We start from the raw sequence: 229,496 nt of genomic DNA, 5'->3' as shown, positions 1-229,496 counted from the left end.
CGCACTCGATCAAGGTGTTCGATCCCGCGATCAAGGGCGAGACCGATCGCTTCGCGTTCCGGTTCGTGAAACCCTGACAGCTCCCGGGCGCCGACTTTCATGTCGACCTCTCCAATGGGCCAATCAACTCGGGTTGGCACCCGTCAAGCTGGGAAAGGTCAACGAGGATGGCGCGCTGGTGCACGCACGCGATGCAGCGCCTTGAAGGCGTCCGAGGTAATGATGGCACAAGGTTCTGGAGCACACCTGCCGCAGGTTCCTGATCTGAACTTGATGAAATGACGGAAGTCGCCGCGCCGTTGAGGGAGCCGGCGCATCCCCTCAGGGATGCGCCGGGACAAACCGTTCAAGAATGGTGGATTTCCGTTCCCAACACCTTCAGGCATTCACGGATGAACGCCGCAAGCGCGGTCCAGCCTTTGGCTGAAACCATGGTCCCATCGACATAGGCGTCGGTGGGAGACAGATCGATATAAGTGCCGCCGGCAAGCGTCACCTCCGGCTCGCAAGCGGCGAGCGCCGCCACCTTCTTGCCGCGCACGACGCCGTCGACCGCGATCAGAATCTGGACGCCATGGCAGATTGTGAAGATCGGCTTTTTCGCCTCGTGGAAATGGCGCACCATTGCCTGTATCCGCTTGTCGGTGCGGATGTATTCGGGGCCACGACCGCCGGCGCAATAGACAGCGTCATACTGGCTCAGCTGCTTCTCGGCGTCGGCAAAGGTCTTGTTGATCAGCGCATTGTGGCCGGGCTTTTCGGTGTAGGTCTGATCGCCCTCGAAATCGTGCAGCGATGTCTTGATCATGTCTCCGGCGCTTTTGTCGGGGCACACGACATGAACGGTGTGTCCCACCGCTTCCATCGCCTGCTGATAGACGAAGATTTCATACTCCTCGGTGAAATCACCGGTCAGCATCAGGATTTTTTTGGCTGGCATGTCTTTTCCTCTCGGCTTGTTTCAGGGGGAGGTGCACTGCGCGCCTCCTTCCCGGGATCGAAATCGGCTCAGAACGGGGAGTAGAATTCGTAGGCGGCAGGCTGGGCGAACAGCGGCGCGCCGCGCTTGAGGGTGCCTCGGGCAAGCAGCATCGCCAGGCTACTCGAACGCAGGCAGGAGCCTGTCCCGCGAATTTTCGATGTGCGCACGCATGCCTTTTTCGGCGGCGTCCGGATCGCCCGCGGCAAAGGCAGCGAGAATAGCCTCGTGCTCGTCGAGCGCCTCTTCGGTCACCCTGGAGTGATACATCAGCCGGAAGATATGGAAGTGGGTATGCTGGTGATTCAGTGTCTCGCGAATGAGTTCGTTTTGGGCGAACTCGACGATCTTGTCGTGGAAGATCGCATCCTGACGGGCGAAGTTCGAATAGCGCAGGCGTTCGTCTTTCCCCACCCGCCGAGCCATGACGCCGGCCGCCTCCTGCAGCGCGGCAAGGCGCTCGCCGTCCATTGTTGCGGTGGCTTTGGCCGCGGCGGCAGGTTCAAGCAATAGACGCAGCTCGTAAAGCTCGTCGAAGCGCCGGCGGGTGATTTGTGGGGCGGCGCGATAGCCGATCAGGTGGGTTTTCAGAACCAGCCCTTCCCCCTCCAGCCTGCCAAGCGCTTCACGAATGGGGGTATGCGAGACGTTGAATTCCTTGACGAGATTGTCGACGGTGATGCGCGATCCCGGAGCAATCCTCAAAGACATGAGCTGCGCGAAGATTGCTTCGTAAACGTCGCCAGCCAGACTGTTGGCGCGCTGAATACGACCGGTCGCACGGGCTTCATTGTCAACCGTCAGGTCCGTGTTCTGCATCGTTTGCCTCTTGACAGAACCACCCACTAACATGATGCTCCGCGAAACTCAATCCTATATCCTATACGATTTTATTAGAGGGGTATCGCATGATCATGACCTGCAGCGCCGAGGTCGGCCTCTGGCACGAAGCCAAGCCTGTCGGCTTCCAATCCGTCTTCGCAGGATCTTGTGCATGAGCTTGTTTGCAGCGGCGCGCCTGCCGAGCGAGATTCTATTTGGCAAAGGCCAGCGCCATGTCCTGCCTGCCATTGCCGCCAAATATGGACGGCGTGCGTTCGTCTGTACCGATGAGCGCTTCGCGGCGACGTCGCAGTTCGCCGAGATTCTGGCTGGCTTGCACAAGGCGGTGATCGAGGCGCTGGTCTTCGACCGAACGCTGCCGGATGTGCCGCGCGACAGCGTCGCCACCTGCATTGCGCAGGCGAAGGATTTCAAGCCGGACATGGTGATCGGCATCGGGGGCGGCAGTTGCCTCGACATGGCCAAATGCGCTGCACTTCTGCTCAGCCACGGCGGCAAGCTCGAGGACTACTATGGCGAGTTCAAGGTACCCGGCCCTACCCTTCCGGTGATCGCAGTGCCGACGACGGCTGGAACAGGCTCCGAGGTGACCCCCGTCGCCGTGATCTCCGACCCGGATCGGACGCTGAAAGTGGGTATCGCCAGTCCGCATCTCATCGCAGCAGTGGCGCTTTGCGATCCGGATCTGACGGTGACCTGTCCACCATCCTTGACGGCGATCGCCGGCGCCGACGCGCTGACGCACGCAATCGAGGCCTTCACAGCGGCCAAACGCGGCGCCGACCCTCATTTGCCGCAACAGCACGTGTTCATCGGCAAGAGCGCTCTGACCGATCATTTCGCGCTTTTGGCCATCAGGCTGCTCGGCCGCAGTCTGGAAAAGGCATATCGCGACGGATCGGACGAGGATGCGCGCGCCGACGTGATGATGGGAGCGCTGGCCGCCGGTTGCGCTTTCGGCACGGCGGGAACGGCCGCCGCCCATGCGGTGCAGTATCCCGTCGGTGCGCTTACCCACACCCCGCATGGTCTGGGGGTCGCCACCATGCTGCCCTATGTGATGGCCTACAACCTGGCCGCAGCAGCCGCGGAGATTGCGGAAGTCGGCACTGCTCTTGGCCTTTCCCTTCAGGGCGGCGGCGCCGACGCCTTGGCGCACGCCACCATCCGGGAGGTGAGCCGGCTGTTTGGCGCCATCGGCATCACGCCGACATTGGCCGAACTGGGTCTTCCCGAAGACAAGATCGACTGGACTGCTGAGCAGGCGCTGGGCATCGACCGGTTGATCAAGAACAATCCCCGCCCGTTCGACCGCGCCGCGATGCGACAGCTGGTCAGGGCTGCCTATGACGGCGACATGTCCGCCACCACGATGTGATCGACAGGAGTTCATCCAATGAACATTGCCGCAGCCATATCCGACGAGGATCAAGATATGTTCGACTACGCCACGGTCTCGCACGGTCTCTACATTGGCGGACGCTGGCGGCCCTCATCGGAGGGCCGCGTGATCGAAGTGGTCGATCCCTCGACTGAAGCCGTGATCGCTGCGGTTCCCGATGCAACGCTCACTGATGCCGCCGCCGCCGTCGACGCTGCCGCGAAGGCGGCGGCCGGCTGGCGCGAGACCCCGCCACGCAGGCGATCGGAAATCCTGCGGCGCTGCTTCGAACTGATGACCGAACGGGCGGAGACGTTGGCCGCGCTGATCTCGCTGGAGAACGGCAAGGCGCTGCGCGATGCGCACGGCGAAGTCGCCTATGCGGCGGAATTCTTTCGCTGGAACGCCGAGGAAGCGGTCCGCATCAACGGCGAGTTCGGCCTTGCGCCCTCGGGCGCGAACCGGATCATTGTCGACTACCAGCCCATCGGCATTTGCGTGCTCATCACGCCATGGAATTTCCCGGCTGCGATGGCGACACGCAAAATCGCTCCGGCGCTCGCGGCCGGCTGCACGGTGATCCTGAAGCCCGCCAGCGAGACGCCGCTGACGGCCTATGCGCTTGCGGCGCTCTACGAGGAGGCCGGCGTGCCGCCCGGCGTCGTCAACGTGCTGACGACCTCGACCCCCGGGCCGGTGACGGCGGCCATGCTGGCCGATCCGCGCGTGCGAAAGCTGTCCTTCACCGGCTCGACCGGCGTCGGCCGCGTGCTGCTGGCCGAAGCCGCAAAGCACGTCATTTCCTGTTCCATGGAGCTTGGCGGCAACGCTCCCTTCATCGTCTTCGACGACGCCGACCTGGAAGCAGCCCTCGACGGTGCGATGGTTGCCAAGATGCGCAACGCCGGCGAAGCCTGCACGGCCGCCAACCGGCTTTACGTCCAGGCCGGCATCCATGATGCTTTCGCGGAAGGCTTGAGCAAACGCATGGCGGCACTCAACCTGGGCCCGGGCACAGACTCAGACACAGAATGCGGGCCGATGATCACCAGGAAGGCTGTGCACAAGATCGACCGGCTTGTGCAGGACGCCGTTGCCCGCGGCGCCAAAATCCTGTGTGGCGGCGGCGTATCTGAAGGCAGAGGCTTTTTCTATCCGCCAACGGTGCTCAAGGACGTGCCGGCCGACGTTGCCATGGCTCACGAGGAGATCTTCGGTCCCGTGGCGCCGATCAGTCGCTTCGAAAGCGAGGCGGATGTCATCTCCAAAGCCAATGACACCGAATACGGTCTCGCTGCCTACATCTATACGCGCGACCTGGGCCGGGGGATGCGCGTGGCATCGAAGATCGAGTCCGGCATGATCGCGCTCAACCGCGGCCTGATGTCGGATCCGGCGGCGCCTTTCGGAGGTGTCAAGCAGAGCGGGCTAGGCCGCGAAGGCGGTCAGAAGCACGGCGTTGCCGAGTTCATGGAGGCCAAGTACATCGCCGTGACCCTGTGAGCGGACATCACCCCAAAGATCCGTTTCGCATTCGCGATCATGTGGTCGAGTTCGATGACATCGTCGCCGAGATCGTTCGCAGAAGCGAGGAGACCAGGGCGAATGTTCCCATGGTCGCCGATGTCGCCTACGGGGCTGACGCCACCGAAACCGTGGATCTGTTCTTTCCCGAGGGCAAACGGGACCGCCTGCCGGTGCACATGTTCATCCACGGGGGCTATTGGCGCATGTTCTCCAAGCGCGACTATTCCTACGTCGCCGAGACCGTTACGAACGCAGGTGCGATCGCGGTCATTGTCGACTACGCGCTGATGCCGACCGTCAGGATGGCCAGGATCGTCGACCAGGTGCGCCGCGCCAAGCGATGGGTATTTGACAATGTCGCACACCATGGCGGCAATCCCGGCCTGCTGACCGTTAGCGGTCATTCCGCCGGTGCGCATCTGGCAACAATGCTTTTCGACGGTGACGAGCGGCCTTCCGGCATCAAAGCTGCGCTGCTGCTTGGCGGCCTTTACGACCTGAAGCCATTGCAGATGTCGTTCCTTGCCGCGGAGATCGCGATCACCGACGAGGAGGCCCGCCGATTCTCGCCGATCGACCACAGTTTCGATCCATCCGTGGGCGTAGATATCTCGGTCGGCGCCGATGAAACGCCGCCGTTCCACAGCCAGGCCGCACTCTTCACGGACCACCTTGACACACAGGGACTGACTGTTTCGCGCACCACCCTTGGTGGGGCCAATCACATGAGCAGCGTCCGTGACCTTGGCTTGGCTGGTACCGAGGCCGCGTCACTGCTGGCGCGCGTCGTGGCCGCCTGAGACTTCCGCCAGAAGCGCTGCTGGGCGCGACCGTTCTGCAAAGTAGCGTCGCAGCATCGAGGTGCCGACAGCGGTGGCAAATCTTCCGCCACCGGTCGCCATACCGTAAGCCCGCCGGCGATGTCGACGTCGACGTGGTTCATGCTTTCCAGCGTGATTGAGCTTGATAACCGATGTCGGCGATCGCCGTCATGCCGGCAGCGCAGTTGAGTTCTCAAAGCCAACCGGCCAAAGATGCCCCTCAGGGGAGAGCGGGCCGGCGTTCCGTAACCTCGCCTTCAGAATATGATAGCCTGCGGCACCCGGAGAAGGGAATCTGCGCTCTCAAACCAGCATCGACTGCTGGGCGGAGATCCCAGCCGTCGCGCCGTGCGATATTGCCAGGGTGACCGATGGCGGCGTGAGGGGGTTGGCGAGGTCGCCCGCGGCGTAGATGCCGGGCATGCTGGTTTCGCGGCGCTCGTCGACCTTGAGGATTACGCCGAGGGGCGTATCGACCGTGGCGAGGCCCAGTGATTCGTGCAGGCTTGCGGACGGCTTGTTGCGCGGATGCGCGAACAGGATGTCGACCGCGACATTGGGGCCGGTATCGAGCTTGACGGTGGCGTTATGCCCCCCTTGATGGGCGATCTCGCTGATCCGGCCGTCGACGACAGGTATGTTGCGGCGCGCCAGACCGGCCCGGATGTCGGGAGGAATGTCGTGACCATCGGCAAACACCGTCAACCTGTCGGTCCAATCGTGGCACAGCCTGACATAATTGTGCGACGGCGGGCCGGACCAGACGAGGCCCCAATGCTGGCCGGCGACTTCAAAGCCGTCGCAATAGGGGCAGGGCACGATGGACGTGCCCCAACCTTTGGCAAAGCCCGGAACATCAGGCATCTGGTCGGCGACGCCATAGCTCAGGATCAGGCGGCGCGCGCCGAGGCTTCCGCCATCGCCAGTGAGGACGGAGAAATCGTCGATGGCCCCGGAGAGGCTGTCGGCCCGGGCATTGACCAGCTTGATCGTGGGATAGCGCGCCAGCTGCCGCCGCGCCTCGGCCAGGATGTCCAGCGGTGGCTTGTGATCGTGGCCGAGCAGGCCATGCGAGTGGCCGGCGACGCGGTTGCGCGGCAGGCCGGTATCGAGAACGGTGACCTTACGGCGGGCACGGCCGAGTTGCAGGGCGCCGGCGAGACCGGCAAAGCTGCCGCCGATGATGATGACGTCATCCATGATGGGCTCCGTGTTGTGGATGAGGGGCTGGTTGGACCTGGTTGAAAGCTACCCATCGGCTTGCGCATTTCAGAAACTACATGGTATCGTAATCCGAGAATTTGGATACTGTCAAGGACTGGAATTGTCGTGACCGAAAATAGCCAGGGCCGGCGCGGCCGGCCCGCCAACGAGGCGCTTGGCCAAACGATACTCGACGCTGCGTCCGAACTCTTTGTGGAATTGGGTTTTCAAGCGACCACATTGGACAAGGTCGCCCAGCGGGCGAAGATATCCAAGCTCAGCATCTATCGGCATTTCGAGAACAAGGAGGCGCTGTTCAGCGCGGCCATCTCGGCCGGCTGCCATCAGTTGTTTGCGCCACTGGCCCTTCTTGAAGGCGTCGGCGGTTCGGTCGAAGATCAGCTCATGGCGGTGGGATCATCCCTGCTTCGGACACTGTTGAGATCAGACGTCCGCAGTGTCGAAGCCATGGTCATGGCCGACCAGACGAATCCAAGGTCGTTAAGCAAGCTCCATTTCGAAGCCGGCCCCGCCCATGTCATCGCCCAAATCGAGGTCCTGTTGCGTCAGTTGCACGCGAAGGCGGTTCTGAACGTGCCCGATCCTCTCCGGTCCGCCCGCTTGTTTGCCGCGCTTTTCAAAGGATCCGATCTTTTGATTATCGCACGCTTCGATGAGGCGAGAGCGGCGGACGACAACGAAATCGAATCCTATTGCCGGTCGGCCGTCGCCATGTTCATCGCTGCGCACGGCTAGCAGTCCGCCCTGCCCGCTAATCATTGTATTTCTGCGAAATACTCCGCTAGAGTCGCCGGCGTGATGGCGCCCATCCACCCCATGTCGATCGCGTAGGGTCGGGCTGCGCGCCCGCCGGTGAGCGGCATCTCCTACCTGCTCCGGTCACACAGCGCTGACCCTTGAGCGCCTCCGCCGACCTGTGAGGGCGAGGAAGAGAATGCCGGTTATGGCCGCGAGAATCGAGCAGATGAGGTGTCGATCGCCGCGAAGGGACACCTGCGGACGGACCTTCTTTGGTACACTTGAGTACGTCCATTCGTGGCTCGGGCTCCAGCGGTTCGTGCCCCGACGCGCCCGCGAAGGCCGCTGGTGCCCGCGACAGATCCTTCCAAGGTGCGGGTCTGGAATGGCCCAAAAATTCTCTCGAGCTCCCGGAACATCGGTCCGCCCCTGTGGTTCGACAAGCAGCGGCACAGTCGATCCAACCAGGCATCGGCCCGCTTAGGACAGGCGCGAGGTCCCTACCCACAGATCTTGCGAAAATAGGAGCAAGCTATGCGAGCGTTGGTCTGGCACGGCAAGGAAGACATACGCTGCGATCAGGTTTCGGACCCGGAAATTGAGGATGAACGTGACGCGATCATCAAGGTGACGAGTTGTGCCATATGCGGCTCCGACCTTCACCTCTACCACAACTATGTGCCAGCCATGCTGCCCGGCGACATCATGGGCCACGAGATGATGGGAGAGGTCGTTGAGGTCGGCAAGGGCGTCAACGGCGCTCTGAAGGAGGGAGACCGCATCGTCGTGCCGTTCACCATAATCTGCGGTGAGTGCGACCAGTGCAAGCGACAGAACTTTTCGGTTTGCGAACGCACAAACCGCAAGAAGAATCTCGGTGACAAGGTGTTCGGGCACACCACCGCGGGTCTGTTCGGCTACACTCATTTGACCGGCGGCTATCCCGGGGGACAGGCGGAATACATGCGTGTGCCGTTCGCCGATGCCACGCACGTAAAGGTGCCTGACAGCCTTACCGACGAGCAGGTTCTCTTCCTCGGCGATATTTTTCCTACCGGCTGGCAGGCGGCGGCACAGTGCGACATTGAGCCCACCGATACGGTTGCGGTGTGGGGCTGCGGCCCAGTCGGGCAGATGGCCATACGCAGCGCCCTGCTGCTCGGCGCGAAACAGGTGGTGGCGATCGATTGCCTGCCGGAACGGCTTTCCATGGCCGCGGCCGGCGGCGCCATCGCCATCAATTTCGCCGAGGAAAGTGTCGTCGAACGACTGCGGGAACTCACCGGCGGAAAGGGCCCGGAGAAGTGCATCGATTGCGTCGGCATGGAAAGCCACGTCTCGCTGGCCCAGCCCGATACCGTCTACGATCGCGCAAAGCAGTTGATGCTGATGGAAAATGATCGACCGCACGTTTTGCGTGAGATGATCTATGTCTGCCGGCCGGCCGGCGTGATCTCGATCCCCGGCGTCTACAGCGGGCTGGTCGACAAGATTCCGATGGGACAGGCAATGAACAAGGGGCTCACCTTCCGAATGGGGCAGACCCATGTCAACCGTTGGACCGAGGATCTGTTGCGCCGCATCGAAGATGGCCAGATCGACCCATCCTTCGTCATCACCCATACCGTGGGGCTCGAGCAGGGACCGGAGATGTACAAGGTGTTTCGCGACAAGCAGGACAGCTGCATCAAGGTTGTACTGAAACCGTAGGGAAATCGTCATGAACGTGATTGCCAAACTTACCAACATCACCCGATCGCCTGGCGATCCCAAAGTGCTGAAGACTGGGCAGAGTGCGGTCGGGGCCTCCGATGGCCTTGCCCGCAAGCTCGGCTGGTTCAGCATCGCGCTTGGCGTCGCCGAGCTGGTTGGCGCCGAGCGGATTGCCGGCGCGCTCGGCATGCGCGGCAAGGAAGACCTGATCCGCGCTTATGGGGCGCGGGAAATAAGCAGCGGCATACTCTCGCTTTCAGTGGACAAGCAGGCCGGGCTTTGGAGCCGGGTGGCCGGCGACGGCCTGGATATCGCGACATTGCTGACAGCGTATCGGCCTGGCAACCCAAAGCGCGATAATGTGGGCCTTGCGCTTGCGATGGTCGCCGGCATCACATTGCTCGACATCATCGCTGCGAAAAGCGTGACCGCGCGCCACTCTCGGAGCGGGACCAAGCCACGCGACTACAGCGATCGAAGCGGCTTTCCCGGAGGCACTGCCGCAGCCCGCGACCGTGCCCGCTCGCAGCGCAGCCAGGAGGCCGGCGCAGCCTGATAGAGATTGCCGAACCCTGGCGCCATGCGACCTGGACAGGTGGCATCTCGTCAGGCCCTAACGCCAGAGCTGGTAGCTCTCGGCGAGCCGAGTTTGCTGGAACAGAGTGGACCGTCGCGCGGCCGTTCTCGCCGTCTCCTGGGTCACCGCCGCGCGTGGGTTGTGTGGCCGGTGCGTTAAAGGCACGAAGCAAGCAGCGATCCGACCGGCGTCGAGCCTTCCATGTCTCTTGCCTTGGCAAGGTTCCGGCGATCCTCAGGCCGAGCCGCGTTCGGGAAGCTCGGTCTCTTCCGCCACCCCTTTCCGCAGGTCTCGGCGCAAGCGTTCCGCTTCGTCGGAATTATTATCGTCGTCTGTCCGCTCGAGTTCGCGATCGATTGTCTCGCGCGACCCCTCTGCCGGATCCTGTTGCGGAGATGTGTTCGGGCCGGTTTCGATCTTGCCGTCGCCGGGAACGGTGCGGTCGCGAGACTTCGTCATCTTCAGCTTCCCTTTCATCTGTCATCTGCCTCGGCATCTCCGATGGCATGAATTTTGGCCGCTTCCCTGCCGAACCGGATCGTCGACGCTTTGTTCCGGGAAAGCCCCCGCAGGTTCGTGCTGGTCGGCCCCGGGGCATTGGTCGATGCCCTTGCCGGGAAGCATCCTATGCCAACGAGGTCGGCGGCAGCCTCATCGATGTCGTTATCAACATATGGGCTGTGAAGGCGTTTTCGGCCCGGACCCGCGAGCACGCCAGGCTCGCGGCGAGTTTTCGAACCGAAGCAGATGCGCAGCGTAACAGCTGGATGTATACGGAAAAGGCTGCCTCATCCACGACATCGCGCTTTCGGTAATGGCCGGCGGCATGCTCGCCTGGGCGGTCCGGCAGCTGGTAGCGAACTGGTCATAGGCCTTTGCAAAGCCGCGTCGATGAAGCGGGTGCGGTAGCGCTGGTCGGTGTAGCGTCGAGGCATCTGTCAATCGGAGACAAGCGCGACCGCTTTTGGGACCTCACTGTTTTTTCCACCGGGACTCGACATCTCACTATCATAGTTGATTGTGGCTGCCGGTGACCCTGCGTAATGGATAGCCATTCCAACTCTCCAACAGGAAAACGGTATGTTGTATCCGGGTCGGTTTTTGGGGCCAAGCGAGATTGAGATGCTCGCCCAGGTTTGTCACACGGTCTGCAAAGAGCGCGCCCTACCTCTTGCTTCGCAGAACGGAGAGCGCATAGCTGCGCATATACTCAGGCTGTTTATGAATGGCTTGATTGAGCAGAATGAACTGCTCGATGCTGAGAGGAACTGGGCTCTTCGGCTTGACCGTTCGGTCCAGCAGACGATGTCAACTACGCGCACATGAGAGGCCGCGGGACCCAGTTTGGTTCTTACAGCCGAACACCCGCCGCTATCTGAGATATGTTGCGGGGTTTTCTTCGCCGCGGAGTGATCCGATACAGTGCGCGGAAATCATGGCAATCCTGTTCGCAGTGATTCTATTGAGCGTAGTCGCAGTCGCATTCTTGGTCGTCGGAAAGCCGCCAAGGCCAGTTGGGAACAAACCTGACGTTTAAGCGTTTGTAGAGCCCTTCCACCGGGCAACTCACCGAAGTGCTTCTTGCCGTGCATGATGCGATGTCGACGGCCGTTTTGGCGGGCAGGAGCGCCAATGCGGAAATAGTAGGCGTGGTCGACCTCACCAACAAAGCTGAGGTCGACATCGGCATCACCAGCTTGGGAAGAGCCATCCAGTTCGTGGCCAACGCCTCGGTGCTTGGATACGACATTCGCGGCGCCATGGTCTTCTATGGCGCGCCCGGTACCCCGAGCCTAAGGGCGAGAGAGTGCGAGCGCTTGTGGGCGCAGTTTGGCGGCGCGCTTCTACAGCCGTAGCTCTATCAGGACGTTCGCCCCGCCCGTTCTTGGTATGAACGCGTACGGAACTGAGGCGCTACCCAGCCGCAGCGGGAATGGCTCAGTGGTAGCTCTAGCTGGCGACCGCACCAAGCAGCTTTTCGGTGATGGGCTTTGAGCGGCTGAGCCAGCGTGAGAACGTTCGGCCGCATATCTGCCGGTGCCTGCTTTCATGTGACTGGGCGGGGCTATTGGGGAGCCGGGTTGACCACTGGGCCCTTAGCCGAGGGAAGCACAGTACGGCAACCTCGCTCTTTGCTGGCTAACATCCTTCCGCTCTCAGGGACCGAACCATGCGCACAACAACAGGGTCATACGGTTTCTTTTCGGATTTCCGATAATTCATTGTGAAAAGCGCGGCACGCTGGTTGCAGACCATAATTGCACGGACGTAGCGAATCTCGCCATTCTTGACCCCGGAGTAGCTGGCCCATTTCGGGGCTAGGCGCCGATAGGTCAGTCGCCAACCGGCCTTTTCGTCCTCGATCATGCGATGTTCAATCTCGGCGCGAAAACTTGCTTTGCCCAGTCGCGCGCCCCAAACGACCAGAAACGCGTCTCTTGGGCCCTGAAAAGCCGCGCCCTGCTCCGAATTCTGGGTCAGAACGAAATTCGGAGGAATATCGAAACTAAAGCCAAGCTGTCGGACGCCGAAGGGCTGCCACGCCTCGGCCTGAAGCAACGTGGTCCAAAAGAGAAAAACTGTAAGTCCCAGCAGGAGGCGTCGCATTGCTCTGATTTAGCGCTGGCTAACATGGTGTCCAGACGGACAGAGGTCCGTGACATAAAAAATATGCTTCATGGCCGCGCAGCATATGGACGCGGGATTCGCGATTGACGGCGTGCGGTCGAAACGGCTTCCGTCCCACGAAAGGAGAGGACACAGAGGGAATTGGTGCGTCGGTATGATCGATTGGCAGAAAATTGGCGAGGCCGAATGTCCAACGTTCATTGCCCGCGAAAATGGGCGCCGGCTTCCTCTTGTGCCTAGGGAAGAAGAGCCGAATTATTCCCTGGCGAAGACCCTGATCTACCTCAGACGGGGCATGCCTCAGTAACTTCGCCGTGACCTGATCCCTTCGGGGAACAATCACATCGAGCTCCAGTTTGGCCTTCAAGCGAAAGCACTGATGGAGCATGCCATGAGATTTCCACACAGCAAGACGGCCGCGGCCGCCGTTTTCATTGCCCTGACCTCCCCCGCACTCGCCCAGACAAGCGGAACACCATCACCCTCGACACCTGCACCCGCTCCGGCAACCGAACCGCCGACCGCCGGACAGTTGCCGGATGCGACCGGACAAGCGGATGGACCAACACGCGAAATGATCCGCCAGATGGTTGAGCAAGCTGTCCGTGAGCGACTGCAGCAGGATCGCGGTTCCGAAGAGGGTTTCCGCGAGGAAGATAGTCGCAACTATCAAGGCGATCGCAACGAGGATGCTGACCGCCACGATGAAGATGGCGACCGTTGGCAGAACCACGGTGACCGCGATCGTGGACACAGAATGGCTGGACGCTGGCATCATCAGATGATGCGCGGTGCCGGCATGCGACTGATGTTCGGGCTGTTGGACACCGATGGCGACGGATCGGTGTCCGAGGACGAGGTTCAACGCGCGGTGGGCAGGATGTTCAGTAGCATTGACGAGAATGGTGATGGCAAGATCGATGTGAACGAGATCCAGTCCTTCATGCATGGCTCCAGCATGCATGGCACTGATAGCGAGGACAGGCCGTAGCTGTCTTCAAAGGGAATGCCCTCCCTCGGACAAAGCGGGCGCGTGGCGGCCGATCCCGAAGCGGTGTCTCTTGGCTGTTAGGCGCCCGGCCAGCACCCTTTAGGCTTGAGCTATTCCCGCAGTCCCGCGAGACGCCAGCCGTGACAAAAAAGGCTTCGCATTGCTGATCGAGGAACGATCGAAGCCGACCAACGCAAGGTCACTCGGGCGCTCGGTCTTCCAGCAGAACGAAGGATGCGGCGATCAAGTCGTCGCCATTGATACGTCCTTGGCTGTCCTCCAACATAGTTGCAACCTTGTGGAAGGCCATCATTTCACCCGCGTCAATCTGCGCTTCACGCATCTTGGCTGTGAGATCAGCCACGCGATTTCCTAACGAATGTGATTTTGCAGTCTCGCAATTCGACATGATTAGTCATCCTTTGCCTTGGGGTTTCACGCTGCCGAACGCAATGCTTCAGCGGATGTTCCGAATTTGGCCATCAGTCTTATGGGATAGGACTTGCGTCTGATTGCGGTTGGAAGAAGCCCGAACGGCGGAACACGCAGCCGGACGCCGAATTGGAAACCCACCGTCGATCGAAGTCCCTTGTCGCCGGTTGAGATCCCGCCATCTTCACTGTCGAGAGGGTGGCGGGATCGCCTTCCGAGGAGCGAGCGCATATGAGGTAATAGATATTTGGCAGATGTACTCACGGCCATCCTGCTCGCTTCTTTTGTCTGCGCATGTTCATTCTTTTCGGGAAACCCCATCTCTCCAACAACACGCAACAACCGCGTTGCTACCCACGATTGCTGCGATGACAACTGCATCAACAAAGCAAAGCCTCTTCGCCTAAGGTGCGATTGCCGCGGGCTTTTTCGACTTGAAGGTCGTCCAACGCGCCCGGTGGTCAGGCCATGGCGTTCAGCGGGAGCCAGGTAGACTCATCGCGAAAATCCCGCAGCGAGGCATGTCGCAAGTCCTCCTCGCCGCGTGCGGATACTGGAATCCGCCTGGCTCGTTGTGACAGGCATGCGAAGATGAGTGTCGGCGCATGGACGCGGAAAAACCCGCCAGCGTGAGCCAGCGGGCCTTGTGATGGGATGGCCCGCGCGTGCGGTCAAGGCTGCGCGGGCCGACCATGATGAATGAGGGGACATCTTGGTCACCGGCACGACCGATGAAGAACGAGCCGGGTGTGACAAAACACCCTTGGAGCGAGAATGTTCCCGTCCGCACAAAAAAGCCCGCCGGCGTGAGCCGGCGGGCAGCCGCTATTTTGCCGTCAAGCGGACAGACCGCTTGCGGCCCACCCACTGCAGCATTTTCCACTTTGAGCCGGAATCATTCTCAACTATGGTTCGCCAGGCTTAAGGCATGGGGGATTGCCGATGGTTTTATCACGCAGGGGTGTCGTGCTCGGCGGTCTGGCGCTGGTCGCGGTCGGTGGAACCAGCAATATTGTTCAAGCCGCGGGGGCAAAATCCTTTTTCGCCGGTACCGCCAGCGATAACGATTTCGTCTATCGCAAGACCAACTTCGCCAAGATCGACAAGAGATGGCATCGCCAGATCGTCAAGTATTTCAGCAGCGAGCCGGTCGGCACCGTCGTGGTCGATACCCGCCACCACTTCCTCTACCTCATCATGGAAAACAAGACTGCCATCCGCTACGGCGTCGGCGTCGGCAAGGAAGGCTTCAAATGGTACGGCCGCGCGACGATCGACCGCCGCGCGCTGTGGCCGCAATGGGTCCCGCCCCCCGAAATGCGTGAGCGCAAACCGGACCTGCCGCCCATGATCGCAGGCGGCGCGTCCAACAATCCGCTCGGGCCGCGCGCGCTCTATCTGTACCGCGACGGCGCCGACATCGGCTACCGCCTGCATGGCACGCTGGAGCCATGGAGCATCGGCACCGACGCTTCCAGCGGCTGCATCCGCATGTTCCCCGAAGACATCATCGACCTCTACCAGCGGTGCCCGATCGGCACCGCGGTGGAGGTCCTGCCGCACATCGCCGACCAGGCGCCCGCTTCCACCACTGTCGAATGATTGGCGCATCATGAACCGCATGATTGAAAACACGCGCCGGCTGCTCGCCGCCGGCCTGCTGGTTGTGGCCACATCCTGCTCGACCAGCAACACGCTGGCCCCGTCGACGCCCGACGTCACCAACGCCGAGATTGCCGGCTTCCAGAACGTGCAGCCGGGCAGCGAGGAGGATTTTATCCTCAATGTCGGCCGCCGCACCTACTTCACGAAAGGTTCGGCCGCGCTCGATTCTGTCGCCAAGGCCACCCTCGACACCCAGATCGCCTGGTTGACAAAGCATCCGCGCTGGCTGCTCAAGCTGCAGGGTTTCGCCGACGATCCCGGCGCAAGTGAAACGGCGCTGTCACAGCAGCGCGCCGATGCGGTGATGGACTACCTCGCCGCCGGCGGCATAGACCGGGACCGCATGTGGGCCAAGGGCTACGGCAAGGACAGGCTGGTCCGCGACTGCCCCGACTCCGCCTGCAGGTCGCAAAACCGCCGCGTTGTGTCTAATTTGCGCGATGAGAGGGACGAGTCGTAGAGGCTGCTGTTTTGCTGGTCGCCAAATCAGTCTCACAACGCGATGGCGGCATGGCTGCAATGCGCCTATCGGGGACATTCACCCAGCGTTTGCCCCTCCCCGAAAGCTGACGCTCCGGTTGACCCGGAATGAAGTCAGCTTCCCGTCTACCAACCTCCGGTTCAGGGTCTGGTGGGAGGCTTCGGCATCCGCCTCGACCAGTTTGCGGACGTGGCGGTTGTCCGCGATCCTGATCGGCATGAGCCTCGCCAGATGTCAGTGTGCTACCGGGAGTGGGCGCCGTGGAGCTGGCAGGTACGCTCGCTCAAAGCATCGGCCGTCCACCGGTGACCTCGTAGAGTGCGCCGGTGGTGTAGCTCGACCCTTCCGAGGCAAGCAGCACATAGGTCGCTGCAAGCTCTGCCGGTTGCCCGGGACGCTTGAGCGGTGTGTTCTTCCCGAACTCCTTGACCTTCTCAGAGGGCATTGTCGACGGGATCAGCGGCGTCCAAATCGGCCCGGGAGCGACCGCGTTTACCCGAATGCCGCGTTCAGCTACCAGTCCTGCAAGTCCGGCGGTGAAGTTGGCGATCGCTCCTTTGGTAGTGGCGTAGGCAAGCAGTGCCGGCGAGGGACTGGTCGCGTTGATTGAGGATGTGTTGATGATGGTCGAGCCGGGTTCCATGTGCTTCACTGCTTCCTGAGACAGATAGAACATCGCATAGACATTGGTGCGAAAGGTGAGATCCCATTCCTCCGCGCTGATGTCCTCAAGCTTCTCGAACGACGCCTGGTGGGCTGCATTGTTGACGAGGATGTCCAGGCGCCCGCATTCATCGATAGCTCGCTGCACAAGCGACCGCGCGAAGATTTCGTCCGAGATGTCGCCGCGTGCGAGCACCGCCTTGCGCCCCGCTTCCTCGACCAAGCGCGCCGTCTCCTGCGCGTCTTCGTCCTCTTCAAGGTAGGAGATGATGACGTCGGCGCCTTCGCGTGCAAATGCGATAGCCACCGCCCGGCCGATGCCCGAGTCCGCGCCGGTGATCAGCGCGACGCGGTCCGTCAGCTTACCGCTGCCGCGATAGCTCTCCTCCCCGTGGTCAGGCCGTGGATCCATCTCGTCGGTGTAGCCGGGCATGTCCTGCTGCTGTTCGGGAAGCGGCGGCTGAGGATATTTCTGCTGGGCATCCTGCATGTCAGGTCCTTTTTTGGTTGGAGTTGCGGTTGTGTCGATCCGGTTCCGTGATCGGTCCCTTGGCGGCTTTCGAGCCACCGCCCCATTCCTCGGCCTTGCACGCTTGGTCGCCGCCCATGAGGTCCGGCGAACCGCGATTTGCGGTGCCGCTGTCGGTCTTGTTCAACTCGTGCTCCTTCTTGCGTGTGGTCAGTCTTTCTCGCCGGCGGTAATCATCGACCTCAGCGGCTCTTGCGCCACATTCGCCTCGATTTCCGCGCGTCCGGGGGTATCCGGTAGCGCCTTGCGGAAATTTCTCGCATAATCCGGTGGCATCTTCGGTGGCATCATCGGTTCGTACGGGTCGACCACGGCCTCGATGACCACCGGACCCTCAGCAGCCAGGGCAGCGTCGAGAACACCTTCCACCTCCTCGGCGCGAGAGACGCTGTAGCCGATGCCGCCCATGGCTTCGGCGGCCATGGCGAAGTCGATGGGCTGGAGTTCGCAGGCGAATTGCGGGTTACCGAGGAACATCATCTGCTCCCAGGCGATCTGATTGAGCATGCCGTTCTTGAGCACGAGCACCTTGAGTGGGACCCGGTACCGAACTGCCGTCGAGAACTCGCCGAGTTGCATCGCGAGACCGCCGTCGCCGACGACCGCGAAGACCGGCCGGCCGGGAAAGGCCAGGCCCGCGGCGATCGCATAGGGCAGTCCGCATGCCATCGAGGCCAGCGCGCCCGAGACGCCGAAGGCCTGCCCGTCACGCAGCTCGATATGGCGGGCCGCCATCTCGGTGTTCTGGCCGGAATCGGCAACCAGGATCGCATCATCGGGCAATCGTTTCCCAAATGCGCGTGTAACCACCTGGGGCTTGAGCGAAGTGGCGGCCTTTTGCTCCGACTGCGCCATCATCTCGCGCCAGCGTCGCATGCCCGCCTGCGCCTTCTCGAGGAAGCTGCGATCATCCTTGCGCTTCAGGCGCCTGTTCAGCAATCGCAGCGTCACGGCGGCATCGCCGGCAAGGCCGGCCTCAACGGGATAGCGCAGGCCGATGCGCTGCGGGTCGCGCTCGATCTGCACCCCGCGCGCCTGTCCCGGCTTCGGGTAGTATTCGATGTAGGGAAAGGTCGAGCCGACGACGAGCAGCGCGTCACATTCCTCCATGATTTCCTGCGACGGCAGCGTGCCGAGAATTCCGATGCCGCCAGTCGTCAGCGGGTGATCGTCGGGCAAGGCAGCCTTACCGAGCAAGGCCTTTGCGACGGGGGCACCAAGCAGCTCCGCCGTCTCTTCCAACTCGTGCCTGGCACCAAGCGCGCCCCGACCGGCGAGGATCGCGACCTTCGTCGCCCCGTTCAGGATCTCGGCGGCTTTCGCAAGTTGTTCTTCGTCGGGAAGCCTGCTTCCTTCGAACCAACGATCCGGCGTATGCGACGGTTTGTTGCGCTTCGAGCGCTTGGCTTGGTAGAGCGTGTGCTCCTGCACATCGCTGGCGATCGACAGATGCGCAACGCCGCGACGTGCCAGCGCCGACCTGCAGGCGAGACCGGCCAGGCTTTCCATATGCGCCGCGTCGGAGACCTGCGCGTTGAAGACGGCGACATCGCTGAAGACGCGCGTCAAGTCGACATCCTGCTGGGTGAAGGTCTCGATGAGGTCGTGGAACTGCATGCCGGTAATGGCGAGCACCGGCGCTTGGTCGAGCTTGGCATCGTAGAGTCCAGTCAGGAGGTGTGTGCCGCCAGGGCCGGAAGTTGCGAGGCAGACACCGAGCTTGCCTGTCCATTTTGAGTAGGCGCACGCCATGAACGCCGCGGATTCCTCGTGCCGCACCTGAATGAAGCGGATGCGGTCCTGCCGCTTGCGCAGCGCCTCCATGATGCCATTGATGCCGTCGCCCGGCAGGCCAAAGATGATATCGACGTTCCAGTCGATCAGCGTCTCGATGAGGATGTCCGCGGCGGTCGGCATGTCTCAGTCCTTACCGCGATGCGGATCCCGCCGCCTGGCTGCTCTTGTTCGCGGTCTTGTCAGTCCTACGCTGGTCTTTGTTGCCGCCGCGATTGCCGCCATGCAACTCGTCGGAAGATTGAGCGGTCTTGCCGTCTTCCAAATTAGTGGCCATGCGCAAAGCTCCCTACATCCGGCCTGCCTAACCAGAAAGTCGGTGAGATGTTCCGTGCCCGAAGGCAAGGCCGCCTAGTCAGGTGCCGAAGGCAAACGTGTCAGTACCACCCGATGAGGCGCTGTTCGGCAGTCAGCGGCTGAACAGGCGAGGTGCGATCGAACAGACGAAGGCATCGAACTGCTGCGAGGCCGAGGATTGCATGTAGTGGCCGAGGCTGTCTGATCGCCAAAAGCTCTCGCGGCAGAGCTGGCCGATGTTCAGGTCGCGTCTTCGCAGGTCCCTATAGCCAGAGCGCAACGCCGCCCGGACCGTCCCCATAGGCGAACTCCTCGCACCCCTCGTCGACGATTTCTCGCGCGGGATTCCGCCTCAGTGGCGAAAGGACTCGTTCGTCGCGCACACCGCGGCGGGCGATGTGCGCCTCGACCATGCGGTGCCTGGCGTGCCGGTAGTCTGGGATGGCTCCTCGATAGCCTTAAAAAGACGGCAGGCTTAGTCGTCCTGCCTGCGCTTGTGGTGCTCGCTCTCCTGGTTTTCGCCGCGGATCATCTGGCGATCGTCCTTGTCGGTCAATTCCACGCCCTCGTCGCGTAGATTGGCGCCGTCTTGCCGCGCCTCGCGCTCCTGCTTGGATGTCTTCAGCTCATCCTCGGCATTGAAATCGTCGCCGGCATTGCTGGAGTTCTCGCGCTTTTCGATGATGCGCAGCTGCTGCTCGTGGGTCTTCCGGCCGGCCATGGCAAGGTGCCTCCTACTTGTTCGTGCGTCCGGTCTGGTCAGGGTTGATGCCGCCCTGAGGCGTGACGTCGTTCTCGACATCGCCTTCGAACGTATTGTCCCCATCGAGAGCATCGCTCTCGTCGAGCATATCGCCGCCCTTGACCGCGCCCTTCGAGGTGCCGATTCCCGGGTTGTCTCGCAGATCCTTGTCCGTGGGCTGTTTAGTCTTGGGGTGTTGGTTGGTCATGGAATTTCTCAGCGCTGGTTGAGCTTGGACGAAAGACGGTCCTGGCGCTGTCCAACTTCAACGTGGAGAAAATGTTCCGGAACATATTCGCTTGTCAGGTGCGCGTAAGCGGCCAGGCGGCCGCCGTCTCGGCTAGCGAAACTCCAAGCATGCCACATTACATCCCATTCCGAGGCGAATTGGCAGGCTAAAGTGAAAATCGAGACGGTCGAAAGCTTGCAAGGAGTGGGTGCTCTGTTCCGGTGGCGATCTCGGTTGCAAGCAGTTCGCCGGCAATCAAGCCAAGTGTTGCGCCGCTGTGGCTGAAGGCGACGTAATACCCCTCGATCTCCCGCAACTGGCCGAAGACCGGCTCGCCGTCTCCGGGGATCGGCTTGGGCCCGACACCGTAGCTCTCCAATTCCAATTTCGGATGACCGTCGAGAACATTCGACGCTTCGTCGAGAAGCCCCTGGATGGTCGATGCTTTTACGCGATAAGTCCCGTCCGGATTGACTACCACCTCTTTTTCCGACCAGGCAGAATCGAGCGCGAGGGCGCCATCAGGCGTCGGCCGGATGGCGACGCGCGGCGTGTTGAGCACGGCGCGTAGAGGCAAGTCGACTGGCTTGGTGCTGACCAGCAGCGCGATCGGTGTCCCATCGGCAATACGCTGACCGGCCACGGCAACCATTCGCGGCACATCCGCACCGGTCGCCAGAAGCACCGCGTTGGCGGCGAAGCTGATCCCGCTGGTGGTGGTGACGCCGGTGGCGCGGCCGTTGGCGACGGTGACGGTAGCGCTTCCGGCCTCGGTGACCACCTGGCCGCCCCGCTCCACGAATTCCGCGATCAATATTTCGATCAGCGACGGCAGGTCGACCCAGCCCTCGCCCGGGTTGAAGATCGCGCCTTGAGGCGTGACAGCGCTTGCGCAGACACCCGGCGCGACCAACCTTATGGCGTCCGCGGACAGATGCTGCGCATCATAGCCGAGACGTTTTTCGTGAGCGAAGACATCGGCGATCTCGTTTGAGGCATCGTCCGCATCCCACGTCAGGCCACCGTCGAAACGCAGCCAGGCGGCATCCGGGCATCGCGCCGACAAACTGCGGTAGCGGTCGATACCGATCATGCGCAGGCGATGATATTCAGCCGAGCGCCTGCGCGCCGAATTGATCCAGGCGAGCGAGCGGCCGGAAGCTCCCTTGGCGAGCGGTCCATCATTGACCAGCACGGTCTCGATGCCGAGCCTTGCAAGATGAACGGCCGAGGAGACGCCAAAAATGCCGCCGCCGACAACAACGACCTTGGAAACCTGATGTGATGCAGCCATGAGATATCTTTCACTGGTGGAGGTTGGTTTGGGCGGCCGTCTTGAAGGGCTCATGCGTGATCAAAGCACTTCGGCAAGGAAGTGCTTCAGACGTGGGCTTTTCGGCGTGTCGAAAATCGCTGCAGGCGTGCCGGCCTCGATGATGCGGCCTTCATCCATGAAGACGACCTGATCGGCGACCTTGCGGGCGAAGCCCATTTCATGTGTCACCACGACCATTGTCATGCCGCGCCGGCCGAGATCCGCCATGAGGTTGAGCACGCCCTTCACCAGTTCGGGATCGAGTGCGCTTGTTACCTCATCGAACAAGATGACCTCCGGGTCCATCGCCAATGCACGAGCGATTGCCACACGCTGCTGCTGGCCACCGGAAAGGCTCCCTGGACGGTGGTGTTTGCGGGTCGCAAGCCCGACGTCGGCAAGGCGCGCCTCGGCGATGCGCTCAGCTTCCTGTACAGGGAGCCCCTTTACCTTGGTCAGCGACAGCATGACGTTTTCGAGCGCGGTGTGGTCGGGAAACAGATTGAACTGCTGGAAAACCATCCCGACACGCCGGCGCAGTTTTTCAGGCTTCATCGCCAGGATGCTCGCACCATCGAGCAACACCTCACCGCCCTTGGGCTCGACCAGGCGGTTGAGGCAGCGCAGCAGGGTCGACTTGCCCGAACCTGATGGGCCGATCACGCATGTGACCGTGCCAGGCTTGACTGCCATGCTGACGCCTTTGAGAACATCGAGGTCGCCATAGGCCATGTCGAGATCGGTGATGGCGAGACTGCCGCCCTTGAAGCGGGGCAGCGCTGAGCGGGCATCAGAGCCGGCCTCCGAAGGTGCACTGCCGGTGGCGCCCTCCAGTTCGCTCACTTCGGCCAGGCCGCTGATGACGAGGCCGGCCTTTTGCTTTCCGACCCGCAGCGAGTTGTCGATGTAGTTGACCACATGGGTCAACGGCACGGTGATGACGAGATAGAACACGCCGGCCAGAAGCAATGGCGAGAGGTTTCCGGTGACCACTGCCTGGTCCTGACCGACACGGAAGATCTCGCGCTCCGAGGCGAGCAGACCGAGGAAGTAGACAAGGCTTGAATCCTTGACGTTGCCGATGAACTGGTTGACGAGGGCCGGCAAGACGCGGCGGATGCCTTGCGGGATCACGATCAGGCGCATGCCTTGGCCGTAGCTCATGCTGAGCGCCCTGCAGGCCTCCATCTGCCCGCGCTCGACGCTCTGGATGCCCGAGCGGAATATTTCGCCGATATAGGCGCCGGCGATCAGGCTCAGCGCAAGAATGCCGAGCGGAAAGGGCGAAGGGCCGAAGATTTCACGGCCGATGCGGGCAAAGCCCTGGCCTATCAGCAGGATGGTGACGATCGCCGGCAGCCCACGGAATATATCCGTGTAGACCCGCGCCGGAATGCGCAGCCAGCGCGATTGCGAGATGCCCATGACCGCCAGGATCATGCCGAGAATGACACCCAGCACCGTCGACGCGGCGGCGAGGATCAACGTGTTCTTCAATCCGATGGTGATCATGCTGGGCAGCACGTCCGCCATGGCCTGCCAGTCGAGGAAACTGCGCCGCAGGTTTTCGAGCCAGTTCATTTGCCCCCCTTTCGGTTGCGCTATTCACATCGTCCGCATCAAGGACGGCGGCGTAATCCGGCCGCCGGCATGAGAGCCAGCGGCCGGGTACGGTCTACTTCTTTGGAAGATACTGGTCGGGCATCGGCGAGCCGGGGAACCACTTTTCATAAAGCGTTTTCCAGGTGCCGTCCTGCATGGCCTCGTGAAGGGCGGTGTTCAGCGCATTGCGGAGCTTGTCGTTGCCCTTGCGCAGGACGAAGCCGGCCGGCGCGTCAAAGGAAGGAATATTGACCGCGATCTTCAGGTTCGCATAGCGAACGCCATAGTCCTTGGCGGCCTCGTAATCGAGGAAATGGGCATCCACTGTTCCATTGTTAAGTGCTGAAACGGCGGAGTTGTTGTCGGGGAATTTGACGAGATCGGTTCCGACAAAATTCTTCGCCGCGTAGATTTCCTGGAGCGTGCCTTGCACGACGCCGAGACGTTTGCCCTTGAGCCCGTCCGCCGACGTGATCGACTTGTCGGCGGTAAGCACGGAGAGATAGCCTGCGATATACCCGTCGGAAAAGTCGACGGTCTTCTTGCGTGCTTCCGTCGTGCCGATTGCCGCGACCGCGACATCGAAGCGCTCGTTTGCAACCGAAGGCATAAGCGCCGAGAATTCCTGGCCGGTGAAGATCACCTGGTCGGGCTTGAATCCAAGGCGGCTCGCCACGTTGCGGAACAATTCGATGTCGAAGCCGGTGAACGACCCATCGGCCTGGGTGAAAGCGTAGGGTTTGGCATCGCCCATGGTTCCGACGCTGATGACCTTCGCATCAATGAGGCCATAGGGATTGTCATCCGCGGCGGCCGCTCCTGAAACCAGCGCGGCGCCGACGCACATCGCCATAAGAGCCATTGCGCCGGTTCTGACCGGGCACATCAACGACTTGAGAATTTCTTTGCTGCTCATGTCTTTCTCCACTCTGAAGGTCTGTTCTTCTTGGTATTCCGTCGAGCCGCCATCTGGCGCCCCGACATGCCCTTGACGAGATTACGGTCCGTCACGCCTCTCGGCTCCACTCCTTTTAAAGAGACCGGTCTCATATTGCGTGAGACCGGTCTCTTTGTTAATCGTTATCGCCACGTTGACCTCCCGTCAACAACTCTTGTAGTCGTCATCCGATGAAAAGAACCGCCCCCAAGACCCCGTCGATAACGGTCAGCGACGTCGCCCGCGCGGCCAACGTTTCGAAAGCGACAGCCGCGCGCGTGCTCGGCGGATACGGCGTCGTCAGCGACATGATCCGCGCGGAAGTCATGGCCGCGGCCAAGGCCTTGGACTATCGTGCGAACGAGCTCGCCCGCAGCATGACGACCGGCCGCTCCGGCATCATCGGCGTGGTTGTCGGCGACATCGAGAACCCGTTCTTCAGCCTCGCGGTACGCGGCATCAGCGACGCGGCAAAGGCAGCCGGGTTCAACGTCATCCTGGCCAATTCCGGCGAGAAGATCGAGGCGGAAAAGGCGGCCGTGAAACTGCTCATCGGCAAGCGCGTCGACGGGCTGATCGTCACGCCGTCGGAATCGCGCGACATCGCGCACCTGCGCGATATCCACCGCTCGGGCCGACCGCTTGCCCTGCTGGATAGGGCGCTGGCAGATCTGGATGTCGATACGGTCACGACCGACGATCGCGGCATCGCCATGCTGGCGACCCGCTTTCTAGCCGATGCCGGCCACCGCAACATCGCCTATGTGACCGCGGTCGACGCCGAAGGGCACGAGTACCGCGATCTCGGGCAGATCTACACCTCGTCGGTCCGTGAGCGCATCGACGGTTTCCTCACCGTGTGCCGAGAGGCCGGACTTGATCGGCCAGAACGCTTTGTTCGCCTTGGCGCGACAAGCCCCACCGAAACGCGCAGGGTTGCCGGCGAGATGCTGTCGGCGCCGGATCGGCCGACGGCGATCCTCGCCTCCGACAGCGTCATTGCGCTGGAGATCTTCAAGGTGACCCGCGAGCGCGGCCTGCGGGTTCCCGACGACATTTCGCTCATCACTTTCCATGATGCGGACTGGACGAGCGTCACCACGCCGCCCATCACCGTTATCGACCAGCCCGTCTACGCGCTTGGCAAGAGCGTCGCGGAATTGCTCATCCGGCGATTGAAGGGAGATTCCCGCCCGGCGGAAAGGCTCGTTTTGCCGACCGCCATCATTGCACGCGGATCCGTTGGCCCGCCCTCGGATGGAAAGCCGCAAGTGCGCCAAGCATAGGCCTGGCGGCGGTACGGCCCACATGAATACGTTAGAACAAGGTCGACGCACTCCGCTTTAAGAATGTACGTCGATCAACCCAGCAAACACCCTGATCGCAATGCCGCGTCCACCGTCATCGGGACGGCACGTGCCGGCTCATGGTTTGAAGAGCGTGACGATGAGCCAGATGCCCGGCTACTTCTTGCGCCTGCCTGGCTTCAGGGCCGCCAAAAGACTGCTGATCCTGCCGGCCTTGCGGTTGCGGATCTCGGCCTCGTTCTTGCGGCGCACCGCGGCGCGGACAAGTCTGGCGCCGAGATAACGCAAAGGCTCGGGCGGCAGCGACATGCGCCGCTCGATGCCGACCAGACCGCTTTCGCTCCAGCGATCCTTTCGCTCGAGCACCAGGCTCGCCAGAATGCGTCCGGCTATCGGCGTCTGCGCGATGCCGGTGCCGTTAAATCCCATGCCGTAGAAGATATTGGGATGATCGCGCAGGTGGTCGAAGACAGGAACGTGTTCAGGCACGCAGTCGATCGGCCCCGACCAGTCATATTCGATCGCCACACCGCGCAGCGACGGGTAGACCCGATGCAGCTCTCGCATATTGTCGCGGCCGTGCTCCGGGCTGCGGTTGAAGCTGGCGCCGAAATTTCCACTGAAGGCGACGTTGCCGCTGCCACGACCGAAGACCACCCTGCCCCCGATGGTGCGCTGGTAGTAGAGCACCTGGGCCTGGGAATCGCAGATCGAGGCACCGTCGCGCCAACCGATGCTGTCGAGCAGTTCGGGAACGGCGGCAGTGGCAATCACCTCGCTGCCGACCACATAAAGATGCCGCCGCAGTTCCGGCAGCGCGGAAAGCCAGGCGTTGGCGGCAAGCACGATTTTGTCAGCCCGTACCGCGCCATGCGCCGTGCGCACCGTGCATGTCATGCCGGGTTCGATGGCGAGGACCGGGCTGCGCTCATGGATGATGACGCTGCGTGCCAGTGCCAACTTGCGCAATCCGATGGCAAGTTTGGCGGGATGGACCGTGCCGGCAGTGGTCTCGACCACGCCGACATAGGAGGCCGATGAACCGGTGCGGCGTTGAATGTCCTCGGCTGTCAGCGGGCTGAAACGGTTTTCTCCAACAGCCGCCGTCAAGGCCACGGCGGTCTCCCAAGCGCCTTCCTGCGCAATGGAGCTTGCTGTCCACAACCATCCGTCCAGCCTCAGGTCCATGTCTATGGTGCCGTTTTGCTGCAGCGTCTTCAGCTCCGCGATCGATGCCACCGTGTCGGCGCACAGCAGGCGCGCTTCCTCGAGACCGACGACCGCACTGATCTGGTCGATTTCGGCGAACCATGAATGGACCTGACCGCCGTTGCGCCCCGAGGCCCCCGATCCGCACAGATCGGCTTCAAGGATGACCACCCGCGTTTGCGGCGCCAGCTCAAGGATCCGCAGCGCCGTCCACAGACCGGTATAGCCGCCACCGACGATCACCACGTCGGCGCGCTCGTCGCCTCGCAATGGCTCGGTTGCGGGGGCGGCGGCAATGTCCTGCAGCCAAAACGACCGGTCAGATGCAAGCGCGACCGCAGGCTGCCGCAAACGAATTGTACTCACGCTTGGGCTCCCTGCGCATCGACAATGAAGCTGGCATATTTGGCTGGCAGCCAATCGGGTATCGGACGCGGTCTCTGGGGAAACCCGCCAAGATGGGTGCAGGTCTGCGCCGCCGCGATCGACGCCCTGTGCAATGCCTCCAGGGCGCCGAGGCCGCCGAAATGGAAGCCGGCGAGGAAAGTGGCAATGAAACTGTCGCCGGCGCCACACGTATCCACGACATCGACAAGCGTCGCCGGCGCATGCACGACATTCGTGCCATCGTCGAAGTAGGAGCCGCGTCGACCACAGGTCAAAACTACCTGCCTTGCGCCGGCCGCCCTGAGCGCGCCCAGCGATGGCTCGATGGGAACATCGACATCGTCCGGTCCGGACGCAAACAAAAGCGGGACACCATCGAGCGGCAGCGCCATATGGGCGGTCGATAGATCGATGCTGAACGGCACATGGTCCGCCACCAATCGTTGGACAAGGTGCTTGTTGGCGTTGGTGCCGAGATGCACCCAGTCGGCCGCGGCGATGACCGCATAATGCGCGGGCAGCGGCATGAAGTTTTCGCCCACACCGAAGGATTCGTGCAGGAACTTCCGGTCGCCGGATTCATCGCGCAGCAAGGTGACGGCCGTATCGCCGGGACGCCGTTCGACGTCGTCGGGGGATAGGCCGGCACCTGCCAGCTCGGCAAGCACCACGTCGCCTTCGGGATCGTTCCCGACGGCGCCGAAATAGCGCGCGGACCAGCCGTTGCGCCGCCATTGCGCCGCGACATTCAAGGCGTTGCCGCCCACCGTCATCAAGTTGTTGGTCAAATAGGCATCAAGGCAATTGTCCCCGACCGCGATAAGCTTCTTCGACCTCATGCCGGCACCGTTGCGCGATCGATATACGGCGCGATGGCGCCAAGGCAGCGTGTCCAGGCTTTTACCGGATCGAGCGCGTAGGAGCCGTTGCCGAACGGCTCGAAGGTGAACTTACCGGCATAGCCGAGGCGCGCGAGTTCGCTGACATAGTGGTCGAGCGGCAGCGTGCCCTCCCCCCACACCAGATGCCCGCCTGGCGTGCCGTCGACCAGATGAACATGCGCCAGCCGCGAGCCGAACAGGTCGACATAGCCGGCCACGGTGTCGCCGGCCGTGGCCATGGCGACAGTGTCGAGCACGACATCGACGTTGCCGGCGCCCACCTCATCCAGCATTTGGCGCAGGCCTGCCGCATTATTGACGAGGTTGCTCTCGAACCGCTGCAACGGCTCGAGCAGGCAGCGCACCCCGTTTGCGGCGGCGCGCCGGGCGATCTTGCCGATCGAACCGACCGCGCGGTCCCATGCCGGTTGCCGGGGTTCGCTCTCGTAGCCCCGGCCGGGCGTCAGGAAGAGATAGCGGGCGCCAAGCGCCGCGCAGATGTCGGCTGCACGCCAAAACCGCTCGATGCTGTCCTGGCGCAGTGCGGCGTCGCCGGAGGCGATGTTGATTGGATACAACACCTGCTCAGGCGTAAAGCACCAGGCCGACAGCTCGTTGTCGGCGAGTACCCGGCGAACGGATTCGACACGTGCGTCCGTGGCGTGGAACAGGTCCAGATGCTGGGCAATCCCCCACAGCTCGATCTCGAGCAGGCCAAAGCCTCGGATCGTCCTGGCGACCTCATCGAAGGGGAAGTGCTGGAAGCTGAAATTGGCTCCGATCAGCTGATGAGCAGCGAGCTGCGGCATGAAGGCTCCTTTCGGGAATTGTTATTTGCCGATGCCTTCGGCCAAGCCACGGATGAAGTAGCGTTGTGCGGCAAAGAACACGATCACGATAGGCAGCGCCGAGATCGTCATGGCCGCGAACACCACGGCATAGTTGGTCCCGTGGGTTGCCATGATCGACGTCAGTCCGACCGGCAGCGTCTGCACATCCGAGCCGCTCGTGAAGATCATGGCGAAGAGATATTCGTTCCAGGCGAACAGGACGTGCAGGATGACGCAGGAAATGATGATCGGCCGGCACAGCGGCAACGTGATGCGCCAGAAGATCTGACCCTCGCTGGCGCCATCCATCGTCGCCGCCTCGTCGATGTCTTCAGGCAGATCCAGCATGTAGGCGCGGATGAGGAAGGTGGTGAACGGCACACGGAACGCCGTGTAGAGAATGATCAGCGCCCAGTAGGTGTTGTAGAGACCGAGCGCCTGCAACATCTTCACCAGTGGAATGATCGCCACGGTGGGGCTCAGCATCAAGCCGCCCAGAACGATGGCAATAACCAGCGGCTTTGCCGACATCTTGGTGCGGGTCAGGCCGAAGGCCGTCCAGGCGCTGATCAGGACGGTGCATATGGCCGAAGCGACGGTCACCAGCACCGAGACTGTCACGTAGCCACGCACGCCCTGGTTCCATGCCTGCATGTAATTGTTCCACGACCAATGGGTGGGCAGGGCGAAGGGATCGCCGAAGATCTGCGCATTGTCCTTGAAGCCGCTCAGCGCCATCCAGATCAGCGGATAGATGACGACGACACCAAGGCAGACCAGGAACGAATAGAGCAATGTCCTGGCGATGACCGACCACACATTCACGTTCCGGCTGCGACCGGCTGCGACCATCGCACTCATAGCTGCACCCGGCGGCGCTTGGTGTACCAGAGCTGTGCCGCTCCTGTGAGCATGGTCAACATGAAGATGACGGCGGCGATCGCCGCGCCATAGCCGAAATTGTCCTCGATGAAGGCCTTCTGGTAGAGCCACGTGCCCAGCACCTGGCTGCTGTTGTTGGGCCCGCCTGCGGTCATCACCATAACCTCGTTGAACACCTGGAACGCGCCCGTGATGGTGATGATGATCATCAACCCCGTCATTTCCCGGGTGAGCGGAAAGGTGATGCTCCACAGGCGGCGAAGCGGACCCGCGCCGTCGATCGTTGCGGCATCGTAGAGGTCGCGCGGGATCTTCTGGATGGCAATGGCGAACAGCAGCGTCGAATAGCCAAAACCCTGCCATTGGCTCATGGCGATGATGGCATAGATGGCGGTGTGCTCATTGCCGAGCCAAGGCATGACGAGCTGGCTCAGTCCAACACGGCTGAGCGCGGCATCCAGCAAGCCGATCTGCGGCTGGTAGATGAAATAAAACAGCAGGCCGGTCACCGTGATCGAGATTGCCGACGGCACGAAATAGACGGCGCGCCACAGCCGGCGCCAGCTTTCGCTTTTCAGGTCCTCGATAATGGCCGCCAGCAGGAACGCGCCGAAGACCTGGAAGATGACGGAGATGAGAGCGTAGAGGCAGTTGTTCCACAGCGCCAGCAGCACGACCGGGTCATGCAGCAGCCGGTCGTAGTTGGCGAGGCCGACATTGGTGACCTCGCCGGTGTAGATGTCCTGGTCGGTGGTGCTGACGATGAAATTGTCGACGATCGGATAATAGACGAACCAGCCGATGAGGATGAGCGCGATCGCCGCCCATCGCAACGACAACAGGTTGGCGAAGCAGGCCCGCCGGCTCTTTGGCCGTTGCGGCCTGGCGACGCCGATGTCGGCGCCGCTGTCCACTGTGTCCGAGGCCCTTGCCATGCTCGCCTGCTTTATTTGGCCGCGGATGCGGCTTTGCGCACCTCGTCCATCACTTGCTCGGGCGTCATCGAGCCGCCCGCCAGCGCCTGCAGGCTGGACAGCCAGACGGCGGCGACGCGCGGTGGGTTGGCCGTATCCAGCCAGGGCATGAGGTATGAGGCGGCGTTGATATCCTTGAGGCCATCGACCACAGCCGCGCTCATGTTCGATTCCGAGGCGCCGCCGATGGTGGCGCTCGGCTGGCCATAGGGTGGCGCAGACAGCACCTGCGCATTTTCCTTCGAAGTCACGAACTTCATGAAATCGATCGCCAGCGGGATGTTCTTCGATGCCGCATTGATCATGTAGCCCTCCGGCGCGCCCTCGATCGACCTGGCGTCACCCTTGGCGCCGGCGGGCACCGGCAGCCGGAAGAATCCGAAATCGGCGGGCTTTAACGCCGACTCCGGCGTGGCGGCCTGATCGAACTCGATGATCTCCTGGTAGTACATGGCCGACTGCGCGTTGGTGAAGGCCTGGAGAGCCGAGGCATAGGATGTGCCGTTGACGCCGGCGCCATCGGTGCAGCGCTCGACAAGCTGGCTGAACTGCTTGAGTGCTGCGATATAGCCTGGGTCGGTGTATTGGGCGGTGGCCGGATCGAAGTCGCGTTCCAGCGTTGCCTGCGGCACGTTGTAGGCGAGCAGCTGGCCTGCAAAGTGGATTGCCGGCCAGGCCTCCTTGTTGCCGAAGGAGATCGGTGTCACGCCGGATTTGCGGATGGCGTCGCAGCTGGTCAGCAATTCCTCGAAAGTGCCGGGTGCCTTGAGGCTGAGCTTGGCGAAGATCTGCTTGTTGTAGCCCATGAACTTGGCATCCTGGTAAAGCGGAATGCCATAGAACTTGCCGTTGTATTGGAACGCCTTGACGGCGGCTGGAGACAGCGACTTGCCCCACTCGGTATCGGCAGCAATGACGGGCGTGAGATCAACGGCGCGATTGCCGCGCACGAAATTGCCACCCCAGCTGCCTGTCCAGGAGAAATAGATATCGGGCAGCGAGTTGGAAGCGACCAGCGTCTTGGTCTTGCCCTTCACGCTGTCGTCGCTCTCCTGGATAAGTTCGACCTTCACATCCGGATGGAGCTTCTCATAGGCCTGTGCCAGGTTGACGAAATAGGGCGACAGCTGTTGCAGCCCGAACTTCGTCAGGACCGAAAGCGTGCCGGTGTATTCCACCTTGGCGTTTGGGTCGGCCGTGACAGCCGGCGAAGCGGCGGAACTGCCGCTTATCGACAGCCCCAATGATGATACCGCGGCCACCGTGACCGCCACGACTTGCAGCGAACGTTTCATGGATAGCTCCTTCAGAGGTAAGAGGGGATCAATATTCCACGCGTTTGTAGTAGCGACGGGTGGTCAGCGGGTGGTTGCGCAGCACCTCAAGATGGGCGCTCAGCCGCTCGAGCAAGGTGGCGAGCAGAACCGGCGAGATCATGCCGCGGACCTTTGCGGAGATGCCCGGCAACTTGACCGAGGCCGCGTCCAGCGTGCGAACGCGGTCCGTGTAGCGCCTGGCGAAGTTCTCGACCCGGTCGGCCAGGGGCCGAAGGGCATCTTCGCCCTTGAACACGAAAACGCTGACGCCCGGCTCGACCAACTCGAGCGTACCGTGGAAGAAGTCGGCGGCGTGCACCGGGCGGGTGCGAATCCACTGCATCTCTTCGAGGATGCACATGCCGTAATAGTGTGCCTCCGGCCACACCGAGCCGGCGCCGGTGAAGATGTGATAGGTATCGTCCTTGATTGTCTGGGCCAGTTCGGCCGCCCTGTCCTCAAAGGCAGCCTTGGCGTCGGCAAGCAGATCCGGCAGCAGTTTGAGTTCGGCGACAGTGCCATCAAAATCATCATATTCGCCGCGCTCTTCCAGCAGGGCCAGGACGATCAGCAGCGTCTGCAGGTAGAAGGATTCCGACGAGGTGTCGTCTTCGGCGAAGTTCGTGAAATTGTGGTCAGCCTCCCGTGCGATTGGCGTATCCGAATGGCCGGTGAGCGAAATCGTGCGCACACCACGTTTTTTCAGAAAGGCCATGAGCTCGACGCCTTCCTTGGTCGTGCCCGACAAGGACGGGATGACCACCACGGCCTTGCTGTCGAGACCGGCGGGCGGATCGATCACGACCTGCGCCGGATAGGCACCGCTCACCGGGAAGGTGGAACAGCGCTGCGCCAACTCGATCGCGGGCGAGGTTAGAAGCTGCACGCCGCCGGTGCCCATGAAAAACAGCCGCTCGACGCCATCTGCCAGCAGTGTGCGCATCAGTGAGCGAACCTCACCTGCGACGGCGACGGCCCCGCTTTGGATCTTCACGAAGCGGTCCCTATCGAAGTTCAGCATGACGTTTTCCTTGTATTTCGCGTGTGACAGGCCTCTAGCCCGCCTTAGGCGTCGGTGGGCCGTCTAGCTCGTTTTCCGATGTGAGATCGATCTCACAAGCAATAATGGGCACGCAATTTCGCCAATGGCAAGTCCTTTAGACGAAATTCTCCGAAATCGAGGGGTTTGCTCTTTAGCGCACAGCGCGCCGGGCAACCGATCCGCGTACGATCAAGCGGGTCTGAAATCGGGTACGGCGCGGTGCAACCTTTTTGCCGGCAAGCCGCTCCAGCAGGTATCTGGCGGCGAGCGGTCCGATCTCGGAGATGGGTTGCGCCACGACCGTTATCTGCGGATCGGTGAACGTGGCGAGGTTGAAGTCATCGAAGCCAACCACCGACACATCATGCGGAATCGAGAGCCCCATTGAACGCAGGCCAAGAAGCGCGCCTTGCGTCATGAGGCTGTCCACCGTGAACAGTGCGGTCGGGCGATTGCGCCGGCTGAACAGGCGGATCGTGGCTTCGATGGCGTGCTCGACGGTCGAGCGCGATACGCCGATGAGCGCTTCATCGACTGCGATCCCATGCGAGTGGAGCGAGTTTTGGTAGCCAGCCAAGCGTTCCTGTGCCGTAAAGATGCGTGACTCGTCGCGCAAAAGACCGATCCGGTGGTGACCGTTGCCAACCAGATAGTCCACTGCCTCGCGTGCCCCGCCCTCGTTGTCGACGACGACGCTGTCGCATTGCAGGTCCTTTACCACGCGGTCGATGAGCACGATCGGTGCGCCTTCGCGGGCCAGTTGCACGATATGGTGGCTGTCGGTTGCAGACGTTGGGGCAAGGATGAAGCCGCGAATGCTGAGCGAGCGAAGGCTCTCAAGCAGTTCTTTCTCCTGTTCTACATTCTCCTCGCTGCTGGCAATCAGAAGATTGTGGCGGTGCTTGCGCAGTTCCACCTCTATGTCGTGCGCGATTCGGGCGAAGAACGGATTCTGGATATCGCCGGGCACGAAGCCTATGATCGGCAATTGTCCGCTGCGCAGCGCCTGCGCGACGAGGTTGGCCCGATAGCCCAGCCTTTCGGCTGCCTCAACCACGCGGAGCGCCGTCTCGTCGCCAACGTAACCATAGCTGTTGAGCGCCCGGGCGGCCGTGGCGCGCGACACCTTAGCCGCTGCGGCAACGTCCTTTAGTGTGATTCCTTTCTGGGCCACAGGTAACCGTCCTTCTTGGATCTGAACATTGCGTCAGATCATCCTCGGCTCGTCTTGCCGGCATCGTTGTGCGGCATATCGGACGATTCTCAAACTGCGAACATAGCTTTCGCAACTCCTTGCCACCTAATCGAGATACGCGCGCTGTTTGGCTATCTGGAAATTTGATCCACGAATGCACCTACATGTTGTGCAGTCAGTTCATTGCCTTGCACTGCCAGCATACGGCAATGAGTTCACGCCATGGTCCAGGCGGCCTCCCTGGCATCGATCATAACACCGATGGAGACGACTAGCCTTGCCGCCAAACTCGTCCAGCGATTGGAGGCGAGCTTTCAAAAAGGTCGAGCCAGACGCTCAAGGCCCGCTGCACGGAGAGCCATAGGCTGGGAGACTCTGAGCAAATCGGGAATCTGAGCCGCTTGCTCTGAACCGTCGGCATCATGCTGCTAACCGGTTTTGATCCTCCGGGGCTCCGCATTGGCAATAGCGACGAAAGTGCTGTCGAGCAGACCCTTGTCGCGGAAGGAACTTGCCAAGCAAGGGCACCTCGGCCAAGTACGCAAACAACGCCCGGAGACGAGGCGCATCCGGCAGCACCCTTTTGGGGCCAGATAGAGACTCAGAAACCCAAAGCTTTCATCTTCCCGCTATTGAAACGGAGGACTCGATCGTGACGCGTGCGCCCGACCATCGCCAACGGTGGGCTCCAAACTGATCGAAACTTCTCGTCGACCTTTGCAAGGTGATTGATCATCGGGGAGACCAAAGCCGAAACACTGGGGTTGGTATCTCCAGTGACGCTGAACGAAGCTTCAGGGAAAATCCCAAATCTGCCGATTTCCCTGGCGCTGTCATTGCAACGATCGAGACAATCAGGGAGACCGGACCGGAGGCACGAGACGCCGCGTCCTTCCGTGGGGTCGCTCCTCCAAACCGTTTGACGCAATTTAGAGATGTTGCCTTGACCCCGCACTAGCGTCTACTGCATCTCCCAGCGGGAGCGTCACCAATGGCGAGAAAGTCTGTCCGACGCAAGTCAACGATTTATGATATCGCGGTGGCGGCAAAGTCGTCCCCGACCGCCGTCAGTCTCGTCCTCAATGGCTCGTGGCAACAGCACCGGATCAAGGCGGAAACCGCAGCGACCATCCTCGATTGGGCTGAGCGGCTTGGCTATGCTGTCAACCTCAAGGCACGAGGATTGCGGCTTTCCCGATCCGGACTCGCTGGAATGATCTTGCCACATTACCGCAATCGCTTCTTCGCCGGATTGGCCGAAGCCTTTGAAGCGGAATCCCGCGTCCACCGCTTGTGCCCGATCGTCGTCAGCACCCATCGCAATCCTGATAACGAGTTGAGTGTGACGGAAACCCTGCTGGCTCAGCAGGTGGAATTTCTCTTCCTTGCGGGCGTTCGTGACCCCGATCCGCTGAATGATCTGTGCCGGGCAGCGGGCGTCCGGTGCATCAACATCGATCTGCCAGGCCGCCGGGCTCCCTCAGTTGTTTCTGACAACTACGGGGGCGCCAAGGCGCTCACAGAGATCATTGTTCAGAAATTGAAAGAACGAGGGGGCTCCACCGAAGATCTCTTCTTCTTTGGCGGGGTCAGCGATGATGACGCAACACGTAGCCGTTTGCTGGGTTTTCACGATGCGCTGGCAGCGCATGGGATTGTTACGGGCCCGGGCACGATTGACTGCTGCGGATACGCACCGACCAACGCTGCTCGGTCTCTCGCTGCACGATACGCTCAGCTTGGGCATCTGCCCTCAGGTATGTTCGTCAACGGCGTGACCGCTCTTGAAGGAACATTGCGGTTCACTTCGACGCTAGCCTCAAGTGAGCTTGGACGGGTTGTTGTCGGAAGCTTCGACTGGGATCCATTCGCGGCGCATTTGCCCTTCGATGTGACCATGGTCCGACAGAATGTCGAGGTGATGATTGCTGAAGGATTTTCGCTTCTCGAGAATTATTCGATAGACCACTTTCCGCTGGTGACCGTACCGACCAGCTTTGGGCGAACCGGAGAGCATGACGGCGCCCAAGAAGATTGGGATTCGGCATCCAAATCGAGCATCGACCACTAGCAATTCTTTGTCACGAGACATCGTTGCAGAAGTTCAACTCCGTTCATCAGCACCTCGGATCTGGGTAGCACCGCCTCCACCCAAGGCTCGCGGGCGATCGCATGTCGTTCTACGGGTGCAGCCTGAGTGCGAAGGGCGGATCGTTTACATCAATCGAGAAATGTTTTTAGACGCTGGTGGCGTGACCGCCTTGCTAAATCTATTTAGCACCTTGACCGGCCGGCATTCAAAGTCTTTTATGGCGCGTTCTGGGAGGAATGCGGCGCCGAGTGCGTCAATGCCGTCGGGCACAAAGGGGTGGGCCAAACAAAGCCGACATGGGCAATAGGCAACTGAAAAACTCGTCAATCAGGGAGGAATTAAATGTTAGCAAAAACTATACTCGCGGCAGCGTTCGGCGCAGCCCTTTCGGTCGCCACAATGAATGCTGCGCCGGCAAAGGACGTCAAGGTTGGAGTTGTCGTGAAGATCGGCGGCATTCCCTGGTTCAATGCCATGGAAACGGGAATAAAGGAAAAGTCGAAAGAGCTTGGCGACGACGGCTTCATGGTCGGGCCGACCAGCGCCGACCCGGCACTTCAGGTCCGCGCGATCGAAGACCTGATAGCTCAGGGCGTCAGCGTAATTGGCGTCGTGCCGAATGATGCAAACGTTCTCGAGCCGGTTCTAAAAAAGGCGCGCGACACGGGCATCAAGGTCATAACCCATGAATCGCCAGACCAGGTGAACGCTGATTGGGACTTCGAAATGGTCTCGGCCGTTGGTTTCGGTGAGGCCCATGCCAAGCTATTTGCCGAGAAAATGGGCGGCAAAGGCAAGTACGTTGTGTACGTAGGTTCTCTTACTGTGCCCGCACACAATGCCTGGGCCGATGCTGCAATCGCCTACCTGAAGAAGAACTTTCCCGACATGCAGATGGTTGGCGACAGATATGGCGTCGCCGAGAGCGCCGATGACAGCCGAAAGACGGCTCTGGATGTGCTTGCCGCCAATCCTGACCTCGGCGGCTTCCTGACGTTCGGCAGTCAGGGACCGATCGGCGCCGGACGCGCGATCGAGGAGCAGAAGCTTGGTGACAAGGTGGTTCTTGTCGGTTCATTCTCGCCTAGCCAAGGCAGCGCAATGCTCAAATCCGGCATTATTGACGGCGGCTATATGTGGAATCCTCTGGAAGCGGGCAAAGTATTCGTAACGATGGCTGATTTTCTGGCGGGCGGCGGTGAAATTACCGACGGCATGACGATCGAAGGTCTGGGTGTCGTTCACCCTGACTTCAAAACCGGCACCATCATCGTGGACGCTGTGCAGCCTATCACGGTCGAAACGGTCGATGGTCTTGCAGCCCTAGGGCTTTAGATGGCGGACCATGGCTGGCGTGCCGGGGTGGCAAATCAATCCCGGCACGCCCCATCCTAGTCATTTCAGAAGGGCCCGCCGTGAACCTCGTCGCGTCTACGACGCAGGACCTCCCATCGGTTCTGTCGTTTAGCAACATAAGCGTCACATTTGGTGGCGTTAGAGCCCTCCAGGATGTCGCCTTCGAGGTTCTCCCGGGTGAAGTGCAATGCATCGCCGGTGAGAACGGCAGCGGCAAGAGCACCCTGATCAAGGTAATCACCGGCGTTTGTCAGCCGCTAGCCGGCGCAAACATGTCGATCGCCGGAAAGTCTGTCGACATCATGTCGCCGGCTGCGGCGCGCAGCGCCGGGGTGGAAGTCATCTGGCAGGACCTCGCACTGTTTCCTGAAATGACAGTCGCGGAAAATATCGGGATCAGAACTGTCCTCGGCAACATGCCTCGGCTCGTCGATCATTCGCGCATTCGCGAGGTGGCGCGAGGGCTGTTGGCGCGGCTTGGCGCCGACCTCGATGTCGACGCGCCTCTGCGTAGCTTTGCAATCGCCCAACGTCAGATCGTCGCCATCGCCCGGGCGCTCGCCGGCGATGCGAAGGTTATTTTCATGGACGAGCCCACATCGTCGCTTACTCAATCGGAAACAGACCGGTTGCTCGCGATCGTTCGAACACTCTCGAATGAAGGCATGGCCATCGTCTTCGTCAGCCATCGCCTTGCGGAAGTTCTGGAGATCTCAAGTCGCGTCACCGTTCTGCGCGACGGTAAGGTCGTTGGGGTGTTCCCGACCGCCGGAATGACCCAATCACGCCTCACCGAACTGATGACCGGCAAGACGTTCGACCAAACCGTGAGCACGAGAAACCTTAGTGGATCACCCGTCGTGTTGAAGATCGATCGATTGACCCGCGCAGGCGACTATGACGACGTTTCGCTGACAATACGGCGAGGTGAAACGCTTGGCCTGACCGGGCTACTCGGCGCCGGTCGCACAGAACTCGCGCTTTCTATTTTCGGCATGCTGCGCCCAGACCGCGGCAGCATCGCACTCAACGGGACGGTTCTTCATCTGAACTCCAACCGCGACGCAATCCGCGCGGGTATTGGATATCTCTCCGAAGACCGCTTGTCCCTTGGTCTCATACAAGCTCAGTCCATCGCCGACAACGCCGTTATCCCGGTGCTCGACAAGATCCTTGATCGAGGGCTGATCTCCTCGGAGAAGAAGGACGCGCTCGTCAATCATTGGATCGAGGAATTGGCGATAAAAGTCGGGCGGCAGACCGATGCGATTTCCACGCTCTCGGGCGGCAACCAGCAAAGGGTGGCCATCGCCAAATGGCTGGCGGTCGGCCTGAAACTGATCATTCTTGATTCGCCAACCGTGGGGGTGGACGTTGGCGCGCGGGCCGGCATCTTCGAGATTGTCGCCAAGCTCGCTGCCGAAGGCCTGGCGATTCTGCTGATATCCGATGAAGCGCCGGAGGTCTATTTCAACGCCGATCGTATCCTTCATATGGCTGCGGGCAAGATAGTCGCCGAATACGATCCGCACGCCATCCCGCTCGGCGACCTGGAAGCTGCCGTCTATGCGTAACCGCGGCAAGCTCTTCCGGGCTCATCCCACCGAGACATGGCTCGTTGTGGTTCTTCTCATCATGAGCGCAGGTCTCTCCGTTGCGAGCGACAAATTCTTCACCATTGCCAATCTCTTCAATCTGCTCAACACAAGCTCGACAAATCTGATCTTCGCGGTTGGGCTGCTGGTGGTGTTGATCGCTGGGGGCATCGACATCTCCTTCGCTGTGGCCGCGTCAGTGGTTCAATACGTTGTGGCGCTGGCTCTAGCCCAAATGGGAGGTGGTGATTGGTTCATCGGCCTCACCTTGGCGGCAATTGTCGGGATCGCCCTGGGTGCGGTGAACGCCGGCCTCATCTACTATTTCCAGATCATTTCAATCGTTGTCACCATCGCCACCTTCAATATTTTTTTCGGCCTTCTGATGTTCTTCACGCACGGTGTATCGATCTACAATCTGCCTGCATGGTGGACGCATCGCACTGTGCTTTTCGAGTTCCAACAGGCGAATGGCAATTGGGCCGAGCTAACACTGCCGGTTGCGATCATGGCGGTCTGCGTCGCCGCCACCTGGGGGCTTATCCGGTATACCACCACGGGACGGCAGCTATACGCTTTTGGCGATAACCCGGAGGGCGCCCGTCGCCTCGGTATCAACATCGCGGCGATGCACTTCATTGCCTTCGGCTGGCTTGGTTTGATGGCCGGGATCGCGGGACTTGTGCAGGTGCACTATTCCCAGGAAATCGTGCCCAACGCATTGGTGGGGCGCGAGCTGGACGTGCTGGCAGCTGTTGTCCTTGGCGGTGCCAGGCTGGGTGGCGGGCGCGGCACCGTGCTCGGTTGCATCCTTGGCGTGTTTCTTGTGTCGGTGACGCAAAACGGGCTGAACCTCCTCGGCATCTCTCCCTATGCTTTCAAGATGATCGTCGGGGCGATCATCTTGATTGCCATCACGCTGTCCAACGCGCCGCTCGGGCATATCCTCGCGGGCTTGCGGCAGAGGATGGGTACATGACGCAGCGCGTGCTCGAAACTGGAGCGCTACGGCACGGATTCTTGCGCCGTCTTGCCGGCACGTTGGGCGCCGAGAATATCGGACTTTTGCTGGCATTGATTTTGGTGATTGCATTCTTCGGATCTCTCTCGCCGCGATTCCTGTCCAAAGCTACCTTTGAATCGGTGGCCTTCCAGTTGCCTGAACTTGGACTGCTTACGCTCGCGATGTTGATGCCGATCATCTCGGGCGGCATCAATCTCGCCGTGACGTTCACGGCCAATCTCTGTGGCCTCACGCTCGCCTGGGTTCTTCAGGCCAACGGAGGACCGGACGCAAGCATCTATGCCTTTCTACTCGGTTCCGTTCTTGCGGTCGGCGTTGGCACGGCAAGCGGCTTGGTCATGGGCCCGGTGATAGCCTATACCGGCGCGCACCCCATCCTCGTTTCGCTCTCGGTGATGATTTTCCTGCGCGGCCTTGGCGAGTTTCTGACCCGCGGCGCCGATATTTCGGGCTTTCCCGAATTCATCCAGCCCCTGGGCCACGGCAGCATCGTCGGCATTCCTGTCCCGCTGCTGATACTGCTCGGCGCAGTCATCGTCTGGCATGTTTTGATGACCCGAACCAGGCTTGGCTTTTCAAACTATATGGTCGGCTCCAACATCGAGGCGACGCGCTATTCCGGCATCTCGACGCGACGCGTGATCATTCTGATCTACGCGCTGTCTGGCGCCATGTGTGCGTTGGCCGGCATTATCATGATGGCACGATTCAATTCCGTCCGTGTCGGCCATGGCGAGTCCTATGTGCTGATTACGGTGCTTGCCTGCTTTTTGGGCGGGGTGAATCCGTTTGGCGGCTTCGGCAAGGTCGTTTCGGTCTTCCTAGCCCTCATCGTTTTGCAGTTGCTTTCTTCGGGACTGAATCTCTTGGGCGCCAGCCAGCACCTGGCCACAGCCATTTGGGGCATCATGCTGATCGGCGTCATGATCTTGCGGTGGGCTGCCGGGCAGCTCAATTTCATGAGGATAACACGATGAAGGGTTTTGGCGTTCATACGAGCATGTGGACGAGTGGTTGGTCCGTAGAGGGCGCCGAGCACACTGTAGCGGCGGTGAAAAAATACGATCTCGATTTCATTGAAATTTCGCTGGCCGATCCATTTTCTTGCGATGCCGATCACACCCGCAAGCTGCTGGCGGCAAATGGCATGCAGGCGGTGTGCTCGCTAGGGTTGCCCGAATATGCGTGGGCATCGCGCCACCCACAGGAGGCGATTGACTTTCTTAAGGTGGCTATCGACAAGACGGCCGACATCGGAGCCCAGGCGCTATGCGGCGTAATCTATGGCGGCATCGGCGAGCGTACTGGCGTGCCACCTACGCAGGACGAACTTGATAACATTGCAAAAGTGATGACGTCCGCCGCCGCGCAAGCCAAGTCTCGCGGCATCGAACTCGGTGTTGAAGCCGTGAACCGCTACGAGAACCACATCATCAACACCGCGGCTCAGGCGGTGGCACTAATCGAGAGAGTCGGCGCCGACAATATGTTCGTGCACCTTGATACCTATCACATGAACATAGAGGAGAAAGGTATGGGCAACGGTATTATCGTCGCCCGCGATTACCTCAAATATATCCACCTCTCCGAGTCTGATCGCGGCACCCCAGGCGAGGGCAATTGCAATTGGGATGAGACGTTCGCAACGCTGGCCGCGATCGGCTTCAAGGGCGGGCTCGCGATGGAGAGCTTCATCAACATGGATCCGCGTCTGGCGTTTGGCCTCAGCGTGTGGCGTCCGGTGGCCGAGAGTGAAGCGGTTGTAATGGGCAACGGTCTGCCGTTCTTGCGCAACAAGGCACGGCAGTACGGGCTGATCGCATAAGTTACATCGCCATGCGAGATCGAAACTCGGCACATCATGAGCCGACTGCATCGACATTGCGGCGACTGCCTTCGAAGCAGGAGCCGCTTGAGAGGCAATATTGCGGCGTTTTAGATCCCGGCCTTCGGCTGCCCCCCGGGCGCAAGCAGCCAACCGGTCGGCGATCGCAACTGCCGTGAACAATCTATTTCACCGGCTCGGGCATCACAGCCTACCTTCGGCGGTTGCGAGCCGGCCCCGCATCAATTCGCGGCGCTTTCGAAACTCTGTGTATTCCTGGTCGGCCAGTACCCCGATCAGGATCACCGATCCACTCACGGCAAAGTTGAGTGAGGAGGGAATGCCTAGAAGATTGACAAGGTTCTGAAGCACCTGCAGCAAGATCGTTCCAAGCACCACACCAATGATTGAGCCTTCCCCGCCCCGCAACGAGAACCCTCCAAGGACGGCGGCGGCGATCGCGTAGAGCTCGTAGAAATTGCCGTGCGAGCTTGGCAGGATCGAGCGTGTGTACATTGCGAGAAAGATGGATGACAGCGCCGTCAGCCGGCGCAGATCACATAGGCGCAGATGATAACCCGGCCGGTACGGATTCCCGAAAACCGCGCGGCCTCTTCATTTTTGCCGACGGCGTAGAGGTATAGTCCGAAGGCGGTACGGTGCAGAACGACCAACATCACCGCCGCCAGGACAAGCAGGAAGACAAAAGAATGAGGAATGGGAATGGAGGTAGGCATTGTTGGTAAGAACCGAAACCAGATCGGTGCGACCGGTGGTGAGATATTCCAGATCCTCGAAGCGGGTTTCGTAGGGAAAGCCTGCCGTCGCATCTTGGTGTTGCCCTGCTGCTCGCCGGCATGAAGATCGCCCGCACCATCCTGCGTCAGCCGGCCCTGCAGGCGGTGATCGCCGAGGAGCTGTCGCTGGGCGGGGCCGCCGACCTTTCCGATCAGTCCATAACAGACCACATCCTCGAACACGCCAAAACGGTCTATCACCCCTGCGGCACCTGCCGGATGGGCAGCGATGACCAGGCGGTGGTCGACCCGCAATTGCGCGTGCGCGGCGTGCCGCGCCTACGCATCTGCGACGCCTCGATCATGCCGCGTCTCATCAGCGGCAAAACCAACGCGCCGGTGATCATGATCGCCGACCGCTGCGCCGATTTCATCCTCGGCAGCGCTTAGCGAAAAACGGGCAGCCGAGAGAAATCCAGGCTGTTTTGAGACGGTGTATCTGTCCAGCGCATGCAGCGACTTGTCGCGACCGAAACCGGACAGCTTGACTCCGCCGGGCGGCACGGTGATGTCGGCGCCGCCATACATTGCATAGGTCCTATCAAATCGAGACTGGGACAGCGATGCCAACGCGCTGCTGTTGGCCGCCAGAAAGCTGGTGCGGATACGCCTGGAGAAATTCAGGCGATGCAGGCAGCTTCACCAGACGCAGCAGTTCCAGCAGCATCCATGACGGCGCCGAAGTCGCGCCCGGCTTCCAGATCATCGCTGCGCCGGCCACACGCCCGGCCACTCGGTCTACCTCGCAAACTACGGCAAGGAACAGCGCATGATTTCGGCCGACACGATGTATGTGCCAGCGCTGCTGGCGCCGCATCCGGAGTGGCAAGGCAGCTACGACCAGGACGGGCCGATGGCGATCACCACGCGGCACAAGCTGATCGATCGCGTGATTGCCGACAACATCCGGATCTCGGGCGGGGGCTCTCAGAGAGGTTCCTGCTATTGCTGCTGCAGGCCGGTGATCATGGCAATGATCTCGTTCTTATCGGTCTTCGCGGTCTCGCGAATTCCAATCTGCTTGCCACGCCTGAGAACACAGATGCGGTCGGAGAGCTTGAAGACCTGGTCGAGGCTGTGGCTGATGATCAGGATGCCGACATTGCGCTGCTTCAGCGACTGGACGATAGCCTCCACCCGGGCGGTTTCGGCAACGCCCAGCGCCGCCGTCGGCTCATCCAGCAGGATCAGCTTGCTTGCCCAATGCGTGGCGCGCGCGATCGCAACGCCCTGGCGCTGGCCGCCGGAGAGATCGCGGATAGTGGCGTGGGCGGAGGGGATGCGCACGTCCAGTTCCTTCACCAGTTTCTCGGTCTCGTCGATCATGCGGCGGCGGTCGAGCAAACCGAGGCGGTTCAGCGGCTCGCGGCCGAGGAACATGTTCATGTAGACCGTCTGCTGGTCGGCCAGCGCCAGGTCCTGGTAGACGACCTCGATGCCGTGCGCGCGCCCCATGGTGGCATTCGACATCGTCACCGGTTTTCCTTCGATGACGATGGTGCCGGACGAGGGCGGGTGGACCCCCGAGACGATCTTGACCAGCGTCGACTTTCCGGCGCCGTTGTCGCCGACGAGTGCAACGATCTCGCCCGGGAAAACCTCGAGCGAAAAACTCTCGATCGCGGTGATGCCGCCGAAATTCTTGCGAATGTCGTGCAGCTGAAGGATGGGCGCGCTCACCGTCATGTGTTTCTCCTAGACTGGCCAGGCATAGGGTTCACCGAAGCCGTTCTCGATGGTTTCCACTTTCGGATTGTCCGTCGAAATGCCCGACACGCCGACAATATGGGCGCGGGTGACGAAGGCCTGGCCACGGAAGCCGAACACGGCGCTGTCGCCAGGCTTCGGCGCGTTCGCGCCGGCGGCATCGATCATGGCGTAATAGTCGATCGCCGAGGGCGGCGGCACCTCGACGCTGCGCAGTGCCGAGCCTGCCGTTGTCGGTTCAGCCGAGACGATCGCCTTGACGTCGTAGTCGGGGAAGATCGGATCGATGTAGAAGCCGCCGCCAAGGCAATAGGCCTTGCCGCCGGAGAGATGCGAGACCTCGGCGAGATAGAGCACCGCCGGCAGCTCCGGCAAATCTTCCATGACATGCAGCGCGGTGGTGCCATGTAGTCCATTGCCGGGCTCGCACTGCGTCGCGCCGGCCTCGGCGAGTGCCGCCAGCATAACGCTCGACGTGGTGCCCGGCGCGTTGATCTCAATGTCCTTGCGGCCTGCCTTAGCCAGCGCTTCCGCAGCTTTCGCGAGCGTCGCCAGATTGGGGGTCGGCAGCACTTTTCGCGAAGCATGGTCGAACAGCAGAGCAGGGAAAGTGGTGATGCCGGCGAAACGGCCGCCTTCGACGGCATCCAGCCGGTCGGCGACATCGATAATGTCGGCGGCATTGAAACCGCCTTCATGGCCGCGATAGAAGATATCGCCTTCGGCGGCGATGCGGGCCAGCAGATGCTGCACATAGCCGGCCGCCTTGGCGCCTGTTGCCGCTTCCCCAGCCTTGGTATCATTGAACACGGTCCAGTAGTCCGGCTTGAAGGTTTTCGCCGCAGCCGCCGCTTCGAATTTTGCGACCTGCTGGAGATGGCCGAGATGGCCAAGCTTCATGCCTGCCTTGTGGGTGGCGCGGGCGCAAGCCATGTCGACGGCGACCGCGCGGTCAATGCCGCCGCGCATCACAGCCCGGCAGAACGACGAGGAGCGGCCGACCTGCTTGGTCATGGCGAAGATCTTCAGGCCGTTGCGGTTGGCCTCGCTCTTGAGAACCCGCGCATTGGCCTCAACCGTGTCGAGATCGAGCACATAAGCATTGGCCGGCAGCTTACCTTGCTGGTGCAACCGGATAGCTGATTCGATGAAGGCGGGGTTGCGGCGGCGCAAAATGTCGAGAAACATGGATGGCTTCCTTCAGCGGTTCTTTTCGCGCAGCGACACGGCGACTGCGGTCAGGATAATGAGGCCGCGCACGATCATCTGGTCGGAGACCGACAGGCCCATCAGGATCAGGCCGTTGTTGAGCATGCCCATCATCAACGAGCCGACCAGCGCGCCGACCACGGAGCCCTTGCCGCCATTGAGCAGCGTGCCGCCGACGATGACGGCGGCGATGACCGTCATCAGGTCGGTTTCGCCGAGAGTATATTTCGCCGCCTGCAGGCGACCGGCATAGAGCAAGCCGGCAAGACCGGCGAGCCCGCCGCTGATGGTCAGCACGGCGAGCCTGATCCTGGGCACGCTGATGCCCGATACGCTTGCGGCGCGGGCATTGTCGCCGGTCGCCAGCACATGCGCGCCGAAACGGGTTTCGCGGAACACCAGGTGGCCGATGGCCACGGCAATCACCGACCACCAGACGAGTGAGGGGACACCGAGCAGCGAGCCGGAACCGAAGAAGCCGGTGAACGCTTCGTTGGTCACCGAGATTGAGCGAAGGTCTGTCATCGAACGCGAAACGCCGGCGAACAGGCCGAGCGTCGCCAGCGTCACCAGGAAGGAGGGCAGCCTGACATACGCCACCAGCACGCCGTTGATGACGCCGATCAGCAGGCCGGCGCCGAGGCCGGCGACTATCCCTGCCGGCATGCCGTACGCGTTGATGGTGACGGCGGCTGCAAGGGCCGCCACCGCCACGATCGAGCCGATCGACAAATCGATTTCTCCGGCCGACATGACGAAGACCAGGCCGATGGCCATGATCGTCACCGGCGTCGTCTGCAACACGATGTTCGATAAGTTTCGGACGGTGAGGAAGCCGCTGTCCCTCAGCACAATGGCGAAGAACAGGAAGATCGCCAGGAAACCGAGGTAGACGACGTATTGCTGCAGGTTGAAGCGGCTGGCGAAGCTGCCACCGGCACTGGTGTTGGCACTGGACATTTTATTCCTCCGGTGGTGAGCGCTTCGCCTCGAGCCTATTTCACCGCGTCCGCGATAGCCGCCGGTACGTCCCTGTTGAGGGACTTCTTCCAACCGTCCTTCACCGTGTCCTTGGTGACGGCGATGGAATCTACGGCATAGAATGGTTCGGCCTTCTTGCCGACCAGAGAACCTGCCGAGGCGCGCGCCAGCGTCACGCCAATGCTGTAGGCCTCGTCGGCGACGAGGGCCGCGATGTTGCCGCCCTTGACCATGTCGAGCGCGGCAGGCTCATTGAGGTCGAGCGTGACAATCTTGGTGTGCGTGTTGCCGGCACCGCGCAAGGCCGAAAGCACGCTCAGCGCCGGTTCGGCCCAGGTGACATAGATGCCGTCCAGGTCCGGATGCTGGGTGATCATCGCCTGGGCGATGTCTTCGCTGCGCGCCGGGTCGGCCATGCCGGCCTCGGCCTCGATCTTCATATCGGGATAGTCCTGCTCGATGGTCTTCTTGAAGGCCTGGTCGCGCTGGTTGGTGACGTAGAAGTCGGCATCGTGGAAGATGTAGCCGACCTTGCCTTTCTTGCCGAGCGCCTCGGCCATGGCGATGCCGGCCTTGTTGCCCATCTGAAAGAGATCGTCGGAGACGATGGTGACATAGTCCCTGCCCTGCTTGTAGCCGGCCGGGGAATTGTCGACGAAGCCGAGCTTGACGCCGGCCTGTCGTGCCGGATCGTAGACCGAAGCTGCAGTCGCCGGATCGACGGGAAGCGACAGGATGATCGACGGCTTTTTGGCCATCACCGTCTCGATATCGGCCTTCTGTCGCGCGGCGTCGAAACCGGCATCGGTCTGCGCCACCACCTCGATGCCGAGGCGCTTGAATTCGTCATGGGCGCCGGCATTGACGGCGTTGGTGTATTCGCTCATCTCGTGCCAGACGAGGGCGGCGGTGAACTTGCCGTCCTTGATCTGCTGCTCTTCGGCTGGCGTCAGCGTAAGACTGCTCGCCGGCACCGGCTTTTCACCATTCGGTCCTGTGGTGACGCCTTCGGCGGCGAAGGCGTGCATGGCTAGCAGGCTCGCCACCGTCGTTATGATTGCAGATGCTATGCGCATGTCCCGATTCCCCTTTTTGTTGTCGAAGAAAAGCTCCGGTGCGGCGGGCCGCGCCGGAGCGAGAGCCTTACTTGAACGCGTCGAGCACCGGCTGCGGCGCGTCGCGGTTGAGCGAGTCCTTCCAGCCCTGCGCGACATTCTCCTTGGTGACGGTCAGGGCCGGGGCGACGACGAAGGCTGGTGTCGGCTGGCCAAGCAGCGACTTCATGCCGGAAGCAGCCATGGCGCGGCCGAGTTCATAGGCCTTGTCGGCGACGAGGGCTGCGACATTGCCGCCCTTGACCATGTCGAGCGCGACCGGCTCGGCGAGGTCGAGCGTGACGATCTTGGTCCTGGCGTTGCCGGCGCCGCGTAGCGCCGACAGCACGCCGTCGGCCGGCTCGGCCCAGGTCACGTAGATGCCGTCGAGATCGGGATGTTGCAAAAGCATCGCGTTGGCCAGTTCCTCGGCGCGGGCCGGGTCGGATATGCCCTGTTCGGCGACGATCTTGATGTCGGGATAGACCTTCTCGATGGTGGTCTTGAAGGCTTGGTCGCGCTGGTTGGTGACGTAGTAGGCAGCGTCGTGGAAAATGTAGCCGACCTTGCCCTTGCCGCCGATCGCCTTGGCCATCGCGTCCGCAGCCTGCTTGCCCATCTGGAATAGATCGTCAGTCACGATCGAAGCGTAGTCGGTGCCCTGCTTGTAGTCCTTGGGCAAGTTGGACAGGAACACCAGCTTGGTGCCGTCCTTGACCGCCTGGCGGAAGGCTTCTGCCGAGGTGACCGGGTCGAGCGGCAGCGCCAAGATGACGTTGGGCTTGGCGGCCAACGCCGTCTCGATGTCGCTGCGCTGGCGGGCGGAGTCGAACTGGGCATCCGTTTTGACCGCAATGGTGATACCGGCGCGGGCGAATTCGTCGGTGGCGCCGGCGGTTACCGCATTGGTGAAATCGGACGAGGTGTGCCAGAGCAAGGCAGCCTTGTAGCCCTTGTCCTTGAGCGCGGCGATGTCGGCATCGCTTAGGATCACGTCGGCGCTCGGCGTGGCGCTCTCGCCCTGCGGGCCGACCGTCTGTGCGAAAGCTGGGTTGGCGGCAAGCATCAATCCGCCGGCAAAGGCGGCGGCGATCAGTGTCTTCATCGGCATGTCAGTTCTCCCATTTTGCTTCGTTGGTGGTTCAGTCGGCCACGCCGCAATAGCGGGCCATGAAGGCGGCGAAGCCGACTATGCCGGCGAAATATTCCTCGACATCCACGTGCTCCTCGAATGTGTGGCAATTCCTGATGTCGCCGGGCGCGCAATAGACGGCAGGAATACCGAGCTGATTGATGATGAAGGGGGACTCCGACCAGAACGGTGCGCCCTCGATGACGCCGCGTCCGCTCATTGCGCCGGCCATCGCGTCGGACAGCATGGCGACTTCCGCCCGCGTTTCGCCGATCTCGGCAGCGGTGCCGCCCAGCCTGTGGTCGCGGCCGGCGGGGTAGGCGAACTCTACCGAAATATCCGGATCGGTGATCGCGCCGCGCACGGCAGCCTCGATCTCGGCGGCGGCGGTGTCGAGGTCTTCGCCAGGCAACAGCTTACGGATCAGCGAGAGCGTGCAGCGCTCGGGAACGGCAATGTAGCCGCCGCCGGCAAGCCCGGTGATAAGCAGGAAGCCGCGCCCGACCAGTTTGTGCTCGGCGCGCGCGGCGACCTCATCCGAATGCTTCCAAAGCGCCGTCATCGCGGCATGGCTTGCACGGAGCGCATCCTTGCCGAGTTCTGGCACACCGAAATAGGCGGATTTGCCGGTAATCGAGATATCGGTGATGAAGAAGCCGATCTGCGCCGCATAAACGGCCAGGCGGGTCGGCTCGACATAGACGCTGAAATCGGGTGCTGTGACCTCGCCGGTCTCGATGCGTCCGACGAAGTGCTTGATCCCGGCGGAAATGCCGGTGCCGGGCTGGCCGCTCTCCTCGTCGCCGATGAAAGCGAAGGCGACGTCGCCCTTGAGGCGAACGCCTGCCTTGTCGAGTAGCGCGAGTGCCGCCAGCGAAGCAGTGATGCCGGCCTTGAGGTCGCCTGAGCCGCGGCCCCAGACAGCACCATCAATGATCGGGGCGGCGAACGGATCCTCACGCTCGGTGCCTGCCCAATGCTCGCGCCAGCCGTCGACATGGACGGTGTCGGTATGGCCCATGAACAGCAGGCGCTTTCCCTGGTCGGACCCCTTGCGCTCGCCCCAGATGTTGGGCCGCCCGGGAAGAAATTCCGTCCTGGTCAGGCCGCTGAGGTCAAGGTCGCGCATCCTGGCTTCTAGGAAGTCGACGAAGTTGGCTTCGTTGCCGGTGATGCTCTCTCGGCCGATGGCGCGGCGAAACAGCGTTAGTGCGTCGTCGCGGTCGAGCGCTGCCTGCAGGCGGGCGGTAATATCGTGAGTCATATCGCGGCCTCCTTCAGGGCGGCGGCCTGGGCAGGCGGCAGCGAAATCCGGCCATCAGGCGCGTCGACGCCGAACAGCGTGTTGTGCAACTGGCCAAGGCCGATTGCCGCCGCGCCAATGAGGGCTGCGCGTGCGCCGAGTTCGCTCGCCTCGACCCTGACCGGATAGGGGAAGCATAGCGGCAGAAGCGCCTGCACCCTGGACAGGATTTCGGGCCGCAACCCAATCGAGCCGCCGAGGATAAACTTTTCTGGATTGGCGATTGCCGCGATTGCCGCAACGCCTTGCGCCAGATGGCGGGCAGTTTCGTCGAGCACGGTGAGCGCGTCCTTGTCGCCAAGCGCGGCATTCTCGAATATTGCCGGCACCGAGACCTGCCTGCCGGTGAGAGCGTGGTAGCGATCGGTCATGGCGTGGGTGGCCACCGCGCGTTCGAATGCGCCGGTGCGCAGTGATTCCTCGGTGAAGGGATCGGCCCCGATCGGCATGAAACCGATCTCGCCGGCGGCGTGCCCAGCACCCCGCACCAGATGGCCGCCCAGCATCAGCCCGCTGCCGATGCCGGTGCCGAGCGCGATGTAGGCGAGATTGTCGATGCCCTGGCCTTGGCCGAGCCAGTTCTCGCCAAGCACCGCGAGATTGACGTCGTTCTCGATCATCACCGCGACGCCGAGCGCTTCTTCGAAGGCATCCAGCACATTCATTGTGTCGAAGCCGGCAATGTTCGGCGCCATTAAAATGCGGCCGGTGGCCGGGTCAGGAGCGCCAGGCGCGCCGATGACGGCCAGGCGTATCTTCTTGCGCGCGACGTGCTGTCTGGCCGCGGCATCGAAGGCCAGCGCTGCAATCTGATCGACGACGAACTGGCCGCCGCGCGGGTCGGTCGGTGTGGCGGCTTCGGCAAAGATCTGGCAGGCAAGGTCCGTCAGCGCGACCCGCACCTTGGTGCCGCCAAGGTCGACGGCGATGATATAGGCTGCGTCGTGGACCAGTTCGTAGGTGACGGCGGTGCGCCCGACATGGCCGCTGGTGCGGCCGGTTTCCTGGACCCAGCCCTCCTGCTCGAGCCCGCGCATGATTTCGGAGATGGTCTGCTTCGACAGGCCCGTCAGCTTGGCGATCGAGGCGCGGGAGATCGGCCCGCCCTGGACGATCGCTTCCATCACGGAGCGCTGTGAGAACTGACGGGATATGCGCGGCAGGTCAGTCACATTGAACTCCCGTTAATTCGTTCTATGACCGAACTTATTGTTCGGAACTGGACCTGTCAATGTATGTTCGCGAGCGGCCGTTTTTGCACGCGAACATTGATCCGGAGGCAGGATTCAGGCGCGGTGCTGCCGTTCGGCAGAAGATAAATGCGGTCAGGGAGTGGCTGGATCAGCTTCTTGAATCAATTGGGCGAACAGCTTCGCAGCGCATTGACAAATAACGATCATGCTAGTCTCTGAGGGGCACTGTTTTCTACAGGAGATCAATACAGCGGATGGTTCGCCGGTCCATATCTCTCGTATTCTCTCGTATGGGTCTGTCGAACCATGGGACGATGAACGAGACCAACTATTGGCTTCGAGAATATCGGTGATGTACCGCGGTCTGCGTCCCAGTGAATGGCTCAAATGGGGCCGGCAGCGGAACGTCCGTTTGCAGTTTGCAAACGTGGATAACTACCATACCGCCTTAACTCGCAAAGACCCGTTTGACGCCAACTGGGCTGGCCCGAAGCCGACCTCTCCGTCCAGCATAGTCCGATCATATTCGGCGCAAGCTGCTCGCTTGAACCGTGGGATAGAATTCCGCCAATCTCGACCCGCCTATGCCTGGGTGGCCCCTGCTCACAATCACGAGCGTAGCGCCATCTTTCCGAATGGCCGGGTGAGGCTGGAGAAATCGCCGCTGAACCTTCTCGACCAGCCATTCTCCGGCTTTGGCAAAAAGCCGGTTCGAAGGCTTTTCCGCCATGTGCCGTTGCCTTTCGCAACGAACGGTCAACCGACTGTGAATAGCACTTGCAGGCACGTGGTTGTCAGGCGCCCACCGAACTTGACAAGCAGTCTTGCAGGAACTGCGTCGAGCACTGAACGTTTGACCAAGCGCGGGCATCTCCGCCTTGGCTAAGGACCATCAATGTTCACGTTCATGTTTGCCACCGGCATCGAGAACAGCACCCCCACCATTCGACAAGGCCGGGAGCGCGTCGACGAAATGGAAAAATGCCGCTTCTACGAACGATGGCGCACCGACTTCGAACTGGTCCAGGATCTCGGGGTGCATTTCCTCCGCTACGGACCTCCCATCCACAAAACATGGCTGGGTGACGGACGTTATGATTGGGCATTCGCCGATGAGACCTTCGCGGACCTGAAGGCGAAAGACATTCTTCCGATCGTCGACCTTTGCCATTTTGGCGTGCCGGACTGGATTGGCAACTTCCAGAACCCGGACTTTCCGACACTATTCGAGCACTACGCCAGGGATTTCGCGATGCGCTATCCGTGGATCCAGCTCTTCACCCCAATAAATGAGATGTTCATCTGCGCCACCTTTTCGGCCCGCTGGGGATGGTGGAACGAACAACTGAGCAGCGACACTGCTTTCGTCACCGCCCTCAAGCACATCGTGAAGGCGAACGTGCTTGCCATGCGGGCGATTCTCGAGGTGCGGCCGGACGCCATCTTCATTCAGAGCGAATCCTCGGAATACTTCCACGCCGATTCTCCCGAGGCGGTCGGCAGAGCGGAACGGTTCAACAGCGAGCGTTTCCTGTCGCTTGACCTCAACTACGGTCATGACGTCGACGCGCACACCTATCGCTATCTTCTCGAAAACGGGATGACGGCCGAAGAATACAGTTTCTTCCTGGAAAGCCATCTGCGCAGGCATTGCGTGATGGGCACCGACTATTACCAGACCAACGAACATCGGGTTTGGGCAGACGGAACGACGTCCGGGTCCGGCGAGGTGTTTGGCTATGACGAGATCACGCGGCAGTACTTCAACCGCTACCGGTTTCCCGTAATGCATACGGAGACCAACATCAGCGAAGGCCCCAATGGAGACGAGGCCGTCTATTGGCTGTGGAAAGAGTGGGCCAACGTGCTGCGGATCCGCAACGATGGCATCCCCATCGTAGGCTTCACCTGGTACTCGCTGACGGATCAGGTGGACTGGGACAGTGCGCTTCGGGAGAACAACGGACGGATCAATCCGCTCGGCCTCTATGACCTCGACCGAAATCCGAGGGCGGTGGGGCGCGCTTTCAAGGCGCTGATCGCGAACTGGAACAAGCTGTTGGCCACACAAAGTGTCTGCCTTGCTTTGCCGGTCTTTCTTCCCTCACAGCAAGACGATGCCATTGTTCGCGCGCAACAGGATTATGCGCGCAGCCTGCTGAGCGTGGATCGGGTCGCTGAAGGCTGGACTGAACCACTTGCTGCTCCCCAGAAAGAGGTCGAACCCGATGCGCCTGGATAACAAGACTGCATTGTAACCGGTGCTGCAAGCGGCATTGGACTGGCCATCGCCATGCGGTTGGGCACCGAAGGTGCACGGGTGAGCCGACGTGGGTGGAGGCAAGGTCGAGAAGGCGCGCATCGGTTCGACAAGGGGCGCGCCGGGGAGGCCGCTATCACGGTGCTGTCGACTTGCGCTCACGCGTTCGGCAGGTTGGTAATAATCGTCAACAACGCGCCGGCCTGATAATCTTTAACCATTGAGGCATTCACTAGAGCGGGCTGGCTGAAGGTGCTGAGCGTCGACCTGCTGGGAGCAATTTATTTCGCCGGAAAGGCATTCGCTCATATGACATCTGGGGGCGTCATCGTAAAATATATTGAGTGTGCGCGGTCGAGACGAGCTCCGAATGTCGAGCTATACGCCGCGGCAAAGGCCACCCTCCTGTCTCTAACCGAGACCCGACGCAGTTCGCACCTTGGCCGACTGGGCATGAATCCGGACGATTACCGAACCAAATGGAACCTGCCTCGCAATTACCCGATGGTGGCACCCAACTATTCGGGAAGCGTTCCGCATATCGCCTCTAACACCCAGTAGCGGACAGCTCTCGCCTGAGGCGTCAGTCGTCGTTGAAGCGCTCCGGCATCGCATTCGAGGCCAAGGCTGGTGCACAAGGATCATGACATCGAATTCCACTCTTTACAGGAACAAGTGCCTTTCCTCGGGATTAGGATTCGACGCCGCAACGGCGTCGAACCCCAAAGGAGACTCACATGAAACGTAAGATTTTGACAGCTACAGCGATCTCTCTCTGTCTCGCCACCGCGGCCTTGGCGCAGTCGTCGGGAACATCCAGCGGCACGAACGGAACGTCCGGCTCATCGGCCGGGTCCAGTATGAGCTCTACGTCCGGCTCCGGCCAAAGCGGTATCCCGAGCGGCTGGGACAGCAAGCTCTCCGGCTCATTCTTCAGCGACGCCAATTCGGGAAGACTTCTGTCGCAGGATGAGATCCGCAAGAACTGGTCGTCCCTGAGCTCTGAACAGCAGGCACAGGTTCGCTCCGACTGCTCGAGGATGACGGCCAGTAACGGCACTGGCTCTGGCACAATGACCGGCACGTCAGGTAGCTCGGCTTCGACCGGCAGTGATACAACGGCGAGTATCGGCACCGGCTCTGGCACAGCCACCGGCACTTCAGGCAGCTCTGGTTCGACCGGCAGTAACACCACGGCCAGCAACAGCACTGGTTCGGGTACAACCACCGGCACGTCGGGATCCTCGAATACAGCTGGCGATACGACCGCCAGCACCAGCACGGGTTCGGGCGCGAACTCGGCTGCTCAAATGGCTTCGATGCAGCAGCTCTGCACCCAGGTTCAAGGGATGTGACTGAATGCGGGCTCCGGGCCGGCTTGGCCGAGATAGAAGAGGCCTTGACGGCCCGGACATCGCTTTGGTTTGGTAGCCATTCGGCGCTGAAGTCGGCCGGTGATCGGTGTCACAACTCGGCGCTTGTATCGCCGGCGACCGTCCCTCGCCAATAGCGCGCTTCGCGTCGAGACACTTCTCTCGGGCAAGGGCAAGTGAGATTCCGTCCCGTCCATACCTGCCAAGACAGACCGTCTCGCGGCGTCCGTTGAGCCTGTAATCCAGCCGAAAGGAGATCGCGCCACTAGGCATGACGCGAACATACATGCCGTCGCGGTAAGCAATCTTGTAGATTTTCACTTTTGGTTCAGGGCTTTAAGGGCGACGTCCGTCAGCATTCCCCGCTACCTCCTGAAAAGTACCGTCAGTACAATTTCGAGGCTCTTCGGCAGAACATTCGTTTTATCTTCAGTGCCTTAAGGCATCAAAAAACACCGTCAGAGCCTCATTGGATCTGACGGTACTTCGAAAAATCTGAGCTAGCAATTTGCGGAAGGTCCGTCAGCCGGTCCGTCAAATCCAATCTCCGCACCGATTGTCGCTAATTGTCTCCGAATAAATTTATACGTGTTATCAAATGGTTGTGGCGTACAATCGCGTGTTTCCGGCGGCGTTTGGGTAGGTCTGAATCATTCCCACTCGATGGTGCCTGGCGGCTTCGACGTCACGTCGTAGACGACGCGGTTGATGCCGCGGACTTCGTTGATGATGCGGGTGGCCGCCGCGCCGAGGAAAGCCATGTCGTAGTGGTAGAAGTCGGCGGTCATGCCGTCGACGGACGTCACGGCGCGCAGCGCGCAGACGAATTCGTAGGTGCGGCCGTCGCCCATCACACCGACGGTCTGCACCGGAAGCAGCACGGCGAAAGCCTGCCAGATGGCGTCGTAGAGGCCGGCCTTGCGGATCTCGTCGAGATAGATGGCGTCGGCCTCGCGCAGGATTTCGAGCTTCTCGCGGGTGATACCGCCGGGGCAGCGGATGGCAAGGCCTGGTCCAGGGAACGGATGGCGGCCGATAAAACTTTCGGGCAGGCCGAGTTCCTTGCCCAGTGCCCTCACCTCGTCCTTGAACAGTTCGCGCAGCGGCTCGACCAGTTGCATGTTCATGCGCGCCGGCAGGCCGCCGACATTGTGGTGCGACTTGATGGTCACCGACGGGCCGCCGGTGAAGGAGACGCTCTCGATGACGTCGGGATAGAGCGTGCCTTGCGCCAGGAAATCGGCGCCGCCGAGTTTCTTGGCCTCTTCCTCGAACACTTCGATGAACAGCCGGCCGATGGTCTTGCGCTTCTTCTCGGGGTCGGACTCGCCTTCCAGCGCCGAGATGAATTTTTCCGACGCGTCGACCAGGATCAGCGGCAGATTGTAGTGCTGGCGGAACATCGCCACCACGCCGGCGGCCTCGTCCTTGCGCATAAGGCCATGGTCGACAAGAATGCAGGTCAGCTGGTCGCCTACCGCTTCGTGGATCAGCAAGGCAGCGACCGATGAATCCACGCCGCCAGACAGCGCGCAGATCACCTTGCCCTTGCCGACCTGCTCGCGAATGGTTTCGACCGCATGCTCGCGATAGGCGCGCATCGTCCAGTCGCCTTCGATGCCGGCGATGTTGTGCACGAAGTTTCTCAGCAGCCTGGCGCCATCCGGCGTATGCACAACTTCCGGGTGGAACATGATGCCGTACATCTTGCGCGCGACGTTGCCGAAAATGGCGAAGGGCGAGCCTTCCGACTTGCCGAAGACCTCGAACCCCTTGGGCAGCGAGATGACGCGGTCGCCATGGCTCATCCACACCTGGTGGCGCTGGCCTGGCGCCCACAGGCCCTCGAACAGCGGGCTGTCCTTCTCGATCTCGACGAAGGCACGGCCGAATTCGCGATGGTTCGAGCTTTCGGCTACGCCGCCCATCTGCACGCACATGGCCATCTGGCCGTAGCAGATACCGAGCACCGGCACGCCGGCATCGAAGACGATCTGCGGCGCGCGCGGGCTGCCGATGTCTGATGTCGAGGCGGGACCGCCCGACAGGATCACGGCTTTTGGATTGATACGCTTGAAGGCAGCTTCGGCCGATTGAAATGGCACGATCTCGGAAAACACGCCGGCCTCGCGGATGCGGCGGGCGATGAGCTGCGTAAACTGGCTGCCGAAATCGACAATCAGGACTGTATCGGGATGATTGGCTGTCGTCATGGCGAGCCTTTAGAGAAAGAAACGAGTCGGCGCAATGGGGTGCGTAGCCCGACTTTCAGAGCGCTGCCGGCTCTTGCCCAGGCTGCTCCTTGTGTAGCGTGCCGGAGCCGATGGCCTGTTCGAGGCGCACGACTGCATCCGCCAGCTTCTCGTCGATGACATGCAGATATTCGGTCCAGTCGCCAACGTGGCGCAGATCGGCTGCACCGTCTGAAATGCCGCGCAGGCCGATAAGCGGGACATCGAACAACTGGCAGGCGCGCAGGCAGGCGAAGGTTTCCATGTCGACCATGTCGGCGGCGATGGCGTCATAGGCGGCACCGGTGATGACGGCGCCGCCGGTCGACATGCTGGCTTCTTTAATGCCCGGTATCCTGAACGGCAGCGGCACTGTCACCGGCAGGTCGAGAAACGGCGTAACCCCTTTCTCGAAGCCCAGCGGCGAAGCGTCGATGTCGCGATAGCTGACCGAGACCGCCTGGTAGATTTGCGTCTGTTCAAGCGTGCGGCTGCCGGCGGAGCCGAGCGAGACGACGAGATCGGGCAACGCCTTCTCGGATTTCAGCCATGACAGTTCGGCGCCGAGCCGCACACCTGCCTCTACCGGGCCGACGCCCGTCATCAGCGGCGTGAACAGTTTCTGCAGATGCGGACCGTACTCGGCCTGCGCCGCCATGACGAAAAGAACGTCCTTGCCGCCAATTCGCGACACTTTGCCGGTCATGAATTCGACTCCCTCGGCTGCGGAACAAAAAGGGCGGTGCTCTCGTCGCCTGCCGGCCCTTCGCTATGGCTCCGGGTCGCTCGAAAAGCCAATTTGGGGGCTTTTCGTCGGTTACACGGACCACTCCTCATCCCGCTATCCCGTCACGGCCAACCACCGTCATCATCGTGCCGGTCATGGTCGCGATCAGCTTGGCCTCGCCATCGGCGGCAAAGGCGTACGCCTGGCCATCGGCGACAATGATGGTGCGGCCGGGTTTGGTCACCGAGCCGCGGAACAGGAAGCGTTCGCCCCGGCCGGGCGCCAGGAGGTTGACCTTGAATTCGATGGTCAGCACGCCGGAATTTTCCGGCATCAGCGAGAACGCGGCATAGCCGCAGGCCGAGTCCAGCGCCGTCGAAATCACCCCGGCATGGAGGAAACCGTGCTGCTGGGTCAGTGCCTGGGAATAGGGCATTTCGATCTCGATGATGCCCGGCGTCACAAGGGTCAGCTCGGCGCCAATGGTCGCCATCGCCTGCTGGCGGGCGAACGACGCCCTGACGCGGTCCTCATATTCGGGTGCGGGTACGATCTTTGCTGCCATGGCCATCGCCCTGATTTATCTGCAAAGCTTATCGCAGACGCCTGAACGCCACGCAAATGCTTTTGCTGCACTGCAGCAAAGCACTCAGTTCAACAGGAGCAGCGACGCGTTGAGCAAGGTGGCGAAGGCTACCCACGCGGCATAGGGCGCAAACAGCCAGCCGGAAACCCGGTCGCGGTTCCACACCGTGGCTATGAACAGCGCAATGCTGGCGAGAAGAGCCAGGATCACGACCAGTGCCGGCCCCATCTGTTTGGCGCCGAAGAAAGTCGGCGACCACGCGAAGTTCAGAACAAGCTGGAGGGCCCAGATCTTCATCGCGGCGGCTGCTCGTTCCCGCTCCCATGTCCGCCAGCCGGCCACGGCGATCAGCACATAGAGGAGCGTCCAGGCCGGCGCGAAGACCCAGTTGGGCGGGTTGAAGGGCGGCTTGGCGAGCGAGGCATACCATTCACCCGGCAGCGTCGCATAGCCGATCAACAGGCCGCCGCCGAGCACCAGAAGGAGGAAAAGCAGAAGCGACACATATCTTTGCAAGAATTCTACCCCGTCTGGCGGCCGACGCCGCGCATCTGCAACTGGAGCGCTATGTCAGCCTGTCAATCGCAGCGTCAATTCGCCCGACGCAGCGCACAGAAATAGAAGCCGTCGGTGCCGCTCAGAGCCGGCGACAGCGAGATATCGCTTGTCTTGCCGATCCGGGCGGCCGCTGCGTGACCGGGGAAGCTGATATCCCAGAGCGCGCGATGATCGACCGGGACGAAGCCCTTGTGCCGTTCGCGAAAGGCGGCGACCTGCTCGCCATTCTCCTCGTCGAACACCGAACAGGTGATGTAGACCAGCAGGCCGCCCGGTTTGACATAGGCATTCGCCGCATCGAGGATCGCCGACTGCTCGCCCTTGCGGGCATCGAGCTGTCTTTGCGTCAGCCGCCATTTGGCGTCTGGACGGCGCCGCCAGGTGCCGCTGCCGGTGCAGGGCGCATCGACCAGCACGATGTCCATGTGGCCTGCGAGGGGGCTGAGCTCAGCCGGCTTGGTGACAACCTGGACGTTGCGGTTTTCCGAACGGCGGATGCGGTCGAAGATCGGCGCCAGCCGCGCCTTTTCGGCATCATGGGCGAAGACCTGGCCTTTGTTGGCCATCGCCGCAGATAGCGCCAGCGTCTTGCCGCCGGCGCCGGCGCAGAAATCGAGCACCTGCATCCCGGCTTGCGCGCCGGCAAGGGTTGCAACGATCTGCGAACCCTCGTCCTGAACCTCGAACCAGCCCTTTTGGAAAGCCGGCTCGGCCTGTACGTTGGGGTGCCGGCCGTCGCCGTCGATGGGCGGGATGCGAATGCCTTGCGGCGCAATAGCAGCTGCCTTGGCGCCGGTGTCGGCGAGTTCCGCCAGCACTTTGGCGCGGTCGGACTGCAGCGTGTTGACCCTGATGTCGAGCGGCGGGCGGGTCGCCAAAGCCGCCCCTTCCGCAACCCAGTCTGCGCCAAAGGCTCGTTCGAACAACGGCGCGCACCAGTCGGGTACGTCCGCCCGCACCGCCTCCGGCGCGTCTTCAGGCCGGCGCTCGGCCAGCGCCTGCAACTCGGCGGCGCTGAGCAGCGGCGGCGCGAACTTGTCACCCTGGAGCGCATCGTTAAGCGATTGCGGCGTCTGGCCCCATTCGATGAGCAGCGCGCCGAAGCCGATGGCGCGGGGCGTGTCTTCACCCAAAAGCCAGCCGGCGGAACGTTTGTGGCGCAGCGCGTCGTAGACGATGTTGCCGATCGCCGCGCGGTCGCCGCCGCCGGCAAAGCGATGCGACAGGCCCCAATCTTTCAGCGCATCGGCCACCGGCCGGTGGCGCCGGCCAATGTCGTCCAGCACTTCAATGGCTGCCGCCAGCCGTCCGCCCAGTCGCATTCGTCATTCCACCTATCGAGCACAGTATCCTTCGGCCTGCTCTTAGAGCGTTTCGCGTCGAGATTGAACCCCGCTTGAATTTCGCGGCGACGAGGCCTTCCGCTCGCGGCCGACGATTTTCCCCGCCGGCAAATGTCCGCCCGCCGGCGATAACAAATCTCAAATATATGCAAGATCTCTAATGTTGGTAACTGGCCGCCGTAAGCACGATCTGTGGCGCAATTGCTCTGCTTTCCAAGCTTTTGCGTTGGGAATACTCTTTGCGCCATGATTCGCGGCGCGGAAAAGCGGACCGACGGATCGATACGAGGAGAGGGCAATGAAAACGTATCTTGCGGAAGTTCTAGGGACATTTCTATTGGTGTTTATCGGCACGGCGTCGGTGGCGACGGGTGGCTTTCTCGCCGACTTGCCGCTGGGCCAGGAAGCCATCGGCCTGGCGTTCGGCATCGGCCTGATTGCGGCGGCTTACGCGGTGGGTCCCATCTCAGGCGCACATCTCAACCCGGCCGTCACGCTCGGCGTCTTCCTTGCCGGCCGGCTGCCGGCCAAGGATGTGATTCCTTACTGGATCGCGCAGATCATCGGCGCCATTCTGGCCTCGCTGGCGCTGTGGATCATCGTCTCCGGCCAGACCGGCGGGCACACCACCGGTTTCGGCGCCAATGGCTGGGACGTGGCGAAATGGGGGACGAGTTCGGCCTTCCTGTGGGAGCTGATCGGCACCTTCACCTTCGTCACAGTCATCCTCGGCGTCACCGCCGAGAAGCACTCGACGGCGTTCGCCGGCCTGGTCATCGGCCTGACGCTGGCCGGACTGCACTTCGCAATGATCCCGGTGACCGGCACCTCGCTCAATCCGGCGCGTTCGATCGGCCCGGCGCTGTTTACCGGCGGCGCAGCCCTCAGCCAGCTCTGGCTGTTCATCGTTGCGCCGCTGATCGGCGGCGCAATCGCTGGCGTCGTCGCCAAGGCACGCATCTTCGAAAAGGACTGATTTCGAAGCCTGCGAAAACGAAGGGCGCGGGCCTCGGCCCGCGCCCTTCGTTTGGGAGGTTGTATCAGGCAGCGATGTCGAAACGGTCGGCGTTCATCACCTTGGTCCACGCCTTGACGAAATCGCCAACGAATTTCTGCCCGGCATCCGCCGACCCGTAGACCTCGGCCAGCGCGCGCAGCTGCGCATGCGAGCCGAAGATCAGGTCGGCGCGTGTGGCGGTCCACCTGACTGCCCTGGTCTTGCGGTCGCGTGCTTCATAGACCTCATGCGAGCCCGGCTCGGAGGCCGGATCCCAGATGGTGCTCATCGAGAGCAGGTTGACGAAGAAGTCGTTCGTCAGCGTGCCCGGCCTGTCGGTCAACACACCATGCTTCGAGCCGCCGGTGTTGGCGCCGAGCACGCGCAGGCCACCAACCAGCACCGTCATCTCCGGCGCCGTCAGGTTGAGCAGTTGCGCCCGGTCGACCAGCATGGCTTCGACCGACATCGGCGGTTTGCCCCTGACATAGTTGCGGAAGCCGTCAATTTTCGGCTCGAGCGCCGCAAAGGAATGGACGTCGGTCTGCGCCTGCGAGGCGTCGGTGCGGCCGGGCGTGAAGGGAACCTTCACCGCATTGCCGCCATCCGTTGCGGCTTTCTCGACCGCGGCGACGCCGCCGAGCACGATGAGGTCGGCCAGCGAGACCTTCTTGCCGCTTGCGTTGAACTCGTTCTGGATGGCTTCGAGCTTCGCCAGCACGGTAGCCAGTTCGACAGGCTGGTTGACCTCCCAGTCCTTCTGCGGCGCCAGGCGAATGCGCGCGCCATTGGCGCCGCCGCGCTTGTCGGAGTTGCGGAAGGTCGAGGCCGAGGCCCAGGCGGTCGAGACCAATTGCGAAACGCTGAGGCCCGAAGCCAGGATCTTGGCCTTCAGCAATGCAATGTCCTGGTCGCTGACCAGCTCATGGTCGACGGCCGGAACCGGATCCTGCCAGATCAGCTCTTCCTTCGGCACCAACGGGCCGAGATACCGCACGACCGGCCCCATGTCGCGATGGGTGAGCTTGTACCAGGCACGGGCGAAGGCATCGGCGAACTGCTCCGGATGCTCATGGAAGCGGCGCGAGATCTTCTCATAGGCCGGGTCGGCCCGCAGCGCGAGGTCGGTGGTCAGCATTGCCGGCGCATGACGCTTCGAGGGATTGTGCGCGTCCGGCACCGTAACCGCGCCAGAGCCGCCCTTCGGCGTCCACTGATAGGCCCCGGCCGGGCTCTTGGTCAGCTCCCATTCGAAGTTGAAGAGATTGTCGAAGAAGTTGTTGCTCCACTTGGTCGGCGTCGTCGTCCAGGTAACTTCGAGGCCGGATGTGATCGCGTCGCCGGCAATGCCGGTGGCATGCTTGCTCGACCAGCCGAGGCCCTGCGCCTCGATGCCCGCGCCTTCCGGCTCGGCGCCGACCAGTGTTGCATCACCGGCGCCATGGGTCTTGCCGAAGGTGTGGCCGCCGGCGATCAGCGCCACGGTTTCCTCATCGTTCATTGCCATGCGTCCGAAGGTCTCGCGGATGTCGCGGGCCGAGGCCAGCGGATCCGGCTTGCCGTTCGGCCCTTCCGGGTTGACGTAGATCAGGCCCATCTGCACCGCGCCGAGATGGCCGTGCAACTCACGGTCGCCGGAATAGCGCTTGTCGTCGAGCCACTTGGTTTCCGAACCCCAGTCGACATCCTGCTCGGGCTCCCAGACATCGGCGCGGCCACCGGCAAAGCCAAAGGTCTTGAAGCCCATCGATTCCAGCGCGACGTTGCCGGTGAGAATCAACAGGTCGGCCCAGGAGATCTTGCGGCCGTATTTCTGCTTGACCGGCCACAAAAGCCGGCGCGCCTTGTCGAGATTGGCGTTGTCCGGCCAGCTGTTCAGCGGCGCGAAACGCTGCTGGCCCGCACCGGCGCCACCCCGGCCGTCGCCGATGCGATAGGTGCCGGCGCTGTGCCAGGCCATGCGGATGAACAGCGGCCCGTAATGGCCGAAATCGGCCGGCCACCAATCCTGCGAATCCGTCATCACCTTGTGCAAATCCTCGATCACCGCGTCGAGGTCGAGCGTCTTGAACTCCGCGGCGTAGTCGAAAGCTTCGCCCATTGGGTCCGAAAGGCTCGACTGCTGGTGGAGAACGCCGATGTCGAGCTGGTTCGGCCACCAGTCGCGGTTGGTCCTGGCGGAGGTTCCATGCGCGACCGGGCATTTGCCGGCGCTGTTGTCGTCGGTCATCGCGTCCATCTTGGCCTCCGAATTGCTGATTTATGTGTTGTTTTTTCCGGGCCGGCCGGGAGCCGCGCCACTCTGGAATGGTTCCAGACTAAGCCGTCTCTTCGATAAAAACAAATTGCCTTTCCTGTTTGTTGCGATAGGCTTTCCTTATGATTGGCTTGACCGTGCGGCAGATGCAATATTTCGAGGCTTTGGCGCAAACGCTGCATTTCGGCCGCGCCGCAAAACTCGCCGGTGTCAGCCAGCCGGCGCTGTCCGCGCAAATCGCCGAGATGGAGCAAAGGCTGAACTGCCGGCTGTTCGAGCGCGGCGGCAAGACGGTGCGGATGACGGAAGAGGCGCAAGCGCTGCTGCCACGCATCGAGCGCATCCTGCGCGATATCAGCGACGTCGAGACGACGGCCCGGCGCGGCCGCCCGGCCATGGAAGGCCGCTTCCGGCTAGGCATCATCCCGACCGTGGCGCCGTATCTTTTGCCGCATGTGCTCCCGGAACTGAAACGGCATTTTCCGTCCCTGCAGCTCGAACTGCGCGAAGCAGTGACGGCATCACTGGTCGAGGACACGGCAACCGGACGGCTCGACGCCTTCATCGCCGCGCTGCCGCTCGAGCAGCCGGGCCTGGTCACCGAGGAACTGTTCGCCGACCGCTTCTTCCTCGCCGTGCCAGCCGGAGATCCAGCCTTCGCCTCGCCACCGGTGCCGCCGGAAAGCCCGGCGCTGGAGCGGTTGATGCTTTTGGAGGAAGGCCACTGCCTGCGCGAACAGGCGCTGGCCCTGTGCGGCAGCGTGCGTCCCGTAGCGATGGCAAGCTACGGCGCCACCAGCCTGACGACGCTGCTGCAGATGGTGGCGCATGGTCTCGGCGTCACGCTCATCCCCGAAATGGCGGCAAGGCCGGCCAGCGCCATGCCGGACCTCAAGATCGTGCCGTTCCAGGAGCCAATGCCGCAACGCACGATCTGCCTCGCCTGGCGCCGCAACAAGGTGCGGCATGATGAATGCGTGGAACTGGCGAAGATCATTCGGGGGTTGGATGCGGCGGTGCTGGGGGTGTAAGTCGTTCGGGTCTTAGATGGCGCCTTGGGAACCCCGAAAAGAAACTCAAATCAGGCGCGTTCGAGAATACCCGCCTTGATGGTTGGTCGCCAGATCGCACCAAAGCCTCAAGGGATAAATACCAGAAATACATACGTAAAAAACACAACGGCATGGACGATTCCGGTCAGGAAGGTCGTCCTTTCGTTGCTAAAGCTTACGCCGCATATGAAAAGCGCTAAAACCAAAAGTACGGCGTCAGCTTCCGGGAGCCCCAGGGTCAACCCTCGTCCCGTAAGCAGGCTGGCTGCTGCGACCGCAGGTATCGTCAAACCAATCGTGGCGCAAGCCGAACCCATTGCGACATTCAGGCCGCGCTGCAGCTCATTGTTGAGTGAAGCGCGAACCGCCGAAATGGCTTCCGGCATCAAAACCAGACCCGCGATCATTGCCCCCACAATGCTGTCAGCCTGGGTCACCTGGTAAGCAACGAGCGCATTTTCAACACTTGCGGCGACCTGCTCGGCGAGCATGACAATTCCGATCAGTCCGATTACCAGGAGCAGAGCGCTGGAAGAGATGCTTTTGTGAGGGGCGGTTCGCGCCGAAAGGTCGTGTGCCAGTCCTTCGATGAAATCGTCCCGGTGCCGGACTGTCTGCGCGAACACAAAGCTTGCATAGAGCAGCACGGAAAGAACGCTTACCGGGCCAAGCTGAGCTGCCGAAAATGTGCCGGGATCGGTGGTCCGCGTGTAGGTCGGCAGGATAAGCGTCATGACGGTCAGTGCGGCCAAAACCGCCAGATATGCGCTGGTCCCTTGCCGGACAATTGCCTGCTTGCGATGCCGCCAGCCGCCAAACGTGAGACACATTCCGACAACGCCGGTGGAGGCAATCATCACTGTCGAGAAGACCGATTCACGTGCAAGCGTGGGGTTGTTCTCTCCATGCAGCATCATGGAAACGATGATCGACACTTCGATTGCCGTCACGGCAAAAGTCAGCACCAATGTGCCGTAAGGCTCCCCCACACGGTGGGCCACCGCCTCGGCGTGATCGAGCACCACGAAAATAGTGATGAACATGATCGCACTCGAGAGCGCTCCGACGAGAATCCTGACGCTCGGCGAACCTTCGTCCACCGATAGCCCGCTGACTCTGACCGCAACGGCCAGTGCCAGCGCGGCCAAAGGCATCGCATAGGAAGTCGCTGATCGTGCGAAACCAGTCATTCAAGCCCCAATGCGTTCGGCGAACCTTGCGGAAGCCTGTCGAGCACCCCAATGTCGTTTCGAAGCCCGGCAGTCCCGTCCCCGGCGTTCAACCCTCAAGCCGTCTTCTGCACCACCAGCCCCAGTTCCTCCACCATCGCTTCCCGCATCAGAAACTTCTGCGGCTTGCCCGTCACCGTCATCGGCAGTTCGGTGCGGAAGCGGATGTAGCGGGGGATTTTGTAGTGGGCGATCTGGCCGGCGCAGAAATTCTTGATCTCCTGCTCGGTGGCGATCTGGTTGGGCTTCAGCACGATCCAGGCGCACAGCTCCTCGCCATATTTGGCGTCGGGAATGCCGAACACCTGCACCTCCTTGACCTTGGGATGGCGGTAGAGGAATTCCTCGACCTCTCTGGGATAGACGTTTTCGCCGCCGCGGATGACCATGTCCTTGACCCGGCCGACAATGTTGCAATAGCCCTCGGCGTCGATGGTGGCGAGATCACCGGTGTGCATCCAGCCGTCGGCGTCGATCGCCTCGCGGGTTTTTTCCGCGTCGTCCCAGTAGCCTTTCATGACGGAATAGCCGCGGGTGCACAGCTCGCCCGGCGCGCCGACGGCGACGGTGGCGCCCTCGGCGTCGATGGCCTTGACCTCGACATGCGGATGGATGCGGCCGACAGTGGAGACGCGTTTTTCCAGCGGATCGTCGACGCTGCTCTGGAACGAGACCGGGCTGGTCTCGGTCATGCCGTAGGCGATGGTCACCTCTTCCATATGCATCAGCGTCACCACCTTCTTCATCACCTCGATCGGGCATGGTGAGCCCGCCATGATGCCGGTGCGCAGGCTGGAGAGATCGAAGCTGGTGAAGTCGGCGTGGTCAAGCATGGCGACGAACATGGTCGGCACGCCGTAGAGGCCGGTGCAGCGTTCCTGCGCCACCGCCTTCAGCGTCGCGCCGGCGTCAAAACCCTCGCCAGGAAACACCATGGTCGCGCCCTTGGTGACGCAGCCCATCGTGCCCATCGACATGCCGAAGCAGTGGTAGAGCGGCACCGGGATGCAGAGCCGGTCGTCGACGGTGAGCTTGGTTGCCGCGGTGACGAAATTGCCGTTGTTGACGATGTTGGTGTGGGTCAGCGTCGCGCCCTTGGGCGCGCCCGTCGTGCCCGAAGTGAACTGGATGTTGATGGCTTCGCCCGGCTTCAACCCTTCGGAGATGCGGTCGAGGCTGTCATGCTCGTCACGGCCGGCCATCGACAGCACGTCGGCGAAATTGAACATGCCGGGCGAGTTGTCATCGCCCATGCGGATGACGATCTTCAGCGCCGGCAATTTCTGCGCCTTGAGCTTGCCGGGGGTGGCCTTGGCGAGCTCAGGCGCCAGCGTCTCGATCATGCCGAGATAGTCGGAGGTCTTGAAACTGGCGGCGGTGACCAGCGCCTTGCAGCCGACCTTGTTGAGGGCATATTCCAGCTCCGTCAGCCGGTAGGCCGGGTTGATGTTGACCAGGATCAGGCCGATGCGAGCGGTGGCGAATTGGGTGACCAGCCATTCCCAGCGGTTGGGCGACCAGATGCCGACACGGTCGCCTTTTTCGAGGCCGAGCGCCAGGAAGCCGGCGGCGAGCGTATCGACCGTGTCCGACAATTCGCTCCAGGTGAAGCGCTTGTCCTGGCCGACGAAGACGGCAGCATCCTGCGTGGCGTATTTGCTGACCGTGCCGGAGAAAAGCTGAGGGATCGTCTTGTCGAGCAGCGGCACCGAACGGTCGCCCGACACATGTGCCCGGCCGTCGAGCGGAGCGATGAAAGCCCTGCCGCGCCCGCGCAGATTGGTGGCGTTCTTGAGCTCGTCGAGATTGATCGCCATCGCCGTTTCCTCCCGGGATATGGCGAGCCTATCAGCCTGATGGGATGGTGGAAAGTAGAGGCGGTTCCCCTCCCCCTCGCGGGGAGGGTGCCTCGCGAAGCGAGGCGGGTGGGACCCTCGGCGAAGTGCTCGACTTCCTTGCTCACGGTCGACCCGGCTTGGGTCGTCTCGCGTCGAGCACTGCCGGAGCGACCCCACCCGTCCATCCGCCTTTGGCGGCTGTCCACCCTCCCCTCAAGGGGGAGGGAGCGCGCTCATCTTCGCGGCTATTTCCCGCACTAGCGCCTCATCCGCAGCAGCACGATCTTTCCTGGCAGCCACGAGGCAGGCCTGCGACTTCAGCACAACCCCATCGGCCAGCACCTTGAGATGGTTGGCGCGTAGGGTCGAGCCGGTGGTGGTGATGTCGACGATGACATCGGCAAGGCCTGCCGCCGGCGCGCCTTCGGTGGCGCCGAGGCTTTCGACGATGCGGTAAACCTGGATGCCGTGCTTTTGCGAGAAGAATTGTTGCGTCAGCCGCCAATATTTGGTTGCGATCCTCAGCCGCCTGCCGTGGCGCTGGCGGAAATCGGCGGCGACATCGTCGAGATCGGCCATGGTATCGACGTCGAGCCAGATGGCGGGCACCGCGACCACGACATCGGCATGGCCGAAGCCGAGGCGAGCGACGATTTCGGCGCGCGCCTCCCAGTCGGCGAGGTTTTCGCGCAGCAGATCCTCGCCGGTAATGCCGAGGTCGACCGAACCTTGCCCAATCTCGCCGGCGATTTCGGACGCCGACAGGAACGCCACCTCGATGCCCTCAGTGCCGTCGATGCGGGCGCGGTACTGGCGCTCATCGCCGGGCAGGCTGACGGCAAGCCCGGCCCTGGCCAGTACCTCCACGGCCTGCTCCTTGAGCCGGCCTTTCGATGGGATCGCCAGCGTGATCATTGCGGCTCTCCCCGCAGCGCTTCGATGCGGTCGAGCCAGACAGAGAAGCCGACGCCGGGGATCGGCGTCTTGGCGCCGAGCAGGGTCAGCAGCCGGTCGTAGCGACCGCCGCCGGCCAGCGGCCGCTCGCCACCAAGTGCTGCGATCTCGAAGACGATGCCGGTGTAGTAATCCAGCGGACGGCCGAAGGCAGCGTCGTAGCGGATCGTCTTTGCAGGCAGGCCATGTGCCTCGATGGCTTTGGCGCGGGCGGCGAATTTTTCCAGCGCCGCGCCCAGCGAAAGCCCGGCAGAGGCCGCAAAACTTTCGAGCGCAGCACTCGCGCCGTCGAGCGGCACGTCGATGGCGAGAAAATCCCTGAGCGCCGCAAACGCTTCGTTCGACAACCGCACGCTGCGCAGTTCGGCCTTTTCGATCAGCCGCCGGGCAATGTCGGCGGGCGCGCGTCCGCCGGATGCCAGCAGGCCGGCCTCTTCCATGCCGCCGGCAATGTGGGCGGAAAGCGCTTCGAGATCGCGATCGAGGACAAGGGCCGCGACTTCGCCGTCAAGCTGACCGTTGCGTGGCGGGTTGGCGAGATCGGACAACGCTGCCTGCAGCATCGGCGCCGAACCGAAGGCGCGCGCAAGTCGCATGCGCCAGCCGCGCGGCAGGCCGAGGGCCGCCAGCACCGCCTCGAAGATGGTCTGGTCGCCGAGCGTGATCGCAAGAGGTTGCGCCGGCAGCACCAGCTGCAGCAGCGCGTGCGCATCGGCCAGCGAACGCGCATCGGCCTCGGCCGTATCGCGGTCGCCGAGATCCTCGATGCCGGCCTGAAAGAACTCGTTGCCGCCCTCGCGGCGCTGGCGGAACACTTCGCCGAGATAGGAATAGCGGCGCGGCGTGCCGGCCTGCGAGGCGATGTGGTCGAGGCAGACGGGGATGGTGAATTCGGGCCGCAGACACAGCGTCTTGCCGGTCTCGCTTTCGGTGAGAAAGATGCGGCGGCGCAGATCCTCGCCGGCCATGTCGAGGAATGGGTCGGCCGGCTGCAGCACCGCGACCTCGACCGCATGGGTGTTGCGGGTGGCGAAGAGTTTGGTGATTTCGGATGCGATGGCGGGATAGCGGGAGGTCATGCGTGGCGCGAGGCACCCCCCTCTGGCCTGCCGGCCATCTCCCCCTCAAGGGGGGAGATTGGCAGCTCGGAGCGCAGCGCCTCTTCTTCAACGCCGGAGATTGGCGAAACCATGCGCGACATCCAATCTCCCCCCTTGAGGGGGAGATGGCCGGCAGGCCAGAGGGGGGCGTTCAAGCGCCACCCTTCGCACGGTCAGCGGCCTGCACCGCCAAAATCTTCCTCACCTCGGCGACCAGCTCTCCCTCCGCCACCGTCACCTGCGCCGGGCGGGCAGCCCGCCATTCAGCGTTGTCGGCGATTTCAGCGGACATGCGCGCGCCTTCGATCAGATCCTTGATCTGCAACTCGCCCTTGGCGCGCTCATCGCCGCCCTGGATGATCGCGACCGGGCTACCGCGGCGGTCGGCGTATTTCAGCTGCGCCTTCATGCCGGCGCCGCCGAGATACATCTCTGAGCGGATGCCGGCGGCGCGTAGCTCTGCGACCATCTTCTGGTAGCGGCCAAGGCTTTCCGTATCCTTGTCCATGACCAGCACGACGACCGGCGCGATGACATCGGTGGTGTCCAGCTTGCTGAGGTTCTTCAGCGCCGTCATCAGGCGGGAGACGCCGATCGAAAAGCCGGTCGCCGGCACCGGCTCGCCACGGAAGCGCGAGACCAGCCCGTCATAGCGGCCGCCACCGCCGACCGAACCGAAGCGCACGATCTGGCCGTCTTCGTTGGGGATTTCGGCGAGCAATTCGGCTTCGAAGACCGGGCCGGTGTAGTATTCGAGGCCGCGCACGACGGAGCGGTCCATGGCGATGCGATCTTCGCCATATCCGGCCGCCCTGACCAAGGCTTCAATCGTCGCGAGCTCGCCGACGCCTTCTTGGTAAGTAGAGTTCGAGCTCACTATGGAAACCTGGTCGACCTGTGCGTTCCTTGCCGTGGCGAGAAGAACTGCTTCAGCTTGCCCGTCGTCCAAACCAGCGCCCTTGGCGAAGTCGCCCTCGCCTTCCTTGCCGCCATCCCATCGGCCCGGCCCAAGCAGAAGCTTCACGCCTTCCGGCCCGAGCTTGTCCAGCTTGTCGATGGCGCGCAGCACGGTCAGCCGGCGGCCAGCATTCTCATCGCCGCCAAGGCCAATCGCCTCCAGCACGCCATCCAGCACCTTGCGGTTGTTGACCCGGATGACGTAGTCGCCGCGCTTGATGCCGAGCGCTTGCATCACGTCGGCCATCATCATGGCCATCTCGGCGTCGGCTGCGACGCCCGGCGTACCGATCGTGTCGGCGTCGAACTGCATGAACTGGCGGAAGCGGCCCGGGCCGGGCTTTTCGTTGCGGAACACCCAGCCGGAGCGGTAGCTGCGATAGGGTTTCGGCAGCTTTTCAAAATTTTCGGCGACGTAGCGCGCTGTCGGCGCGGTCAAATCGTAGCGCAGCGACAGCCACTGCTCGTCATCGTCCTGGAAAGAAAATACGCCCTCATTAGGCCGGTCCTGGTCGGGCAGGAACTTGCCGAGCGCATCGGTGTATTCGATCAGCGGCTGGTCGGCCGGCTCGAAACCGTAGAGCTCATAGACCGAACGGATCGTCGCCATCATCTTCTCGACGGCGCGGATATCGTCGGCGCTGCGGTCGGCAAAGCCGCGCGGCAGCCGCGCTTTCGTCTTTTCCGATTTGTCGGCCATGGGATGGGTCTTTTCGCTTAGTAATCGATGACTTGTTTGGAGTGGGCGTGTCCTAACCGAAGCGGCTTGGTGCGGCAAGGGTTTGCGCTCTTTCCTTCTCCTTCGAAACAAAACGCACCAAAAGGAAACAATTCCGCCATCGGCGCGGCATCGTGCCGACACAATCAGAGCCGATAAGCGCGCCGAAACAAAGGGTTGGGCCATGACTGCGGCACACAAGTTCGACATCAGAGACGACGGCCTGCATGAAGTCCGGTTGCGGCCGGCCGAGAGCCGTGCGCAGGTGACGGCGAGCCTCGGTCCGTTTGAGGTCACCGCCGACGAGCGCAAGGGTTCCACCATGCGCGAGGCGCTGATGACTGGATTGCTGGTGATTTATCCGGCCTTTGCGGCACTGGCGGCGATTGTCGCCGGGCTTTTTCTGACGGGCGCCAGCGGGACGTGAGTTCCTTACCCTCCCCCTTGTGGGGAGGGTCGACGCGTAGCGTCGGGGTGGGGGTGCGGCGCCAAGATACCCCCACCCGCGCCTTCGGCGCGACCTCCCCACAAGGGGGAGGTAGGGGGACAGCGCCCTACTTCGGCCTCTTAAAGGCCTTGCGTTCCTTCTCCACCTGCTCCCGGCAAACACACCCCTCGAGATGGTCGTTGACCAGACCCATCGCTTGCATGAAGGCATAGACCGTCGTCGGTCCGACAAAGCTCCAGCCGCACTTTTTCAACTCCTTCGAAATCCTGATCGAGACCGCTGTCGTCGGGTTGGCCCGCAGGTGGGCGAGGTCGACGATCTCCGGCCGCTCCTCCGGCCCCGGCTCGAACTTCCAGAACCAGGCGGCCAGCGAGCCGAATTCATCCACCATTTCGCGCGCGCGTTTGGCGTTGTTGATGGTCGAGACGATCTTGCCGCGGTGGCGGACGATGCCGACATTGGCGACCAGGCGCTCGACATCCTCGTCGGTGAAGGCAGCGACCTTGTCGAAGTCGAAACCGGCGAAGGCCTCGCGGAAATTCTCGCGCTTGCGCAGAATGGTCAGCCAGGACAGGCCGGACTGAAAGCCTTCCAGGCAGATTTTTTCGAACAGCCTGCGGTCGTCGGCGACCGGCCGGCCCCATTCATGGTCGTGGTAGTGCAGATAGTCCGGCAGATTGCCGTGCCAGAAGCAGCGCGTGATCACGTCGGAGCCGGTAAGCAGTCCGGTGTTGTCTTGAGTCATGGCCAATCCATCCGTTAACGCGCTTTCGCGCTGCATTTACCGCGGCTTTACCAGATTCCTGAACCCGGCGGTAACCACACCAAAAGGTTTACTGACAAAGCGGCATTTTACGCATTCCGATTCATGTTTCGGTTGTGGCTTCGCGCCAAGGATCGCGCAACCGGGGGCAAGTTCCGCCTCCGTCCGTTCGACGATCAAGGTGCGTTCCGATGAAGATCTTTTTGCGTTCCGTGCTCGGCGCCGTGGCCATTCTGGCCGCCGGCGTCACCTCGTCTGCCGCCAACGACCGCTATGCCGACAGGCCGCCGGTGATGGTGAGCCCCGACCTTTCCGCGCCCTGGGTGCTGCAGCTTGGCCGCGCGCCCGGCATCGTGCGGCAGAGCCGCCAGTTCGTGCAGCAGCAGCCACGCCTTCGCTATGCGCAGCCAGCGCGACCCGATCGGGTGCGCACTGCTTCCGTGCAGGCGCCGGCCAAGCGCGTGGTGATGCGGCCGCAGATCAATCCACTCTATCTGCCGCAGGAAGTCGCCTATGACGGCCCACAGAAGCCGGGCACGATCGTCATCGATACGACGCAGAACTTCCTGTTCCTGGTCGAGAAGAACGGCAAGGCGCGGCGCTATGGCGTCGGCACCGGCAAGCCTGGCTTCGAATGGTCTGGCACGCACAAGATCACCAACAAGCGCGTCTGGCCGGACTGGCGCCCGCCAGCGGAGATGATCAAGCGCGAGGCCGCCAAGGGCCGCTACCTCCCGACCTATCTGGCCGGTGGCGAAGAGAACCCGCTCGGCGCCCGCGCGCTCTATCTCGGCACGACGGAATACCGCATCCACGGCACCAACCAGCCATGGACCATCGGCGGCTCGGTGTCTTCCGGCTGTATCCGCATGCGCAACGAGGACGTGGTTGACCTTTACGAGAGGGTCAATGTTGGAACCACCGTGGTCGTGATATAGTCGGCTACCGAATCATCTGGTCCAGAAGGTTAGACCTTCAGGGTCGGGAAGAGTTTACGGGGGACGGGCCGTGTGGGGATGCGGCCAGTCAGGAAAGGGCAGCCTGGGAAACCGCGCTGCCCTTTTCTTTGCGGCGGTAGCTGAGCCAGGCTGCGCCAGAACGTCACGCCAGGGGGATGACGGTTCGCTTTCACGCTGCCTTGCCGCATTTCCCCTGCTATAGGGACGGCCAAACTCCCCTGCGCCAAACTCGCTGCAAAGGTTCAGCCATGTCTCCGCCAGACGATAGCCGCTATCTCCGGGGCGGCCCGGTCGCCCAGCGCATCATGGCATCCGTGCGCGAGGATGCCGCCATCGCCACCGCCGAAGGTTTTCCGCCCAAGCTGGTGTCGATCACCGTCGGCGATACCGCTGCCGTCGATGTCTATGTGCGCAACCAGCGCGCCAAGGCCGCGCTTGCCGGCATCGGTTTCGAGGAGCGGCGGTTCCCCGCCGACATCAGCGCCGGCGAACTCGAGGCGGCGATCCACGGCCTGAACGCCGACCCGCGCGTCACCGGCATCATCATCCAGCGGCCGGTGCCGGCGCATATCCCGATCAAGACGCTGCAAGCGGCGGTGCATCCACTGAAGGACGTCGAGGGCATGCATCCGGCGTCGATCGGCAATATCGTCTACAATCAGCTCGACCTCGCGCCTTGCACGGCTGCGGCCTCGGTCGAGCTGCTCAAGGAAACCGGCCTCGACCTCAAGGGGCTCGAAGTCGTCGTCGTCGGCCATTCCGAGATCGTCGGCAAGCCGATTGCCTTCCTGCTGATGAGCGAAGGCGCAACGGTGACGGTGTGCCATCACATGACGCGCTCGGTGGCGGCACATGCGCGCCGCGCCGATGCGCTGTTCGTCGCCGTCGGCAAGCCGCGGCTGATCAAGGCCGACATGGTGATGCCCGGTGCGGCCGTCATCGACATCGGCATCAATTCCGAGATCGGCCCGGACGGCACGAGCCGCATCGTCGGCGACGTCGACACCGAGAGCGTGAAGGAAGTCGCATCCTGGATCACACCGGTGCCGGGCGGCGTCGGCCCGATCACTGTGGCGATCCTCTTGCGCAACACAATGGTCGCGCTCAGCCGCCAGCGCGCGCGCTACCAGGCGACGTATGGCGTGGTGGACCGGCTGGCAGCGGAATAGCTGCTTACTCGGCGGCGACCAGGTTTCCTTCGGAGACGCCCTCCGGCTTCGGACCACCATAGGCCCAGTCGAGCAGCTTGATCGTGTGCACCACCGGCAGCTTTGCAGCCGATGCGATCTGGGTGATGCAGCCGATATTGCCTGTGGCAACGATCTCCGCGCCGGTGGCCTCGATGTTTTTCACCTTTCGGTCGCGCAGCTTCTCCGAAATCTCCGGCTGCAGGATGTTGTAGGTGCCGGCGGAGCCGCAGCACAGATGCCCCTCGCGCGGTTCGCGCACGACGAAGCCCGCCTTGGACAGCAATTCCTTCGGCTGGCGGATGATCTTCTGACCGTGCTGCATCGAGCAGGCGGAGTGATAGGCGACGACGGTGCCGGGTTTGCGCACCGGCTCGGGCAGGTCGAGGCTTGCGAGATATTCGGTAATGTCCCTGGCCAGCGCCGAGACCCGCGCGGCCTTGTCGGCATAGGCCGGATCGAGGCGCAGCATGAAGCCGTAATCCTTGATGGTTGTGCCGCAGCCCGATGCGGTGATGACGATGGCGTCGAGCCCGCCCTGGTCGATGGCACGCGTCCACGCATCGACATTCTGCCGTGCCGAGGCAAGGGCTGCTGCCTCGCGGCCCATATGATGGACCAGCGCGCCACAGCAGGCTTCGCCCTGCGGCACCACGACCTCGACGCCAAGCCTGGTCAGCAATGCAATCGTCGTCTCGTTGATGGCGGGGTCGAGTACCGATTGGGCGCAGCCGGTGAGGATGGCGACGCGGCCTCTCTTCGTCCCCTGCACAGCATGAATGCCGGAAGAGGCCATTGGCGAGACCGTCGGGATCGAGGCCGGTGCCAGCTTCAGCATCGCGCTGAGCGGCTTCAGGGCCGACACCTTTTCGAACAGACGAATGAATGGCTTGCCGAGTCTCGCCAATTTCAGCGCGGCGCGAAAGCGCGCGGGATAGGGCAGCACGAAGGCCAGCATGGCGCGGGTGAGCCGGTCGAGCAGCGGCCGCTTGTAAGTTTCCTCAATATGGGCGCGGGCATGGTCGACCAAGTGCATGTAATTGACGCCCGACGGGCAGGTCGTCATGCAGGCGAGGCAGGACAGGCAGCGGTCGATATGGGTGACGATCTCCTTGTCGGCCGGGCGGCCATTCTCCAGCATGTCCTTGATGAGATAGATGCGGCCGCGCGGCGAATCCAGTTCGTTGCCAAGCGTCACATAGGTCGGGCAGGTGGCGGTGCAGAAGCCGCAATGCACGCATTTGCGCAGGATCTTCTCCGATTCCGCGACATGCGGATCAGCAAGCTGGGCAAGGGAGAAGTTGGTTTGCATTATCTTAGCCTTGGGCCATGCGGCCGGGATTGAGGATGGACTTGGGATCGAACTCGGCCTTGAGCCGCGCCGACAGTGCGGCCTTATGCGGTGCCTGCGGCTCGAACACCGGGACGGCGGCGCGATGCGAAGGGGTGGCGCGCACCAGCGTGGCGTGGCCGCCGCCAAGCTTTCTGATTAGCCCGCGCAGCAGGGCGGCCTCGGGATCGCCCTCCTCCATGCGCAGCCAGACCAGCCCGCCCTGCCAGTCGTAGAAGGCGCTGACACCGATCTGCATGCGCAGCGTCAGCACCATCTGATGGGCCTGAGACGGCGCCATGGAGACGCGCCAGACCGGCTTTTCGCTACTGTCGGCGAATGGCGTGCAGTCCCTTATGTCACGCCAGAGGGTATGCGATGTCTCACCTGCGATCTCCTGCAGCGGGCCGGCATTTTTCAGCAGGGTCTTCAGCGCCTCAATGCGATAGGCGACCGATGGGCCAAACCCTTCGACGCGCAGCAGCGTTGCAGCGTCGGTGCCTAGACTGCCCCCGGCAACGCGCGCGGCGATGCGTTCGGGCAGATGGGCCGCGCTCGACACTTCGGCGCTGGAGCCGAGCGCCAGCGCCATGGCGGCAGAGGCGGCATCGTCGAGTAGGCCGCGCATGGCAAGCGTCACCTCGGTCTCGGCCGCCGGCAGCACCTTGAAGGTGACATCGGTGAACACGGCCAGCGTGCCCCAGCTGTTGGCCATCAGCTTCGACAGATCGTAGCCGGTGACATTCTTGACGACGCGGCCGCCGGACTTGAAAGCCTCGCCGCGTCCGGCAACCGCATTGATGCCCAGAATATGGTCGCGCGCGGCGCCCGCCTTCAGCCGGCGCGGGCCGGACAGGTTGGCGGCAAGCACGCCGCCGATGGTGCCCTTGCCGGGCTCGCCGCCGAGTAAAGGACCGTAATCCATCGGTTCGAAGGCGAGCTGCTGGCCGTTTTCGGCGAGCAGGTTTTCGATCTCGGAAAGCGGCGTGCCGGCCTTGGCCGACAGCACCAGCTCGGCCGGCTCGTAGAGGGTGACGCCGGTGAGCTTCGAAAGATCGAGCGTGTGTTCGCTCTGCTGTGGCCGGCCGATGCCGCGCTTGGAGCCGTGGCCGATGATTTCCAAAGGTGACTCTTCCGCCGCCGCCCATTGGACGGTGGAGAGGATCTCGGCCGATGTGGTGGGGGTGAAGGTCGTCATGGCGAAGATGGGTCGAGTTCCTTCGCGCCCCCCTCTGTCATGCCGGACATCTCCCCCTCAAGGGGGGAGATCGGAAGTCGCGTCCGATTTCGCCAATCTCCGACCTTGAAGGAAGGGTAAGGCGCGCAAGCTGCCAATCTCTCCCCTTGAGGGGGAGATGTCCGGCAGGACAGAGGGGGGTGTTCACGCGCCAACTTAGCCACTCAAAACCTCGGAATGTCCGGAAACGCCACCTGGCCGCGATGCACATGCATGCGTCCAAGCTCCGCGCAGCGGCGCAGTTGCGGGAACACTTTTCCCGGGTTGAGCAGATGGTTGGGATCGAAGGCGCATTTGACGCGCATTTGTTGGTCGAGGTCGATCTGGTTGAACATCTCCGGCATCAAATCGCGCTTCTCGACGCCGACGCCGTGCTCGCCGGTCAAGACGCCGCCGACCTTGACGCAGAGCCGCAAGATGTCGGCGCCAAAACTTTCCGCCTTGTCGAGTTCGCCCGGCACGTTGGCGTCATAGAGGATCAGCGGATGCAGATTGCCGTCGCCGGCGTGGAAGACGTTGGCGACGCCGAGGCCGTATTTCTCCGACAGTTCGCGCATGCCGGCGAGCACACCCGGCAATTCCTTGCGCGGGATGGTGCCATCCATGCAGTAATAGTCGGGCGAGATGCGGCCGACCGCCGGGAAGGCCGCCTTGCGACCGGCCCAGAAGCTCAGCCGCTCCTGTTCGGATTGCGAGACGCGGCATGTGGTGGAGCCGTTCCTGTAGGCGATCGCTTCGACGAGACCGATCAGGTGATCGACCTCGACGCCCGGCCCGTCGAGTTCGACGATCAGCAGCGCCTCGACATCAAGGGGGTAGCCGGCATGGACGAAATCCTCCGCGGCATGGATCGCCGGCCGGTCCATCATCTCCATGCCGCCAGGGATGATGCCGGCGCCGATGATGTCGGCGACGCATTGGCCGCCCTGCTCGCTGGTCGGAAAGCCGATCAGCAGAGCGCGGGCCGTCTCCGGCTTTTTCAGGATGCGCACGGTGACCTCGGTGACGACGCCGAGCAGGCCTTCGGACCCCGTCATGACGCCGAGGAGATCATAGCCTTCCGAGTCCAGATGATTGCCGCCAAGCCGCACCACCTCGCCGTTCATCAGCACCATCTCGATGCCCAGCACATTGTTAGCGGTCAGGCCGTATTTCAGGCAGTGCACGCCGCCGGAATTTTCAGCGACATTGCCGCCGATCGAGCAGGCGATCTGGGAGGATGGATCGGGCGCATAGTAGAAGCCCTCCTGCTCGACGGCGGTGGTGATGCCGAGATTGGTGACGCCGGGCTGAGCGACGACGACGCGATCGGGATAGTCGATCGCAAGGATGCGGTTGAAGCGGCTCATGACCAGCAGCACGGCATCCTCGAGCGGCAACGCGCCGCCGGAGAGTGAGGTCCCGGAGCCGCGCGGCACGACACGGATGTTGCGGTCGTTGCAGTATTTCAGCACCCGCGACACCTGCGCCACCGTTTCCGGCAGCACCACGACCAGCGGCAATTGCCGGTAGGCGGTGAGACCGTCGCTTTCGAAGGCGCGCATTTCGTTGGTGGCGTCGACGACGCCCTCGCCCGGCACGATGATGCGCATATCGGCGACGATCTCCGCCCGCCTTCGCATCGTGGCGTCGTCTGGCTTGGGCATGACAAGGCCGGACATCGGCGGCGTCCTCCGCTTAGCTGGTAAAAATCTTTTACCAGTTACATCCGGATGTTGCAAACACCGCGTCGGGCAAAGAGCGTACTGCCCGCCTTCCGCAGCGGCAATCTGCCGCTATTCACCCTCCCCCTTGTGGGGAGGGTCGCGAACGCAGTGAGCGGGGTGGGGGTCCGCGCGACGAAAGCTCTTTACGAGCACCCCCACCCCGATCCGCTATGCGGATCGACCCTCCCCACAAGGGGGAGGGTAAAGTGCGCTCCTACTCCCCCGGATGTTTCGCCGGCTCGGAGTGCATCCGCCTCACTCGCCGCACGCCCCACCAGACCAGCAGGATGGCGACCGGCACCGCCGCGGCAGTGACGATTTCGGGTGCAAAGGCATGGCCGAAGATCGATGCGCCCTTGGCAAGGTAGGAGATCAGACCGACGACATAGTAGGACACTGCTGCCACCGACAGGCCCTCGACCGTCTGCTGCAACCGCAGTTGCAGCCGGGCGCGGTTGTTCATCGACGCCAGCAGATCGCGGTTCTGCTTCTCGACCTCGACATCGACCCACGTGCGCAGCAGCGTCGTGGCGCGGGTTAGTTTGCGCGACAGGTTGGCCTGGCGCTCCTCGACCGAACGGCAGGTGCGCATGGCGGGTGCCACCCGCCGCTGCAGGAAGCCGCCCCAAGTGTCGTAGCCGGGCACGGCTTCTTCGTCCAGCGCTTCCAGCCGCTCGACAACGATGCCGTCATAGGCGCGGCTGGCGCCGAAGCGATAGAGGCTGGAGGCGGCATCAGCCTCGAGTTCAGCGGCAAGCTCGGTCAGGTCGGCGAGCAGCGTCTGGCTGTCGCGGGTTTCAGCGACCTTCATTTCCAGTGTGGTCTGCGCCAGCCGGTCCTCGATGCGGCGGGCGCGGCCCGACAGCGTCAGCGCCAGCGGCAGGCCGAGCATGGCAAGCGTGCGATAGGTCTCGACGTCGATCAGCCGCTGCGACAGCGCGCCGGTCCGCGCCGGCGTCAGGCCGCGATCAAGCACCAGGATGCCGGTCAGGCCGTCGCCGTCCTGGCGGAAATCGGTGACGATGGCCGCATTGCCGCGCTCGACCAGCGAATAGCAGAGGCTCGTCGGGTCGAAGGCCGCAATCAGCTTCTCGCTTGCCGGCGTCCATTTGCGGATCTCCAGCCTTATGCCTGAGATCACCGTTCCCGGCGGCGAGAAGCCGTTGCCGAAAGGAGAATCCTCCTGCGCCCTGCTGCTTTCGGCCAGCGGCCCTTCCCACAGATAGGTCGAAAATTCCGTATGCCGCTCCCAGCGCAGTGTGCCCTTGCCCCACTTCATGGCGTGGTGGCGGGCATGACGGTCGGGCGCGGCAATGCCGAGGCGCCGCGACAGTTCGGAGAGCACGGCCATGTCGACGCCGGAGCCGCCCTCGGTCATGAAGGCGAGTTGCACGAGCACGCGCGGCTTCTCGATCAGCGGATGCGGCCGGGCATGGACCTCGCCGATCGCGCCGGGCCGTCCCTCATGCGCGGGAAAGCCCATCACGCTGCCCTGGGCGCGCGGCTGGAATTCGAGGTTGGACGTCTCGTCCGACACGGTGGTCCCCCTGTTCTCGACCCTTCGTGTGATGGCGTCCTCTAAAGGCAATCCATGAGGCGCGTAAACACCAAAGTCTAGCATCGTAGGTCCTGCCGGCGCGACGCGCAGACCGGCCCGATTGGGCGAATTGGATAAATAATTTGACCAGTTGGCGACGCTGGCTTTATCTTGCGCGACACAGGTTCAATCTCCCAGGCCCCCGTTGAGCGATATTTTCTCCAGGATCGAGCATTCGCGCACCGCCGACGAGGTGGTGCAGCAGATCGAAAGCCTGATCCTTGAAGGCGTGCTGCGCACCGGCGACCGGCTGCCGGGCGAGCGCGAGCTGGCGCGCCAGTTCGACGTGTCGCGGCCGATCCTGCGCGACGCGCTGAAGGCGCTGGAAGGGCGCGGGCTGCTGATCACCAAGGCCGGCGGGGGCACCCATGTCGCCGACGTCATCGGCCAGCTGTTCACCAAGCCGGTGACCGACCTCATCTCGATGCACCGCAAGGCGGTGACCGACTATCTGGAATACCGCCGCGAGATCGAAGGCGTGGCGGCCGAATATGCGGCGCGGCGCGCGACAGCGGACGACATTGCGCTGCTCGACCGCATCATGGCGCGCATGGACGAGGCGCACCGCACCGGCGATTTCGACGACGAGGCGGAAATCGACGTCGAGTTCCACCATGCTGTGTGCGAATGCGCGCACAACATCATCCTCTTGCACACACTGCGCTCCTGCTACCGGCTGCTGTCTGAAGGCGTGTTCCAGAACCGGCTTCTGGTGTTCAGCGTGCCCGGAGCGCGCGAGGCGCTGCTGGCCCAGCACGGCGCGATCTACAAAGCCGTGAAGGCCGGCGATCCCTCAGCTGCCCGCCAAGCGGCGATGGACCATATCTCCTATGTCGAGCGCTCGATGCTCGAGGCCGAACGCAGCGGCGACTGGCAGCGCGTGTCGCGGCTCAGGCTTAAGCAGCGCTCCGACGCCGACGACGGCTTCAAGACGACTGGCTAACGAGGAACCACCATGAGCGACATCCTCACCATTGCCGATCTCAAGGACCTGGCGCGCCGGCGGGTGCCGAAGATGTTCTACGACTATGCCGATTCCGGCGCCTGGACCGAAAGCACCTACCGCGCCAACGAGGAGGACTTCCAGAAGATAAAATTCCGTCAGCGCGTGCTGGTCGACATGAGCAACCGCTCGCTGGAATCGACCATGATCGGCGAGAAAGTGGCGATACCGGTGGCGCTTGCCCCAACTGGAATGACCGGCATGCAGCATGCCGATGGCGAGATGCTGGCGGCGCAGGCGGCAGAGGAATTCGGCGTGCCGTTCACGCTGTCGACGATGAGCATCTGCTCGATCGAGGATGTCGCGTCGGTGACGAAGAAGCCGTTCTGGTTCCAGCTCTACGTGCTTCGCGACAAGGATTTCGTGCTCGACCTGATCGACAGGGCGAAGGCTGCAAAATGCTCGGCGCTGGTGTTGACGCTCGACCTGCAGATCCTGGGGCAGCGCCACAAGGATGTCCGCAACGGGCTGTCGGCGCCGCCCAAGATGACGCTGGCCAACATTGCCAACATCGCCATGCGGCCGCGCTGGCTGATGGGCATTGCCGGCACCAAGCGCCGCACCTTCCGCAACATTGTCGGCCATGCCAAGGGCGTCGGCGACGTCGCTTCGCTGGCATCGTGGACGACGGAGCAGTTCGACCCGCACCTGTCGTGGAAGGACGTCGCCTGGATCAAGGAGCGCTGGGGCGGCAAGCTGATCCTGAAAGGTATTCTCGACAAAGAGGACGCGCTGATGGCGGTCGAGACCGGCGCCGACGCCATCATCGTTTCCAACCATGGCGGGCGCCAGCTCGACGGCGCATCGTCGTCAATCATGGCGCTGGAAGAGATCGCCGATGCCGTCGGCGACAGGATCGAGGTGCATATGGACGGCGGCATCCGCTCGGGCCAGGACGTGCTGAAGGCGCTTTGCCTCGGCGCCAAGGGCACCTATATCGGCCGCCCGTTCCTGTACGGGTTGGGCGCCATGGGCAAGCAAGGCGTGACCCTGGCGCTGGACATCATCCGCAAGGAGATGGACATCACGCTGGCACTGTGCGGCAAACGGCTGGTGACCGAGATGGGCAAGGACCAGTTGCGGCGATAGGGTCTTGTTCACCGATTAGACCCTAGCCTCGCTGGATCACGGAGACGAAGCCGCCTTGATCGAGACCGGCATCCACTACCTCGACGCGCGCGCGCCCGATGGCATGCGCCTCTATGCGATCGGCGACGTGCATGGCCGGCTCGATCTGCTCGCCGCCATGCATCGCCGCATCGAGAGCGAACTCGAATACAAGCCGACCAGCGATTGGCGCGTCATCCACCTCGGCGACTATGTTGACCGCGGACCAGAGTCCAAGGGCGTCATAGACTTCCTGATCGAGGCACAGAAACGCAATCCACGGCATCTGATGCTCGCCGGCAACCACGATATCGGCTTCCTCGACTTTCTCGACGAGCCTGACCCGGAAGGGCTGTTCATCCGCTATGGCGGCGTGCAGACGGCACAATCCTATGGCGTCGACCTAGCGGGACACGCAAGCTGGTTCGGCAAGGCCGAGGCGTTACGGCGGGGACATCAGGCACTGGTCAATGCTGTACCGCAAGTCCATGTCGACTTCCTGCGGTCGCTGCAATTGTCACTGATATCAGGTGATTTCTTCTTCTGCCATGCTGGCGTCAGGCCTGACGTGCCGCTGGAGAGCCAGAGCCCGCAGGATCTGGTCTGGATACGCGACGTCTTCCACAACCATCCAGGGCTTTACCCGAAGGTGATCGTGCACGGCCACACACCGGTGCCGGAGGCGGAGGTGATGCCGAACCGCGTCAATGTCGACACGCTCGCCTGGCAGTCAGGCATGCTCAGCGCGCTCGCCGTGGACGGCGCGGACAAGCGTATCCTGACTGTGCAGGGAAAAGCGTTTTAGCGAAGCGCGGCGGTGACGCCGTAGCCGTCGACGGCCTGATGGTTGTTGGCCGCATCGGCGGAATAAATGCCGAGACCGCACAAAACGATGGCAGACAGCATGACAAAGGACAGAAGCGCTGCTTTCACGGACGTCATCTCTAGTTGAGCTTCCTGCATCTGGGCACGAGGCGGTTACCAATGGGTTGAAACCGAGAATTCGTCTCAAAGTTTCGACGATTTCGCGCTTGTAGGTCGATTCTGTATCGGCGGTGTGTCGCGCGGATCACACAGAAGGTTCATCGCGGTTGCATTGCCGATGCATAGCGCGCGCCTTGTAGGATGGCGTTCGGCCACAAACCAAGGACGAAAGAAGTTGTCCCCGGCAGATTCCCCGCCGCGTGCCAATTATGCAACGGCCGCGCGTTGGCTGGGTTCAGATCGTCGCCACCCAGGCGCGGGCAATGGCCAAGCCCGCGGCATCAGCCTCGGGGCCGTTGAGAGCCATTTCGCTGTCGAGGCGATCGTGCCAGTCGGGATGGCGATCGGCAATCAGCGGCGCGAAGGATGCGCTCCAGTCCCTCACAATCGGCCGGTCGGCCTCGAAATGGAACTGGAAGCCGTAGACGGCGCGGCCGATACGGAACGCCTGGTTCTCAGCAATTTCGCTGCCGGCAAGCCGCACCGCATTTGACGGCAGCGCGAAAGTGTCGTCGTGCCATTCGAAGATGGGGAAATCCTGGGGAAGTGCGCCAAGCACCGGATCGGTTCTGGCGTCCGGCGTCAGCGATACCTTGTGCCAGCCGAATTCCGAGGCGGCGCCGATCTGGTTCTCACCGCCGAAAGTGCGGGCAACCAACTGGCTGCCCAGGCAGATACCGAGAACCGAGCGATCCTTGGCGGCGAAATCGCGGGTCAGTTCGAGCAGCGCCGGGAAATACGGGTAGTCATCGTCGGCCAGCGCATTCTGACCGCCGCCAAGCATCACCATGGCATTGTGTCCGGTCGCGTCGTCCGGCAGCGCATCGCCCTTGTAAGGCCGGCGCAGGTCGAGATCGGCGCCGGCTTCGGCGAGCGCGGCACCAACCTGGCCAAGGCCGGTGTTGTCGTAGTTCTGGACCACCAGCACCCGCATCGCAAAACCCTGCTGACATGAAATGACGCGACGAGCGATATCATGTCGCCCGTATTGCAGCCAAGATGCATATTCGGGAGAGAGCTATGCCACTGCAGAACCGGGTCGATCCGTTCGGCGCCATCCATGCCATATCCGAGCGCGGCCTGTTCACCGGCAATCGCGGCATCATCCACGATCCTGAGACCAAGACGTTGCTGAAAAAGCGTTGGGCCTTGCCGGCCTGGATCATCTGCGTCTGCCAATTCCGCAATGTGCGGCGCGAGCCGATGGGCAGGAACAGGCCGGGCGGCAGGGCCGGCTGGACCGAGTTGTTCTTCCTCGACGAGGTGACGGCGCTGGCCGCCGGGCACCGTCCCTGTTTCTATTGCCGGCGTGAGCGAGCCATGGATTTTGTCGGGCGTTTCGGCAAAGTCTTCGGTGTAAACGAACCGCGCGCGCCAATGGTGGACAAGCGGCTGCACAAGGAGCGGCTGGCTTCCGGCGGCAAGCCACCTGATGTCACCATGGGAGAGCTTGCCGAATTGCCGGACGGAGCGATGATCGCGGATGGCGGCTCGGCCTATGCGCTGCGCGGCGGCAACGCGCTGCCCTGGTCGTTCGCAGGCTATGGCGATGCGGCGGCCTTCGACAGCCTTGCCGGCCGGTCGCTGCGCCTGCTCACACCGGCCACGACCGTTTCGGTGCTGCGGCACGGTTTTGAACCGGTGTGGCATCGTTCCGCCGAGACTTGACGCCAGGCACCGCCTCGCCCATTCCTCGGCGATGCGCGCCAATTACAAGATGCAGCGGCTGTTCGTGCCGGACGACCTCGCGGCGGGCATCGAATTCGATGCCGGCCAGCAGCAGAGCCATTATCTCATGCATGTGCTGCGGCTCGGCGAAGGCGCCGAGATCCTGGTCTTCAACGGCCGCGACGGCGAGTGGTCGGCGGCGATTGCCACCAGGTCGAAAAGGGCGGTGCGGCTGAAGGTGCTGGCCTCGCAGAGACCGCAACCGCCCCTGCCTGACCTGATCTATTGCTTCGCGCCGCTGAAACAGGGCCGGCTCGACTATCTCGTGCAGAAGGCGGTCGAGATGGGGGCCGGCATCCTGCAGCCGGTGATCACCCAGCACACGCAAGTGGCAAAACCCTCCATCGACCGGCTGCGCGCCAATGTCGTCGAGGCGGCCGAGCAATGCGGCATACTGGCGGTGCCGGAAGTGCGCGAGGCCGAGAAATTCGAGCGCCTGCTCTCCGGCTGGGACAAGGAACGCCGGCTTATCTTCTGCGACGAGGATGCCTCGACCAACAACCCGCTGCCGGCATTACAGGCAATACCTGAGAGGAAGCTGGCGCTGCTGGTCGGGCCGGAAGGCGGCTTTTCCGATGACGAACGCAAGATGCTGCGGGCGCTCCCCTTCGTCACTGCCATCCCGCTCGGACCGCGCATCCTGCGCGCTGACACAGCAGCTGTAGCGGCGCTTGCGGTGATGCAGGCGACGGTCGGAGACTGGTAAGAAGCGTAAAGATCAATTCCTGTTGACCTGTGGCTCAGGATTTTTCGCTTGATCGGCTGCTGACATTTCGTCCATTTAGCGCCGGCGGGCTCCGAGAGCCGCAGAGGGGGCCCCATGGCGCGCGACACAACCGATTTCCGGCCAATCGAAGGCATCGACGAACTGGTCGAGCATCTGGCCGAAGGCAACAAGCCGCGCGACAAGTGGCGCATCGGGACCGAGCACGAGAAGTTCCCCTTCTATGTCGACGGCAACGCGCCGGTGCCCTATGGCGGCGAGCGCGGCATCCGCGCCATCCTCGAAGGCATGCAGCAAAAGCTCGGCTGGGACCCGATCATCGATGACGGCCGCATCATCGGCCTGGTCGAGCCGACCGGCCAGGGCGCGATCTCGCTCGAGCCGGGCGGCCAGTTCGAGCTGTCGGGCGCGCCGCTGGAAACGATCCACCAGATCTGTCGCGAGGGCAATGCGCATCTGGCGCAGGTCCGCGAGATCGCCGAGCCGATGGGCATCCGCTTTCTCGGCCTCGGCGGCAGCCCGAAATGGTCGCTGGCCCAGACGCCGAAAATGCCGAAATCGCGCTACGAAATCATGACCCGCTACATGCCCAAGGTCGGCACCAAGGGTCTCGACATGATGTATCGCACCTGCACCATCCAGGTGAACCTCGACTTCGAAAGCGAAGCCGACATGCGCCGCAAGATGCAGGTGTCGCTGAAGCTGCAGCCACTGTCGACGGCGCTGTTTGCCAACTCGCCCTTCACCGACAGCCGGCCGAACGGGCTGCAGAGCTGGCGCGGCGACATCTGGCGCGACACCGACAACCAACGCTCGGGCCTGCTCGAATTCTGCTTCTCGCCCGAGTTCGGCTTTGCCGACTATGTCGAATGGGCGCTCGACGTGCCGATGTATTTCGTCATCCGCGACGGCCACTATCACGACATGACGCACATCACCTTCCGCCAGTTCATGGCCGGCGTTGCCCGCAATGAAGTACCGGACGGACTGCCCACCATGGGCGACTGGGCGAACCATCTGTCGACCCTGTTCCCTGACGTCAGGCTGAAGCGCTTCCTCGAAATGCGCGGCGCCGATGGCGGGCCGTGGCGCCGCATCTGCGCGCTGCCGGCCTTCTGGGTCGGGCTGCTCTATGACGAGGCCGCGCTCGACGCCGCCGAGGCGCTGACTTCGAGCTGGACCTATGAAGAAACGCTGGCGATGCGCAATGCGGTGCCGGAACAAGGCATTTCCGCGCCGTTCCGCAACACGACGCTGCGTGAGATCGGCCGCGATGTAATGACCATTTCGCGCCTTGGGCTGAAAAATCGCGGCAGGAAGAACCGCGACGGCTATGACGAGACCTCGTTCCTCAACACGCTGGACGAAGTCGTGGCGCGCGGTACCACCAGTGCCGAGGAAATGCTGTCGGCCTACCACACGCGCTGGGGCGGCTCGATCGAGCCGGTGTTCATGGAATATGCGTATTAGCGTCGCGCCTTGAGCAGCGGCAAAAGCCGCTTCAATCGAACATCGAAACGAACTAGGTTCTCCCTCGAGGATTTCCGGGAGGAGAAACCGATGCCTACCTTGTTCGACATATTGGCGCAGGCGCAGAACGGCAACGGCATGCAGGCGCTTGCCCAGCAGTACGGGCTTTCCATGCAGCAGACGCAGGCGGCTGTCGCCGCTCTGCTGCCGGCCTTCTCGCAAGGGCTGCAACGCAACACCGCCGATCCCTATGGGCTAGGCGCCTTCATGACGGCGATGGCGAGCGGCCAGCACGCCAAATACTTCGAGGACGCGACCAGGGCTTTCTCACCGCAAGGCGTCAATGAGGGCAATGGCATTCTGGGTCATCTGTTCGGCTCGAAGGAGCTGTCGCGCGCGGTGGCCAGCCAGGCCGCGCAGGCGACCGGCGTCAGCCAGCAGATCCTGCAGCAGATGCTGCCGGCCATCGCTTCGATGGTGATGGGCGGATTGTTCAAGCAGACGACAAACCAGTTGACCGGGGGTCAGATGCAGGCCGCCGGTGGCTTCGGCGGCGGCAGCAATCCGCTCGGCGAGATCATCGAACAGATGATGCGGCAGGCGGGCGGCGGGGCACAGCCTGCGCCGCAGCCAGCACCCAATCCTTACGGTGAGAACCCGCTGGGCAAAGTGCTGCAGGACATGTTCGGCGGCGGCGCCCAACAGCCGCAAAGCCAGCCGCAACAGGCGCCCAACCCCTATGGCGACAATCCGCTCGGCAAAGTGCTGCAGGACATGTTCGGCGGTGGCGCGACACAGCAACCGCAGGGCCGGCCGCAGCAGCCAACACAGCCGCAACAGACGCAGAGCCCTTACGGCGACAACCCGCTGGGCAAGATTTTTGAAGAGATGATGCGGCAAGGCGGTGGTGGCGGCTTCGGCCTGCCCGGTGGGGAGCCGGCGCCGCAGCAGCCGCAAGCACCCCAGCCGCGACAGGCACCGCAGGAGCGCGAGGCGCCGCAACCGCAGGCCAATCCGAGCGGCAGGCCACGCAATCCGTTCGACGATATTTTCGGCAAGATGTTCGAGACCGGCGCCCAGCAGCGCGACGACTATCAGAAGGGCGTGGAAACGATCTTCGACCAGTTCAAGCGGGACATGGACCGGCGGTAGTTGGCGGTAGTTGGGCGCTGACCTTCGCGGCTTCGGAGCAAGGAACGAAACGAGCGGCGCAGACCGCACGATGACGACGGAGCTTTAAAAGAAAAGCCCGGTCCTGGAGGAGGACCGGGCCAGTGTGCAGGCTGGCCGGCGGGGAACCGGCAGGGAGTGGGGAGCCTGCTATACTCGTTGGTCGCAGCGAGCCTGAGAAAGGTTCACGGCAACCGAAACAATGCGCCCGATATCACGCTATCTGGCGGGCGAGATCTTCGATCGTATCGGCACGATCGCTCGCAATCGCACGCAGCTTCACGGTCGGATCGGCGCCGAACGGCACATCGATGGCGACATGGAGGTCCGAGCGCGTCAGGCCGATATCGGCGAGTTCGGCGTCCGACATCTCGCCAAGGCGATAGAAGGCGCGGCGATTTTTCCAGGCCTGGTAGGCATTGAGAAGAGTGTTGGCCACGCGCGTCGCAACGGCCGGACGCGAGGTGATGCGCGAGGTCTCGGTGGCGAAATCAAACGTGGTCATGTCGGTCTCCTTCAGACTCGAACTGGACAAGACCAGGCGATCGGCGCTGGGGACAGCGGCCGTTCCGGTCTCGATTCACATGCTTTCATGTGGACAATGTGAATTTGCCACGCACCGATTGATTAATCCAACGAATGTTTCTAATCTTTAGCATCAACGCTAGTGATGGATTGGACCGATGAAAGCGCCACTCGATCTCGACCAGTTGCAGACCTTCATCTCGATTGCCGATACCGGCAGCTTTACCCGCGCGGCCGAGGAAGTGCTGCGCACGCAATCGGCGGTGTCGATGCAGATGCGCCGGCTGGAAGAGCGGATCGGCAAGCCGCTGTTCGAAAAGGACGGCCGCACCAACAGGCTGACCGAGGAAGGCGACAAGCTGCTCTCCTACGCGCGCCGCCTGCTCTATCTCAACCGCGAAACGCTGGCCGCCTTCGATGACCAGCGGCTCGAAGGCACCATCCGCATCGGCACCCCCGACGACTATGCCGACCGGTTCCTGCCCGAAATCATGGCACGCTTCACACGGTCAAACCCGCGCGTCGAACTGACCGTCATCTGCGAGCCTACCCCAGGCTTGGTCGAGCATATCAAGCGCGGCAATCTCGATCTTGCGCTGGTGACGCACAACGATACGCGCGGCCAGTCGGAAGTGGTGCGGCGCGAGCCGCTGCTATGGGTGACCTCGGCCAACCATGCCACGCACGAACAGGAAGTGCTGCCGATGGCCTTCGGCCGGCCGAACTGCATCTGGCGGCGCGCCGCCGTCGATGTGCTCGACCGGCAAAACCGCGACTATCGAATCCTGTTCACCAGCTTCTCGGCCACCGTCATCACCGCCGCGGTGCTGTCGGGGCTGGCGATCTCGGTGCTGCCGGAATGCGCGCTGCGGCCCGGCATGCGAGTGCTGGGCGAAGCCGACGGTTTTGGCGCCCTGCCCGACTGCCGCATCGGCATCATGCGCGGCCAGACCTCGCGTCCCGAAATCGTCGACGCGCTGGCCCGGCACATGTCGGAAAGCCTCGACAATATTTCCGTGCCGCTCGGCGAAGAAACGGGAAGCTTCGATTTCGCCTCGCTCGCCTTCGCCAAGATGAAGCGGAGCAAGCCGAACCAGATCCTGCCTGGCTGGTAGGAACGATCAGGCCGACGCTGCCGCCTCCGTCGTTGCGTTGGCCGACGACAGGCCGGGCAGCGCCACCAATTGCGCCGGCTCCAGCGGCGGCGACAAGAGGTAGCCCTGCAACTGCTGGCAGCCCATGGCGACCAGCAGCGCCTTTTGCACCTCGGTCTCTACGCCCTCGGCGGTGACCTCGACCTTGAGCGCGCCGGCGAGATCGATCAGCGCCTTGACGATGGCGCCCGAATTGCCGTCGCCGTCGAGAAGCCGCACGAAGGAGCGGTCGATCTTGAGCTTGTCGATGGCATGGCGGCGCAGATAGCTCAGCGACGAATAGCCGGTGCCGAAATCGTCGAGCACAATGCCGACGCCCGACTGGCGCAAGGCTGCCAGAGCCGCTCTGGTGGTGTCGTTGTTTTCCAGGAGAACGTTTTCGGTGATCTCGAGCTGCAGGCGCTTCGGCGCCAGTCCCGTTTCGGCGAGGATCGAGGCAACCTCTTCGGCAAAGCCGGCGTCGCGCAATTGCAGCGGCGAGACATTGACGGCGAGCCACGGCAGTTTTGTCTTCACAGCGAAGCGGCAGGCTTCCAGCAAGGCCCATGCGCCGAGCTGCCCGATCATGCCGCGTTCCTCGGCGATGGCGATGAACTGCGCCGCCGGCAGTGCGCCATGGACCTCATGCGCCCAGCGGATCAGCGCCTCGGCGCCGACAATGGTCTTGCCGTCGCTGGCAAAGACCGGCTGGTAGGCGAGCTTGATACCGGTGCCGCCATTTAGCGCGCTGCGCAGCTCGCTCTCGACCTTGCGCTTGCGCAGCAAAAGGTCGTCCATGTCGCCGGCGAAGACCTGGTAGCGGCCACGGCCGTTCTTCTTGGCTTCGTAGAGCGCGATGTCGGCCTTGCGCAGCAGATCGTCTGCATCGGCATCAGGGCCTGTCGACAAGGCTATGCCGATGCTGGCGCTGATAAAGACCTGATCGTCCATCAGTTTGAACGGCTCCTGCAGTTTCTGCAGCACCCTCTCGGAAACATCCTCTGCGTTCCTGACGTCGCGGACATCGATCAGGATTACCGCGAATTCGTCGCCACCCAGCCTTGCCACCGTGTCGACGTCGCGAACAGTATGCTGAAGCCTGGCCGCCGTCTGGCGCACGAGTTCGTCGCCTGCCGGGTGACCAAGCGTATCGTTGACATGCTTGAAGCGATCTAGATCGAGATAAAGCAGCGCGACCTTGCTTTCATTGCCGGAGGTAAGCAAGGCACGCCGCAGCCTGTCCTCGAACAGTGCCCGGTTGGGCAGGCCGGTGAGGGTGTCGTGAAAGGCGAGATATTGCGCCTGGGCCTGGCTGGTCTGCAGCGCCGATGACGCACGGCGCAGACGCCGGAGCAGAAAGGCGAGCACGCTCGCCGCAACCAGCGCGGCCAGAGCCAGGGCCGGGCTGGCCTTGCCCACCAGCGTCAGTCCGGGCCGTTCCTGGTCCCAGGCAATATAGCCGAGGATGACACCCTGTTTGTCGATAAGCGGAATGGCAGCCGAGCCAAGCGGCTGAGCCATCGGCAGGAGATGCGCCCCCGCCAGCAGATATTTCTGCGCGATCTTGCCGATCACCGCGTCGTTGATGAACTCTATAGAGACATGCAGATATTCGCTGCCGGATGCCTGGGTGACGCGATCCGAACTCGGCACCAGAGGCATGACGCTGAGTATGGCAGGGTGACCGCCAAGCGAGACCAGATCGTCGGCAACGAATTTTGCGCCGGCCTGGCTTGCGTCCTTGCTCATCATCTGGCGCAACCTGGCGATTGTCGGCCGCAAAGCGGGTTCGTCCTCGCCAAAGACGGCAGGCGACACGACCTTGCCTTCGCGCATGGCGTGGACCGGCCGGTTGGCGTTGTCCAGCACATAGACCCGGTTGTGGCCGTAATACGAGTACATCCAGACGCTGAGATTCTCGGCCATCCAGGTCTGGTTGCCGGCCTTGGCGTTTATAACGGAATCATCCCAGACGGCGACGCTTTCCTGCTCGCGCTTTACCGCGGCGATCTGGTCCTGCAGGCCGTTGGCAAGGAAAACCTTCTGCCGCTCGAGCGAGACCCGGTCGGCCTGCATGGTGGCGTAAAGGCCGAAGCCGACAACGATGGCCAGTGCAAAAACGGCAAGCGTCAGCACCGTCAGGGTGACCTGGAACGTCAACGGGCTGCGTTGTTTGCGGGCGCTCATGCGTCCTCCTTGGCCCAGAGTCAATCAGGCCAGGCTTAAGATCAAGTTATGGAATCTTGACGCGGAGCGACAACAGCCGCTCAATCGGCCGATGAGCGACGCAGAATCCGAATCACGAACCAATGCCACCGAATACACGGTGAGCGAGATTTCCGGCGCGCTGAAGCGCACGGTCGAGGATGTCTTCGGCCATGTGCGGGTGCGCGGCGAAATTTCCGGCTATCGCGGGCCGCACTCTTCCGGCCATGCCTATTTCACGCTGAAGGACGACCGCGCGCGGCTCGATGCCGTGGTCTGGAAAGGCACGATGAGCCGGCTGAAATTCCGCCCCGAAGAGGGGATGGAGGTGATCGCCACCGGCAAACTCACCACCTATCCCGGCAAATCCAACTACCAGATCGTCATCGACAATCTAGAACCCGCCGGCGCCGGGGCGCTGATGGCGCTTTTGGAAGAGCGCAAGCGGCGACTGCAGGCCGAAGGACTTTTCGATGCCGGCCGCAAGCGGCGGCTGCCGTTCATGCCGCGCACCATCGGCGTCGTCACCTCGCCGACCGGATCGGTGATCCGTGACATCATCCATCGCATCAAGGACCGCTTTCCGCTGCATGTGCTGGTCTGGCCGGTAAGAGTGCAGGGCGAGACGGCGGGGGCGGAAGTGACGGCGGCCGTCAACGGCTTCAACGCGCTGGCCTGGGATGGAGCGATCGTGCCGCCCGACCTTCTGATCGTGGCGCGCGGCGGCGGCAGCCTCGAGGACCTCTGGGGGTTCAACGATGAAGGGCTGGCGCGCGCCGTCGCCGCCTCGCGCATCCCGGTGATTTCGGCCGTCGGGCACGAGACCGACTGGACCTTGATCGATCTCGTCGCCGACATGCGGGCACCCACGCCGACAGGTGCGGCGGAGATCGCGGTGCCGGTGAAAGCGGACCTCGAAGCGACACTAGCCAGTCTTGGCGCACGGCTCCAAGCAGCCACCTTGCGCAATTTCGAACGCAAGCGGCAGGCCTCGCGTGCGGCCGCCCGCGCGCTGCCCTCGCCCGACCAGTTGCTGGCGCTGCCGCGACGGCGGCTGGACGAGGCGGCCAGCCGGCTTAGCCGGGGGCTGATGGTCTCCACCGAAAGAAAGCAAGCTCGGTTCTTCGCCGTGAAGCTCACTCCGGCAACGCTGTCGCGGCGAATTGCCGAGGCGCGACGCACCAACGACCGCAACCTTTTGCGCGCCCAGGGGGCGCTGCGCGCATTGGCGAGAGCCCGGCGCGCGGAGTTGAATCGTGCGGCGGATCAGTTGCCAAAATGTGCGAAAGCATCCCTGCAACGGCACAGGCAGCAACTGGCTTTGCTGCAAGGCCGCATTACGATCGAGCCAACGGCACGGCGGCAAACCGTGCAGAGGGATCTTCTGACAGCTTTGACGAGACGAGGCACGCAAGCGGTACTGCTCAGGCTGGAGCGACTGCGCGGCCGCATCGTCCAATCCGAGAGGCTGATGGCAACGCTGTCGCACAAGGCTGTGCTGGCCCGCGGCTTCGCGCTGGTCAAGGATGCCGGCGGCGCGGTGATCAAACTGGCAGTTGATGTGGCGCCGGGCGCTGGCCTGCAGCTGGAGTTCGCCGACGGCATCGTAAATGCAGTCGCGACCGGCGACGCCGAGCGGGTGCAGGCCGTTGCCAAACCAGCGGCCACGCCGCCCGCCAGCAAACCCGCCGCAAAGCCGACGGCCAGCAAACCGAAAGAGCCGGGCAATCAGGGCTCGCTTTTTTAGAGGACCGCATGACCGGACATGACCCGCATCTTCAAACGCCGGCGGGCAAGCCGCGCGCGCGTGCTTTCGGCATTACCTTCGAGGGCACGCCGGGCGGCTTCAACGCCATCACCGATGTGCCCGGCGTATCGGTCGGCTATGCGACGCTGATTTCCGGCGAGGGTCTGCTCGAGGTTGGCACGGGGCCGGTGCGCACCGGCGTCACCGCCATCCTGCCGCGGCCGTCGGCTGAGCTCGCCACGCCGGTGTTTGCCGGTGTCTTCAGCCAGAACGGCAATGGCGAGTTGACGGGGTCGCACATTATCGAGGAAGTCGGCGCCTTCAACCTGCCGGTCACCATCACCAACACGCATTCCTGCGGCGTTACCCGCGACGGCACGCTGCGCTGGATGCAACGCGTGCTGCCGGCGGCGCTCGACAGCGGCTGGGGCCTGCCGGTTGCGGCGGAGACCTATGATGGTTTCCTCAACGACATCAACGGTCATCACGTCGGCTTCGAAGATGTCGAAGCCGCGCTCGACGGTGCCGCCGGTGGAGCGATCGAGGAAGGCAGTGTCGGCGGCGGCACCGGCATGATTGCCTTTGGCTTCAAGGCCGGCTCGGGCACGGCATCGCGCATCGTCGAGTGGCAGGGCATCAGGCATACGGTCGGCGTATTCGTGCAGGCGAATTTCGGCAAGCGGCGCAATTTCACACTGCGCGGCGCCCGCGTCGGGCCCGATCTGGTAGAGCCGGCGATGCGCGAAGGCACGCCGCGTGCCGAAAAGGGCTCGATCATCGCCATCGTCGCCACCGATGCGCCATTTCTGCCGCACCAGATGAAGCGGCTGGCAAAGCGCGTGCCGCTCGGCATCGCCATGACAGGCGGCTTCGGCTACCACAGTTCGGGCGACATTTTTCTGGCCTTCACCACCGCCAATCCGCAAGCAGCACTTGCACCGTCGGGACGAACCGCAAACGCCGCTTACATCCCGGACGTCGATATCGATCCGTTCTTCGATGCGGTGGCGCAAGGCGTAGAGGAGGCGATCCTCAATGCAATGGTCGCCAATGAGGATATGAGCGGACGCGACGGCAATTTCGTGCCGGCGCTGCCGAAGGCCTGGCTGAAAGATCGATTTGGATAGAGGACAAGGCCTGGCGGGCCTGTTGCGTCACGGCTTGGCCGCGTTGCTCTGGTCGGCCTCGGCCGCCTCTTCGAGCCGCGATGCGATCAGTTCCTGGATGTCGCCGACTTCTTCCTGGATATCTTCCAGCGGAATGCCGACCTCAGCGGCCTTGGCCGCGCACTCCTTGGCGAGGGTCTCGGCCTGCTTCTCGATCTTTACCGGCGAGTGCTGGCAGTGGACCTTTTCACCGATCCATCCGCGCAAGAACTCGATCGCATGTTCACTCATACTGCTTTTCCCTGGCGGCTATGCCGGTTGGTAACCGTAAACGTCCGCACCCGGTAAAGGATGCATGCTGCCATTCGAACCGAGTCGGCTTCGCCCGGCAAGTTGATCTTGTCGGAGGTCCGAAGAGCCGAATGAAGGGAAGGGTTCAATGAGCACGTTCTGATTGTTTGATAGAGTGGTACGTTGGCCGGGATCGGCTTCGGCTCTATGCTATTGTTCTTACGATCTTTTCCTGCTGTCGACGGCCGATTTGTATCACAATAGGGATCACAACGCGTAACACATTTTCTGCTGCTTCGTGGTACACCGCCACAGCTACACGGTCGAAGCCGCCGCTATATAGTGACATCATTATGCGATGTCAACTCTATCAGCCATCCTGCTTCTTTCCGCCGCGCTGTGTCAAACGTCATCCCCGTCCAGTATGGAGATCGGATGGCCCCGGAGGGCGTATGAAGATGTTGATTTTATTGCGTTTCGTGGGCCAAAATCAGAAAGCTCTCGTCAGCGTCACCCCGCTCGACTGCCTCCGCCACACTCAGCGCCTCCGACGTCGATTCCTTGCACGTAAGGCGCGGGCCGGATGAACGACAACATTGGCGCTTTGGCAGCGCGCTCCTGCTAAGGACGATGTCTCGATGCAACAAGCTCTGCCTTTCGCTGCGCCGTCTCCAGACCGATTGAGATGAAGGCGCGCGCATGCCGGGCCAATTCCATATTGTCGGACCACAGATTGCGCCAGATCGCCGTCTTCCGTGACAGGTTCTCGTCGACGATCTTCGACGAGAAGGATTCAAAGCTGAGGTCGTCCCTATAGCCGATCGCGGTCAGCGCATCGAAGATGGCGGCAAAGTCGATATTGCCGGTGCCGAGGAAACCGCGATGGCTCTCGCCGATATGGACATAACCGATCTTGTCAGCGGCATGGCGGATAGCCAGTCCGACATCGGCCTCCTCGATGTTCATGTGGAAGGTATCGAGATGCAGGAAGATGTTGTCGGAGCCGGTGTCCGCGATGAAGGCCAGGCCTTGTGAAGCGGTGTTGAGAAGATTGCTTTCGAAGCGATTGACGATCTCCAGATTGAGCGTGACGCCGGCGGCCTTGGCCGTCTCCGCAACCTTCGCAAGTGTACCCGCGCTGCGGTTCCACTGATCGCGCGTCGGCGCCTGCGTCTGCAAGCCGTGGCTGGTACTGAGGATGCCGCCAATCTTCTGGCCGCCGAGATCGCGGGTGAGCGCGATCGTCTCGTTGAGGATCTCGACGCCGCGCGCGGCAACCGCCTTGTCGGCACTCGAAATGTCGCCGTCGGCCGGCAGGCCGATGCTGATCGCCACGCCAAGCTTGAGGTCGGCGATGCGCCTGGCCAGCCCGCCAACGTCGACATTGGCGGGGTCAAGATAGGAGAACTCGATCAGGTCGAAACCGGCCTCCTTGGTGTTGGCCAGCGTCCGTTCGAGGTGGCCTTGCGCCGAACTCGCCGACCAGACGAAGGAATGAATACCGATGCGCGACATGATCGTCTCCCGTTTCTGGAATTGAGTTGCGGCCGGGTTGCCCCGGCCGCATCGGCCTTGGGAGGCTTAGCGGGCTGCGGTCCAGCCCTTGTAGTCTTTCAGGTTCTCGGCCGTGATCAGCTTCGGGTCGAGCAGCACGGTCGGCTCCGCCGGCTTCTTGCCGGCAAGCAGCTCAGCCGCCATCGTCAGCGACTGGCCAGCCATCACGTAGGGATCCTGCGAAGCCGAGGCCTTGATCATCGAGGTGCCGGAAGCGAGTTCCTTCTCGATATCGGGAGCGCCATCCACTGCGGTGAAGATGAACTCCGAGCGATTGAGCTGCTTGGCCGCAAGCTGGGCGCCGATCGCCGTCGGATCGTTGATGGCAAACACCGCATCGATCTTGTCGAAGCGGGTGAGCAGCGACTGGAAGACCTTCAGGCCGCCGTCGCGCGAGCCTTCGGCATTCTGGTCGTCGGAGAGGATCTTGATGTCGGGGTGTTTTGCAAGGACGTCTTTGCAGCCCTTCACCCGCTCCAGGATCGACGACGACGCCGGGCCGTTGAGGATAACGTAGTCGCCCTTGCCGCCGGTGTGGTCGACCAGATACTGGCAGGCCTCTTCGCCGGCCTTGACGTTGTTGGTCATCACGGTGACGTCGGCGCCTGGCGCCGAGACGTCGAAGGCGGCAACGACGATGCCCGCTGCTTGCGCCTTCTTCACCGCCGGGCCGATCGCCTTGGCATCGACCGCATTGAGCATGATCACGTCGACCCCGGCGGCGATGAAGGAATCGACCTGAGAGACCTGCTTGTTGAGGTCGTAGTCGGCCGACACTGAGGTTACCTCGACCTTTGGGTTGATCTTCTTGGCTGCGTCCTCGATGCCCTTGATGGTGGCGACGAAGAAGGGGTTGCCGAGCAGGCCGACCGAGATGCCGACCTTGTTGAGGTCCTTGGCCGATGCGGGCGCGATGGCGGCGGCCGCGAGTGCGACGCCGCAGAGCAGTTTAGCGATGGTCTTCATTGCTTTCCTCCAATTGCCCCGCGCCTCTCACGGTGCGTTACACAAACCGGTCGTTTACGCCGGCGACCAAGGTCAATCACGTTCTCGCTCCTGCCTGGAGCCTGTAGCGGTCGAGGGCGACTGCCACGATGATGACCAATCCCTTGATGATGTACTGCCAGATGTCCGAGACACCGGCCAAGATGAGCCCGTTGGATAGCACCGCTATGATCAGGCCACCGATCAGCGTACCCCAGATCGAGCCGACGCCGCCGACGAAGCTGGTGCCGCCGAGAATGACCGCGGCAATGGCGTCGAGTTCGTAAGACTGCCCAAGCTGCAGCCCGTTGGCCGCATAGAGCCGGGCCGCTGACATGGCGCCGCCAAGGCCGGCCAGCAGGCCGGAAACGCCATAGACAAAGAGCAGCACCAGCGGCACCTTGATGCCGGTCAGCCGCGCCGCTTCGGCATTGCCGCCAACGGCATAGATCCAGGTGCCGAGCACGGTGCGCTTGAGCACCAGCCAGGACAGCACCACGATCGACAAGGCGATGATGACCAGCCACGGAATGCCGAACAGCGAACCGTTGCCGATGAAGTCGAACGGCAGGTCCGAGTTGAACACCGTGGTGTCCTGGCCGAGCAGGCGGGCGACGCCGCGCACAGCGGTCAGCGACCCCAGCGTGACGATGAAGGGCGGCAGTCTGATATAGGCGATCAGCAGCCCGTTGATGACGCCGAAGCCGAGGCCGACGAGAATGGCCGCCGGCACGCCCAGCAGTCCCCAATCGGGCACCAGCGACACCATCACCGCCACCATCGCCGAGGCGGCAAGTATCGAGCCGACGGACAGGTCGATCCCGCCGGTCAGGATGACGAAGGTCATGCCCGCTGCCAGCACGATGTTGATCGACGATTGCTGCATGACGATCAGCAAATTGGTCTGGGTGAAGAAGCGCGCGTTCATCAACTGGAAGCCGACCGCCAGCAGGATCAGGATCGGCAGCATGCCAAGGGCGGCGAAGGCGGTGCGCAACCGCCGGCTCCTGCCGACAACCTGGCCACTGATCTCGGTCGCCTTGTCGGTCATCCCTTGGCCGCTCCCGTTGCAAGTTCCATGATTGCTTCCTGGCGCAGCGGCTGGTCTTTGGACGCCGTAACCTCGCCGGCAATCGTGCCGTCGCGCATTACCAGCACGCGGTCGGCAACGCCGATCACCTCCGGCAGTTCGCTGGAGATCATCAGGATGGCGATGCCCTTTTTGGCGAGATTGTCGATCAGCCGGTAGATTTCCGACTTCGCTCCGACATCGACGCCGCGCGTCGGTTCATCCAGGATGACCACTTGCGGCTCGGTCTCGAGCAGGCGGGCAAGCAACACTTTCTGCTGGTTGCCGCCCGACAGCGAACCGGCATTGGCCTGTACCGACCTGGTGCGGATGGAGAGATCCGAAACGGCCGTGGCAGCACGTCTCTCGGCGGCTTTGAAATCCCGCAAGCCGCCGGGCCGCGCATCCCTGGCCAGCACGCCCATGCTGATGTTGTCGGATATCGACATGTCGAGGAACAGGCCGAGCTCCTTGCGGTCCTCGGTGAGATAGGCGATGCCGGCATTCAGTGCCTCGCTTGGCGAGCCGATGGTTACGGGCTTGCCGTCGAGTTCCAGCGTGCCGGCGATGCGTCTGTCGGCACCGAAGATCAGTCGCGCGAGTTCGGTGCGGCCCGAGCCGACAAGGCCAGCCAAAGCCAGCACCTCGCCCTTATACAGTTCGAAGGAGCAGTTCTTCAGGAGATTGCCGTCCGCCATGCCGCGCACCGACAAGGCGACCGCGCGCTTGTTGTCCGGCGGGCGATGATCCTTCCTGTAAAAAGCGGACAGGTCGCGGCCAACCATCATCGAGACGAGGCGCGAGGCGTTCAGCTCGGCGCGCTCGAGTGTGCCGACATAGCCGCTGTCGCGCAGCACGCTGACACGGTCGGCCAACTGGTAGACCTCTTCCATGCGGTGGCTGATGTAGATGATGGCGATGCCTTGCGACTTCAGCGTCGCGATGACCTCGAACAGACGGTCGGTCTCGCGTGAGGTCAGCGAGGTGGTTGGCTCGTCCATGACGATGATGCGCGCGCTGGTCGAAAGCGCGCGGGCGATTTCGACCAGCTGACGCTCGCCGAGCGACAGGCTGGAAACCTGGGCCCGTGCGGAGAAGGACACGCCGAGACGCTTGATGATCTCATTGCTGCGCCGGTAGCATTGGTCGCGGTCGACGATGCCGAAACGCCTCGGCTCATTGCCGAGGAAGATGTTCTGCGCGACCGTCAGGTTGGGCGCCAGCGACAGTTCCTGATAGATAACCGCAATGCCGTGAGCCCGCGCCTTGATCGGGTCGCCGGTGGCGACCGGCACGCCGTCAATCAGTATCTCGCCGCCGGCATCAGGCCGATAGGCGCCGGACAGCACCTTCATCAAAGTCGACTTGCCAGCACCGTTTTCACCCATCAGCGCATGGACTTCGCCGGCATGGACGGTCAGCGACACGTCCTGCAAGGCGCGGACTGGCCCGAACGTCTTCGAGATGTGCCGCATTTCCAGCACTGGCTGGCGCGTGACTTCGGCCTGAGCAGCGACGATCACCGTGCGCCTCCCGCTGCCGCGCGGGGGATGCCCTGCTCGCCGATGAGGCCACGCCATGTGTCGCGATATCGGGCAAGTCCGGTGAAGCTTGCGGCACGCACGGGCTCCGGCACTTCCGCGGCAAATTCGCGGCCGACGGTCTCGAAGGCCAGCGCCGCCGCCCCGGTGGCGCTGCCCTCCAGTGTGGCCCCTTGCAGGAAGGCCTGGCTGGGACGCAGTTGCGCCACTAGCCCGGCGAGCAGGCCGCCAGCGTTCAGTCCGCCATCGACGATCACGGTGTTATCCGAATGGATCTGGTCGAGGCAGAGGTCGACCATCAGCGCGACGTAGAGCAGCGCCACGGCTGCGCGTTCCTCGGCGCTTGGCATGCGGCCGACCAATTTGCCGGCGCGGCCGGGCATTGGGCCGCCCGGCGCGAAGCTCGGCAGCGCCATGCTGCCGGCGTTGATCACCCGCTGCACTGTCGCCGGCGCGATCGCGCCTTGCCAGCCGTCGCTGATCGTGGCGAATTCGCGCCCGCCCATAAAGCGGATGGTCGGCACAGGGCCGCCGTCGACATCGACATTGACCAGCATGTCGCGTTGGCCATCGAGCGCGTCGAGCAGGCAATCCGGATTAAGCACGACCACCCAGGTGCCGGTCGAGACGACGGTGACCGGGCCAAGCTCCTGCCGGCGATAGGCATGGAGCGCGGCATTGCTGTCATGGACACCATTGTGGATCGCGATCCGCCGCTTCGTATCGCCGAGGCGTTGCTCGCCGACAACCGAGCCCGCCCGCTCGAAAGCGGGCATCCGGTCGCGCCAGCCCTCAATGTCGACCAGCGAACTGAAGTCGCGCTTGCGCGGCGCCCATAAATGCGAGTGGCAGCCGAGATAGGACACTTCCGAGACCGCCCGGCCGCCAAACCGCCAGCTCCAGTATTGTGGATAGCCGAGGATCGATTTCGCGGCCGTGAATGCACCGGGTTGCACCCCCTGTAGCCACAGCATGTGGCGACCGTAGTTGAAGCCGAGCGGCAATCGCGGCGAGAAGGTCTCGGTGAAATCCGGAACGAGGCGATCAATTTGCGCGGCAATATCAGCCGGCGGCTCTTGCTCGTAATCGAGTATCGGATGCGTCAGCGCCGCCTCGTCGATCAGGGCAAAGGTGCAGCCATGGCCCGACACCATCACGCCCTCTACGCCATGGATGTCGGCGGCCTCGCTAACGGCGCGAACCGCCCAATCGTGAAGTGCTGCCTCATCAAGCACGCTGAAGCCATCTTTGCGCATCCAGTTCGGCCGGGTCCGGCGCTCGTCGACGATGCGCCCGTCCTGAGCGAAGACGAACAGCTTCGAATTGGTCTTGCCGAAATCGAGGACGGCCATCTTCACTGGATGGCTCCCGAAGCCGAAGCGATGCGCACCATGACGCCCGCGTCTTCCAGCATGCGCGCGTCGACGTCGGACAGGCCGTCATCGGTCACCAGCGTGCCGATGCGCGACAAGGGCAGCGCGATGTTACGGGCGTGGATCGACAGTTTACGGCTGTCGGCCAGCACCACGATCTGGTCGGCACACAGGCTGAGATCGGCGATGGAGCGGACCAGCAGCGGGTGCGATTCCAGCACGCCCTCCTGGCCAAGGCCTTGGGCGCCGAGAAAGAACTTCGACGCGTAGAACGGCTCAGCCTGGGTCGGTGAATGGATGATGCCCGGCTCACGATGCAGATCGCCGCCGGCAACGGTCAGGCTGCAATGGCCGTGGTCGCTCAGATAGGCCGCGAGCGGCATCGAATTGGTATAGAGACGGATGCTGCGCTCGGCGAGCTTGACCCCGAGGTGGAAGCAGGTCGAACCGCCATGCACGATGACCGCATCGCCGTCGCGCACCATCGTGGCCGCGAGAGCGGCGATCTGCCGCTTGGCCTCGACCGCGAGGTCGCGGTTCTCGTCATAGGGCCTGGCATAGGCAACACCCGCCTGTGAAGCGCCGTCGAGCGCCGAGATGCCGCCATAGACCTTCCGTGCTTCACCGGCCTCGTCGATCTTGTCGATGTCGCGCCGCACTGTCGCCGCCGACACGCCGAGCTGCTCCTGCAGTTCGCGCACCGACGCGAAGGGGCGATCCCGTAGCAACTCGACGATCTGACGCTGGCGGCCGGAGTCGCTCAATCGTTTTTCCTCCCAGGAGCCGTTTTTGCCACGGCGTTTGACGTAACTTACTCAGCATCTTTCCGATTGCAAGAACCTTTGATGAAATTAGATCACTATTGACGTAAGTCGCTCGCATCTGCGATACACATCAGCATCCCACGATGGGTATCCGAAGCTGCGAAGCTGACGGAGCTGACAGAGGAATTGCGCGATGGCGACCTATGCGGATGCGCAGGAAATGGCTGCCTTGCGGGCGCTTTCGGCCAGCATCGGGCGCAATCCAAACCTGACCCAGGCCGCCGGCGGCAACACCTCGCTGAAAGCCGGCGACACGCTGTGGATCAAGGCTTCCGGCACATGGCTGAAGGATGCGCTCTCCGAAGATATCATGGTGCCGGTGGCGATGGCGCCGCTGCTCAGGGCTGTCGAACAGCGCGACAGCGCCGCCGACCAGCCGCAGATCTTCGCCATCGAGACGCTCAACGCCCGGAACCTGCGCCCTTCGATTGAAACCACCGTTCACGCGCTGATGCCGCAGCGCGTCGTCCTGCATGTCCATTGCGTCGAAACCATTTCGCTGGCGGTACAGGCCAATTGCGAGGTGGAAGCCGCCAGACGCCTTGATGGTCTCAAATGGGCGTATGTTCCTTATTTCCGGCCAGGCCTGCCGCTTGCCCAGGGTATTGCCGAGCGGCTTCAGGCTGGGGTCGACGTGCTGATCCTTGCCAATCATGGGCTGGTCGTCGCGGCCGATACCGTCGCCGAGGCCGAAGTGCTGCTGCGCCGCGTCACGCTGCTTCTGGCGCGGCCGGCGCGCCAGGTGGCGGAACCGGATGTTGCGGCATTGGCGGCGCTGGCCGGGAAAACCGGTTACAGGCTGCCGGCGGAAATCGAGGCGCACGCGGTCGCCATCGATCCCGAAAGCCGCCGCATGGCGTCCGGGGGCAGCCTCTACCCCGATCACGTCATCTTTCTGGGTCGGGGGTCGGTGGTGGCAAAGCCCGGTGAGGATGTGCCGCGCGTCATCGAGCGGTGCGGTACAAACCCCGTGGCGATCCTGTTTCCCGGGCTGGGCGTGCTGATGCGCGGCGATGCCAGTGCGGGCGCCGACGCCATGCAACGCTGCCTTGCCGACGTGACGGCACGCATCGACATTGCAGCGCGGCTGAACTACCTCACCGCCGCCGAGAACGACGAACTGGTCAACTGGGACGCCGAGAAGTATCGCCAGAAACTCAATGCCGCCAGCCGCTGACACGCCGCTTGCCATAGGCATCGACATCGGCACGTCCGGCGCGCGCGCGGTCGCCATGCGTCCGGATTTTTCCATTGCCGCGCGTTCCGCCGTTTCGCTCGAGTTGTTTGGCCGGAATGCCCGCGACCCTGCAGTGTGGTGGTCAGCGGTCGGCGCAGCGCTGGCGGAACTGCTTTCGGGCATCGACCGAACAGCGGTCCGGTCGATCGCTGTTGACGGCACTTCAGGTACGTTGCTGCCGGTCGACGGCGCCGGGCGGCCGCTGGCCGAGCCGCTGATGTACAACGATACGGTCGCCGACAACGCCATTCTGGTCGCGATCGCTCGCGAAGCCCCAGCGACCAGTGCCGCACTTGGGGCGACGTCCGGTCTCGCCAAGGCGCTCTGGTTCCAGCGCACGCCCGGTGTTGCCGCGGTGCTGCATCAGGCGGACTGGATCGCGGGACAATTCTCCGGTCGCTTCGATGTCAGCGACGAGAACAATGCCTTGAAAACCGGTTACGACATCACGGCCCGCTGCTGGCCGGACTGGATTGCGGCCACCGAAATGCGCATGGAGTTGCTGCCCGGTATCGCCAGGCCGGGCGATGTCGTCGGCAAACTCACCGCGGGTGCCGCGGATATGTTCGGCTTACCGCGCGAAATCGCCGTCGTCGCCGGAACGACCGATGGCTGCGCCTCGTTCCTGGCGACAGGTGCCGCGGCAATAGGCGACGGCGTCACCGCGCTGGGGTCGTCGTTGACCGTCAAGATCCTGTCCGACCGGCCTATCTCGGCGCCACGCTTCGGCATCTACAGCCATCGGCTTGGAGATGTCTGGCTGGCGGGCGGCGCATCGAACTCCGGCGGCAAGGTGCTGACACAGCATTTCCCTCTGGCGCGCATCGTCGAGCTGAGCATGGCGATCGACCCGATGACCGAGACCGGCCTCGACTACTATCCTCTTGCCACTGCAGGCGAACGCTTTCCGATCGCCGATCCGGCACTGCCGCCGCGTCTTGTGCCGCGACCGGTGGAGGACGCCGACTATCTGAAAGCCATGTTGGAGGGTATCGCCGCGATCGAGGCGCTCGGCTATGACAGGCTCGCCGAGCTCGGCGCTCCGCAGCTGACGTCGGTCAGAAGCGTCGGCGGCGGTGCGGCGAATGCCGCCTGGACGGCGATCCGGCAGCGCAGACTTGGTGTTGATTTCCTGCCGGCGCTTTCGCACGAAGCCGCCGCCGGCACAGCGCGGCTGGCGCTGATGGGCGCAAGCGCGGCGGGGCTTCTATGAGCGCGAAAACAGTCGAACACCTCAACGGCGTCAACCAGCTGGCCGAGCGCTATGATTTTTTCCTGCTCGATCAGTTCGGCGTGCTGCATGACGGCGCCAGCCCCTATCCAGGGGCAGTGGAAGCACTGTCGGCGCTGAAGCGCGCCGGCAAGACCATTGTGCTGATCTCGAACTCCGGCAAGCGGGCGGGGCCTAACGAGAGCCGGCTGCTAAAGCTCGGCTTCGAACCGGGAAGCTGGGACCATTTTGTTTCTTCCGGCGAGGTCGCGTGGGAGTTCTTCCACGACATGGCGGTATCCGGAAAGCTACTGCCAAACACGAAATGCCTGTTGATAAGCCGCGACGATGACCGCTCGGCGATCGAAGGTCTGCCCTTCGCATTGACCAAGGACGGTGACGATGCCGGGCTGGTGCTGATTTCGGCCAGCGAGGGCGACCGCTACGATCTTGAGCACTATCGCCGGCTTCTTGCGCCGGCTGCGGTGCGGCAGGTGCCATGCTTTTGCACCAACCCTGACAAGATCATGCTGACGGCAGTGGGGCCGCGCTTCGGCGCCGGCCGGCTGGCGGATCTCTACGAGGACCTCGGTGGTAGCGTCACGCGTATCGGCAAGCCTTACCCCACCATATTCGGCGCTGCGCTAGCGGTGGCAGGCAATCCAGACCGCAGCACTGTGGTCTGCGTCGGCGACAGCGTCGAACACGACATCGCCGGCGGACTTGCTGCCGGCGTGGCCACGGTGCTGGTTCTGTCAGGAATATTGGCGGACACACCTGACCTGTTCGACCTGTTCGACACGATGGACGCCTACCCGGATTACACCATGGATGGCTTCAGGTTTCGCTGATTTGATTAACCCGGCAGCGCTCGCGCCCGAATCCGGCCTCAACGCCTCGTGGCCACGAGCATTGGCCGGCTGGCTCAAGACTGCCGAACAGCGCGGATCCAGTCGAGCCGCGCGGCTGGAATGAGGCCGTAATTGTAGAAATTGACGCCGTCCACACCGGGCGCCAGCGCCGGCTTCACCTTGGCCGCGAGGATGTCGGGGCGGGCCATTTCCGGATAGAACAGCCGGTAGCCGGCGCCGAGGAATTTGTCCGCGCCCAGTGCCGCACGGCCGGCCGCCATCAGGCTGGCGACATCGCCGGCCTGCATGTCGTAGGCGCACAGGATCGCCCCGTCGCAGACCTTGCCCAGCGCTGCCAGATCGCAACCGCCAAGCCAGCCGTCTTTCAGATCGATAATGACGACCCGCGTCGTGGGATCGGCTACCTCGCGCAGTTCGGCGACCAGGCTGGTCACTGGCTCGAATCGCCACAAGAGATAGGCATGGAGCTCCGGCCACGGCGCAAAGGCGTCGAGGCCGCAGGCGGGGAAATCGGGAAAGCGCCGCTCAGGCACCGCACGCTCGCAGGTCTCGACGATCCATTGCCTGGTGAGCTTGCGCGCCGCCTCGGCATCGATGCCGGCTTTTGCCGCACGGGCGACGCAGGACGGACAGAAGCACAGAGACAAAAGAAAATCGTCTTCCGGCGTCAGCCCGACACCGTCCTTCTCGTGATGGTATTCATGGGCAAAGCCCATGAAGGACGGGCTTTCAAGTTCTATCCGGTCCGGCCGATAGCTGTGCGAGATGTCGGCGATCAGCGCGCGGACATAGGCGCGCGCATCGGGATGGGACGGGCAGAGATTGTAGTAGTTGGCATCGCCGAAGGCGTTGCGGGTGACGGCCTGCGGATGCAGCATGCCCAGGCGGGTGTTGTGCAGGCAGACCGTCCAGCACGAAACGGCTAGCCCGCCCGCGTCGCGACGGCGGATGAGCTGACCGAGCACGTCGCCGCCCTCGGTGATCACGTCAGCCACCTTGGGTTGGATGGCTAGACTTCCCCAGCGCGCAGCGGTCGGCTTGAAATAGATGGTGCCGTCCTCAGGGAAATAGGCCTTGCGGCCCGGACTGCGCGGCTGCAGGAAGCGCCCGGCATGATAGGATGTCGCCAGGCTGATCATGTTGAGCCCGGCGCGCCCGACAAGATCACGTTCGACCGTCTCCAGGCCGAGATCCTGGATGTCCCAGGGATAGGTCCACATGGACAGTTGCTGCATGGAATATCCTCTGCCTTTGGCTCAGCCGTCGACCGGCTCTGCGACTTGCATTAGGCAGTCGCCCGCCTCACACATCGTGTGCAGCCGGCGCGACAGCACCAAGCCGCTTTCGGCGAAATGTAGGGCCTCCTCGGCAACATCGAGCCGCTCGAGATCGTGGTACCAGCCGGCCAATTGTCCTGAAGTGACACTGTCGCCGAGCCTGGCGGCGGGCTCGAACCAGCCGCGGCGGGTGGCATAGAGGCCCTGGCTGTGCCTGGACAGGGACAGCAGCCTTGTCGGCGCCGAAGGCTTTTCGCCAGCGCCAAGAACCGGCGCGCCGACCACACCCATTGCTATCATCAGACGGTCGAGTGCGCGGGCCGTGATCGCCATCGAATCGACCGTTGCGGTGCCACCGCCGCCGAACTCACCGCTGACGCCGACGGCGCCGGCGCGGCGCGCTGCGCCCATCGAGGTTGGCGAGGCCTGGCCGTTGTCAGCGATAAAGCCGTAGGGCATGCCGAGCGTGCGCATCAGCTCGACGCCGCGCCGGTGGCGCTCGGGATCGGCGTTGCGTTCGACCAGCGCGGTCGGCAGATGCTCCATCGACGTGCCGCCCGAATGGATATCGAAGACGACGTCGTGACGGGGGAACAGCTCCGTCTCAAGGAAATTGGCGAGCCGGCTTGTCGGCGTTCCCGAGGGGTCGCCGGGAAAGGCCCGGTTGAGATTGCCGCCGTCGAGGGGCGAGCAGCGCTTGGAGGCCATCACCGCAGGGGCGTTGGCCATCGGCATGATGGTGATGCGGCCCTTGATCCGCTTCGGATCGAGCCGGCGCGCCAGTTTTGCCAGCGACAGCTCGCCCTCGTATTCGTCGCCGTGATTGCCGGCCATCAAAAGCAGTGACGGGCCGTCGCCATTGCGGATGAGGCAGATCGGCACCTTGACCTGAAAGTAGGGCGAGCGATCGATCGAGAACGGAATGCTTAGATGGCTGAGCGTCTTGCCGTCGCGGTCGAAATCGAGCGTGTGGGCGAGGCCGGTGTGCATGGTCAGACCGCCGCGACCGCGGTGATTTCGATGCGCAGATCAGGGTCGGCAAGCCGCGCCTCGACGCAGGCCCGCGCCGGCAGGCGGGCAGGATCGATCCAGGCATCGTAGATGCTGTTCATGGCCTCGAAATCACCGATCTGCGGCAGGAAGATGTTGACCGCCACCAACTTCGACTTGCTGCTGCCGGCCTCGACCAGCAGCGCCTCGACTTTGGCAAGCACGTCGCTGGTCTGGCCTTCGATGCCGGCCTTGCGATCGTTGGCCACCTGGCCGGCTATGTGAACGAGGCCGCCATAGACGACTGCCTGCGACATGCGCGAGCCGGACTGAAAATACTTGATCATATCGGATCCTTTCGAGGTTCTCTTTTTCGGGGATCTGGTCAGCCGAACCAGGTGGGGAAAGCGTGGCGGACGTGGCCGGTCGCGTCGACCCCGAAGATCACGCGATAACGGTCGAGGCAGGTGCAGGGGTGCGAGATGCCGAATTCGATGACGTCGCCGACGGCGATGTCGTCGCTCGGCGCAATCGACAGGAAGGCATGCTGGTCGTTGAGCTTGACCACCTCGGCGCGCGCGATGGGCATCGGCGACGGCTTCCCGGCGCGGAAGACCGTGAGCAGCGTTGGAAATCCCTGGTCGAACGACACGTCGCGCATCCCCATGCCGCAGATGATGAGGCCGGGCTCAGGCCGCGACAGCACTTCGGCCCACAGGCGTAGCGCAGGGCGAAAGGAATGCCGCGCCGAAGCGCTGATGCCGCCTATGGCAAAACCCTTGCGGGCATCGAGGGCGCCGAGCGAACGGTCATAGGTGCCGTGGTCGTGGAAGAAGATGGCGCCACTGCGCAGCACCAGCGTTGCGTTGCCGTCGCTGAAAACCACCGGCGAAAGTGCTTCAACCACTCTGTCGAAGAAGGCGGAGCCGCCGGCTGTGACGATCAGCGGTGCGTCGCCGCCGACGCGGGCACGCAGCCGCAGGAACATGTCGGCGGTCATTGCCAGCAGGCCGGATATCACCTCATCGGTGCGACCGGGCTCGGGTTGCGCCGCCGCCCCTTCATAGGTCGTAACGCCGGCGATCAGCAGCCGCCCGCCGGCAGCCGTGATCGCATCGGCGATGGCCTCGGCTTGCGCGGTGGTGCGGGCGCCCGCCCTGCCCGCACCAAGTTCGACCAGCACATGCAAAGGCGGCAGTGCCGCATTGGCGCGCCAAGCCTCGGAAAGCGCGTTCACGGCGTCGACCGAGTCGGCAAAGACATAGAGCTCGGCATCCGGCCAGGCACCAGCAAGCACGGCCAGCCGGTTGGCGCCGCCGGCTCCGCCAACCTCATTGGCGATGATCAGCCGTGTCAAGCCGGCCTTCAGCATCACTGTCGCTTGCCTGATGTCGGCGACCGTCGTGCCCCATGCGCCGGCCTCGACCAGCGACCGGGCAAGGTCGGGCGCCATCGGCGTCTTGGCATGCGGAGCGATCTCAACATTGTGTTCGCGCGCATAGCGCAGGAACAGGTCGCGATTGGCGGAGAAGGCCGCCTCGTGGAGGGTCAGCACCGGAAGCGCCATGCGTCCATCGGCGGGATGCCAGTGCTCGGCCGCGACAAGGCTGCTGTCAAGCCCGGTTGTGCCGGGAGGCACGCCGCGGATGCGGTCGTCGAGCTGAAAATTTTCGTGCACCGAAAGGGCTGGAACCGGTGAGTTTTCAGTCATCCGATGCTAACCCTTTCACCGTCGCAGAACGAAGCCAGAATCGATCGCCGGTCACAGCCTGAGAGAGATACGTGCCAGAACCTTACGCCGGACCGATCATCGACGCCCATCATCATCTTTGGGATCTCAGCCTGGGACGGCATCCCTGGCTCGGCGCCACGGCCGGCGAGCGCGGCGGCCTGGGCGAGCTTGGCCCCTTGCGGCGGAACTATCTGCCCGGGGATTATGCGCGCGATGCCATAGGGCATAATGTCGTCGCCACCCTCCATGTCGAAGCCGGCTGGGCGAGTGGCGACTGCATCGGAGAAACGCGCTGGCTTGAAGCACTCGACAAATCGCGCGGCGTCGCCGCCCGCTATGTCGTTCACGTGCCGCTCGCCGATCGCCAGGCGCCGGCGCTGATCGAAGCGCAAGCCGCGTTCGAGCGTGTCGCCGGCGTGCGCGACATATTGAGCTGGGATCCCGACCCTGCCCGCCGTTTTGCGGCCCGTGACGGCATCATGGACGATCCGGCCTGGCGCGCCGGGCTTGCCTTGCTTGGCCAGCATCGGCTGGCCTTCGACATGATGGTGTTTCCGCGCCAGCTCGCCGACGCGGGGCTGCTTGCCAGGGCCTTCCCCGATCAGCAATTCGTGCTCAACCATTGCGGTAGCCCGATCGACCGCGACGCCGATGGCATGCAGGTGTGGCGCGACGGGCTGCGGCTTCTGTCGCAATGCGACAACGTCGCCATCAAAATATCGGATCTGGTCGCCTACGATCATGACTGGACGCTCGACAGCCTGAAGCCCGTCGTCCTGCATTGCATCGATTGTTTCGGCACCGGTCGCGCCATGTTCGGCAGCGACTTTCCGGTCGCCGGCCTGCATGCCTCGTTCGATGACATATATGACGGCTTCAAAACCATCACAGCGGACTTTTCGGCCGACGAGCAGACGGCGCTGTTCTTCGGCAACGCAAGGCGCATCTATCGGCTCGACGATGTGTCATCGGCGCGCCTGCTCCCGGCCTGAGAGCAGCAGCAGGCCGAGGATCAGCGAGCCGAACAGGATGCTGCGCCAGCCGGGCGATGCGTTGACGACGGTGATCAGCGCGGTGATGGTGACCAGCAGGATGGCGCCGGGGATGGTGCCGGCATAGGTGCCAAGCCCGCCGAGGATCGAGGTGCCACCGAGGACCACGGCGGCAATCGAGGCGAGCAGATAGGGATCGCCGATGCCGACATAGCCCTGTCCGTTCATGCCCAACACGAGCACGCCGGCAAGTCCCGAGCAGAAGCCGCTGATGCCGTAGACCGCAAGCGTCGTGGACGTGACCGGAACACCGGACAGCGCCGCGGCAAGCGGGTTGGCGCCCATGGCAAAAATCCGGGCGCCGAGCGATGTCGCATGCATCGTGGTCAGCACGATCGCCGAGACGACCACCCACAACAATACGCCAGCGGGAATGCCGGCCGGCCGGCCATTGCCGAGCCAGTGGACCAGCGGGTTCTCGGCGGTCACGGCGCTGCCGCCGGCGATGATGATCAACAGACCCTGCAAGAATGTCGCCATGGCCAATGTCATGATCATCGGGTGGACGCGCAGCAAAGCGACGCCGAGCCCGTTGACCAGGCCGATTGCCGTGGTCAGCACCAGAACGGCAAGAATGGCGGTGATGCCGGTCGGATCCACCTGCCACGACAGCAGCGGCAGGCTGACGGCGCTGACCGTGACGATGGCCGCGACGGAAAGGTCGATGCCGCCGGCGATCACCACAAAAGTCTGGCCCGCGGCAACCAGGCCGATGGCGGCGCCGAGCTCCACCAGATAGCGCAGATGGCCATAAGCGCCGAAGCCGCGCGAAACGAAGCTCGCCACGATCCAGACCGCGGCAACGATGGCAACGGTGAGAAACGGCCGGCTGCGCAGGACCGTCAGGGCGCGTTTGCCGCCCGCGCTGTCATTCCATGCTGTCATTGCTGTGCCTTGCGGAATTGCGGGATGGCGACCGCGCCGATGATGATCAGGCCCTGGGCCACATATTGTGCGACCGGCGTGAAGCCGAGGAAGAACATGACGCTGATCATCAGGCTGAGCAGCAGGCTGCCGGCAAGCGCGCCGCGCATCGTGCCCTGGCCGCCGAGGAAGCCGATGCCGCCGAGCACCGCAGCGGCAATCGAGTTCAGGGTAAAGGCGGCGCCGATGACCGGGTCGCCCGAACCGGTCTGTGCGGCGACGAACAAGCCGGCGCCGGTGGAGAGCAGACCGCTGATCGCATAGGCCGCAATGCGCGCGCCGTCGACCGGCACGCCGGAGCGATAGGCGCCGACCGGATTCTCGCCGGCGGCATAGAGGCTCAAGCCAAGCGGCGTGGCGAGATAGAGCTTCCACAGGAGAATGATGACCACCAGCAGCACGAATGCCGCCGGTGTGTTGCCGGCAAGCAGGTCGGACAGCCACGCCGGGATTGCGCCGCCGGGCCGCGGCAGGATCAGCAGGGCGGCGCCGCCGATGATGAAGGACCCGGCAAGCGTCACCACGATCGCCGGCAGGCGAAGCCGTACCACGACGAAGCCGGTCGCCGCCCCGATGCCGAGGCCCGTCAGCGCCACCGCGGCAGTGCCCCCCGCGACGCCCAGCTGCCCGGCCATCGTCGTCGCGGCGATGACCGCGCCCAAGCTGACCGTCGCGCCGATGGCCAGGCTGATGCCGCCGGTGAGCATCAGGATGGCCTGCGCCATGGCAACCAGAGCCAATGGAAACCAGCTCTGGGTGAATTTGGCGAAGCCGGACGCCGTGAACAGACCCGGAAAGAGGACGCCATAGGCGATGAGAAACACCAGGACGACGGCAAACAGGCTGCGCACGCCGACATTGCGACGCAGCTGCACCGGCCAGTAGAGCGCATCGGTCTGCCGGGCGGAGGAAGATGTGTTCATGCCGCAACCTTCCGCTGTTCGGCGCCCATCGCGGCGGAGACGATGGCTTCCTCGCTCAGCGCTCCACGCGCCAGCATGGCGACGATGCGGCCTTCGCGGACGATGGCTACACGGTCGCAAAGGTGCACGAGTTCGGGCGTGTCGGAACTGAGCAGCACGACCGCCTTGCCGGCGGCGGCGAAATTGCGAAGCATCATGTAGATCTCACGTTTTGTTTCGACGTCGACGCCGCGCGTCGGATCGTTGAGCAGAAGCACCAGCGGGTCGTGCGGCATCCATTTCGCCAGCGCCACCTTCTGCTGGTTGCCGCCCGATAGAGCCTGCGCCGCCCGCCCGAGGTGGCCCTTGATGCCGAGTTGGGCGGCAAGGCTTTTGGCCGTCTCGCGCTCTGCGCGGCGGCTGCGCAGCTTCAGCGCCGGCAGCCTGGCAAAGGCGGGCAGCATCATGTTGGTGATGATGGGATGGATCAGGTGCAGGCCCTCGCGCTTGCGATCCGCGGGCACATAGGCCAGCCCCAGCGCGTTGGCTTTCGGCACGCCGCCGGGCAGGCCGGAGGCGCCGTTGACGGTCGCCGACGCCGTCCGTGCCGGAATGGCGCCGTAGAGACCGAGCAGCAGATCTTCCTGCCCTTGCCCGACCAGGCCGCCAATGCCAAGCACTTCGCCCGTTTTGATATCCAGATCGACGTCGCGCATCAGGCCGGCCGCAAGATTTCGGACAGAGATAGCGTTGGCAGGCAAACTGGAAGGCTGCCATTGCGGAAAAAGATCACCGGGATCGCGGCCGACCATCAGCCGAACCAACCCGGCGGCGTCGGTGCCTTCCAGGGTGCGGTCGGCCGTGCAGGTGCCGTCCTTCAGAACGGTGACGTGCTGGCACAGCGCCATGACTTCGTTCAGTCGGTGCGAGATGTAGAGAATGGCGATGCCTTCGCCGCGCAACCGCTGCAGCAGATCGGTGAGGATTTTGGTTTCGGTTGCCGATAGCGACGATGTCGGTTCGTCGAGAATGAGCACGCGCGGCCGGCGGTAGAGCGCCTTGGCGATCTCCACCATTTGGCGGCGGCCGAGCGACAGATGCCCGACCGGCGTCGACAGCGGCTCGTGCAGCCCGACAAGTTCGCATGCGGTCCTCGCCCGCGCAGCGAGTTCGCGGTAGTCAATCAGGCCGAACCGTTTGGGATAGGCGCCGAGACCAATATTTTCGGCGATGGAAAGACTGGCCGTCAGGCTGAGTTCCTGCTGGACGACGGCGATGCCGGCCTGCCGCGCAACAGCCGGCGTCATGCGTGAGACCGCGCGTCCATCGACCTCGATCGTCCCGCCATCCGGTCTCAAGGCGCCGGACAAAAGGTTGATCAAGGTCGACTTTCCGGCGCCGTTCTCGCCGAGCAGCGCATGCACGCGGCCCGGCTGGAGAGCGATTGAAACGTCGCGCAGGACGGGGTTGCCGAAGAAAGACTTCGACACACCCCGCGCCGCGAGCAGCGGAGCCATGGTTGTCAACGCTACAACCCTTCAGGCTTATTTCTGAGCCAGCAGCTTCTTGAACAGCTCCTCATCGTAAGGAGAAAAGATGTAGCCGTCAGCCGGGAAGTCCTTGGCCCGGGCGAGGTATTCGTCGATGTTGGAATTGTCGATTACCGGCAGCGGAATCTTGACGAAAGCCGGCACATCCTTGCCTTCCAGCGCCTGGACGGCAGTGTAGGTGGCGAAGGCGCCGAGCCAGTTCGGCTGCATCGTCGCCCAGCTCTTCAAGCCCTTTTCTTTCCAGAGTTCCAAAAACTGCCGGGCGTTCTCACCGGTGATCGGCACCTGTTCACGGCCCTGCTTGTCGAGGGCCAGCACGGCGCCTGCCGACAGAGCGCCGCCGAGCGACAGGATGCCGTCGATCTCGGGGTTGGCGAAGAGGAGGCTGGTGACGGCTTCCTGTGCCGGCGCGACGTTGTAGGGCGTGTTGGTCTCGGCAAGCACCGTCACGTCGGGATGGGCCTTGAGCTCAACGTCGGCGCCTTTGCGCCTGTCATCGCTGACCGAAACCCCGGCGGGGCCATTGAGGATCAGGATCTTGCCCTTGCCGCCGATGGCGTCGATCAGGAACTTGGCGGCCTGGTCGCCCCATTGCGAAGAATCGGTGTTGACCTTGGCGGTGACCTTGTCGGTGTCGACGAGGCTGTCGAAGTTGATGATGGCGATGCCCTTGGCGCAGGCGTCGGCCAGAACGCGTGCCGGTGCGGTCGACGAACCGGCGATCAGGATGATGGCGTCGACATCGGAATCGATCATCGACTGAATCTGCTGGATCTGGACGTTGGCATCGCCCTGAGCGTCGGTGACGACGAGCTTGTCGACCAGTCCCTGCTTCTTCAGGGTCTCGACTTCGGCTTCGATCGTGCCTTGGGTCTGCTTCATCCAGGTCGGCACGGAATAGATGTTGGCCCAGCCGATCGTGTACGGCGCCTTGCGGTCGCCCTTGATGCAGTTGGCGGCGGCATTGGCCTGCGAGGCGACGCCAAAGCTCAGCACGAGACCGAGGCAAAGCGCGCTGGCGGATGCGAAAAACGGTGATTTCATCATGACTGTTCCCTTCAGAGGTTGTGGCCTCGACGTGCAGAACAAGGGCGAGGAAACCCGTCGGTCGCCGGGTCTTGGAAACCGTGTGTCCTCTCGGGATTTGTCTGCGTCAGGCTCGTTAGTTTGTCTGGTATTTCAGACAATGTGTCTGTATATCGGACAAATTGGATGCTAGACCGAGCCTTGACATCTTTCAAGCGCCTTGAGACGAGAACCGAAATGATTTTGGCGGATGGTCATGAGCGACGGCACTAACGATGCGATCGGGAAGGAAGCCGGCGCGGAGCCGCGCAACGGCGAACGACGACGCGGCATTGACCGCGTCATCATGCTGCTCGAGGCGTTGCTGCGGCACCGCGCGCCAATGCGCGTCGGCGACATCGCCAAAATGATCGGCGCGCCGCGTTCGACCACCTACGAGATCGTCAACAGCCTGCTCGACGCCGAAATGCTCGAAAACGTCGGCGGTGAAGGTTACGTCTATTTCGGACGCGCCATGCATCTGTTCGGCTGGGCCTACTCACATCACAATGCCCATTACCGTCGCATCATCGAGACCTTGGATAAGTTGGCCGCCGAGACAGGCGAGACGGTCCAGCTATGCGGCCTGCGTGGCAACAAATACGTCGTTCTTGACTGCCGAGATTCCCCAGGCCCGTTCCGGATCTCAAGCGATGTTGGGGTTGAGGTGCCGATCCCATGGACGGCATCCGGACGGCTGCTCCTCGGCCATATGAACGAGCAGGAGTTGAGGGATTTCATCCCATCTGGCGACTACAGGCTTCCCGACGGCCGCATCATTGCACCAGCCGAATTCTTTGCCGATGTTGCCTTGGCCTACCGGCAGGGTTTCAGCGAGACCACAGCCTTGGCCGACCGTTTCACATGGTGCATGGCGGCCCCCATCCGTGACGGCCACGGCGCCATCAAAAGGACCTTGTGTTTGGTGTTACCCGTCGACACGCCGGAGCCACGGCGCGACGAACTGCTTGCGTTGCTGCGCGAGCGCGCCCGTGGACTGTCTCTGGCGGGAGGCTGACGATCAGCCGTCGTGCCCTCAGGTTGAAGCCTCTTAAACGCACATGGATTCCGCTCTTCCCCATGGGTTCCATTTAGGGTCCGGACCTTAGTCCCATAGTCGGTGGATAAGGTCCGAACCAGGGAACACGCAACCGGAAGCCACATTAGGAGAAGACCGTCGATCAAAGTCCCTTCATCGCCGGTTGAGGATCCCGCCGCTCTTACTGTCGAGAGCGCGGCGGGATCCTTACGCGCGGAGCGAGCACATGAGATTTGTCGAGATTTTCACAGATGTGCTTACGGCCCTGCTTCTCGCTTTATTCGTGTGCGGGATATTCGCTGTTTTCGGAGGCCATCTGGTTCCTCCACGCTACGCAAAGATGGTGTTGCTGCCCCTCGATAAGATGACGACTGCATCATCTACACCCAGCTTGCCCGATTCCATCGACTTGCAAGTTCAAAAGCGCCCAGAGGTGCAAAGGTCTGCCGGCGTGACACAGCGCGCAGTCGGTCTGGAGCCGCCAGTGCCATCCAGCAAGCGGTAAGAATCAGCGGAGGTTTTGTGGCTCCCCAGCTATCAGAGAGCGCCGGCGATTATTGACAGACCCGGCTCTTGAAATTGGCTGAAATCGCCCTCCACATTTCCGCATCTGTTTGAATTGTGTTTATCAACTAGCGCGAACGCTATGGCGTAGCAGGTTGAGCTGGCGGCGTTCCTGGCTGATCCCCGCCAGTGCTTGATCGCGGCGTGGGATCCTTGTCGAGCTTGGGATTCCGGTCCACCGGTTCGCCATTCACATCGTCGGCCTTGGAGTTTGCAGGGTCCGTTTGGCCAGGATTTGGGCTGTAAGTATCTGGCGATGGAACCCGGCTGTTTTGCTGTGTCGCCGGTGTCTTAGCCTGCTCGCCATAGATTTCAGCGATCCCCCAGGCAACGAGCGCCAAGACAAGGCCTGCCAAGAGCACGCCAAGGACCGGTCGCCCCAAGCCACCCTGCCTGGCCCGCTTTTCCGGAATGTTTCTGCTCATGATCGCAACCTTGGGCTAAGAGGAGTGGCCCGCGCTCCAGGAGCGAAGACGCGGGCAGTCAAGAGCTCCGGATGTTGGCCATGTGGCGAACAGGGAACTCGCTGCACATACCGAACTCGCTGGCGCTGTTGATGTTCCCACGGAATCCAAACAGCGCGCCGCCGGGAGCCGGACTGGCAATTTGGGTTGGAGTGGCTGGAACGAGCCAGCTCAAGGTCAACGAGCGGCGGTGTGCGTAAGCGGGCATTGCGAGCCAGACTGGAACTTTGCCGAATCTGCCGCGTTGCCGACCATGGCCGACTACAACGAGACCACCAATCCGGTGCTGACCGGTTGCATGGCCCGCGTTGCCACCAGGGACATCTGTTTGAAGGCTATCTGAAATTTGCTCCTCGTTGTTGGCGATTCCGCCCGATGGAACATCCTGATCCGCTCGCGGTTGGGGAAGCCCGGGCCAGCGGCAGGAGCATCATCATGAACGTCGAACGTAACCCGGCCGAAGACAGAGGCGATATTCAGTCTGGGGTGACAGAGGACAAGACGCCGGGATTCGACCCGGCGGCGGCGCCTATGGAAACCGATGCCGAAGCAGCAGACACCTGCGCCGTGCCGGTTCCCGCAGCGACGGGCACGCCGGCTTTCGCTAATCAAGCAAGCTTCGCCAATGCGATGCGGCGGCCGGACGACGAGCGCGCCCCGGCCCCGAGTAAAAACGGCCCGGTGCTGGCCATTGTCGCGCTTGTCGTCGTTGCCGCCGTCGTGTTCGTTGTCGCCGCGATTCTGGCGCGATAGCAGATCCTGCGCTTGCGCCAAACCTCTGCCCTGCGAAGCGATCAGGGATGCGGTCGTGGCAGCAGGCGATCAGCGGCTGGAAAAACAAGCTGCAGGTTGCAGCGGCGCATGGCACGCCGGCCGGCACCCTGACCGAGCAGCATTGCGGCATGGCCGAACCCGGCTCGGCCGCCAAGGGTTGAGGCCGGATGCTCGTTCGAAGCGGGAACATTTCACATCAAGCCAAGTTCGGGCTCGCAGAGCTTGTCGTCAAGGAACAGCACATGAAGGCCCTGACATGGCACGGCAAAGGCGACATACGTTGCGAACAGGTGGCCGATCCGACGATCCAGGATGAACGCGACATCGCTGCAGAAAGTTCGGAACGGCGATATCGACCCGTCGTTCGTGATCACCCATCGGGCTGGCCTCAAGGCCGGGCCCGCACTTTACAAAACCTTCCGCGACAAGGAGGACGGCTGCATCAAAGTCGTGATGCGCCCGCACGGCTGACCGTTCTGTCCAATGGCCCGACTTTGTTGTCCGGCCGTCTGCATGCTGAAAAGGCGAGAGTTGAAAATGGCCAAGGACAAACCCGCATCGACAAACCCGGCCGCCACACCCCCGGTCAGGTCGCCTGACGCCGCCGGCCTGCCACATCCCCGTCGCGATGCTGAAGACAGCGATTCCGGCGCCAAGCCGACGGCACCCAAGACCGCCGGCGCCCAGCAAGCGTCCAGATCGCCGCTCGACAGCCGTATTGCAAATCGCAATGCCGGCCGCCCTCGTCAGGCAGGCACGACGCCTCGGCCGACCGACGAATCGCTGGAGTAAAATGAAACCTAAGCTGTGGCGCGGGTATCCGCACCGCGGCGTGTGTGCAGTCAGGGTCTTCCTGCCCTGCCGACAGCGCCATACAGGTCTTGATCTCTCGTGGACCGTCGGGATCGGCAATCAATACTTTAGCGGGAAATTCGATGGTACCGTTGGCTGGGATCGAACCAGCGACCTCCGGATCCACAATCCGGCGCTCTAACCATCTGAGCTACAACGGCACGTTCGCCTGAGCCAGATCGTGGTGAAAATTCATTCTCCGAGATCCGCTCTGTCGTTCGGCGATGCGTCCAATACGGTCTATCAGAGACTAATTCAAGGCCTTTGATAAGGCAAAGCCGGTTCTGCCAACAGGCGCCGGTTTCTTCGGCAAAAGAAAAAGGCCGGCGGGAGGAGGTGCCGGCCTTTTCCTGTTACGAGCCAGCGGGAGGAGGTGCTGGCTGGTCACCCCGGAGAGCAGAGGGAGGAGGTTCCACTCGCCGGGTATTCATTTGGACAACTCTATTGCACACCTATTTGTCTGACGAAATGCGACGTTTTGATGCATCGCAGAGTTGTGCGCAATTATTAGGCGGCCTTGATGTCCTTCAGGGCCTTCTCGAAAGCGGTCTTGACCGGCTTGGAGACGTCTTCGGCAGCCTTCGAAGCAACAGCCTGGAAGTCCTTGGCCTGCTCGACCGTGGTCTCGACGCGCTTGCGCAGGAAGGCGGTCTGCAGTTCGACCACTTCCGACAGCGACTTGGCGCCGATGAGGGCCTCGAGATGCGAGAAGCCGGCTTCGGCATTGGCGCGCAGAGCGGCGATGGTCTTGAGCGACAGGTCGCTGGAAACGGTCTTGGCAGTCTCGAAGGTCGATTCCAGGACTTTCTGGGTCTCTTCGGCGCCGGTCTTCAGCTTGGAGTAGGCTTCCTTCGACTGCTCGACGCCCTTTTCGGCGAAAGCGCGGATCTGGTCGGTTGCCTTGGAAGCGTCGAAGCTCGGGAATTCGACGCTTTCGATGGTCTCAGCGGTCTTGGCCTTGGTCATTTTCCATCCTTTCGGGGTAGCGACTTTGACAAAAAGCCGTCTCGTTCATGTATGATGGCAATATAGCGGTTTTTTTGTGCGATGCAATATGTTTGTTGCAGTGCACCATAAATTTCTTCCCATGCGTCACCCAAGAGGTTATCCAGGGACATTCCGAGAGGCTGTTAACCAAGTGGCCAGAGATTCCACCTGCTTCCCGCCATGGCTTGTGGACCTTCGCCGCGCGGGCTTTTATTAACAAAGCGTTAACTGCAAATTGCCCGCCTTGTAGGTTCGCCAAGAGGGGTTCGCCAAGAGGTTTCACCGAAAGGGTCCGCCAAGCGCATGCCTTCCGAGAACTACTCTTTCCTCGATGTCACCGTGCTTGATGCGGTTCGCCAGCGCTTCGCCGCCGGCGACGCGATCGCGATTCTGTCGGCCGACCTCGAACAGGTGATCTGGGCCAACGGCCCGGGCGCTGCGGTGTTCGGCTATCCCGATATCGAGGCCATCATCGGCGCCTCGGCTCAGCTGCCGCTGATCGCCAGGCGCCAGATCATGGCGACCGCGGGCTTCCCGCAGATCGGCAGCGACCGCGCCATTACGGTACGGCTGGCGACCGGCATCACCAGCCGCGCCGTCGGCTTCCTGGCCAGTGCGGTGACTATGCCGGACGGCGAAAGCGCCATTATGCTGGTGGTGCCGGCAGCGCAGGCCGGCTCGCGCAGTGCTGCCGACATTGCGGCCCGCGCCATCAGCGGCTTTACCGAAGACGGCCATTTCATCGCCTTTGTCGACGCCGCCGGCACTGTCGAGGCGGCTTCGGATGGCTTTGGCGCGCTCGCCATCCGGCCTGAGACGCTGGCCGCGCTTGTCGCCGACGTGGCGAGCCAGGACGACCGCATCGTCAAGCGGCTGGTCCCCGGCGGCGCCACGTCCTATCCGGCCGGCTTCGCGCGCCTGACCGAGTCCAGGCATCTGCTGGTGGTCATCGACGAGGATCAGCTCGGCGAGGAAAATCCTGTCGGCGAGCTGGATGCCGAACCTGCTGCAGCGCAGGTCGACGATGGCCCGGCGCAAGCCGCCGCGGAGAACGCGGTAACGGTGGATGCGGTGGCTGACCACCCCACCGCAAGCGGGAATCAGGGCGCCCCACTCGCGGCCGCGCCTGATGTCGGGGAGACAGGTCCGGCTGCCACCGAGCATGATGCTTCGGCGTCAACCGATACAAAGGCGGACCATCGCGAGCAGACGACCGGCCGCGAGCAGGCGGCGAATGACAGCGCGCCGGCGCAACACGATCATTGGTACTTCCATGCCGGCGAAGAGCCGCAGGCGGGCGAGCCGGACAGCCCGGCGCAGGCCGAGCCGGACTTTGTTTCCCCGGCCGAGAGTGCGCAGTTGGACAGCAGTGCCGCTGCGCCCGCCCTGCCCTCTGACGCAGCCCCACCGGCTGCGCCTCCCGCCAAACGTGAGGTCGACCGCTCGGCGCCGCCGCTGCGCTTCGTCTGGCGCACCGACGCCGAGGGCAAGTTCAGCGCGCTGTCGCCGGAATTCGGCGACATTGTCGGCAAAGCCGCCGCCGACGTGATCGGCCGCCGCTTCAAGGACGTCGCGACAATTTTCGGCCTCGACGCCTCGGGCGAGATCGCGGGCCTGCTTGAACGGCGCGACACCTGGTCGGGCCGCTCGGTACTGTGGCCGGTTGCCGGCTCCGACCTGAAGATACCGGTCGATCTGGCAGCACTGCCTGTCTATGGCCGCAGCCGCGCCTTCGAAGGTTTTCGTGGTTTCGGCGTCGCCCGCGCCGGCGATGCGGTGGTCGATCCGGAAGCAATCGGCACGGCGCTGGTCCCCAATGGCGCGCCAGCGGCAGCAGCCGAGCCGGCCCCGGAACAGCCCGTGGCGGAACAGCCCGTGGCGGAAGCTCCCAAGGCGGCCGATCCGTTCGAGGGCGAAGTGCCGGCACTGACCATCGTGCCGAAGCAGGAACGTCGTTTTGCCGATAAGGTCATCCGGCTGGCCGAGCATCGGCAGCCCGCCAACGACAAGCAGCCGACAAGCGAGAGGGGCCTGTCGACGCTGGAGCGCAGCGCTTTCCGCGAAATCGGCGAGCGGCTGAAGAAGGACAATCCCCCGCCGGAGCAGCCGGAGACTGCCAAGCAGGCCGAACCGGCCAATCCGGATCAGGTAACGCCAGACCAGGCCAAGGCAGATGAGCCCAAGCCGGATCATGTCGAGGCGGACCAGCCTGAAACAGCCGCGCCAGCCCGACAACCCGCCGAGGTCTCGAGTCCGGGCGAAGCCGGCCCGGCTGCCGTGGCTGAACCATCGGCAGCCGCACCCGAAAGCGAAACGGCTGAGGCCGAACCGCCGGAAAGCGATGCCGAGGACGAAAAGGACCTGACGCGGCTTGACGGCGAGCAGCCGGACGACGGCCTTGCGGACAGCGAAGCAGGCGAGGCGAAGGCGCCGACAGTGTCGCGCTCCCTGCTCGACTATGCCGATCCCGAACCAGGCTCCGTCACCGAAAACAGTACGGAAGCAACGTCGTCCAACGACGAACCTGCGCCGGCTTCCGAACCGGATGATACGCAAGCCCAAGAGATCGTCGAGGCCGCAGAGCCACAGCCGGTTGTTGCCGAGACGCCGGCCAATGCCGGTGAAGACGACAGCATGACGTCGGCCGATTTCCGCGATGCCGAGGACAATGAGGATTGGGCGCCGTCCGACGAGGCGACTGACTCGGCCGTGGAAGACGGGGACAAGGCCGGCGATGCGGACACAGTGCCGGCAGAACCACAGCGCCTGAAAGTGCCGCCGCTCAAGCTTGAGGGGTTCATGCCTTCGGCATTCTCGGCCGGAGATGAACACAAGGCCCCTGACACGTCGATCCTCGGCAAGCTGCCGGTGCCGCTGCTCATCCATTCGGGCGACGAGCTTCATTACGCCAATGAGGAATTCCTCGGCCTGACCGGCTATGACACGCTTGAGGACCTGAGCGACGCCGGCGGGCTCGACGCGCTGTTTGCCGATCCCTATTCAGAAATGGCCGGCGAAAGCGACCACACACTCAAACTGAAGACGCGCGAGGGCCAGGAATTTCCGATCGAAGCCATTTTGCGTTCGGTGCCGTGGCGCGCCGGCAAGGCGCTGATGCTGGTGGTGCGACGTACCGGCGATAACGAGCCGCCGATGGTTGCGCATCTCGCAGCCGAGGAGCAGACGCAGCCCGATGTCTCCGAACTCAAAGCGCGCATTGCCGAGATGCGCACCATCATCGACACCGCGACCGATGGTGTGGTGTTGATCGGCCGCGACGGCGACATCCGCTCGATCAGCCGGCCGGCCGAGGCGCTGTTCGGCTTCGACAGCGACGACGTCACCGGTAAACCGTTCGCCTCGCTGTTTGCCATCGAAAGCCAGCGCGCGGCGCGCGACTATCTGAACGGCCTGTCCGAGCCCGGCGTGGCGAGTGTGATGAACGATGGCCGCGAGGTGATCGGGCGCGAGGCGCAAGGGCGCTTCATCCCGCTGTTCATGACCATCGGCAGGCTGCCCAATGACAGCGGCTTCTGCGCCGTGGTGCGCGACATCACGCAGTGGAAGCGGGCCGAAGAGGATCTGACCCAGGCGCGCGCGGTGGCCGAGCGCGCCTCCTCGCAGAAGACCGATTTCCTCGCCCGCATCAGCCACGAGATCCGCACGCCGCTCAACGCCATTATCGGCTTTTCCGAGCTGATGGTGGACGAGAAGTTCGGCCCGGTAGCCAATGACCGCTACCGCGACTATCTCAGAGACATCAACCGCTCGGGCAACCATGTGCTCGATCTCGTCAATGACCTCCTCGACATTTCGAAGATCGAGGCCGGCCAGCAGGAAATGGACTACGAGGCGGTGTCGCTCAACGATACGCTGGCCGAGACTGTGGCGATGATGCAGCCGCAGGCCAACCGCGAGCGTGTCATCATCCGCTCCAGCTTCGCCTCGCGACTGCCGGAAGTCGTCGCCGACCTCAGAAGCGTGCGCCAGATCGCGCTCAACATCCTGTCCAATGCCATTCGCTATACGCAAGCCGGCGGACAGGTGATCGTGTCGACCGCCTATGAAACCTCCGGCGACGTTGTCATGCGGGTGCGCGATACCGGCATTGGCATGAGCCATGCCGAGATCGAGCAGGCGCTGAAGCCGTTCAAGCAGATCAATGCGCTGAAGCGCGGGCGTGGCGACGGCACCGGTCTCGGCCTGCCGCTGACCAAGGCGATGGTGGAAGCCAACCGCGCCCGCTTCACCATCACCTCGACGCCGGGCGAAGGGACGCTGGTCGAGGTCGCCTTCCCGTCGACGCGGGTGCTGGCCGAATAGGGCCGGCCATTCCCGGGCGAGAATCCCGGACAAAGAAAAGGCGTCCAACAGGACGCCTTAAATGGGATTTGCTGTCACAACGGGGGCTTGAGCGAATCTGATCCTCAGGGGACGAGGAACGGGATTTCTCCCTCAAGTTACGTGCGACTATCGACGCCGGGCCTTAACAACTCCTTACCGGCCGTCCAAAAAATTTACGAATGTGTACCACTCATGAAATCTAGGTAAATTCGACCGACATATCTGGTTAACCATCCCGGCCGCGTCACTCAGCCAGCTGCGGCAGGTTCCTGAACAGCTCCAGCGCCTCTGGATTGGCCAACGCTTCCTTGTTCTTGATGGCGCGGCCATGCACCACGTCGCGCACTGCAAGCTCGGTGATCTTGCCCGATTTGGTGCGCGGAATGTCGCTGACGGCGACGATCCTTGCCGGCACGTGGCGCGGGCTGGCGCCGCTGCGGATCTTGGAACGAATGCGCTTTTCCAGATCCTCGTCCAGCGTCACGCCGGCGGCCAGCCGCACGAACAGCACGACGCGCACGTCATTGTCGAAATCCTGGCCGATGCACAGCGCCTCAAGGATTTCCGGCATCTGTTCGACCTGATTGTAGATCTCCGCCGTGCCGATGCGCACACCGCCCGGATTGAGCGTCGCGTCGGAACGGCCGTGGATGATCATGCCGCCATGCGCGGTCCATTCGGCGAAGTCGCCGTGACACCAAACATTGTCGAAGCGCTCGAAATAGGCGGCCTGGTATTTCTTGCCCTCAGGATCGTTCCAGAAGCCGATCGGCATCGACGGGAACGCTTTTGTGCACACCAGCTCACCCTTTTGCTCGCGGATCGGCTTGCCGTCATCGTCCCATACATCGACGGCAAGGCCGAGGCCGGGACCCTGGATCTCGCCGGTCCAGACCGGTTGCGTCGGTACGCCGAGCACGAAACAGGAGACGATGTCGGTGCCGCCGGAAACCGAGGCGAGATGTACGTCCTTCTTGATGCCGTCATAGACGAAGCGGAAATCCTCCGGCGACAACGGTGAGCCGGTGGAGGAAATAGCCCGCACACTCGACAGATCATGGCTGCGGATCGGCTTGAGCCCGGCCTTGCGTACGGAATCGATGAATTTGGCCGAGGTGCCGAAAAAGGTCATCTTCTCGGCATCTGCGAAGCTGAACAGCACATTGCCGTCGGGGTGGAAGGGCGAGCCGTCATAGAGCAGCAGCGTGGCGCCCGAGGCCAGGCCCGACACCAGCCAGTTCCACATCATCCAGCCGCAGGTGGTGAAGTAGAAGAAGCGGTCGCCTTCGATGAGTTCGGCATGCAGCCGGTGTTCCTTGACATGCTGGACCAGCGTGCCGCCGGCCGAATGGACGATGCATTTGGGAATGCCGGTGGTACCTGACGAGAACAGGATGTAGAGCGGATGCGCGAACGGCAGCCGCTCGAACGTGACCGCTTTGGCGGTAAAGGGTAACAGCGCCCCTTCGAGCGCCACGGCCTTGTCGATGATCGCTGCGATGTCACGCGACGTACCGAGATAGTCGACGATCAGGACCTTGGCTACTGTTTCGAGCTTCGCTGCAACGGCAGCGATCTTGTCGGCGACCTCGATTGCCTTGCCATTGTACCAATAGCCATCCGGCGCAATGAATATGACCGGCTCGATCTGGCCGAAACGGTCGAGCACGCCCTGCTCGCCGAAATCGGGGGAACAGGACGACCAGACCGCGCCGATGGAGGCGGCCGCCAGCATGGCGGCGACGGTTTCCGGCATGTTGGGCATCATCGCCGCGATGCGGTCGCCCTTTTTCACCTTGAGCGACAGGAAAAGCTGCTGAAAGCGCGAGGTCAGCTGGTGCAGTTCGCTCCACGACAGCCGCCGCTCGATCTTGTCCTCGCCGCGAAAGACGATCGCGTCACCGGAACCGGTCTTCTTCAGCAGGTTCTCGGCGAAGTTCAGCGTCGCTTCGGGAAAGAACGATGCGCCGGGCATCTTGTCGCCATCGACGAGCACCGGCCCATCGGTCCCTTTGTCGCCGACAATGCCGCAAAAGTCCCACAGCAGGCTCCAGAAGCCTTCGCGATCCTCGACCGACCAGCGGTGCAGGTCGGCGTAGGAGGCGAAGGATGTGCCGCTTTTGGCCGCTGCTGCCTTCATGAACGCGGTCAGTGGTGCTGCGTCGATCTGGTCTTGCGTCGGGGTCCAGAGCGGTGCTTCGGCAGCCATGATCGATCCTCCTTGAAGCCCGTCGCGTCGCAAGATAGATATGCTTTTGTTTTGATGCACGTCGTTGTCCCGGAACCGCTGCACTCTTCCGGGCGACATGCACTAGCCTCAGCTTTACAGGCGCCGCTGTCCCAAAAACGCCGCGCCTCGTAACAGGCTGAAGCTGCATCGCTTATGCCTACCACCGTGCGGCAGAGCAAGATTTTGTTCCGCTAAAACTCGGCCATATGTTCGCAATTGCCATCGCCGGGCCATAAAGACTTGAAATGCCTCAGCCCTAAGTCGTAGTGACGACTGGAAGGCGTGGTGACAACTGACGGTTACACCCGTCAGGCGATTTTTATCGGAATGAAAGCAACCGGGGCAATATGCCATCACCTTTGATCCGGCGCGGAATATGGGCGATCGGCGTTGCCGTGCTCGTCATCGCGCTGGTCGTCGCCGCTCTGCCGCTGTTTGCCTCGACCCGGATCGTGCGCGATCGCATCGCCTGGGAAATGAGCGCGTGGAGCGGTTTCAGGGTCACCATCGCCGGTTCGCCGCGCATCGAGGTGTGGCCGAAGTTCCGCGCCATATTGAGCGACGTCACGCTGTCGCAGTGGACCGAGACCGACGCGCCGCCGGTGATCGAGGCCGAACGGGTCGAGGTCGACCTTTCGGCCATGGCGGCGCTGCAGGGCGATGTGGTGTTTTCGACGGCGCGGCTGGTGCGGCCGACGATCCGGGTCCAGCGCGCCGCAAACGGCATATTCCTGCCCGCCATACCAACGGGCGGACGCATCACCCGCTCCATCGACACGGCGCGCGGCGTGGTCAACGCCGATCCGACGAAGCCGGATCTGAGCAAGCTGCCCGCCGATCCGTTCGGCACCGTGGAATTCAGGGACGGCCGCATGGTCGCCTCCGTCGGCGGCAAGGACGTCGAATTGCTGACCAGCCTGTCCGGCCAGGCGAGCTGGGCAGCGATGAACAGCAACGCGACCTTGTCGGCGACCGGAATCTGGCGCGGCGAGAGCGTCACCGTCGATGCCGCCTCGCCCAAGCCGCTGGTGCTGTTTGCCGGCGGCGCCGCACCGGTCACGTTTTCGTTCAAGGCAGCGCCGGCCAGCTTCTCGTTCGACGGCACGGCCAGCATGTCGCAAAACGCCTATTTCGATGGCCAGGCGAAATTCGCCGCGCCCTCGCTGCGGCGCGTGCTGGAATGGTCGCAGGCCGGCATTGCTCCTGGTACGGCGATCGGTTCGGTCTCGATTTCGAGCAAGATCACGGCGACCGCCGGCCGCGTCAAATTCGAAAACACCGCGGTGACGCTCGACAACAACCCGGGAATGGGGGCGCTGGATTTTTCGTTCGGCGACGCCTTGCCGGTGATATCAGGCACACTCGCCTTCGATACGCTCGACCTCAGGTCGCTGTTTTCGGCCTTCACGCCGCTGGCGCCGACCGGCGAGACCGGTCCCGGCGAAATCGACACCAGCTTCGCCGACCGGATCAATCTCGATCTGAGGCTGTCAGCGGCACATGCCTCGGCCGGCGCAATCCAGCTTGCCGACGTCGCCGCTACGGCGCAGGTGAAGAACGGGCTTGCCGTCTTCGATATCTCCGATGCGTCGGCCTTTGGCGGCAACGTGCAAAGTAGCCTGCGTTTCGACCGCAAACCGGAGGGCTCGCAGGTCGAGATCCGGCTGCTCGCCTCCGACATTGACGGCGCCGCTTTCGGCACCGCGGCCGGAATGACGCGGCTGGTGCCGGCCAGCACCGGCACTGTCTCGGTCATTCTCAAAGGGCCGGGCAAATCCTGGGACTCGATATTCGAGAACGCCGACGGCTCGGTCTCTGCGACGTTCGGGCCGGGCGCGCTGAGCGGGCTCAATTTGCCGGCATTTCTGAAGCACACGGAACAGGGCGGCTTCTTCGCGCTCGACGACGTCTCGGACGGGACACTGCCGATGGACGGCGCCGAGCTCAAGGCCACCATCTCGAAGGGTGTGGCAAGGCTGGACAAGGCCGAGGCCAATTCGGCGAAATACAAGGTCTGGCTGTCCGGCATCGCCTCTTACGGCGGACGCGGGCTGGCGCTTTCGGGGGGTGTCACCCAGGCCGACCCGGCAGCGGCACCGGTCAATGGCCAGCAGGGATCCAACCAGTCGTCATTCTTCGTCGGCGGCACCTGGAGCACGCCGTTCATCTCGCCGATCAGCCGCGGCGTCTCAGGCGAATAGGCGGACCCTTACCGGGACCGCCCTATCCCTCGTTTGACGCAATCAACCGCGCTGCGCGGCCTGTTCGTCGAGCTGGCGCTGCACCTCACGCCGCTTGTTGGCGACCGAAGCGATGATGACGCCTACCGCCACGACGGCGATCAGGATGGTACAGGCGGCGTTGATTTCCGGCGTCACGCCGAGACGCACCTGGCTGTAGATCTTCATCGGCAGCGTGGTGGCGCCAGGCCCGGAGGTGAAGGAGGCGATGACCAGATCGTCAAGCGACAAGGTGAAGGCCAGCATCCAGCCGGAGACGATGGCCGGCATGATCACCGGCAGCGTGATCTGAAAGAAGGTCTTTACCGGCGTTGCGCCGAGGTCCAAGGCAGCTTCTTCCAGCGAACTATCGAACGACACCAGGCGCGACTGCACGACGACAGCCACGAAGCACATGGTCAAGGTGATGTGAGCAAGCGTCACGGTCAGGAAGCCACGGTCGAGACCGACGGCAACGAACAGCAGCAACAGCGACAGGCCGGTGATGACTTCCGGCATGACCAGCGGCGCAAACACCATGCCGGAAAACAGGATGCGGCCGCGGAAGCGGGTGTAGCGGGTCAAGGTCAGTGCTGCCAGCGTGCCGAGCACGGTTGCCACAGTGGCGGAGATGACACCCACACGCGCGGTCACCCAGGTGGCGTCCATCAGCCCCTGATTGTGGAACAGCGAGGCATACCATTTGGTCGAGAAGCCGCCCCAGACGGTGACCAGCTTCGACTCGTTGAAGGAGAAGACGATGAGCAGCACGATCGGCAGATAGAGAAAGGCAAAGCCCAGCACGACCGAGGTGACGTTGAAGCGGCTCCAGGTGGCGTTCATTTGTCCTGCTCCTGGGCGCGTGCCTGGGCCTGCTGGAAGAGCATGATCGGCACGATCAGGAGCAGCAGCAGGATGACGGCGACGGCCGACGACACCGGCCAGTCACGGTTGGCGAAGAATTCATTCCACAAGGTCTTGCCGATCATCAGCGTCTGCGAGCCGCCGAGCAGATCGGGAATGACGAACTCGCCAACCGCTGGAATGAACACCAGCAGGCAGCCGGCGATGACCCCGGGCAGCGACAGCGGGAACGTGATCTTCCAGAAGGCTGATGTCGGCGGGCAGCCGAGATCCTTTGCCGCCTCGATCAGCGAGTAATCCATCTTTTCCAGCGACGAATAGAGCGGCAGCACCATGAATGGCAGGTAGGAATAGACGATGCCGATGAAGATCGCCGTGTAAGTGTTGAGGATGATCAGTGGCTGATTGATGATGTGCAGCGACAACAGCAGCTGATTGAGCAGACCCTCGGGCTTGAGGATGCCGATCCAGGCATAGACGCGGATCAGGAACGACGTCCAGAACGGCAGGATTACCAGCATCAGCAAGGTCGGACGGATCGTCGCCGGCGCGCGGGCCATGCCGTAGGCGATCGGGAAGCCGACGAGCAAGGTCAGGATCGTCGAGACAGCAGCGATGATAACGCTGGTCACGTAGGCTTTGAAGTAAAGCGCGTCCTGCGTTAGCCAGACATAATTGTCGACGCTGAGTTCGCGGAAGCGGACAAAGAACCCGGACATGCCGTCCCTGAAATCGAGCGCCGGCGTGTAGGGCGGCATGGCGATCGCCGACTGCGACAGCGAAATCTTGAAGACGATGATGAACGGGATGAAGAAGAAGAACAGCAGCCAGAGATAAGGCACGATGATGACGAGCCGGCTGACGAAGCCGGCACCGAGCCGCGTCAGGAACGGTTTGGCCGCGGCCGATGGACCGGCGTCGGTGAGTGCAATGTTGGACATGGCCGCCCCCTACCGTGTCAGCACGACGCCGGCATCCGGCCGGAAGGAGACCCAGGCGCGGTCGTTCCAGGTCAGCGGGTCCTCGGTGACTCGCGCCGCGTTGAGCGCGCTTGCCCTGATGATCTGCCCGTCATCCAGCCGGATGTGGTAGACGGTCATGTCGCCGAGATAGGCAACGTCGTAGACCTCGCCCTCAAGCGCATTAACGGCGTCGGCCGGCTTCTTCGACGTGACCTTGATCTTCTCCGGCCTGATGGCGAAGACGATGTCGGAACCGGCCTTTGTGTCCGTGCTGTTCTCGACGACGATCTGGGCCCCTGTCGCGCCGGTAATGCGCGTGGTGTTTGCCGCACGCTCGGCGACCTGGCCTTCGAACATGTTCACATTGCCGACGAAGTGGGCAACGAAGCGTGAGCTCGGCGCCTCATAGACTTCCGCCGGCGTCGCCACCTGCATCACCTCGCCCTTGTCGATGATGGCGATGCGGTCGGCCATGGTCATCGCCTCTTCCTGGTCGTGGGTGACGACGACGAAGGTAAGGCCGAGATTTTGCTGCAGGTCCATCAGCTCGAACTGCGTTTCCTCGCGCAGCTTCTTGTCGAGCGCGCCGAGCGGCTCATCGAGCAGCAAGACTTTTGGCCGCTTGGCAACCGAGCGGGCGAGCGCGACGCGCTGGCGCTGGCCGCCCGACAATTGGTGCGGCTTGCGCTTGGCGAACTGCTCTAGCTTCACCAGCTTCAGCATCTCGGCGACGCGCTTTTCGAGATCCGGTCCCGGCATGCCTTCCTGCTTGAGGCCGAAGGCAATGTTCTTTTCCACGCTCATATGCGGGAACAGCGCATAGGACTGGAACATCATGTTGACCGGGCGGCGGTAGGGCGGGATGCCGCGCAAGTCCTGGCCGTCGAGAAGGATACGGCCGGCGGTCGGCTCCTCGAAGCCGGCAAGCATCCGCAGCAACGTCGACTTTCCGCAGCCCGACGCGCCGAGCAGGGCGAAGAACTCGCGCTCGAAAATGGTCAGCGACAGATTGTTGACGGCGGTGAAGTCACCGAACTTCTTGGTGACGTTCTCGAATTGGATATATGGCTTGGCGTTAGGGTCGTTCCATGGCGCGAAATCCCTGCGGATGCTGCCAAGCGATTTCATGTCCCACTCCGTCCTATTTTTTTGCTTCTTGCCCAGAGAAGAATGGTCCCGGCAGGTGGCTGCCGGGACCATGTCGCATTGCTTACTGGCCGGTGACGATCTTGGTCCAGCTGCGCGTGATCAGGCGCTGGGTCTTGGGATCGTAGGGCTGGACCGTATAGAGCTTTTTCAAGGTCTCGGCGTCCGGATAGACCGCCGGATCATCCAGCAGCGCCTTGTCGACGAACTGCTGCGAAGCCTTGTTGCCGTTGGCGTACAGCACATAGTTGGACGACTTGGCGATCACTTCCGGCTTCATCATGTAGTTGAGAAATTCGAGTGCCTCGGCGGCATGCGGCGCATCGGCGGGAATCGCCATCTGGTCGAACCACATCTGGGCGCCTTCCTTGGGAACGGAATAGCCGATCTCGACGCCTTGCTTGGCCTCGACCGCGCGGTTGCGCGCCTGGAAGACGTCACCCGACCAGCCGACCGCCAGGCAAATATCGCCGTTGGCGAGCGCGTTGATGTATTCGGACGAATGGAATTTGCGGATATACGGCCGCACCTTCAGCAACGTCTCCTCGGCCTTGGCGATGTCGTCAGGTGAGGTGCTGTTCGGGTCGAGGCCGAGATATTTGAGCGCCGCCGGGATGATGTCGGCCGGCGAGTCCAGCACATAGACGCCGCAGTCCTTCAGCTTGGCCAGGCTGTCGGGATTGAAGAACACATCCCAGCTGTCGATCTTGTCGGTGCCGAGTGCAGCCTGCACCTTCTTGATGTTGTAGCCGATGCCGACCGTGCCCCACATGTAGTTGATCGAATATTCGTTGCCCGGATCGTATTTGGCGGTGCGCTCCGAAACCGTGTCCCACATGTTGGAAATGTTGGGCAGCTTCGACTTGTCGAGCTTCTGGAACACGCCGGCCTGGATCTGGCGGGCCAGGAAGTTGCCGCTGGGCACGACGACGTCATAGCCGCTGCCGCCGGCAAGCAGCTTGGTTTCGAGGATTTCATTGGAATCGAAGGTGTCGTAGACGACCTTGATGCCGGTCTCCTTGGTGAAGTCGTCAATGATCGAACTGTCGATGTAATCCGACCAGTTGAAGACGTTGACGACGCGATCCTCGGCATGGCCGCCGACGGCGAAAAGCGTCAGAAATGCCGAGGTTGCCGAAAGCCAGAGCGCTTTGCGGATCATGCTGTTCTCCTTTGATGAGTGTTCCTTCGCCAAGTCGTCGCTGTTCGAGCGCGATTGGGCATTTGCTTCAGAGTATTGAGCTTTCCGGGCAGCCACAAGCATGAACTGCCGGCGCCATCCGGGCGGTTCGACGAGCGGCAGATGATGGCTCTGTGTGCCCGCATGGCGGGCGCGCTGACGCCGTCAGAGGCTTTCGCCGTGGCGCGGGCAGGGATACGACGCTGTGGTCCGGTCTTGGTCCGACCGGCGGGGACACTTGGCAAGATAAGCCTGTCTTGTTGTTGCCGTGCCCCCAGCCTGCCCGTGCCGCAGCAAGGTTGTCAATGGCCCGCGCGGGGAAGCTCGGTCAATAGGGCGTGCGGCTTCGCTAATTGGGGAAAGACGGGCGTAATTAGGGAAGACGGGCTCAACCAAGGGAAAGGCGGGTCAATTAGGGGATGGCAGGCCGGTGGTCCCCGGCCGTGCAGGTCTCGCCTGGCGCTTGAATTCAAGCGCGATATGGACGAGCAGCGCGGCGACCACCACCGCGCCGCCGATGATGGTGCGCACCGAGGGCACCTCGCCATGAACGAGCCAGACCCAGATCGGTCCGAGGATCGGCTCGAACGTGCCGAGGAGTGCTGCGATCGCCGCCGGAACCAGCCTCGCGCCGGTGGCGAAGAAGGCAAGGCCCAGGCCGAGATTGATGACGCCGAAGGCAAACAGGAAAGCCATGTCGTGGGCCGACGTGGCAAACTGCGTGGCTTGCGATGCGGCGAAAGCCGCTGCCAGCATCGTGCCGAGGCACGTCGCCGGCGTCATGCGCACATGGGCGAAGCGCCGGGTGATGACGGTGGCAATCGAGAACATGACGGCGATCAGCAGCGACAGCCCGTCGCCGATGGGCGATACGGCGCCGTCGAGCGATTCCGACACCATGATGGCGACGCCGGCGATGACGGCGGCGATCGCCACCCAGGTCGCGACGGCGACGCGTTCGCGAAACAGCACCCAGGCAAGCAATGCCGCCAGCAGCGGCACACCGGCCTGCATCAACAGGATATTGGCAACGGTGGTGTAGGCGAGCGCGACAACGAAGCACGTCGACGCCGTGGCGAAACAGACGGCCACGGCAAGGCCGGGCAGGCCCATGTCGCGAAACAGCCGCAACATGCCGCGCCAGCCGTCGCGCCAGGCCATGAAGCAAATCAGGAACACAGCCGCCCACAGCGAGCGCCAGAACACCACCGTCCAACTGTCAGCGGTGTCGATGAAGCGGGCGATGGTGCCGCCAAAGCTCCACATCAGCGCCGACAGGAACACCAGCAGCAAGCCGACCCGCTCTTCGCGCGGCGAGACGATCGGCGATGCGGCGATTGGAGAAGATGCGGTATCGGTCATGGGGCGCGACTGTCGGCTATCTCGGGGCGGCATGATGCACAATGGACGACAGAAACGTGCCGCATTCTCTAGCGCATAGGCTACCGCCGGAGGTGATCCAGCCCGGCATTCCCTTTGGCGCACCGCCAACCGGCAGCCATACGGGCAAACACCGCCGTTTCTAGGACGTGCCCTTGTTGCCGCGGATAAAGCGCCAAAGACCGGCCAACGGTACCAGCAGCAGAATGCCGAACTTTTTCAGGGCGATGAGCGCGACCGCAATCAGGCCGGCCTTTGCCGCGAGTTTTCCAGCGATGAGGCCGCCAATGCCAACCGCGGCGACCGTGTCGGTGCCTGGCAGAAAATCGGTGTATTTCTTGCCGGTGTTGAAGTCCGCCACGCCCAGCACTTCGTCCAGGCTCTGCTTGATCTCCGGCAATTGTTCGACCGTAGCGATGTAGCTCATCACGAAGACGCCTTCCCGGCCGAGGAAACGGACGTCGTAATTGAGCGTGTGGACGGTATCGTCTCCGAACTGCAGTTCCTTGGCCCAGTGCAGCCGCTTGTGGACGAAATCATAGACCGGCGGCGAGGCCCAGCCGATCAGCTTGATCGGGGGAAAGCCGTCCTTCACCCGCTGATCGTTGGCCGACAATGTGTCCGCCTGCATGCTGCTCAGCAATTCGGTGTAGTCGATGGATGCGGCGTCGGCGTCATCGACATGGCCGATCTTTTCATAGCGCAATTCGATGCCCCAACCGTTGCCGGCGATGGGCTCGTACTTGGCCGGGAAGATCATGCCGATTGCTTCGGACGCGGTATCAGCCGGATTGCCCCAGGCCTCGGTCAGGACGGACGTCGCGTCCTTCTTGCCCAGAAAATAGAACTTGTCCTTGAGATCGAGATGGATGCCTTCGGGAAGGTCGACCGCGCCGGTCTTTGGATCGATCTTGTCCAGGAATGCCTTGCCGTCGTCACTATACTGTTGATAGTCCTTGAAGAATTCCGAGGATTTTTCTGCCAGAACAGGCCCCGCCAAAAGGGCAAGCGCCACGCCAAGCCACAAAGCTTTCCTGTTCATAAGCCGTCCCCCCTTGGCTGCCCTGCAGCTCACCTTCGATAGCGCAGCGCCGATGCTTAATCAATATTTGGTTCGGCGATGGTTCGGGCCGCGCTCTATTGCTTAGCGCAAACAGCTGCGGTCTTCCGCGACCTCCAGCCCGAGAAGCATCACTGGAAATCGAAGGCGCTCAGGCCCGTCACCATCTCGTCCAGGCCCAGCGGACGGGTCACCGGCGGCTCGGCGCGGGCGAGGCAGCCGATGCGTTCGCACAGCCGGCAAGCGGGACCGACCGGCGTGGCGGCGCCCTGTCCGGCCTTTGCCGGCAGCCCGGCGCCATAGACGGTCTCGTCGCGAAAGCCGATATCGCAGCCCAACAGCAGCGCGGTGCGGCGCGGGCGCTCGGAGAACGAACCCTGCGGCCCCTCGAGCGTGCGTGCGATGCAGAGGAACTCGGCGCCGTCGGGCATTTCCACCGCCTCGACCAGTATCTGGCCAGGCGAAGCGAAAGCGGCATGGACCGGCAGTTTCGGGCAGCCGCCGCCAAAGCGGCTTTGCGGAAAGCCCTGGCCGCCGGCCTTGCGGAAGCGGTTGCCGGCATTGTCGACCTCGAGCATGAAGAACGGCACTCCGGACAAGCCAGGACGCTGCAGCATGGTCAGGCGGTTCGCCGCCTGTTCGAAGGAGACGCCGAAACGCGAGCGCAGCACATCGATGTCGTAACGAGCCCGCACGGCGGCGGCATGAAATGCCTGATAGGGCATCATCAAGGCATTGGCGGCGTAGCGGCCGAACTCGAAGCGGGCGAGCCGACGGGCTTCGTCCGTACCGAGCTTCAGCGCCTGAATTTCGCCGGCGACAGCGACCGTCATGCGGATCAGGCAGGCCTCCATGGCGACTTCGCGCAACTGGTCGAACGGCGACAGCCGCTCCGATAGAAAAAGACGCTGCGAATGACGGTCATAACGGCGGCGCCAGTTCGGCATGGTGGCGACCGGCAGCACCTTGACGACGATGCCATACTCGCGCTTCAGCCACGCCTTCAGCGCGCCGAACAGATCGTCGCCGGGGTCGAGCACCGAGGTGAAGGCCTCGGCCTCCTCCTCGAGTGCTGCAAAATGGTTCGGCCGGCGCTCGAAAATCTCGTGCACTTCGTCGATCGGCAGCCGCGCACCGGACAGCGCCGTGGCGCGGCCCTCGCGCGCCAGAAGCTCGTTGAGATCGGACAGCCGCTCGGCCTGCTCGCGGTAAGCGCGAAACAGTTTTATCATCGCAGCCGATGCGTTGGGGGCGGCCTCGGCCAGTTCGATCAGTTCCTGGTCGCCCGGCAGCTCACCGGCAAGCAGCGGGTCGCCGAACACTTCCTTCAAGGCCGAGATCGACCCTCTCGCCTCACCCTGCAATTCATGCGGGTCGACCTTGTAGACAGAGGCCAGCTTCAGGATCAGTTGCACCGTCAGCGGCCGCTGGTTGCGCTCGATCAGGTTGAGATAGGACGGCGAGATGCCGAGCCCCTCGGCCATCGCCGTCTGGGTCAGGCCTTTGGCGATGCGGATGCGGCGGATGTGCGGCCCGGCGAATATCTTCTGGTCGGCCATCGGCTTTCCTTGACAGGAATTTACACGACTTGCGAGCGATGAACGGCGCACCATCTTTTTACAATCATGACAGATTTACAGCGGCAAGCAGTCAAACACAACACAGGTTTTCTCTTATTTTCTACCGGAAATGGCGGTTTCCCTCGCTCTCGTCGCGGCGCAATGTAAATGATGTCACACACAGACGACGCACACTATCCCAGGGCGCGGCGTTTCAAGACACTGGCATCGATTGATCTGGAGTGACCAATGACTGATTTTTACAATCTTGTCCCATCCGCACCCGAAGGCCGCTTCGACAGCATCGAACGAGCCTATTCGCCGGACGATGTGAAGCGGCTGCGCGGGTCGGTCCAGATACGCCAGAGTCTTGCCGAAATGGGCGCCAACCGGCTGTGGAAGCTCATCCACGAGGAAGACTTCGTCAATGCACTCGGCGCCATGTCGGGCAACCAGGCGATGCAGCAGGTGCGTGCCGGGCTGAAGGCAATCTATCTCTCGGGCTGGCAGGTCGCCGCCGACGCCAACACCGCGTCGGCCATGTATCCGGACCAGTCGCTCTATCCCGCCAATGCGGCGCCCGAACTGGTCAAGCGCATCAACCGCACGCTGCAGCGCGCCGATCAGATCGAGACCTCGGAAGGCAACGGCCTGTCGGTCGACACATGGTTCGCGCCGATCGTCGCCGATGCCGAGGCCGGCTTCGGCGGACCGCTCAACGCCTTCGAGATCATGAAGGCGTTCATCGAGGCGGGCGCTGCCGGCGTCCACTATGAGGACCAGCTGGCCTCTGAGAAGAAGTGCGGCCATCTCGGCGGCAAAGTGCTGATCCCGACCGCCGCGCATATCCGCAACCTCAACGCGGCGCGTCTGGCGGCCGACGTGATGGGCACGCCGACGCTAGTCGTGGCACGCACCGATGCGGAAGCGGCAAAGCTTCTGACCTCCGACATTGACGAGCGCGACCAGCCTTTCGTCGACTACGATGCCGGCCGCACGGTTGAAGGCTTCTACCAGGTCAGGAACGGCATCGAACCGTGCATCGCGCGCGCCATTGCCTATGCGCCGCATGCCGACCTGATCTGGTGCGAAACATCCAAGCCCGATCTGGCGCAGGCCAAGAAATTCGCCGAAGGCGTGCGCAGGCATCATCCGGGCAAGCTGCTCGCCTATAATTGCTCGCCGTCGTTCAACTGGAAGAAGAACCTCGACGACGCGACGATCGCCAAGTTCCAGCGCGAGCTCGGCGCCATGGGCTACAAGTTCCAGTTCATCACGTTGGCCGGGTTCCACCAGCTCAACTTCGGCATGTTCGAGCTGGCCCGCGGCTACAAGGCGCGGCAGATGGCCGCCTATTCCGAGCTGCAGGAAGCCGAGTTCGCGGCCGAAGTCCACGGCTACACCGCGACCAAGCACCAGCGCGAGGTCGGCACCGGCTATTTCGACGCCGTGTCGATGGCAATCAGCGGCGGCCAGTCGTCGACCACCGCCATGCATGAATTGACCGAGCACGTCCAGTTCAAGCCGGCAGCGGAATGAACCGATCGACATAACCAACAGAGGAAACGCCCGAAGGGCAAGGGAGAAGAAAATGGCATCGATAAGCCGCGTCAAGGAACGTGCAGAAGAGCAGTCCACCACGATGAGTGTCGACCAACAGGCGACCATCCGCATGCTGGCCAACGACCTGCACCGGCTCAATCAATCGGTGATGAAGGCAGTGGAGGCCGGCGTCTCGGTGGAACTGGTGCGCTCGGCCCGGCATCATGGCGGCGACGGCAATTGGGGCGACCTGCTGATCCCGGTGATCGTCACGCAGAAGAGTCACGGCTGATCTTCCCTAACGGAAGCTTTGTGCTTGTGGAACCTATGGACCCCGCCGCTCACTGGCCGATTTCAACGTCACCCGCGGGTTTTCAGCGCGGGTGACTTTTGCTTTTGAGCGTAAACTTAACTACAGTTCGAAAACAGACCTTGTCTCGGGGGTTTAATATTTCCGGCTATATTTCGCAGGTCCGTCATTTCAGCTTGACATGGCGGGCGATCTCACGCCAATTGGCTCTCGGATTTCAACCCTGCATTGAAGCAGCGCCGAGTGCCCGCCCCGCCCATGTGCCCTGTGAACCGCGAGACCGACACCGCCAAACATCTGAATTCGTCAAGCAGGGACGCGAACTCCGAGATATCAACGGATTTCTCCCACGTGCTGGTCGTTGGAAAATCGCCGATCAACCGGGTGGTGGTGTCGAAGATCGTCGAGAAGTCCGGACTGAAGCCGATCTCCGAGTTGCCCGAAATGGCGGCCAAGACATTGCGAACCCTCATTCCGGGCGCCGTCGTTCTCGATGGCGGCCCCGACAACGAGGACTGCCGCGCGCTGATGGCGGCCATCGACGCCTTGCGGCGGACATCTGGGCGGTCGCTCCCCAAGGTGATCCTGCTTTCAACCAAGACCGGCACGCCCGACAGCCTGGGCCTGTCGAGCGTGGTCGATGTGGTGGTAACCAAGCCGATCACCACCGAAAGGCTACAGCCGGTGGTCGACCGGCTGATCAGTCTCGGGCGCGGCTGATCGCAATCCGCCCGAACGCGTGCGGGGCGGTCAGCCTTCCTTGCCGATGCTCTCGATCAAAGCCGGCAGTTCGCCAAGATCGACAATCTGGCGGAAGCGCGGTGCTGCCACCGGCGGTTCGACATGTTCGAGCACCCAGGTCAGTTCGTGCGGGATGTACACACCCCAGCTCCCGGCCTCGAGGGCCGGCACCACGTCCGACTTGAGCGAATTGCCGACCATCATGCTGGTCTGCGGGCTGCCGTGACGGCCAAAGATCCTGGCATAGGTGGCGGCGCTCTTGTCGCTGACGATCTCGACGGCATCGAACAGGTCGCCAAGGCCGGACGCCGCCAGCTTGCGCTCCTGGTCGAACAGATCGCCCTTGGTGATCAGCACCAGATGGTAGGCGCCGGCGAGCCTTTCCACGGTCTCACGCGCATGCGGCAACGCCTCGACAGGATGGCCGAGCATATCGCGGCCGGCAGCCAGGATTTCGGCGATGGTCGAGGCCGGAACGCGGCCCTCGGTCACGTCGATCGCAGTCTCGATCATCGACAAGGTAAAGCCCTTGATGCCGAAGCCGTAGACGGCGAGGTTGCGCTTCTCGGCCTCCAGCAGCCGCGCCGAGATGTGCTCGGCCTCGCCATGATCGGCGAGCAGGGCTGCAAAGTGCTTCTCGGTCAGGCGGAAGAACTGTTCGTTCTGCCACAGCGTGTCGTCGGCGTCGAAGCCGATGGTGGTCAGGGGCATGGTCGACTGTCCCGTTTCAAGTGAAGGCAGTGATGTAGACGTTGTCGCCGCGCACTGCTAGCTACGGCAAGGGGAATGGTGGGCAACAATGCCGGAATTGGGCGCCTGGAAGCGTGAACTGGAGCAAATTCTGAGCTCCTTGCCAGGTCGCGCTCCGACCGAACTCATAAATGCCATCCGAGATCTTGGCATCGCCATGGGACACGATACCGGCGAGGCGTTGCTTGAAACCTACCCGGAGATCCTTTCGCACCGACCGGCGCTGACCGCCGCATTCGGCAAGATGGTGCAGGCGCAAGATGCCGCCGAGATCAGGCAGATGCTGGATCAGGACCTGAGCGGTCCGGCATCGTTCAGACAGATCGCAGCGGGGAAAACAAGCATCGGCGTGCTGTCATCAAAGGATGCCTATAACCGCCTCGACGAAGTCTTCGATCATGTCGATTTCAATAATTGCCGCCGCGCTGTCATGGTCGGCTGCGGCGGGCGACCGTTCACCATGTTCCGTATTCACGACCAGACAACTGTCCCTGAGATCATCGGCCTCGACATCGTTCCCGAAGCCGTCGAAACGGCAAACAGGCTCGCCGCCAAGCTCAGTTATGCGCGCATGCGGGCCGAGCTGTGCGACGGATGCGATTATGATTACAGCGACGCTCAGGTTGTCTATGTCGCGAGCATGGTTTCGCCTAAGGCAGCTGTCGTGTCTCGTATCGCCGATACCGCGGCCGAGACTGTGCAGATCGTTTTGTGGGAGCCTGTTTCGCTAGGCAGGCTTTGGGCTGAAAATGCGGAACGAACACTTGACCCTCGGCTAGAGGTCATCGGCCGCACGAGCATCTCGCGAAACATGACCAGAGACGTGTTCGTCGCCCGACGAGACGGTTCATCTTCGACCCGGCAGCTGGGCTGATCGTGTCGGCTCTTGGAAAGAGCGATCGAGTGATCCTCGCCCTGGCGCGGGCATGGTGCCTGGTGCGCTATCCCATGATTTGCAAACGCACATTCGACCATAGCGGCATGCTGCCGGATCCGGCGAGACCGGCTTCCTATGCAGACAAGTTCCTGTGGCGAAAGCTTTTCGATCACAATCCGTTTTTCACGACAGCTTGCGACAAGCTCGCCTCGAAAACCTACGCTTTGTCCACCTGCCCCGAACTAAAGACTGCCGAGGTCCTATGGTCCGGGGAAGACGCAACAAAGATTCCGGCGGAGGTTCTTGCCGGCAATGTCATGGTGAAGGCCAATCATGGCTGCCGCTGGAACATGATGGTGCGCAACGGTGAGGTGGACAGAGCCAGGCTGCGCCGGCGTACAGCTCGCTGGATGCGCCGTCGCTACGGCAGGAAATTCGGCGAATGGGGCTACAAGTACGCCAGCAGGCGCATCCTTGTGGAAGAGATGCTCCTTCAGGACAGTCAGCCTGTCGCTTTGGAGTACAAATTCCACGTGTCCAACGGGACGACGGCCTATGTCTATGCCGCACGTCGGGATGAGCACGGCAACGAACAGAAATGTCATTTCGACCGGGACGGAACCTATGCGCCGCCACCGCCAGGCAGCGGCCCCCAGTGGGTCCGGATCGACCTGCCGGCATCCTTCCCGCGCATGCTTGCCATCGCCGAGCGGCTGACCGTGCCGTTCGATCACATGCGTTGCGATTTCTACGAAATCGACGGCGCGATCTTCTTTTCCGAATTCTCGGTCTATCCGCTATCCGGCAAAGGCATCATCAACACAAGGCTCAGGGATCTGTGCGCAGACAGCTGGGACCTCAGCCAATCCTGGTTCCTGACCGCGCCGCAAAGCGGATGGCGCAGGCTCTATGCCGGTGCCTTGCGCAGATGGCTGGATGCAAATGCGCTGCCCGGCAAGGCCGTCTGACAGAGGCCGTCCAGCCTCGTTGCCGCACCTATCGGGCCGGCTCCCCTTCCCTTCCATCACCGGCAACAGCTATACTGTGATAATTGCAACCCAAACTGGTGAATGATGCCGCCTGCGAAAAAGGAAGTCCGTCCGTCGACCCGCGGAGGACGCGTCCGAACGCCTGCCTTCGTGAAAAATCAACGCGGCGTGAAGAACTGGAAGGAAGTCAGCGCTTGGCTGGAATGGCGCGGCATCGAAGACATAGAATGCATCACGCCTGATCAGGCTGGCGTCGCGCGCGGCAAGATGATGCCGTCGAAGAAATTCACTTCCAACACCTCGCTGGCGCTGCCATCGGCAGTGTTCATGACGACGATTTCGGGCGGCTATCCCGAGGACGGCAACGGTTTCCACTATCCGGAGGATGATGGCGACCTGAAGCTTATGCCGGATCTGTCGACGTTGACCGTCGTGCCGTGGGAAGAAGACCCGACGGCCGCCGTCATCTGCGACCTCGTCCATCAGGATGGCCGTTCGGTCGAGTTCACGCCGCGCAACGTCCTGAAGCGCGTGGTAGCAGCCTATGACAAGCGCGGGCTGAAGCCGGTGGTGGCGCCCGAGATCGAATTCTATCTGGTGCGCAAGAACCCCGACCCGGATTATCCGTTGACCCCACCCGTCGGGCGTTCCGGACGGGCAATCGGCGGCGGCGCCGGCTATTCGATCGCCGGCGTCAACGAGTTCGACGAACTGATCGACGACATCTACCATTTCTCCGAAAGCCAGGGCCTGGAGATCGACACGCTGATCCACGAGGAAGGCGCCGGCCAGCTCGAGATCAATCTGCGTCACGGCGATCCGGTCGAGCTCGCCGATCAGGTGTTCATGTTCAAACGCACCATTCGCGAGGCAGCGCTGAAGCATGAGATCTATGCCACCTTCATGGCCAAGCCGATCCAGGGCCAGCCAGGTTCTGCCATGCACATCCACCAGTCGATCATCGACAAGAAGACCGGGCTGAATATCTTTTCGGCGAAGGACGGCTCGGAAACCGACGACTTCTTCCATTTCATCGGCGGCATGCAGAAGCATGTGCCGAACGCACTGGTGATGTTTGCTCCCTACGTCAATTCCTACCGCCGGCTGACGCAGTCGGCCTCGGCGCCGGTCAACAACAAATGGGGCTATGACAACCGCACCACGGCGTTCCGCGTGCCGCGCTCGGATCCGGCGGCGCGGCGTGTCGAAAACCGCATCCCGTCTTCCGACGCCAACCCCTATCTGGCGCTGGCGGCCTCACTTGCCTGCGGGCTGATCGGCATCACCAACAAGATCAAGGCCGAGCCTCCGGTGCTGACCACCGCAAACGCCGATGAGATCGACCTGCCACGAGGCCTGCTCGAAGCCGTCGATCTTTTCGAAGGCGACGAGGAACTATGCGCTCTTCTGGGCAAGTCCTTCGCCGCAACCTATGCAGCGATCAAGCGGGCGGAGTTCGAGACCTTCATGGAAGTGATCAGCCCGTGGGAGCGGGAGTATCTGTTGCTCAACGTGTGAGCGGCGACTTCGTCGTGTGAATGGTGAATAGTGAATGGTGAGTAGTTTCATATTGGATGGATGAGCGCAGACGTCGTGCGTCTCGCAGCCATTCACCATTCACCATTGGCTGGTGTCCCCATGCCTTACCAATCACCTATCTCCCCCGGTCGCTCCTGGTACGAAGACACAGCCGGACCACGCCCTGAGTACCCTGCCCTGGACGGCGACCGCAGCTGCGACGTCGTCGTCGTCGGCGGTGGCTTCACCGGGCTGTCGGCGGCCGCTCATTTGGCGAAGGCGGGAGCCGACGTCGTTCTGATCGAGGCGCATCGCTTCGGCGACGGCGCTTCAGGGCGCAATGGCGGCCAGCTCGGCACGGGCCAGCGCGCCTGGGCCGAAGAGATGGAGGCGGAATACGGCTTCTCCCGCGCCAAGGCGCTGTTCGACCTTGCCGAGGAGGCGAAAGCACACCTGCTCGAATTCGCGGCCGTCAACCAGATCGACATCGACTATATGCCCGGCCAGTTGTCCGTGGCGCACAAGCCGCGTTATCTCGACGACTACAAGGCGCATGCCGAGATCATGGCGGGCCGCTTCAATTATCCGCACATCGCCTTCATGGATGCCAGGGAAACGGCCGAACGGCTGGGCTCCACACGCTACTTCGGCGGCACCCGCGACACCGGCACCGGACACATCCACCCGATGAAGCTGGTGATCGGCACGGCAAAGGTCGCGGCAGCGGCCGGCGCGCACCTGTTCGAGCAGACACTATCGACCGGTGTCACCTCCAGCGGCGGCAAGGTCAGGGTGACGACTCCGAGAGGCACCATCACCGCGCAGAAATGCCTGATCGGTGTAAATGCCTATGGCGGCACGCTCGAGCCGGTGAGTGCCGCGCACATCATGCCCATCGGTTCCTTCATCGGCGCGACGGTGCCGCTGGGCGTCGATTCGAAAGTGCTGCCGGGCGGCGAGGCGGTCGACGATTCGCGTTTCGTCGTGCGTTATTTCCGCAAATCCAGCGATGGAAGGCTGCTGTTCGGCGGGCGCGAGGTCTATGGCGTCAACGATCCGAAGGACATCCATGTCCATATCCGCCGGCAGATAGCCGAGCTTTATCCGGAACTGAGCGATGTCGAGATCACCCATGGCTGGGGCGGCTATGTCGGCATCACCATGCCCAGGAAACCGTTCGTGCGCGAGGTGATGCCCAATGTGATCTCGGCCGGAGGCTATTCCGGCCACGGCGTGATGCTGTCGAACTTCTTCGGCAAGCTCTATGCCCAGACCGTCGCCGGCAACCGCGACAGACTGAAGCTGATCGAGGACCTGAACATCCCGGCTTTTCCCGGCGGCCGGCGATTTAGAACGCCATTATTGTTCTTGGCACTGAACTGGTTTGCCCTGAGGGACCGAATATAGGGAAAGTATCTCATATCAGCCGTGGCTGAGTACTGAGCTGATTCTATTGAGCTGTTGGTTGCCGCAGCGAGACGTTGCAGAATCCTTAACAAGAGCGCACAATTCCCCTGAGGGCGCACTGATGCCACAATCAAGGGCAAAGGATGCCGGTTCTGGGCGATTGAACGGGGATTTCTGCGGGCCTGCCCGCTTTGTTGTTGGGACCGATGCCGATCGAATGCCGGGCTGCCGGCGCCGATCGAAAGAACACCGGCTCATCTTTTGGAGGTGGCAAGAGTGAACGAGCCCTTCAGTTTCGGCGCGCCGGAACGTCGGCGCTTCGCCATGCAATTCGGTTATGACATGCGGCCCTCCTTCTGGCAGGGGGTGCGCACGAATTCGCATCTGGTGATCGCCGCGGTCGGCACCGCAGCGCTGCTTGGTGTGGCGGGCATAGCGCTTTGGCTGGCATTGCCGGCCAACGACCGGCAAGCGATCGCCAGCACACAGCAGAACGTTCCGACTTTTCCGGTCAAGACGACCAAGATTGCCCCGGTCGCGGCGACGGCTACCGCGGTAGCGGCGCCACAAGCCGCGCGCAAGGGCGATGCGGTTTCATCGACGGTCGCTGCCGGTGGGGCTGCCATGCCGCCGCTGTCGGCGAACGATCCGCGCTGGACTGCGGCGCAATCCAACAGCGACCCTGCCGCGACGCCATCCGATCAGGCGCCTGCCGAGCAGGCTGCCGCCAAACCGTCTGATGCCGCGGCATTCGAAGAACCGGCGGCGCAGAGCGACGCCACGACGCAGCTGTCAAAGGTCGCTGCTCCCGCCAATGACGACGACGCCGAGACCGCCGCCATACCGACGCCAAAACCGCAACTTCCAGACGAGCAATCTTCCGCCGCAACGAACGATACCCAGGCCAAGGCCAAGCCACAGAAGGTGGCTGCTGCCGCCGGCACCGGACGCATCCTCAGGGCGGTGACAATGCGCAGCGGTCCGCAGAAAAACGCCGCCGCCATGGGGACCGTGCCCGCCAAGTCGTCGGTGCAGGTGGTGAGTTGCAAGAAATGGTGCCAGATCGTCTACAACGGCAAGCGCGGCTGGATCTACAAGAGCTACATCAAGACCGGGGCTTGAGACGCAAGCCGCCAGATCTGGTCAGCCGCCGAGCAACCACCTGAAACGGTGTCTCCTGCGAGCAAGTTTGCGCTTCGCCAGGAAATCCCGGTGTTCCTCGAACGGCACCTCATAGAGGCCGCAACTCAGACAATGTTCTCGCTTGCCGCAGTCCGGGATCCAGCATTTGATGTCATGCGTCCAGGAGAGCGCGACACGTTCCAGATGAAGATTGGAAGAGCCCTTCACCAGGATCAACTCGCCAGGAACAGCTGTCTGCTTGATGTAGTCGGAGACCTCTTTCGGCATGCGCAATTCGACGAAGCGGCCACTGTCGCGATCGGACTGGCTGGCCTTCGAGCGATGCGCATGCTCACCGACATAGATCACCTGGTCCGCGATCTCACGCGCGCTTTTATAGGCGCGGGCATACTTTGCGTTCGAATCGCTGAAGTCCGACAACTGGCCGAGGATGATCCGCTTTTTGCCCTGCGTTGATTTTGCCATCATATCCAAGGCAAGCGGCAGCGAATGCCAGGGCGCCTTGACGGAGTCCACGATGAACTGCGGCCCGCCCTCAGAACGGATCACCTCGCAACGGTTTGCCAAGGGCCGAAATGTCCTGACCCTCTCCTCTACCGTCCGCGCGGGTACTCCAAGTTCGAGTGCCGTAGCCACAGCGGCCACCGTCGGCAGCCAGAAATGCCCACCTGGGAATGGCGTTTCCAGGTCGAGTACGCCTCCTCGCCAGTGCAATTTGAAGCTGAGCATGCGCGGATATGCTGCGCGGACATTGGTGACCCGATAGTCGGCCGGATCCGACTGGCCGAATGTGACGAAACGTTTTGCTTGGCCGCGTGCCATGGCAAGCACATTGGGATCATCAGCATTGAGCACGGCAAGGCCGCCCGGTTCCAGCGCCTCGACCAGTGCGCGTTTTTCGTCAGCGACACTCTCCAGGGTCTTGAAGTTGGAGACATGCTCCAGTCGGACCATTGTGACGACGGCGACATGCGGCCGCAGCAGTTCGGCCATGGGCCTGACCGCTCCGACGCTGTCGGCGCCGGCCTCGAAGACGAGGTAGTCGACCTTGCCTGCTCGCCTCATACGTTTGTAAAGTGTGCGGATCAGCGCGACGATTGAATTGGCCTGGACTTGGAGATGGACCGTGCCATCACCCGCCAGGATGTGCCCAAGCAGACCGGCCGATGTCGATTTGCCGGAACTGCCAGTGACCCCGATGAAAATTGCCTTGCTATGCGCGCGCGCCCGTTTGGCCTGATAGCGCCGCAGTCGCCATCCCAGGTCGTGGCGAATTTTCCGCAAATTGATTTTCATCACCTCTGCCAGGTTCCCGCGATCATTATGACCTTTATGGCATTGTCAGGTCAAATAACTGCAAGCAATACCCGTCAATTCGGGCACCGTGCGCTGTCAGCAAAAACGTGCGCCGCAGGTGGCGTCACCGACCAAAAAACCGCCGAAAACGCTGTCGGCGGCGATTCAATTTCCGCCGCCTCACAAACTCGCGGTGCTGCTCAAACGGCACTTCATAGAGCCCGCATTGCTCACACCCCTCGGCTTTGCCGCACATGGGAACCCAGCACTGAACGTCGTGGGTCCACGCAAGCGCCACACGCTCAAGGTGAAGGCTGGCAGAGCTCTTGATCAGGATCAGTTCGCCCGGATCCGCCGTTTGTTTGATATAGTCCGACACGTCCTTTGGCGTGCGCAGTTCGACGAACTGTCCACTATCGCGATCGGCTTGGCTGGCCTTGGAGCGATGGGCGTGATCGCCGGTGTAAATCACCTGATCCGCAATCTCACGCGCGCTGCGGTAAGCGTGGGCATACTTGTTGTACGAGCCGGCGAAATCCGCCAACTGGCCAAGAACAATGCGTTTTCGTGCGAACGTTGATTTGGCTATCATGTCGAACGCAAGCGGCAGCGAATGCCACGGCGCCTTTGCAGCGTCCAAGATGAAGTGAGGCCCGCCGGGTGGGATGAGCACCTGGCCGCGGTTTGCTAAAGGCCGAAATGTCGCAATCCTGTCCTTTATGATCTGCGGAGGCACTCCAGGTTCAAGAGCCGTTGCCGCCGCCGCAGCGGTCGGCAGCCAGAAATGCTCACCCTGGAACGGGGTCACGATTTCAAGAACGCCGTCGCGCCAATAGAGCGAAAATCGCAATTGCCTGGGATAGGCAGCCTCGGCATCGCCGACGCGATAATCCGCCTGCTCCGATGTGCCGAATGTGACGGAACGGCAGTCGCTCGCCGCGGCCATGCCCATCACAAGAGGGTCATCGGCATTGAGCATCGCGAAGCCGCCCGGCTCCAGCGCCGCGACCAGGGCGCTTTTTTCTCGAGCGACGTTTTCCACAGTCCTGAAACTGGCGAAATGCTCCAGCCGGACCATTGTGACAACAGCCACGTTCGGGCGAAGCAATTCGGCCATTGGCCTGATTGTGTCCGGACCGGACGAGCCGGCCTCGAAGACGACGTAGTCGGTTTTGCCGCCCTTTCCCATTCGCCTGGATAGGGTCGAGACCAACAGTTTCATCGTGTTGGCCAGAACCTGTGTGTGGACCGAACCGTGGCCAGCCAGGATGTGTCCAAGCAGGCTTCCCGCCGTCGTCTTGCCGGAGCTTCCGGTAACACCGATGAAAATTGCCTTGCTTCGCGCCCGCGCACGCTTGGCCAGGTAAAGCCGCAGCCGCCATCCCAGATCGTAGCGACTTTTCTGCTGCCTGATCTTCATCACCCGCCAACACTATCCACGATCCGTTATGCCTTTCGGGGGATCGAGAAGTCAAACTGGGGTCCGGCGTGACGACGTCAACTGTTCGTTCCTCGGCCGGCCGGCGCACCGATGCGAACTCTTGCCGACATTGCTCTGTCTGCCATGCATTGCGAACAGCGAGGTACTTCCCGAATTGCTCAAATGCAGCGGCCGCCGTCGACCTCCAGCGCCACACCGGTGATGAAGGCGGCTTCGTCCGACGCAAGCCAAAGCGCAGCGTTGGCGATATCGAGCGGCGTCGACAGACGGCCGAGCGGTATCGAGGCACGGAATTTCTCGCGGATCTCCGGCGTGTCAGTGCCCATGAATTTCTCCAGCATGCCGGTCTCGCCGGCGACCGGGCAAAGGCAGTTCACGCGGATGTTCTTGGGCGCGAGTTCGACCGCCATCGACTTGGTCGCGGTGATCGCCCAGCCCTTCGAGGCATTGTACCAGGTGAGCCCCGGCCGCGGCCGCAGACCGGCGGTCGAAGCCGTGGTCAGGATGACGCCGCCGCCCTGCCGCTCCATGATCGGCACCACGGCAAGTGCGGCGTGATAGATCGCCTTCATGTTGACTGAAGTGATCAGGTCGAAGGTCGCCTCGTCGACGTCGAGCATGTCGCCATTGCGATGGGTGTAGCCGGCATTGTTGACCATGATATCGATGCGGCCGAAGGCGCTTTTTGCGGCATAGACCATCTCGTCGAATTCGGAACGCTGCGAAACGTCGGTCTGGGTCCAGATCGCGGCCTGGCCGATCTCTGCTGCAACGCGCTCCGCGCCCTTGGCGTTGAGGTCGGCGACGACGACCTTGGCGCCCTCTTCGGCAAAGCGCCTGGCCATGCCTTCGCCGAAACCTGACGCAGCACCCGTGATGACGGCAACCTTGTTTTCCAGACGCATGCTTTTTCCGCTCATTGAAGACCCACCTCGCAAGCGCATTTTCCTTTTTGTTTGATGCGTGTCTGTCTCCCAGAGCCGCTTCGCACTTCTGGGCGACACGCATTAGCTTTCGTCACATTCCCGCTTTATGTTGCAGGCGCGAAAGCCCCGGGACCATCGCTTGACGAAAAGCCTCCGGGTGGCAGCCAGTGTCAAGGCACATTTGGAGCGAATCAATATGCAGTGATTTGGCCTCGATGTGACACCATGGCACTGGATAGTTTAAATCGATTAGATTATATCCTGCCGCGTCACAGCGAGCGGCGTCAAAGCGGACAGACCATGACCAGCCAGATCATTCCCGTCGAGCCTTTCGACTTCATCATTTTCGGTGGCACCGGCGACCTGTCGGAACGCAAGCTGCTGCCCTCGCTCTACCACCGCCAGCGCGACCACCAGTTTTCCGAGCCGACCCGCATCATCGGCACCTCGCGCTCCAAGATGAGCGACGAGGAATTCCAGGCTTTCGCCAAGCAGGCGATTTCCCAGCATGTTAAGCCGGCCGACATCGACGCCGAGGAACTCAAGACATTTCTTGCCCGGCTGTCCTACGTATCGGCCGACGCGACGACTGGTGCCGGCTTCGACAAGCTGAAAAAGGCGATCGGCGAAAGCGACCGCATCCGCGCTTTCTATCTGGCGGTGGCGCCGGCGCTGTTCGGCGACATCTCGCACCAGCTGAAAGCCCACAATCTCATCACGCCGAATTCACGCATCGTGCTGGAGAAGCCGATCGGCCGCGACCTCGATTCGGCGCGCAAGCTCAACGACGTGGTTGGAGACGACTTCCACGAAAGCCAGATCTTCCGCATCGACCACTATCTCGGAAAGGAGACGGTGCAGAATCTGATGGCGCTGCGCTTTGCCAACGCGCTCTATGAGCCGCTTTGGAATTCTGCCCATATCGACCATGTGCAGATCACGGTGGCCGAGACCGTCGGTCTTGAAGACCGCGTCACCTACTACGACAAGGCCGGCGCGCTGCGCGACATGGTGCAGAACCACATGCTGCAGCTGCTCTGCCTGGTTGCCATGGAGGCGCCATCGTCGATGGATGCCGATGCCGTGCGCGACGAGAAGCTGAAGGTGCTGCGGGCGCTGAAGCGCATCAACGGCAATGAGGCACCCAAGCACACCGTGCGCGGGCAGTACCGCGCCGGCGCCTCTGCAGGCGGCGCGGTGAAAGGCTATGTCGAGGAACTCGGCAAAGACAGCTCCACCGAGACCTTCGTCGCCATCAAGGCCGAGATCGGCAATTGGCGCTGGGCCGGCGTGCCGTTCTATCTCCGGACCGGCAAAAGGCTGGCGACCCGCGTTTCGGAAATCGTCATCGAGTTCAAGCCGATCCCGCATTCGATCTTCGGCGACAGCGCCGGGCCGATCTCAGCCAACCAACTGGTGATCCGGCTGCAGCCCGACGAAGGCGTCAAGCAGTTCATCATGATCAAGGATCCAGGCCCCGGCGGCATGCGGCTGCGCCAGATTCCGCTCGACATGAGCTTTGCAACATCTTTCGACGGTCGCGCGCCGGACGCCTATGAACGGCTGATCATGGATGTTATCCGCGGCAACCAGACGCTGTTCATGCGCCGCGACGAGGTCGAGGCGGCATGGAAGTGGATCGACCCGATCCAGAACGCCTGGGAAAGCGCCAGGCAGGAGGCGCAAGGCTATACGGCAGGCACATGGGGTCCCTCGGCCTCGATTGCGCTGATCGAACGCGACGGGCGGACATGGCACGAAAGCAATTGAGCGAGCCCGCCTACAACTGGAACGGCTTTGCCGGGCGCCAGGACCTGGCGGCAGCCCTTGCCGGCAATGTCGCGGCGCGCCTGACCAAAGCCATCGACGAGCGCGGCACGGCCCTGCTTGCCGTTTCCGGCGGCACCACGCCGGCAAAGTTCTTTGCAGCACTTTCGGCCATTCCGATCGCCTGGAACAAGGTGACGGTGACGCTGGTCGACGAACGGTTCGTGCCGGCCTCCTCGCCGCGCTCGAATGCGGGGCTGGTCGCGGCCAACCTGCTGCAGAACAAGGCGGCTGCCGCGCACTTCGTGCCGCTCTACCATGAGGCGGCAAGCATCGAGACCGCCGCGGCGGCCGAAGATGCGGCGCTGAAGGCTCTGCCCTGGCCCCTCGATGTCGTCGTGCTCGGCATGGGCGGCGACGGCCACACCGCCTCGTTCTTTCCCGACGCCGAGAATCTCGGCGATTTGCTCGACCCGGCCTCATCAAGGATCGTGCTGCCGGTTCACGCGGCAAGCGCCGGCGAACCCCGGTTGACGCTGCCGCTGGCGCGGATCGTCGACGCCGGCTTCATCGCGCTGCATATAGAAGGCGAGGACAAGCGCACCGCCTTCGACGGTGCGATGGGACCGGGTGCGAAAAAGCCCATCCGCAAAGTGCTCGAAGCGGCACCCATCCCGGTAGAGGTGTTCTGGGCACCCTGATTTCACGCAAAGCAGTCCCGGCAGACGGTGGAGGACGTTCTTCCGGGGCTCGAAAGGACCGACCATGACAGCCAGACGCGACATCGAAGCCATCACGGAACGCATCCGCCAACGCTCGAAAGCCGGCCGCGAGCGCTATCTCGGCCGCATCGCCGAGGCCTCCAGCCGCACCGCCAACCGGGGCGTCCTGTCTTGCGGCAACCTCGCGCATGGCTTTGCCGTCTGCAGCCCGTCTGAAAAGCTGGCGCTCGGCGCCGACAAGGTGCCGAACCTCGGCATCATCACCTCCTACAATGACATGCTGTCGGCGCATCAGCCGTTCGAGACGTTTCCGGCGCTGATCAAGGATGCCGCGCGCGAAGTCGGCGGCATCGCGCAGGTGGCCGGCGGCGTGCCGGCCATGTGCGATGGCGTGACCCAGGGACAGCCCGGCATGGAGCTCTCGCTGTTTTCGCGCGACGTCATCGCCATGTCCGCGGCGATCGGCCTGTCGCACAACATGTTCGACGCCGCCGTCTATCTCGGCGTCTGCGACAAGATCGTACCGGGGCTTGTGATCGCGGCTCTCACCTTCGGCCATCTGCCGGCGGTGTTCGTGCCGGCCGGGCCGATGACGACGGGCCTGCCCAATGACGAGAAGGCCAAGGTTCGCCAGCTCTATGCCGAGGGCAAGGCCGGACGCGCAGAACTGCTCGAAGCGGAGTCCAAATCCTATCACGGGCCGGGCACCTGCACCTTCTATGGCACCGCCAATTCCAACCAGATGCTGATGGAGATCATGGGCCTGCATACGCCCGGCGCGTCCTTCGTCAATCCAGGCACGCCGCTGCGCGACGCGCTGACGCGCGAGGCGACCAGGCGAGCCCTGGCGATCACCGCGCTCGGCAACGCCTACACGCCGGTAGGCCGCATGATCGACGAGCGCTCTTTCGTCAATGGCGTCGCCGGCCTGCACGCCACCGGCGGCTCTACCAACCACACCATCCACCTCATCGCCATGGCCGCGGCGGCCGGCATCACGCTGACCTGGCAGGACATTTCCGACCTGTCGGAAGCGGTGCCGCTTCTCGCGCGCGTCTATCCGAACGGGCTTGCCGACGTGAACCATTTCCACGCCGCCGGCGGGCTCGGCTTCCTGATCCGCGAATTGCTCGACGAAGGCATCCTGCATGAGGATGTGCAGACGGTATGGGGCGAAGGCCTGAGGCCCTATGCGGTCGAGGCCCGGCTCGGCGAAGATGGCGGCGTCGTGCGTGAAGCCTCGCCGCTGCAGAGCGGCGACGAGAAGGTGCTGGCGCCGTTCAAGAAAGCCTTCCAGCCGACCGGCGGCCTGAAGGTGCTCGCCGGCAATCTCGGCCACGCCGTCATCAAGACGTCCGCCGTGAAGCCGGAACGCCGCGTCATCGAGGCGCCGGCCAAGGTGTTCGACAGCCAGCAGGGACTGAACGAAGCCTTCAAGGCCGGCACGCTGACCGGCGACTTCATCGCCGTCATCCGCTTCCAGGGCCCGAAGGCAAACGGCATGCCGGAACTGCACAAGCTGACCACCGTGCTCGGCATCCTGCAGGATCGTGGCCAGCGCGTCGCGCTGGTCACGGACGGGCGCATGTCTGGCGCTTCCGGCAAGGTGCCGGCGGCGATCCACGTAACGCCGGAAGCGGTCGAGGAAGGGCCGATCGCCAGGATCCATGACGGCGACATCATCCGGCTCGACGCCGATGCCGGCACGCTGGAAGTGCTGGTGCCGGGACCCGAGCTCGCGCTGCGCCGCACGGCCGACATCGATCTCATCGGCAACGAGTTCGGCTTCGGCCGCGAGCTGTTCGCCGGTTTCCGCCAGCTAGTCGGCCGCGCCGACCATGGCGCCAGTGCTTTCGGCACGGCTTGAACCATCATTCCCTGCCATAGAGAAAAGGGCGGCTCAAGGCCGCCCTTTTTCATGAGGAGTGGAACGCCAAATTACGGCTGAACCGTAATCTCGCTCCGTTCGCCGGCCTTGACCGTCACCGGCATTTCCTTGTCATGGCCTTGATCGGACATGTGGCGGACGACGACGTAGTCGCCGGCCGCAATGGTCTGTTGCCAGGTGTCGCCATAGCTCAGGCCGAGCGCCTTGCGGTTGCCCTGGATATCCTTCTTCGACGACAGCACCTCGATCGAATAGGCGCCTGGCGCCGACATCACCAGCACGCCGGCATCGAGCGTCACCTTGACGTCCTTGACGTCGCCAACCTTGACGCTGAAAGGCTGCTCGACGGTTGCGAGCTCAAGCGAGGTGACCGCGACATAGTCGTCCGGCGGCAGCCAGAATTTGCTGTCGGGCCCATAGGAGTGGGCGACATCGTCACGCGAGCCGTCGATCTTTTTCTTGGCCTTGACGATCTGGACGCTGATGCCCGAGGAGTCGGCCTTGTCACCACCTGCAGTGTAGTAGGCGTTGACGGCGGCATGGCCGACGCCGACGACTATGTCTTTTTCCACAGTCTGCCCGGCGGCGAGCTGGATGTTCTCGGTCACCGAGCCGCTGCCGATCGCAACCGTCACCTTCTGCTCACCAGCCGGCACGATGATCCTGGTGTCGCCATAGTGGGTGGTGCTGCCGCCCGGGAAGGCGAAGTCGACATGGGCTTCGTCACTGATCTCGGCGCCCTGGCTTGGCTTCGGATGGATGAGCATGGTGCCGGCGTTCAAGGTGAAGAGCGGCTTGTAGACCTGGCCCGCCTCGATCTTGACCTTCTGTTCCGCCCGAGCTTCGTCGGCGCGCGCGACGACGACATAGTCGCCCGGCTCGAGATTGGCCTCGTAGTTGTTGTACTGGGTGGTGACGGCCTCGCCGCGCGTGCCATCGGCCTTGGCCTTGTAGACCTCCCAGGCATTGCCGTCGGTGATCGGATCGCCGCCATCCGCCATGACCACGCTTGGGACGAAATTGAATTCGGGCTTTGCCGGTTCGGGGGCTGGAGCTGGGGCTGGCGCCGGTGCGGGTTCAGGTGCCGGCGCGGCGACGGTTTCGATCAGTGCTTCCTGCAGCGCCTTCTCGTCCGAGGCCTGGATATATTTGCCGCCGGTGTTGTCGGCGAGACAGGCGATCTGCTTGCCCTCGTCAGCGGTCAGGCCGAAGCCGACGACGTCGACGGTGAAATCGACGCCTGAGGCCTCCAGTTCCTTGCCCAGCGCGCACGGGTCACCTTCGCAGGTTTCAAGCCCATCGGTGATGAGGACCACGGTCGCCTTGTCCTCGGTGTATTTCAGGGCTTCGGCCGCCTGCTTGACGGCTGCGGTCAGCGGCGTCTTGCCGAGGAATTTCAGGCTGTCGGCAGCGGCCGAAATGGCGCTAGCCGAGCCGGCTTGCGGCGGCACGATCAGCTCGATGTCGTCGCAGCTGCCCTTTTCGCGGTGGCCATAGGCCATTAAGCCGATCTCGTCGTCGCCCGGGACCGACTGCAGTACGGTCCTCAGCGATTCGCGCGCGATCTCGAGCTTCGGCTTGCCGTCGATCTGGGCCCACATCGAGCCTGAAGCGTCAAGAATGATGATGACCTTGTTGGCGGCAAAGCCGAGCGAAGTCATCGACAAAAGGAGCAGCGCCGCAGCGACGCTCCGCAAAAGTCCCGCCATGGAAATCTCCTTGAGGCCGCCCTCTTATATGCGGCGGCAAGCTATTTGACGCCGCGTCCGGGCACAAGCCCCGGAGCGGGTCACGAACGGTTGCCGTGTAACAGGATCGGCGCCGGCCGAGGCCTGTTCCGAGGCCGGCTCAGCACCGCGTCAGTACGTGGTGCGGCGCTCTTCGGAAGGCGGACGGCCGAACTGCAGCCGATAGCTCTGCGCGAAATAGGAGTGCGAGGTAAAGCCGGTGGCAATGGCCACGTCGAGGATCGGCATGTTGGTCTGGCGCAGCAGTTCGCGCGCCCGCTCAAGCCTGAGCCGCATGTAGTAACGACCGGGCGTGACGCTCAAATGGCGCAGGAACAAGCGCTCGACCTGGCGCACCGACAGGCCCGCCGATTTGGCAAGCTGCACGGCTGATAGCGGCTCGTCGAGATGGTCGGCCATCAGTTCGACGATGCGCCTTAGCTTCTCCGACTTGCCGGTCAGGTCGCGCTCCGGCCCGACGCGCTGGCGGTCGCCGGCGGAGCGGATGCGCTCATGCTGGAACTGGTTGGCAACGCCGTTGGCGAGGTTCGAGCCGAAGTCGCCACGCACGATCTCCAGCATCAGGTCGATCGAGGTGGTGCCGCCGGCGCAGGTGTAGCGCTTGCGGTCGATCTCGAAGACGTTGCCGGTGCAATTGATGTCGGGAAAGCGCTCGACGAAGCCGGCGCGGTTTTCCCAATGGATGGTGCAGCGATAGCCTTCGAGCTGACCGGCTTCGGCCAGGAGGTAAGAGCCCACCGACAGCGCGCCGAGCGCATTACCGCGCCGGCCCCAGCTGCGCAGCGCCGCCAGCACCTTGCTCTTGCCGGGGAACTCGACCGACAGGCCCACCGACACGAACAGGATATCGACCGGCGGCAAATCGGCGACGGCATAGTCGATCTTGAGCGGCAGGCCATTGGAGGCCATGACGGGATCGCCGTCGGCCGAGACCGTGGTCCAACCATAGAAATCGCGGCCGAGCAGGCGGTTGGCCGAGCGGAAGGTATCGATCGCCGCTGCCAACGAAAACATCGAAAACTTGTCGACCAGCAAGAACGCGAATTGCCGGCCCCCTTGAACGGGATCATCCGGCCGTTCAGAGGGTATAGTAAGGTTCGGCAAAGAAGCTGCTTTCTGGGTCAGAAGGAAGGCCGCTTCAAGCCGGCCGCAAGGTAGGCTGAGGCTAACGTATTGGCCATCAGCATGGCAATGGTCATCGGTCCGACACCGCCGGGCACGGGGGTGATGGCGCCGGCGGCCTTGGCCGCTTCGGCATAGGCTACATCGCCCACGAGGCGGGTTTTGCCTTCGCCCTTCTCGGGTGCGGCAATGCGGTTGATCCCGACATCGATCACGGTGGCGCCCGGCTTGACCCAGTCGCCCTTGATCATTTCGGGCCGGCCGACGGCGGCAATCAGAATGTCGGCTGTGCGGGCCAGCGCCGGCAGATCCTTGGTGCGGCTGTGGGCGATGGTGACGGTGCAGTTGGCGGCAAGCAACAGATTTGCCATCGGCTTGCCGACGATGTTGGAGCGGCCGACGACGACCGCGTTGAGGCCGGAAAGATCCTTGCCGCGCACGCGTTCGATCAAAAGCATGGAGCCGGCCGGCGTGCAGGGCACGAAGGCTGTTTCGAGTTCGCCGGTGCCGAGCTTGCCGACATTGATGAAATGAAAGCCGTCGACATCCTTTTGCGGTGCGATGGCCTGGATGATCTTGCCGGCATCGATATGGGCGGGAAGCGGCAGCTGCACCAGAATGCCGTTGATGGCCGGATCGGCGTTGAGTTCGCCGATGATCTTCAGCAGTGCCGCTTCGGACGTGTCGGCCGGCAGTGTGTGCTGCAGCGAATGAAAGCCGCATTCCTTGGCGGTGCGCGACTTCGACGCGACATAGACCTGGCTTGCCGGATCCTCGCCGACGATGACCACCGCTAAGCCGGGCTGGGCCTTTCCCTTGGCGACCAGGTCCTCGGTCAAGGCCTTGACCTTCTGAACCACGTCTGCGGCGACGATCTTTCCGTCAATCACTTCGGCCATGAACCATCCTCGACATCATTCCAGCCAAGGCGCGGCGCGTGCCTTGAACGTTGCTTGTGCATGTCGTTGTTCCAAACGTTCTGCCCATTCGGGTAAAGCCCGACGGCAGCGCTTTTTGGGCGCCATGCTGCGCGGCATTGTCACGAAATTTGGCCTAAGCAATCCCGTCAAAGCGCCGTCACATGCCGTAAACTCGAAACCGGCAGCTTTTATTCTGTGCTGACGGGCTCAGAGCGACTCATCCTTTCACGGAAAGGCTGAACCGCTCTATTTCTTGTTTTGACGCAATTCCCAAGGGAAAGCGCGCTACGCGCTTTTCCCGGGAAAACCGTTTCACACTTTTCCTGGAATTGCTCAGAAATAGCGGCGGTGCGAACGGCTTTCGGTGAGTTCGCGCACCGCTTCGCGAAATTCGCGCAGGCTGGCGCGGATATCGTCGATTTGCGCCTGCTGGTCTTCCGGCGCCGCCCCAGCGGGCTGCGGAGAAGACCACGGCCCGGACGCCGCGGGCATCGGCTGAGCCTGCGAATAGGCATAGTCAGCCGGCTGACGAGGCTGCGCGTAGCCAGGCTGCTGCGCAGGGGAATTGGCGTGCGGAACCTCGTTCCGGAAGTCCGGCTGGCCATAGCCCACAGGCTCCTGCACCGGCCTTGTATATTCGGCGGCTGGTTGGGCGCGGTAGGTCTCGACGGGTTCGCCTGACGTCCCGCTACCCGGCGCGGCTTTGCGCATCGCCGAGAACAGTCCGTCGAACAGACCTGGGCTCCGGGCGGGAGCGGCCGCGGTCGGCAACACCGGAGGTGCTGCCGGTGGCGGCGCCACAGGCAGCGGCGCGCGATAGACCTTGTCCTCGACCGGAGGGCGGCGCTCGTCCATTCTGCCGCGCGAACGCGAATTGGCAGCGCCGCGCAGGCTGGCAAAGGCGCCGCGCATGGCGCCGACACCGATGCCCGAAGCAAGCCCGAGCAGCAGGCCGGCCATCGCTATTACAGCCCGCGACGGTCCGTTGGGTTCGAGCGGCGGTTGCGCGGGGGTCATCAGATTGATGTTGGTGGTGTTTATGTTTTGCTGTTCGCCGGTCTCCTTGGCGCGCAGCAGGTACTGTTCGTAGACGGAGCGTTTGGCCGTGGCATCACGCTCCAGTTCGCGCAGGCTGACCAGATCGCTGTTGACGTCGCCGCTCTGGACCTTTGCCTGAGCCAGGCGGGAAGCGAGATCCTGCTCAAGCTGGACCGAGCGCTTCAAGTCGACCTGCAGCGACGAGGCGATGCGGCGCAGTTCGCCTGCGATGCGCTCGCGCGAGCCGTCGAGCTGGGCACTGAGCGCCTGGTATTCGGGATGACGCGGTCCCAGACGCACGGCGGCGCGGTCGGCCTCCTGCTTCAAAGCTGCATATTGCGCGCGCAGTTCGCTCATCGTGTTGGAATTGATTTCTTCCGGCAAGGTGCCGTTGATGACCGAATTGACGTCCAGCGAACGCGCCGACGCCGCCCGGGCATTGAGTTCCAGCGTGCGGGCCCGGGTGACTGAGAGCTGCTCGTTGAGCTTCAGCATCTGGTCGTCGCTGATCAGATGGCCCTGCGCGTCAACGAGATCATGCGTGGCCCTGAAATCCTCGACCTTGCGCTCCGCCGTCTCGACATTCTTGCGCAGGTCATCGAGCTTGGCCGTCAGCTGGTCCGTCGCGCGCCCGGCCATCCCGAACTGGTATTGGGCCGCCTCCTGCTGGAAAACGTCCCTGGTCCTATTGGCTATCTCCGCCGATTTGTCGGCGCTTTGAGTGGTGGCGCTGATGGAAACGACAAAGCTCTTGCCGCTGCGCTCAACCGACAGGCTCTTGGCCAGATTGCCGACCGCCAGCGCCTGGCGGCGCACTTCACCGCCGCCGCCAAGGCCATCCTGGCGCGACAGTATCGAGCGAATGAGTGACAGGACGCCAAGGCCGCCAGAGCCCTGTCCGTTGAACTCCGGATCGTCGACGAGATTGAGATCGGCCACGACCTTGTCGAGGACCCTGCCGGATGTCACCATCTTGATGCGGGTTTCGACAACAGCCAGCGCCGCATCGGGCTGCCCGACCGGTTGGGTGAGATCGTTGTCGGAAAGCTTCAGGTCGCCTGGCTCGATGACCATCTGTGTGGTGGCTTCGTATTTCTTCGGTGTCGAAACGGCGACGGCGACGCCGAGCACTGTGCCCAATATCGTCGTCGAGACGATCAGCAACTTGGAACGAGTAATGCCGCGGACGACCTGGAGCGGATCGATCAGCGGCTTCCATTCCTGCCCGTCATCGTCGTCGCGGTCCGGTTGCTGCTCGTGGAAAGAGCGGGGCTCATAGGCCGCGTGGGAGCGAGGCTCCTGACGCCGGCCGGAAACAGGCTCCTCACGCGCGCTGGCGGCCGAAACGGGTTCGCCGTCGGCCTGGAACTGCGGCGGCTCGGGCGGTGACGTTGGCGCCGGATTCGACCGCGCCTCGCGTTGCGAGCGGGCTATGCGGTGACGCGTGGCGGCATCCTCGCGCCATGACGGATCGGCCCGGTCACCGATGGAGACCGCCGACGCATCCGCCGCCTCATCGCCGCGCACGGCTTTGCCGAGCGCCAGGAGGGAGCGCTCGCGCCTCCAGTCTTCACGGTTTTCCCTGTCGACCATTGTCTCGAAACTTTACCTTCGACGGCGCGGGAGCGGCGGTCGGCCAATCGTTAAGTCACGCTAAACAGGCATGGGAAACAAAAGGTTAATTTCCGAAGTCTGCAAGTGAAAGTTTCCGGTATTATGGAGCAAACTCACCAAATATGATGATGTTTACCATTGTTAGCGACGTTGTCGCATCGGTCGGATAGCCCTACATATCATGACATACGCACTCTTGATTTCCCGAGGCTATTGCGAGCCCGTGTGAAACAGGGCATAGAAACGAAACGATTTTCGGCCTAGACCGTTTATCAACCATTGCGGTTCAGAATCGGAAACGCGAAGCCTTTAGGAGGCATACCCATGTTGAGATCCAAGGATACAATCTAGCACCGCGCGGCAAAGCCGTTCGACTACTGATCTGAAAGATGATATCAAAAACCCTCGCTCAAAGGCGGGGGTTTTTGATTCATGTGGACTAGGCTTTCTACGCTTTTCAGCGGCGTACTGATATTAGGTGGCGGGATTGGAATATTATATCCAGCCATATTTGACGAAAAGATCGGCCTAACTCAGATTTTAATTTCTCTTTTCCATCCAGAGATGACGCAAAGCTTTGCCATGCGTTGGCTTCTGGCACTTCTCTTATTTTGCGGTTTCTACGTTGTCACACTAACGTTTTATAACCGCAACAGGCCCGTTACCATTTTGAGCGCCGATATAAAGGCTACGCTAACCAATAATGAATGGAGCAAGACTATAGTAGAAGGCACATTCGTCCTTCGAGCAAACCACCCAAACGTCACGTCCTACAGAACAATACATTCTCCAGATTATGGAACGCTTGTCCTCGATTCAATGAAAGCCGACGTTTATTGCGAGGCGTTTCCCCTTACTTCCGAAATCGAGTTAAACAAGATGGAGGGGGACGGGATCGAGCTTCTGCAACTATTCAACAAGCCTCTACCCAGCATGTGGTACATGCCGCTCATACCGAACTACTTCGTAAGCAGAAACTATGATGATTTGCCGCATTTTCTCAGGAAGAGGCTGGTTAAAAGAAGAACAAGCCTCTCATATCTAGATGAGCACAATGTTGATCTGCCTGCGATGCGTTTCCAGGCGCCAAACTACAACTTTATGTCCATGCACATCGTTCTAGAATTCCCCATTGACGCTTTGCCTAAGTCTTTAAAGGCTAGACGAGAGCTTAATGGCGCTCTGACCGACATGCCGATTGAGGTGGTCCAAAATCTCTATCACGTAAGGGTCAACAAACTTGCGAAAAGCGAAGTCGTCCGAATTAGCTGGAAGAGGGCCTAAGCCCTACACCTCCAAGCTGACTTGCCGAACGCCGATCACGTCCATGCACATCATGAAGAAGGCGGCGGTGAAACTGCCACGGCTTATCTTGTTGGCCAGATTGCGCTCGCTTTCGTGCGCGCCCTTCTCGGTCAGCCTCTCGGCCAGCGCCGCGTAGGTTATGCCTCGACGCTTCAACTCGCCTTTCAGTATGTTTTTTGCCTGCTCCTCATAGGGCGCGGTTAGGGTATTATCCGCCATCATCATTTCTCCAGAAAAAACATCATGGATGATGATATATACCCTTGCATGTGCTGATTTAATGTCCTATATCCGATGCACAACATCATCGGATTTGATATGTCTCAGCATTTCCTCCTCTCCCCCGCCGCCAAGACCCTCTCGCTGGTCAAGGTCATGCGCATGTCGGACACGGAAGCCCGGGCGGCATTCCGCAAAATCCGCTGGTCGGAAACGGATGGTGAGCCGGTTTGCCCGGAATGCGGCGGCGTTGATGCCTATGACCTCAAGACGCGCCAGGTTTACAAGTGCCGCGCTTGCTACAAGCAATTCAGCATCACGTCCGGCACGATCTTCGCCAGCCGCAAGCTGGCAGTGCGCGATATTCTCGCCGCCATTGCCGTCTTCATAAACGGTGCCAAGGGCTATAGCGCCCTTCAACTCTCCCGCGACCTCTCCGTTGACTACAAGACCGCCTTCGTGATGCTGCACAAGGTGCGCGAAGCTATAAAGCTTGCCCGCGACGAAGGTGCGCTGTCCGGCAATGTCGCGGTAGATGGTGCCTATTTCGGAGGTTACGTGAAGCCTGCGAACAACAAGAGCGATCGCAAGGACCGCCGCCTGACTCCCAACCAATCAGGTAAACGCCAGTCGGTGATTGTCGCTCGCAAAACCGATGGCCGCACGGTCACCCACGTAGCCCGGACGGAGGCCGATGGCGTTGCCTTCGTCGCCGCCACGGTCAAGCACGGTACGACCGTTCACGCCGACGAGGCGTCACACTGGGACAAGCTGGCGGTCTATTTCCCGATAAAGCGCATCAACCATCAGGAAGCGTATTCCAAGGACGGCGCTTGCACGAATGCCGCCGAATCGTTCTTCTCGCGTATCCGCCGCGCCGAGATCGGCATTCACCATCGCATCGCTGGCGACTATCTCGGCTCCTATGCCGCCGAGATGGCATGGCGCGAAGATAACCGTCGCGAAGCCAACGGCACTCAGTACGCTATGGTCGTCGGTGCAGTAGGCGTTGCGCCGAAGTCGAATCAGTGGTGCGGATACTGGCAGCGCCGCAACGCCTAGTGCTGGTCGCCCTCGTCAAAGCCGAGAATCTTTGCGTTCGCGCGCCGCTGCATCCTACGAACAAAAATCTTCAAGTGGTCCTCTAGATCCTCGAAGCTTTCCGACGAAAGGTTTTCGGGGAATGTGATGGTCACGTCCCCTTCGTCCAACGCGATAACTTCCTGACGCACCCCCGGCTTGAGCGGCGACACGTCAACCATCTCTGTTGACCGTCGCTGAATCGGACGTGACAGTTCCGTGGCCTCCATCATCTCATCCTCCATAGGGGTCGGAGAATGAGGGTACCCCTTCTCCATACTGGTCGCAAGCGCGAGAGTAGCCAGATAGGTCTTTGCCGCCTTCGCCGCGCCGTCTGCAGAAAAGCCCCGTTTAGCGAGCCAGTAGCGAAGGTTGCTATCGCTCGGCGCTGTTGGAAAGTCCTTTGCAATTGCACTGAAAAGGCTCGGCTGGAATGCCAATCGACGCAGCGCCTCCACTCTGTCCAATGAGTCCTCCGGAGCCATCAGCGCAGTAAGGCCGTCATCGGTGATTCTGTAATCGTCGCCATTGGCGTCAATAAGCCCGTAGGCCCGCAAAGCCCCGATCTTCCCGAGAGCCGGCCCGCTCAGGCTATCGTGCCCCAGGTGCCCCGCCAGCGCGGCCTTGGACACTTTGTTCCGCCCATCTTTCTCGTAGAGCTTCCTGGCCATGGCCAGAGCGCCGGCCAAATCAGTGACAGGGTAATTGGGGCTGCGGACGTTAGCCATGAGGCTTCTCCAACTCGATTGGTCTATTTAATCTATTACCAAATAGAACAAATGGGAGAAGAAATCCAGCGGTTAACTCACAAGGCTCTTGCCAAGCGATCGGTTTTCAATAAGGTTCAAGCCGCCGGGGGATTTGTCCCCCGGCGATTCGAGCATTGGAGATGCGATGGAACCCATATGACCGCTTCCTGATCTGACGAGGTTTGCCGACCTTGGTCAGTTTCAGCAGCCGCCGCTGGGCGGTAGGTGCCGGGCGCGAATGCCCGGTGCCGCACTGATCCGGGAATAAGCCCGGATCATAAACCGTGGCCGAATATCGGCACACATGAACGCAACGACAATGATTCATCTTCGAATCGGCGTCAACCGATATTCGATCGCACCCTTTTCGTGAAAGGAAAAGGCAATGCACGACCGAGACCTCACCCCGGACATGGTTCCGGTTATCAAACTGGCCCGGCAGAAGCGGATTCCGTATTCGTGGATTTCGGGTTACTATCCCGGCCTCAACTTTGGCCGGATTGCTGACGTGATGTCGGGACGTAGGTTCCCCGAAATCCCTCCAGCAAGCGATCTCCCCGCCGACTTCCCTTCGGCGTAAGCAATGCGAGGGGCGGCCTATTGGTCGCCCCTTTTCAGTTTCCACAGCTTGTAAGGCCCGAATGCGTCGTGATCGTCGGTCCAGCCGCATTCCTCAATCAGCCCTTGGATCACGCAAACCTTTATGCAGGCGCCGATGCGCTTCCTTATCGCGGTGACGGTCGCTTCGTCGGCGGCTAGGCCGCGGTCAGCAACCCATAGCTCGGTCACCTGACGCGATGTAAGAGGCGCGGTGGCCTCCCGCATGGTGTTGAGGACGAAACGCTTCACGGAGCCCTTCTGGGCGCGGTGCTTGGTGACGTACTCTTTCAGGGGAGACGCGTCGGCGTTCGGATCGAAGAGCCGGATTGCCGCGTCCAGATGGTCTATGTCGACCGTCAGCTTCTTGATCTCGGCGCGGTACTTCTCACGCAGGGCCACTAGCTCGGCGTGCTTGCCGACAAGGCCAGCAACGGTGTTGGGTCTATCGTAGTCGTAAATGTTCACCATGCATCATGGGTATCATATCATAAATGATGATAAAACCATCATATTTGGTAAGTTTGCTCCATAATACCGAAAGTTTCTCGCTTCGCCACGCATTGCCGGGATCTGTAAAATGGCGTCAGAACCGCACGTTAAGCTTTCCGGCTTACGGCTTTCCTCGATATGACGCAGGCCAGCGACATACCGCAAAGGCGGACACTCGCCCGCATCGGCACCTTCCTTGCCGAAAGACGGGGGCTGGTTCGCGACTATCTTTCAGCCATCAGCGGCGCCGGCGGGCGGCTGGTGTTCTCGCTTGCCTATTTCATCGCACTTGCCAACACGCTGTCGATTGCCGAGTTCGGCATGTTCGCCACCGCCTCGGCGGCCGGCGTCATGCTGTCGCGCATCCTCGCTTTCGGCTTCATCTCGGCGCTTTACCGCACAGCCACCATCCGCCCCAATCTGATCGGCACCTTCACCGCCGGCTTCCTTTTGCTTGGCGCCGTGTCCTTACCACTGCTGGCGGCGGCCTCCTGGGGCGTCTACCTGATCTTCTTCGCCAGCACCGTGCCTCTGGCCGTCTTTGCCGCAATCGTCTTTGCCGAAGCGCTTTTGTGGCGGCCGGTCGAGGTGGTGCTGATCGTCAACAACGGGCTCGGCAAATTCGGCCGCGCCGCGGTGCTGTCGATCGTGACCACGGCGTTCCGTGCGCTGGGCGCCGTGCTGTTCATGCTGTCGGGGCAGCACAGCGTCTGGATCTGGTCATTGTTCTACATCGGCGCCAACGCCGCCTCGCTGCTGCTGGCCTTCGGCTTCTATTATCCACGCCAGCGGCTGAGGCTGCGCACCGAGCTCTATCTCAGGCGGCTTGCCGATTCGATCTATGTTGCCGGCGCCGAAGTGCTGTTCTACCTGCAGTCGGAATTCGACAAGCTGCTCGTCCTGGCGATCGGCGGGCCGCATCTGGCCGGCATCTATGCCATCATCATGCGGCTGGTCGACCTGACGGCAATACCGATCCGCACCTTCTCGATGATGCTGGTGCAGAAGATGATGCGGTCGCCGGAGCTGTTGTCGCGACTGCGGGTCAAGAGCGGTATCGAAGCCGGCGTGTTCCTGGTATCGACATTGGCGCTGGCCGCACTCGGCATCGTGCTGCATTTCTTCCCCAATGCACTTGGCCGGAATGTCGCCGAGGCGGCGCCCTTGGTGGCATTGGCAATCGGCGTGCCGGGACTGCGCAACCTGGTCGAATACCAGGCCGAGCTGCTGTTCGCGCGCGGCCAGACCGCGCTCAGGGCGCTCAACCTCGGCCTGCTGGCGGGGCTGAAGGCGGTGCTGTTGACCTATGTGCTGACCACGATTGCCGACACGCCCAGGCTTGTCGTATCGCTCAATGTCGTCTTCCTGCTGCTCTATCTCGCCTCGGCGCTGCTGACCTATTCGGCGCTGCGCAAGCCCGCCAAGGCAATCTAAGCCAATCCGATCAGGCGGCGGATGCGGCCGATATCGGTGCCGATGAAGGATTGCATGCCGATCGCCACCTGCCCCGGTGCCATGGCGGCGACGAAGCTGCGGAATTCGTCATCCGACAGCGCCTCGCCGGTCCAGTGCACGCGGCAGAATTCCTCCGAGCCGTGGAAATGGCCAGCGCGCTTCAGCACATCGTCGACATAGCGGCCATAGATCATGCATTCGGAGAACCGGCGCACTGAAGCGATGACCTCGACCCAGCCGCGCGCGTGCACCTTCTCGATCTCGGCGCACATCGCCGTCACGGTCTGACGGCGCCAGGCGATCAGCGTCGAAATATAGTCGTGGTTCGAAACCTCGGATGCATCGATACCAATCGCCGAGGCCGCATTGCGCGACCAGATGCGATGCTCGTCGTGACCGTCGCTCGACAGCACGCCGTCGCGCCGGAACAGCCGCACCTTGCCGTCGCGCCAGAAGGCGCTCAGATCGAATGGCTTGAGGAAGGCGACGTCGGAATCACAGAAGACCAGCACGTCTTCTCCAGCATGCGCAGCGATGGCGATGCGGCGCAGCTGCTGCACATGCCAGCCGCGCAGCGGCTGGGCCTTGAAACTGAGCCAGATGCGACGGCGAAAGAGGCTCATCGGATCGTCGAACACACGCAGCCAGCGCGGCAGCAGGTCGCGCTCGTCGACAACGCTGCGGCGGTCGTTTTCCAACTGGCGAAACAGCGCCACGTCGCGGTGCTCGACCAGAATGTAATGATGCGCCACGCCGGAGACATGGCGGTCGAGGGTCTCGCACAACAGGCGGCAGCGTTCGAAATCCGGCGCATAGCTGGCGGTCACCACCGCTGCCGTCGGCGTTTGCGGCAGGGCACCGGTCTCGGCTGCAGGGCTCGGCACGACGCGGCTGTTCACCGCAACTCTCCGGCGGGCTCGGGCCGATGTGAGAATTTCTGCCTGACGACACGCAGCAGGAACACCGGATTGCCGACGACGTAGCGGCGCCACAGCCGGCCGGGCTCGATGCACAGACGGAACAACCATTCGAGCCTCAGCTGGCGCATCCACAGAGGCGCCCGCGGCACCGTGCCGGAGAGAAAATCGAGCAGCGCGCCGACGGCGATCGGCAGCGTGCAGTGGCGGGCATCGATATGACGGGCGATCCACAATTCCTGGCGCGGCACGCCCATGGCCACAAGCAGCACGTCGGGCCGCAATGCCTCGATGCGATCGACGATCGCCTGCTCTTCGGCGGGGGAGAAATAGCCGTCATGGATGACGACGAATTCGTGCTGCACCGCCAGAGCGGCTAGCCTGACCGACGCCGCCTCGGCGTTGGCGCGGGTGGCGCCAAGCAACCCGACGGTCAGCGGCCTCGCCGATGCCTGCAGAAAGGCCGGAATGAGATCAGTGCCGTTGAGATTGTCCGGGAACGGCGCGCCGTAGAGCAGCTTTGCCGCCAGATCGACGCCAACGCCGTCAGGCAGGATGAGGAAATCGTCGAGCGCCTCGGCAAAGACCGGATCGGTAGAGGCGATGTTGGCGTTGTGAGCGTTGAGAAAACTGACCTTGGTAAAGCGCCGCTCGGCAATCAGACGAGCGAGCAGCGCGATCGCGTCATCCCAGCCGATGGCAAGGACCGAAATGCCAAGGATCGTCTTCAGCGTATCGAGCCCGAAGGCGGCGCGGGCGGTGTGCATGTTCATGCAAACACCTCCTCCCCCACCGGCCCAAGCTTTTCCAGGCCGAGCCTGATGGCGGCATCCAGTGCCTTGATCTGCCGGCGATGGAAGGCGCTGCCATCGACATCCCTGACATCGGCCGCAGCTGCCTCCAGCGCGCCGGCGAAGGCGGCCGGATCGTCGGTGATGAAACAATTTGCCGGGCGATGATCGATGCCGCGCAGCGAACGGCTGGTGGCGACCGACGGCAGGCCGAGTTCGAAGGTTTCGATGGTCTTGAGCTGAACGCCGCTGCCCGCGGTGCTGATCAGTGGAATGACGGCGGCGCCGCGCACGAAATCCTGGGCGTCGGGCACGCGGCCGACAAATTCGACACCGGGATGGGCAGAGGTGATATCCGACGGCATGTTGCCGGCGACCCTGATGCGAAAGCTCCGGCGAAGATGCGGCACGACTTTTTCCAGGAACCAGTCGAGGCCGATGCGGTTCGGCTGCCAGGTCCAGGTGCCGATCAGCGCCGCGTCGCAATCGATGCGGCGCGGCTTGACCGGCTTTGGCGCCGTGGCAGTGGTCACCAGCGGCAGCACCGCCGAGCGGTCGTCGCTGGCAACGCCGAGTGCGGCGCGGTCTTCCTCGGCCAGCGTGAAGACGAAGCGAGCCCGGCGGCAGAGCCGCTCCTCCATGGTCTTGAGCAGCCTGGCCTCGCGGGCAAACAGCAGGCGCTGGAAGCGACTGTTTGCTGCTGCCGCATTCTCTTTGGCCGAACCATGTTCGACATTGTGGGCGACGAAAATCGAGGGACGGTCGGCGAACAGTTTTTCAAAGGCGCCGGCGAACTGCACCGAATTCAGGACATAGCCGTCGAAGGGACCGGCGCGCTCGATCGCGGCACGGACTTCGCTGTCGGAAACCGCGCGCAGCTTCACGGAAGCGAAGGTGAGCCCTGACAGCACCGCCTTGCCAAGCCAGGCGAGCTTCTGCCGCGCCGAGGCGCTTTCCGTGCGCACGTCGACGGCGCCGAGCACGAAGGTGTTTTCGGGGTCGCTGGGCGCCTTGCCCGGCCAGATGAAGCCAATGACGGTGACGCGCACGCCGGCGCGCCGCAAGGCGGCGATGATCGCAGCATTGGCGATCTCATAGCCCGAAGCGAGAGCGCCGCCGGGCACGATCGATGTGGCGAACAGCAGATGCATCTCACCTATCCAGGCGTCAGCCACTAGCAAAGCTGGGTGAACCCTTGATTAAATCACGCAACGCAACGGCTGAAAGGCGCGGACCGGCAGGCGCCGCTGCGAAAGGTGATTAACGAAACGTTATCGTCGCGGTGTTATCGAAAGCCAGATTCAAAACATGCGGCTGGAGCGGATGATCCCTTTGCCATCGGACGGTTCGGTTTCGATTGCGGGACGCTCTCCGGGGCTCGCCGCAGAGACGATGGAAGCCGTCGTCACGCTGCCGACCTTCAAGCGGCCGCAACTGCTGCTCGAAACGCTGGCGTCGCTCAAGGCACAGCAAACCAGCCGGCGCTTCGCCGTCATCGTCATCGAAAACGAGGCCGAGGCGCGTGAGGGCGCCCAGGCGGCCGTGCCGCTGTTCGAACGCGACGATATGAAGGGCATGGTCATCATCGCGCATGAGCGGGGCAATTGCAGTGCCTACAATGCTGGCTGGCAGACGGCGATCCTGCATTTTCCGGATTTCCGCCACCTGCTGGTCATCGACGATGACGAGATCGCCGACGCGGACTGGCTGGAGCGCATGTGCAGGACGGCGGAGACGCTTGGCGCCGACATTGTCGGTGGCCCGCAAGTGCCGGTGTTTACCGATCCTGCTCACGCCAAATGGGCCGAGCACCCGGTGTTTGCGCCGCCCTATCGCCAGACCGGGCGCGTGGCCGCACTCTATTCCTCGGGCAACCTTCTGGTCGGGCGCAATGTGCTCACCATCATGGGGCCACCCTTCCTCGACCTGCGGTTCAACTTCATGGGCGGCGGCGATTCCGACTTCCTCAGCCGCTCGGCGCAGAAAGGTTTCGTGCTTGGCTGGTGCGCCGAGGCAAAGGTGCGCGAAGGCGTTCCGGCCCGGCGCGTCGAGGCTGACTGGATCCGCGCCCGATCCTTACGCAACGGTGTAATCTCGACGCTGGTCGAAAAGAAGAAGCGCGCCGGCACGCCATTCGCCGGCGCCAAGGTGTTTGCAAAAAGCCTGGCGCTGCTGATAGCCTCGCCCGTGCGCGGCGCAATCAAATTGGCGCGGACAGGATCGCTGTCGACGGCGCTTTACCCCGTCTATGTCTCGCTCGGCCGCGTGCTTGCCGAATTCGGATACGCCAATGAGCAATACAGGCAGCCTGAGAAGAACTGACGAGCTGCTGCTGGGCGGCATCGTCACCCGCGACGGCGTGGCGACGGCGATTGCCGCGCTGTTGTTTGCCGTCGTCATCGTGTCGTTCCGGCCGTTTCAGCCGGCAGGCGCGGAACTGACCGGCGACGGCGGCGACATCGTCAACCAGCTCGGCTTCAGTTCGCTCGGCGCCATTTCGACCTTCTCACTGCTGACGTTCGCCGACCCCAAGATGGTGCGCTCGCTGCTCAGCCCGTCCTGGATCCTGATGCTCGGCTTTTTCATGCTTTCGGTCATCAACGCGACCGACCCGTCCTCGGCCATGCGCGCGGCCTTCTTCACGCTGCTTGGCGTTCTGACGATAGCGACGGTCCTGGTGCTGCCGCGCGACGCCGACAGTTTTTCGAAAGTCATCATATTCTGCGCGATCGTCGTTATCGGCCTGTCCTATATCGGCCTCATCGTCTTTCCGCATGAGGCCCTGCATACGGCCGATTCGCAGGAGCCCGAACATGCCGGCCTGTGGCGTGGTGTGTTCGCCCACAAGAACATTGCCGGACCAATCATGGCCTGCTTCAGCTTCGCCGGCCTCTATCTCTTCCGGCGCGGTCAGAAGTTCTGGGGCGTGGCGATCTTCGGCGCGGCGATGATCTTCATGCTGCACACCGGCTCCAAGACGACGGCCGGCCTGGTGCCGTTCTCGATCCTGATCGTCGTGCTGCCGGGCCTGATCGGCATGCGGTTCGGCACGCCGATCCTGTTTGCACTGGCGATCATTGCGACGGCCATCGGTACCTTAGGCATCGTCTTCATCCCCCCGGTGAAAGAGCTGGCGGCCACCTATTTCCCCGACCTCACCTATACCGGACGCACGACGCTGTGGGAGTTCTCCGGCGAGATGCTGGCGAAGAAGCCCTGGACCGGCTACGGCTATGAAAGTTTCTGGGGCACGCCGCTGCTGCTCAGTCAGGACCAGCCCTTCGACCGGGCCTGGGACATCCGGACCATCGTGCATGGCCATGACGGCTATCTCGACATTGCGGTGCTGATGGGCATCCCGGCGCTGTGCGTTGCCGTCTACACTTTCGTGATCGCGCCGCTGCGCGACTACATGCGCATCCCGCCGCGCAAGGAGAACATCTATCTCGGTGACTTCTTCATGATGGTGGTGCTGTTCACGGCGCTGAACGCGTTCCTGGAAAGCTTCTTCTTCCATCGCGGCGACCCGGTGTGGCTGTTCTTCGTGCTCGGCGTGCTTGGCTTGCGGCAAGTGTCGCTGCGGCCGATCGCGGTGCGCCGGCGACCTTGACCGGCTGGCCTGAGCACCCCTTGAGGGGCTTTCCCGTCTGCCCGCTAGCGTCTAAGGAGAACCCTTGTCTCGGAGGGCTCTCAATGACGATCAGGCTTGTTCTCGCCGGTTGCGGCAATATGGGTTACGCCATGCTTGCGGGCTGGCTGAAATCCGGCAAGCTTGCCCCGCAAGCCGTGTTCGTGGTCGAGCCCAATGCCGAATTGCGCAAGCGCGCCGAGCACCTCGGTTGCAGTGTCGCCGCGGACGCGAACGGGATCCCCGCCGACGCAGAGCCCGACCTCGTCGTCATCGCCGTCAAGCCGCAGGTGATCCGCGACGTCGCCGCCGCCTACAAGCGCTTCGGCGACGGCAGGACCACCTTCGTCAGCATCGCCGCGGGCACGCCGGTCGCCACCTTCGAGCACATACTCGGCCATCTCGCGCCTGTTATCCGCTGCATGCCCAACACGCCGGCCGCGATCGGCAAGGGCATGATGGTGGTCTATTCCAACCCGCTGGTGACCGACGACATCAGGCGTTTCGTTGCCGAGCTGCTGTCGGCGAGCGGTGTGGTGACGACGATCGACGACGAAGGCCTGATGGACGCGGTGACGGCGGTTTCGGGGTCCGGTCCGGCCTACATCTTCCATTTCATCGAGGCGCTTACGGTTGCAGCCGAGAAGGCCGGGCTGCCGGTCGAGACCGCCAGGCTGCTGGCCATGCAGACCGTCTATGGCGCTGCTGCACTCGCTGCCGAAAGCGGCGAGAAGCCCGGCGTCCTGCGCCAGCAGGTGACCAGCCCCAACGGAACCACGGCAGCCGCCCTTGCCGTGCTGATGGGCGAAGACCGGCTGACGAAGCTGCTGACCGAGGCGGTGGAAGCCGCGCGGCTGCGGTCGGTGGAATTGGGGAAGTAGCCGAGGCGCTCGCGGGGCCGTATCAGCCCCACTTCATCTCACCCTTGGCGACCTTTGCGCCCAGTTCCAGGGACGAGACGTCAAGAAGATCGGGATAGCGCCGCTTCATCGCTGCAATCAGCTCGACGCTGGATTTCGCTTTTTCGGCTTCCTTATTGAAAGCTTCGAGGTAGGCGCGGGTGAATTCCACGGCCGCCAGACCGTCCGGTGCACCGGCTACCTGATGGGACGGCACCACGATGTTTGGTTTGCGGGACGCGATTTCGTTGAGCGCGGCAATCCATTTCTTGCGGTCGTCTACGGTTGGCTCGTCGGCAACCCAGACATGTACGCCGGACGAGATCAGCACGCCGCCGAACACCGCTTCAAGGCTGGGCACCCAGAGATACCGCCGGTCTTTCAGATCGGCGACGGTGACGATCTCGATCTTGTTTCCTTCGATTTCAAGTGAGGTGATATCGGAAGCCTCGGGAATGACGACATCCGCCAGGACCTTCGGTCCATTGTCCTTGAGCTGCGGGCTCCAGACATCCAGCTTGGCTTGCACATTGGCTTTGATGGCCGCAACCGTTGCGCCGGCCGCGATGATCTTGGCGCCGGGGAAAGCATCCGCGACGGAGGCCAAAATAATAGTCAGGGTCGCTGCAACTGACATAGATCGTCGTCAGGGTCTTGCCCGTCGCCTTGATCGCATCCGCGACCGCACGGCCATCGGACAGGGTAAATCCGCCGTCGAGGAGGATGGCTTCTTTTTCCCCGGTCAGCAGCACCGGCGTGCGGCGGAAACCATTCTCGTCAGCCTGAAAATGGGTCCATTCCAGCTTGGCGGCGGCCCTGGCTGCAAAAGCCAGAGGCTGAAGCATGGCAACCATGCCCGTTGCCAGAAGGGTTTTCATCGCCTCGCGTCTTGTCCAAATGGTTTGCACGATTTCAATCCTCAATGGGGGTTCAGCTGATCGAGATTGGCATCTCGGCATCGTTTGAAAAACCCGGATCAAAGAGACAGACTGTATGAATGGATCATACAATGGCAGCCGATGGTCTGCGTCGTCAGCACGAGCGCAATGATCAGGCGTGTTGCGCGAGCAGGTCAACAGCCCATGGCGCGAGCGCGGCAGCATTTGGCCTGCTGGGCGGGAGCGGCTGACGAAGCTGCTGGCCGAATCGTGGAACTGGGGCAGTAGGATCAGGCCAGATCGGTGTGGGAAAAGTCTTTCCCTTTGTAGAGCAAGGGCATCCCACGGCTTTTTGCCGAGGCATATGACAGGCAGTCAGCGAGATTGAGCTGAGCCGGGTGGCCGCGACCTTTGCCATAGTTCGAAAAAGCCTGGATCGCGAGCTTGGCATCACCTCTTTCGATCGGAACCACCTCGATCGCGGCTTCGCGCAGGAAGTCTCCTATTGCCCTTTCGGCGAGAGCGGCTCCACCACCAACTTCGACGAAAGCCGCATCGCCGCTTCGAGCACGACCAGCGGAGATGTTATCCGTATCGAGGCCTGCCCGATCCGGCGGCTCCAATCGGCGGCGTCTTCCTCTCCGGCGAGGACAGCGATCACCACCGAGGTGTCGATGAACATCAGGAATGTCCCCACATCTCGTCGATCTCATCCTTAGTCAAATCCCTGCCGCCGCTTCCCGCCTTGGCCTTCAGATCGTTCGATATGGCGGCCAGCCGCTCAGCCAGCGGAACTCTTTCACGTTCGCGCTGAAGCTCGGATTCGAGCGCCTCGATCACCGCCTCGGTCATTGAAATCTTTCGCTTTTCGGCAAGCTGCCGGGCGAGGTCACGGGCGCGCGGGTCTCTGATCTGGAGATTCATCCTGGAAGCCTCCGTTCGGTGCCACTACAACATAGGGAGTTGTCATGACAAGGCCAGCCCGACTGGCCTGTCATCCAATCTCAGCTCCCGTACAGCATCTCATCCTGCAGCTTGCGCAAAGCGAACAGCCCGGTCGTGCGGTCGGGTGTGGCGTTGTCGGTGGTGATGAGCTCGCCCTTCCTGACCGGCTTCAGCACCTTGCCGCCTTCGAGCAGGCCGACCGGCACTGCCAGATTGGCGCGCGCCTCTTCGACGGTCATGGTCCAGGAGCGGTAGCAAGTCTCGCCGATGGCATCGAAGGTCTCGCCCGTGGCGAGATCGCGCTTGGCCACCGCGCAGACCTCGGCCACCGGCTTCGGCAGCGGCACCATGTCGGGGCGGCCGTAGAGCATGATACGGGCCGCCGTCAGCGGCACTTCCAGCGAGGTCAGATGATACGGCCGGAAGAAGCTGTAGTAGGGGCCGTGGCCTATGTGCAGGTCGTCCATGCGCTCGACGATGCGCGGATGCGTCGCCTCGACGATGACGAACACGCCGGGCGCCACGCCCTTGCCGATGGTGTAGTCGACAACGCCCTTCTTCGACAGGATGCCGCCATCCGCCTTCGGGATGAGCACCTTGTCCAGCTGATCGCGGTCGGCCTTTGGGCCGTGCATGCCGGGAACGTCTGGGACCAGCCCGGTGGCGTTGGCGATGGCGCACATCTCGACCATGGTTTTGGAACCGTCGACGAACTCGACCAGCATGCGCGGGTTCATGTTGCGGCGGATAGCTTCCTCGCGATAGTCGTCCGGAACGGCATCGTGGTTGAGCGGGTTGTTCTTGCCCTTGCCAGCCGAGACGATGGTGTAGCCGAGCGCCGACGCAAATTCGATCAGCTCCATGCAGCTCGACGGCTCGTCGCCGGCGCCGACCGAATAGACGACGCCGAGCCGGTCTGCCTGCTGCTTGAGGTAGCAGCCGATCGTGACGTCGGCCTCGACATTCATCATCACCAGGTGCTTGCCGTGCTCCATCGCCTTCAAGTCGAAATCGGCGGCGACACCAGGCTTGCCGGTGGCGTCGATGACGACGTCGATCAGCGGATTGGTGACCAGCATCTCGTTCGTGGTAATGGCGATTTTGCCCGCCTCGATCGCCGCGGTGACTTTCGAGCCCCTGTCCGCCTCGACCGCCATCGCCTCGTCGCCATAGGCGATGCGGATGGCGTCACGCGCCGTGTGCGGACGCCGCGTCGAGATGGCCGCGACCGAGATGCCGGGCATCAGCATGCCTTGCGTGACCAGGTCGGTCCCCATTTCGCCGGAGCCGATGACGCCGATGCGCACCGGGCGTCCCTCGGCGGCGCGCCTGGCGAGATCGCGGGCCAGTCCAGTCAGGGCGACATTGGTCATGCAAGCGTGTCCACGGCTTCTTGATTTGCAGGCGGGAATAGCAGGGAACGGCCCCGCTTTGCCAACGAAACCAGCGGACGGCGGCAATTTATCCGGCAACAGGCCCGGCAGGTGAGGCCAACCCCGGTAGAGGCTGATTGACCCGCCTCGGCGTCAAACCACCCTGATATAGCTCGTCATGCCGGTTTTCTGATGTTCGATGATGTGGCAGTGCAGCAGCCAGTCGCCGGGATTGTCCGCGACGAAACCGAGCTGAACCTTCTCGTTGGGCTGCATGAGATAGGTGTCGGAGATGACCGGCTGAACCTGGCGTGTCGACGACGACAGCACCTTGAAGCTCATGCCGTGCAGATGCATCGGATGCGATTGCGGCGTCAAATTCTCCATGTCGATGACATAGCTTTTGCCGAGCTTCAGCTCGGCCAAAGGCGCGGTCGGGTCCGGCGTGTCGCCCGGCCACGGTACCTTGTTGATGGCCCAGAAGGAGTAGCCTAGCGTGCCGCATATGCTGTCGCTCGGCACGTTTTCCGCCGTGGCGCTGAGCGAGAGCGCGATGTGTTTCGCGCTGGCGAGATCCACCTCCGGCACCGGGTTGGCTTCCAGCGGTGCGAGGTCGCGCAAATCGCGCTTGAGCGAGCTGCCGGTGGCGCGCAAGGTGGCGAGGACCTTGGGTTTGGTGCCTCTGATGTCGCCCAGGCTGACGATCGCGCCCTCCTGGTCAGGCATGCGAATGGCGAGCTCCATGCGCTGCCCCGGTCCGAGCAGCAAAGCATCGGGCGCAAAACGCTGCGGCACCGGATTGCCGTCCAGCGCGATGACCGCGGCCTCCCCACGCTCGACGCGAAAGGCGTAGATGCGGGTGACATCGGTGATGGCGACCCGCAGCCGCACCAACCCGCCGGCCGGCGCGTCGAATTGCGGCTGGTCGAGCCAGTTGGCGGTGCGCACCGTGCCATAGGTTCCGGTTTTTGCGGCATCGCGCGGCCGGAATTGCTGGATGAACTGCGCGTCGTCGCCGAGGCGCCAGTCGCGCAGGTTGACGACGGCTTCGGCGTCGAATTTTGGATCGTTGGGGTTCTCGACCACGATCACGCCGGTGAGGCCATGGCCCATCTGCTCCAGCGTGTTGCAATGCGGGTGATACCAGAACGTGCCGGCGTCGGGCGGGGTGAAGGCGTAGTCGAAATGATCGCCGGTATAGACGTAAGGCTGAACTAGGAAGGGAACACCGTCCATCTTGTTTGGAACGCGAATGCCGTGCCAATGGATGGTCGTCGGGTCGTCGATGGCGTTGACGAGACGCGCGGCAAAGGGCTCGCCTTTTTTCATCCGCAGTACAGGCGGCATGCCTGATTCACCATACGTCAGGACATCCCGGGTCTCGCCCGCATCCATGAACCTGGCCTGGATCTTTGCCGTCTTGAGCACCACCGGCTCAGGTGTGACAGCTGCCCAACCGCTGAGCCTGGCCATCGCTGCAAGGCCAACCCCGCCAACGCCGGCAAGCGCGGCTGTTTTTAGAAGCCGGCGGCGGGTGAGTAGGGTCATGGAAAGCTCCGACGAAAATCCGGCTGTGTTGGCGCTCTGGATGGCGGCGGCTACCGGCGCGCTGCCGATACTGCCACATCGCCTCCCGATCATGCCATGGCGAGCCGATGACATTTGCTTGCGCACCAGCGTGAACGCTGGTGCCACCGGTTAGCCCGCCAAGGTTTGCCCGGCACGTACCCCTACCCTTAATCCCTCCCCACAAGGGGAGGGAAAGCTGCGGCGCGCGGTTGTGTGCGTCAAGTTCTGCAAAATGGGGCGGCCATGATGCTGGTCATGCGGCTTGGCGCAGAGCGAGCTTCTTGTGCTCGCGCAGGTCGTCCATGTTGATGTATCGGTTGGCCTCCATCCAGTTTTCATTGGTCTCGACGGCCAACGCCCTGACCAGGCGCAGGCAGCTTTCGGTGTTGGGGAAGATGCGCACGACATAGGTGCGCCGGCGGATTTCCTCGTTGAGCCGCTCCAGCATGTTGGTGGATTTGAGATGCTTGTGGTGCTGTCTCGGCAGCCTGAAGAAGGTCAGGGTTTGTTCGATGGCATCCTCGGCCCAGCCTGTCAGGCGCGGATAGCGTGCCGACCATTTGGCAAGCCATGCGGCAAGATCAGCCCTGGCCTCTGCGAGATCGCGCCGGTCGTAGAGCCAGCGCAATTCCTGCAGGCAGTCGTCGCCGTGCTTCCTCGGCAGATGATCGAGCGCGTTCCTGAGGAAGTGCACGTAGCAGCGTTGCCAGGCGGCTTCGGGGATCACCTCGCCGATCGCTGCCACCAGGCCGGCGTGATCGTCGGACACAACCAACTCGACGCCCTTGAGGCCGCGCGCCTTGAGGCCGACGAGGAAGTCCCTCCAGGCCGAGCGGCTCTCGCGATTGGCCATCTCCACGGCCAGGATCTGGCGCCTTCCGTCCTAGTCGATACCGACCGCGATCAGCACCGCCTGGCTCATGACAACACCGGCTTCACGCACCTTCTCGTAGCGCGCATCGAGGATGAGGTAAGGAAACGGCTCTTGAAGGGGGCGCCTGGCAAAGGCAGCGAGGCTCTCGTCCAGCCGCTTGTTGATGGCCGAGATCGACGAGGCCGAGAAGGCATGGCCGCACAGTTCTTCCGTGATCGCCTTCACCTTGCGGGTCGACACGCCCTGGACATACATCTCCGCCAGTGTCGCCACCAAGGCCCGCTCGGAACGCTGGTAGCGCTCGAACAGCTCGGTGGAGAAGCGCCCGGCCCGGTCCTGCGGAACCCGCAGCTCGAGCTTGCCGACCCGCGTCACAAGGGTACGGCCGTAATAGCCCGAGCGATAGCCAAGCCGTTCGGGCGTGCGCTCGCTCTTCGAGGCACCCAGCGCCTCGTCCATCTCGGCCTCAAGCACCTCCTGCATCACCGCACGGAGCACTTCGTGCAATCCATCCGGGTTCGAAAGCAAAATGTCTTTGACGGCAGCGCTGGCGGTCTTAACTTCAGTCTTGGTCATGGTGGCGTTCCTTCGCGGGAATCAGGTGACGTGAACAATCACCAGCCTGCCATGACCGCCCCCTCTCAGCGAATTTGCAGAACTCTCAGCACACACTACCCGGCGCGCCCTGTATCTCCGCCCTTGCATCTAGACCTCAGTAATTTGCCGAGATCAACGCTTACCAGGTCTCCCTCCCCCTTGTGGGGAGGGATTAAGGGTGGGGGTAGGTGCCGGGCAAACATCGAAGAATGGGGGGAGCGCCCTATGTGATTGCCCTGCATCAGCGTTGTCTGGAGCCTCAGTTCAAGCCGGCGAGCAGCGCCTGTGCCTCGGCGAGGTTTTGTTCCGAACCGGCGGCGAGTTCGTCCATCTTGCGCTCCTTGAAAATGACGAGCGCATCCTGGCAGGCGGCGATGGCTTCCTCGGCAAGCGCCTTGTCCTTGCGGGCAGCACCGAGGTCGACCAGCACGTCGCACAGGCTGTCCTGCGTGAAGGCTACGGCCGGCACCGAATTGATCTTCTTTTGCACGGCGATTGCCTCGCGCAGGATCGGCACCGCCTCCTCGAAGCGGGCGACGTTGTTTTCGGCGCGGCCGGCAAGCGTCAAGGCATAGCCGACCTCGTTCTGCACGCTCGCCCATCGGTCGGGGTCGCGGTCGCGGCCGACCTCATCGGCCAGTGCGCGGTTGGCGGCGATCTCTTCATCGAACACCGCCGACTCCGGCGCCTTGTCCCTAATCATGGCGAGCACCCGGGCGAAATCGCCCTGCGTGCGGACCCATTGCTCCGGCGCCCGCTCACGAGTGCGCACGCTCTGTATGCTGCGATAGATGGCGGCCGAGCGCTTCAGCAAGGCGACATCGTTGCGCCAGTAGCCCAGCGTCGACAGCGCGCTGGCCAGATTGGCCTGGTTGCGTAGCCACTCATCGGCGTCTGTGTCGCGGGCAATCACGCTGAGCGCCGCCTCGTAGGCCTGAACCGACTTCGCCATTGTGTCCGGGTCGGAGGTAGCGCTGGCCTGCATCATCCGCGCATTGCCGAGATCGCCTTCAACGGAGGCCCACAGTGTGCGATCGGGCAACGCGGCATAGACGGCGAGCGCCGCCTCGTGCGCGGTCGCCGCCCTCTGGTAAAGAGACGGATCGTTGCTGCTACCGGCAAGGTAGTAGTAGGCGCTACCGAGATTGTTCTGCAGTTGTGCATGATCTTCCGGCGCCGTGGCGCGGTCATAGAAGGGCAAGGCCGCTTCGAGCGCAGTCACCGACTGGCTGAAGTCATCGGCGTTCCGTGTCCTGTCGCCGAGCACGAGCAGGACATGGCCCAATCCCCATTGTGTTGCCGCAAAAGAGACCGGATCGCTGTCGCGAGTCTGCACCTCGAGCGCCGCGCGATAGGCTGTCACCGAGCGTTCGAGCGCCTCGACCGGGCCGCCATTGGCCTTGCCCAGCATGGAAAGGGCGATGCCCAGCCGGTATTGCGTCGTCGCCCAGTCGGTCGGGGCGCCCTCTCTGGTCCGCACCGTGAGCGCGGAATCATAAGCGGCGACCGCCTGTTCGAGGATCGCCCTGTCGCCCGCACGGGCACCCCAGGTCGACAGCGTGGCGCCGAGATCGTACTCTGTCGAGGCGAAATCGAGGGGGGCAGAGGTGGCGGTGTAGACTTCCAATGCCTTGCTGTAGGAGGCCGCCGACTTCTGCAAATAGTCGGTTCCTGTGTCTCGATTTCCAAGCGTTGCATAAACGAAGCCGAGATTCTGTTGCAGCGAGGCCCAGTCGAGCGGCAGCTTTTCACGCGTATATTCAGATAGCGCCGCCTCGTAGGCTGAGACCGCCTTGAGCAACATGGCGTCGTCGTTCTGCCTGGCGCCAAGACGATGCAGTGCGTTGCCCAGCGTCAGCTGGCCGTTCGCCCAGTCGGCCGGCGCGCGCTCGCGCGTCCGAACCGAAAGCGCTGCCTCCGCCGCCTCCCGCGCGCGCTGCAACGCGGCGATATCGCCGTTGATCTCGCCGATCGACTCGAATGCGGTGCTCAAATTGTTCTGGATCGTCGCCCATTGCGCCGGCGCGCGTTCCCTGGTCATCTCCTCAGCCGCCGCCTGGAAGGCCGCGACCGATTGCTCAAGCGTCGGTACATCCTTTTCGCGCGCGCCGAGGCTCGCCAGAACGACACCCAGATTGATCTGGCTCAATGCCCAGTCGAGCGGTACGCGATCCCGGCGATATTCTGTCAGCGCGGCGCGATGCGCCGATATCGCTGCGCGAAAGCTGTCGCTCGTCGGCTCGCGCTCGCCCAGTTCGGACAGCACAACGCCGAGATTGTTCTCGGTCGCCGCCCATTCGAGTGGTAGTTTCTTCGACCCCTGAACCTCAAGCACCGAGCGGAAGGCGGCGACCGCCTTTTCGAGCAGCGCGGTGCCGTTCTCGCGCCGGCCGAGCTGCCAGTAGACCGCGCCTAGATTGCCGAAAGTCCTGGCCCAGTCGTCCGGATAGGCGTCGCGCGTGTAGACGCTCAGCGCTTGCTCAAAGGCGGCTGCCGACTTGTCGAGATTGTCGCGGCCGGCCTCGCGCTCGCCCAGTGTCGACAGAGTGATTGCGATATTGTTTTCGGTGGCCGACCAGCGGATCGGCGCGTTTTCGCGCGTCACATAAGTCAGGCTCTTTTCATAGGCCGCGACGGCCTGGAGCAGAAAGGCGTTGTCGCCCGAAAAAGAGCCGTGCGCGGAGAGCGCCTCGGCTTCCGCTGACTTGTAGGTCCAGGCGTCCTCGTCGCTCCATTTTTCTACCTCGTCATAGGCCTTGGCGTAATCTTGAGCCGCCTTCAGATAGTCAAAGGACAGTTCATAGGTTTGCGCACTGCTGGCGAAAACCTCCGCAAACTCCTGCCGCCGTGCCTTGATGTCGGCCTCCGCCTGATCGACAGTCGTTGACAGTTCGCCGACGCGCGCCTTGGCCTGCTCGTGGAATTTTTTGGCGGCCTCGAGCGCGCCCTCCCGTACCGCCTGTTCGGCGAGCCCGGTCAGCCTGACGATCTCCGGGTCCTGGCTCTTCAGCGCGGCCTGCTCGGCCAGCACCTGTTTCAGCCGCTCGGTCTGGCCGCGCAGCAATTTGTCGAGTTCGGCCGGATCCTTGGGTATGTCGACCCCGAGCGCCTTCAGCATGGCGTAGAGCCCATCCATCGGCACCTTGCCGTCACGCGCTATGGTTTCGATCTGGCGGCGCTCCGGATCGGGTAGCGTCGAGATGGTCAGCAGGAGCTGGCGCCGCTCCCTTAGGATTTCCCCCTCGTCGCCTTTCGGCGCCTCGGCGGGGGTACCGAAATAGAGCAGCCGGCGCAGGCTCTCATTGACCCAGGGCCGCTGCTGGCCATTGGTCTTGAGATAGACCTCCTCGCCGATCATGCGCAGAACGGTGCCGAATTCCTCGCCGCCCATCGTGTCGATGTGGCGCAGGATCGCTGCCGCATAGGGGCTGTTGCCATCGGCCGGACCGTCCAGCGCAACCTTGCCGGGCTCGGCGGCAAAGGCCATGACCTGGCCGAGGCTGTCGTCGACCGAGCCCTTGGCCTCGGCGCCGCCTTTCAGGGAAACCACGCCGCGCGTTTCGCCGAGACCGCCGGCGCCGATCGGCTTGCCTTCGTCGCCCGGCGCCAGCTTCAAGAGCGTGCCCGGCGGGAACGGATCGTTGCGGCAGGCGTCCAGCAGAACGATGGTGACCGGCACCTTGGCCTTCAGTTCGGCGACGATGGACGACAGCGGCACCAACTTTTCGCCGGCATTGTCGAGTGCCGAAATATCGGCATCGACAGGGACCAGATAATTCTCGCCGCCGGCTTCGATGCCGTGGCCGGAATAGTAGATGATGGCGACATCGGCGCCCTCGGCATCGTCGACGAAGCCTTCGAGATCGCGCCGCAATTTGCGTGCGTCGCGATTGGTGGCGACATTTGTCTCGAAGCCGAGCTTGTCGAACATCTCCTCGATGGCGCGGGCGTCGTTTTCCGGATTGGGCAGTTTGCCGACATGCTGGTAGTCGGACTGACCGATGATGAGCGCGACGCCTTTCAGCGCCTTCGGCTCTTCAGCCAAAGCGGGGCCAAACGCGCATAGGCACACCAGTGCCGCGGCAAGTGCCGCGCACATGCGCCCTGTCGCACCTGCTGTTCGCCCAAAGAGCATTCTCTACCCCAAAACCCGACGCTATCTTCCGCAAGCGAGATGGCATCATGATGGCCGGCCGATGGCAAGTCCTTGGGCGAGCTGTGTTCTTGTCATGGATATGCGTACGAGGCGGCTGGCTTTCAGCGTGCGAGCGGTAGTGTTCAGCATGCCGGATACGGCCAGTCCGGCCTGTTCATGAGTTGACAGGTCCGGACTTGTTGAGCAGTCGTCCGGCCCCGTAGAGCCTCTTTCTCTCAATGTTTCCGGGCGAGGGGGCCACGGTTGGATGCGCGGGATTGGCACTTTTGCGTCAGCCGGCTTTTTTGGTCCGCAACGAGACCCCGACTTCGCGACTGCATCTTTTTAAAATCAAAGGAATGATCTGGTGCTGCGAGAGAGGATTGAACTCTGAACGACTCCAATGAAATCAATAACTTATAAGACATTTTGTAACATTGTGACGGACGTCAAAATGGTCACATCTAAGGTGGGGGTTCGGCTCCGCGAGGCGAAGGCGGCTGTAGGCGCAGTTCCGTCTTATTGTAAATCTGCTCCTCCGCGGTCACGCCGACTCTGTCGCTAGGGTGCAGCACCACGTATTTGCCAGCACAGGCGCGAATTTCGATCCCTCAGGATTGCTTGGTTAACATGGGCACTGCTCATCCCCATGGAGATTCGCGACTATTGAAAGAAAGATGGCGCAATCAGCAGCCGTCTATGATCTCGAACATGCGAAACATTTGGGTGCCGAAGTCATGCCCTTCGACCTGGCCCGCATCGTCCATATATTTACGCCGCTGAAGGATGGCGGGACGCAGGATGTCGTCTCCCGAGACGGGGATCCGACGCAAGTGACCCTGATCCGAGCGCATCTGAACAAGGAGGCCGCCGCCTTCGCACAAGGCGACTACTCCGATCCATCCGCTATCCATGGACAAGCAATGCCAGGCCTTGCGGAGTTGCGTGCAGGCGATGGACGCATGCACGTTGCTTTCGAGCAACTTCCAGGAGGCGCCCGCCTGCGTTTCAAGGCAAGCGATCCGGGTCTCGTGGCCGCGCTGCACGACTGGTTTGAGGCACAAGTCCGTGACCACGGCGCGGATGGGGTCATGCATCACCCATGAGCGCTTGACTCTATCCTCCCCGGGAGGATAGGAAGTGTGGATGTCCAAAGGCATTCACCATTCACATCCCGCCATCATCAAGCGCTTGAAGCGCGCGCAAGGTCACCTCACGGCGGTGCTGTCCATGTTCGAGGCGCATCGTCCCTGCGCTGACCTGGCGCAGCAACTCCACGCCGTGGAAAGCGCCATCAGCAGCGCAAAGCGCGAACTGATCCACGATCACATTGAACATTGCCTGACAGACACCGCGGAAACGGGGGGCACCTCCCTGGCAGAGCTCAAGCAACTGGCGAAATACCTATGATCGGTCTCAGAGCGCGCATTCTCGACTGGTTTGGCTTCGGCTCGCATGATCACGCCGCACATGGTCGCGACCATGGCAGCGGGCCACATGGACATACCCACGGCGTCATCGACGCAACGATTGCGACGACCGATCGGGGCATCTGGGCGATCAAATGGTCGTTCGTCATCCTGGCCATCACAGCGGCATTGCAGATGGCTGTGGTTGTGTTGTCGGGTAGCGTGGCACTGCTTGCCGATACGATCCACAACGTCGGCGATGCCACGACCGCCATACCGTTGTGGATCGCGTTCATGCTGGCACGGCGCAAGCCCAGCAAAACGTTCACCTACGGCCTTGGACGAGTTGAGGATCTGGCCGGGATCATCATCGTCCTGATCATCTTGTTCAGCGCCATCGTTGCCGGTTACCAGGCCATTGAGCGGCTGATAAACCCGCAAGTCGTGACGCATCTTGGCTGGCTGACGGCGGCAGGCATTGTCGGCTTTCTTGGCAACGAGGTGGTCGCTGTGTTCCGCATCCGCGTCGGCCGCGAAATCAACAGCGCGGCACTTATCGCCGACGGCTACCATGCCCGCACCGATGGGCTCACCAGCCTTGCCGTTGTCGCCGGAGCCCTCGGCGTCTGGCTCGGATTTCCCTTGGCCGACCCCATTGTCGGGCTGCTCATCACGATCGCGATCTTCGGCATTGTCTGGCAGTCGGCGCGCTCAGTGCTCACCCGCATGCTGGACGGCATCGAACCCGGCGTGATGGACGAAATCCAGCACGCCGTCGCGCATGTGCGGGGGGCGCATATTGTCGATGCCAAGGCGCGTTGGATCGGTCACAAGCTGCACGTCGACATTGCCATCGCCGCAGTCGAAACCTTGCTACTATCTGAGGCCAACAAGATCACGTCAGCGCTGGAAGACGAGCTATTCGAGCACATGCCGGCGCTCGCGGCTGCCAACATCCGGTTTTCGACCGAACATGAAGAGCACGGCCATCCACACCGCCATGAACATGCTCATGGCGAACATGACGGTCACAAGCACTGACAGTCGCGGCGAGCGGCAGGCTTCTGCTAGTCTCGCCTGATGTTCCAGACGCTTGTCGAGTTTCAGCGCACGATCTATCTGACGCTCGGCGATCAGATCAAACTGCTTTCGGCCGGCGGCGGCTGGCTGGCCTTCATGGCCTTTCTGCCGATGGGCATTCTGTTCGGTGCGGCGCATGCCTTGACACCTGGCCACAGCAAAGCCGTGTTGGCCACCTATCTGGCAGGATCGGCCAACAGCGTCCGGCGCGGCCTTCTGGTGTCGCTGACGCTCTCCTTCACCCATGTGGCGATTGCCGTTGTGATCGCAGTTCTTTCGCTGCCGTTGGTCTCCATTGCGTTGGGTAGCGTCGGCCGTGCGCCGCTACTGGAGGATATCAGTCGCGGGCTGCTTGGGTTGATCGGCGTCTGGATGCTCTGGCGCGCTTTGAGCCATGGTCATCATCACAAGCATGAAGGTGAGGCCGTTGGCGTCATGGCCGGCCTTATCCCGTGTCCACTGACGCTTTTTGTCATGACCTTCGCGATATCCAGAGGCGTTCCGATCGCGGGCATTCTTTTCGCCGTCACCATGATGGCCGGGGTGGCGCTGACGCTATCTTGTGTCGCGGTTCTGTCGATCCTGTTTCGGGAGCGTCTGGTGCATTTTTTCGACTATCGACCACGCCTGTTCGATATCATTTCCCGGATCATCGAAGGCGCCGCTGGCCTTGCGCTTGCCGGTGTTGCCGTCTGGCAGATCACCTCGGCCTGAGGCCATAGTGATTATGGGGCCGCCGCGAGAACAAACTGGTTGCGGGTCTCCACCGCGCCGCTCTCGACTATGTCAAGCAGGCCTCGCGGAGTTGTTCAGGGGGCCTGGCACCGACGGGATCCTGTCGCGTATGGTTTCGGCGACAGGCCCGGCTCCCGCTCGATTTATGCCACCGGCTTTTTGAGCACGACAAACCAGTTGCCGTTGAGCATGCCTTCGTCACACAGCTCGAAGCCCGCGCTCGTTGCCATCCGCCGCCAGGCGCCTTTGCCCGAGAAAAGCAGTGCGAGCACGCTGACGATCGCGAACATCGTCCATCCGGGCACCCAGACGACGAGAAGGAAACGCCCGCCCGGTTTCAGGACACGCAACATCTCTCGCAGCCCCTGTTCCTTTTGCGGGCCGAGGTGATCGATCGCGTGGGCGCTGACGGCGGCGTCGAAATGGCCTTCCGGGAAGGGCAATGCAGTCAGGTCGCCAGGTTCAATGTCCACGCGGCCGGTCAGCCCGGCAAGGCGCAGATTCTGTTCGAGCAACCGCCGGCCGCCGCCTTCGATATAGCCCGAATCGAAGCGGTCGAGCGCGACGATCCTTCCATTCCGGAGTGCACGGCCGAGTGCGATCGTGGTTCGGCCGGCGCCGCATCCTGCATCGAGAACCACATCTCTGTCGCCCGACAGAAGGTCGACCATCGGCAAGGCGGCATGCTCGTAACGTCCGACGGTGCGGGCAATGAGACCGCCGGCGAAGAAGTTCGCCGCAAGCAGCGTCAGCACCATGGCGAGCGGCCAATAGGCTGGTGTCGCGACCTGAACAGTGACCGTGAGTGCGATGAGGATCAGCGCGGCGATCCACGGCCCGACCGCCCAGGCCGGCGCCCAGCCGAAATCGAGACCCAAGGTGTCCTGTCGGCCTATCCGGCCTGGCAAGTGCACGGCGAGCCTTTTTCCGGCCATGACATAGAGCGAAGCCAGCAACACCAGGGCTCCGACGAGATGAAAGGCGCCAAAGAGCAGGACTGTCCCGGAGACGGCTGGCAGCGACGGGACATAGATCAGCAACAGCAGCCCTGCTGCCACGCCGATGAGGCCGACGAGCCAAAGATGGCTGTGGCTATGGGGACCTGGTGTTTCTCTTGTTGCCATGACTGGCCTCCGCTATTTCTGGACAGGACAGCAGTTATCGGACAGCATGACTGATAATTTGGACATGAACTTAAGGCGCGAAATGTCCGGTAACGGACGAAACAGGGCCTATGGCAGGGAGGGGGCGCACGCATGAAGGAAGATCGCCGAATCCAGCGCTCGCGCGATTCGCTACATCACGCGTTGGTCGCGCTGGTGCTTGAAAAGGGCTACGAGGCGGTGACGATCAAGGACATCGTCGAGCGTGCGAATGTCGGTCGTTCGACCTTTTATGCGCACTACAACAGCAAGGAGGATCTGCTCACAAACGGTCTAGCGGAACTGCGCGCGCTGTTGACAGCGCGCCAGCAAGCAGCACTTGCCGAAGAAGGAGACGTTGGCCAGCGCTGTCTCGGCTTCAGCCTGGCGCTCTTCGAACATGCGCAAAGTTTTCGTGACATCTATCGTGTGCTTGTCGGAGAGCGAGGGTCCGCCATCGTCATGAACCGGATGCGAGCGCTGCTCTCTGATCTGGTGAGCAAGGACCTTGCTGTGATCGCACCCGCCAGCAGTGACGAACAGATCCCCCGAAGCGTGCTGATCAAGTTCGTGGTTGGCGCCCTGATTTCGGTTCTGGCTTGGTGGATGGATCGCAAATCAAGATTGTCGCCGGCGGAAGTCGACACGATATTCCGGCGCTTGACGATCCCCGCGATCGTCGCCGCTTTCGACGCAGAACAGCGGTAGCAGCGGGTCCCAGCACGATCGAAAAACGACACTCCGGAGCCAGCTCTACATCCCCCCGCCGCAGCCGTCCGAAAGGTCCCAGGCATCTTACGATTTGCTTGCCGGTAAAACCGTGTTCTTGGATCAGGTATTTCGCCAGTCCGCCATATACTTTCCAGCGCCAGCATTGGCAGCAGCACGGTCCCTTCTCTTTGGAATTTGCCATCGCATAATCGTATGCCTGCTGTTCCGGTTGGTGAGTTTCACATCGTAGTAGGGCATCATGCTCTGCGCGATGCCCGCCGGGATGTCATACGGATCGCTCGGGATCATCGCGATGTCGCGGTATTTGGCCAGGCCGTTCACATGCTCGCCATAGCGCTTCATTTCCACCGGGCTGCAACACGAGCCCGTGATCCGCGACATGGCCGGCATGGTCGCGATCAACTCCGTGAACTTGCCCGAGCAGGTGCTGTTGCCGTTCTGACTGAGATCTTTGAAATGGCTTACATCTCCCTTCAGGGCGCACGGCGCTCGCCGGCGGAACCGAACAGCCTGGCCAGGTGCGGGAAAAAAGGCGGGCACGCGAGTCGCGGGAGCGGACATACGGTGCACGTTGTTGGTGTTCATGGGATGAGTTCCTTATTTGTCATCGATTGTCATTGCGGGAGCTTTCGAGCCCGTAGGCGATGAGGCTTACGGCCCAGACCAGCGCGCAGGCGAACAGTGGCCACCTGAAGTCGGAGCCGATCGTGAAGTTGACCACTGACATCAAGCCGATGGACGACGCTCCTCCGACCAGGGCGCCAGCCAGCGCGACCGGATGCCGCGCGCGAAACGCGGTGAATGCCAGCGCAATCAGGAGAACGCCGGTGGCGAGTGCGTAGCCGCCGAGCACCCTGAAAACCTGCATCAGCCACACCGCGAGACGTGGACCGATCGCTTCGAGCTCAGCGGCCGAGAGATTCATATAGCGGACATCCTCGGGAAGCAGTGGTGGCCTGAGTGCGATAAAATACAGTCCGATCCCGGCGATAATGATTCCCGTGAGAGCAAGAGTTGCGGACGACATGGACCAAGGATTGGCTGCAGGTTTCATGAGTGAAACCTCGCCAATCGAAGCTGGGTTTTCATGGCTGGTTCCTCGTCGTTGGTGTGAACCGCGGCTGACTCTGACAGGAGCCCAAGGCCCCAATCGCCGCTCTGGCTTATGACTTCGGGAATCGGTCGCGATATGGGGCCTTGGCAAGCACTGTCGGATTCAACAGTGCCTAGGGCTGCGACGGCGCGATATCAGGCCAAGATCTGGGGTGGACGCAGGAGCGCCTCGGGGTCTATGCCCGTTGGCAGGAATGCCTTGCCTGCCATGAACCGGGCGGCAATCGGCACACAAGGAAGAACGGCAGATTCGCCGGCGGAAATGCCTGCAGCACGGATCCGGTCGCGTCCACGCAATTTAGGCAGCCATCACATGGCGCGCGATGATTGTCCCGGCCTGGGGACGGACGTCACGTATCGCGTTGCCCGACGTGATCGAGGGTGTCGCAACGTCGGCAGTGGCGCTGGCTCCGAAAGCCTGCCCGGCAAGACCCGCAAGGGCACCGCCCGCGATAAGGAGGACCACGGAGAACAGCAATCGAAGCTGAGCCGACGCAATTTTCATGTGTTCAATATAGCCCAACTGCGAGTCGCCACTTTGACGCAAATCAATGCCGCAGCTCCGGGGGAGCGCTTAGTTCACCGGGTCTCATTCGACACCGATCGGATGATTTCCCAGTTTCTCCCTTGAAAACTGCGGATGAATCGGAGGCGAGATGATGCCAGCAATGTCGCGTTCCACTCAGGCCACCGTCAGCATAGAATCCGCGGCCGAGCCTGTGTTTGCCTATCTCGACGACCACAGACATCTCGGGGCGCATATGAGCGCCTCATCATGGGTGATGCTCGGTTCGAAGATGGACTACGAGTTCGATGCAGGCGAAGCTCGGTCGGTTGGCTCCAAGTTCGGATTCCGTGGAAAAATACTCGGAATTGCGCTGTCGGCGAAGCAAGTGGTTGCGAGCCGAATGCCGCCCAGATTGAAGGTCTGGGAAACTATCGGGGCCCCAAACCTCTGGGTGATCGGCCGCTATCGCATGGGCTTCGAGATCGTCCCCGAGGCGCGATCCTGCCTGCTTCGGGTCTTCATCGACTACGACCTGCCGGACACGGCGCCGGCCCGGTTGCTTGGCCTGATCTTTGCGGATGCGTATGCACGTTGGTGCACGGATCGGATAGCGAAAGACGCAGCCCTTTATTTCGAGAAGGTCGGGGCGCGCGCCGTCCCGGGCGCTCAAGCATCTAGAAAGTCAGCCTAGCAATGACGGACCCAATGGCGCGCGAACGCGTTGGTGTCCATTCACAACGAGTCGACAAGCAGAGGCGCGTCGCGATCCAGCGGCATTTGCAAACAACGCAACGGAGCTGATATGACCGACCATGCGAGAGTAGCAGTCCCCAGTGGGCGGCTATCTGAAAGCCAGTTGCGCGACATCGATGCCTACTGGCGTGCCGCCAACTACCTGACCATCGGCCAGATCTACCTGCTCGACAATCCGCTGCTTCGAGAGCCGTTGCGACTGGAACACGTCAAGCCGCGTCTGCTCGGGCACTGGGGAACATCGCCAGGCCTGAGTTTCATCTATGCGCACCTCAACCGGGCGATCCGGCTCAAGGACGCAAATGTGATCTATGTCTGCGGTCCCGGCCACGGCGGCCCGGCAATGGTGGCGAACACCTTCCTAGAGGGCACCTACACCGAGTTAAATCCGGATATAACGATGGATGAGGAGGGTATGCGCAAGCTGTTCCGACAGTTCTCGTTTCCAGGCGGAATTCCGAGTCACGCCGCGCCAGTCGTGCCGGGTTCGATCAATGAAGGCGGCGAACTGGGCTACGCGCTTTCTCATGCCTACGGCGCGGCGTTCGACAATCCGGACCTCGTCGTCGCCTGCATCGTCGGCGATGGCGAGGCCGAAACCGGACCACTGGCTGCGGCATGGCATTCCAACAAATTCCTCAATCCGGCGAGCGACGGCGCGGTTCTGCCGATCCTGCATTTGAACGGCTACAAGATCGCCAATCCGACGATTCTGGGCCGCATTCCCGAAGATGAATTGCGCGCGCTGTTTATCGGCTACGGCTATGAACCGCTGTTCGTCGAGGGACACGAGCCGGCGCTGATGCATCAACGAATGGCGGCCGTGCTCGACGATGCGCTCGACCGCATCCGGGAGATCCAGCATGCCGCGCGCGATGGTTCAGCGGCGGCGACTTTGCGACCAAAATGGCCGATGATCGTGCTTCGAAGCCCCAAAGGCTGGACCGGCCCGAAGGAGGTCGACGGGCTGAAGACCGAAGGCTTCTGGCGCTCGCACCAGGTTCCCTTGTCGGGCTTGGCGGAAAACCCGGAGCATCTCAAGCTGCTGGAGGAATGGCTGAAAAGCTATCGGCCCGAGGAGCTGTTCGACGCCGCTGGTGCTCTAGTCCCTTCGATCCGCGACACCGCGCCCCAAGCCACGCGGCGCATGAGCGCCAACCCGCATGCCAATGGCGGCCTGCTGCGCCGGTCTCTCGATCTGCCCGGCTTGCATGACCATGCGGTAGCCATTACCCGGCCCGGCGCCGTCAAGGCCGAGTCTACCCGTGTGATGGGGACCTTCCTGCGAGACGTCATGCAGTTGAACCAGGCCACGAAGAACTTTCGCATTGTCGGACCCGACGAAACCGCCTCGAACCGGCTTCAAGACGTGTTCGAAGTGACCGAGCGAGCCTGGATGGAAAAGATCCTTCCCGAAGACGTTCATCTCGGCCGTGACGGCCGGGTCATGGAAATCCTATCCGAACACACATGCCAGGGCTGGCTTGAAGGCTACCTGCTTACCGGGCGGCACGGCCTGTTCTCCTGCTACGAGGCCTTCATGCACATCGTCGACTCCATGTTCAATCAGCACGCGAAATGGCTGGATGCCTGCCGCGACATTCCATGGCGTCGGCCCGTTGCTTCGCTGAACTACCTGTTGTCGAGCCATGTTTGGCATCAGGAGCACAATGGCTTCAGCCATCAGGATCCCGGCTTCATCGACGTCGCCCTCAACAAGAAGGCCGACATCGTTCGCGTCTATCTCCCGCCGGATGCCAACACCTTGCTGTGCGTGACCGACCATGTGCTGCAGACCTGGAACCGCATCAACGTCATCGTCGCCGGCAAGCCACCATCGTGGCAGTGGCTGTCGATGGACAAGGCAATTGTCCACTGCAGGGCAGGCATCGGCATATGGGATTGGGCGTCGACGGACGATGGAGCGGAGCCTGACGTGGTCATGGCTTGCGCCGGCGATGTTCCGACGCTCGAAACGCTGGCGGCTGTGCAGATCCTCAGGCGCCATGTTCCAGAGCTCAGGATCAGGGTGGTCAACATCGTTGACCTGATGACCCTGCAGCCGAAGGAGCATCACCCGCACGGCCTGTCGGATCGCGATTTCGACGCGTTATTCACCACCGGCAAACCCGTCATCTTCGCCTATCATGGCTATCCTTGGACCGTTCATCGCCTGACCTATCGGCGCACCAATCACGACAACATCCATGTGCGTGGCTTTAACGAGGAGGGCACGACAACCACGCCCTTCGACATGACCGTTTTGAACGGCCTCGATCGTTTCCACCTCGTCCAAAGTGTGCTTGACCGGGTTCCGGAATTGAAGGGCGTGCGGGTTGGTCTGAAGCAGATGATGGACAGCAAGCTGCTTGAACATCGAGCCTATATTCGCGCCCATGGCGAGGATACGCCGGAAATACTCGACTGGAAGTGGGGGCAGGATCCAAATGCGGCGGCGGCTCGTTCGGGTTGAGCCGACGCCCGCCATTTCGGATATCGCCGCGACCAGATCGGACAGCCCCATGACCGATGCAATCCTCGTCCTGAACGGCGGTTCCTCGAGCCTAAAGTTCGCGGTCTTTGAGGGACGCGACGAACTGCCACTACTGCTGCGAGGCAATGTCGCCTCGCTCAGCCAGCATCCGCGGTTGCGTGTGGACGCTGCAGCGGGATGGCCTGAAATAGACCGGAGCTTGAGCGGCGGACCGATCGATATCGGGGAGGCATTCGCGACGGTTGCCTCGGTGCTCAATGATCGCGATCTTCTCCCCGTCATCGTCAGGGTAGGGCATAGGATCGTCCATGGTGGGCGCGGCTTGACTGAAGCGACGCTGCTCGATCAGCCCACACTGGAGTCGCTCCGGCTGCTCGAACCGCTGGCTCCGATCCATCAGAGGATAAATCTAGAAATTGTCGCACTGGCAGCCGACCTCCTGCCACAGGCGATTCAGGTTGGTTGCTTCGACACAGCGTTTCATTCTGCAAGGCCTGAGATCGCAAAGATTTACGGCCTTCCTCGCGCGATGACCGAGGCAGGCTTGGTCTCCTATGGCTTTCACGGACTTTCGTATAGCCACATCGCTTCGAAGCTGCGTGATCGCTACGGCGCGGGCGCCGGCGGCCGGGCGATCGTCGCCCATCTCGGCAGCGGTGCGAGCCTGTGTGCCATGAACGCTGGAACAAGCGTCGCCACGACGATGGGGTTTTCAACGCTCGACGGCCTTGTCATGAGCACGCGTTGCGGTGCGCTCGATCCGGGGATCATCCTCCACCTCCTAGAGGACAAGAGGTTGTCGGCCGACGAACTGGTTGTCCTTCTCTACGAGCAATCAGGCCTGCTAGGGGTGTCAGGAATATCCGGGGACATGCAGACGCTTATCGGCTCTGGGGATTCAGCTGCCGCCGAGGCTGTCGGTCTTTTCATCTATCGCATTGGGCGCGAGATAGGGTCGCTGGCCGCTGCCCTCGGAGGGCTGGATACGCTGGTGTTCACTGCCGGTATCGGCGAAAACGCCCCTTTGATCCGGGAAGGGATCGGTGCCGCGGCCCGCTGGCTCGGCGTCAAGATCGACCATGACCGGAACGTAAAAGGCGAGGAAATGATCAGCCTCGCCGGTTCCGGCGTCGACGTGCTTGTCATTCCCACGGATGAGGAAAGATCGGTCGGCAGCCAATTGCTCGCGTTGTCGTCGCGACGAGGGCGAGACACCGCATTATGATGCCATCGGCGAGGAGATGCTGACATGCTCAAAATCCCCGGCGCAGCGGAAGCCAACACATCTCTGTCGGCGCGACTTAACCACAAATGCTTCTGCATTACGCTCGACCGGACAGCACTTTGGGCGGCGCTGAACCATGAGGCCGGCGACCTCGGATTCTCCGAAACCTTCATGGCGTCGCGGCCTCATCTGTTTTCCAATGTTCCGGTCTTCCTCGCCGCGTCTGCCCTCGATGAGATGCAGGGTATTGTCGTTGCCGTCGAGGCGACAGCCAGGCTGCAAGGTTACCGCGACGCCGTGCTCTCCTGGGCTCCCGAAATCGCGCAACGGGATTTTGGACCGGTCGGCGCTATGATGGGCTACGATTTTCACCTCAACGATGACGGTCCCAAGCTGATCGAGGTCAACACCAACGCGGGCGGTGCTTTCCTTAATGCCTTGCTGGCCAAGGCGCAGAAGGCGTGCTGTTCAGACGTTGACCGTGCGTTGATCGGCGCCAGGGACGATCGCTTCGAAACCAGCGTCGTTGCGATGTTCGAGAGCGAATGGCGCCGTCAGCGCGGAGCCGGTTCGCCGCGAAGGATCGCGATCGTCGATGATCGGCCTGAGGAGCAGTATCTCTATCCTGAATTCGTGCTTGCGCGGCAGCTATTGCTGAAGCACGGCATAGACGCGGTGATCAGCGACGCGAGCGAGCTGAAATATGATGGCGGCAAGCTTCGGCTCGACGGACAGGAGATTGACCTTGTTTACAACCGCCTGGTCGATTTCACACTTGATCGCCCGGAGCATGCTTCGCTCAGAACTGCTTATCAGGACGGCGCTGTGGTGGTCACACCCAATCCGCACAACCATTCGCTCTTTGCAAGCAAGCGCAATCTCACACTGTTGTCCGATCCGGCGGCACTCGAAGCATTCGGCCTTTCTCTGGAGATGCGCTCGCGGCTTGCGGGTGTCCCGCGGACCACGCTGGTCACTCCCGACAATTCGGATGCCGCCTGGCAATCCCGTAAGGAGATGTTCTTCAAGCCGCACTCAGGCCACGGCAGCAAGGCGGTCTACCGCGGCGACAAGGTCACGAAGGGGGTTTGGGCCGAGATCTCCCGTGGCGGCTATGTGGCCCAGGCGTTTGCCTCACCCGGACAGCGCATTATCGAGATTGATGGCGCGCCCACGCCGCGCAAGATGGACGTGCGGCTTTACACTTATGATGGCCAGGTGTTGCTCGCGGCCGCCCGCCTCTACCAGGGCCAGACTACAAATTTCCGGACACCCGGCGGCGGTTTTGCCCCGGTGCTTGTGATCTAAAGATGCGGGATCATCGGTGGTAGACATCGCACTAACGAGAAAGCAGAGTTCCGGCCACTCGCCGAACCCGGCCACGGGTGAAAAAACGGTGCACGACCGAGTGGCAGGACACAATACTCTCATTTTTAAGCCCTGAAAGGCTGCGTTCAGACGACCGTCACTCCACCCTTTGCCGGAGTTTCGAGTGACAGCTCGAGCAATCCTGCAAGATGAGACGGCTGGCTAGCCGCAGGTGCCGTGTTGTCTGCGTGCCCTGCACGCCAATCCCAAGGCGTTTGAAACTCTCCGACCCAAAGTCCGAACTTGGCCGCCTCGGCCTTCGCCTGCTGCCCAGCATAGGCCCCGTGGCTTTAGCGGGGCCAATCCAGCGCCTGGCCATGCTCTACCATCCAAAGAGGCGACGCCAGCGCCGTCGGCTCGCCGGCAATCTCCTACGAAGCGGCTGTTGCGGTCCCAAGCTACAAACGTGCAATTGATCGGCCTCGATGCGGCCAGGAATCTGTCCAGCGCTTCGGCCGATCGCCGGACGCACGGATATTCGGACCCCTTGGCGTCCTCGCAATTTTGCTTGCTCTCGGGCGCGTCGATCCCATTGAAACGGATGCGTCGTCAATGAATTTCGATCGTGTCGCCGTCGATGACCGACGCAACGCCGGCGATCAGCCCTGGGCTAGGGCTGATCGGGCTCGACAGATGGATCTTGGGTGCACGGTCGCTGTGCTGCATGACGAAGGCGGCCATTGCAGCTACGGCCACGAAGATCAGGCGCTTCGGAATGCGAGCCAATTGGCGTGCGCCCGCAGCTTGGCGCCGGTCCGCTTGCGCCATTGCCAACACCGATTGTCGTATCGGTATTTTTCCAAACCCCTCCCCCCGATGAGAGGATGCGACTGTTTTGGTTTGGAGTCCAGCGGGCCGGCTCCGCAGGGTTCGGGATGCGCTAACTAGCCCGCGGCCTGGCTTTCGGTCCTGGCAAGCTTTCGGACGGATTTGCGGTCAATCTGGCGGTTCGCCGATCTCTTAGCCACTGCGACCTCTTTTTTGCCACCAGTTCTTCGCGGTCGTCGTCATCAGCGGTCCTTCGGCCATGTGCGGCGATCGCATAGTCGGCTCTGTTCGTTCGATAATCTTCTTTTTGCACGGACATCGTTTTTCCTCCCTTTGGCCTTTTCCTCCCTTGGGCCTAACGGGCGAGATTAACCGCCTTTGCTTCACGCGAGTCTACCAATTAGAGATTGTGCTAAAATGATACACTCTGTGCTGAGCACAGCCGGCGATGCGCAGCAGAATTCCGGCGCAGCTTTAGCGAGCTGCGCTTGGTGATGTGGTTGTTCACTCGAGGCAACAGCTAACGAAACAGGGATTACCCTGTGCAGGTCCCCGATGTGGAGATGGCAACGTTCGGGTTTCCCCTTGGGGGGCCGCTTATGTCAAGCGCCGGCAACACATCGGGTCAAGCCGGGCCTGATTGGACGAGTGAAGCACTTGCGTGGCGAGGAGGACGTGCGCCATGCTTCGCTCCGGGACTTCTGCGAGGACAACAAGTAGCAGTTCCGACCTGACTGGTTCGGGCTCCGACCCAATGGACGACTCAACGTGCCTCGATGTGATCGATATGGGCTGGGGAGTGAAAGTTGGCGCTACCGCTTTTGGAGCAGATGCGCCGGAACCACGACGGGACTGGACCATGACCACAGTGCGAGCCCAATAAGTTCGTCGGTCTGGCGCGACGAGATGCGGGTCGCCGCCGACGCGATTGTGAAACTTGTTGTCCATAGACAGATCCCACCTTGCATCAACACAGCGTCTCGCACGCCTCGCCGTCGCCATCGTCATCGTCATCGTCATCGAGCTTACCGCCCCACGAGCAATTTTGGAGATAGCATTGGGCTTCGTCGCACGAGCGCCTGGAGTGTGCTCGGGCAACCAACCCCTCCGCCGCTCGTTGACCAATGCTGGCTCGTGCCAGCTACTCCAGGCCGATTGCCCGCCGGCTCATGCTGGCGGCCTTTTTTGCTTGAGTCGGGAACATCCTCGCTCTGAGGCTGTTCGGTCACACCCGGCTCGTTCTTCAGCGGTCCGTTCCTGTGACCAAGATGTCCTCTCCACTCATCATGGTCGGCCCGCGCAGCCTCGGAAGCAGCGCGGGCCATCCCGTCGCAAGCCCGCTGGCCTCGGTCGGCCGGCTTTTTGTTTTTCTCCCGAGAACGTGCCGACTACCTTAGGTGCCATCAAGCCCTTTGAGTGACCCCAAAACTTCGGCCTAAGACCTTCGAGATTCGAAGCGAATCGGCCCAAAGGACGCTGATCTCGCTTTCGCATTTCAAACACTTATGCGGTTTGCGTTGGGTGGCCGGCCCCTTCGTTCTCGTAATGAAAGCACAGCTATATCTAAGTTTACCCTTTGTATTAGCGATTCCTCATGTTGCCGGCTATACGTTTAGTGGCGGTGGCAATGTCGGAGGAAATTATGACATCCCGCAAGACCCTTTTTGCTGCATTCGCGGTGCTCGCGCTCTTGGTGTCGCCGGCCCTGGCTGGTGCTGGTGGCAACGGCCATGGGAATGGTAACGGCCATGGTAATGGCAATGGCAATGGCAATGGCAATGGCGGAGGAAAGGGTAATACTAGCAGCAATGGCGGAGGCGGCGGTTCGCACGGCAAGTCGGCATCAGCCAAGGGCCAGGCCGCCAAGGGCCAGGTCGCCAAGGCCGCTACCCCTTCTGTGTCCAAGGAAAAGAATATCCATGCCAAGCTCGGCCGGTTGAACTCGCTGCAGCGCAACGCCAACGCCTTTATGCACTCCAAGAGCAAGAACTTCGCTGGCGTGCAGGCTTTTGTGACACAGTCGGCAATAGCCAAGAACGCTCAATCGGCGCTCGATGCCGCGAATCAGGCGGTTGCCGACGCCAAAGCGGCGCTCGACGCGCTGAATGCGAAAGCGGCTGACCCGAATACCCCGCCCGAAGATGTCCCGACGCAGGCCGACCTCGATGCAGCACAGACAGCATTCGATGACGCCACTCAGGCCGCGGCCGATGCTCAGGCCGCCGCCGCTGACGCCGCTGCCAACGTCCCATCGCTCGATGCAGCTCTTGCCCAAATGGCCAACAAGCCGGTTGACCCTGAAGTGACAGATTGGGCCAATGGCGTGCTTGCCGAGAAGATCGACCAAGTAGCCGCCAAGCTGGCGCCGGCCACGCCTTGAGGCCCTCATGCGGCGGCAGCAGTCGACGATAAAGCCGTCGGGTCCGCCCGGCGGCTGCATCTGGTTGGGTCCGCGCTTTCCTTTTTAGGTGGCGCGGGCCGCTTTGGATTAGAAATTGTGTCAACCGCCCGACGAGCCTGCTGCCCTCGCTGGCGCGAGCCGGAATGCATAACGGTTCCGGATTTGAGTGTTGAAATAGACGCCCTTGGCAAAGGCAGCTTTGAACGCAGCAACGGCCTCAGCAGGCACGTCCAAAAACTCGTAATGCTTCCCGCTCGCTACAAACCAAACCGAGAGAACCCTGGTGTTGGGGTCATAGTCGAACTTGCGTATCGAGGTCGACGGCATTGTATGCCATCCAAAAACTCAGCTAGCCGAGTTGGATCCTCAGCTACAGGCTGAAACTGTATTCGAATATATGGCCGCGCTTTTCGTCGGCAACCCTGATCCAGATGGGCTCGCTGGTGCGCAGAGTGATGTCGCGCTCTGTCGCTTCCCGCGCCGCCCTGATCGGCGTTGTCGCGTGGACGATGTGGGTAGCCGTCACGGTATCGCCGTCCATTTCCTCGACGTGGTATTTCGGCACTTTTGGTCCTAAGCGTCCAGTTCGAGCGGCTCGTGCTCCGGATCGGCATGATAAGCGACCTGGCGAAAATCGCGCATATCAATCTGTTGCCCGCAAACAGGGCAAGGGAGGAAATGCGCGAGTTCGCTCGCGGGCGGTCCTTCATGTCGGTGCCCGATTAGTGGTCTGCCGAGATCAGATAGCCTGGTCATTATTTCCGCAGAGCCTTCGCTTCTCGCTCCAGCGTCTCGCGTTGGTTGCCGTGCTTCGCGATCAATTCCTTGACCTGTTGCGGGGTGATGCCGGTTTTGCTGGCGAAATACTCGACCTCATAATCCTCATCGGCTGAAACACGGTCCCGATCGCGAAAATCCCGTTTGCTCTTGTCGTCGGCCATATCTCGATTCCTCCTGCGAATATTGAGCAACGTATAGTTAGCGTGTTTGTTGCACCAAAAGCCGATTTCCGGTTTCGGAACCATTTTAGCTTAAGCTTATTGAATCGCCGGGTGTGGGTCTGTTTATGCGTGCAAAATTCATCCGGCCAATGGAGCCCGAGCTCTTCGATGTGCCGCCGGCTGGCGACGATTGGAGCCATGAAATCAAATTCGATGGCTACCGCACGCAGGCCATCAAAGACGAAGACGGCATCCGCTTCTTCACAAAGAACGGCTTCGACTGGACGGCTCGATATCGCTACCTCGCCGAAGAGGCGGCGGCGATCGAGGCGGAGAGCTTCATCCTCGAAGGCGAAGCTATCATGATCAACGGTGCCGGCCTGTCCGACTTTCATGCCATGCAGGCAGTGATTGGCCTGCGGCGGCCATCACCAGATATCTACCTGGTTGCATTCGATCTGCTGTTCCTGAATGGGCATGACCTGCGCGGGATGCCGACCCAAGATCGTCGCGAGTTGCTGCACGAACTGATTCCGGCCAGCGGGCACATCCAATTCAGCGAGGCGATGCCCGGCACCGGTGACGCCGTTTATCACCTGGCCGACAAGGCCGGGCTGGAAGGGATTGTTTCGAAGCTCAAGGGCAGTCCATATCGCAGCGGCAAAACGAGCGCCTGGCGGAAGATCAAGTGCTTTGAGGAAAAGGAAATGGAGATCATCGGCGCTCAGCGCGAGCGCGGCAAAGCTGCCCAGGTGATCATGGCTGAAAAGGGCCACTACAAAGGTGGTGCATTCGTCTCGTTCACTGCCGACAAGCGGCGGGTGTTATGGGATCGCGTCCAGGGCAAGGTTGGCGGCCCGGTCCCGAAGGGGCATAAGAAGGACAAGGCCGAGTGGCTGAAGCCTGGACTGGTCGGGAGGGTCAAGACCCTCAAAGGCGAAGACAAGCTGCGGCACGCAAGGCTGCTGGATTTCTGGGAAGATGGCACAGATGGCCGTGGCTAAAAAACGCCAGGAGCGCGTCACATGTGCGTAGATGTTGCCTGTATGAGCACGCCTTTTCACTCGCCACCCGCGGTTCGCGAACGCTCTGGAAAATTGTCGCGTCGAAACACTTCGGGCGTTGGACTGCAACTTCAGTGCGTTTCCCCCTTGGAAGGCCGCGCCATACGCGGCGGGCATTTTAGCATCAGCTTGACAACTTGATCACTCCCAAGCACGATCGGTGGGATGGGAAAGCGAGGAGCTACCTTATGAAAAAGATCTATGAAAAGCCTGTCCTGACCAAGCGCGGAAATCTCTCCTATCTCACGTCGCAAGTCGTCGTCATTGTGTCGGGTCCTGCCTCTGAGACCTAATTCCATCTTCGACCACTGAAGCCCACTGGCTCGGCCAGCGGGCCTTTTTTTTCATAGGCGGAATCTAATATTTTGGGCTGGTTTCAACCACGGCAGCCACAACCGGCCTCCGCCCCGATATAGACGCCCGACCACGAGAAACCGGGAGAGGTTTGCGGGCCATTGCGTGCGTGCAGGCTAAGGTTGGCGGCCGGCGCCGAAAGGGAGCGACAGGGGCGAACGGCTGAAGCCCGGTCTCGTCCGCTGCATGCGGTTTCTCAAGGGCGAAGAGAAAGCTTGGTTATGCCAAGCTTCTCGAGGCGATGCATCTTCGGGAAGGCAACCTGCCCGAGAGCGACCAAGCCGTTTTGGATATGCCGGCGGAAAGGCCGGCCTCCAGAAGGCCAGCTGATCAAGCGCCATCGGCATGGATTGGGACTCGCTCCTCAGTGAAGCCCATTTCCTGAAAGAGCTTGAAGGCAGACTAAGCGAAAAATAATTCTTTCGATGGTGCCCCCAAAGGCAATCGATATCCGTTACAGCTTACTCCATGTCGGGAACGTCGCCACTGACGAACAACGTCGTTGGCGGGCCATATTCCCCTAGCGCGGGGTCTGCGTCACGGCTCCAGGCAATGACGCCAACATGGTTCGAAGCCAGCGCCTTCGCTGTGCGGATTGCACGCTCTTCACTTTGCTGATCGGTCGGGCCGTAGGTTGTGAAAAGCTCGCCGTCGTCGCCTCGATCAAATGCCACGACCACAATCAACTTCGGTTTGGCTTGGGTGGGCAGGACGTTGTCCGACATTCAAACCTCCTAAAGGAACCACTCGCCATCGCCGCGAGTTTCCAGCAGAACCAGTGCGATGGCTGCTGCGGCCAGGCAAAGCCGAAGCCTCCATCCTTACAGCAGCCGGGCTGCTCACACCCACGATTGTCGACGTGCCGTCGAGCGCGCGGCTCCGCTTTGATGCCTCCGGCAAGCTGGCCAGGTTCTTCGCTCATAGCGGGTTAATCGGCGCGACCAGGCCGGGATGGTCATTGGGCAACTTGTTGACGGCGCTCGTGTTTACCTCGCGCCCAACGCGATTGAACTGAAGCTGGCCATCGATGTCGTGACTGAGAATCTCCTTGACACTGTCGTTGGTTGTCGCCGGGTCCAGCCAAGCGTCATAGTAAGCTGGATCGAGGATGAGCGGCTGCCGATCGTGCAACTGCTTCATAGGGTCGCCAGCGGGCTCCGTGATGATCGTGCAACTGGTTATGTCGAGGTTGGAATTGTAGGCCCACAGGCCGGCAAACGAGAACGGCGTGTGGCCTGGCTGGTAAATGTGCCATGGGTCTTTCTTGCCGTCAGCCGGCGAGATCGTCCACTCGTAGAAACCATCGGCCGGTATCAGGCAGCGCTTCGACTTGAAGGCGTCGCGAAATGCAGGCGCGGTGTCGACACCTTCGATCCTTGCATTGAACATAGCCGCCTTCGGCATCTCCTTTGCCCAGAAAGGAACCAGCCACCAACGCCCCTCGCGGAGCTTGTGATTCCCGTCTTCACTGGCTGTTACGAATGGGACATCCTGGGTAGGTGCGATGTTGTAGCGCGGCTCATCGTTGCGGCCGGTGTCGACTGGCGCCGTCAGTTTATAGAGCCGGTGAATTTCCGACCACGACAGATACTTGGTGTAGCGTCCGCACATCGTTGGGCCTCAGTTACGCAGGAGCTCAGGCACGCTGAGCGGGCCAAGGTCGAGGATTCTCCTATACTTATCGCTACGGCGCCAGACTCCGCGTATCTTGCCTTTTTCGCGATCCCGCTTCGCATCGAACGCTTCACCTGGAAAATAATCTAGGAACGCCCTTGCCTCGGCTGGATCCGCGAAGCAGTGCAATCGATATTCCTCGTATTTGCCGTTTGGCCAAACCGCTTGCACGTGCCTGATTTGGAAAGTCATTCCGCGTTCCTGACAGTAGTCGTGAATGGCCGTCCGGTTCCGGCCAATGCAGAGGTCGTCCGGCAGCGCGACTTGGTGTGGCCATTTTCCGTCGATTGTCGATGGCGCCGGAATGCTTCGGCTGCGCCTTACCATGCTGGCTCGAAAAAACTGTCAGCCTGAAGGCGCATCGCCGCCAGTGTCAGCGCGATCGCGGTGTTAGCCGGTGACTTCTCTATATTGAGCCTACCGTCGAAAGAGCGCCAGGCAGCCACGCTCCTGTTGTCGTGTTCGTCGCGCTCCGGCGCGATGATGCGAGCGTCGCAAGGGGCCTGGCCAACCTCGATCGTCCAGTCCTGGAGAGACTTCTGGGTGATGGAGGCAACCTCGGCCAAATTGCCCGTGAGATATGGCAATCCCAGTTCAGCGGCCTCTTCCGGCATCCCGCGCTCATTCACCCAGCCCATTACATAGCAAATGTCGATGTCGAGTTGCCGATCTGGACAGGTGGCTGCTTCGAGACGCTCGATGAGCTTGGGGTAAAGCTGCTGTCTTTCGGGCCAGGTTGCCGGATACGCGGTCTTCACCTTTGGCTCGGTTGGCCCCAGACATAACGCCCAGCGACTGATAGCCGGTTGCTCAAGCCATCCGGTGCAACAAGCTTCATAGGCAGCGCGCTCGGCTTTCAGCCAGACATCGGCCGCAACCTTTTGACTCTCGCTCGGCTCTTCGCCTTGCCGAGACCCTTTTATGTCCCAGACCTGTAGCGCAAACACACCGCTCGCCGCGACTTCGGCGGCAATCCCCTGCCGATCAAAAACAAGCTGGGCCGCGTTGAGCCCGCGCACGATTTCTTCGGGCTTAGCGCCCCGGATGTCTATGCGTAGCTCCATGACTTCATCCTGTGGCTAAGCTGCCGCAGTGAACAAAAAGAGAACGATGGAGTCAAGATGATCTTGACTGGCGAGGAATATGTTCCTTATTTTCGTCCTTGATCTAGGCAAGAAGGGACCATGGCGAGGCGTCACCGCGCTGGCCGGCGGAGCTATGGGAAAAACGGCAGAGGACAATTTTCGGATCGAAGTTTGGGATCGAGAAGAAACCCAGCTCGTCGAGACCATATGCCGGTCACCGGATTTCTTTATTAGCCAAACCGCGTGGCACGTCGCGATCCGGCGCCGGCCGGGAATGCTGCTGATTCACTACAATGCCCGGCATGTGATGAAGAAGATGCTGACACCTGGCGACGTCAGGATTGACCCTCAGACCATCGTAGACGGCAGCGTGCACGCCGGCCTCGACGTCGCGCTCGGTGATCTCCGCGAATGGCACACGCTGCGTGCCTGGTGCAAGAACTGCTCTCACTATGCTGAAGTGAAGCCCGCCGGCCTTATCCGGCGATACGGCAAAGGCGCGCTTTTCAGTTCGGTCGAGAGAGCACTTTTCTGCACCAGCTGCGATCGCGGTGGGCCGGTTAGGCTCGAGATTCACAAGTTGCCGAGGAACTGATGCTCCACGGTGACGATCGGCTGCCAGCACTTATTCCAAACCGAGGCTGCCAATCCGATCTAGAGCTATGGGTTGAACTCAGAGCGCTGAACTGATCGCAGCCTGATGAGCGGTCATTACGAACAATAGCTTCCCCCTACCTGGATGCTTCATTGGGCCTTCAATCTTCCCGGTCCGGTCGCGCCAGGCGAAGTTTTAGTCCGAGCTTGCGCCACACGCGAAGAATCTCCTCGACGTGTGGCGCAATGAAAGCCCGAGCCTCCTCGCGCGTCATCATCTTGGATCGGAGCAACTTGTCGTAGTCGGTATAGGAATGCCGAATATGTTTCTGCAATTCGATATCGACTGCCGCGCCCAGCTTTAAGCCTTTCCAGTCTCTTGCGCTGACCCGTGCAGCTATGGTGAGGCAGCTCTTCTTGGGGCAACCGGGATGATGGATGCGCATATGTTGCATCACAACATCGAAGGGAAATCCGTTCTGAAGGTTGGGTGTCGACCTGTCGCAATCTGGCATCGTCAATCCATCACGATTCGTTGGCCAGAGCCGCGATACCGGCTAACCAGCTTCGCGCAACAGCGTTCACATTGAATGCTAGGATCAGGACTGAAAAATCCCCCGAGGCTCTGCATATTTTCGAATGAGAGCGCCCGATCCGCATCCCAAAACGCAAGCTGGAACATCCCAAGCCAGAGCTGTTCTTTTGGACCGACACCATGGCCTAAATCGCGCCGCTGCCACTCAACTGGTGATCAGAATCTCCTCATCGGGTTCTACGAGCATTGCGAGTCGGACGATCGCATCCAACCTGGCCTGAAATTCGGCTGTGCGCTCGTCACGCTCTTTCAAATCGCTGATGGCACGCTCGTAGAGCGCATATATCTCCTCGTATTCCGCATACCGCTCCCGGCAGTGGGCAACGAGCCAATTGCGGTCGCGCTCAAGCGCCCGCATATAGGCCGAAACGGGACGCATCTTCTGCCACTTCTTGCCAAAAACCTCCTCCACTAGAAGTTTCGGCGGGAAAAGCGAGTAAGATTCCAGGATCTTCTCCGTCATGAAGATATCATGCCACGTCGGACGTCGCCTGTATTCCAAATAAAGTAATCGGTGACTTCCTCTTAACAGATATATTTCAATGCATTGCCACATTTCGAATGCGACTAGGCGCGATTTTGATAGAGGTTTGCGAGGAGGACTAGCCTCCATCCCATGCCGGCGGCTACTGTCCGCCAATGTCAATCAATCAGGGCCACGACGACCTTGAGACTCGCCGGCACTTTGGCAGCGACAGTGCGCGGCTGGTTTACGGCCGGAGCCCCGAAACCGGGAAGCTATACCACATCTCGAGGGCGAGCCGCGGTCTAGCCTGTGGCCTAGTCTGCCCGCATTGCAATGCAGCGCTGGTCGCCAACCTCAAGGATGACCTAAAGGCCGCGCACTTCGCCCACCACGGCCCTGCTTGCAGGGGCGGACCAGAGACGGCACTTCATCTCCTCTGCAAGGAAATCATCCGGGATGAGTTGCGGCTCACCATTCCCCGTGAGCACGCAGCATATGGCGACTATGAACAATTAATCGCCGAAGAACGCGAGATCACCGTCGATCATGCGACGCTAGAATTCCGCGATCATATCGAAGTGATACCTGACCTCCGCCTCGAGTTCGGAGAGTCAACTCTCTTCGTTGAGATTGCCGTGTCTCACCCATGCGGGGAGGAGAAGATTTCCCGCTTGAAGAAGTTGGGGACGGCGGCCTTAGAGGTCGACATGTCTTCTGTGCCCCGCAACGCTTTGCCGGAAGAAGTGCGACGCGCCGTAATATCGGCCGCGCCACGCACTTGGCTGTTCAGCCTAAGGATCGAGCTCGCGGTTGAGGAGATGCGCCTCCGCGCGCGACAGGACGCCGATGCCTACGCTGAACGACTGGCATTCATTGCGGGGCAGAAGATCGAGGCATATCGCGAGACCCGTCGAAGTGCTGGCGAGCAGAGGCTTCGCATCAAAGATCTGGCCGCAATGCGTGCTCTCGGAATGCGCCAACATCTCGGGATCCAGATCGGAGGAACAGGTTGCTTCACGGTCCGAAGCGAGACTTGGCGGTCGGTGGTCCTTGCAACAATCCTGCGACCAAGGCTCTATCATCATCGTTTCCTATCGACAGACCACATCATCTCCCGCCTCGTCGAGGAGGGGTATGTCCACAGCGACTTTATCACGCTGACGAAAGAGCTTGCCGATGTGATGCGCCGTCTCGACCATGAGTTCCTTACACCGTGGGAGGCCGTCCACCGGTTTCTTCAGGCCCTAGCCGAGGTGCGACTAACCCAACAGCAACACCTCTCCTTCGCGCTCACCACCGGCTTGGCAGGCCGATGGCACGACTGGGAGGCAGCTGACCGGAAGAGAATTGGTCGTCGGAATCATGTTTCGAGCCTTGTCTCGCGAATCCTGGATCTGATTCCAGCAGAGGATCGCGGATCGATGACGGTCGAATTCTGGTGGCAGATGACGAAGAGAGGAAGGCCGCGCCAGCAGGCGTTCGACGCAGAATCCTCGATCGACAGCGACCTGGAGGGCTTACTCTCTGTGCTGTGTTTGCGAAGCAGCACATCACCAACCACGTTACACGACCTGCCGGCGGCACGCGCCATCAAGGAGGCCATCTCCCGGAAAGCCGAGAATGATGCGAAAGCCCAAGCCAAACGTGCAGTGGAAGAAGCAGACGGTCGCCGGCAATCGATAATCAGGCTTTCGGAAGAGGCGCTGGACGGCCACGATCGTATCGATTTCCTTCGCACCCCGCTCGCCGATCAGAACGGAACCCTCCCGCTGGATCTCGCCGAGAGGAACTCCGCCGGCCTTGAGCAGGCCGAAGAGGCATTGAGAACGTTCGCACAGTCGCTGCGTGCGGAACGCGTCGCCAGGGAGTGGCGGTCAAAGCTGGACGATGAAGCCACGAAGCTCTTCGGGGAAACCGCTGCACGTGTTGTGAGGCAGGCGGTAGATGGCAAGCTCGACGGACGTCCGCCGCTGATCTACTGTCGGGACGAGCGCACCTTTCGAATTGCACTTGGAGTGCTGCACTGGATGGCGCGAACGCTAAGGTGATTTTCATTGGCTTGCGTTTCAGCAATGAGGGCATTCTCGCGGACTTTCTGGCGTAGTTTCACTGAGCTAGATGCTCACCGGCCAGTCCATTGTTGCGGCATGCCCTCCCGCGTAGATCAATACGATTGGGCTGTCCCAACCTTCCGTTCCTTGCACCCCGATGAGTTCGTATTGCAGGCCTTCGTTCGTATCGGCCTTCCTCAATACAACTCTGACAGGGGCGTCACCGGCGCCCGCCACGTCTGCTAACTCAAGAGCTTCGATAAGTTCCCTCAGCGTCATGCGGGCGGCTGGCGCCACGAGGAGCGCACTGGCTGCCTTTCTTCCAAGGCGCTCGCGCAAAGCCGCCAGTTCTGCAGCATACGCCTGCGCCTGACCGGCTTGGAAATCGGCCGTGACCTTGCTTTCGATTAGGACGCAGGCCCGGAGCGTCTGATCATCGTCGAACCAGCCAATCCGCACGTCGGTCTGACGGCGATCCCTCTCGCGGGGTGGCGACTTCTGCAGCAGCACGTGTTGACTCATTGGCGCAGAAAAGGAGTCCCCAGCCCTCGACACCATCCATGTAAGGAAGGCCGGGGATGCAAAGAGCTCCTCAACCAGAAAGTTGTCGAGATCGCGCTCCCTGACCCGATCCCGGAAGAAGTCGTCCGCCTGGCTCATTTCGCCGGCATATGGAATTTTCATAATCCACCACTCCTAGGGGTATCGCGTCAGCCTAGACCAGATTTTGCTAGCCGCTTCGAACAGAACTGCTGACGGCTGCTCCTCACTCTAAATGTAACAGTTGTCGTGCTGCTCTTTGAGGCACCAGCAACTTGTGTATTGTAGAGGAGCCGATGTTCCCGTCTCCCTGCAGGGATATGTGATCAATGCATCCTCACCGGAACTACCATGTCCTATTCCAAGGCAAAAGAACTTCTCAGACTTGCTGATTTCGCCTGCTCCAGGTTCCGCGGCGTCACACTGACCGATATCTGTGCGCATTTCGAGGTAAGTCATCGAACTGCGCAGCGCATGACCTCAGCGCTCTCCGAGGCATTTCCACACGCTGTAGATATCGTCGAAGATCAGACCCGGGAACGGCGCTGGATCGTTCGAGAGATTCCGCTTGCTAGATTACGGCTTTCTGGGGATGAGGAGCTTGAGGGCCTCGAATTCGCGATCGCGCGACTTCGAGAAAGCGGTGATTCTAGGCAGTCCCGCGCTTTGGCGAGCCTCCGTGACCGCCTTCTGGCAGCGCTGCCTGCTAAAGAAGCGCGACGCGCGGAAGCTGACGCTGAAGCGATGCTTGAAGTTCATGGAGTTGCCGCCAGATCAGGTCCAGTCGTCGCCGTGGCGCAGGAAGTAACCGACGCAGTGACCGCAGCGCTTCGCGGACCATATAGATTGCGCTTCAGCTACAACAACAGTCAACGCCTTGTCGAACCTTACGGCGTCCTTCTGGGCGCGCGGCGATACCTGGTTGGGAGGCAACCCGAAAAAGGTCTGAAGCTTCGACATTTCCGCTTTGACCTAATTAGGGCGCCAGAGGTCACGGATGAATGGTTCGCGCGGGACTCCGCTTTTGATCTGGCGGCGCACGCTGCGCGGGCGTTTGGCTCATTCCAGGATGACAGCCAGTTTGGTGAGGTCGTTTGGCACTTCGCGCCCAAAGCGGCCGACCGCGCTGCGGAATGGCGATTTCATCCCAATCAGCAAGTGCGCTTAACTGACGATGGCGCTCTCGAGGTGCGATTCGAAGCCTCTGGGTGGCTAGAGATGGCGTGGCACCTTTACCAATGGGGAGACACTGTCCAGGTCATCAGACCTAAAGAGCTCGCCGATCTCGTTCACGCGGCCCGGAGATCTGATTTTGATGCACTTCCCTGATTGATGTTCACACTTTGTTCGGCAATTCAACCTGCTAACGTTCGCGACCACTCCTCTCCATGACAGCTTCTGACACCCTCGTATGGTAGCTCATGTGAATTCGGATCGCACTTTTGGATCCGCCTCTGGTTCTGGTGGTCTTCACATGTTTCGTTTCATTCATTCGTCCGATCTGCACCTCGGTCGCAGGTTCGGCAACCTTCCGGAAGATGCGCGCGGTCGCCTGGTAGAGGCAAGGCACGCGGCGATCGGACGTCTGGCCGCTTCCGCCCAAGATCACGGCGCAAGCCACGTGCTCCTTGCTGGAGACGTTTTTGACACGGAAACGCCTTCCGACGCCATTTGGCGTCATGCCTTGGCTGCGATGAGCTCCGCGCAAGGCCTTCAATGGTGGATTCTTCCCGGAAATCACGACAGCCTGGCGGCTGAAGCACTCTGGGGTCATGTCCGCGCCCACGCTCCAACGAACGTTCATCTTCTTGACGCGTCGGAACCAGTCGAGATCGCGCCGCGCGTGGTTCTGCTGCCCGCTCCGGTGCCTCGCCGCTTTCCCGGCCGAGATCTGACAGAGTGGATGCCCCTTTGCGCTACTCCTGCTGACCACATCCGGATTGGGCTTGCACATGGCGGGGTCCATACATTCGGGTCCGAGGACGGCGGTGCCGACATCATACCGCCCGATCGCGCCAAGTCTGCTCGGCTCGACTATCTTGCGCTTGGTGATTGGCACGGACACAAGCAGTTCGGCGATCGCACTTTTTACTGTGGCACCCCCGAGCGCGATCGGTTCAAACACAGCGGCCCCGGCACTTGCCTCGCTGTCACTCTCCTGGCTCCGGGCGCGGTGCCCGAGGTCAACACCATTCAGACCGGTCAGTTCGACTGGCGGGAAGCACCACTTCCACTCATACCTGCACAAGACGCTGTAGCTGCGCTGGAGATGCTGATGCCGGTCGAAGGCAAGGGGAGGCGCGACATGCTTCTCAAAATTCGAGCCACCGGTTTGCTTGGGCTGCCAGCGCGCATGGCTCTGACGCGTGCCGCAGAGCTTGTAGAGCCCGAGTTCTGGCATTTCGAATTCGACGACGCAGACCTCGCCACCGAATGCAGCCTGGAGGATCTCGATGGATTTGCGTTGAGCGGCGCACTTCGGTTGGCAGCTGAAGGCCTCCATCGGAGGTCTGAAGACGCATCAACGCCCCCCACCGATCGGGCGATCGCCGCGGCGGCACTTAGACGCCTTTACAACTATGTGCAGGGAGAGACGCAATGAAGCTCCTCGCGATACGCCTCGATAATGTCCGACGGTTCACCGACCCCGTTGAGATCACGGGTATCGGCACCGGGCTGAACGTCCTCTCGGCCCCGAATGAGAGCGGAAAGTCGACCATCGTTGACGCGCTCCACGCGCTGTTTTTTAAAGGCTACAGGTCTTGGGATAAAGAGGTCGCGAGTCTTGCGCCGCATTGCGGCGGTGATCCTCAAGTGACGGTCGAAATTGAAATCAACGAAAACCGCTTCAAAGTCGAGAAGCGTTGGAGCAAGACGCGCAAGGGCGAGGCCAAGGTTTTCCGCGGCGGGCACCTGATCAAACAGGCGGACGATGCCGAGACATGGCTCGCTGAGGTGCTCAAAGCGCCAAAGGAAGGGGGGCCAGCCGGTCTCCTCTGGGTGCGACAGGGTTTGACCAGTCTCGACGAAGGCGAATCGGCCCACTCAGCACGGCGCGACTTGCTCTCTTCAGTCACCGGCGAGGTCGAAGCAATGACCGGCGGGCGTCGCATGGACGCGACGCGGGACCGTTGTCGGAGGCAGCTTGACCGCTACTTGACCAGCGGCGGGAAAGCGAAGGTTAACGGCCCACTAAAGTCCACGGAAGACGCGGTCTCGGCTCTCGACCGCCGACGCTATGAGCTTGCAGCCAAGGCGGCGTCTCTATGGGCAGGACTTGATCGCCGGCGCAATCTAAGGCGCGAACTCGCCAGTCTTGAGGACAGCGAACAGGATTCGGAAAGGATGACGCGGCTTGCAGAGGCACAGGCCTCCCATGACGAGGCATCCCGTCATGCAGAAGCGCTTGAGCGAGCAATCGAAGCAGAAAGATCGAAACGCCTTGAGATGGAACGAGCCGAGGAGAAACTTGCGACAATCGAGGCCGCGCTTGCTGAAGAAGGGAGTGCCGGAGCCGCCCTCGAGTTGGCCATCGTTGACGCTGCCATCAAGGACGAGCGGCATCGTGAGGCTGAGGGTGCGTTTATCGAGGCGAGAAGGAGTTTCGACAAGGCGTTCTCATCGGCAGAAACTGCGTCTGAAATCCTTCGAAGGGCACTACGCGCTCAAACATGCGCCGCGACAGCAGAACGGCGAGCGGAGCTTGCACTTCGACTGGCCCAGGCCGAAGGCTTGCGGACCGAGCTTGAGAAGGCAGTCGCGGACGCCAAGGTTGGCCTCACAGACAAGGTGCTGCGTCAATTGGAGGACCGGGCTGGAGAGGTCCGGGTTCTACGAAAGGCACGCGAGTTCGAGGCCGTCGCACTCACGATGAAGTATGCCATCGGACGAGCCGACGGTGTCGCGCTCGACGGTAAGCCGATGCCAGATGGAAATCGTGTGGCAATACCCGATGGCGCCACACTCGAGATTGACGGCATTGGACACCTAACGGTCCATCCCGGTGCACAGTCTGCCGCCGATACCCTAGCGGTAGCCGAGAAAGCTCTTGCCGACGCACTTGAAGCATCTGGCTACGAGACCCTGGAGACCGCTCGCGTAGCCGCACATCTCCGGCTTGAGGCCGAAGCGCGACGCCGAAGTGCCGAACACCAGCTAAACGGAGCGGCGCCGAATGGAATCGAAGCCCTCCGGGAGAGTATCGCGCGCCTGCCCGAACCCGTCGAAGCGGAGCCCGAACTTCCGAGCGCAAGGGAGGCTCAGGAGGCGGAAGTAGCAGCTAAACAGGCTCTTACAGACGCAACGGACACGCTTGAGAAAGCCCGTTCTGAGTTCGAAATCGCGCAGACTGCAGCCGCTCGCGTTGCCGCCGCCGCAGAAAGCGCAGCGGAGAGGGTCTCCAGGGCACAGTCCGCGCTCTGCAGCTTCCAAGATGCCGAGGCCGAAAAGACGATCCTCACAACTTCGCTTGTCGGTCATCGGTCCGCATTGGTCGACGCTATTCGACAGCGCCAAGTGATCTTGGCCGTGGCGCCTGATCTCGAAGCGGCGAAGGCTGCTCTACAACGTGCACGATCGGTCATCACACGTGTCGAAGAGGACCGCCAACGCATTCGTGTTGATCTCGGAAGGTTGGATACAGCCATCGAGATGCATGCTGCGGAGGCTGTCGAGGAAGAGCTTGCCGACGTCGAAATCCAAGTGAAAGCGGCGAGGCGGAGACTTGATGAGATCATGTTCGAGGTCTCGGTCCTCCAGACAGTGGACGACGCACTTGAATCCGCCCGAACTGCTGCACGTGACCGCTACGTTGAGCCAGTCCTGAGGGAGCTTACGCCACTCATCCAACTGCTCTGGCCCGAGGCCGAGCTTCGTTTCGACGCCGAGAAAGTCCTGCCTACGGCTCTGGTTCGAGCCGGAACGGAGGAAGACTTTGACATCCTGTCTGGCGGCACCAAGGAACAGATAGCGCTTCTCGTGCGGCTGGCCTTTGCTCGAATGCTGGCGAAGTCAGGTAACCCTGCACCAGTGATCCTCGACGATGCGATCGTTTACACTGACGACGACCGCATCGAACGCATCTTCGACGCTTTGACGCGGCAGGCTCAAGATCTGCAGATCATCGTATTCTCATGCCGACAGAGAGCCTTCCGAGATCTCGGAGGGCGGAGCCTAACAATTATCGGACAGGAACCTGTATTGGATGCCGCGTGATGAAACGCGACAGCAAAGGACTTCGCCTATCGGCCTCGGATTTGATGAGGTTTATGGCCTGTCCGCACGCAACGCGGCTGGACCTCGCATATCTAGCAGGCAAGGGGCCGCAACCCGCGGATGACAGCGAAGACGCCGCCTTACTACAAAGATATGGCGATGCGCACGAAGCGGCCCATCTGGCGAGGCTCGAGGCAAGCGGAAAGCGTATCTCCAAGATTGAAAAGGATGGGATCGCCTTCGACGATGCTGTTAAAGCGACCCTCGACGCCCTTCGAAATGGCCCGGACATTGTTTTTCAGGGAGCGCTCGAAGGAGGCATGTGGGGCGGATACTCCGATTTCCTCGAGCGGGTTGAATTGCCCTCGAAACTCGGGGGATTTTCCTACGAGGTTACAGACACCAAGCTGAAGCGCAAACCTGCCCCGGCTCATGTTTTGCAACTCGTGCTTTACTCCGACCTGTTGGCAACCGCTCAGGGCCGTAGTCCAGAACGAGCTCATGTAGAGCTTGGTGACGGCACGCGTTTCAGTTTCCGTCTCGCGGAATATGCGGCGTATGCTCGCGCAGCGCGAGAGCGGCTCATGTCTTTCGTTGTCGAACCAACGAGAACCCGGCCTAAGCCTTGCACAACTTGTGGTCTCTGCCGCTGGCGCGAACATTGCGTTGGAGAGTGGGAGCAAGAGGACAGCCTTTTCCGCGTTGCCGGCATGACAAGAGCCCAAGTGGAAAAGCTTGAAGCAACCGGCATCGCAACGATGGCCGCTCTCGCACAACAACGCGGCCGTGTGCCGAGGATGGCCGAGTCGACGCTCGAGAAGCTCAGGACTCAGGCATCGCTGCAGCAAAAGCGGAAGAGCGGCGATCCGTCCTATGCGCCGCGCCCTCACCTTCCCGGCAAGGGCTTTGACTTGATGCCCCGACCCCATCCTGGCGATCTCTACTACGACATCGAAGGCGACCCGTTCTATGCTGAAACCAACACCGAAGGCCTTGAATACCTACACGGGGTCTGGGACGGGAAGGCTTTCAAAGCGTTCTGGGCTCATAACTTTGCGGAGGAAAAGGAGGCGATAGTCGCCCTTTTTGCACTCTTCGAGCAGAGCATAGTTCAGAACCCGCAAGCTCACATCTACCACTACGCATCATATGAAATCAGCGCGCTTCGCAAGCTCACCACTCGGCACGGCGTCGGCGAAGCGCAACTCGACCGGTGGCTGAGGGAGCGTCGTTTCATCGACCTCTATGCCGTTGTTCGAGGAGGCGTCTACGCATCGGAACCATCCTATTCGATCAAGGATATGGAGGCTTTCTACGATCTTTCGCGCACAGGCGAGGTGACGACTGCAGGCGGATCCGTTGTCGCTTACGAGAAGTGGCGTGAAAGCCGTGATGCCGCAATCTTGAAAGAGATCGAAGACTACAATCGCATCGACTGCGTCTCCACGGAACGGTTGCGCGATTGGCTACTCGAAATCCGGCCAGACGGGCGTTGGCTGGAACTCGGCGACGGCTACACGGCGAAGTCTATGGAGGCCGAAGCCGAGGTCGACGATCTCGCCGAGATGCTGCTCCAATCCAGTCTTCCCGAGGACCGTCGGCGGCTCTTGTATGATCTTGGCGTCTTCCACTGGCGCGAGCGAAAACCTGCTGCGTGGGCTGTCTTCGACGCCGCTGCGAAGGACTTCGAAGAGCTCTGCGATGATATGGAATGCCTTGGCGGCCTCATCGCCGATGGGCCGCAACGGCCGGTGAAGAGGTCAAATGAGCGAGATTACCGATATCCGCCACAGGAGACGAAGCTAAGGGCAGGCAAATCCTCGCAGTTTGCTATCGAGGGCGGCTTCGGACAGGTAGAGATCACGTCGCTCGATCGCGGGGCTCGACGGGTAACGCTGAAAATGGGGCCGGGCTCCGGCGATACGCTTCCGGACCAGCTCGATCTTATTCCCATTTTCGCAATCGATGCCAGACCCATTCCCTCCGCTGTCCGCAAAGTTATCAAGGACCAGTGTGGAGACCGCGCGAACAAGGCGGCAGAAGATCTCCTCTCGCGCAACTCGCCGCGCTTCAAAGGTGCGTCACCGCTTCCGTTGGATGAGGCGGCAGATCCCCTCCGAGGAACTATAGCAGCCATTCGGGCGATGGATGCCACAGTCCTGCCTGTCCAGGGCCCGCCCGGCACAGGCAAAACATATGTCTCCGCGCGAGCCATCCTGGCACTCGTCAAAGACGGCCATCGTGTCGCCGTTTCATCCAACAGCCACGAAGCTATCCGCAACGTCCTGATGGCTTGCGTTGATGCGCTTCGCGATGACGCCGGCATCGGCCTGACACTTGCCAAGGTCCAGCTCGCTCACAAGATTGGATCCGACACTGGCGAGGCACCGATTGGCTACGAGGCCATCGTCAATGTGCGAAACAACGACGATTCTGCACTTGAAACAGCACAGGTCGTTGGCGGGACAGCCTGGCTGTTTTCGAGAGACCAATTTGAGGGCGCGTTCGAATACCTCTTCGTCGACGAGGCGGGGCAGGTCTCTCTCGCAAATGCGGTCGGAATGTCGAACGCGGCGAAGAATCTTGTCCTGGTGGGCGACCCGCGTCAGCTCCCTCAGGTAATCCAGGGAGCGCACCCTGCTCCGGCAAATCTTTCTTGCCTCGACTGGGTTCTCGGCGAAGGACAGAACGTTGCGCCGGATCGGGGAATTTTTCTTCCCGTCACGCGTCGCATGCATCCCGAAGTCTGCAGCTTCATTTCATCACAGTTTTACGAAGGTCGGCTGCATCCACACGAAACGACGTCGCGGCAAGCAATCCATTCACCGGGCCTGCCCAATGCCGGCGCGTGGCGGATTCCGGTGACCCACCAAGAGCGCGCGCAGGAATGTCCTGAAGAGGTCAGTGCAATCCGTGAGACGATTGACCTTCTGCTTGCCGGACGATGGACCAACAGTGACGGTTTGGCGCGCCCACTTCGCAAGGACGATATCATCGTGGTCGCTCCTTACAACGCGCAGGTGAACGCTCTAGCCGAAGCTTTGCCCGACATTAGGGTAGGAACCGTCGACAAGTTTCAGGGACAGGAAGCGCCAGTTGCCATTGTCTCAATGACTGCCTCTTCAGCGGAAGAAACATCACGGGGCATCGAGTTCCTTTTTTCCCGGGAGCGGCTCAATGTCGCCATCAGTCGCGGCAAGGCCCTCAGCCTCGTATTTTTTTCGCCTCGACTGCTGCAGGCGGGGTGCTCGACGGTCGAGCAAATTCGTCTCGTGAACACGCTCTGCGCACTTCCCGACATGCCTACGGAATAGGATGAACGGACGGAATGAACCGATGAAGGACAACGCGGCAGCTCAGCTTAGGTTTGAGGCGCTCAAGGAAAAGCAGCGTCAACTTCGGGCGGGTTTCCCCGAGAATTTCGGCCTTCGCGTCCATCGGTCGATCAGTTGGATCGGACGGGCTGAAGCAGAAGCCAACGATCCCGCTGCAGCGTTCCTCTTCCTCTGGATCGCGTTTAACGCGGCCTATGCGGACGAGCGCGACGTGCGAGGTGAGCGTGAAGCATTCGCATGGTTCTTCGGAATGCTGCGAGACCTCGACAAGAACAGCCGCATCTATGACGCGGTCTGGACACGCTTTCCCGGCCCCATCCGGCTCTTTCTGGAGAATCGCTTCGTCTTTGGTCCTTTTTGGTCCCACCAAAATGGGATCGATGGTTACGACGACTGGGAGCAACGTTTCAATGCCGCCAGGCGTGCCTTCCACGGCGCGCTGATGACTCGCGATACCGCCAACATCTTGTCGATGCTATTCGACCGCCTCTATGTGCTCCGCAACCAACTTGTTCACGGCGGCGCAACTTGGAACTCGAGCACTAACCGCAACCAACTTCGTGACGGCGCCGACATCCTCGGGTTTCTCATCCCCATCATGATCGACATCATGATGGACAACTCAACCGAGGACTGGGGACGGCCCTTCTACCCGGTCGTTGAGAAGTAGACCCAGCTGGCATGCGCAGCATCTCGTAAGAATCCGTCACCATGAACTATGCTGCACACCGCCCTTGGATCTTTGTAGTCCGCCGAGGTCGATTCCGAAGTCCGGGTGGAGGTGTTCGAGCCGTTCAGCACAATGCGCGCCTTCCCCTTAGTTTACTGCTATCGGTCTGTGGCATGAGTTTTCAACAACGCGGGCCGTTCATCGTAGGAAGACCGCGAACGGTGCTGCCAGTCGCCCACTCGCCACTACACGGCGATACCGGGATTTCATTCCGGCAACTACGTCCGTTGCCGGAACCACGCAGGCCGTCGAAGCACCCAGCATAAATCGCAGCACACCACCGTCGGGATACTCAGCAAACTGCCAAAGGTCGAATGTAGTCCCGTCGCTCGGCGTAAGTCGGTCGAGAACAAGCGCCGTCGCCCCGCCGAGCTTGCCCGTCACCTTCCCGATGCCTTTCGGTAATGGTCCCCATGTCTGCCGATCTTCGGACACTTGCACTACCGCCTGAGAGGTTCCGGCGGGGGTCGCGCCTCCTTCGAGGAAATACACAACGGCTCCTGGATACGCCCGACCGAAAGCCTGCACCGCCTCAGCCTTCGCCTTCCATGACTGGACAACCCAAAGCGTTCTCCCAGCTTTGACGATGTCCCAAGCCTTGCGGGCAACAATGTCCTTCGGCAATTCCTCGCCGTGCCATCCGATAACACTCAGGACGGCCGGGACAACGGCTACCGCCTCGCCCCGGACTGCCCTCTCTTCTCGCCTCACAGGAGGCGATAGGAGGGCCTCCGACTTCTCCTGCGGCAGACCAACGTAGGCATTGCCGGAGTCTGCGACGGTCGCGCTGCCCCCGACCGCGAGAAGCCAATACCGATCGCCCTTGACGATGATACGATGCCCGCGCCGCTCGGCGTCTTTCAGCATGTTGTATTGCGTCGTGCCGGTCGCCGCGATCATGTCCGCCTGTGTCGCGCCGCGCTCATACAGGCTCGCCGCTATCGAGCGCTTCGAGCCGAGCCGGAATCCAAATTTGTCCAACCCAATCATGTCAGCTTTCTAGCTATTGTCGTCGATCATAGCAGACTAAGCTTTGGTGAACGTTATCATCGGCAAGCGGAGGCCAACATGAGCAGCATTTTCCTTGTCGGACAAGATAACCAGCTGACCGAACTGAACCGGACAGACTACGAATCCGAAGACCTGTTTCAGCGGCTGCTAGGCGATCATCCCGCCATGCTGAGGCTAGCAGGGGGACTCGAAGGCAAGCTGCTTCTCATTCGACGCGAACAACCCGTTCCCGACGCCGTGAACGGCTCTGATCGTTGGTCACTTGATCATCTGTTTCTGGATCGCCAAGGCGTGCCAGTGCTTGTCGAGGTGAAGCAGGCATCCGACACAAGGGCTCGCCGGGAGGTCGTGGCCCAGATGCTGGACTATGCCGCGAATGGCGTCGCCTATTGGCCTATCGATCGGATTGTGCAGGCATACCGCGATACGGCAACGGGCGCAGGACTGGAGCCGGACACTCACCTCGCCAGCTTCCTAGACAACGCCGATGCAGAATCGTTCTGGAGGGCCGTGGAAGCCAACCTGAGGTCCGGCCGAGTCCGCATGCTGTTCGTCGCCGATCGCATCCCCAAGGAACTGGCGCGCATTGTTGAGTTCCTGAACGAACAGATGCGCCCGGCCGAAGTTTTGGCGATAGAGGTCGAACAGTTCACCAGCGCCAATGGCATTCGCACGCTGGTCCCGCGACTGGTTGGGCAGACAGAACGGGCACAGACGACCAAGGCCGTGACCGAAGTTGCTGAGCGCCTGTCCGAAACGGAATGGCTGGAAAACCTCGCAGGTCTGCATGGCGCGAAGTCCCGTGCTGGCGCTGAGCGGGCTGCGGACTGGCTGCGATCGACCGGCTATGACGTAGTGGTGACGAACAGCCAGGACGCGCTCGCAGCCGGGCTTCTGCGGCCGGACGGAAAGCGCACCTATGTGTTCTTCATGCGCAAGACATCGGGCCGATTGGAAACGTCCCTCGCCAATCTCGGCTCAACGCCAACTTACGCTCCGGACGATACCAGGAAGGCACTGCTGTCCGCGATCCGAGAATGGCCATCATCGACGTTGAAAGTCACCGACAAGCTCACTGGCTGGCCTTCGGTGAAGCTAGATGAGCTTATGTCCGAGCCGCTCTGGAATGCGGTCACGTCCTTCTCGGGGGACATCGCAAATGGCATTCGGACAGCGAGCGGCCCATGAGCCCCATCCCGGCGAACGGAAATTCGGTTCGCGTTTCTTGACGCGTTGCCGACCACAGCAACACCTGACGAGGGGGAACAAATGTCGCTGCCGATCACCCGTCCAACGTGGAACGCTTTGGTGAAGGCCAATAAGGAAGCAGGTTGGGCTCAACCCGGAGTATTCGCAACCGGCATAGGTCGGCGATATCGACCTGGGGCACCCGCAAGCGTCCTTTATGTTGGAATGAGCGCCGGTCCAAAAGCAGAATCCGTTGGCTCGGGCCTAACGCAATTGGATAGCTCAAAGGCGTCTCGAGACTGGATGATTAGGAGGGAAAATCGACGTTCCCCGTTCTGGCAATTCATTGAGCGAATTTCCCCGGATCGTATGGATATCGCCTGGACGAATGTGTGCAAGATGGACAGGCTCGAGGTCAGCAGCGGTGACGCCGGCCCGCCCTCTCCGAAACAATGGCCCATGATAGCGGGCCCATGCCTACAGGCCCTCTCCGAAGAAATATCTTGCCTAGCCCCAGCGCTGATCCTGTTTGCAACCTCGAGATTCCGTGCAGAAATCAAAAACCTCCTGGCTGAGCACAGCTTTTTGAAGTCCCGAACGTTAGGCGACGGCCACACCACGATTTTTCGTTCAGCGAATGGCAGAAGCGCCATTACGACCCGGCACCCTGGTTATTGGAGGAGGATGCAACTAGCCCGCGACGAACAAATTGTCGCTGCGGCTGTCCTGAACTGCTTAAGCGGCAAATAAAGAACCCTGAAGCCACCTCCCCCTAGCAGAGCGTTGTGATGAGGGCGACACGCAGCATTTTGACATACTCGGATACCTGCGAGGGTTCAGGCAAAGCTCGCCGGCAAGGTTCAGCCGACGGACCCACCGCGAAGCATAATGCGAGACCAGCATAGCGCTGTTGTGGATGTTCGGCCTGCGCATTCGGCTGCCATGCGCGCGGCCTCCGTGCGTCTTCCTTGAGATAGTTCTGGGAGATAATTCTCGCGCGATCGAAACGACTCGCTTTTTCTCCCTTTCTCGGGTTCATTGAAGAGGGATTGGGGGAAGACAGATGGCAACAGTAATACAGCGTCCCCTGTGCACGGTGTTTTCTGTATTCATCTTCTGTGCTGCATTGTTGATTTCGGGGTGCACCACCCCCTACATCCCCCCGGTAATTCAAGAGCCTGGCCAAACTACCGCATCCAGCTTTGGCGGCATTATGAGCTTTGCCACGCAAGAAGACCTGCGGGTAGTCTGGGTGCACGGGATGTGCACTCACGATGAAAGCTGGGCCGATAATCGCCATGCTCTTCTCGAGCAGGCAATCGCTATAGGATCGTCTAAACGAAACACAGTGTATGGTCCCGAGCGTGCTGCCCGAGTCACGTTCAACCACAGTGTGAACGGACATTCGCTCGAACTCCGTTTTCTCGTCTGGTCACCGCTCGCGGCCGGCGCAAAAATGGCTATTGGGCTCGACCATAATGATGACCTGAAGCGTGCCAGCTTGAACAAGACGCTCAAGGAAGGCTTGATCGATGACTGCTTTTCCGATGCGGTGATCTACACCGGCACAGCCGGCGATCCGACCAGATCGTGGATCCGTTCCGAAGTTTGTGACGCTCTGGGCGGTGACATTTCAGCCGCAGGCCGCTGCCTTATCGACGACAGCAAGCCCAGGCGGAAGACCGTCCTGATCGCCGAGAGCTTGGGAAGCAAGATGCTCTCCGATGCGGTCGTCTCGATATGGCAAGCCACGCCGGCATCGGAGCAGTCACGTATTGCCCAGCGCCTTAGCGATGTCCAAATGGTCTTTCTGCTGGCAAATCAGATCCCACTCTTGAATGCCGCAACCTACTCTCCAGGCAAAGCCAGGATTGCTACAGACAAATCGGCGGATCGCGCCAACGGATCGCTTCTCGACGTGTTCGCCAGCGCGCGAGCTCGAAAGAACAAGGCGTTCATCGCCGAGCCGACCGGTCCCATCCGTTTTGTCGCTTTCACGGATCCAAATGACCTGTTGAGCTATCGGCTGTTCCCCAAAGCGTATCTGCCGGAGGACATGAAGATTACCAACGTCATTGTCTCAAACGATCAGACATACCTCGGATTGTTGGAGCGCCCGGACACCGCCCATTGCGGTTACGGCTGGAATCCCGCGGTGATTGCGACAGTCGCACAGGGCTACGATGGCAAACGCCTTGGATCTATACCAGTCAACGTCCCACACTCTTGTGGTCTCGGGGGATAGTGCGACGCCGTCGCCTCGGGAATTGAGACGCTGACCGCTGACGCGACCCAGCGTGCGCAGACCGCGCTCGGCCATAACTGGATGATGAGAGCAACGCACTGGAGCTGACAAATGACCACCAAGCTCGTCGATTCCGGTTGGCCACTGGAAATTGCGGACGCACTTCGCGCTGACTCAAGCGAATTGATGATTATCTCTCCGTTCATCAAAACGGCCGCATTGCAACGTTTGCTTTCACAGGGTCCGAAAGCAGTCCGGGTCATTACCCGTTTCAATCTGTCAGATTTCGCCGAGTGCGTCAGCGATATCTCGGCATTGCGCCTCCTGTTGACAGCCGGTGCCAATGCTAAAGTCCGTGGCGTCAAGAACCTTCATGCCAAGATGTATCTGTTTGGGTCGAGCAGGACGATTGTGACCTCGGCCAATCTTACGGAAGCCGCGCTTACAAGGAACCACGAGTTCGGCGTGGTTTCTCAGGATGCGGTCGTCATATCTGCATGCCGTCGGTATTTCGATGATCTCTGGGACCGAGGCGGTCTCGATTTAACGATCGGGCAGCTCGACGAGTGGGACGAAATTCTGACCCGCTATAGAGTAAACGGGGGAAGGTCAATTCAGCGAACCGCCCTTGGGGACTATGGAGTTGACGCCGGTGTAGTTGCATCGCCCCCAAGCATCGTCCCAGCTAGGTTTGCTGATGCTACCCAAGGCTTTGTGAAATTCCTCGGCGAAGGAAAATACCGCGCGCCATTGTCATTTCCCATCATCGAGGAGATCGACCGAGCCGGCTGCCATTGGGCCGTCGGATATCCGAAAGAGAGGCGGCCGAAAGGTGTTAACGCTGATGCTCTGATTTTCTTCGGGCGCTTAACGAACGAACCAAATGATATCCGCATATTCGGGCGAGCGATCGGGATGCGACACGTTCCGAATCGCGATGATGCTACCATTGAGGAAATTGCCCACCGTGAATGGAGGGCTAAATGGCCCCACTACATCCGTGTTCATGATGCGGAGTTTGTCTCGGGAACGTTGGATAACGGAGTCTCGCTCAACGCACTTATGGAAGCCCTCGGCGCCGGCTCGTTCGAACCGACAAGGCGCAATGCCGAGAAGGGTCAGGGGAGAAACGTTGACCCACGAAAGGCCTACCGACAACAACCGGCGGTCGAGCTTTCGGCGGAGGGCGTGTCCTGGCTCGGCGAGCGATTACAAGGGGCGTTCGACCGGCATGGCAAGATTTCGCAAGACGAAATCGACAAGATCGGCTGGCCAGTTGTGCCATGATCTCCTCGTGTAGCGGCCATCAATTCGCCGGAGCAATACGTCCGGCAGACAGCAGAAATGTTGCATCCTGCGACGGGTGTGCGCATTTGAGCTTCGCTTGGAAGCCGACAGGCTGATATCGCTAGACCTGGGGGGGTTATGGCTCGAACTTTGGTGGAATGCCTCAAACTTTTCAATCGAAAAGAGCGCTATTGGCTCATTCGAAATGCGCTTGGCCAAAGCGGCGAGGAACTAAACCTCTCGAGTTCGTTTCGGCACAGACTTAGCAATGAGATAGGCGTGGACATCCCGGCGGGAGCTTGGTGGGCGATCGACTATCATATCGACTGGCTGTTTGGTGCGCTGGTGTTGGATGGCACCACCGACATTGATTGGGCTGCTCCGCTAGAAAATCCGGTCGTCTCCCATTCGGCAGAACCGCCCCTACGTCTCATCCGCGGAACTCATGAGGACTTCGATCTCATCATTGCGTTCGATCGGACAATCGTTCTGATAGAAGCCAAGGGCGTAACGAGTTGGGGAAACGACCAGGTAAAAAGTAAGCACCAGAGGCTGCGTGAATGGCAGGATCACTCTCATCGGCTCCGAACCGACAAAACTAGATCGGCCGATCCATTGCAGATCATTGTGGTTTTCGCGTCACCCAATAAGCCGGCGAAGCTGGACGAATTGGATTGGCCAACCTTTGTGAATGGCAACGGTCGAGCTCCGCTTTTCTTCGCCCTGGACTTTTCCCAAGCGCCCGATTCATTTTGCGTTCCGGAGCGATGCGACGCCGATGGGTTTGCTACCAAAAAAGGGGATAGCTGGAAGATACAACGCGTAAAGCGGCCGAGGTTACGTGTGCCCTAACCAGGCTTGCACCCTGCCCAACATTGCATTGGAGGTCCGTATGCCCACAGAACAGCGCTCAGCTCGCCTCGCTGTCTTGATCGACGCAGACAATGCTTCGGCAAAAATCGCCGATGGCCTGTTTGAGGAGATCGCTAAAATCGGCGAGGCGAGCGTCCGGCGAATATACGGCGACTTCTCGAGTCCGCGCTCCAAAGCGTGGGCCGACATACTATCCAAGCATGCCATCATCCCTCAGCAGCAGTTCGCATACACAACCGGGAAGAATGCCTCGGACATCACACTCGTCATCGACGCGATGGACCTGCTGCATAGTGGCCGGTTCGACGGCTTCTGCCTGGTGTCGTCCGACAGCGACTTCACGCGCCTCGCAGCACGAATTCGCGAGCATGGCGTGGATGTCTTCGGGTTTGGTGAGCAGAAAACGCCGGAGAGCTTCCGGCAGGCTTGCCGGCGGTTCATCTATACGGAGAACCTCCTTCCAGAGACGGCCACTGCAGGCGCCAAGGCTGGGGCCACGAAGCCCCTGGAGACGCTGGCACATGCTTCGCGCATCCTCAAAAGGATCATGTCCGAGAATGAAGGAGAGGACGGGTGGATCGCCCTCGGACAGCTTGGAAACCTCCTCGCCAATCTTGCACCCGATTTTGACCCACGAACCTACGGTTCCAAGAAGCTCAGTGATCTTGTCCGCAAGATTGAAACGTTGGATGTGAGCCAGTCAGAGACAGGCCACCCCCGTGTGCGCTTGAAGCCTACGTCTGGCACAACGCGAGCAACTGATTAGTCGATTCGGATAGATCTTTGTCGGCAGATGCTGGGGAGGTTCTGGCCACCGTGAGCGACACGTTCACAGCCGAGCGCACAGGAGAGCTCGGGCATAGGAGGCCGCTGGCATCGCATGCGCGCAGCAGGACGCTCTGAGGCGTCCCTATGACTCCTTGCTGAGCGAATTAGCCGCCATGCGATTCGAGTGTCGATCGCGAGTTTGGCATCCATCAAAGCCGGTCGAGACCGGTCCTGAGCAATTAGAGGGCGCGGATTGAGCCGCGCCCTCGCGTTGGTTACCTGGCGGCAATCGAGGATCGAGGTTGCGCCCTCAACTGATCATGCTGCCACATTCCACTCGGCCATACGACACAACAGAAAATAGCCCGATCGAATATCTTCGAGTTCGAATTCGTTGTCGCCGGTCTCCAAAATGTGCCCTTCCAGATAGGCGATGTAGCCTGCGTCAAACGGTTCCTGGACCTTTGTTTTGCCGACAAGACGATGAGCTTCCTCAATCTGAAGCGAAGCGGCTCGATACAGAGCGTCAGCTTGACGAAGATGCTCGGGCCTGACTATGGTTTCAGTCTCCGGCAAGTCGCTAAATTGATCAGAAATGTTGGTCATGTTAGGGTTCTCCTTGTGATCGGCAGGAACAAGCCCCTGCCGTTGGCTATGTCGCCGGAGTGAGATCGGGCTCAATCGAAAATCACTCCGGCGAAATTTTTGCTTTATTCGACGCGCTCCGCCTTCACCTGCGTTGATGGAAACGCATAGCGGGCCGGCACCCTCAATTGGGTCTGAATTAACTTCAGACGATCGATCTCGGCGAACGACTCCCTCAGAGCTTCTACGTCGCCCCTTGGCAGGTTCGCACTCACCTCCAGGGCGTCATCAATTGCCCTGCCTATCTCGGCAAGCTTGTATTGATTGATAAGCACCGACAGTTCGTCGGCGGCGTCGAGGCAAGCGCCTAATATGCCTATGGCACGTTCAAGCGCCGTGACCGGCTCGTCGCGATCATACTCGGATTTGAATTTCTGAATTTCAGTTCTCAGAAAATCAGGACCAGAAATATGGACGCCATAGGCGTCTAAACTGGCATCAAAGGGAAAGTCTCGATCCCCGACGAAGTCTGAGAAGGGTCGCTTCAAATAGCTGGGCTTCGTTGGTGTAGCCTTCGCCGCGGCTATCTCGGCGGCTTTTAGGCGTTCGCGGTAGCGCTTCTGTTTTTCGGCGGGTGTCAGGACCATTGATCGAATCTCTCCAGCGGCAGTCACGGTTCTGGTAACATGGTGACCGTTACTATGTCAACAGAGGTTTTGGCGTGCCGTCGCTTTTCGCTGCCATCCTAGTGGCTCACGCGTTGCCAGTTCGAGTGATCTTCCATTCATGTCGGCGCAAGCTTGCTTGGGCTGGGGCGGGAGATGGAGGCGTGCAACATGAAAACAGCACGGTTCTCCGCGCGTGGTCAGCCATTGGCATCTAGCGCCCAGTGCCTTGCCCTTACGAAATCCCAAGACATGGGATAGTTGGATTTCTCTTCGCGGTCTGTCTGTGAGCACCGGCCGCAAATAAGCGATCGTTGAAACGAAAAGCCACAAATCTTAGCACTTACGATCGCACCACATCTCCGCACTCAGCCTCTCTACGTTCCACGTCTCGGCAGCTTCGTGGTCTCGGCGTGCGTCTCCTACCTCTTTAGCTAATTCGCTCTCTACCCCGGTGCTATTAATCTGATGCTGGTCAAGCTGTTGGCGTTCGTATGTCTGTTCGACCAGGGCGAGCGCCAGATAGCTTCCGTGATGTATCTCGCTTCATCGCTGTGCTGACGGTGCTGTCGGTGTCTGGTGAGCTTCTCTGGCTGTTTCGCTTGGAGACTGGATCAGGTTGCATTTGTCAACTTATCGGGCAAAAAGTGGTTTGAGGGTCTGGTTGTCAACTTAGTGTAAACTTAGCGTCAAGCGCACTCTTACGGTTTAAGAGCGCGCATTACATCTTGGTTGACAGGATCCGGGGTGGTGAGGTCCTTTCAGGGAAGTTTCGGGGCGTTAAGTTGACGTTTGTCAACCTCGCGCTCCCTCCGAACCGTCTCCTAAAAACGAACCGGAACTAAACAGTCATTGCCCAGTGCGTGCGGTTTTGCCCCCGGCGTCCCGGACTGCCCTCCCACTGAAAGTGGAGCATGTCGGAAATTTCGTCCGCCGCAACAGGAGGCATCCCCACCGCTGACCAAGGCAAACCTAGGACTTCGCTCTCTGGGGCATCCCCTCAAGCGAATGAATTCGATTGGTTCCTAGGAACCCAGGCGCACATCATGCGCTTCCTTTCATGGCATCCAGAACCGGTCCGATTGGCGAGGTGAGTGCACGCACTGACGCCCCGTGACATGGCCAATCCCGCTGGATTAGCGGGACTGACCGAACTTGAGCTCGATGCGCGCGGTCCGCACTCGAGCTCAACTGCAGTAGGGTCGAAAATCAGCTGGTTGCGGCCATGGCTCGGGTGCGTGATGTCGCTATTGGTCTAGGCGACGAGCAATTGGCGAGCTGAACAGCGGCGCACTGTCGTTTCGAGCTAGTCTGGGTCCTCCGCGCGAGTCACCTTTGCCCTAGTGCCCTTCCTGGCGCAATCTGGCCCTGAAATCCTCATGGATCCCATCCTGATCATAGCTACGTGCGAGATCGATCAACACCGCTGACACGCAGGGATGCGTCGGCTCGAGCGCGAGAGCGTGCTCACGATAATGAATCGCAAGATCACGTTCCTGGTCGCCACCCTCGTAAGCACCTCGCGAGTGAACGCCACGCTTGTTGAAGCAGCCAGTGCGGAAACCGTTCAGCATCTCTTGCGAACCGGTCTCTTCCAGCGCGCGACGCGCCGGCTCAAAAGGCCATATCCCGTCAACGCCTTCTGGCGCATGCGCCATGATCTCGCCGAGCGTGATGTCGCAGACTTCGAGGCGGTCTTGCGCTTTAGCCAACGTGCGCGTCTCGTGGATGAATTGAGCGTGCGTCTCGGGGTCGACAATGGCGTCCTTGCCCGTGCCGGGCTGTTGCTTACAGGCATGCAGCACGTGCCACGCATTTGCAGCGGCCGCCTTGCCGACCTCATCAATTTCGCGGGCCTCGCTATGGCGCGAGTTGTAGATCATGCAGAGAAGTTCAACGAATACCTCGGGCCGCGACATCAGCACAAAATACAATGACTTTGCGTGGTGCTCTTTCCCGAAGCCCATTGCCTGGATGAGTGCGAATTCAAGCTTCACGAGCCGCATTTCGTCAATCTGACCCGACACTTCGAGATAGTCGATCGCACGCTCGAAGACGTAGCTCGCAGGGACGCGGCTTTCGGAGACCTCATGTCCTTGCAAAACGCCCTCGAGCATCTCGGCGATGATCTGCGGATCATAGGGTGAAAACTTGATATGGCAGGCATTCAGCGCCGAGACAGGGCGCCGGCGGGCCACAAGACTGCGCAAGGCAAATGCCATATCTGCACATTCGTCCAGCCAAAGGTTCGCCGAGCAATTGCTCCAAAAAAGATCAGACTGACCAAGCGCCTCGGCGCGCCGCCAGATGTTGGGATCATGGGGACAGAGGATAAGGAGGCGCGTAGACCACTCTACATCGCGATGTGCCTTTCGCGCAAAGACGGCGTCAAGCGTCTTGGACCGGTCTTCTAAGGATAGCC

The 229,496-nt window shown here is 61.8% G+C and carries 200 protein-coding genes, 1 tRNA gene and 8 pseudogenes (2 of these 209 cut by a window edge); 90 read left to right on the top strand and 119 right to left on the bottom strand.

Annotated features, from left to right (window positions below):
* Nucleotides 1-77: pseudogene (locus AC3EML_RS11260) on the top strand (class I SAM-dependent methyltransferase) (it extends 554 nt beyond the left edge of the window).
* Nucleotides 78-346: 269 nt separating this feature from the next.
* Here the strand turns inward: AC3EML_RS11260 and AC3EML_RS11255 are convergent.
* Both AC3EML_RS11255 and AC3EML_RS11250 read right to left on the bottom strand, forming a co-directional pair.
* Complete coding sequence (locus AC3EML_RS11255) at nt 347-940, bottom strand: DJ-1/PfpI family protein (protein ID WP_023667783.1); 594 nt, start codon at nt 938-940, stop codon at nt 347-349.
* A gap of 159 nt (nt 941-1,099) precedes the next feature.
* Nucleotides 1,100-1,798, bottom strand: a complete 699-nt coding sequence (locus AC3EML_RS11250) for a GntR family transcriptional regulator (RefSeq protein WP_023818610.1) — start codon at nt 1,796-1,798, stop codon at nt 1,100-1,102.
* Nucleotides 1,799-1,973: 175 nt separating this feature from the next.
* Here AC3EML_RS11250 and AC3EML_RS11245 point away from each other — a divergent pair, with 175 nt between their 5' ends.
* The 3 genes from AC3EML_RS11245 to AC3EML_RS11235 all read left to right on the top strand — a co-directional run bounded on the left by AC3EML_RS11245 (nt 1,974) and on the right by AC3EML_RS11235 (nt 5,530).
* On the top strand, nt 1,974-3,200 hold the full coding sequence (locus AC3EML_RS11245; protein WP_352521157.1) for an iron-containing alcohol dehydrogenase: 1,227 nt from the start codon (nt 1,974-1,976) through the stop codon (nt 3,198-3,200).
* Nucleotides 3,201-3,257: 57 nt separating this feature from the next.
* Complete coding sequence (locus tag AC3EML_RS11240; protein ID WP_352521297.1) at nt 3,258-4,706, top strand: NAD-dependent succinate-semialdehyde dehydrogenase; 1,449 nt, start codon at nt 3,258-3,260, stop codon at nt 4,704-4,706.
* Between the two features lie 110 nt (nt 4,707-4,816).
* The gene (locus tag AC3EML_RS11235; RefSeq protein ID WP_245271875.1) at nt 4,817-5,530 is read left to right on the top strand and encodes an alpha/beta hydrolase; all 714 of its coding nucleotides are present in this window, start codon (nt 4,817-4,819) and stop codon (nt 5,528-5,530) included.
* A 324-nt stretch (nt 5,531-5,854) separates the two neighbouring features.
* Here the strand turns inward: AC3EML_RS11235 and AC3EML_RS11230 are convergent, their stop codons facing one another.
* Entirely contained in the window at nt 5,855-6,751 is an 897-nt protein-coding gene (locus tag AC3EML_RS11230; protein WP_352521155.1) for an NAD(P)/FAD-dependent oxidoreductase, read from the bottom strand.
* A gap of 129 nt (nt 6,752-6,880) precedes the next feature.
* Between AC3EML_RS11230 and AC3EML_RS11225 the strand changes: the two genes are divergently transcribed.
* The 3 genes from AC3EML_RS11225 to AC3EML_RS11215 all read left to right on the top strand — a co-directional run bounded on the left by AC3EML_RS11225 (nt 6,881) and on the right by AC3EML_RS11215 (nt 9,782).
* Entirely contained in the window at nt 6,881-7,510 is a 630-nt protein-coding gene (locus AC3EML_RS11225; protein WP_023704689.1) for a TetR/AcrR family transcriptional regulator, read from the top strand.
* A gap of 537 nt (nt 7,511-8,047) precedes the next feature.
* Nucleotides 8,048-9,223 (top strand): zinc-dependent alcohol dehydrogenase, encoded by a 1,176-nt coding sequence (locus tag AC3EML_RS11220; RefSeq protein ID WP_023682758.1) that lies wholly within the window; start codon nt 8,048-8,050, stop codon nt 9,221-9,223.
* 10 nt (nt 9,224-9,233) lie between these two features.
* Nucleotides 9,234-9,782 carry a hypothetical protein gene (locus tag AC3EML_RS11215; RefSeq protein ID WP_023667774.1) on the top strand — a complete coding sequence of 183 codons (549 nt, stop codon included), beginning with the start codon at nt 9,234-9,236 and terminating at the stop codon, nt 9,780-9,782.
* Between the two features lie 255 nt (nt 9,783-10,037).
* Here AC3EML_RS11215 and AC3EML_RS11210 read toward each other — a convergent pair whose 3' ends face one another.
* Nucleotides 10,038-10,262: a hypothetical protein gene (locus tag AC3EML_RS11210; protein WP_155922421.1), complete on the bottom strand. Its 225-nt coding sequence runs from the start codon at nt 10,260-10,262 to the stop codon at nt 10,038-10,040.
* A 1,139-nt stretch (nt 10,263-11,401) separates the two neighbouring features.
* Between AC3EML_RS11210 and AC3EML_RS11205 the strand changes: the two genes are divergently transcribed.
* Entirely contained in the window at nt 11,402-11,659 is a 258-nt protein-coding gene (locus AC3EML_RS11205) for a hypothetical protein (RefSeq protein ID WP_245260390.1), read from the top strand.
* A 283-nt stretch (nt 11,660-11,942) separates the two neighbouring features.
* On the opposite strand, the gene AC3EML_RS11200 is transcribed toward AC3EML_RS11205, so the two are convergent.
* Nucleotides 11,943-12,410 (bottom strand): hypothetical protein, encoded by a 468-nt coding sequence (locus tag AC3EML_RS11200; protein WP_023667769.1) that lies wholly within the window; start codon nt 12,408-12,410, stop codon nt 11,943-11,945.
* 412 nt (nt 12,411-12,822) lie between these two features.
* Between AC3EML_RS11200 and AC3EML_RS11195 the strand changes: the two genes are divergently transcribed.
* Nucleotides 12,823-13,422 (top strand): EF-hand domain-containing protein, encoded by a 600-nt coding sequence (locus AC3EML_RS11195; RefSeq protein ID WP_352521154.1) that lies wholly within the window; start codon nt 12,823-12,825, stop codon nt 13,420-13,422.
* A gap of 199 nt (nt 13,423-13,621) precedes the next feature.
* Here AC3EML_RS11195 and AC3EML_RS11190 read toward each other — a convergent pair whose 3' ends face one another.
* On the bottom strand, nt 13,622-13,786 hold the full coding sequence (locus AC3EML_RS11190; RefSeq protein WP_023667766.1) for a hypothetical protein: 165 nt from the start codon (nt 13,784-13,786) through the stop codon (nt 13,622-13,624).
* A gap of 1,010 nt (nt 13,787-14,796) precedes the next feature.
* On the opposite strand from AC3EML_RS11190, the gene AC3EML_RS11185 reads away from it, so the two are divergent.
* Together AC3EML_RS11185 and AC3EML_RS11180 are read left to right on the top strand one after the other, a co-directional pair.
* On the top strand, nt 14,797-15,456 hold the full coding sequence (locus tag AC3EML_RS11185) for a L,D-transpeptidase (RefSeq protein WP_023682764.1): 660 nt from the start codon (nt 14,797-14,799) through the stop codon (nt 15,454-15,456).
* A 10-nt stretch (nt 15,457-15,466) separates the two neighbouring features.
* Complete coding sequence (locus AC3EML_RS11180; protein ID WP_023726224.1) at nt 15,467-15,979, top strand: OmpA family protein; 513 nt, start codon at nt 15,467-15,469, stop codon at nt 15,977-15,979.
* A gap of 304 nt (nt 15,980-16,283) precedes the next feature.
* Here the strand turns inward: AC3EML_RS11180 and AC3EML_RS11175 are convergent, their stop codons facing one another.
* The 9 genes from AC3EML_RS11175 to AC3EML_RS11135 form a co-directional block, all read right to left on the bottom strand.
* Nucleotides 16,284-17,153 (bottom strand): SDR family oxidoreductase, encoded by an 870-nt coding sequence (locus tag AC3EML_RS11175; RefSeq protein WP_023707232.1) that lies wholly within the window; start codon nt 17,151-17,153, stop codon nt 16,284-16,286.
* Between the two features lies 1 nt (nt 17,154).
* Nucleotides 17,155-17,319 carry a hypothetical protein gene (locus tag AC3EML_RS11170; RefSeq protein WP_023710084.1) on the bottom strand — a complete coding sequence of 55 codons (165 nt, stop codon included), beginning with the start codon at nt 17,317-17,319 and terminating at the stop codon, nt 17,155-17,157.
* A gap of 23 nt (nt 17,320-17,342) precedes the next feature.
* On the bottom strand, nt 17,343-19,109 hold the full coding sequence (locus tag AC3EML_RS11165) for a thiamine pyrophosphate-dependent enzyme (protein WP_023710085.1): 1,767 nt from the start codon (nt 19,107-19,109) through the stop codon (nt 17,343-17,345).
* Between the two features lie 286 nt (nt 19,110-19,395).
* Nucleotides 19,396-19,584 carry a hypothetical protein gene (locus tag AC3EML_RS11160; protein WP_023707234.1) on the bottom strand — a complete coding sequence of 63 codons (189 nt, stop codon included), beginning with the start codon at nt 19,582-19,584 and terminating at the stop codon, nt 19,396-19,398.
* A 174-nt stretch (nt 19,585-19,758) separates the two neighbouring features.
* The gene (locus AC3EML_RS11155; RefSeq protein WP_023707235.1) at nt 19,759-20,004 is read right to left on the bottom strand and encodes a hypothetical protein; all 246 of its coding nucleotides are present in this window, start codon (nt 20,002-20,004) and stop codon (nt 19,759-19,761) included.
* 13 nt (nt 20,005-20,017) lie between these two features.
* Complete coding sequence (locus AC3EML_RS11150; RefSeq protein ID WP_023686879.1) at nt 20,018-20,233, bottom strand: hypothetical protein; 216 nt, start codon at nt 20,231-20,233, stop codon at nt 20,018-20,020.
* A gap of 187 nt (nt 20,234-20,420) precedes the next feature.
* The gene (locus tag AC3EML_RS11145; RefSeq protein ID WP_023707236.1) at nt 20,421-21,548 is read right to left on the bottom strand and encodes an NAD(P)/FAD-dependent oxidoreductase; all 1,128 of its coding nucleotides are present in this window, start codon (nt 21,546-21,548) and stop codon (nt 20,421-20,423) included.
* Nucleotides 21,549-21,608: 60 nt separating this feature from the next.
* The gene (locus AC3EML_RS11140) at nt 21,609-23,150 is read right to left on the bottom strand and encodes an amino acid ABC transporter permease/ATP-binding protein (protein ID WP_023820869.1); all 1,542 of its coding nucleotides are present in this window, start codon (nt 23,148-23,150) and stop codon (nt 21,609-21,611) included.
* A 94-nt stretch (nt 23,151-23,244) separates the two neighbouring features.
* Nucleotides 23,245-24,087 carry an ABC transporter substrate-binding protein gene (locus AC3EML_RS11135; protein WP_023823606.1) on the bottom strand — a complete coding sequence of 281 codons (843 nt, stop codon included), beginning with the start codon at nt 24,085-24,087 and terminating at the stop codon, nt 23,245-23,247.
* Nucleotides 24,088-24,299: 212 nt separating this feature from the next.
* Here AC3EML_RS11135 and AC3EML_RS11130 point away from each other — a divergent pair, with 212 nt between their 5' ends.
* Nucleotides 24,300-25,394 (top strand): LacI family DNA-binding transcriptional regulator, encoded by a 1,095-nt coding sequence (locus AC3EML_RS11130; protein WP_023667753.1) that lies wholly within the window; start codon nt 24,300-24,302, stop codon nt 25,392-25,394.
* Between the two features lie 177 nt (nt 25,395-25,571).
* Here AC3EML_RS11130 and AC3EML_RS11125 read toward each other — a convergent pair whose 3' ends face one another.
* The 8 genes from AC3EML_RS11125 to AC3EML_RS11090 all read right to left on the bottom strand — a co-directional run bounded on the left by AC3EML_RS11125 (nt 25,572) and on the right by AC3EML_RS11090 (nt 34,110).
* Nucleotides 25,572-27,044 (bottom strand): NAD(P)/FAD-dependent oxidoreductase, encoded by a 1,473-nt coding sequence (locus tag AC3EML_RS11125; protein WP_352557241.1) that lies wholly within the window; start codon nt 27,042-27,044, stop codon nt 25,572-25,574.
* On the bottom strand, nt 26,987-27,850 hold the full coding sequence (locus tag AC3EML_RS11120) for a PfkB family carbohydrate kinase (RefSeq protein WP_023749047.1): 864 nt from the start codon (nt 27,848-27,850) through the stop codon (nt 26,987-26,989). Before AC3EML_RS11120 ends, AC3EML_RS11125 begins: the two co-directional genes overlap by 58 nt.
* Complete coding sequence (locus AC3EML_RS11115; protein WP_352521153.1) at nt 27,847-28,701, bottom strand: sugar phosphate isomerase/epimerase family protein; 855 nt, start codon at nt 28,699-28,701, stop codon at nt 27,847-27,849. Before AC3EML_RS11115 ends, AC3EML_RS11120 begins: the two co-directional genes overlap by 4 nt.
* A 21-nt stretch (nt 28,702-28,722) precedes the next feature.
* On the bottom strand, nt 28,723-29,541 hold the full coding sequence (locus AC3EML_RS11110) for a carbohydrate ABC transporter permease (protein WP_027050205.1): 819 nt from the start codon (nt 29,539-29,541) through the stop codon (nt 28,723-28,725).
* A 38-nt stretch (nt 29,542-29,579) separates the two neighbouring features.
* A complete protein-coding gene (locus AC3EML_RS11105; RefSeq protein ID WP_023804468.1) occupies nt 29,580-30,539 on the bottom strand; it encodes a carbohydrate ABC transporter permease in 960 nt (319 codons plus the stop codon).
* A gap of 11 nt (nt 30,540-30,550) precedes the next feature.
* Nucleotides 30,551-31,873, bottom strand: coding sequence for an ABC transporter substrate-binding protein (locus AC3EML_RS11100; protein ID WP_352521152.1), 1,323 nt, complete (start codon nt 31,871-31,873; stop codon nt 30,551-30,553).
* Nucleotides 31,874-31,901: 28 nt separating this feature from the next.
* Complete coding sequence (locus tag AC3EML_RS11095) at nt 31,902-32,915, bottom strand: SIS domain-containing protein (protein ID WP_023710094.1); 1,014 nt, start codon at nt 32,913-32,915, stop codon at nt 31,902-31,904.
* Nucleotides 32,916-33,087: 172 nt separating this feature from the next.
* Nucleotides 33,088-34,110: a LacI family DNA-binding transcriptional regulator gene (locus AC3EML_RS11090; RefSeq protein ID WP_352521151.1), complete on the bottom strand. Its 1,023-nt coding sequence runs from the start codon at nt 34,108-34,110 to the stop codon at nt 33,088-33,090.
* 1,012 nt (nt 34,111-35,122) lie between these two features.
* On the opposite strand from AC3EML_RS11090, the gene AC3EML_RS11085 reads away from it, so the two are divergent.
* The 6 genes from AC3EML_RS11085 to AC3EML_RS11060 all read left to right on the top strand — a co-directional run bounded on the left by AC3EML_RS11085 (nt 35,123) and on the right by AC3EML_RS11060 (nt 42,023).
* A complete protein-coding gene (locus AC3EML_RS11085) occupies nt 35,123-36,202 on the top strand; it encodes a substrate-binding domain-containing protein (protein ID WP_023692318.1) in 1,080 nt (359 codons plus the stop codon).
* A 363-nt stretch (nt 36,203-36,565) separates the two neighbouring features.
* Nucleotides 36,566-37,558 (top strand): substrate-binding domain-containing protein, encoded by a 993-nt coding sequence (locus tag AC3EML_RS11080; protein WP_352521150.1) that lies wholly within the window; start codon nt 36,566-36,568, stop codon nt 37,556-37,558.
* Nucleotides 37,559-37,638: 80 nt separating this feature from the next.
* A complete protein-coding gene (locus AC3EML_RS11075; RefSeq protein WP_352521149.1) occupies nt 37,639-39,153 on the top strand; it encodes a sugar ABC transporter ATP-binding protein in 1,515 nt (504 codons plus the stop codon).
* Complete coding sequence (locus AC3EML_RS11070) at nt 39,146-40,153, top strand: ABC transporter permease (protein ID WP_023681803.1); 1,008 nt, start codon at nt 39,146-39,148, stop codon at nt 40,151-40,153. The genes AC3EML_RS11075 and AC3EML_RS11070 overlap by 8 nt, the downstream gene beginning before the upstream one ends.
* Nucleotides 40,150-41,175 carry an ABC transporter permease gene (locus tag AC3EML_RS11065; RefSeq protein ID WP_023667740.1) on the top strand — a complete coding sequence of 342 codons (1,026 nt, stop codon included), beginning with the start codon at nt 40,150-40,152 and terminating at the stop codon, nt 41,173-41,175. Before AC3EML_RS11070 ends, AC3EML_RS11065 begins: the two co-directional genes overlap by 4 nt.
* Complete coding sequence (locus tag AC3EML_RS11060; RefSeq protein WP_023704358.1) at nt 41,172-42,023, top strand: sugar phosphate isomerase/epimerase family protein; 852 nt, start codon at nt 41,172-41,174, stop codon at nt 42,021-42,023. Before AC3EML_RS11065 ends, AC3EML_RS11060 begins: the two co-directional genes overlap by 4 nt.
* Before the next feature lie 204 nt (nt 42,024-42,227).
* On the opposite strand, the pseudogene AC3EML_RS11055 reads toward AC3EML_RS11060, so the two are convergent.
* Nucleotides 42,228-42,896 (bottom strand): annotated as a pseudogene (locus AC3EML_RS11055) (ABC transporter permease); the annotation flags it as partial.
* Here AC3EML_RS11055 and AC3EML_RS11050 point away from each other — a divergent pair.
* Nucleotides 42,881-43,210 (top strand): GMC oxidoreductase, encoded by a 330-nt coding sequence (locus AC3EML_RS11050; protein ID WP_023740511.1) that lies wholly within the window; start codon nt 42,881-42,883, stop codon nt 43,208-43,210. The pseudogene AC3EML_RS11055 and the gene AC3EML_RS11050 overlap by 16 nt on opposite strands.
* A 151-nt stretch (nt 43,211-43,361) precedes the next feature.
* On the opposite strand, the gene AC3EML_RS11045 is transcribed toward AC3EML_RS11050, so the two are convergent.
* Entirely contained in the window at nt 43,362-43,526 is a 165-nt protein-coding gene (locus AC3EML_RS11045; protein WP_155922419.1) for a hypothetical protein, read from the bottom strand.
* On the opposite strand from AC3EML_RS11045, the pseudogene AC3EML_RS11040 reads away from it, so the two are divergent.
* Nucleotides 43,486-43,739 (top strand): annotated as a pseudogene (locus tag AC3EML_RS11040) (MBL fold metallo-hydrolase); the annotation flags it as partial. The gene AC3EML_RS11045 and the pseudogene AC3EML_RS11040 overlap by 41 nt on opposite strands.
* Nucleotides 43,740-43,762: 23 nt before the next feature.
* Here AC3EML_RS11040 and AC3EML_RS11035 read toward each other — a convergent pair.
* The 7 genes from AC3EML_RS11035 to AC3EML_RS11005 all read right to left on the bottom strand — a co-directional run bounded on the left by AC3EML_RS11035 (nt 43,763) and on the right by AC3EML_RS11005 (nt 51,418).
* Entirely contained in the window at nt 43,763-44,506 is a 744-nt protein-coding gene (locus AC3EML_RS11035) for an ATP-binding cassette domain-containing protein (protein WP_023686849.1), read from the bottom strand.
* A 9-nt stretch (nt 44,507-44,515) separates the two neighbouring features.
* The gene (locus AC3EML_RS11030) at nt 44,516-45,715 is read right to left on the bottom strand and encodes an alanine racemase (protein WP_023818638.1); all 1,200 of its coding nucleotides are present in this window, start codon (nt 45,713-45,715) and stop codon (nt 44,516-44,518) included.
* A gap of 12 nt (nt 45,716-45,727) precedes the next feature.
* On the bottom strand, nt 45,728-46,696 hold the full coding sequence (locus AC3EML_RS11025; RefSeq protein WP_023692325.1) for an ABC transporter permease: 969 nt from the start codon (nt 46,694-46,696) through the stop codon (nt 45,728-45,730).
* Between the two features lie 35 nt (nt 46,697-46,731).
* A complete protein-coding gene (locus AC3EML_RS11020; protein ID WP_023735717.1) occupies nt 46,732-47,793 on the bottom strand; it encodes a substrate-binding domain-containing protein in 1,062 nt (353 codons plus the stop codon).
* Between the two features lie 67 nt (nt 47,794-47,860).
* Entirely contained in the window at nt 47,861-48,922 is a 1,062-nt protein-coding gene (locus tag AC3EML_RS11015) for a substrate-binding domain-containing protein (RefSeq protein ID WP_031194643.1), read from the bottom strand.
* A 31-nt stretch (nt 48,923-48,953) separates the two neighbouring features.
* Nucleotides 48,954-50,207, bottom strand: coding sequence for a M20 family metallopeptidase (locus AC3EML_RS11010; protein ID WP_352462144.1), 1,254 nt, complete (start codon nt 50,205-50,207; stop codon nt 48,954-48,956).
* On the bottom strand, nt 50,204-51,418 hold the full coding sequence (locus tag AC3EML_RS11005; RefSeq protein ID WP_023681814.1) for an ROK family transcriptional regulator: 1,215 nt from the start codon (nt 51,416-51,418) through the stop codon (nt 50,204-50,206). Before AC3EML_RS11005 ends, AC3EML_RS11010 begins: the two co-directional genes overlap by 4 nt.
* A 916-nt stretch (nt 51,419-52,334) precedes the next feature.
* Here AC3EML_RS11005 and AC3EML_RS11000 point away from each other — a divergent pair.
* Both AC3EML_RS11000 and AC3EML_RS10995 read left to right on the top strand, forming a co-directional pair.
* Complete coding sequence (locus AC3EML_RS11000) at nt 52,335-53,681, top strand: family 1 glycosylhydrolase (protein ID WP_352521148.1); 1,347 nt, start codon at nt 52,335-52,337, stop codon at nt 53,679-53,681.
* A gap of 237 nt (nt 53,682-53,918) precedes the next feature.
* Nucleotides 53,919-54,260, top strand: a complete 342-nt coding sequence (locus tag AC3EML_RS10995) for an SDR family oxidoreductase (RefSeq protein WP_488505397.1) — start codon at nt 53,919-53,921, stop codon at nt 54,258-54,260.
* Nucleotides 54,261-54,432: 172 nt separating this feature from the next.
* Here AC3EML_RS10995 and AC3EML_RS10990 read toward each other — a convergent pair whose 3' ends face one another.
* The 7 genes and pseudogenes from AC3EML_RS10990 to AC3EML_RS10960 form a co-directional block, all read right to left on the bottom strand.
* Complete coding sequence (locus AC3EML_RS10990) at nt 54,433-54,981, bottom strand: hypothetical protein (protein ID WP_023667727.1); 549 nt, start codon at nt 54,979-54,981, stop codon at nt 54,433-54,435.
* A gap of 196 nt (nt 54,982-55,177) precedes the next feature.
* Nucleotides 55,178-55,431, bottom strand: a pseudogene (locus AC3EML_RS10985) (Arm DNA-binding domain-containing protein); the annotation flags it as partial.
* Nucleotides 55,432-55,722: 291 nt separating this feature from the next.
* Nucleotides 55,723-57,285, bottom strand: a complete 1,563-nt coding sequence (gene guaA, locus AC3EML_RS10980; RefSeq protein ID WP_352521147.1) for a glutamine-hydrolyzing GMP synthase — start codon at nt 57,283-57,285, stop codon at nt 55,723-55,725.
* Nucleotides 57,286-57,340: 55 nt separating this feature from the next.
* Nucleotides 57,341-58,009: a 5'-methylthioadenosine/S-adenosylhomocysteine nucleosidase gene (locus tag AC3EML_RS10975; protein ID WP_352513742.1), complete on the bottom strand. Its 669-nt coding sequence runs from the start codon at nt 58,007-58,009 to the stop codon at nt 57,341-57,343.
* A 127-nt stretch (nt 58,010-58,136) separates the two neighbouring features.
* The gene (locus AC3EML_RS10970) at nt 58,137-58,595 is read right to left on the bottom strand and encodes a PaaI family thioesterase (protein ID WP_352521146.1); all 459 of its coding nucleotides are present in this window, start codon (nt 58,593-58,595) and stop codon (nt 58,137-58,139) included.
* Between the two features lie 84 nt (nt 58,596-58,679).
* Nucleotides 58,680-59,132 (bottom strand): TspO/MBR family protein, encoded by a 453-nt coding sequence (locus AC3EML_RS10965; RefSeq protein WP_023704461.1) that lies wholly within the window; start codon nt 59,130-59,132, stop codon nt 58,680-58,682.
* Between the two features lie 74 nt (nt 59,133-59,206).
* Nucleotides 59,207-60,496 carry an RsmB/NOP family class I SAM-dependent RNA methyltransferase gene (locus AC3EML_RS10960; protein WP_352521145.1) on the bottom strand — a complete coding sequence of 430 codons (1,290 nt, stop codon included), beginning with the start codon at nt 60,494-60,496 and terminating at the stop codon, nt 59,207-59,209.
* 319 nt (nt 60,497-60,815) lie between these two features.
* Here AC3EML_RS10960 and AC3EML_RS10955 point away from each other — a divergent pair, with 319 nt between their 5' ends.
* The gene (locus AC3EML_RS10955; RefSeq protein WP_023681822.1) at nt 60,816-61,493 is read left to right on the top strand and encodes an MIP family channel protein; all 678 of its coding nucleotides are present in this window, start codon (nt 60,816-60,818) and stop codon (nt 61,491-61,493) included.
* A gap of 64 nt (nt 61,494-61,557) precedes the next feature.
* Here the strand turns inward: AC3EML_RS10955 and katG are convergent, their stop codons facing one another.
* A complete protein-coding gene (katG, locus tag AC3EML_RS10950) occupies nt 61,558-63,753 on the bottom strand; it encodes a catalase/peroxidase HPI (RefSeq protein ID WP_027050224.1) in 2,196 nt (731 codons plus the stop codon).
* Nucleotides 63,754-63,893: 140 nt separating this feature from the next.
* On the opposite strand from katG, the gene AC3EML_RS10945 reads away from it, so the two are divergent.
* A complete protein-coding gene (locus AC3EML_RS10945; protein WP_023667719.1) occupies nt 63,894-64,802 on the top strand; it encodes a hydrogen peroxide-inducible genes activator in 909 nt (302 codons plus the stop codon).
* A gap of 107 nt (nt 64,803-64,909) precedes the next feature.
* Here AC3EML_RS10945 and AC3EML_RS10940 read toward each other — a convergent pair whose 3' ends face one another.
* The 5 genes from AC3EML_RS10940 to hisS form a co-directional block, all read right to left on the bottom strand.
* Nucleotides 64,910-66,013, bottom strand: a complete 1,104-nt coding sequence (locus AC3EML_RS10940) for a calcium:cation antiporter (protein ID WP_352521144.1) — start codon at nt 66,011-66,013, stop codon at nt 64,910-64,912.
* A gap of 95 nt (nt 66,014-66,108) precedes the next feature.
* Nucleotides 66,109-67,869 (bottom strand): AMP-binding protein, encoded by a 1,761-nt coding sequence (locus AC3EML_RS10935; RefSeq protein ID WP_023692338.1) that lies wholly within the window; start codon nt 67,867-67,869, stop codon nt 66,109-66,111.
* 234 nt (nt 67,870-68,103) lie between these two features.
* The gene (hisG, locus tag AC3EML_RS10930; RefSeq protein ID WP_023692339.1) at nt 68,104-68,805 is read right to left on the bottom strand and encodes an ATP phosphoribosyltransferase; all 702 of its coding nucleotides are present in this window, start codon (nt 68,803-68,805) and stop codon (nt 68,104-68,106) included.
* A complete protein-coding gene (locus AC3EML_RS10925; RefSeq protein WP_352521143.1) occupies nt 68,802-69,923 on the bottom strand; it encodes an ATP phosphoribosyltransferase regulatory subunit in 1,122 nt (373 codons plus the stop codon). Before AC3EML_RS10925 ends, hisG begins: the two co-directional genes overlap by 4 nt.
* 172 nt (nt 69,924-70,095) lie before the next feature.
* On the bottom strand, nt 70,096-71,601 hold the full coding sequence (hisS, locus tag AC3EML_RS10920) for a histidine--tRNA ligase (protein ID WP_352521142.1): 1,506 nt from the start codon (nt 71,599-71,601) through the stop codon (nt 70,096-70,098).
* 202 nt (nt 71,602-71,803) lie between these two features.
* On the opposite strand from hisS, the gene AC3EML_RS10915 reads away from it, so the two are divergent.
* Entirely contained in the window at nt 71,804-72,046 is a 243-nt protein-coding gene (locus AC3EML_RS10915) for a hypothetical protein (RefSeq protein WP_023681830.1), read from the top strand.
* Between the two features lie 127 nt (nt 72,047-72,173).
* Here the strand turns inward: AC3EML_RS10915 and AC3EML_RS10910 are convergent, their stop codons facing one another.
* A complete protein-coding gene (locus AC3EML_RS10910; protein ID WP_352521141.1) occupies nt 72,174-72,812 on the bottom strand; it encodes a DNA-3-methyladenine glycosylase I in 639 nt (212 codons plus the stop codon).
* 209 nt (nt 72,813-73,021) lie between these two features.
* On the opposite strand from AC3EML_RS10910, the gene AC3EML_RS10905 reads away from it, so the two are divergent.
* The gene (locus AC3EML_RS10905; protein ID WP_023750650.1) at nt 73,022-73,768 is read left to right on the top strand and encodes a L,D-transpeptidase; all 747 of its coding nucleotides are present in this window, start codon (nt 73,022-73,024) and stop codon (nt 73,766-73,768) included.
* Nucleotides 73,769-74,037: 269 nt separating this feature from the next.
* On the top strand, nt 74,038-74,958 hold the full coding sequence (locus AC3EML_RS10900; RefSeq protein WP_352521140.1) for a bifunctional 5,10-methylenetetrahydrofolate dehydrogenase/5,10-methenyltetrahydrofolate cyclohydrolase: 921 nt from the start codon (nt 74,038-74,040) through the stop codon (nt 74,956-74,958).
* A 4-nt stretch (nt 74,959-74,962) separates the two neighbouring features.
* On the opposite strand, the gene glcF is transcribed toward AC3EML_RS10900, so the two are convergent.
* The 4 genes from glcF to AC3EML_RS10880 form a co-directional block, all read right to left on the bottom strand.
* Nucleotides 74,963-76,288, bottom strand: a complete 1,326-nt coding sequence (gene glcF / locus AC3EML_RS10895; RefSeq protein ID WP_352521139.1) for a glycolate oxidase subunit GlcF — start codon at nt 76,286-76,288, stop codon at nt 74,963-74,965.
* Nucleotides 76,289-76,292: 4 nt separating this feature from the next.
* Entirely contained in the window at nt 76,293-77,504 is a 1,212-nt protein-coding gene (locus AC3EML_RS10890; RefSeq protein WP_352521138.1) for an FAD-binding protein, read from the bottom strand.
* A gap of 203 nt (nt 77,505-77,707) precedes the next feature.
* A complete protein-coding gene (locus AC3EML_RS10885) occupies nt 77,708-79,204 on the bottom strand; it encodes an FAD-linked oxidase C-terminal domain-containing protein (RefSeq protein ID WP_023686828.1) in 1,497 nt (498 codons plus the stop codon).
* A 259-nt stretch (nt 79,205-79,463) separates the two neighbouring features.
* A complete protein-coding gene (locus AC3EML_RS10880; protein WP_352498903.1) occupies nt 79,464-80,786 on the bottom strand; it encodes a DUF3422 family protein in 1,323 nt (440 codons plus the stop codon).
* Between the two features lie 205 nt (nt 80,787-80,991).
* Between AC3EML_RS10880 and AC3EML_RS10875 the strand changes: the two genes are divergently transcribed.
* Genes AC3EML_RS10875 through AC3EML_RS10865 form a run of 3 tightly spaced genes read left to right on the top strand, consistent with a single transcriptional unit; the run spans nt 80,992 to nt 83,761 of the window.
* Nucleotides 80,992-81,789: an FCD domain-containing protein gene (locus tag AC3EML_RS10875; protein ID WP_023695102.1), complete on the top strand. Its 798-nt coding sequence runs from the start codon at nt 80,992-80,994 to the stop codon at nt 81,787-81,789.
* A 12-nt stretch (nt 81,790-81,801) separates the two neighbouring features.
* Entirely contained in the window at nt 81,802-82,938 is a 1,137-nt protein-coding gene (locus AC3EML_RS10870) for an alpha-hydroxy acid oxidase (protein ID WP_023715638.1), read from the top strand.
* Between the two features lie 55 nt (nt 82,939-82,993).
* Nucleotides 82,994-83,761 carry a metallophosphoesterase family protein gene (locus AC3EML_RS10865; RefSeq protein ID WP_352521137.1) on the top strand — a complete coding sequence of 256 codons (768 nt, stop codon included), beginning with the start codon at nt 82,994-82,996 and terminating at the stop codon, nt 83,759-83,761.
* On the opposite strand, the gene AC3EML_RS10860 is transcribed toward AC3EML_RS10865, so the two are convergent.
* Nucleotides 83,758-83,898: a hypothetical protein gene (locus AC3EML_RS10860; protein ID WP_006206855.1), complete on the bottom strand. Its 141-nt coding sequence runs from the start codon at nt 83,896-83,898 to the stop codon at nt 83,758-83,760. The two genes, AC3EML_RS10865 and AC3EML_RS10860, sit on opposite strands and share 4 nt — an antisense overlap.
* A 277-nt stretch (nt 83,899-84,175) precedes the next feature.
* Nucleotides 84,176-84,874 (bottom strand): type 1 glutamine amidotransferase, encoded by a 699-nt coding sequence (locus tag AC3EML_RS10855; protein WP_352521136.1) that lies wholly within the window; start codon nt 84,872-84,874, stop codon nt 84,176-84,178.
* 86 nt (nt 84,875-84,960) lie between these two features.
* On the opposite strand from AC3EML_RS10855, the gene AC3EML_RS10850 reads away from it, so the two are divergent.
* The 4 genes from AC3EML_RS10850 (at nt 84,961) to AC3EML_RS10835 (ending at nt 89,014) form a co-directional block, all read left to right on the top strand.
* Entirely contained in the window at nt 84,961-85,608 is a 648-nt protein-coding gene (locus AC3EML_RS10850) for a hypothetical protein (protein ID WP_352521135.1), read from the top strand.
* Nucleotides 85,609-85,639: 31 nt separating this feature from the next.
* Nucleotides 85,640-86,374, top strand: a complete 735-nt coding sequence (locus tag AC3EML_RS10845) for a 16S rRNA (uracil(1498)-N(3))-methyltransferase (protein ID WP_023704473.1) — start codon at nt 85,640-85,642, stop codon at nt 86,372-86,374.
* A 114-nt stretch (nt 86,375-86,488) separates the two neighbouring features.
* Nucleotides 86,489-87,862 (top strand): glutamate--cysteine ligase, encoded by a 1,374-nt coding sequence (locus AC3EML_RS10840; protein WP_352521134.1) that lies wholly within the window; start codon nt 86,489-86,491, stop codon nt 87,860-87,862.
* 90 nt (nt 87,863-87,952) lie between these two features.
* The gene (locus AC3EML_RS10835) at nt 87,953-89,014 is read left to right on the top strand and encodes a DUF937 domain-containing protein (RefSeq protein WP_352521133.1); all 1,062 of its coding nucleotides are present in this window, start codon (nt 87,953-87,955) and stop codon (nt 89,012-89,014) included.
* 232 nt (nt 89,015-89,246) lie between these two features.
* Here AC3EML_RS10835 and AC3EML_RS10830 read toward each other — a convergent pair whose 3' ends face one another.
* On the bottom strand, nt 89,247-89,537 hold the full coding sequence (locus AC3EML_RS10830; protein ID WP_023692355.1) for a DUF1127 domain-containing protein: 291 nt from the start codon (nt 89,535-89,537) through the stop codon (nt 89,247-89,249).
* A 178-nt stretch (nt 89,538-89,715) separates the two neighbouring features.
* On the opposite strand from AC3EML_RS10830, the gene AC3EML_RS10825 reads away from it, so the two are divergent.
* Nucleotides 89,716-90,672: a LysR substrate-binding domain-containing protein gene (locus AC3EML_RS10825; protein ID WP_352521132.1), complete on the top strand. Its 957-nt coding sequence runs from the start codon at nt 89,716-89,718 to the stop codon at nt 90,670-90,672.
* Between the two features lie 6 nt (nt 90,673-90,678).
* On the opposite strand, the gene AC3EML_RS10820 is transcribed toward AC3EML_RS10825, so the two are convergent.
* A complete protein-coding gene (locus tag AC3EML_RS10820; protein ID WP_352521131.1) occupies nt 90,679-92,877 on the bottom strand; it encodes a bifunctional diguanylate cyclase/phosphodiesterase in 2,199 nt (732 codons plus the stop codon).
* Nucleotides 92,878-92,968: 91 nt separating this feature from the next.
* Between AC3EML_RS10820 and xseA the strand changes: the two genes are divergently transcribed.
* Nucleotides 92,969-94,642 (top strand): exodeoxyribonuclease VII large subunit, encoded by a 1,674-nt coding sequence (gene xseA, locus AC3EML_RS10815; protein ID WP_352521130.1) that lies wholly within the window; start codon nt 92,969-92,971, stop codon nt 94,640-94,642.
* An 8-nt stretch (nt 94,643-94,650) separates the two neighbouring features.
* Nucleotides 94,651-95,769 (top strand): DmpA family aminopeptidase, encoded by a 1,119-nt coding sequence (locus AC3EML_RS10810; protein WP_023727723.1) that lies wholly within the window; start codon nt 94,651-94,653, stop codon nt 95,767-95,769.
* Between the two features lie 27 nt (nt 95,770-95,796).
* Here the strand turns inward: AC3EML_RS10810 and AC3EML_RS10805 are convergent, their stop codons facing one another.
* From AC3EML_RS10805 to AC3EML_RS10775, 7 genes are all read right to left on the bottom strand, one after another.
* Nucleotides 95,797-96,039 (bottom strand): DUF768 domain-containing protein, encoded by a 243-nt coding sequence (locus tag AC3EML_RS10805; protein ID WP_023670565.1) that lies wholly within the window; start codon nt 96,037-96,039, stop codon nt 95,797-95,799.
* 621 nt (nt 96,040-96,660) lie between these two features.
* The gene (locus tag AC3EML_RS10800; RefSeq protein ID WP_352521129.1) at nt 96,661-97,554 is read right to left on the bottom strand and encodes a sugar phosphate isomerase/epimerase family protein; all 894 of its coding nucleotides are present in this window, start codon (nt 97,552-97,554) and stop codon (nt 96,661-96,663) included.
* Between the two features lie 66 nt (nt 97,555-97,620).
* Nucleotides 97,621-98,559: an ABC transporter substrate-binding protein gene (locus tag AC3EML_RS10795; RefSeq protein ID WP_023670567.1), complete on the bottom strand. Its 939-nt coding sequence runs from the start codon at nt 98,557-98,559 to the stop codon at nt 97,621-97,623.
* Nucleotides 98,560-98,635: 76 nt separating this feature from the next.
* Complete coding sequence (locus tag AC3EML_RS10790; protein WP_023701287.1) at nt 98,636-99,628, bottom strand: ABC transporter permease subunit; 993 nt, start codon at nt 99,626-99,628, stop codon at nt 98,636-98,638.
* Nucleotides 99,625-101,121: a sugar ABC transporter ATP-binding protein gene (locus AC3EML_RS10785; RefSeq protein WP_050588083.1), complete on the bottom strand. Its 1,497-nt coding sequence runs from the start codon at nt 101,119-101,121 to the stop codon at nt 99,625-99,627. Before AC3EML_RS10785 ends, AC3EML_RS10790 begins: the two co-directional genes overlap by 4 nt.
* 44 nt (nt 101,122-101,165) lie before the next feature.
* Entirely contained in the window at nt 101,166-102,545 is a 1,380-nt protein-coding gene (locus tag AC3EML_RS10780) for an FGGY-family carbohydrate kinase (protein WP_352521128.1), read from the bottom strand.
* Nucleotides 102,542-103,324: a DeoR/GlpR family DNA-binding transcription regulator gene (locus tag AC3EML_RS10775; protein ID WP_023701285.1), complete on the bottom strand. Its 783-nt coding sequence runs from the start codon at nt 103,322-103,324 to the stop codon at nt 102,542-102,544. The genes AC3EML_RS10780 and AC3EML_RS10775 overlap by 4 nt, the downstream gene beginning before the upstream one ends.
* Nucleotides 103,325-103,517: 193 nt before the next feature.
* On the opposite strand from AC3EML_RS10775, the gene AC3EML_RS10770 reads away from it, so the two are divergent.
* The 3 genes from AC3EML_RS10770 to AC3EML_RS10760 are packed head-to-tail and all read left to right on the top strand — an operon-like array spanning nt 103,518 to nt 106,682.
* Nucleotides 103,518-104,561: a class II aldolase/adducin family protein gene (locus AC3EML_RS10770; protein ID WP_352521127.1), complete on the top strand. Its 1,044-nt coding sequence runs from the start codon at nt 103,518-103,520 to the stop codon at nt 104,559-104,561.
* On the top strand, nt 104,545-105,834 hold the full coding sequence (locus AC3EML_RS10765; RefSeq protein ID WP_352521126.1) for an FGGY-family carbohydrate kinase: 1,290 nt from the start codon (nt 104,545-104,547) through the stop codon (nt 105,832-105,834). Before AC3EML_RS10770 ends, AC3EML_RS10765 begins: the two co-directional genes overlap by 17 nt.
* On the top strand, nt 105,831-106,682 hold the full coding sequence (locus tag AC3EML_RS10760; protein ID WP_023681854.1) for a TIGR01459 family HAD-type hydrolase: 852 nt from the start codon (nt 105,831-105,833) through the stop codon (nt 106,680-106,682). Before AC3EML_RS10765 ends, AC3EML_RS10760 begins: the two co-directional genes overlap by 4 nt.
* 74 nt (nt 106,683-106,756) lie before the next feature.
* Here AC3EML_RS10760 and AC3EML_RS10755 read toward each other — a convergent pair whose 3' ends face one another.
* The 4 genes from AC3EML_RS10755 to AC3EML_RS10740 are packed head-to-tail and all read right to left on the bottom strand — an operon-like array spanning nt 106,757 to nt 110,681.
* On the bottom strand, nt 106,757-107,938 hold the full coding sequence (locus AC3EML_RS10755) for a hypothetical protein (RefSeq protein ID WP_023723357.1): 1,182 nt from the start codon (nt 107,936-107,938) through the stop codon (nt 106,757-106,759).
* A 21-nt stretch (nt 107,939-107,959) separates the two neighbouring features.
* Nucleotides 107,960-108,970, bottom strand: a complete 1,011-nt coding sequence (locus AC3EML_RS10750; RefSeq protein WP_023710143.1) for a succinylglutamate desuccinylase/aspartoacylase family protein — start codon at nt 108,968-108,970, stop codon at nt 107,960-107,962.
* A 2-nt stretch (nt 108,971-108,972) separates the two neighbouring features.
* Complete coding sequence (locus AC3EML_RS10745) at nt 108,973-109,317, bottom strand: RidA family protein (RefSeq protein ID WP_023670576.1); 345 nt, start codon at nt 109,315-109,317, stop codon at nt 108,973-108,975.
* A 38-nt stretch (nt 109,318-109,355) separates the two neighbouring features.
* Nucleotides 109,356-110,681 carry an alanine racemase gene (locus AC3EML_RS10740; RefSeq protein WP_352521124.1) on the bottom strand — a complete coding sequence of 442 codons (1,326 nt, stop codon included), beginning with the start codon at nt 110,679-110,681 and terminating at the stop codon, nt 109,356-109,358.
* Between the two features lie 71 nt (nt 110,682-110,752).
* Here AC3EML_RS10740 and AC3EML_RS10735 point away from each other — a divergent pair, with 71 nt between their 5' ends.
* Nucleotides 110,753-111,694: an amidohydrolase family protein gene (locus AC3EML_RS10735; RefSeq protein WP_352521123.1), complete on the top strand. Its 942-nt coding sequence runs from the start codon at nt 110,753-110,755 to the stop codon at nt 111,692-111,694.
* On the opposite strand, the gene AC3EML_RS10730 is transcribed toward AC3EML_RS10735, so the two are convergent.
* From AC3EML_RS10730 to AC3EML_RS10715, 4 genes are read right to left on the bottom strand one after another with little or no spacing between them, the layout of a single operon-like run.
* Nucleotides 111,668-112,639, bottom strand: a complete 972-nt coding sequence (locus tag AC3EML_RS10730) for an ABC transporter permease (RefSeq protein ID WP_352521122.1) — start codon at nt 112,637-112,639, stop codon at nt 111,668-111,670. The genes AC3EML_RS10735 and AC3EML_RS10730 overlap by 27 nt on opposite strands.
* On the bottom strand, nt 112,636-113,601 hold the full coding sequence (locus AC3EML_RS10725; protein ID WP_352521121.1) for an ABC transporter permease: 966 nt from the start codon (nt 113,599-113,601) through the stop codon (nt 112,636-112,638). Before AC3EML_RS10725 ends, AC3EML_RS10730 begins: the two co-directional genes overlap by 4 nt.
* Nucleotides 113,598-115,097: a sugar ABC transporter ATP-binding protein gene (locus AC3EML_RS10720; protein WP_352521120.1), complete on the bottom strand. Its 1,500-nt coding sequence runs from the start codon at nt 115,095-115,097 to the stop codon at nt 113,598-113,600. The genes AC3EML_RS10725 and AC3EML_RS10720 overlap by 4 nt, the downstream gene beginning before the upstream one ends.
* Nucleotides 115,098-115,124: 27 nt before the next feature.
* Nucleotides 115,125-116,177, bottom strand: a complete 1,053-nt coding sequence (locus AC3EML_RS10715) for an ABC transporter substrate-binding protein (protein ID WP_352521119.1) — start codon at nt 116,175-116,177, stop codon at nt 115,125-115,127.
* 229 nt (nt 116,178-116,406) lie between these two features.
* Between AC3EML_RS10715 and AC3EML_RS10710 the strand changes: the two genes are divergently transcribed.
* The 6 genes and pseudogenes from AC3EML_RS10710 (at nt 116,407) to AC3EML_RS10685 (ending at nt 119,828) form a co-directional block, all read left to right on the top strand.
* Nucleotides 116,407-117,213, top strand: a complete 807-nt coding sequence (locus tag AC3EML_RS10710) for an IclR family transcriptional regulator (RefSeq protein ID WP_352521118.1) — start codon at nt 116,407-116,409, stop codon at nt 117,211-117,213.
* Between the two features lie 1,092 nt (nt 117,214-118,305).
* Nucleotides 118,306-118,605, top strand: a complete 300-nt coding sequence (locus AC3EML_RS10705) for a hypothetical protein (RefSeq protein ID WP_156939228.1) — start codon at nt 118,306-118,308, stop codon at nt 118,603-118,605.
* 92 nt (nt 118,606-118,697) lie between these two features.
* The gene (locus tag AC3EML_RS10700) at nt 118,698-119,015 is read left to right on the top strand and encodes a hypothetical protein (RefSeq protein WP_031195897.1); all 318 of its coding nucleotides are present in this window, start codon (nt 118,698-118,700) and stop codon (nt 119,013-119,015) included.
* Nucleotides 119,016-119,083: 68 nt separating this feature from the next.
* Nucleotides 119,084-119,197: pseudogene (locus AC3EML_RS10695) on the top strand (SDR family NAD(P)-dependent oxidoreductase); the annotation flags it as partial.
* A 181-nt stretch (nt 119,198-119,378) separates the two neighbouring features.
* Nucleotides 119,379-119,507, top strand: a pseudogene (locus AC3EML_RS10690) (glutathione-dependent formaldehyde dehydrogenase); the annotation flags it as partial.
* 66 nt (nt 119,508-119,573) lie between these two features.
* A complete protein-coding gene (locus AC3EML_RS10685; protein WP_023740474.1) occupies nt 119,574-119,828 on the top strand; it encodes a hypothetical protein in 255 nt (84 codons plus the stop codon).
* A gap of 144 nt (nt 119,829-119,972) precedes the next feature.
* On the opposite strand, the gene AC3EML_RS10680 is transcribed toward AC3EML_RS10685, so the two are convergent.
* Together AC3EML_RS10680 and AC3EML_RS10675 are read right to left on the bottom strand one after the other, a co-directional pair.
* Nucleotides 119,973-120,049, bottom strand: a tRNA-His gene (locus AC3EML_RS10680).
* A gap of 346 nt (nt 120,050-120,395) precedes the next feature.
* Nucleotides 120,396-120,854 carry a phasin gene (locus AC3EML_RS10675; RefSeq protein ID WP_023834051.1) on the bottom strand — a complete coding sequence of 153 codons (459 nt, stop codon included), beginning with the start codon at nt 120,852-120,854 and terminating at the stop codon, nt 120,396-120,398.
* A 324-nt stretch (nt 120,855-121,178) separates the two neighbouring features.
* On the opposite strand from AC3EML_RS10675, the gene AC3EML_RS10670 reads away from it, so the two are divergent.
* Entirely contained in the window at nt 121,179-125,198 is a 4,020-nt protein-coding gene (locus AC3EML_RS10670) for a PAS domain S-box protein (protein WP_488505204.1), read from the top strand.
* Nucleotides 125,199-125,463: 265 nt separating this feature from the next.
* Here the strand turns inward: AC3EML_RS10670 and AC3EML_RS10665 are convergent, their stop codons facing one another.
* Entirely contained in the window at nt 125,464-127,428 is a 1,965-nt protein-coding gene (locus tag AC3EML_RS10665; RefSeq protein ID WP_488505203.1) for an acetoacetate--CoA ligase, read from the bottom strand.
* Nucleotides 127,429-127,796: 368 nt separating this feature from the next.
* Between AC3EML_RS10665 and AC3EML_RS10660 the strand changes: the two genes are divergently transcribed.
* Entirely contained in the window at nt 127,797-129,650 is a 1,854-nt protein-coding gene (locus tag AC3EML_RS10660; protein WP_023753890.1) for an AsmA family protein, read from the top strand.
* Nucleotides 129,651-129,692: 42 nt separating this feature from the next.
* Here AC3EML_RS10660 and AC3EML_RS10655 read toward each other — a convergent pair whose 3' ends face one another.
* From AC3EML_RS10655 to AC3EML_RS10625, 7 genes are all read right to left on the bottom strand, one after another.
* A complete protein-coding gene (locus tag AC3EML_RS10655; protein WP_352521115.1) occupies nt 129,693-130,511 on the bottom strand; it encodes an ABC transporter permease in 819 nt (272 codons plus the stop codon).
* The gene (locus AC3EML_RS10650; RefSeq protein ID WP_352521114.1) at nt 130,508-131,473 is read right to left on the bottom strand and encodes an ABC transporter permease subunit; all 966 of its coding nucleotides are present in this window, start codon (nt 131,471-131,473) and stop codon (nt 130,508-130,510) included. The genes AC3EML_RS10655 and AC3EML_RS10650 overlap by 4 nt, the downstream gene beginning before the upstream one ends.
* 9 nt (nt 131,474-131,482) lie before the next feature.
* Nucleotides 131,483-132,622 carry an ABC transporter ATP-binding protein gene (locus tag AC3EML_RS10645; protein ID WP_352521112.1) on the bottom strand — a complete coding sequence of 380 codons (1,140 nt, stop codon included), beginning with the start codon at nt 132,620-132,622 and terminating at the stop codon, nt 131,483-131,485.
* 82 nt (nt 132,623-132,704) lie between these two features.
* Nucleotides 132,705-133,802 carry a polyamine ABC transporter substrate-binding protein gene (locus tag AC3EML_RS10640; protein ID WP_023669323.1) on the bottom strand — a complete coding sequence of 366 codons (1,098 nt, stop codon included), beginning with the start codon at nt 133,800-133,802 and terminating at the stop codon, nt 132,705-132,707.
* A gap of 426 nt (nt 133,803-134,228) precedes the next feature.
* Nucleotides 134,229-135,182 carry a DMT family transporter gene (locus AC3EML_RS10635; protein ID WP_023689324.1) on the bottom strand — a complete coding sequence of 318 codons (954 nt, stop codon included), beginning with the start codon at nt 135,180-135,182 and terminating at the stop codon, nt 134,229-134,231.
* A 160-nt stretch (nt 135,183-135,342) separates the two neighbouring features.
* The gene (locus AC3EML_RS10630) at nt 135,343-136,242 is read right to left on the bottom strand and encodes a DUF2167 domain-containing protein (protein ID WP_031193251.1); all 900 of its coding nucleotides are present in this window, start codon (nt 136,240-136,242) and stop codon (nt 135,343-135,345) included.
* Between the two features lie 149 nt (nt 136,243-136,391).
* Nucleotides 136,392-137,819 (bottom strand): helix-turn-helix domain-containing protein, encoded by a 1,428-nt coding sequence (locus AC3EML_RS10625; RefSeq protein ID WP_352521111.1) that lies wholly within the window; start codon nt 137,817-137,819, stop codon nt 136,392-136,394.
* Nucleotides 137,820-138,068: 249 nt separating this feature from the next.
* On the opposite strand from AC3EML_RS10625, the gene aceA reads away from it, so the two are divergent.
* From aceA to AC3EML_RS10610, 3 genes are all read left to right on the top strand, one after another.
* Nucleotides 138,069-139,358: an isocitrate lyase gene (aceA, locus tag AC3EML_RS10620; RefSeq protein WP_488505202.1), complete on the top strand. Its 1,290-nt coding sequence runs from the start codon at nt 138,069-138,071 to the stop codon at nt 139,356-139,358.
* Between the two features lie 52 nt (nt 139,359-139,410).
* On the top strand, nt 139,411-139,653 hold the full coding sequence (locus AC3EML_RS10615) for an SMc00767 family acetate metabolism repressor (RefSeq protein ID WP_023669318.1): 243 nt from the start codon (nt 139,411-139,413) through the stop codon (nt 139,651-139,653).
* Between the two features lie 276 nt (nt 139,654-139,929).
* A complete protein-coding gene (locus tag AC3EML_RS10610; RefSeq protein WP_488473750.1) occupies nt 139,930-140,391 on the top strand; it encodes a response regulator in 462 nt (153 codons plus the stop codon).
* Between the two features lie 30 nt (nt 140,392-140,421).
* Here AC3EML_RS10610 and AC3EML_RS10605 read toward each other — a convergent pair whose 3' ends face one another.
* Nucleotides 140,422-141,123, bottom strand: a complete 702-nt coding sequence (locus tag AC3EML_RS10605; RefSeq protein WP_352521110.1) for an HAD family hydrolase — start codon at nt 141,121-141,123, stop codon at nt 140,422-140,424.
* Between the two features lie 88 nt (nt 141,124-141,211).
* On the opposite strand from AC3EML_RS10605, the gene AC3EML_RS10600 reads away from it, so the two are divergent.
* The 5 genes from AC3EML_RS10600 (at nt 141,212) to AC3EML_RS10580 (ending at nt 147,075) form a co-directional block, all read left to right on the top strand.
* On the top strand, nt 141,212-142,036 hold the full coding sequence (locus AC3EML_RS10600) for a class I SAM-dependent methyltransferase (RefSeq protein ID WP_023711778.1): 825 nt from the start codon (nt 141,212-141,214) through the stop codon (nt 142,034-142,036).
* Nucleotides 142,037-142,065: 29 nt separating this feature from the next.
* Nucleotides 142,066-143,007, top strand: a complete 942-nt coding sequence (locus AC3EML_RS10595; RefSeq protein WP_352521109.1) for an ATP-grasp fold amidoligase family protein — start codon at nt 142,066-142,068, stop codon at nt 143,005-143,007.
* Between the two features lie 102 nt (nt 143,008-143,109).
* Nucleotides 143,110-144,546, top strand: a complete 1,437-nt coding sequence (locus AC3EML_RS10590; RefSeq protein ID WP_023669313.1) for a glutamine synthetase family protein — start codon at nt 143,110-143,112, stop codon at nt 144,544-144,546.
* 120 nt (nt 144,547-144,666) lie between these two features.
* Nucleotides 144,667-145,953 carry an NAD(P)/FAD-dependent oxidoreductase gene (locus tag AC3EML_RS10585; protein WP_352521108.1) on the top strand — a complete coding sequence of 429 codons (1,287 nt, stop codon included), beginning with the start codon at nt 144,667-144,669 and terminating at the stop codon, nt 145,951-145,953.
* Nucleotides 145,954-146,229: 276 nt separating this feature from the next.
* Nucleotides 146,230-147,075, top strand: a complete 846-nt coding sequence (locus AC3EML_RS10580) for an SH3 domain-containing protein (protein ID WP_023732365.1) — start codon at nt 146,230-146,232, stop codon at nt 147,073-147,075.
* A 21-nt stretch (nt 147,076-147,096) separates the two neighbouring features.
* On the opposite strand, the gene AC3EML_RS10575 is transcribed toward AC3EML_RS10580, so the two are convergent.
* From AC3EML_RS10575 to AC3EML_RS10565, 3 genes are all read right to left on the bottom strand, one after another.
* Nucleotides 147,097-148,392: a Mur ligase family protein gene (locus AC3EML_RS10575; RefSeq protein ID WP_352521107.1), complete on the bottom strand. Its 1,296-nt coding sequence runs from the start codon at nt 148,390-148,392 to the stop codon at nt 147,097-147,099.
* 124 nt (nt 148,393-148,516) lie between these two features.
* A complete protein-coding gene (locus AC3EML_RS10570; RefSeq protein WP_352521296.1) occupies nt 148,517-149,812 on the bottom strand; it encodes a Mur ligase family protein in 1,296 nt (431 codons plus the stop codon).
* 179 nt (nt 149,813-149,991) lie between these two features.
* Nucleotides 149,992-150,738 (bottom strand): SDR family oxidoreductase, encoded by a 747-nt coding sequence (locus AC3EML_RS10565; protein WP_027049416.1) that lies wholly within the window; start codon nt 150,736-150,738, stop codon nt 149,992-149,994.
* Between the two features lie 321 nt (nt 150,739-151,059).
* Between AC3EML_RS10565 and zwf the strand changes: the two genes are divergently transcribed.
* The 3 genes from zwf to edd all read left to right on the top strand — a co-directional run bounded on the left by zwf (nt 151,060) and on the right by edd (nt 155,115).
* Complete coding sequence (zwf, locus tag AC3EML_RS10560; RefSeq protein ID WP_023669307.1) at nt 151,060-152,529, top strand: glucose-6-phosphate dehydrogenase; 1,470 nt, start codon at nt 151,060-151,062, stop codon at nt 152,527-152,529.
* The gene (gene pgl / locus AC3EML_RS10555; RefSeq protein WP_023681885.1) at nt 152,511-153,227 is read left to right on the top strand and encodes a 6-phosphogluconolactonase; all 717 of its coding nucleotides are present in this window, start codon (nt 152,511-152,513) and stop codon (nt 153,225-153,227) included. The genes zwf and pgl overlap by 19 nt, the downstream gene beginning before the upstream one ends.
* 64 nt (nt 153,228-153,291) lie before the next feature.
* The gene (gene edd / locus AC3EML_RS10550) at nt 153,292-155,115 is read left to right on the top strand and encodes a phosphogluconate dehydratase (RefSeq protein ID WP_023681886.1); all 1,824 of its coding nucleotides are present in this window, start codon (nt 153,292-153,294) and stop codon (nt 155,113-155,115) included.
* Between the two features lie 71 nt (nt 155,116-155,186).
* On the opposite strand, the gene AC3EML_RS10545 is transcribed toward edd, so the two are convergent.
* The 4 genes from AC3EML_RS10545 to AC3EML_RS10530 all read right to left on the bottom strand — a co-directional run bounded on the left by AC3EML_RS10545 (nt 155,187) and on the right by AC3EML_RS10530 (nt 161,557).
* Nucleotides 155,187-156,845, bottom strand: coding sequence for a vWA domain-containing protein (locus AC3EML_RS10545; protein ID WP_023681887.1), 1,659 nt, complete (start codon nt 156,843-156,845; stop codon nt 155,187-155,189).
* Between the two features lie 150 nt (nt 156,846-156,995).
* Entirely contained in the window at nt 156,996-157,988 is a 993-nt protein-coding gene (locus AC3EML_RS10540) for a GlxA family transcriptional regulator (protein ID WP_032905230.1), read from the bottom strand.
* A gap of 17 nt (nt 157,989-158,005) precedes the next feature.
* Complete coding sequence (folD, locus tag AC3EML_RS10535) at nt 158,006-158,905, bottom strand: bifunctional methylenetetrahydrofolate dehydrogenase/methenyltetrahydrofolate cyclohydrolase FolD (RefSeq protein ID WP_023681888.1); 900 nt, start codon at nt 158,903-158,905, stop codon at nt 158,006-158,008.
* A gap of 354 nt (nt 158,906-159,259) precedes the next feature.
* On the bottom strand, nt 159,260-161,557 hold the full coding sequence (locus AC3EML_RS10530; protein ID WP_023681889.1) for a GumC family protein: 2,298 nt from the start codon (nt 161,555-161,557) through the stop codon (nt 159,260-159,262).
* 453 nt (nt 161,558-162,010) lie between these two features.
* On the opposite strand from AC3EML_RS10530, the gene AC3EML_RS10525 reads away from it, so the two are divergent.
* Nucleotides 162,011-162,862: a hypothetical protein gene (locus AC3EML_RS10525; protein WP_156939229.1), complete on the top strand. Its 852-nt coding sequence runs from the start codon at nt 162,011-162,013 to the stop codon at nt 162,860-162,862.
* A 3-nt stretch (nt 162,863-162,865) separates the two neighbouring features.
* Here the strand turns inward: AC3EML_RS10525 and AC3EML_RS10520 are convergent, their stop codons facing one another.
* Entirely contained in the window at nt 162,866-163,102 is a 237-nt protein-coding gene (locus tag AC3EML_RS10520) for a DUF6471 domain-containing protein (RefSeq protein WP_023681891.1), read from the bottom strand.
* A gap of 99 nt (nt 163,103-163,201) precedes the next feature.
* Between AC3EML_RS10520 and AC3EML_RS10515 the strand changes: the two genes are divergently transcribed.
* Nucleotides 163,202-164,164: an IS1595 family transposase gene (locus AC3EML_RS10515; protein ID WP_023681892.1), complete on the top strand. Its 963-nt coding sequence runs from the start codon at nt 163,202-163,204 to the stop codon at nt 164,162-164,164.
* Here AC3EML_RS10515 and AC3EML_RS10510 read toward each other — a convergent pair.
* The gene (locus tag AC3EML_RS10510) at nt 164,161-164,910 is read right to left on the bottom strand and encodes a hypothetical protein (protein ID WP_031203723.1); all 750 of its coding nucleotides are present in this window, start codon (nt 164,908-164,910) and stop codon (nt 164,161-164,163) included. The two genes, AC3EML_RS10515 and AC3EML_RS10510, sit on opposite strands and share 4 nt — an antisense overlap.
* A gap of 406 nt (nt 164,911-165,316) precedes the next feature.
* Between AC3EML_RS10510 and AC3EML_RS10505 the strand changes: the two genes are divergently transcribed.
* Entirely contained in the window at nt 165,317-165,511 is a 195-nt protein-coding gene (locus tag AC3EML_RS10505) for a hypothetical protein (RefSeq protein ID WP_023681894.1), read from the top strand.
* 17 nt (nt 165,512-165,528) lie between these two features.
* Here the strand turns inward: AC3EML_RS10505 and AC3EML_RS10500 are convergent, their stop codons facing one another.
* Nucleotides 165,529-165,999, bottom strand: a complete 471-nt coding sequence (locus AC3EML_RS10500) for a hypothetical protein (protein ID WP_023681895.1) — start codon at nt 165,997-165,999, stop codon at nt 165,529-165,531.
* Between the two features lie 159 nt (nt 166,000-166,158).
* Here AC3EML_RS10500 and AC3EML_RS10495 point away from each other — a divergent pair, with 159 nt between their 5' ends.
* Nucleotides 166,159-167,454 carry a lipopolysaccharide biosynthesis protein gene (locus AC3EML_RS10495; protein ID WP_023681896.1) on the top strand — a complete coding sequence of 432 codons (1,296 nt, stop codon included), beginning with the start codon at nt 166,159-166,161 and terminating at the stop codon, nt 167,452-167,454.
* Here AC3EML_RS10495 and AC3EML_RS10490 read toward each other — a convergent pair.
* From AC3EML_RS10490 to AC3EML_RS10480, 3 genes are read right to left on the bottom strand one after another with little or no spacing between them, the layout of a single operon-like run.
* Nucleotides 167,451-168,374, bottom strand: a complete 924-nt coding sequence (locus AC3EML_RS10490) for a DUF6492 family protein (RefSeq protein WP_023681897.1) — start codon at nt 168,372-168,374, stop codon at nt 167,451-167,453. The two genes, AC3EML_RS10495 and AC3EML_RS10490, sit on opposite strands and share 4 nt — an antisense overlap.
* Nucleotides 168,371-169,165, bottom strand: coding sequence for a WecB/TagA/CpsF family glycosyltransferase (locus AC3EML_RS10485; RefSeq protein ID WP_023681898.1), 795 nt, complete (start codon nt 169,163-169,165; stop codon nt 168,371-168,373). Before AC3EML_RS10485 ends, AC3EML_RS10490 begins: the two co-directional genes overlap by 4 nt.
* Nucleotides 169,162-170,334, bottom strand: coding sequence for a glycosyltransferase (locus AC3EML_RS10480; protein WP_352521106.1), 1,173 nt, complete (start codon nt 170,332-170,334; stop codon nt 169,162-169,164). Before AC3EML_RS10480 ends, AC3EML_RS10485 begins: the two co-directional genes overlap by 4 nt.
* A gap of 172 nt (nt 170,335-170,506) precedes the next feature.
* Here AC3EML_RS10480 and AC3EML_RS10475 point away from each other — a divergent pair, with 172 nt between their 5' ends.
* From AC3EML_RS10475 to proC, 3 genes are all read left to right on the top strand, one after another.
* A complete protein-coding gene (locus AC3EML_RS10475) occupies nt 170,507-171,505 on the top strand; it encodes a glycosyltransferase family 2 protein (protein ID WP_023692395.1) in 999 nt (332 codons plus the stop codon).
* Entirely contained in the window at nt 171,474-172,793 is a 1,320-nt protein-coding gene (locus AC3EML_RS10470) for an O-antigen ligase family protein (protein WP_023746238.1), read from the top strand. The genes AC3EML_RS10475 and AC3EML_RS10470 overlap by 32 nt, the downstream gene beginning before the upstream one ends.
* Before the next feature lie 83 nt (nt 172,794-172,876).
* Nucleotides 172,877-173,692 (top strand): pyrroline-5-carboxylate reductase, encoded by an 816-nt coding sequence (gene proC / locus AC3EML_RS10465; protein ID WP_023832763.1) that lies wholly within the window; start codon nt 172,877-172,879, stop codon nt 173,690-173,692.
* A gap of 22 nt (nt 173,693-173,714) precedes the next feature.
* Here the strand turns inward: proC and AC3EML_RS10460 are convergent.
* The 8 genes and pseudogenes from AC3EML_RS10460 to AC3EML_RS10425 all read right to left on the bottom strand — a co-directional run bounded on the left by AC3EML_RS10460 (nt 173,715) and on the right by AC3EML_RS10425 (nt 184,045).
* Nucleotides 173,715-174,609 (bottom strand): annotated as a pseudogene (locus tag AC3EML_RS10460) (MBL fold metallo-hydrolase).
* Between the two features lie 269 nt (nt 174,610-174,878).
* Nucleotides 174,879-175,061 (bottom strand): type II toxin-antitoxin system VapC family toxin, encoded by a 183-nt coding sequence (locus AC3EML_RS10455; protein ID WP_280792065.1) that lies wholly within the window; start codon nt 175,059-175,061, stop codon nt 174,879-174,881.
* A gap of 29 nt (nt 175,062-175,090) precedes the next feature.
* On the bottom strand, nt 175,091-175,270 hold the full coding sequence (locus tag AC3EML_RS10450) for a type II toxin-antitoxin system VapC family toxin (protein WP_245261319.1): 180 nt from the start codon (nt 175,268-175,270) through the stop codon (nt 175,091-175,093).
* On the bottom strand, nt 175,270-175,512 hold the full coding sequence (locus AC3EML_RS10445; RefSeq protein ID WP_023669292.1) for a type II toxin-antitoxin system VapB family antitoxin: 243 nt from the start codon (nt 175,510-175,512) through the stop codon (nt 175,270-175,272). Before AC3EML_RS10445 ends, AC3EML_RS10450 begins: the two co-directional genes overlap by 1 nt.
* Before the next feature lie 80 nt (nt 175,513-175,592).
* Complete coding sequence (locus AC3EML_RS10440) at nt 175,593-176,906, bottom strand: NAD(P)H-dependent oxidoreductase (protein ID WP_352498579.1); 1,314 nt, start codon at nt 176,904-176,906, stop codon at nt 175,593-175,595.
* Nucleotides 176,907-177,059: 153 nt separating this feature from the next.
* Nucleotides 177,060-178,454, bottom strand: coding sequence for a multicopper oxidase family protein (locus tag AC3EML_RS10435; RefSeq protein ID WP_352521105.1), 1,395 nt, complete (start codon nt 178,452-178,454; stop codon nt 177,060-177,062).
* Nucleotides 178,455-178,728: 274 nt separating this feature from the next.
* Nucleotides 178,729-179,925 (bottom strand): annotated as a pseudogene (locus AC3EML_RS10430) (IS256 family transposase).
* Nucleotides 179,926-180,205: 280 nt separating this feature from the next.
* The gene (locus AC3EML_RS10425) at nt 180,206-184,045 is read right to left on the bottom strand and encodes a caspase family protein (protein WP_352522094.1); all 3,840 of its coding nucleotides are present in this window, start codon (nt 184,043-184,045) and stop codon (nt 180,206-180,208) included.
* Between the two features lie 713 nt (nt 184,046-184,758).
* On the opposite strand from AC3EML_RS10425, the gene AC3EML_RS10420 reads away from it, so the two are divergent.
* From AC3EML_RS10420 to AC3EML_RS10405, 4 genes are read left to right on the top strand one after another with little or no spacing between them, the layout of a single operon-like run.
* On the top strand, nt 184,759-185,187 hold the full coding sequence (locus tag AC3EML_RS10420) for a hypothetical protein (protein WP_352522095.1): 429 nt from the start codon (nt 184,759-184,761) through the stop codon (nt 185,185-185,187).
* A 40-nt stretch (nt 185,188-185,227) separates the two neighbouring features.
* Nucleotides 185,228-185,491 (top strand): metal-sensing transcriptional repressor, encoded by a 264-nt coding sequence (locus AC3EML_RS10415; RefSeq protein WP_352522096.1) that lies wholly within the window; start codon nt 185,228-185,230, stop codon nt 185,489-185,491.
* Nucleotides 185,488-186,531 (top strand): cation diffusion facilitator family transporter, encoded by a 1,044-nt coding sequence (locus AC3EML_RS10410; protein WP_352522097.1) that lies wholly within the window; start codon nt 185,488-185,490, stop codon nt 186,529-186,531. The genes AC3EML_RS10415 and AC3EML_RS10410 overlap by 4 nt, the downstream gene beginning before the upstream one ends.
* 39 nt (nt 186,532-186,570) lie before the next feature.
* Nucleotides 186,571-187,284 (top strand): HoxN/HupN/NixA family nickel/cobalt transporter, encoded by a 714-nt coding sequence (locus tag AC3EML_RS10405; RefSeq protein WP_352522098.1) that lies wholly within the window; start codon nt 186,571-186,573, stop codon nt 187,282-187,284.
* 164 nt (nt 187,285-187,448) lie between these two features.
* On the opposite strand, the gene AC3EML_RS10400 is transcribed toward AC3EML_RS10405, so the two are convergent.
* The gene (locus tag AC3EML_RS10400; protein WP_352522099.1) at nt 187,449-188,429 is read right to left on the bottom strand and encodes a class I SAM-dependent methyltransferase; all 981 of its coding nucleotides are present in this window, start codon (nt 188,427-188,429) and stop codon (nt 187,449-187,451) included.
* 132 nt (nt 188,430-188,561) lie between these two features.
* On the opposite strand from AC3EML_RS10400, the gene AC3EML_RS10395 reads away from it, so the two are divergent.
* The gene (locus tag AC3EML_RS10395) at nt 188,562-189,155 is read left to right on the top strand and encodes a TetR/AcrR family transcriptional regulator (RefSeq protein ID WP_352522100.1); all 594 of its coding nucleotides are present in this window, start codon (nt 188,562-188,564) and stop codon (nt 189,153-189,155) included.
* 123 nt (nt 189,156-189,278) lie between these two features.
* Here the strand turns inward: AC3EML_RS10395 and AC3EML_RS10390 are convergent, their stop codons facing one another.
* The 3 genes from AC3EML_RS10390 to AC3EML_RS10380 form a co-directional block, all read right to left on the bottom strand.
* Nucleotides 189,279-189,764 (bottom strand): hypothetical protein, encoded by a 486-nt coding sequence (locus AC3EML_RS10390; RefSeq protein WP_488505201.1) that lies wholly within the window; start codon nt 189,762-189,764, stop codon nt 189,279-189,281.
* A 19-nt stretch (nt 189,765-189,783) separates the two neighbouring features.
* A complete protein-coding gene (locus tag AC3EML_RS10385) occupies nt 189,784-190,233 on the bottom strand; it encodes a hypothetical protein (protein WP_352522102.1) in 450 nt (149 codons plus the stop codon).
* A gap of 357 nt (nt 190,234-190,590) precedes the next feature.
* Nucleotides 190,591-190,815 carry a hypothetical protein gene (locus AC3EML_RS10380; protein ID WP_352522103.1) on the bottom strand — a complete coding sequence of 75 codons (225 nt, stop codon included), beginning with the start codon at nt 190,813-190,815 and terminating at the stop codon, nt 190,591-190,593.
* Nucleotides 190,816-190,951: 136 nt separating this feature from the next.
* Here AC3EML_RS10380 and AC3EML_RS10375 point away from each other — a divergent pair, with 136 nt between their 5' ends.
* The 4 genes from AC3EML_RS10375 to AC3EML_RS10360 all read left to right on the top strand — a co-directional run bounded on the left by AC3EML_RS10375 (nt 190,952) and on the right by AC3EML_RS10360 (nt 196,580).
* Nucleotides 190,952-191,491: an SRPBCC family protein gene (locus AC3EML_RS10375; RefSeq protein WP_488505200.1), complete on the top strand. Its 540-nt coding sequence runs from the start codon at nt 190,952-190,954 to the stop codon at nt 191,489-191,491.
* 111 nt (nt 191,492-191,602) lie between these two features.
* Nucleotides 191,603-194,026 carry a phosphoketolase family protein gene (locus AC3EML_RS10370; RefSeq protein ID WP_352522105.1) on the top strand — a complete coding sequence of 808 codons (2,424 nt, stop codon included), beginning with the start codon at nt 191,603-191,605 and terminating at the stop codon, nt 194,024-194,026.
* Nucleotides 194,027-194,075: 49 nt separating this feature from the next.
* A complete protein-coding gene (locus AC3EML_RS10365; RefSeq protein ID WP_352522106.1) occupies nt 194,076-195,272 on the top strand; it encodes an acetate/propionate family kinase in 1,197 nt (398 codons plus the stop codon).
* 24 nt (nt 195,273-195,296) lie between these two features.
* Nucleotides 195,297-196,580, top strand: coding sequence for an ATP-grasp domain-containing protein (locus tag AC3EML_RS10360; RefSeq protein WP_352522107.1), 1,284 nt, complete (start codon nt 195,297-195,299; stop codon nt 196,578-196,580).
* Nucleotides 196,581-197,189: 609 nt separating this feature from the next.
* On the opposite strand, the gene AC3EML_RS10355 is transcribed toward AC3EML_RS10360, so the two are convergent.
* Nucleotides 197,190-197,366 carry a hypothetical protein gene (locus AC3EML_RS10355; RefSeq protein ID WP_488505199.1) on the bottom strand — a complete coding sequence of 59 codons (177 nt, stop codon included), beginning with the start codon at nt 197,364-197,366 and terminating at the stop codon, nt 197,190-197,192.
* 1,684 nt (nt 197,367-199,050) lie between these two features.
* On the opposite strand from AC3EML_RS10355, the gene AC3EML_RS10350 reads away from it, so the two are divergent.
* A complete protein-coding gene (locus AC3EML_RS10350) occupies nt 199,051-199,788 on the top strand; it encodes a hypothetical protein (protein WP_352522109.1) in 738 nt (245 codons plus the stop codon).
* 120 nt (nt 199,789-199,908) lie between these two features.
* On the opposite strand, the gene AC3EML_RS10345 is transcribed toward AC3EML_RS10350, so the two are convergent.
* The 3 genes from AC3EML_RS10345 to AC3EML_RS10335 all read right to left on the bottom strand — a co-directional run bounded on the left by AC3EML_RS10345 (nt 199,909) and on the right by AC3EML_RS10335 (nt 200,750).
* The gene (locus AC3EML_RS10345) at nt 199,909-200,136 is read right to left on the bottom strand and encodes a KTSC domain-containing protein (protein ID WP_352522110.1); all 228 of its coding nucleotides are present in this window, start codon (nt 200,134-200,136) and stop codon (nt 199,909-199,911) included.
* A gap of 43 nt (nt 200,137-200,179) precedes the next feature.
* Nucleotides 200,180-200,374 carry a hypothetical protein gene (locus AC3EML_RS10340; protein ID WP_352522111.1) on the bottom strand — a complete coding sequence of 65 codons (195 nt, stop codon included), beginning with the start codon at nt 200,372-200,374 and terminating at the stop codon, nt 200,180-200,182.
* A gap of 190 nt (nt 200,375-200,564) precedes the next feature.
* Nucleotides 200,565-200,750, bottom strand: a complete 186-nt coding sequence (locus tag AC3EML_RS10335) for a DUF3606 domain-containing protein (protein ID WP_352522112.1) — start codon at nt 200,748-200,750, stop codon at nt 200,565-200,567.
* Between the two features lie 125 nt (nt 200,751-200,875).
* Here AC3EML_RS10335 and AC3EML_RS10330 point away from each other — a divergent pair, with 125 nt between their 5' ends.
* Nucleotides 200,876-201,754, top strand: a complete 879-nt coding sequence (locus AC3EML_RS10330) for an ATP-dependent DNA ligase (RefSeq protein WP_352522113.1) — start codon at nt 200,876-200,878, stop codon at nt 201,752-201,754.
* Nucleotides 201,755-202,629: 875 nt separating this feature from the next.
* Here the strand turns inward: AC3EML_RS10330 and AC3EML_RS10325 are convergent.
* The 3 genes from AC3EML_RS10325 to AC3EML_RS10315 all read right to left on the bottom strand — a co-directional run bounded on the left by AC3EML_RS10325 (nt 202,630) and on the right by AC3EML_RS10315 (nt 204,906).
* Complete coding sequence (locus AC3EML_RS10325) at nt 202,630-202,893, bottom strand: hypothetical protein (RefSeq protein ID WP_352522114.1); 264 nt, start codon at nt 202,891-202,893, stop codon at nt 202,630-202,632.
* A 193-nt stretch (nt 202,894-203,086) separates the two neighbouring features.
* The gene (locus tag AC3EML_RS10320) at nt 203,087-203,779 is read right to left on the bottom strand and encodes an SOS response-associated peptidase (RefSeq protein ID WP_352522115.1); all 693 of its coding nucleotides are present in this window, start codon (nt 203,777-203,779) and stop codon (nt 203,087-203,089) included.
* A gap of 383 nt (nt 203,780-204,162) precedes the next feature.
* The gene (locus AC3EML_RS10315) at nt 204,163-204,906 is read right to left on the bottom strand and encodes a hypothetical protein (RefSeq protein WP_352522116.1); all 744 of its coding nucleotides are present in this window, start codon (nt 204,904-204,906) and stop codon (nt 204,163-204,165) included.
* A gap of 79 nt (nt 204,907-204,985) precedes the next feature.
* Between AC3EML_RS10315 and AC3EML_RS10310 the strand changes: the two genes are divergently transcribed.
* Entirely contained in the window at nt 204,986-205,522 is a 537-nt protein-coding gene (locus AC3EML_RS10310) for a hypothetical protein (protein WP_352522117.1), read from the top strand.
* Nucleotides 205,523-205,682: 160 nt separating this feature from the next.
* Here AC3EML_RS10310 and AC3EML_RS10305 read toward each other — a convergent pair whose 3' ends face one another.
* Complete coding sequence (locus AC3EML_RS10305) at nt 205,683-205,967, bottom strand: DUF2293 domain-containing protein (protein ID WP_352522118.1); 285 nt, start codon at nt 205,965-205,967, stop codon at nt 205,683-205,685.
* Nucleotides 205,968-206,261: 294 nt separating this feature from the next.
* Nucleotides 206,262-206,579, bottom strand: coding sequence for a hypothetical protein (locus AC3EML_RS10300; RefSeq protein ID WP_352522119.1), 318 nt, complete (start codon nt 206,577-206,579; stop codon nt 206,262-206,264).
* A 176-nt stretch (nt 206,580-206,755) separates the two neighbouring features.
* Here AC3EML_RS10300 and AC3EML_RS10295 point away from each other — a divergent pair, with 176 nt between their 5' ends.
* Complete coding sequence (locus tag AC3EML_RS10295) at nt 206,756-208,630, top strand: competence protein CoiA family protein (protein ID WP_352522120.1); 1,875 nt, start codon at nt 206,756-206,758, stop codon at nt 208,628-208,630.
* Between the two features lie 66 nt (nt 208,631-208,696).
* Here the strand turns inward: AC3EML_RS10295 and AC3EML_RS10290 are convergent, their stop codons facing one another.
* On the bottom strand, nt 208,697-209,317 hold the full coding sequence (locus AC3EML_RS10290; protein ID WP_352522121.1) for a hypothetical protein: 621 nt from the start codon (nt 209,315-209,317) through the stop codon (nt 208,697-208,699).
* Nucleotides 209,318-209,524: 207 nt separating this feature from the next.
* On the opposite strand from AC3EML_RS10290, the gene AC3EML_RS10285 reads away from it, so the two are divergent.
* The 5 genes from AC3EML_RS10285 (at nt 209,525) to AC3EML_RS10265 (ending at nt 218,392) form a co-directional block, all read left to right on the top strand.
* Complete coding sequence (locus AC3EML_RS10285; RefSeq protein WP_352522122.1) at nt 209,525-210,502, top strand: helix-turn-helix transcriptional regulator; 978 nt, start codon at nt 209,525-209,527, stop codon at nt 210,500-210,502.
* Nucleotides 210,503-210,647: 145 nt separating this feature from the next.
* On the top strand, nt 210,648-211,775 hold the full coding sequence (locus tag AC3EML_RS10280) for a metallophosphoesterase family protein (RefSeq protein WP_352522123.1): 1,128 nt from the start codon (nt 210,648-210,650) through the stop codon (nt 211,773-211,775).
* Nucleotides 211,772-214,387: an AAA family ATPase gene (locus tag AC3EML_RS10275; RefSeq protein WP_352522124.1), complete on the top strand. Its 2,616-nt coding sequence runs from the start codon at nt 211,772-211,774 to the stop codon at nt 214,385-214,387. The genes AC3EML_RS10280 and AC3EML_RS10275 overlap by 4 nt, the downstream gene beginning before the upstream one ends.
* Nucleotides 214,387-217,701 (top strand): TM0106 family RecB-like putative nuclease, encoded by a 3,315-nt coding sequence (locus AC3EML_RS10270; RefSeq protein ID WP_352522125.1) that lies wholly within the window; start codon nt 214,387-214,389, stop codon nt 217,699-217,701. The genes AC3EML_RS10275 and AC3EML_RS10270 overlap by 1 nt, the downstream gene beginning before the upstream one ends.
* Nucleotides 217,702-217,723: 22 nt before the next feature.
* Nucleotides 217,724-218,392, top strand: coding sequence for a hypothetical protein (locus AC3EML_RS10265; protein ID WP_352522126.1), 669 nt, complete (start codon nt 217,724-217,726; stop codon nt 218,390-218,392).
* Between the two features lie 198 nt (nt 218,393-218,590).
* On the opposite strand, the gene AC3EML_RS10260 is transcribed toward AC3EML_RS10265, so the two are convergent.
* Nucleotides 218,591-219,442 carry a hypothetical protein gene (locus AC3EML_RS10260; protein WP_488505198.1) on the bottom strand — a complete coding sequence of 284 codons (852 nt, stop codon included), beginning with the start codon at nt 219,440-219,442 and terminating at the stop codon, nt 218,591-218,593.
* A gap of 78 nt (nt 219,443-219,520) precedes the next feature.
* Here AC3EML_RS10260 and AC3EML_RS10255 point away from each other — a divergent pair, with 78 nt between their 5' ends.
* The 5 genes from AC3EML_RS10255 to AC3EML_RS10235 all read left to right on the top strand — a co-directional run bounded on the left by AC3EML_RS10255 (nt 219,521) and on the right by AC3EML_RS10235 (nt 225,822).
* Nucleotides 219,521-220,651, top strand: coding sequence for a hypothetical protein (locus AC3EML_RS10255; RefSeq protein WP_352522128.1), 1,131 nt, complete (start codon nt 219,521-219,523; stop codon nt 220,649-220,651).
* Between the two features lie 1,063 nt (nt 220,652-221,714).
* The gene (locus AC3EML_RS10250) at nt 221,715-222,896 is read left to right on the top strand and encodes a hypothetical protein (protein WP_352522129.1); all 1,182 of its coding nucleotides are present in this window, start codon (nt 221,715-221,717) and stop codon (nt 222,894-222,896) included.
* Nucleotides 222,897-223,007: 111 nt separating this feature from the next.
* Nucleotides 223,008-224,183 carry a phospholipase D family protein gene (locus AC3EML_RS10245; protein WP_352522130.1) on the top strand — a complete coding sequence of 392 codons (1,176 nt, stop codon included), beginning with the start codon at nt 223,008-223,010 and terminating at the stop codon, nt 224,181-224,183.
* A 279-nt stretch (nt 224,184-224,462) separates the two neighbouring features.
* On the top strand, nt 224,463-225,035 hold the full coding sequence (locus AC3EML_RS10240) for a hypothetical protein (protein WP_352522131.1): 573 nt from the start codon (nt 224,463-224,465) through the stop codon (nt 225,033-225,035).
* A 40-nt stretch (nt 225,036-225,075) separates the two neighbouring features.
* The gene (locus AC3EML_RS10235) at nt 225,076-225,822 is read left to right on the top strand and encodes an NYN domain-containing protein (RefSeq protein ID WP_352522132.1); all 747 of its coding nucleotides are present in this window, start codon (nt 225,076-225,078) and stop codon (nt 225,820-225,822) included.
* A gap of 320 nt (nt 225,823-226,142) precedes the next feature.
* On the opposite strand, the gene AC3EML_RS10230 is transcribed toward AC3EML_RS10235, so the two are convergent.
* The 3 genes from AC3EML_RS10230 to AC3EML_RS10220 all read right to left on the bottom strand — a co-directional run.
* Nucleotides 226,143-226,430, bottom strand: a complete 288-nt coding sequence (locus tag AC3EML_RS10230; protein WP_352522133.1) for a hypothetical protein — start codon at nt 226,428-226,430, stop codon at nt 226,143-226,145.
* A 104-nt stretch (nt 226,431-226,534) separates the two neighbouring features.
* Entirely contained in the window at nt 226,535-227,056 is a 522-nt protein-coding gene (locus tag AC3EML_RS10225) for a hypothetical protein (protein ID WP_352522134.1), read from the bottom strand.
* Between the two features lie 1,358 nt (nt 227,057-228,414).
* Nucleotides 228,415-229,496 carry the final stretch of a hypothetical protein gene (locus tag AC3EML_RS10220; protein WP_488505197.1) on the bottom strand. 2,635 nt of this gene lie beyond the right edge of the window, so 1,082 of the gene's 3,717 nt are visible here — the last part of the coding sequence; its start codon lies beyond the right edge, outside the window; the stop codon is at nt 228,415-228,417.

The organism is Mesorhizobium sp. P170090 (assembly GCF_057786115.1).
Note: the sequence above shows the minus strand (reverse complement) of the source record. Positions and strands in the feature narration are given on the sequence as shown.

Bases quoted from the DNA above. Each gene is read 5' to 3' on its own strand.
- AC3EML_RS10940 (WP_352521144.1), bottom strand. From the start codon at position 66,013: ATGACTGGTTTCGCACGATCAGCGACTTCCTATGCGATGCCTTTGGCC.
- AC3EML_RS10570 (WP_352521296.1), bottom strand. From the start codon at position 149,812: ATGAAGATCAGGCAGCAGAAAAGTCGCTACGATCTGGGATGGCGGCTG.
- AC3EML_RS10260 (WP_488505198.1), bottom strand. From the start codon at position 219,442: ATGATTGGGTTGGACAAATTTGGATTCCGGCTCGGCTCGAAGCGCTCG.
- AC3EML_RS11070 (WP_023681803.1), top strand. From the start codon at position 39,146: ATGCGTAACCGCGGCAAGCTCTTCCGGGCTCATCCCACCGAGACATGG.
- AC3EML_RS10325 (WP_352522114.1), bottom strand. From the start codon at position 202,893: ATGTCGGACAACGTCCTGCCCACCCAAGCCAAACCGAAGTTGATTGTG.
- edd (WP_023681886.1), top strand. From the start codon at position 153,292: ATGACAGCCAGACGCGACATCGAAGCCATCACGGAACGCATCCGCCAA.
- AC3EML_RS10935 (WP_023692338.1), bottom strand. From the start codon at position 67,869: ATGGCGATCAATCTCGACGAGCTCAAGAACGCCACCAATCTGCGCGGG.
- AC3EML_RS11185 (WP_023682764.1), top strand. From the start codon at position 14,797: ATGGTTTTATCACGCAGGGGTGTCGTGCTCGGCGGTCTGGCGCTGGTC.
- AC3EML_RS10440 (WP_352498579.1), bottom strand. From the start codon at position 176,906: ATGACCAATGTCGCCCTGACTGGACTGGCCCGCGATCTCGCCAGGCGC.
- AC3EML_RS11030 (WP_023818638.1), bottom strand. From the start codon at position 45,715: ATGTTTCTCGACATTTTGCGCCGCCGCAACCCCGCCTTCATCGAATCA.
- AC3EML_RS11175 (WP_023707232.1), bottom strand. From the start codon at position 17,153: ATGCAGGATGCCCAGCAGAAATATCCTCAGCCGCCGCTTCCCGAACAG.
- AC3EML_RS11010 (WP_352462144.1), bottom strand. From the start codon at position 50,207: ATGACTCACGATATTACCGCCCGCCTGCAGGCAGCGCTCGACCGCGAC.
- AC3EML_RS11220 (WP_023682758.1), top strand. From the start codon at position 8,048: ATGCGAGCGTTGGTCTGGCACGGCAAGGAAGACATACGCTGCGATCAG.
- AC3EML_RS10350 (WP_352522109.1), top strand. From the start codon at position 199,051: ATGACATCCCGCAAGACCCTTTTTGCTGCATTCGCGGTGCTCGCGCTC.
- AC3EML_RS10330 (WP_352522113.1), top strand. From the start codon at position 200,876: ATGCGTGCAAAATTCATCCGGCCAATGGAGCCCGAGCTCTTCGATGTG.
- AC3EML_RS11250 (WP_023818610.1), bottom strand. From the start codon at position 1,798: ATGCAGAACACGGACCTGACGGTTGACAATGAAGCCCGTGCGACCGGT.
- AC3EML_RS10905 (WP_023750650.1), top strand. From the start codon at position 73,022: ATGAAGATCTTTTTGCGTTCCGTGCTCGGCGCCGTGGCCATTCTGGCC.
- AC3EML_RS10715 (WP_352521119.1), bottom strand. From the start codon at position 116,177: ATGATGAAATCACCGTTTTTCGCATCCGCCAGCGCGCTTTGCCTCGGT.
- AC3EML_RS10885 (WP_023686828.1), bottom strand. From the start codon at position 79,204: ATGTCCGGCCTTGTCATGCCCAAGCCAGACGACGCCACGATGCGAAGG.
- AC3EML_RS10685 (WP_023740474.1), top strand. From the start codon at position 119,574: ATGGCCAAGGACAAACCCGCATCGACAAACCCGGCCGCCACACCCCCG.
- folD (WP_023681888.1), bottom strand. From the start codon at position 158,905: ATGGCCGAAGTGATTGACGGAAAGATCGTCGCCGCAGACGTGGTTCAG.
- AC3EML_RS10525 (WP_156939229.1), top strand. From the start codon at position 162,011: ATGTGGACTAGGCTTTCTACGCTTTTCAGCGGCGTACTGATATTAGGT.
- AC3EML_RS10670 (WP_488505204.1), top strand. From the start codon at position 121,179: ATGCCTTCCGAGAACTACTCTTTCCTCGATGTCACCGTGCTTGATGCG.
- AC3EML_RS10310 (WP_352522117.1), top strand. From the start codon at position 204,986: ATGTTCCTTATTTTCGTCCTTGATCTAGGCAAGAAGGGACCATGGCGA.
- AC3EML_RS10710 (WP_352521118.1), top strand. From the start codon at position 116,407: ATGGTCATGAGCGACGGCACTAACGATGCGATCGGGAAGGAAGCCGGC.
- AC3EML_RS10755 (WP_023723357.1), bottom strand. From the start codon at position 107,938: ATGCAGCAACTGTCCATGTGGACCTATCCCTGGGACATCCAGGATCTC.
- AC3EML_RS10295 (WP_352522120.1), top strand. From the start codon at position 206,756: ATGTCAATCAATCAGGGCCACGACGACCTTGAGACTCGCCGGCACTTT.
- AC3EML_RS11065 (WP_023667740.1), top strand. From the start codon at position 40,150: ATGACGCAGCGCGTGCTCGAAACTGGAGCGCTACGGCACGGATTCTTG.
- glcF (WP_352521139.1), bottom strand. From the start codon at position 76,288: ATGCAAACCAACTTCTCCCTTGCCCAGCTTGCTGATCCGCATGTCGCG.
- hisG (WP_023692339.1), bottom strand. From the start codon at position 68,805: ATGATCACGCTGGCGATCCCATCGAAAGGCCGGCTCAAGGAGCAGGCC.
- AC3EML_RS10605 (WP_352521110.1), bottom strand. From the start codon at position 141,123: ATGCCCCTGACCACCATCGGCTTCGACGCCGACGACACGCTGTGGCAG.
- AC3EML_RS10845 (WP_023704473.1), top strand. From the start codon at position 85,640: ATGCGCGCCAATTACAAGATGCAGCGGCTGTTCGTGCCGGACGACCTC.
- aceA (WP_488505202.1), top strand. From the start codon at position 138,069: ATGACTGATTTTTACAATCTTGTCCCATCCGCACCCGAAGGCCGCTTC.
- AC3EML_RS10635 (WP_023689324.1), bottom strand. From the start codon at position 135,182: ATGACCGATACCGCATCTTCTCCAATCGCCGCATCGCCGATCGTCTCG.
- AC3EML_RS10600 (WP_023711778.1), top strand. From the start codon at position 141,212: ATGCCGGAATTGGGCGCCTGGAAGCGTGAACTGGAGCAAATTCTGAGC.
- AC3EML_RS10475 (WP_023692395.1), top strand. From the start codon at position 170,507: ATGATCCCTTTGCCATCGGACGGTTCGGTTTCGATTGCGGGACGCTCT.
- AC3EML_RS10300 (WP_352522119.1), bottom strand. From the start codon at position 206,579: ATGACGGAGAAGATCCTGGAATCTTACTCGCTTTTCCCGCCGAAACTT.
- AC3EML_RS11215 (WP_023667774.1), top strand. From the start codon at position 9,234: ATGAACGTGATTGCCAAACTTACCAACATCACCCGATCGCCTGGCGAT.
- AC3EML_RS10610 (WP_488473750.1), top strand. From the start codon at position 139,930: ATGTGCCCTGTGAACCGCGAGACCGACACCGCCAAACATCTGAATTCG.
- AC3EML_RS11025 (WP_023692325.1), bottom strand. From the start codon at position 46,696: ATGTCCAGTGCCAACACCAGTGCCGGTGGCAGCTTCGCCAGCCGCTTC.
- AC3EML_RS11255 (WP_023667783.1), bottom strand. From the start codon at position 940: ATGCCAGCCAAAAAAATCCTGATGCTGACCGGTGATTTCACCGAGGAG.
- AC3EML_RS10650 (WP_352521114.1), bottom strand. From the start codon at position 131,473: ATGTCCAACATTGCACTCACCGACGCCGGTCCATCGGCCGCGGCCAAA.
- AC3EML_RS10730 (WP_352521122.1), bottom strand. From the start codon at position 112,639: ATGACAGCATGGAATGACAGCGCGGGCGGCAAACGCGCCCTGACGGTC.
- AC3EML_RS10225 (WP_352522134.1), bottom strand. From the start codon at position 227,056: ATGGTCCTGACACCCGCCGAAAAACAGAAGCGCTACCGCGAACGCCTA.
- AC3EML_RS10405 (WP_352522098.1), top strand. From the start codon at position 186,571: ATGTTCCAGACGCTTGTCGAGTTTCAGCGCACGATCTATCTGACGCTC.
- AC3EML_RS10530 (WP_023681889.1), bottom strand. From the start codon at position 161,557: ATGGTCGACAGGGAAAACCGTGAAGACTGGAGGCGCGAGCGCTCCCTC.
- AC3EML_RS11000 (WP_352521148.1), top strand. From the start codon at position 52,335: ATGTTCACGTTCATGTTTGCCACCGGCATCGAGAACAGCACCCCCACC.
- AC3EML_RS11200 (WP_023667769.1), bottom strand. From the start codon at position 12,410: ATGCGACGCCTCCTGCTGGGACTTACAGTTTTTCTCTTTTGGACCACG.
- AC3EML_RS10305 (WP_352522118.1), bottom strand. From the start codon at position 205,967: ATGCGCATCCATCATCCCGGTTGCCCCAAGAAGAGCTGCCTCACCATA.
- pgl (WP_023681885.1), top strand. From the start codon at position 152,511: ATGGCACGAAAGCAATTGAGCGAGCCCGCCTACAACTGGAACGGCTTT.
- AC3EML_RS10255 (WP_352522128.1), top strand. From the start codon at position 219,521: ATGAGCAGCATTTTCCTTGTCGGACAAGATAACCAGCTGACCGAACTG.
- AC3EML_RS11205 (WP_245260390.1), top strand. From the start codon at position 11,402: ATGTCGACGGCCGTTTTGGCGGGCAGGAGCGCCAATGCGGAAATAGTA.
- katG (WP_027050224.1), bottom strand. From the start codon at position 63,753: ATGGACGCGATGACCGACGACAACAGCGCCGGCAAATGCCCGGTCGCG.
- AC3EML_RS11130 (WP_023667753.1), top strand. From the start codon at position 24,300: ATGAAAAGAACCGCCCCCAAGACCCCGTCGATAACGGTCAGCGACGTC.
- AC3EML_RS10675 (WP_023834051.1), bottom strand. From the start codon at position 120,854: ATGACCAAGGCCAAGACCGCTGAGACCATCGAAAGCGTCGAATTCCCG.
- AC3EML_RS10910 (WP_352521141.1), bottom strand. From the start codon at position 72,812: ATGACTCAAGACAACACCGGACTGCTTACCGGCTCCGACGTGATCACG.
- AC3EML_RS10575 (WP_352521107.1), bottom strand. From the start codon at position 148,392: ATGAAAATCAATTTGCGGAAAATTCGCCACGACCTGGGATGGCGACTG.
- AC3EML_RS10365 (WP_352522106.1), top strand. From the start codon at position 194,076: ATGACCGATGCAATCCTCGTCCTGAACGGCGGTTCCTCGAGCCTAAAG.
- AC3EML_RS10370 (WP_352522105.1), top strand. From the start codon at position 191,603: ATGACCGACCATGCGAGAGTAGCAGTCCCCAGTGGGCGGCTATCTGAA.
- AC3EML_RS11210 (WP_155922421.1), bottom strand. From the start codon at position 10,262: ATGACGAAGTCTCGCGACCGCACCGTTCCCGGCGACGGCAAGATCGAA.
- AC3EML_RS10590 (WP_023669313.1), top strand. From the start codon at position 143,110: ATGATGCCGCCTGCGAAAAAGGAAGTCCGTCCGTCGACCCGCGGAGGA.
- AC3EML_RS10855 (WP_352521136.1), bottom strand. From the start codon at position 84,874: ATGCGGGTGCTGGTGGTCCAGAACTACGACAACACCGGCCTTGGCCAG.
- AC3EML_RS10420 (WP_352522095.1), top strand. From the start codon at position 184,759: ATGGCGCAATCAGCAGCCGTCTATGATCTCGAACATGCGAAACATTTG.
- AC3EML_RS11035 (WP_023686849.1), bottom strand. From the start codon at position 44,506: ATGACGGTGAGCGCGCCCATCCTTCAGCTGCACGACATTCGCAAGAAT.
- proC (WP_023832763.1), top strand. From the start codon at position 172,877: ATGACGATCAGGCTTGTTCTCGCCGGTTGCGGCAATATGGGTTACGCC.
- AC3EML_RS10800 (WP_352521129.1), bottom strand. From the start codon at position 97,554: ATGTCGCGCATCGGTATTCATTCCTTCGTCTGGTCGGCGAGTTCGGCG.
- AC3EML_RS10500 (WP_023681895.1), bottom strand. From the start codon at position 165,999: ATGGTGAACATTTACGACTACGATAGACCCAACACCGTTGCTGGCCTT.
- AC3EML_RS11100 (WP_352521152.1), bottom strand. From the start codon at position 31,873: ATGAAACGTTCGCTGCAAGTCGTGGCGGTCACGGTGGCCGCGGTATCA.
- AC3EML_RS10245 (WP_352522130.1), top strand. From the start codon at position 223,008: ATGACCACCAAGCTCGTCGATTCCGGTTGGCCACTGGAAATTGCGGAC.
- AC3EML_RS10915 (WP_023681830.1), top strand. From the start codon at position 71,804: ATGACTGCGGCACACAAGTTCGACATCAGAGACGACGGCCTGCATGAA.
- AC3EML_RS11095 (WP_023710094.1), bottom strand. From the start codon at position 32,915: ATGCTGAACTTCGATAGGGACCGCTTCGTGAAGATCCAAAGCGGGGCC.
- AC3EML_RS11180 (WP_023726224.1), top strand. From the start codon at position 15,467: ATGAACCGCATGATTGAAAACACGCGCCGGCTGCTCGCCGCCGGCCTG.
- AC3EML_RS10860 (WP_006206855.1), bottom strand. From the start codon at position 83,898: ATGACGTCCGTGAAAGCAGCGCTTCTGTCCTTTGTCATGCTGTCTGCC.
- AC3EML_RS10725 (WP_352521121.1), bottom strand. From the start codon at position 113,601: ATGAACACATCTTCCTCCGCCCGGCAGACCGATGCGCTCTACTGGCCG.
- AC3EML_RS10410 (WP_352522097.1), top strand. From the start codon at position 185,488: ATGATCGGTCTCAGAGCGCGCATTCTCGACTGGTTTGGCTTCGGCTCG.
- zwf (WP_023669307.1), top strand. From the start codon at position 151,060: ATGACCAGCCAGATCATTCCCGTCGAGCCTTTCGACTTCATCATTTTC.
- AC3EML_RS11115 (WP_352521153.1), bottom strand. From the start codon at position 28,701: ATGCCGCAGCTCGCTGCTCATCAGCTGATCGGAGCCAATTTCAGCTTC.
- AC3EML_RS10785 (WP_050588083.1), bottom strand. From the start codon at position 101,121: ATGCGGCACATCTCGAAGACGTTCGGGCCAGTCCGCGCCTTGCAGGAC.
- AC3EML_RS11020 (WP_023735717.1), bottom strand. From the start codon at position 47,793: ATGCGCATAGCATCTGCAATCATAACGACGGTGGCGAGCCTGCTAGCC.
- AC3EML_RS11050 (WP_023740511.1), top strand. From the start codon at position 42,881: ATGAAGATCGCCCGCACCATCCTGCGTCAGCCGGCCCTGCAGGCGGTG.
- AC3EML_RS10390 (WP_488505201.1), bottom strand. From the start codon at position 189,764: ATGAACACCAACAACGTGCACCGTATGTCCGCTCCCGCGACTCGCGTG.
- AC3EML_RS10925 (WP_352521143.1), bottom strand. From the start codon at position 69,923: ATGACCTCCCGCTATCCCGCCATCGCATCCGAAATCACCAAACTCTTC.
- AC3EML_RS10700 (WP_031195897.1), top strand. From the start codon at position 118,698: ATGAACGTCGAACGTAACCCGGCCGAAGACAGAGGCGATATTCAGTCT.
- AC3EML_RS10645 (WP_352521112.1), bottom strand. From the start codon at position 132,622: ATGAAATCGCTTGGCAGCATCCGCAGGGATTTCGCGCCATGGAACGAC.
- AC3EML_RS10290 (WP_352522121.1), bottom strand. From the start codon at position 209,317: ATGAAAATTCCATATGCCGGCGAAATGAGCCAGGCGGACGACTTCTTC.
- AC3EML_RS11160 (WP_023707234.1), bottom strand. From the start codon at position 19,584: ATGGGGACGGTCCGGGCGGCGTTGCGCTCTGGCTATAGGGACCTGCGA.
- AC3EML_RS10805 (WP_023670565.1), bottom strand. From the start codon at position 96,039: ATGAGTGAACATGCGATCGAGTTCTTGCGCGGATGGATCGGTGAAAAG.
- AC3EML_RS10615 (WP_023669318.1), top strand. From the start codon at position 139,411: ATGGCATCGATAAGCCGCGTCAAGGAACGTGCAGAAGAGCAGTCCACC.
- AC3EML_RS10840 (WP_352521134.1), top strand. From the start codon at position 86,489: ATGGCGCGCGACACAACCGATTTCCGGCCAATCGAAGGCATCGACGAA.
- AC3EML_RS10955 (WP_023681822.1), top strand. From the start codon at position 60,816: ATGAAAACGTATCTTGCGGAAGTTCTAGGGACATTTCTATTGGTGTTT.
- AC3EML_RS10545 (WP_023681887.1), bottom strand. From the start codon at position 156,845: ATGGCGGGACTTTTGCGGAGCGTCGCTGCGGCGCTGCTCCTTTTGTCG.
- AC3EML_RS11135 (WP_023823606.1), bottom strand. From the start codon at position 24,087: ATGAGCAGCAAAGAAATTCTCAAGTCGTTGATGTGCCCGGTCAGAACC.
- AC3EML_RS10850 (WP_352521135.1), top strand. From the start codon at position 84,961: ATGCCACTGCAGAACCGGGTCGATCCGTTCGGCGCCATCCATGCCATA.
- AC3EML_RS10250 (WP_352522129.1), top strand. From the start codon at position 221,715: ATGGCAACAGTAATACAGCGTCCCCTGTGCACGGTGTTTTCTGTATTC.
- AC3EML_RS10495 (WP_023681896.1), top strand. From the start codon at position 166,159: ATGACGCAGGCCAGCGACATACCGCAAAGGCGGACACTCGCCCGCATC.
- AC3EML_RS11105 (WP_023804468.1), bottom strand. From the start codon at position 30,539: ATGGCAAGGGCCTCGGACACAGTGGACAGCGGCGCCGACATCGGCGTC.
- AC3EML_RS10505 (WP_023681894.1), top strand. From the start codon at position 165,317: ATGCACGACCGAGACCTCACCCCGGACATGGTTCCGGTTATCAAACTG.
- AC3EML_RS10820 (WP_352521131.1), bottom strand. From the start codon at position 92,877: ATGAGCGCCCGCAAACAACGCAGCCCGTTGACGTTCCAGGTCACCCTG.
- AC3EML_RS10280 (WP_352522123.1), top strand. From the start codon at position 210,648: ATGTTTCGTTTCATTCATTCGTCCGATCTGCACCTCGGTCGCAGGTTC.
- AC3EML_RS10795 (WP_023670567.1), bottom strand. From the start codon at position 98,559: ATGAAGACCATCGCTAAACTGCTCTGCGGCGTCGCACTCGCGGCCGCC.
- AC3EML_RS11045 (WP_155922419.1), bottom strand. From the start codon at position 43,526: ATGATCTGGAAGCCGGGCGCGACTTCGGCGCCGTCATGGATGCTGCTG.
- AC3EML_RS10745 (WP_023670576.1), bottom strand. From the start codon at position 109,317: ATGATCAAGTATTTTCAGTCCGGCTCGCGCATGTCGCAGGCAGTCGTC.
- AC3EML_RS10790 (WP_023701287.1), bottom strand. From the start codon at position 99,628: ATGACCGACAAGGCGACCGAGATCAGTGGCCAGGTTGTCGGCAGGAGC.
- AC3EML_RS10830 (WP_023692355.1), bottom strand. From the start codon at position 89,537: ATGACCACGTTTGATTTCGCCACCGAGACCTCGCGCATCACCTCGCGT.
- AC3EML_RS10975 (WP_352513742.1), bottom strand. From the start codon at position 58,009: ATGACCGGCAAAGTGTCGCGAATTGGCGGCAAGGACGTTCTTTTCGTC.
- AC3EML_RS10480 (WP_352521106.1), bottom strand. From the start codon at position 170,334: ATGCATCTGCTGTTCGCCACATCGATCGTGCCCGGCGGCGCTCTCGCT.
- AC3EML_RS11155 (WP_023707235.1), bottom strand. From the start codon at position 20,004: ATGGCCGGCCGGAAGACCCACGAGCAGCAGCTGCGCATCATCGAAAAG.
- AC3EML_RS10750 (WP_023710143.1), bottom strand. From the start codon at position 108,970: ATGCACACCGGCCTCGCCCACACGCTCGATTTCGACCGCGACGGCAAG.
- AC3EML_RS10640 (WP_023669323.1), bottom strand. From the start codon at position 133,802: ATGATCCGCAAAGCGCTCTGGCTTTCGGCAACCTCGGCATTTCTGACG.
- hisS (WP_352521142.1), bottom strand. From the start codon at position 71,601: ATGGCCGACAAATCGGAAAAGACGAAAGCGCGGCTGCCGCGCGGCTTT.
- AC3EML_RS10275 (WP_352522124.1), top strand. From the start codon at position 211,772: ATGAAGCTCCTCGCGATACGCCTCGATAATGTCCGACGGTTCACCGAC.
- AC3EML_RS10425 (WP_352522094.1), bottom strand. From the start codon at position 184,045: ATGTGCGCGGCACTTGCCGCGGCACTGGTGTGCCTATGCGCGTTTGGC.
- AC3EML_RS11085 (WP_023692318.1), top strand. From the start codon at position 35,123: ATGGCGAGAAAGTCTGTCCGACGCAAGTCAACGATTTATGATATCGCG.
- AC3EML_RS10315 (WP_352522116.1), bottom strand. From the start codon at position 204,906: ATGGAGCTACGCATAGACATCCGGGGCGCTAAGCCCGAAGAAATCGTG.
- AC3EML_RS11145 (WP_023707236.1), bottom strand. From the start codon at position 21,548: ATGGCTGCATCACATCAGGTTTCCAAGGTCGTTGTTGTCGGCGGCGGC.
- AC3EML_RS10660 (WP_023753890.1), top strand. From the start codon at position 127,797: ATGCCATCACCTTTGATCCGGCGCGGAATATGGGCGATCGGCGTTGCC.
- AC3EML_RS10285 (WP_352522122.1), top strand. From the start codon at position 209,525: ATGTCCTATTCCAAGGCAAAAGAACTTCTCAGACTTGCTGATTTCGCC.
- AC3EML_RS10945 (WP_023667719.1), top strand. From the start codon at position 63,894: ATGATTGGCTTGACCGTGCGGCAGATGCAATATTTCGAGGCTTTGGCG.
- AC3EML_RS10900 (WP_352521140.1), top strand. From the start codon at position 74,038: ATGTCTCCGCCAGACGATAGCCGCTATCTCCGGGGCGGCCCGGTCGCC.
- AC3EML_RS11195 (WP_352521154.1), top strand. From the start codon at position 12,823: ATGAGATTTCCACACAGCAAGACGGCCGCGGCCGCCGTTTTCATTGCC.
- AC3EML_RS10485 (WP_023681898.1), bottom strand. From the start codon at position 169,165: ATGAACATGCACACCGCCCGCGCCGCCTTCGGGCTCGATACGCTGAAG.
- AC3EML_RS10395 (WP_352522100.1), top strand. From the start codon at position 188,562: ATGAAGGAAGATCGCCGAATCCAGCGCTCGCGCGATTCGCTACATCAC.
- AC3EML_RS10765 (WP_352521126.1), top strand. From the start codon at position 104,545: ATGCCGCCAGCCGCTGACACGCCGCTTGCCATAGGCATCGACATCGGC.
- AC3EML_RS10565 (WP_027049416.1), bottom strand. From the start codon at position 150,738: ATGCGTCTGGAAAACAAGGTTGCCGTCATCACGGGTGCTGCGTCAGGT.
- AC3EML_RS10835 (WP_352521133.1), top strand. From the start codon at position 87,953: ATGCCTACCTTGTTCGACATATTGGCGCAGGCGCAGAACGGCAACGGC.
- AC3EML_RS10520 (WP_023681891.1), bottom strand. From the start codon at position 163,102: ATGGCGGATAATACCCTAACCGCGCCCTATGAGGAGCAGGCAAAAAAC.
- AC3EML_RS10720 (WP_352521120.1), bottom strand. From the start codon at position 115,097: ATGGCTCCGCTGCTCGCGGCGCGGGGTGTGTCGAAGTCTTTCTTCGGC.
- AC3EML_RS10810 (WP_023727723.1), top strand. From the start codon at position 94,651: ATGACCGGACATGACCCGCATCTTCAAACGCCGGCGGGCAAGCCGCGC.
- AC3EML_RS10470 (WP_023746238.1), top strand. From the start codon at position 171,474: ATGAGCAATACAGGCAGCCTGAGAAGAACTGACGAGCTGCTGCTGGGC.
- AC3EML_RS10665 (WP_488505203.1), bottom strand. From the start codon at position 127,428: ATGGCTGCCGAAGCACCGCTCTGGACCCCGACGCAAGACCAGATCGAC.
- AC3EML_RS10400 (WP_352522099.1), bottom strand. From the start codon at position 188,429: ATGGCAACAAGAGAAACACCAGGTCCCCATAGCCACAGCCATCTTTGG.
- AC3EML_RS10630 (WP_031193251.1), bottom strand. From the start codon at position 136,242: ATGAACAGGAAAGCTTTGTGGCTTGGCGTGGCGCTTGCCCTTTTGGCG.
- AC3EML_RS10445 (WP_023669292.1), bottom strand. From the start codon at position 175,512: ATGAATCTCCAGATCAGAGACCCGCGCGCCCGTGACCTCGCCCGGCAG.
- AC3EML_RS11165 (WP_023710085.1), bottom strand. From the start codon at position 19,109: ATGCCGACCGCCGCGGACATCCTCATCGAGACGCTGATCGACTGGAAC.
- guaA (WP_352521147.1), bottom strand. From the start codon at position 57,285: ATGACGACAGCCAATCATCCCGATACAGTCCTGATTGTCGATTTCGGC.
- AC3EML_RS10375 (WP_488505200.1), top strand. From the start codon at position 190,952: ATGCCAGCAATGTCGCGTTCCACTCAGGCCACCGTCAGCATAGAATCC.
- AC3EML_RS10360 (WP_352522107.1), top strand. From the start codon at position 195,297: ATGCTCAAAATCCCCGGCGCAGCGGAAGCCAACACATCTCTGTCGGCG.
- AC3EML_RS10740 (WP_352521124.1), bottom strand. From the start codon at position 110,681: ATGACTGAAAACTCACCGGTTCCAGCCCTTTCGGTGCACGAAAATTTT.
- AC3EML_RS11080 (WP_352521150.1), top strand. From the start codon at position 36,566: ATGTTAGCAAAAACTATACTCGCGGCAGCGTTCGGCGCAGCCCTTTCG.
- AC3EML_RS10415 (WP_352522096.1), top strand. From the start codon at position 185,228: ATGTCCAAAGGCATTCACCATTCACATCCCGCCATCATCAAGCGCTTG.
- AC3EML_RS11140 (WP_023820869.1), bottom strand. From the start codon at position 23,150: ATGAACTGGCTCGAAAACCTGCGGCGCAGTTTCCTCGACTGGCAGGCC.
- AC3EML_RS10515 (WP_023681892.1), top strand. From the start codon at position 163,202: ATGTCTCAGCATTTCCTCCTCTCCCCCGCCGCCAAGACCCTCTCGCTG.
- AC3EML_RS10435 (WP_352521105.1), bottom strand. From the start codon at position 178,454: ATGACCCTACTCACCCGCCGCCGGCTTCTAAAAACAGCCGCGCTTGCC.
- AC3EML_RS11245 (WP_352521157.1), top strand. From the start codon at position 1,974: ATGAGCTTGTTTGCAGCGGCGCGCCTGCCGAGCGAGATTCTATTTGGC.
- AC3EML_RS10970 (WP_352521146.1), bottom strand. From the start codon at position 58,595: ATGGCAGCAAAGATCGTACCCGCACCCGAATATGAGGACCGCGTCAGG.
- AC3EML_RS11230 (WP_352521155.1), bottom strand. From the start codon at position 6,751: ATGGATGACGTCATCATCATCGGCGGCAGCTTTGCCGGTCTCGCCGGC.
- AC3EML_RS10585 (WP_352521108.1), top strand. From the start codon at position 144,667: ATGCCTTACCAATCACCTATCTCCCCCGGTCGCTCCTGGTACGAAGAC.
- AC3EML_RS10320 (WP_352522115.1), bottom strand. From the start codon at position 203,779: ATGTGCGGACGCTACACCAAGTATCTGTCGTGGTCGGAAATTCACCGG.
- AC3EML_RS10960 (WP_352521145.1), bottom strand. From the start codon at position 60,496: ATGCGACTGGGCGGACGGCTGGCGGCAGCCATTGAAGTGCTGGACGAC.
- AC3EML_RS10385 (WP_352522102.1), bottom strand. From the start codon at position 190,233: ATGAAACCTGCAGCCAATCCTTGGTCCATGTCGTCCGCAACTCTTGCT.
- AC3EML_RS11120 (WP_023749047.1), bottom strand. From the start codon at position 27,850: ATGAGGTCGAAGAAGCTTATCGCGGTCGGGGACAATTGCCTTGATGCC.
- AC3EML_RS10270 (WP_352522125.1), top strand. From the start codon at position 214,387: ATGAAACGCGACAGCAAAGGACTTCGCCTATCGGCCTCGGATTTGATG.
- xseA (WP_352521130.1), top strand. From the start codon at position 92,969: ATGAGCGACGCAGAATCCGAATCACGAACCAATGCCACCGAATACACG.
- AC3EML_RS10890 (WP_352521138.1), bottom strand. From the start codon at position 77,504: ATGACGACCTTCACCCCCACCACATCGGCCGAGATCCTCTCCACCGTC.
- AC3EML_RS10510 (WP_031203723.1), bottom strand. From the start codon at position 164,910: ATGGCTAACGTCCGCAGCCCCAATTACCCTGTCACTGATTTGGCCGGC.
- AC3EML_RS10235 (WP_352522132.1), top strand. From the start codon at position 225,076: ATGCCCACAGAACAGCGCTCAGCTCGCCTCGCTGTCTTGATCGACGCA.
- AC3EML_RS11060 (WP_023704358.1), top strand. From the start codon at position 41,172: ATGAAGGGTTTTGGCGTTCATACGAGCATGTGGACGAGTGGTTGGTCC.
- AC3EML_RS10345 (WP_352522110.1), bottom strand. From the start codon at position 200,136: ATGCCGTCGACCTCGATACGCAAGTTCGACTATGACCCCAACACCAGG.
- AC3EML_RS11235 (WP_245271875.1), top strand. From the start codon at position 4,817: ATGGTCGCCGATGTCGCCTACGGGGCTGACGCCACCGAAACCGTGGAT.
- AC3EML_RS10770 (WP_352521127.1), top strand. From the start codon at position 103,518: ATGGCGACCTATGCGGATGCGCAGGAAATGGCTGCCTTGCGGGCGCTT.
- AC3EML_RS10655 (WP_352521115.1), bottom strand. From the start codon at position 130,511: ATGAACGCCACCTGGAGCCGCTTCAACGTCACCTCGGTCGTGCTGGGC.
- AC3EML_RS10870 (WP_023715638.1), top strand. From the start codon at position 81,802: ATGAGCGACATCCTCACCATTGCCGATCTCAAGGACCTGGCGCGCCGG.
- AC3EML_RS11015 (WP_031194643.1), bottom strand. From the start codon at position 48,922: ATGCCGATGAAGACACTGATCGCCGCCGCCTTTGCCGGCGGATTGATG.
- AC3EML_RS11240 (WP_352521297.1), top strand. From the start codon at position 3,258: ATGTTCGACTACGCCACGGTCTCGCACGGTCTCTACATTGGCGGACGC.
- AC3EML_RS10825 (WP_352521132.1), top strand. From the start codon at position 89,716: ATGAAAGCGCCACTCGATCTCGACCAGTTGCAGACCTTCATCTCGATT.
- AC3EML_RS10230 (WP_352522133.1), bottom strand. From the start codon at position 226,430: ATGACCAACATTTCTGATCAATTTAGCGACTTGCCGGAGACTGAAACC.
- AC3EML_RS10760 (WP_023681854.1), top strand. From the start codon at position 105,831: ATGAGCGCGAAAACAGTCGAACACCTCAACGGCGTCAACCAGCTGGCC.
- AC3EML_RS10625 (WP_352521111.1), bottom strand. From the start codon at position 137,819: ATGGCCGACCAGAAGATATTCGCCGGGCCGCACATCCGCCGCATCCGC.
- AC3EML_RS11150 (WP_023686879.1), bottom strand. From the start codon at position 20,233: ATGACCAACCAACACCCCAAGACTAAACAGCCCACGGACAAGGATCTG.
- AC3EML_RS10335 (WP_352522112.1), bottom strand. From the start codon at position 200,750: ATGGCCGACGACAAGAGCAAACGGGATTTTCGCGATCGGGACCGTGTT.
- AC3EML_RS10265 (WP_352522126.1), top strand. From the start codon at position 217,724: ATGAAGGACAACGCGGCAGCTCAGCTTAGGTTTGAGGCGCTCAAGGAA.
- AC3EML_RS10450 (WP_245261319.1), bottom strand. From the start codon at position 175,270: ATGTTCATCGACACCTCGGTGGTGATCGCTGTCCTCGCCGGAGAGGAA.